Genomic DNA, 166,396 nt, shown 5'->3' with positions numbered 1-166,396 from the left:
ACGTTCTTCTACAAAGCAGATAAGCAAACGGTAACAGTGAAATACCTCGAAGAAGGCACAAACAAAGTGCTGGCTGATGAAGCTGAGTTCGAGGGAGTAACCGCTGGAACAGTAGACTTGACTGCTGAAACGGTTGCGGGCTACACACCAGTGAATGCGACACATACGTACACATTCACAGCAGCAGCTGATCAGACGTACACGTTCTACTACAATGCATCAGAGCAGAAGGTTACTGTTAAGTATTTGGAGCAAGGAACGGATAAAGTACTGGAGGGCGAAGAAGTATTCACAGGAGCGACTAATAGCACAATTGAATTGACTGCTGTTGAGATCGATGGCTACACACCTGTTCTTACTAATATGACCTACCAGTTCACAGCTGAGCAAGATCAGACCTTCATCTTCTACTACACAGCTAACGATCTATCGGTAACTGTTCAGTATTTAGAAAAGGGCACTGAGCGTATTCTGAAATCAGCTGATATCGTACCTGGTAAGATGAATCAGACTACTGTTCTGCAGGCAGCTGTTATTCCCGGATATACTCCAGAGGAAGAAAGTCAAGAATACTTCTTCCATGTTGAATCACGTCCAGTAGTTACCTTCTACTACACGGCTGACAAACAAGTACTGACCGTGAAGTACATGGAGCAAGGCACAACGACTGAACTGGCAGCATCAACAACTGTAACAGGTGTCACCTATGGTACGGTAGATTTAGTTGCGGCAACTGTAGAAGGATACATGCCTACTTTGGCAAGCGACAGCTACACATTCACTGCGGCAGAGAATCAAACTTATATCTTCAACTACATTAAGAATGAAGCTCCAAATGAAGATAAGAAGCTGATTGTCAACCACTTGGATGGGGTAACAGGGGCACAGTTAATCGCTCCAGAGCAATTAATCGGTAAACAAGGTGACCAGATCACCCTGACTGCTGGGCAATTGACAGTATCAGGTGTAACATACCGACCTGAAATTACAAGCGATGTGTATACATTCACTGCTGAACCAGTACAAGAGTACAATTTCAAATACTTCGTATCTAACGAACCGGTTGAAAAGTATGACGTAAATGTGTTCTACGTGAATCGCAGCACAGGTGAACATTTGAAAGCAGCAGATCTAATCAGTGGATATGAAGGACAGCAGCTTCGATTACAAGCAGGCGATATTACGGTTGAGGTGGCTGTATACAACCCTGACGGTGGGCAGACCGTTACCAAGGTTGTCTACGCTCCTGAGCTGTATAGCGACCTTTACACCGTAACGAATAGTCCGGAACAGTCCTTTATTTTCTACTACAATCTTAAGGAAGAAGTACAGAACGTAACGGTTAAGTATCTGGAGAAAGGCACGAATCGCGTACTCGCTGAATCCCAAGCCTTCAGTGGCAAGGTTGGATCAACGATAGAGCTGAAGGCGAAGTCGATAAACAACTACCGTGCTCTGGTAAGCAGCGCAAACTATAAGATCACGGAGGCAGCAGGTCAAGAGTATATCTTCTATTATGAAAATACGTATACTCCGCCTACTGTAGATCCTAGACCGCCAGTGAAACCATTACCACCGAAACCGCCTGTGCTCGATCTTGAGAATCATTACAACTATATTCAAGGTTACCCTGACGGACTGATCAAACCTAAGCAGTTGATCAACCGCGAAGAGGTAGCAACTATATTCTATCGTCTGATGGATGATGAGAGTCGTGAAACGTACATGAAGACGACCAATACGTTCTCAGATGTAGAAGCAACACGCTGGTCCAACAAGTACATCTCTACGATGCAGAACGCAGGTATCATCGAAGGCTATCCAGATGGATCCTTCCATCCATTCCGCTCGATCACAAGAGCAGAATTTGCGGCAATTGCGGCTCGCTTCGATAAGCTGGATGAGAGACCGAACACGATGTTCTCTGACATCTCCGGTCACTGGGCTGAGAAGTATATTGCTTCAGCTGCTAACAAAGGATGGATCAAAGGCTATCCAGATGGAACATTCAAGCCAGACCAATATATTACGCGTGCAGAGGCAATGACCTTCATCAACAGCGTTCTGAACCGTAAAGTAACGGCTGACGGCTTGCATGAGGATACGATCCAATGGCCGGACAACTTGCCTGGTCAGTGGTACTACCTCGATGTGCTTGAGGCAACCAACCATCATGAATATGCAAGAGAAGAGGATGAAACGGAAATCTGGGATGAAGTTAAACCAGTACGTATTTATCCATAAGCATCAATATTCAATTGCTCCAATTCGGTCTCTTTTGACTGGATTGGAGCTTTTTTTATCCAGCAAGGGTGTATCACTCTGCATTTCTCCTCGATCGACATTACGCCATGCTATAATAAACGGCAAGAGGAGTGATCATTGTGGGTAATGTAGAAATATTTGATATATATGACCGACAGATGAACGGGATTGGAACAGCAAACCGAAGCGATGTCCATCGATTAGGCTTATGGCACCAAACTTTTCACTGCTGGATCATTAATGAATTCAACGATGAGCAGCAGCTTCTATTCCAGCTTCGGCATCCTTCGAAGGATACATTTCCTAGCTTACTCGACATCTCATGTGCAGGACATCTACAGTCAGGGGAGACTGTTGAAGATGGTGTACGTGAACTGGAAGAAGAGCTTGGCCTTCAAGTCAGCTTCGGTCAGCTTATGAGCTGTGGCATGTATCTAGAAGAAAGTGAGTTGCCGAACAGGGGGATGGATCGAGAGTTCAGTCACGTACATGTACTGAGATGCAATAAACCTTTACAGGAGTATAAGGTACAGTTAGAAGAAGTATCAGGACTTTATTGGATATCCATGAAATATGCGCATGTACTAATGGAGGAAGGCGATCAGATCATCCCTGCATATGGATTCAGCATCGACGAACAAGGCTGCTATTCAGACCATCATGTTATCCATGTTCAACAGGGTCAATTTGTACCGCATCCTCCGGGTTATTATCGGCAGTTATTTGAAGCTATTAACTGTTTTTCGCTTGGTTCATTTTAATAGGGCGATGATCTCGGAGTATGTCTGCCACCTTGGCTTGTTCCCCTGCTTGCATCATCAAACGGCGGAGCTGAGCTTTAACTTCCATGCTGGTTCCACTCATCCATAGTTGCGATTCATATTTCATTAGCTTCATTTATAATCGTTCCTTTCGTTGCAGCTGCAAGCTTCGAATTGGACAGGCTCATTTGTTATAATGAGTATGTGTATCGATACGAAATTATGTGTTTATTTCACAGGATTCCAGAATATAAAGGAGAGAGTATGATGAAACCATCTGATAAACCTATCACGAAGAGTGACGGAACGCTGTTTGAGGAAGTGACGGTGGATACGCAATCGATCTTTAAGGGGAAAATAATATCTCTCCAAGTTGATACAGTGAAGCTTCCTAATGGCAGTGAAGCGACACGAGAAATTGTGCGTCATCCTGGCGCTGTAGCAGTGCTGGCGATTCGCAACGATAAGATGATTGTCGTCGAACAATATAGAAAACCGCTCGGTAAATCCGAGATTGAGATTCCAGCAGGTAAGCTGGATCCAGGTGAGCTGCCTGAAGCAGCAGCGATGCGCGAGCTTGAAGAAGAAACTGGCTATACAACCGAGAAGCTGATCCCATTAGGCTCTTACTATACATCTCCTGGATTTGCTGATGAGATCATTTACGTGTATGCGGCAGTAGATCTTATTGAGGGAAAAATGAATCCAGATGAAGACGAGTTCTTATCCGTGAGTGAAATGACGCTAGAGGAAGCGTATGAAGCGATGCGCCAAGGCAGAATACATGATGCGAAGACGATCCATGCGCTCTATGCATGGCATTTGTACAAGCTGACTGGCAGTTGGCCTGTGTAATATTATAGGAGTGAATATTAGCGATGGCATTACCACTTCAAATGCATTATGGGGACTTTCACATTCATATTGGCGCAACTTCAACAGGCAGACCCGTCAAGATTAGCGGAAGCAGAAAGCTGACATTTGAGGCCATTGCCCATGAGGCATCTGAACGAAAGGGTCTTGACCTGATCGGCATCATCGATTGCCATGCACCAGGCGTCCTGCAGGATATTGAGCAGCTATTGGACAATGGCGAGATGATCGAGCTCTCTGGTGGAGGAATTAGATATCGCCGAACGACAGTATTGCTGGGTGCGGAGATCGAACTGAAGGAACCGGGCTTCGGTCCGGCGCATGTCCTATGCTATATGCCCACAATGGAAGCGATGAAGCATTTCTCCGCTTGGTTGTCGAGGCATATTCGGAACATGAACCTATCGACACAGCGCGCTTATGTGACTTGGAGAGAACTGCAGGAGGAGACTGCTGCTAGAGGCGGGGTGTTTATTCCCGCTCACATCTTTACTCCGCATAAGAGCTTGTATGGCTCGTGCTGCGATCGTATCACTGATGTTGCGGATAAGCTGCTTATAGACGGAGTGGAGCTTGGGTTGAGCGCTGATACAGGTATGGCTTCGCATCTGTCCGAGTTGGACAGCTACTCCTTTCTGACGAATTCAGATGCTCATTCGCTGGCTAAGATCGCGCGTGAATACAATGCGCTTCTATTGGCAGAGCCTACATTTTCCGAGTGGGAGAAGGCGCTGCGACAGGATGCGGGACGGTGCATTGCAGCTAACTATGGCTTGAATCCGCTGCTAGGCAAGTATCATCGGACGACCTGTATTAACGGTCATCTGATGCCGAGTGCTGACCTAGCCTCCTGTCCATCATGCGGCAGCGCTCGTCAGATTGCGGGTGTTGCGGATCGAATTGATCGAATCGCGGATCGCAGCGAGACAGAAGCACAGCAGCAAGCATTGCTGCGTCCGCCCTACATTCATCAGGTTCCGCTAGAGCATATACCGGGAATTGGACCAAGTGTGCTGAACCGTTTACTCGATCAATACGGAACGGAGATGAATGTGCTCCACTGTGCTACTCCGTCACAGCTGACAGATACAGTTGGAGAAGTGCTGGCAGAGCGGATTGTGAGTGCTCGAGAAGGACGCTTAATCATTCAGAGCGGTGGCGGCGGAAAGTACGGGAAAGTAGTAAGCAGACAATAGAGTCGGATAATGGCTAAGTGTGCATATGAGGACAGGCTCACGCATACATTGGTAGGAGTATGAACTGATCCAACAGTTTACCTTGACCTTTGAAGGGAGTCTGTCGCGATGCCATCCATGATCCCTAATGTGCGCAAGTATGTTCACCTTTATATTTTTGTATCGGTATTATTCATTGTAGGCGTCATCTTCGGCGCCATACTTGTGAATGCCCTAACCTTGGAGCAGCAGGAAGAACTATCTAGGCAGGTTAGTCAGGTGTTTGTCAATGTCAGTGTATCTGAAGAGGGCCTAAGCTTTTGGGACTCCCTCTGGATGTATTGGCGTTGGATTTGTATCATAGCGCTCCTTGGCTTGTCCATTATCGGATTTCCTCTAGTACTGATCGTTGATTTTCTAAAAGGAGTGCTGATTGGATTCACAGTTGGCACGCTCGTTTCCCAGTATTCTTGGAAAGGCGTCTTTGTTGCACTGGCTGCCGTTGCGCCGCAAAATATGTTTGCCATACCTCTCCTGCTCATGGCGAGTGTAGCTTCAATCGCATTCGCATTACATATTCTTAAGCATCGGCTGTTCGTGCCGAAGTTGAGATCCATTAAGCAGCCTTTTCTTGATTATGCGTTGGTTCAAGCAGGTTCAGGAGTTGGATTGATTGGGGTCGCAGCGTTTGTTACCTGGGTTAGTCCGATATTAATGCATTGGGTCTCTTCTTTAGTCATTCGATAATATAATCATTACAGACGCTCACTAAAGTAATGCAATTGACTTCTAGCAAATGATTTGACACTCGTTGCTGTCAACGCCTATAATGATAGAAGTTAGTCGATTTACGGCTAGGCGGCAAGGGGGGAGACCATGGAATCGCGGATTGAGAAGATTAAACAACAATTACAATCCCAAGGATACAAGCTGACACCTCAGCGTGAAGCTACTGTACGCGTACTGTTAGAGAATGAAGAAGATCATCTGAGCGCAGAGGATGTATTCATGCTCGTAAAGGAGAAAGCACCCGAAATCGGTCTTGCCACCGTGTATCGTACATTAGAATTGTTAAGCGAATTGCATGTCGTTCATAAGCTTAATTTCGGCGATGGTGTAGCTCGGTACGATCTAAGAGGTGACAGCACGAAGCACCATCACCATCATCTGATATGTGTTCAGTGCGGCAGCATGCAAGAAGTGCTAGAAGACTGGTTAGGTCCTTTAGAGGAGCGCCTTGCGGAAGAATTTCAATTTCAAGTTGTTGACCATCGACTTGACTTCCAAGGCATATGCAAGAACTGTCAAGAGAAAGAGCACGATAAGCTGAACGGACAAGAGTAACTTATATAGAAGCTTGCATACTTACTATTGATCGGATTCCATCTGTGTACAGATGGTGACATAAGAGGAGCCACGGACCTACAGTCCGTGGCTCTTAACTATTGAACGGGATAACGTTCATCGTTTGCGTCTCCTTTTCCGGCTAGTAGACGATACGATGAGTGCATTCGGTGTAGAAGCATAATAAACACGGCTTCGTCGCTGACTAACTTGTGCGGCAGCGGCTTTCGCTGCTGATGCAGTATTCGGTATGTGAGCTGGAATTACTTTGCGGCGGCGTTTGTCAGATGCAGCGCTGGAATCGGCTGCTTGCACAGCTTGCTTCGCATCAATGATACCAGCGCCTTGCGCGTACTCGCTTATATCTGGCAGGCGATGCGCTGTCGATCTCAGCAGCTCTCTTACACCATCCGGCGTAATCGTTGGATCCACCGCTAGAATGAGCGCGACTGTGCCGCTGACATGAGACGCTGCCATTGATGTGCCTGAATCAATGGAGAATCCCTGCTTATGATTCGTTGATATGATCCTATCACCTGGCGCACTGACATCGATACCGTATCCTCGGCTGCTGAATGAGGGAATATGCTTTTTACGATCGGTTGCCGCTACAGCAATAACCTCAGGGTAGATTGCAGGCTCATCTATGGTGAGATTGTTAGGGCCGCTGTTGCCAGCAGAAGCGATCACGATAATGCCTTTGTGGTACGCTTTATGAATAGAGGCGCGCAGTAAATGGCTGGGTCCGTCAAGGCCAAGGCTCATGTTGATGATGTTCATGCCATTCGCAATACACCATTCTACACCTTCAATGATATCGGAGAGAAATCCGTCCCCTTGTTTATCCAGTGCTTTAACGCCGTACAATGAAACTTTAGGAGCAACTCCAAAAGGCATATTCATTCTTCCAGCAGCGGCTGCGATACCTGCAACATGAGTGCCGTGTCCGTTGTCATCTTCATAGGAATGGTTTCTTCGAATTGCATTATACCCACCCGCAATAACCAAATCTTGGTGGCGGGATATTCCTGTATCAATAATTCCGATCTTAACACCTTGTCCTCGTGATGCTCTCCATGCTTCAGGTGCGTGAATATCCTTAAGGCCCCAAGGAATTCGTGCTGCTTTCGATTCTCCTCCAGCAGTGGAGCTCTTCTTATGAGATATACGATGTATCTTAGCTCTAATATCGGTCTCAATTCGCCTGATGCTGGGATGATGGATTAGTGGATACAACGGCATGGTGCAGTCAAAATGGCAGCATAGCATATTGGCCGCTTCCACTTGCTTAACAGGGACGATGCCTTGCTGTTTTAGAGCACTGACACACAGCTTATATGATTGGCGATCCTTTAAAAAGATCATCTTGCGAATCGTGTCGCGAGAAGGCGTGCTGTGCACTGCCGCAGTTAACATGTTAGGCAATCTGGCCATCCGCATTAAACCTCCCACAATAAACGGAGATATCGCTTTATTAGCATCGATGTGACTATATCGTATGAGGATACATGCGGAAGGGTAATGGACATGAACCTAATCCTTTTGCCGCATGTCATATAAGGGCTTGTTCGTTCATACGTTATTCGTAGCATGTGAGAGATGACAAGCAGCGCATTGGAGAGTTCAGTCTAGCCGAGGAGGTCAGTTTATGATCATTTCAGTCAGAAGATGGATGTCGCGCATGAAATTCGTATCTATTTTTATTATAGGCACATATCTGATGTTCGAGCTGCTGAACACGATCAACGTATGGATTGCGCCGGTGGACAAGTATCGAGAACCTCACGGCAGGGCCGTTAAGGCCTTTCATCATGACCCCAATATGACCATGGATCCAGCTACGTTTTCTGAGCGCTTACGATTATTTTATTGGCTGGGGGAATAAGTCATACTTATCGTTCGCCTTCGGTCCTTGACTGGTGTACAATATTAATAAATCCAGTGAATGCTTTAAGGGAGACCGGAGTCTATGTCGCGAATAGAACAACAATTGGAGCAATACTTACATCATATAACGGAGGATCGTTATCTCTCGCCTCATACGAAGGATGCTTATGAGCGAGATGTGCGATCCTTTATTTCGCATGTTCGGACAGAAGGCTTGGAGGATGGCTCACAAGTAACGGGTGTGCATATGCGGCACTATTTTGGACAGTTGAGGCTTAGCGGACGAGCTGCATCAACTATTTCGCGCCACAAAGCGGCGGTGAAATCCTTCTATATGTACTTGATCAAGGAAGGTGATGCGGTTACGGATCCGACGATGCAGATTGAACTGCCTCGTACAGAACGCAAGCAGCCAACTCTATTAACGATTGAGCAGGTGGAGCAGTTGTTGAACATTCCTGATCCGCATTCTGCTCAAGGGATTCGCGATCGCGCAATGCTAGAAACCTTATATGGAACTGGGATGCGCATCACAGAGCTGATCGCATTAAATTGCGAAGATGTTCATTTGCAGATGGGATTTGTCCGTTGTATCATGAACCGTAAGGAGCGGGTAATCCCGTTAGGACAGGTAGCGATTGAAGCGATACAGAACTACCTGGAGCATGCCAGATCGGAATGGGTAACGGAGGAGGCAGACAACAAGGCAGGAGACGAGAAGCCGCTGTTTGTGAATATGCGCGGACAGCGTTTGACGCGTCAAGGCTTCTGGAAGATGCTGAAGAAGTACGCTGCCGATCTGAGCTTGGATATATCCTTAACCCCTCATACGCTTCGTCAGTCATTTGCGGCACATCTGCTGAATAATGGCGCTGATCTGCACGCTGTTCAAGAACTGTTAGGCCATGCGGATGCTGCTACGACACAGAGATATGCTGTAGTTTCGGACAAGCGTCATAACATGAAGGATGTCTATACAATGGCACATCCTAGAGCCTATGCGAAGAGTAAGACGGACCTTTAACCACTTCATCAATGAAGAATGTGAAACCGTCAATCTACGCAGAATACACCATATGAAATAGAGGAGTGATGGGCATGAACAAAAAGTTTCGTCGTATCATTGTAATCGTATTGGACAGTGTAGGAATCGGTGAACTTCCTGATGCCGAGAAGTTTGGAGACTTGGGCTCTCATACACTTGGACATATCGTGGAGCGTGTTCCCGGAATCCAAATTCCGAATATGCAGCGTCTCGGTCTAGGCAACATTGCTGACTTAGGAGCTGTTAAGCCAGTTGATAAACCACAGGGTATATATGGCAAGATGGCGGAGATCTCGGCGGGCAAGGATACAATGACAGGCCATTGGGAGCTGATGGGATTACATATTACGACCCCGTTTAATGTATTTGACGGCTTCCCAGATGAGCTGATTCAGCAATTCGAGCAGGAGACCGGACGTAAAGTTATCGGGAACAAGCCGGCATCTGGCACAGAGATCATTAAAGAGTACGGCGAGGAGCAGATGAAGACTGGGGCTTGGATCGTATACACATCAGCCGATAGTGTGTTCCAGCTTGCAGCGCATGAAGACGTGATCCCGCTGGAAGAGTTGTACCGCGGCTGCGAGATTGCGCGCAGACTTACGCTTGAAGAGCCGTATACGCTCGGACGCGTTATAGCGCGGCCATATGTCGGTGAGCCAGGCAATTTCAAGCGTACGCCGAATCGCCACGACTATGCCGTGAAGCCGCCGGAGCCAACCGTTATGAACGCATTGACGGATAAGGGCAAAACTGTTGTCGCAGTCGGGAAGATTAACGATATATTCACAGGAGAAGGGGTTACAGCTTCCTATCCGACGAAGAGCAATGCCCACGGTATTGAGACAACGATCGAGCAGATGGGCCAATCCTTTGAGGGACTGTTGTTCACTAACCTTGTTGACTTCGACTCCTTGTATGGACATCGCCGCGATCCAGAAGGCTACGCTTCCGCATTAGAGGAATTCGATGCCGCCGTTCCTAAACTATTGGAACTGACCGGTCCTGACGATCTGCTCGTGATCACGGCCGATCACGGCAATGATCCTATTCACCCAGGCACAGATCATACGCGTGAGTATGTGCCGTTATTAATGTACAGTCCGTCCATCACAGCAGGACGATCGTTGGACATTCGTGAGACGTTTGCTGATCTGGGTGCGACAATTGCCGATAACTTCGATGCGGCGATGCCGAAGATCGGACGGAGCTTCCTGAACGAGCTATAGTTGAAGTGAATGGTATATTAAATGGGTACATGAAGGAGTAATAATATGAGTGAGTCTAAGATTTCCTTTTCACATATTCAAGAAGCAGCGGCGTATATCCGCAGTGTAACGACAATAGAGCCAGAAGTTGGCCTAATACTTGGTTCAGGACTTGGAGTATTGGCTGACTTGGTGGAGAATCCTGTGACGATTGCGTACGGTGATATTCCGCATTTTCCACAATCGACTGTTGAAGGTCATGCTGGAGAACTGCTCATCGGTACTATTAATGGGCGTCCGGTTGTCCTGATGAAAGGCCGCTTCCACATGTATGAAGGATACGGTCCGGAGATGACTGCATTCCCTGTTCGTGTCATGAAAGCAATCGGCGTCAAGCAGCTGTTAGTTACGAATGCAGCTGGCGGTGTGAATACGTCTTATCAAGCAGGCGATCTGATGCTGATCAGCGACCATCTGAATTTGCAAGGGTTGAATCCACTCGTCGGACCAAACGATAATCAGCTTGGGCTGCGTTTTCAGGATATGTCCGAGGCTTACAGCAAGCGACTGCGCGGTATCGCGAAACAGGTAGCGGAGCAGAAAGGGTTTATCTTCAAAGAAGGGGTATATGCAGGCATGCTCGGACCGAACTATGAGACACCTGCAGAAATTCGCATGCTGCGTGTTCTAGGAGCTGATGCGGTGGGAATGTCGACGGTAGCCGAAGTATTGGTTGCACGTCATGCTGGCATCGAGGTGCTGGGGATCTCCTGTATCAGTAATATGGCAGCAGGTATCTTGGATCAGCCTTTGTCGCATACTGAAGTCATGGAAACAGCAGAGAAAGTGAAAGCGCAGTTCCTTGAGCTTGTCGTCAGCATTATTCCTGCAATGGCGTAAGGTTGACTGCCTGAATAATTCGGCTGATCTGATCGTTTTCTATTATTATAGGAGGTGCTGTTGATGAGAGCTGTGGATATTATCCATAAGAAACGCGAAGGGCAGACCTTAACGAACGAAGAGATTTCATTTATGATACAGGGCTATAGTAATGGAACTGTACCTGATTATCAGGTTTCAGCTTGGGCGATGGCGATCTGCTTCCAGGGTATGAATGCGCAGGAGACCGCCCAGCTTACATTGGAAATGGCGAAGTCAGGCGATCAGATCGATCTGAGCCCGATCAAAGGGATCAAGGTCGATAAGCATTCGACTGGCGGTGTTGGCGATAAGACGACGCTCGTGCTGGCGCCGATGGTAGCGGCAGCAGGTGTTCCAGTAGCCAAGATGTCTGGACGTGGACTTGGTCATACCGGTGGAACGATCGATAAGCTTGAAGCGATCGCTGGTTATCAAGTAGAGCAGTCTCGTGAGCAATTCTTCGAGCAGGTCAACAAGATAGGAGTGTCCTTAATCGGACAGAGCGGCAATATTACGCCTGCGGACAAGAAGCTGTATGCCCTACGGGATGTAACCGCTACCGTAGAATCCATTCCATTGATTGCAAGCTCAGTGATGAGCAAGAAGATAGCGGCAGGCGCTGATGCGATCGTGCTCGATGTGAAGACGGGCAGCGGCGCATTCATGAAGACGCTGGATGATTCTATCGCGCTTGCTCAGGCAATGGTGGATATCGGTACGGAAGTAGGACGTGACACTGTCGCTATTATTTCTGATATGGATCAACCGCTAGGTCATCTGATCGGGAATGCGTTAGAGGTGGAAGAGGCCATCTACACGCTGCGCGGCGAAGGTCCGGAAGATCTGCACGAGCTGTGTATGATTCTTGGCTCGCATATGTTGGTGCTTGGTCGTCAGGCGGCATCGATCGATGAAGCGAGAGCCAAGCTGGAATCGCACATCTCTGACGGCACAGCATTGGAGCGACTAAAAGAGCTGGTGAAGTGGCAGGGCGGAGATGTATCCATGATCGAGGACCCGAATAAACTGCCGCATGCGGCTAACCGTATCGAAGTGGTCGCTGAAATAAGTGGCTATGTGTCCTCGATTGAAGCGGAAAGTATCGGTATCGCAGCGATGCTGCTTGGCGCAGGACGTGAAACGAAGGAAAGCATCATCGATACGGCAGTCGGACTTGATCTTCGCAAGAAGGTTGGGGATGCAGTGCATAAGGGCGATGTACTGGCCATTATGCACGTGAACGATGACCGACGTGTTGAAGATGCACGTAAACGGATCGTGGATGCATATCGGATCAATCCAGATCCTATCGGTGCGAAGCCGCTTGTATATGCAATTGTAACCAAATCAGGTGTAGAGCGATTTGTTTGATCTAGCTTCATATTGTGATACTTTGAAGGCGACTTTCCCTCCAATTCATAGGAGAGGAGGTCGCTTTTTTGGTTTGAGTAAAATGTGGAATAATTTACTTGATACAGGAGACAATGGTTAGAAGGCGCATCTGTTTGGGCTTTTTGTTATCTTTGAAATTAGTTCTAAGTTACAAAGAGGGCAGTTGCAGCATCATTGCTATTTTAGGAGGGAACGATGTTGAACCGTAACAATCGATGGAATCGATGGATTTACGTATGCATCTGTATAAGTCTGATTGGAGCAATAGGCTTTCAGGCACCAGTGACAGCATATCAGCTCGATGTACCAGCCATAGACTCCTCTGTTATGTCTTCCGGTACTCCAGAAGCTGTACCAGCAGAGACAACAGCAGGAGAATCTCTGCAGTTAGCAACCAGCGCACGTTCAGCGGTGCTTTTGGATGCGGATACGGGCACCATTATATTTGAGAAGAATAGTCACGACCGTCTACCACCTGCTAGTATAACCAAGATCATGACTATGCTTCTGATTATGGAAGCAATCGATAATGGCAAGCTGAAATGGACTGATAAGGTCAGCACTAGTGAATATGCTGCTTCGATGGGCGGTTCACAAATCTTTCTTGAGCCTGGTGAAGAAATGACTGTTCAAGAGATGATGAAAGGGATTGCTATGGCATCGGGCAACGATGCATCTGTCGCTATGGCAGAGAAGATAGCCGGTTCGGAGCAGGCTTTTATACAGATGATGAATGCCAAGGCGAAAGAGCTAGGCATGAATGACACGAATTTTGCGAACTGTAACGGGCTGCCAGCGAATAACCACTATAGTTCAGCGCACGATATTGCATTGATGTCGCAAGCGCTGATGAAATACCCTGAAGTGACGAAATACACGGGAAAATACGAAGATTATCTTCGTCAAAATACGAGTAAAAAGTTTTGGCTCGTGAATACGAACAAGCTGGTACGTTTCTATACAGGGGCTGACGGCTTGAAAACGGGCTATACGTCAGAAGCTAAGTTCTGCCTATCCGCAACCGCCAAGCGTGACAATCTGCGCGTTGTCGCAGTTGTACTTGGCGAACCGAATACGAAGACTCGCAATGCGGAAGTAACCCAGATGTTCGATTATGCATTTGCTCAATACATGAGTGTTCCTTTGGTCAAAAAGGATGATCAGATCGGTACCGTTTCGATTGAAAGAGGCATGAAGGAGAAGCTGAACCTTTCTGCTCAGCAGTCGTACAATCTGCTTATGAAGAAGGGCGAAGACGCTAGCAAGATACGCTATGAGCTGCAGGCGCCGAAGTCGATTAAAGCCCCGGTGACTGTTGGACAGAATATTGGCAAGATCGTCGTCTACCAGGGTGATAAGGCGATACGGGAATATCCTGTCGAATCAACCGAAGCCATAGAGAAAGCTGGCTGGTGGACACTTTTCAAGCGGACGACGGGCAAGTTGTTTTTTGTCAACTAAAGGCGTTATGCTTCTAGTTTTGTCACCATGCAGGAATTGGTTGTAGCGATAGCGAATCATTACGGCAACTCGGGAGGAGAGTGAGACGGATGAATTTGCATGTGGAGTTAGTACAGCATCGCAACATATTAATTACTCGTTTACGCGGTGAGTTGGATCATCATACCTCAGAACTTGTGCGCATCCAATTGGATGAAGCGATTCAGCGAGGACAGGTGAACCATGTAGTGCTTAGCCTGAAGGAGCTTACCTTCATGGATAGTTCTGGTCTTGGAGTCGTATTGGGCCGCTATAAGCAGATCAAGACGAAGGGCGGCAAGATGGTCGTCTGTGAGATGAACCCAGCGGTTCGCCGCTTGTTCGAATTGTCGGGGATGTTCAAGATTGTAAGTGTTTATGATAACGAGCGCATGGCGCTAAACGGTCTGGAGGTCGTATCATAGTGGCTAATTCAGGAACGAACCACATGACATTGCAATTCGCGAGCCGTTCGGAGAATGAGGCATTTGCACGCATAACGGTGGCGGCCTTCGTTTCCCAGCTCGATCCGACATTAGAAGAATTGACGGACTTGAAGACCGTCATCTCGGAAGCAGTCACAAACTGCATCATTCATGGGTACGACAATGATCCCAACGGTATTGTAACGATCTCCGCAATCATTGAAGAGGAGTCGGTTACGATTACTGTGAAGGATGATGGGCGAGGAATTGAGGATCTGGACATGGCAAGACAGCCGCTCTTCACTTCTAAGCCAGACTTGGAACGTTCAGGTATGGGCTTTACGATTATGGAGAATTTCATGGATGAGTTTGAGGTTCACAGCGAGCTCAGCCTAGGTACAACAATTCGCATGAAGAAGCGGATTGAATCGAAAAAGGCGCTCTATAATTAGGGGTTGATGCCATGGAGGTCGACTTGAAGCAATCGTCAAACACATATCTGGACGACGCGGAAGTCAAGCGTCTCATTGCGTTGAGTCAATCGGGCGATACACTTGCTCGAGATCGGCTCGTTAACTGTAACATTCGACTGGTCTGGTCGGTCGTGCAACGCTTTATGAATCGGGGTTACGAGCCGGAGGACCTATTTCAGATCGGTTGCATCGGTTTGTTGAAATCAGTTGATAAATTTGATCTGTCATACGATGTTAAATTTTCAACTTATGCGGTTCCGATGATTATAGGTGAGATTCAACGTTTTCTGCGAGATGATGGGACGTTGAAGGTTAGCCGCTCATTGAAAGAAATGGCGAATCGAGTGCGCAAGACGAAGGACGAGCTATCTAAACGGCTCGATCGTCTGCCTACAATTAAAGAAGTAGCTGATGAGCTTGGAATTACGCCAGAGGATGTTGTCTTTGCACAGGAAGCGAATAAGCCTCCTACTTCCATTCATGAGACGGTGTTCGAGAATGATGGAGATCCTATCACCTTAATGGATCAGATCGCGGATGAATCACAGGAACGCTGGTTTGACAAGCTCGCTTTGAATGAAGCGATTGAGGGCTTGAGCGAAAGAGAACGTCTTATCGTATATTTGCGTTATTTCCGTGATCAGACACAGTCGGAGGTCGCTAGCAGGCTTGGGATATCTCAGGTGCAGGTCTCGCGGCTGGAGAAGAAGATATTGCAGTTAATTAAGTCGCAGATCGCACAATAACTACACTTACTGGGGGCAGCCCATTAGTCATAAATAATGACTAATGGGCTGCTCTTTAATTTTGCCAAAATTAATTTACTTTTTCGAATAGCCCCCCCCCGTTGTCAGCAATCCTCAACTAATTGGCATTCCCGCTCATGAACTTGAAGGCAAAGATCCATACTAAGAGGGATGAGAGGATGTACATAGGCTACATAGGCCTTATGGCCGCAAGCCGATATGGATGAGGAGGATGATGAGATGTCCAACAAGCCACCTGGATTCGATCCGGAGGCATCAGAGAAAGAGGAACAACAAGATCAGCCTGAAGCGCAAGCTTATGACGAAAACAGCATATCGTCTGATCATCTCAGCAAGTCAGAAGAACAGGCGCTTCAGAAATTAAAAAGCAGCGAATATGCTAACAGTCTAAAGGAATCTGTCTTATACTGGCAGGGTAACGATACAATACCGCGGCACTTATCCGATTGTAAGAAAATGTTGACAAATGTCGCTGGTTTAGGTGATAACTTTGACGTCAATTTCCGTGAGCTGTCGTTCTCGAACCGTAAGATGGCTCTGTACTACTTGTCAGGTTTTGCTAATGAACCCTTAATGGACTTGTTTCTGATGAGGTTATCACTGTTAGATAAGAAGGAGATCAACGCCAACTTGCTGCAGTCGTATATCGAAACCTACATCACTCACGTGCAAGCGGAAAAAGTAACAGAGTTGAGCGTGGTCATTGCTAAGGTACTGCAAGGCAACAGTGCGATGTTTATCGATCATGAAGGTGCCGCTATCGTCATGGATACGCGTAAATATCCAGCGCGCGGACCGGAAGAGCCATCTCTAGAAAAGGTTATTCGCGGCTCACGCGACGGCTTCACCGAATCGTTAATGCAGAACATTGCACTTGTTCGTCGACGGATCCGTGACCCAGGGTTAAAGGTCGAGATCACGAGAGTAGGCCGACGTACAGAAACAGACGTCGTCGTGATGTACATCGACGATATCGCTGATCTTAAGCTTGTCAAGAATGTAAACAAGAAGATTGATGAGGTAGATCTATTTGGATTGCCGCTTGCAGATAAGCAGCTGGAAGAAGCGATCTTCAAGAAGGGCTGGAATCCGTATCCATTAGTTCGTTATTCGGAACGCCCGGATACTGTGGCTGCGCATCTGCTGGACGGAAGTGTCGTTCTGATGGTCGACACCTCGCCATCTGTCATGATTATGCCTACGACATTCTTTGATTTGTGTCAGCATGCGGAAGAAAACAGACAGACACCATTTATTGGTTCCTATCTCAGATGGGTCAGATTCATCGGGATATTCGCCTCTCTGTTCCTTCTTCCGCTGTGGCTGCTGCTCGTTACTGAGCCCGGTTTAAAACCACCTGCATTGACGATTTTAGGTCCGAACGAAACGGGTAGACTGCCGCTTCTGATGCAGTTTATACTCGCTGAGCTCGGTTTGGATCTGATGAGGATGGCGTCTGTTCACACCCCTACGCCGCTCGCTACAGCAATGAGCTTAGTAGCAGCTATATTAATTGGTGATGTCGCGGTTAAGACAGGGGTATTCGTTCAAGAGGTAATATTATACACCGCCGTTGCAGGTATAGGTATGTTTGCGACACCAAGCTACGAGCTGTCGTTAGCGAATCGGATTGTACGATTGCTGCTGCTCATATCTGTCACCATATTCAAGGTACCCGGTTTGGTCATTGGCATTACGTTGTTTGTCGTCTGGCTTGCTACCCATCGCTCGTACAATTCTTCTTATTTGTGGCCGTTTATTCCTTTTAATGCCAAAGCCATGTATAATGTGTTAGTACGTCTTCCGGTGACGTACAGCAAGGATCGTCCGAGCTTCAATAAGACGAGAGATAACACGAAGATGCGTAAGGCGAAGAAGTAAGCAGGAAATGGACATACCGGTTACTAAAAAATGCAAATGTTGCGCGCATTTGTCCATTCTTCCGCCTACAGCATTCTTGTTATACTCTGAATAATAATGGGATTGGTATAGGAAATGGGGAATGGATCAATGTACTTACACGGAACCAGCGTAATAAATGAACAAGGTCATTTGGCAATTGGCGGCGTTGATACGGCGGACATGAAAGCACAGTTTGGTACCCCGCTGTACATCGTGGACGAAGCATTAGTTAGAGAACGCTGCCGCCAGTACATGGAGGCGTTCCGCGCATCTCGCTTGAACTTTCAAGTTGCGTATGCCAGCAAGGCATTCTGCGTCATGGCGATGTGCAGACTGATTGAAGAAGAGGGATTATCACTTGACGTAGTGTCCGATGGCGAGTTATATACGGCACTTCAAGCAGGATTTCCAGCACAGCGGATTCATTTTCATGGAAACAACAAGACACCTGATGAGATCGAAATGGCGCTGAATGCCAACATTGGCTGCTTCGTCGTTGATAACTTTACGGAGCTTCATCTCCTTAACGCAATGGCGAAAGAGCGCGGCTGTAAAGCGAATGTGCTGCTCCGTGTAACTCCTGGTGTAGAAGCGCATACGCATGAATATATTTCAACAGGTCAAACAGACTCGAAGTTTGGCTTTGATATCGAGAATGGATCTGCATTTGAAGCAGTGAAGCAAGCGGCTGCTGCAGAGAGTTTAGAGTTATTGGGTGTTCATTCCCATATCGGCTCGCAAATCTTTGAGGTCGAAGGCTTTCAGTTGGCAGTAGAGCGAGTAGGCCAGTTTGCTCGTCAGGTGAAGGAACAGAGCGGAATCAGCTTCAAAGTCGTCAACTTGGGTGGTGGCTTCGGCATTCGCTATGTGGAGGGAGATACACCGCTTGCCGTATCCGATTATGTGAAAGCTATTACGGACGCGGTGAAGCAGCATTTTACTGGATTGTATGACACGCTGCCGGAGATCTGGGTTGAGCCTGGCCGCAGCATTATCGGCGATGCGGGAACTACGCTATACACAGTCGGCTCTGTAAAAGAGATCCCCGGCGTACGCAAGTACGTAGCTGTTGACGGTGGAATGACGGATAATCCGCGACCTGCATTGTATGATTCCCAATATGAAGCGCTGCTCGCGAATCGCGCGACGGAAAAAGCGACTGAGGTTGTTTCGATAGCCGGCAAATGCTGTGAAAGCGGTGATATGCTGATATGGGATCTTAACCTGCCGCGTGTCAACCAGAATGACCTGCTGGCAGTATCCTGTACCGGTGCCTACAATTATGCGATGGCAAGCAACTACAATCGAATCCGCAGGCCGGCAGTCGTATTCGTACGAGAAGGTCAAGCAGATCTCGTTGTAGGCCGCGAAACACATGCGGATATCGTGAGCAAGGACATGGTTCCTGCTCGTTTGCAGAAACAACCCGTTAATGTGTAACAATTCAGGATTAGATCGCGCCTTGATCGACAGCTCGGGAGAACTCCCGACTGTGCTGATCAAGGCGCTGTTGTGTTCAACGATAATCCAGTGATATACTGTTAAGGATGTCTACATATCGCAGATTAGAGAGGATGTTTATCATAATGAAAACAGCAACAATCACGATGGAAAAGGGCGGCCAGATCGTCATCGAAATGTTTGAGAACGAAGCTCCTGGAACAGTAGCAAACTTTGAGAAATTAGCCAATGAAGGCTTCTATAACGGATTGACTTTCCACCGTGTCATTAAAGACTTCGTAGCTCAAGGCGGATGCCCGCATGGAACTGGCACAGGCGGCCCTGGCTATACGATCAAATGCGAAACTAAAGGCAATACGCATAAGCACGTTCGCGGCGCGTTGTCCATGGCTCATGCTGGTAAAGACACAGGCGGCAGCCAATTCTTTATCTGCTACAGCGCATTCCCGCATCTGGACGGCGTTCACACTGTATTCGGTCAGGTGACTGAAGGCATGGATATCGTTGACGGAATCAAGCAAGGCGACAAAATGCAAACAGTTGAAGTAAAGTAATGATGTAAATATAAATTGTGCAGACCCCTCTCATGCCTCGTGCAGCGGAGGGGTTTGCTGTAGATCGGAATTTCATTACTTCGTAAAAGAGGTGTAAGTCATGGCGTTGTTATGGATCATCTGCGGCTTGTTAATCGCGGTATCCGTAATCGTGTGGTTAAGAATTCGATCTCGCCGATCTGCTAATGCTAAGGTGGTATCGATTCATTCCTATAAGAAGCCGATCGCAGGTGATCAGAAATGTTCTAATTGCAAGCATAAGGTTAAGAAGCTGACATTCTATGCTGATCATAACGGATCTATCGTTGGATTATGTAAAGAGTGCAAGCCGCTTGCGGAACGCAAGGAACTTATGCCATTATAGCTGTTAGCTGCTGCGTTGCGGATCGTTGTGGAATATTCGGCTTTTTCAAGGCGTCGCTATGAGATTCCTCATAGCAATGTTTATATGAGCTTGCATATGTAATATTCCTAACTTTGGAAATAGTGAAAGTGATATGCAAGGTTGCAAAACTGCGGGACTGGTGTTAAACTTGCTTTGCAATAGTAACTTTTTCATTCATACTTGTTTTTTCATAATATGACAAACCTTCAGGGCAGGGTGCAATTCCCGACCGGCGGTGATGAGTGGACAGCCGTTCATTCTTAGTCCGTGACCCGTGCGAATCGAAGCATTCAAGCGGTGGATCTGGTGAAACTCCAGAGCCGACAGTATAGTCTGGATGGGAGAAGGGAGTCAGGATCGGTTAAGCTTTCGCTTGACCTTATATAGTTCTTTTTTTCACACTTCAAACATATGCCTATCCGATTGGTGTATGACTTTGTGTGCATCTAGGCGAAGTTTGCTTAGGGCCTCAATGTATTTGAATATGCTCTATGCCAGAACTCTATTTGGAGTCAGCATGCTTCGTGAAAAAGAGTACAATCCTGAATCGATGACGACCCAGCCCTGCGGAACCTATTCCGTAGGGCTTTTTGTATGGATTCAATATGCCGTACATATTGAATTACCCCGAAGGTGAAGCATAAAGGTACAGACGATCGGGAATTAAAGGAGGCGTCCTTCATGCTGCAGCCCGTTATTAATGATGAATACTATATGAGATTGGCGATCGACATGGCTGAACGCGTACTTGGCCAAACAAGTATTAATCCCGCAGTAGGCTGCGTGATCGTGAAGGACGGCCGAGTAGTCGGCTTCGGCGCACATCTCAAGCGCGGCGAAGGCCATGCCGAGGTGCATGCGCTTCGCATGGCGCAAGAGCATGCTGCGGGGGCAACGGCCTACGTAACGCTTGAGCCGTGCAGCCATTACGGCAAGACGCCGCCATGCAGCTTGCGCCTGATTGAAGCGGGGGTGTCACGCGTAGTTATCGCGTGCACTGACCCGAATCCGGTTGTGTCTGGCAGCGGCGTCAAGCTGCTGCAGGACAACGGCATTGAAGTCGCCGTAGGAGTCTTGCAGCGTGAAGCGCATCGTCTGATCTCGATGTTCGCGAAGTATATTACGACGCGAATGCCGTATGTGACGATGAAGACAGCTCAGACGCTCGACGGCAAGATTGCCACGCATCGCGGGCATAGCCAATGGATCACGAATGACACAGCTCGTGAACATGTTCATGCGATGCGGCACCGCCATCAGGCGATCATGGTCGGAATCGGCACCGTATTAGCCGATAACCCGTCCTTGACGACACGCCTATCGGTGCCTGCCTTGCATCCAGTCCGCATCATCGTTGATTCCAAGCTGCGCTTGCCGCTGGATTCCAAGGTCGTAACCGATCACCACGCGGAAACATGGGTGCTGACGACGAATAGCGCGGATGCGGCTAAGACAGAGGCTCTGCAACAGCGTGGAGTTACAGTTATCGCTGTCAATGACGGCGAAGAGGTCGACATGGCCGCGGCGATGGTCGAGGTTGGGAAGCGTGAGATCGGCTCCGTCCTGCTGGAAGGCGGAGGTCGCCTGAATGGCTCCATGCTGAAGGCGGGACTAATCGACCGAGTCGTACTGATGATGGCTCCGAAGATTGTCGGACATCCATCAGCACCAGGGAGCTTTAGCTTTGAAGGACCGGAATTGATGAGCGAAGCGCTTGAACTAGAACGTATCCAGGTAGAGATGCTGGATGACAATATCGTCGTAATCGGATACCCCGTGAACCGAATACACAGAGAGGAGGGGGAGACTTGTTTACCGGATTAATCGAAGAGATCGGAACGATGCAAAGTATAACAAGACGCGGCGAGGCGATGGTGCTGCATATTCGTGCGAAGAAGGTGCTGGAAGGCATCGCGCTAGGCGACAGCATCGCGGTTAACGGCGTCTGCTTGACAGCAACCGCTTATGATCGAAGCTCATTCATGGTTGATGTGATGCCTCAAACGTACAGGCATACGAACCTGAAGGATCTGGCACCAGGCTCGCCAGTCAATCTGGAACGCGCGATGGCGGCGAACGGCAGATTTGGCGGGCATATCGTACAAGGACATGTGGATGGCATCGCTGTGATTACGCGGCGAACGCCGGATCAGAATGCGGTTGTGTTTGAATTTAAGGCGGAACGCGCTGATCTTGGTAAATACCTCATTCCGAAAGGCTCCATCACGATAGATGGTATCAGCTTAACCTTAACGAAGGCAGAGGATGGCGTATTCGGAGTTTCCATCATTCCGCATACACTGGCTCAAACCGCGCTGCAGCATAAGCAGCCGGGGGATACGGTAAATATTGAATGCGATATATTAGGCAAGTATGTCGAGCACCTGCTTCGATATGGAAGCAAACAGTCGGAAGAAACAACGGAGAGTACTCGTTCTTCTGGGCTGAGTATGGCGTTCTTGGCGGATAACGGCTTTATCTAATTGTAGCAGTTAACCAAGCTTGAGGGTTTATATATGTTCGTATCGAAGGGAGAAGCTATCATGGAACAACAATTTAAGTTTGATCCCATAGAAGAGGCTATTTATGATTTGATGCAAGGTAAAGTAATCATCGTAGTTGACGACGAGGATCGGGAAAATGAAGGGGATTTCATCGCATTAGCGGACAAGGCAACTCCTGAAGTCATTAACTTTATGATCACGGAGGGTCGAGGACTTGTATGCGTGCCGATTACACCGGAGCGCGCGGAAGAACTAGATCTTCCACCGATGGTTACACATAACACCGACAATCATGGTACTGCGTTCACCGTATCGATTGACCATGTGGAGACGACAACAGGTATCTCGGCTCATGAACGTTCGCTGACGATTAAGCAGCTGATCAACCCGAATTCGAAGGCGGAAGACTTCCGCCGCCCAGGTCACATCTTCCCATTGGTTGCGAAGAAAGGCGGCGTGCTTCGCCGTGCTGGTCATACAGAAGCTGCAGTAGATCTTGCTAAGATGTGCGGAGCTTCACCTGCAGGCGTAATTTGCGAGATCATCAAGGAAGATGGCAGCATGGCTAGATTGCCAGACTTGATCGAATTCAAGAAGCAGCATGACCTGAAGCTGATCTGTATCAAAGACTTGATTCATTACCGCAATGAGAAGGAAAACCTCGTTCAACGCGAAGTGGAAGTGAAGATGCCGACTGACTTCGGTCAATTCCGTGTCGTAGCCTACACGAATCAAGTGGATAATAAAGAGCATGTCGCGCTCGTAAAGGGACACATCGATCCTTCACAGCCTGTGCTTGTACGCGTGCATTCCGAGTGCTTGACAGGTGATGTATTCCATTCTCACCGCTGTGATTGCGGACCTCAATTCGAGGCGGCGCTCAAACGCATTGATCAGGAAGGCACCGGCGTGCTTCTCTATATGCGTCAAGAAGGCCGCGGCATCGGCTTGATCAACAAGCTGAAGGCTTATAAGCTGCAGGAGCAGGGCTACGATACAGTAGATGCCAACGTGAAGCTTGGATTCTTGCCGGATCAACGCGATTATGGTATTGGCGCTCAGATCCTGAAGGACCTTGGCGTACGCAAGATTCGTCTCATGACGAACAATCCGCGCAAGATCAAAGGACTTGAAGGCTACGGATTGACTGTGGTTGAGCGAGTGCCAATTCAGATTCAAGAAAATGTCGACAACACGAAATACTTGCATACGAAGCAGGAGAAGCTGGGGCATTTGCTTCGCTTTGACGAGCTGGAGCAAAGTGAGAGTGCTAGTGAGTAATTGTAATATTTACTATAAATCATGAGGAACTCATATCGAGGAGGAGCTGCTATTATGGCAACTATTTTTGAAGGTAACTTAATTTCCCAAGGATTAAAATACGGTATTGTCGCAGGTCGTTTCAATGAATTCATCGTTTCCAAGCTCGTATCGGGTGCGCTGGACGCACTTAAGCGTCATGGCGTCCAAGAGGACGAGGTTGATGTTGCTTGGGTACCAGGTGCTTTCGAGCTTCCGCTCATCGCACAGAAGATGGCTGAAAGCGGCAAGTACGACGCTGTTATTACACTTGGCGCAGTTATTCGCGGCGCAACTCCTCACTTTGACTTCGTATGCAGCGAGGCGGCTAAGGGTGTTGCTCAAGTCGGCATGAAGACAGGCGTTCCAACGATCTTCGGCGTACTGACAACAGACACAATTGAACAAGCAATTGAACGCGCAGGAACGAAGGCTGGCAATAAAGGTTGGGAAGCTGCAGCGACTGCGATTGAAATGGCGAACTTGACGAAACAGTTCAAATAATGCTTATCTTAATGTAGTACCCTTCTTAGGGTGCTACATTTGCTTTTTTCAGGAGGTTGCCGGGTGTCGGTTACATATAAATTAGAAACGTTTGAAGGTCCGCTCGATCTGCTGCTTCATCTAGTTGATAAGTCGGAAATTGATATCCAAGATATATCGATCCATGAAATTACCGATCAATATATGGAGTACCTGCAGAGCATGCAAGAGCTCGAGCTAGACATTACGAGCGAGTTTCTCGTCATGGCCGCTACACTCCTTGCGATGAAATCGAATCAGCTGCTGCCGAAGCCGCCGGTGATGGAATGGGAGGAATACCCTGAATACGAGGAAGAGGATTATGACCCTCGGGCGGATCTGATTCGTAAGCTGATCGAATACCGCAAATTCAAAGGAATTGCGGAGCATCTTCGCGAGAAGGAAACGGATCGCAGCTTGATCTTCTCGAAAGAACCTGAGGATCTTGCTCCGTACATTGCGGATGTCCCTTCCAATCCCGTAGAAGGCTTGCACGTAGATGATCTGATTATAGCGTTTCAGAAGGCGCTGAAGAAGGCTGCGAGGAGAACTCAAGTCGCAACGATTCATAGGGATGAAATATCGGTAAAGGATCGGATACGTGATATTGCTGCGCTCTTTAAACCGTCGGGCAGAGGAACGAAGCTGATGTTCACGAATCTATTGCATCAGGAGATGTCACGGCATGAGATCGTCGTCACCTTTTTGGCGATCTTGGAACTGATGAAGATGAAGCAGGTACGGTGCTATCAAGATAAGTTGTTTGAGGATATAGTGATTCAATGGCATGGGGAGTTGGATGAAGATGGAGTTTCAGACGTTGAAGTCGATTATTGAGGGCTTGCTGTTTATGGCGGGTGATGAAGGATTGAGCCTGAAGCAGCTTGCTGAAATAACCGAGGTTCGTGCTGAGGTTGTGAGAGAGGCGCTGCAGGACTTGAAGGGCGAGTTTGAACGCGGGAAGCGCGGGATTCAGCTCTTGGAGATCGCGGGTATGTTTCATATGACAACCTTGAAGGAGCACGCCGTATACTTTGAACGGATGGCCTATTCGCCATCTCGCTCTTCCTTGTCTCAAGCGGCATTGGAGACACTGGCGATTGTAGCTTATCGTCAGCCGATTACCAGAGTGGAGATCGAAGAAGTGCGGGGCGTAAAGTCGGATCGAGCGATCCAAACACTTGTGCACAAGGATCTTATCGAGGAAGTTGGACGCGCGGAAGCGATCGGACGACCGATTCTGTACGGCACGACGAAGTCATTCCTGGACTATTTCGGTTTAGCGAGCTTGAAGGAGCTTCCAGAAGCGATGCAGTTCGAGCAGACCGAGGGTCTGGAAGAGGAGACGCAGCTATTATTCGATAAGATGCAGGGCAGACAGCTAACCATCGAAGACGTCAATAGCGATAAGTAAACAAGTGGTGAGGTTAGATGCGGTGTACTGACACTGGCTGTGGAATGATCAGATCATTTCTTGATATAATTGATGTATATCTTTTAGGGAGCTGATGCTGCGAATGGTGGAAGTTACATTTCACGGACATGCTTGTGTGGAGATTCAGACGAGCACGCACAATCTGTTAATTGATCCGTTTCTAACGAGCAACCCGAAGGCTGTTTATGCAGCTGATGAGTTGAATCCTGACTACATATTGCTGACTCACGGGCATGGGGATCACATAGAGGACGCTTCCGCTATTGCGAAGCGATGCGGAGCAACAGTCATTTCGATTGTAGAGCTTGCTGATTACATGTCGGGTCAAGGTGTTTCATCCACGATCGGGATGAATCTTGGAGGAGGAGCGGAGTTTCCATTTGGCCTATTAAAATGGGTACCGGCACTTCACAGCTCTTCTACAGAGGTCGATGGACGGAATGTTTACCTTGGCAATCCCGCAGGAGTGGTATTGAAGTTTGAAGATATCACGATCTATCACGCTGGTGATACGGCGTTATTCAGTGATATGAAGCTGGTCGGGGACCGTTATCAGCCTGATTTAGCTATATTGCCTATAGGCAGCTTCTTTACGATGGACCCGCAGGATGCACTTCTTGCTGCTCAGTGGGTAAGAGCTAAGCATGTAGTTCCAGTACATTTCAACACATTCCCGCCAATCAAGCAGGATGCTCAAGCTTTCGTACACGACTTGAAACCATTCGGTATTCAAGGGCATGTGATGGAGCCAGGCGATGTACTGGATACCCTCCATTGGCAGGTTGAACAACGAGTACCGGAAGCAGAATAATTCAAAACCACAGAACCGATTCTATTCTATTCACATGTTAGTGAAACAGGATAGAGTCGGTTTTTTGTGTGTTAGCAGGTAACATTTTGCATGCCTTCCAGACCCGTAGGTCATAATAGCGTTAGATTGGAAATAGGCGGGTGCGTGAAATGAGTGCATGGCTGATTATACTCATCGTATTAGGTTTGATAGTTGTTGGGATTGCTATTGCTGCTATTGTTGTACTCATGTCTTTTGTAGAATTAAAGATTATTTTGCAGAAGTCGGGTTCTAATGAACGGATATGGGTTGGTTTCAGGATGTGCTTCGGACTCATTAATTGGCGCAAGGAGGTCAGAACGGTTGACTTTCAAGGACTTGATCAAGAGTGGAAGATTGGGTTGGATCGGCACCAATTGAGGATGATGTTGAATCTGATTGTCGGATTGTTGGAGAAAACGGAAATAAAGCATTTTATTTGGGATACCGAACTCGGCTTGGGAGAAGCACCGCAAACGGCTATTGGATCGGGAGTGATCTGGTCTGTTATGTCCTATGCGGCAGGAACACTTACACATATTCTTAAGTTTACCGTCATGCCTTCGCTGAATGTGATCCCTAGATATAATGAGCTTGCTTTTTCAACACGTGTTGTGTGTATATCCCGAATTAGGGTAGTGCATTCTATAGGTGCAGCTTATTTGTTGATTACCCGTCTAATGCGGGCGAAAGGAGTAGCTAATCCATGGCGGATCATCCAATCGAAGGCCTAATGCGAGCAGCATTGGAAAATATTAAAGCGATGGTTGACGTCAACGCGATCGTAGGTGACCCCGTGCAAACACCTGACGGCAGCGTGATTCTTCCAATCAGCAGAGTGGGTATCGGTTTCGCTGCAGGCGGTAGCGAATTTAAAGTGTTTGAACGGCGTCAGCAAGCGGATAAGGATCGTTCGCATCAACCGTCAGATAAGCCTTTTGGCGGCGGCGCCGGCGGCGGTGTATTCTTAGTTCCAATTGCCTTCCTTATCGTTGGAAAACAAGGCGTTCAAGTTGTGTCTGTAGATAATAATACTCATCTGTTAGAGAAGTTGATTGATTCCGCACCACACGTATTGGATCGATTCGAGTCAATGTTTAGACAAACACCTAAAGCAGGCAAGGCAAACGATAAACCTAATGCCGAATCGTAATCCATATTGAAGCGTCAATGCTGTGCATGACCTCCGGGATTTTATTTACAGGAGAAGAAGTGCGAAGGGTTGACGCTTTTTTTAAATCTAATTGTTGGACATACCCCTGTGCGATGCTGCATACAAATGAAATAACATCGCGGGTAGGCGCCATCTGATTGAAGGAGGACCAAGTGTCACATTTGAAGCGAAGAATTACCGCGATATTAGTAGTGGTCTGCTTGATTTGTTACGGTCTGCCGGTGCTGTCGCAACAAGTACATGCAATATCGGTGCATATTAAGCCGCGATCACATCATGTGAAGGATGCTAAGGAAACAAGCAGCAAACATGCAGCCATTCCTAACACGCGCGCAAGAGGTGCTGCCCTGGTTGATGTTACGAGTGGACGAGTACTCTTTCATGAGAATGGGAATACACCCATGCCAATGGCAAGCACCACGAAGATCATGACAGCGATTATTGCTATAGAATTAGGAGATCTAAAAGATATCGTCAAAGCGAGTTCGAAAGCTGTCGGCAAAGAGGGATCATCGATATATCTGCGTCCAGGTGAAGAAATGACGCTTGAAAATATGCTGTATGGATTGATGCTTCGCTCCGGCAATGACGCCGCGGTAGCGATTGCTGAACATATCGGAGGCTCTGAAGATGGGTTCGTATACCTTATGAATCGTAAAGCAGAGGCTCTTGGATTGGAACAGACACACTTTAGCAATCCACACGGTCTAGATGCGAAGGGGCACGTCACGAGTGCAATCGATCTGGCGAAGCTAAGTGCATATGCACTGCATAACGCGACTTTTCGTGAGATCGTGAAGACGAAGCAGAGGAGCGCTCCGAATCCTTTTGAAAAGTGGGATTACAAATGGACCAATAAAAACAAAATGCTGCGCTTATTTGAAGGTGCTGATGGTGTCAAAACGGGCTATACAACTGGAGCACTCCGCTGCCTTGTCAGTTCAGCAACGCGCAATGGGCAGCAATTAACCGCAGTGACGCTGAATGATGGCAGCGATTGGGCGGATCACGCGGCAATGCTTAATTATGGCTTTGTGAACTATCCGCTGCGAACAATCGTTAGTCCGAACCAGACGATTGAGGGGTATCCGTTTCGCGCTGCACAGGAAGTAAGATATCCGTTATCTAACGAGGAGCAAGAGGAGATCAGCTATAAAGTAAAAATTCATACACCTCATAGCTTGGATTATAAGCTAGGGCGCAGAGGGATGATTGATGTGTACTGGCAGGACAAGATGATCGTCAGAGTTCCGATTAATCAGTAATCTCGAACCTCATGACGTTTGTGTTGCGCAAGCATAGTCCGAGAACGTGTTGAATGCTAAGAGGTGCTGTGAAAGTGCAGTAGGGGGGAGAATGTTGATTAATCTGATCTGGATGATCATGCTACTGGTCGGTTTTATCGCGGCTGCCGCGCAAGGGAGAATAGAGGTTGTAACGGAGGCTGTATTCGACGGCGCTAAGACAGGTGTCAGCGTCAGTCTCGGCTTAATCAGTGTAATGGTATTCTGGCTTGGCATGATGAGGATCGCGGAGGATGCGGGGATACTGACGAAGATGGCTAAGCTGCTCGGACCGGTCGTTCGTTTCCTGTTTCCAGATGTACCGCGGGATCATCCCGCACTAGGATACATTATGTCTAATATGAGTGCTAATCTATTAGGACTTGGCAACGCTGCGACACCGATGGGGATTCGCGCGATGCAGGAGCTGCAGAAGCTGAATCCGGATAAAACTACAGCAACGCCTGCGATGTGCACCCTCTTAGCTATCAATACGTCGAGCATAACACTCATTCCGACGACTCTAATTGCTATACGCATGAACTTTGGCTCGGCGAATCCGGCTGAGATCGTCGGCACCACGCTGCTTGCGACTACAGTAGCGACGATGGCGGCGATATTGGCGGATCGCTGGTTTCGAAGCCGTCATGCGCCGCCTGCGGCTCCTTCATTGCCGAAACAGCCGTTGGATAAACCGCAGATGCCGCATACAGGCTAGACTTTGCATAGACTTACGGGGAGGGTGGGAGATCTATGTACACTTTCGTATCCGCGATATCGACATGGGCAATTCCTGCCATTATCGTATTGATTCCGCTGTATGCATACTTTAAGCGGGTGCCTGTGTATGAATCGTTCGTAGAAGGAGCCAAGGACGGGTTTCAAACCTCGATCAACATCATCCCGACTCTCGTTGGCATGATGGTTGCGATCAGCGTCTTTCGAGCTTCAGGAGCGATGGATTGGATTGTAGGCTTAATGCAGCCAATGCTTGATTGGCTGGGCATTCCAGGGGAAGTTATGCCGCTTGCGTTTCTTCGACCGATTACGGGAGCGGGGTCATTAGCGTTTACAACCGACTTGATTAAGACTTATGGACCAGATTCAATGATTGGTCGGATCGCTTCGACGATCCAAGGAAGTACGGATACAACGTTATATGTACTGACCGTATACTTCGGTGCTGTGGGTGTCATCAAAGGAAGATATGCCTTGAAAGTGGGATTGTTTTCCGATCTGATCGGTTTTGCGGCAGCTATCCTGATCTGCTTATGGATATTTACATAATCCTAGATTATGCCCGGTGTACCAACATCCGGGTTTTTTTGTATCGACAGGCAGTTATTTGAACGATTAGCTTGTGGTATCGTTCACAAAACTGCTATCATAAGGTTGAGGTGAATGTTACAGATGGAAGAACGTCTACAGAAAATTATGTCGAATGCGGGAGTCGCTTCCCGACGCAAATGTGAACAGCTAATTTCAGAGGGTAAAGTACAGGTTAACGGGGAAGTAGTGAACACACTAGGTGCGAAGGCAGATCCCGATACTGATGTGATAACGGTTAACGGCCGAACCATTACGAAGCAGCTCGATAAGATCGTCCTTGCCTTTCATAAGCCTAAGGGTGTTATTACGAGTATGTCCGATCCCGAAGGCCGCAAGACGATTAAGGATTTCATTAAGGGAGTTAAACAGCGTGTTTATCCCGTCGGTCGATTGGATTATGATACGGAAGGGCTCCTGCTTCTAACGAACGATGGGGATTTGGCTAACTTGTTAACGCATCCGCGTCATCATGTAGCTAAGACTTATTGGGCGACAGTTAAAGGAATTCCGCATGGAGACAAGCTGGAGCAGTTGAGTCAAGGAATTATGCTGGATGACGGCATGACACAGCCTGCAGAGGTTGAATATCATGATGTCGATATGGAGAATAAAGTGGCAACGATCAGCATTACGATCTATGAAGGTCGTAATCGTCAGGTGCGACGTATGTTTGAAGCGATCGGTCATCCTGTAACTCGCTTGAAGCGGGTATCCTTCGCTAACATCTTCTTGCAAGGTATAGCGCGGGGTACGATGCGTCAATTAACGAAATCTGAAGTGAATGAGCTTAAACAGGCTGTTAAGAAAAATTCCTGACAGGAATAGCATATAACCCGCTCTATGACACACAAATTTCATAATTAAGGAAGATATAGGCACTTGGTGTTGGATTATAATGGACATGGACACTTCAATCAAATTGTGCGTATTTTTCTGAAATTTGTGATAATTGTCATAGAGAGGGCGAATGTGGCATGGCCAAACGTAATAAAGCGGTACAGATCATCATCTTGGCCGCTACTTTACTGCTGGGTGGGATTGCAATCTTCCCAACGCTATTTGAGTCTAGTGCCGTTCCAACGGTCGGCAGTTCCGTTCCAAATATTAAACTGCAGGAGTTGGACGGCGATGTCAGATCATTGAGCGATCTGAAAGGCCAAGCGGTAATACTTAACTTTTGGGGCTCTTGGTGCGAGCCGTGTAAACGCGAGATGCCTGCTCTCTCCAAGGCTTATGAGCAATGGAAAGATCAAGGTGTCGAAATTATCGGCATCAACTATGGGGAAGATGAACTCGTTGTCCGAAATTTTGCTAAGCAAATGGGTGTAACCTTTCCAATCTGGTTGGATCGCAAGAAGACCGCATCCAAAGAATTTGGCATTCGACCGCTGCCAACAACTTTCTTCATCAATCCTGAAGGCAAAGTGCATCATATTAAGCTTGGTGAAGTAACGTCCGAAGAACTGGACGTTCTGATCAAGCAGATGATAAGCACCAAGTCTTCGTAGACTGGGGGAAGCTGTAATGGCATTTCAGAATACCAAATGTGAATGCGGTCATCAGAACCCGATCGGTACGGTATTGTGCGAAGCGTGCGGTAAGCCGCAAGTGGAGGATGAAACAGAACTTACCGTTTTAGAGATGAGATACGACGGTGTTGCTCGCAAATCTCAAAAAGCAAACCCAAATGTAATTGATATGGTGTGGAATTTCTTTTCCTCAGTTAAGGTTGCCGTCATTATTATAGCCATTACGCTAGTTGGCGCCTCACTGGGAACGATCTTTCCACAGGAGAGTCAATTTATTGGCGCTGTCCCGGAGAACTATTATCTGGATAATTACGGAACGCTGGGACATTGGTACTACGTATTGGGCTTATCAGATACGTATGGATCCTGGTGGTTTATAACGCTGCTGGTTATGATCGGAGCATCGCTCGTGATCTGCAGCTTGGATCGCGTTTTGCCGTTATATCGCGCATTGCATAAGCAGCATGTGCGCAAGCATGATCAATTTCTGCGGCGTCAGCGAATCGTGGTCGAGACCGAACTGCCGACGGAAGCCAGTGCATGGCTGGGCACGATGGAGAAGTCTCTTCGTAAGAAACGATATCGCATATATAAAAATGAAGGCGCATTAATGGCTGAGAAGAATCGGTTCAGCCGCTGGGGTCCTTATATTAATCATATAGGACTGATCATCTTCCTGCTGGCGCTGCTGGCTCGAAGCATCCCGGGCTGGCATATGGAGTTCTACTCCGGCTTCCCGCAAGGTCAACCAACGCCAATTCCGAAGACGCCTTATTACTTGCAGAATGATCAATTCACTGTAGAGTATTACTCGGATGATGAAATGCCGGAGAAGTTCGTCAAGGAAGGCCGAGTTGTCCCAAAGCTATTTGAGACAAAAGCAACCCTGTTACGCTGCACGGCGAACTGTGATGATCCCATGCTTGATCCTGAGCTAGATGAAGTATTCAAGCATGATATCCGTGTGAATGATCCATTAGAATATGATGGCTTAATGATATATCAATATGACTTTGATCTAACTCCTAAGCTAGTATCCGTCAAGCCGGTACTAGAAGACACGGAAACCGGCGAAGTATATGGTTCATTCGAATTAATGATGAACAATACGCAAACGCTTTATGAACTAGGCCCTTACACACTTGAGCTCAGAGAAAAGTATATGGACTTCGGTTTCGGCGCTGATGGCAAGCCGTATACGAAGTCGCCAGATCCGAATGCGCCTGTATTTGTATTTTTGATCAAGGGACCAGGCTTAGCGGAAACCGGCGAGCCATACATGTACTTTCCGCTGCAGAAGGATAAGGTTGCTTTCCAAGAAGATGTCGTAAACGCAGAGATAATCGACAAGCTTCGGATTAAAGTTCAATCGATGAACGATGTGAATATTTCACAATCAGTCAGCTTCTTGAACGTTAGGAAAGATACAGCCCTTCCGTTTATCTGGGTAGGCGCGCTCATAAGCATGGTAGGATTGGTTATGGGCTTCTACTGGCAGCATAGACGCATCTGGCTCAAAATCGATGGCAGTAATTTGCTGTTAGGCGCACATACCAATAAGAATTGGTATGGAATGCGTCATGAGGTTGCGCGAGCGTTAGCCGACAGCGATATTCAAGTAGATATCAAAGCCATAGACCGTGGGGGGAATAAAGCGTGAATCGCTTGTTAGAGATTAGTCAGGATGCGTACTTAATCGCATTTTTCTTGCTATGTATCGCATTTATTGCACACATATTCTCAATGGCAGCGCGCACCATGAAGAACTCAGAGAAGCGCCAACAGAGATGGAGCAACGTTTCTTTCATTATAACGCTGATTGCTCTTGCAGCACAGCTCGTCTATTTCTTTACGAGATGGGCGGTAGGTCATATTCCAGTAAGCAACATGTATGAGTTCATGTCGTTCTTAGCTATTATGATAGTTAGTGCTTATGTTATTATATATATCATCTACCGCAAATCAATTCTCGGCGTTTTTGCTTTGCCGCTGGCGATCCTAATGATGGCCTACGCGTCGGTATTTCCAAGTGAGATTCAGCCGTTGATCCCTCAACTGGATTCCATCTGGCTGAAGATACATGTAACACTGGCTGCGTTGGCTTACGCATTCTTCGGGATTGGTTTCATTGCAGGCTTAATGTATCTGCTGAGAACGGTGCGATGGGACGATCCTTCGGCTAAGCGCTCCCAGTTCTTTCTGGAAGGTACGATGGTACTCATTGTCATTATCATCGGTTTCATAGCCGTTATCTTTGGCTTCCGCGCTGCATCATATGAAGTACAAGTGCAGCAAACTGTTGAAACTGTTGACAAGGGTCAAATCAATAGTAAAATAGAATCGGTCACCTATACGATTCCACCTTTGGTAGCACCATATAATAGTGTACAATTAGAGGGAGTTTCTCTCGCTGGCATACAGCTTCCTTTGTTTGAAGCTCCTCCATGGATGGAAGGCAAAGATGCCGCGCGTAAGCTGAACACTGTTGTATGGTCAGTTATCGCAGGTCTTGTGTTATATGCTCTAATTCAGCTCATTATTCGCAAACCGATTGCACGCGTGATTCAACCGATGCTGCGCGGTATTGACCCTGATGATTTAGATGAGATCAGCTATCGGGCTAATGCAATCGGCTTCCCAATCTTCACGCTGGGTGGGCTAATATTTGCGATGATATGGGCACAGGTTGCCTGGGGACGATTCTGGGGATGGGATCCGAAGGAAGTATGGGCTCTCATAACTTGGCTATTCTACAGTGTATACCTGCATCTGCGATTGTCACGCGGATATCAAGGATCGAAGTCCTCATGGTTTTCCGTGATTGGCTTTATCATAATTATGTTTACTTTATTAGGTGTGAACCTAATTATCTCAGGGCTGCATTCATACGCTGGTGTCTGATGAATTGTTAGATGACTCGAAGGATGCGGTGTACAAGATGACCACTTATTTACATATAGCTCGTTTCGATCAGGAAAGGGGAATCGTACATGTCCGAACAAGAGAATCGTATCCTTATAGTGGATGATGAAGAACGGATTAGACGTTTGCTCAAGATGTATCTAGAGAAGGAAGGCTTTATTATAACAGAATCAGAAGACGGCGAAGATGCGCTTCGGAAAGCAGTTGTCGAGGATTATGATTTAATTCTGCTCGATCTGATGCTGCCGGGCATTGACGGTATCGAAGTATGCACTCGCTTGCGTCAGGTCAAATCGACTCCGATCATTATGTTGACAGCCAAGGGTGAGGAAATGAACCGAGTTCAAGGGTTCGAGGTTGGAGCTGATGATTATGTCGTGAAGCCATTTAGCCCTAGAGAGGTTATTTACCGGGTAAAGGCGGTTCTGCGTCGTTCTTCGGCTACTGCATTCCTGACCAATGATCCGAAAACGAGCAACAACATCGTATTTCCACACCTGATTATCGAACATGATGCTCATCGCGTAACTGCGGGGGGACAAGAGATCAGCCTAACTCCGAAGGAGTACGAGCTCCTTCATTATTTAGCTGTATCTCCTGATAAAGTGTTCAGTCGGGAAGAACTGCTCAAGGATGTATGGAATTATGAATTTTTCGGAGATCTTCGCACGGTGGATACTCATGTGAAGCGTCTGCGAGAGAAACTGAACAAAGTATCGCCAGAGGCTGCAACTATGATCACTACAGTATGGGGCGTCGGATACAAATTAGAGGTGCCGAAGTAAGTGAAATTCTGGCGGAGTGTAGTCGGCAAACTGTGGATGACAATCATCGGACTTGTGGCGTTAGTGCTGTTGACATTGGGAACTTACCTGCTTCAATATATCGACAGCAATTTCGCCCATCCGAATGATATTAAGCTGCTCTTTATATATACAGGAATCATTGGCTTTTCGTTAACGACGTTTTTTGCTTTCTTTCTATTTACCAAGATAACGCAGCCGCTACGCCAGTTGAAGAAGGCTGCTGATACGATTCGGCAGGGCGATTATACGACTCGGCTGGAATTGCGGTCTTCTGATGAAATTGGTGAACTGTCGAGCACGTTCAATCATATGGCCGAAGAGCTGAATCTCCTCATTCGTGATTTGCATCAGGAGAAGGAGCAACTCTTCAGCATATTGCGAAGCATGACGGATGCCGTGATCACATTTGACGCGAATGGAAATGTGCTGCTGGCTAACCCGCAAGGGGAAATCAATCTGCAGAAGTGGAGCGAGATCGGTTGGAATGACCCAGAGGATGAGTTTCAATTATCATCTGTCCCTGAACCGCTTCGTCCGCTGTATCATAAGGCTCGTTCAGAGGCTGTTGAAGTTGTCAGCCGGATTCATGTGCAGCAAGAAGTATGGTCCGTCGTTATGGGTCCCTTGTATAACGATAACACGGTTCGAGGCGTTGTAGCCGTGCTGCGCGATATTACGGAAGAGGTTCGGCTGGAAAAGCTTCGCAAGGACTTCGTTGCCAATGTATCGCACGAGATACGCACTCCATTATCGATGCTGCAAGGCTATAGCGAAGCTTTATTGGATGATATCGCGGCATCACCTGAAGAGCGCAAAGAGCTTGCACAGGTGATACACGATGAATCGCTTCGCATGGGCAGGCTTGTAAAGGATCTGCTGGATCTGGCTCGAATGGAAGGCGGCCATCTTCAGATGCAATTGGGACCGGTTAATCTTAATGATCTGATTCTTCGCGTTATTCGCAAATACTCTGTTCTATCCAAAGAACGTGAGATACCGATTGTTTCTGAATTTCTGGCAGCGCATCCGGTTGTCAGTCAGGCGGATGAAGATCGGTTGGAGCAGGTGCTTACGAATCTGCTTGATAACGCGATTCGACACTCTCAAGCTGGAGAGGAGATCGTGATCCGAACCGAACGCAAGGTTAGTGGACATGTAGAACGGCTCTGGATACATGTCGAAGACCATGGAGAAGGGATTCCGCATGAAGACATACCATATGTCTTTGAACGCTTCTATAAGGCGGATAAAGCTCGCACAAGAGGAACGAGCGGAGGAACCGGTCTTGGGCTCGCCATTGTTAAAAATATTATAGACGTTCATCATGGCATCATTGAAGTGAAGAGTGCGCTGGGCACGGGAACGACGTTCTCCATCGGACTTCCATATGAACAAGGATCGTAATGGCCGACACGGTTGTGTCGGCTTTTTTACGTGAGTTTATGACATTCCGACAGCATCCAACGATGTGTATGGCATAAAAATGACGTCTGCAGTTGGCAGACGTCATAATAGTGAGACTAATCTTGTTGTTCGTGAAACAATCAGCTATTAAAATACAATTTCCTTCGCCTTATTGATTCCCGAGATGTTCTTCAGATCGGATATGACTTCTTTAGGTACAGCGCGATCAACAGCTAGAACCATAATAGCGGATCCGCCGACGATCTTGCGTCCCACCTGCATCGTAGCAATGTTGATGTCATTGTTGCCAAGCAGCGTACCAACATATCCAATCATACCAGGCTTATCGTTATGCTTGACTAGCAGCAGATGACCTTCTGGCGCGACGTCAACCGGATATTTGTCGATCTGTACGATTCTTGCGCCATAGCCGTTCAATAACGTGCCTGCTACCATTCGTTCTTCATCCTTCGTACGCAGCGTGACAGTGACAAGATTCGTGAAGCCCTTAGCTGCATGCGTCTTCTGAACAGTAATCAAGATCTCTCGCACCTTCGCCAGATGCATCGAGTTGACAACATTGACATCTGGTCCAAGATGCTGCTGCAGCACGCCTTTAACGATGTAGCGGGTGAGTTGAGCAGTATCTACTTCAGCAAGCTCACCGGAATAATTGATTACAATCTCAAGCAATGGTCCCTTCGCCATCTGTGCAGTAAATAGGCCAAGGCGTTCGCTCAATTGGAAGTAAGGCTGGATCTTGTTCAATACATTCGCCGGTACTGGCGGCATATTAACCGCGTTCTTGAACGGTTGATCGCGCAGGATGTGAAGCACCTGCTCCGAAACGTCAATCGCGACATTCTCTTGGGCTTCAACCGTTGATGCTCCAAGATGAGGTGTAACGATGATGTTAGGGTTATTTAAGAAAGGATGATCTGCCGCTGGCGGCTCATGCTCGAATACGTCAAATGCCGCACCTGCGACGATGCCTTCATTAATAGCTTCAACTAGTGCCAATTCATCGACGATACCGCCGCGAGCGCAGTTGATAATACGCATGCCGCGCTTCATGACTTCGAATTGCGGACGGGCAATCATGTGCTTCGTCTCAGCAGTAAGCGGAGTATGGAAGGTCATAAAGTCAGCGTTGCGGATGATATCATCTACACTTCCAAGCTTGATGCCAAGCTTCTCTGCACGTTCTTCCGTCATAAATGGGTCATATCCAATGACCTCCATACCGAATGCTTTAGCGCGTTTAGCTACTTCGCTTCCGATTCTCCCCATACCGACTACACCAAGTGTTTTGTTGCGTAATTCTACACCGAGGAACGACTTGCGGTCCCAGATGCCTTGAATCGTTTTGTTATACGCCTGCGGGATATGTCGAGCAAGTGCCATCATCATCGCAAAGGCATGCTCACAAGTGGTGATGGTATTGCCATCGGGTGCATTAATGACAATAATTCCGCGCTGTGTGGCGGCTTCCAGATTAATGTTATCGACACCGACTCCAGCGCGTCCGATTACTTTGAGCTTTTTGGCTGCTTCCATTATGCGCGGGGTAACCTTCGTCTGACTGCGCACGAGAAGAGCATCGTACTCACTAATAATGGAAATGAGCTCATCTTCCGAAAGACCTGTCTTTTTGTCCACGATTACATCTGTTGCATCAACCAATTGCTGAATACCAAAATCGCTGATCGGATCCGAAACTAATACCTTGTACATTTAGTTTTCCTCCCTCATATCCAACTATATAGTGTCAACCGCACAGGCAGTTGTTATCACCGCTTCGACGCGCTAATGCTTTAGATAATTAAATATCCACTTTTCAAAAAAACTCTCATCACATACTACTGCCGTAGTAAGGGACGAGAGTTGTTCGTGGTACCACCCTAATTCGCTAACCGCTCGCGCGAGTCAGCCTTAGCGTCTAGTGAAAGACGCAGAACGTTAACGGGTTCTAACCGATTGTACCTAATAATGTATCATCGTTCAGTACAATAACTCAGGACCGCTAGAATCCATCTCAACGCCGCCGATTCGCACCATTCATCGGCTCTCTGGGGACTTTCTAAGATGGTTCGTTTCCTTCTCCGTGTTTGTCGTCATGAAATTATTTAAAATCTAACATGCTTCATGCCTAGTGTCAATAGGTTGTACATCCAAGTTGTCAGCTGACTGCAGCATTGTAAAAGTTACAGGGTGTGGTTGAATACTGTTAACCGTTTCTGATATGATGCTAAAACAGGCTGATCAAGGCTCACCAAATAACGACAGTGGCAGTATGATCTCCTTGTCCTACATAGGGCTAGATACCAAGCATGGGGAGCACTTTTACGATAAGGCAACTATACGGTATGATTAACGGAGACGATAACTTGTTCAGCGTATTTACCATTGGCATGTTCAGCGCATCGCACCTTCCGATTCAAGTTGAAGCGTTCTTCAGTCTGCTCAGTCCCAACCTTAACGCCATAGAAGAATGAAGCGATTGCTAATATAAGGACAAATATAAAAGTCAAACTGAAAAAGAACTCGATTCTTGTCGGTCTGCGAACCGCGATACCACTCCTTAGGTGCTTATAAGTTACCATTTATATGCATAATGTGTCTATTATTTTTGAGTTCTAGTATGGTTTTTTTGTTGTTAAATAGTTAGACGATAACTTACAGGTTGTGATGATGTGAAAGAAAAGTGGAAAAGGTTCAAGCAACAACAAGTACAAATAGATCAAATTGACGATAAAACATTGCTGCTGAATCTTTATTTGACGCAGGCTCTAACACTGATTATAGGTACTGTCTGGATTCTTCTTTCAGGTCGAAATCCGTTGATGCTGCTCCAGCTGCCAGAAGAATACCTGCCTTGGATACTGGGTGCAGGGCTATCAGTTATAGTCGTCATTTTGGATCTTCTTATATCCAAGTTTGTACCAGAAGAAGCGACAGATGATGGCGGTATTAATGAGCGCTTGTTCCGTAATCGGCCATTCTGGCATATATTTGTGATAGCTTTGGTTGTAAGCATATGTGAAGAGATGCTGTTTCGAGGTGCTGTACAGCATACCCTTGGCATCTACTGGACGAGTGTGGCATTCGCCGCAATTCATGTGCGTTATTTAAAGCACTGGCTGCCTACACTGATGGTATTCAGTATAAGCTATGGATTAGGCTATATATACGAATGGAGCGGCTCCTTATGGGCACCGATTGCCGCACATTTTTTGATCGATTTTATTATGGGTTTAATATTGCGTTACCGGAGGGAAGTATGAGCAAGTCGTTTTATTCAAGTAGTCGCTTTAAGGAACAGGAAGAGAGGGCCTATCGGTCAGATGCTTCATCCTCTTCAGCTAAAGATGAATCATTCAGTAATAGTCCCGCACTTGCAGCGCTGCAGCAATTGAAACAACCAGAGCGATCGCAAGCAGAGACTGTAGAGGTTGAGACGAAGAATGCTGAAATTGATCCACAGCTAGTCAAGGAGGAAGGGGATCGGTCATTACCACCGAGAAGAGTGCTGTTCCCTTCTAATTATGGAAAGCTGACAAAATGGTTCTACAATATTCTGTTTTTGCTGTTCTTTGGATTGTTGGTAATTTTACTATTTTGGGGAAATCATGTGATGACGGAGGGGTAATCGTAGATGGCTGATGTCATCATTATCGCGGCGGCAGGCTTATTGTTGATCATAGCTATCATCTTTGCTCTCATTTACTTGATGTACCGAGAAGCAAACAGCTTTACAGTTACAGAGGAAGAAGTTGTACTGGAACGGCTCCCGCAAGCTTTTGACGGACTGCGATTATTTTTCATCAGCGACTTTCATTGCCGCGCGTTGACTGAAGTGCATATGAAACAGATATCGAAGCATGCACCTGCCCATCTATATCTAATCGGGGGAGATGTTACCGAGCAAAAAGGAAACCTCGAACAAGCGATTGCCAACATACGATTAATACGTCAACTAGGACCGACATATATGGTGCACGGAAACCATGACTACAAAGCCAATGTCCGCTTATTGGATACAGCGGTCGCTGATATGGGCGTCAAAGTGTTGGACAATGATGCTGTACTCCTGGAGCAAGAAGGCGACAGTATATGGCTCGTTGGCATTGACGACCTTCGAACAGGTCGTGCTAATATGCGCTTTGCGATGGATGGACCGGAAGGCGATCCGCACTTCTGCATCCTGCTGACGCATGATCCCGCGCTGTTAAAGCGGCCGCTGCACCCGCTGATTGATCTAGTCGTTGCTGGGCATACCCATGGCGGGCAAATTAATTTGCCTAAGTATGGTCCAGTACGAACAAGCCCCTTTTATCGAAAGTACCTGCACGGTTGGCACACTTTACATGCGGGTGATGAACAATATGATCGGAAGATACAGCTGTTTATTAGCAAGGGCTTCGGAACGTCGCACTTTCCGCTTCGCCTAGGTGCTCCGCCGGAGGCGAATTATATCACCCTTCGCTCTTCGAGGTCGTTTTCCTAAAATTGAATCGAATGTGATTGCGCTATACAGCTCACAATACTGTTGATCCCATTACTGAAGGAGGGAACAGCAGTGAGAGTTACAACGTTTATAGCAGGTATGGCAGTAGGCGCGCTCGCAGGCATGTGCATAGCAGACCGTCGTACATTAACTAATCTTCAGTCGAGGCTTCAATTAGCTGGGGATGTAGTAACAGATGTAGTTGGCATGGCGGGTGGCAAGGTGATTGATTCAGCAATGACAGCTTTGACCCAAGCTTCTTCTATGGTCGGTCTGACACAGCAGCAAGGTCAAGGCGGCGCACAACAGCAAGCTCAGGGTGGAGCACAGCAGCAAGCTCAAGCTCAAGCGGGTGGTATGCAACAAGCTCAAGCAGGCGGAACACAGCAGTCAGCTCAAGCTGGTGGCATGCAGCAGCAAGCCCAAGCTAGCGGCGCACAGCAGCCAAAAGCGCAGCAGCAAAGCGCGCAGCAGGACAACGTCAGCCTTGCGCGCATCAAAGAATTGATTGCTCTCGATCCAGAACTAAAGCGTCAAGTCGATGCGATCATTCAAGAAGCTGGCAGTGCTTCGACTACAGCTAGCCAAGCGTCTAATCAGACTGCGAGTGCAGCGAAGTCGACTAGCGCAACAAGCTCCAAGCCGACTCCCACGTCCAGCACTACCCATTGAAAGGGCAAGCATGACCGCATAAGAAGCCAGAAGCGTAATAGACGCAGAAGTGGCACTGTGTAGTTCAGCCCAAGAGAATATGAAATACTCATAAGAGGAGCCGCCATCGGTGGCTTCCTCTTTTATTGTGCTCTTCTGTGAATGCAGACTCTTTGAAACCTTCTCATTTTTAGTAGGTGCAAATTGGAGCAATTAATGATAACATTGATTACATAGAACCATTTTCAGCACATATTATATGTTGCTTCATAATCTGTTATAACCGAAGTTGTAAAGGAGGGTCCTGTCATGAAGATCGAACGCTTAAGTCAAGATAAGATTCGCATTTTCCTTACGTTCGACGATTTATCAGAGCGCGGGATCCAACGCGATGACTTGTGGCGAGAAATGACGAAACTGCAGGATTTATTCGTAGATATGATGGATCAGGCGTATACTGAACTCGGATTTGACGCGACTGGGCCGTTAGCTGTGGAAGTGTTTGCTATGCCTGCACAAGGCATGGTTGTTATCGTTACTCGCACTCGTTGGGAGAAGGGCGCTCCTCAATCGGACGACGAAGACATGGATGACGTCTACGAGATGGAAGTGACGTTGGAGGAAAGCGATACAGTCGCATTTTCGTTCCGCGATTTTGAGCACTTTATTGAAGCTGCTCATGCGGTAAATCGACATTTTTCCGTATCAGGCGCATTATATCAATATAATAGTCAATGGATTTATTACGTCGAGCCGGTGTCCTTGGAATCAAGCCGACTTCAGGCGTTAATTGCGATATTGGCTGAGTATGGTGAAGCCACGTCGGTGACTACTGCAGTTCTAGAGGAATACGGTACATGCATTATGCGTGAAGATGCTATTGCCGTCACCTGTGAACACTTTAAGCCGCGCAGTGAATAATAAACCGTCGATGGGGAGTTCCTGGTTGAAGGACTAGGGCTCCTTTTTCATGTCATATCAATAAGGTTAGTTCTGTAGTGTAGGACGAGCAAGCTTTTGGTGTGTAAGTCATGAATCTGGATAGCATGGGAGGGGCAAATACAAGATGGATTTAGCTGTTCAGGTTGCTTCTGCAACAACACCGATTGTTGCTTTGTTGACTGCAGCAGTAGCTCCTGGTATCGCGCTGCTTATCTACTTTTACTTGAAGGACAAATATGCTGCCGAACCGATATCCATGGTTCTCCGCGTATTTCTCGTTGGCTTCTTGATCGTATTGCCTATTATGATTATCCAGCATGGGTTGACGATGTGGTGGGGCAGCAATCGATTAATGAACTCATTTGTGATATCAGCCGGCGTGGAAGAAGCTGTGAAATGGTTCGTACTTTATCATATGATATACAACCACGTTGAGTTCGATGAACATTATGACGGCATTCTATATGCAGTTGCGGTCTCGTTAGGCTTCGCTACGATTGAGAATGTGATGTATGCTTTAGCTAACAATAGCTCGTTCGCTTTTCTATTATCACGCGCCTTATTGCCTGTGTCCGGACATGCGCTGTTTGGTATCTTGATGGGATATTATATGGGCAAGGCAAAGTTTACGAACGATAGAACCTCGAAGAAGTATTTGGCCATTTCATTGATAGTTCCTATCTTCTGGCATGGTGTTTACGATATGATTATGACATCTAATATGCGTAATTGGATATGGGCAGCTGTCCCTTTGATGGTTTTTCTGTGGTTCTTTGGGATGGCGAAGGTGCGCAGAGCTAATCTGCGATCGCCGTTCCGCATGCTGAAGCATGACGAGGAGAACATTCATGGATGGGGCCGCGATCGTAATCGTGCTCAAGCATCAAGTACATCTACGCCAATAGCTTCGGAAGAGATTAATTCTTAAACAATCTGGTCATACTTGCACGTATAAACGTTGTTCCAGCTAGTAGTGGTGAAGGTGGCGAGAGCGTGCGAGTTAAGATAACGATTCGGTGCAAAAGTTGCGGCGAGAAGTTCGTACTCCGGGGCAAGCGAGAGAAAGGTCGAATTGAGACCGGATTTAAACAATGTGTATGCGATAATCGGGAAGATTTCTTAATCGAAGAGCTTCCCCAATAAAAGCGTGACGAAGGTTCATCAACGATGCATAAAGACTTCCTATTTCCAGCACAATAGGCATAATCCTAATTTTGCTGTGAAAGGAGACGTTTGTACGATGTATAAACGACTGAGTGCCGTGATGTTTCCGATCGTCACGCTTTTATTTATCGGAACCGCATTGTGGGGCTATCAAGAATTTCAACAAAAGAACGCGCTAGCGGTACAAGCAGAGAATCAATACCAACGAGCTTTTCATGATTTAACTTTCCATATGGACAAGCTTCAGGATCAGTTGGGTCAGACTTTAGCGGTACATTCCACTTCACAGGGAATGCACCGAAAAGGCCTAGCTAATGTATGGAAAACAACGAGTGAAGCCCAGAGTGATATTAGCCAACTGCCTCTAACGACGCTTCCGTTCGAACAGACTGAGGAATTTCTGTCTAGAATCTCGAGCTATGCTTATCAAGCATCCATCCGAGATATGACGAAACAGCCGCTGACGAATGAAGAATTGAATACCCTGAAGACGTTGTATGCGAATTCCAAGCAGATATCCGCCGATCTTCAGGATGTTCAAAATAAGGTGTTGTCGGACGGACTGCGTTGGATGGACGTGCAATCCGCAATGTCGAACAAATCAACTTCTGGCAACACTGCTATTACGGACGGCTTCAAGTCTTTAGACGGCAAGGTCAGTGAGTATCCTGAGATTGACTGGGGAACGTCAGTGGCGAGCTTATTCTCGAAACGAACCTTAAAGATGCTTGAAGGTCCTGAAATGTCTGAGGATGAGATTAAGAAAAAGGCAGCCAAGTTGATGAAGCCGCATGAGATGAAAGAGATGACGATTCGTAAAAATGGCAACACGCCTGACCACATGACGTATACGGTTCGAGCTGAGCACAAAAATGGCGATGGTGAAATCTCGATTGATTTCACGAAGCAGGGCGTGGTTCTGTCGTTCATGGATACCCGCAGCATCGGAAAGAAGGAGATTAGCGTCGATGAAGCTGCTGATAATGCGGCAAGCTTTATCAAGCGGCACGGATTCGAGAATATGAAGAAAGTTCGTTCTCAATCTTATGACGGTTTAGAAACCTTTACTTACGTACCTGTGAAAGAAGATGTATTGCTGTATCCGATGAAGGTACTGGTCCGAGTAGCTTTGGATACCGGAGATATCATTGGGGTACAGGCGGCCGACTATATTTATGGTGCATTGGATATGAAATCGGTCTCCATAAAGCCCAAGCTCACGAAAGAGCAGGCTCTTGAACGAGTCAACCCGAATATGAAGGTATCCTATGATCGCTTGGTTGTCATTAAGAATGAGGTTTCTCAACCTGTATTATGTTATGAGATTGGCGGTACAACTGACGATCAGAACTATCGCATCTATATAAATGCTGAAACCGGCAACGAAGAAGTAGTTGAATCGGTTTCCAAATCATAGCTTCTGGAAGACCGTCGTTCCATTGTGGAATGACGGTCTTTTTTTGTAGTGATATGAACGAATATGGTGATATAATCGAATGGAGGGGGAGATTCGTATGATGCCGAATATTAATGACGTACTGTATATATTGCCAGCATCTGCCGCGGATAAGCCAGAATACAGAGCCCGCGTCTCAGAGATGGATGAGACTCGAATATGGATTGAGGTGCCGCTACAAGAGCAAACGAGAAAATTTGGATTATTCCATACAGGTGAGATTCTTGAGATTACATATATTCAGCCGGACGGCATGAAGTGCCACTTTCTAACGAGCGTTGTCGGCAGTCGTCAAGATGGCATACGCATGCTAGCCCTGGCGAAGCCTAATCCGGAACATGTTACGAAGATGCAGCGGAGATCGTTCTTGCGTGTGGATTCTTCATTAGAGCTCGCCATTCGTACGCCGGAGGATATTCGGTTTGTCGTTCATACCGAAGACATTAGCGGCGGCGGTGCTTCCTTTGTCGCCGAGACCGCGTGGGGGCTGCAAGAACAGCAGCAGTTATTTTGCTGGGTCGTACTGCCATATCGCAACGATGAGCTGGAATATGTTCATTTCAATGCTCAGATTGTTCGCATTCAGCCGAGAACGGACAAGCATTCTGTTGTCATGCTGAAGTTCTCCGAGATAACTGGAGGCGATCAGCAGAAGGTGATTCGATATTGCTTCGAGCGGCAATTGGAAGCTCGAAAACGCGATTAATATTGTACATAACTCGAAGGTAAATACCGCATACTACCATCACCAATTAATGGAAGTCGGTGTTCGGTTGAAACGGTCATTGAAAGAACAGCAAATGATAGCAAAATGGGACAGAATATGCACTGCTCTAAAACGAATATGTATTGCGGTTGTGATTCTATGTATCCTGACCCAATGCTTGTTGCAAATACCAGCCATTCGGCAATGGATTATTCTAGTCGAGCGGCTGGAAGGTGTCCCAATAATATTGCCTTAGCAAGAGAAAATAGCCTATTAAAAGTAAAGTTAATCGCAGGGTGAGGATGCGGCTTTTTTGCAACACCAAATGAGGTGTGGTATAATTTACACGTCCGCAGGCAAAGCCTGCTTTTTTATTGAATAGGCCTGAAATGCCGCGCTCATCTAGATGGAAGGAGTCAGATCTGTTGAATCAATCATTTCAGCATCATCATTATCGAATAAATATTGCAATCGACGGGCCTGCTGGTGCAGGTAAAAGTACGGTTGCCCGACATGTTGCTCGTGTATTAGGATATATATATATCGATACTGGCGCGATGTACCGTGCGGTTGCCTTACATATGCTGCGCGCAAACATTTTACCAGAACAGACAGATCGTGCGGTCCAAGAGATGCAGAATATTCATATAGCGCTTATACCCGGCCAAGAACGACAACTAGTACTGTTGAACGATGAAGATGTAACCGACGATATTCGAACAGCGGATGTCAGTAAGTATGCATCGCTGTTTGCCCAAATCGCCGAGGTTCGTGAACATCTTGTCGATATGCAGCGCAAGCTTGCCGCGAATAAGGGTGTCGTGATGGACGGCCGAGATATTGGAACGCAAGTGCTTCCTGATGCGGAGATGAAGTGGTTTCTAACTGCTTCCGTCGAGGAACGTGCTAGAAGAAGATATGCAGAGTGGAACGGTTCAGAAGCGATTACTCTGGAAGAACTGATGCGTGATATCGCAGAGCGTGATAAGCAGGATGAAACACGCGCGATTTCTCCGTTAAAACAGGCGCAAGACGCGGTGCTGCTTGACTCAACTCATTTATCGGTGGAACAGATTGTTCAGCATATCGTTGATGAAGCCAAACTACGGATGGACGGGGAGCAGTAGCCATTATGTTGTATAGATTTTGTAGCGCAGTGTTGCGTATTCTATATCGGTTCCTCTTTCGCTTTGAAGCAAAGGGAACTGAGAATGTCCCGAGCACAGGAGGCGTTGTACTGTGTTCGAATCATATCAGCTTATTAGATCCGCCATCGATTGGCATCATGCTTAAGCGTAAAGTCAACTTTATGGCTAAGCAGGAACTGTTTAAGATCCCTGTACTCAGAACATTGATCAAGGGCTTAGGGGCTTTTCCTGTCAAGCGCGGCGGAGTTGGCAAAGAAACGATTAGAACAGCATTCAAGCTGCTTCAGAGCGGTGAGATTATGGGGATATTTCCAGAAGGAACTCGTAATATGTCTGGAGATGTTGCAGCCAAGAAGGGTGCGGCCATGATTGCTTTGAAGAGCGGCGCAGCAGTTGTTCCAGTAGCTGTATGCGGCAATTATCGCTTGTTCGGCAAGACCTACGTGGTATACGGACCTCCTATCGATATGTCAGATCTGCTGGCCAATAAAGATAGTGATATGCTTGAGCAAGCTACTGATCGGATCATGGATCGTATTCGTACCATGATTAGGCAAGAAGAGATGCAACGTGTATAATTGTACGAACTGGTAGGATACTACAGGTATTATATTCGTTTTTTAACTAGTTATTGTTATGGATTCTGCGTATTGCAGGTTTCTATAAATGGGTTTTATTTGAGGAGGTTATAACATGTCCGAAGAAACAAATGTAAATGCATCTGCCGAAACGGCAAATCAAGAGGCAATGGAGAATATCATGTCTCTTAAAAAAGGAGATACCGTCAAAGGCACGATTGTCAAAATTGAAGACAACCAAGCTGTAGTAAGCATTGGATATAAATATGACGGTATTATTCCAATTCGTGAACTGTCTTCCTTATCTGCAGACAAAGCATCTGATCTAGTAGAACTGGGTCAAGAAGTTGAAGCTAAAGTTGTAACAGTTGACGATAATAAAGAGCGCCTAGTACTCTCCAAGCGCCAAGTAGACAGTGAATCCGCTTGGGAAGTAATGCAGAAGCACTTTGAAGATCAAGACGTGTTCGAAGTTACTGTCGCTGACGTTGTTAAAGGCGGAGTAGTAGCAGATGTAGGCGTTCGCGCTTTCATCCCTGCTTCGATGGTAGAACGTCATTTTGTTGAGGATTTCTCAGATTATAAAGGCCGCACATTGCGCGTTAAAGTTAAAGAAGTTGATCGTGAGAACAACAAACTGATTCTGTCCCAGAAGGACGTATTGGATACGGAATTCGAAAGCAACAAGCAGCGCGTAATGGAGAGCCTGAAGGAAGGTCAAGAAATTGACGGTACAGTTCAGCGCTTGACTCAATTCGGCGCATTCGTCGATGTAGGCGGAGTCGACGGCTTGGTGCACGTTTCCGAATTGGCTTGGAGCCATGTTGAGAAGCCTTCTGATGTCGTTCAAGAAGGTCAACAAGTGAAAGTAAAAGTGTTGAAGGTTGATCCTTCGAACGGTAAGATCAGCCTTAGCATGAAAGCGACACAGCCTGGTCCTTGGGAGCAATCTTCCACTTCCATCAACATCGGCGATGTGCTCACAGGTACAGTGAAGCGCTTGGTGAACTTCGGTGCTTTCGTTGAAGTTGCACCAGGTGTAGAAGGTCTGGTTCACATTTCTCAGATCTCCCACCGCCATATCGGAACTCCGTCCGAAGTTCTGAAAGAAGGACAAGAAGTTCAAGTAAAAGTGCTTGACTCCAATCCTGCTGAGAAGCGCATCAGCTTGAGCATTAAGGAAACGGAAGAAGCACCTGCTCCATCAGCTAAGCCAGAGAAGAGGGTCAAGGAAGAACTGAACAACCCTAACGTTTCCTTGACGAAACAAGCGATGAACGTTACGCTTGGCGAGCGTTTCGGTGATATCCTGAACAAATTGAAATAACTAATTGAAATAACTGACGCGACGGCGGATCCTTCTGGGTCCGCCGTTTATTATATTCCCTCTAATCCCATACTAATGGAGATAAGGGGGGATATCATGATATCGGGAATGCTGTCCACGATCATCGTCATCTGCATCGGTATTCTCATCTTAAGCGGCTGGTGCGGCATCTTGTTCCGAGGCTATTCACCTTATACGATACTAGCAGTGCTGCTACTGTGGACGCTGTGCGCAGGGCGACAGTTTACGACCGGACAAGTACAGATTGATATGGCATGGGCATTATGGGTTGTTGCTGCTCTAATTGGTTTAGTGGCTTGCATCTATTATCAGCATGATTTATCGCTAAGCGCGCTTCTGCTGGGACATTTATTTTTACTTGGTTCCATCTGGTGCTTTGTGGAATTTTGGAAGACTGCTGGATATACCGTGCTGCCTAATATTCCTACGTGGTTGATCGCCATTTGTATGGGTTTAATATGTGGTATGCTGTATACAAATGTACTTCGTCAATGGATCATTATAACGCTTAGCATGGCGATTGGTGAGGGAATCGTACAGACTCGAACGCTTAAGGATACGACCATCACACTCGGCTCGCTGGATACGTTTGACGCTTGGTGGGTTGCTTTTGCTGCAGCACGTGTTTTTGTCATATTTACCGTGTATATACTGCAAATGCCTCGTGCTAAAGTCGATAATAGTTAGCCAAGCGGTTCATTTTTTGATATGATGTTGTACGTGTATATGTTTGAGATAATGAAGGAGTGAACTGCATGGCAAAACCCGTAGTTGCCATCGTCGGGCGGCCGAATGTCGGAAAGTCGACCATTTTTAACCGTATCATCGGCGACCGTTTGGCAATCGTGGAAGACAAACCTGGCGTAACTAGAGATCGGATATACGGAACAGGTGAATGGAACGGGAAGCCGTTTAGTATCATCGATACGGGCGGCATTGAGATCGACGGCGAGGATGTTATCCTGCGCTCTATTCGTATGCAAGCGGAACTCGCGATCGAAGAAGCGGATGTAATCGTGTTTATGTGCGATGCTAAGACGGGTGTTACTCAGGCGGATGAAGAAGTGGCTCAGATTCTGTTCCGTTCTGGCAAACCGGTCATCGTCGCTGTGAATAAAGTCGATAATTTCAATCGTATGGACGATGTTTATGAATTCTACAGCTTAGGATTCGGTGAACCAATCGCACTGTCTGGATCCCATGGCACCGGTATTGGCGACCTGCTTGACGTCATTGTGGAGCAACTGCCAGACTTGACCGATGATGAATACGATGACGATGTAATTAAAGTGGCTCTTATCGGTCGACCGAACGTTGGAAAGTCTTCCTTGGTAAACGCGATTCTTGGTGAAGACCGAGTTATCGTCAGCGATATTGCGGGCACGACTCGCGATGCGATCGATACCCCATTCGAGAAGGATGGTCAGAAGTACGTTCTCATCGATACAGCTGGTATGCGCAAACGCGGCAAAGTGTACGAGACGACTGAGAAGTACAGCGTCATGCGCGCGATGAAAGCGATTGAACGCGCGGATGTCGTTCTAATTGTGATAAACGGAGAAGAAGGCATTATTGAACAAGATAAGCACGTTGCCGGCTATGCGCACGAAGCTGGTAAAGCAGCGCTGTTTGTCGTCAATAAATGGGATGTTGTTGAGAAGGATGACAAGACGATGCAACAATTCGAAACGTCAATTCGAGACCACTTCTTGTTTATGTCCTACGCGCCAATCGTCTTCTTGTCAGCTAAGACGAAGCAGCGGTTACATAAGCTGCTTCCGGTAATTGCGCATGTGGCTCAGCAGCATGCCAAGCGCATTCCGACACATCTGTTGAATGATGTCATTGGAGATGCTGTTGCCTACAACCCGCCTCCAACAGACAAGGGCAGACGTTTGCGCATTAATTATGTAACCCAGGTTGCCGTGAAGCCGCCGACGCTGGTCGTTTTCGTTAACGATCCATCACTGATGCATTTCTCATATGAACGCTACTTAGAGAACCGAATTCGGGCTTCATTTGACTTTGAAGGAACCCCATTGCGTCTCTTTACACGGCGAAAATCTGACGAGGGATAGGAGCGAACGACAATGACGTTATCCTTCATTGCAATCGTCGGCTGTTACCTGCTTGGATCAATTAGCTTTAGCGTGCTGATTGCCAAGTGGGTAAAAGGCATCGATATCCGTAATCATGGCAGCGGCAACGCAGGTGCGACGAATACGCTGCGTGTTCTTGGTAAGGGCCCGGCCATTGGAGTGCTGGCGTTAGATGTGCTTAAGGGTATTACGGCTGTATTGATTGGATATTTAGTGTCTGACGAATCATGGGTTGCGGTCGCTTGCGGAATCGCTGCCATTATAGGGCATAATTGGCCGATTTTCTTTCGATTTCGTGGAGGTAAAGGGATTGCGACGACAATAGGAGTACTAGCTCTTTTGGCGTTCTACCCGGCTCTGATTGCAGGAATCATCGCGATTCTTTTTATCGTATGGAAACGGTATGTTTCACTAGGCTCGCTAATGTTCACTGGATTAACACCAGTATTCATCCTGCTGTTTAGAATGGACATGAGCATCTTTATCGGCAGTTTGCTTCTATGCTTATTTGCGTTCTATCGACATCGTACGAATATTATCAAGCTTATACAAGGGACGGAGAATAAGCTTGGATCGAATAAAGGGGGAGTATCTCGTGTCCGGTAAAGTAGCTGTATTTGTAGCCGGTAGTTGGGGAACCGCGCTTTGTCAGGTTCTGGCGGATAACGGCCATCAAGTGATGGTTTGGACTCGATCAGAACAACAAGCAGAGGAGATCAATACAAGGCATACAAATGCCAAGTACTTGCCGGATATCGAGCTGCATCCGAACATACAAGCGGCTACATCCATTCAAGAGGTCATGGATGGCGCGCAGGCTTGCATTGTTGTCGCTCCTTCGGCAGCGATGCGGCAGGTGGCTTCACAGATGAAGCCTTATTTGACAGATGATATGTTCATCGTACATGCAACTAAAGGCTTTGAGACGGAGACACTAGCCCGAATGTCGGAAGTGCTGGAATCGGAGCTGTCCTGTGGAATGGATCGAATCGCTGTCTTGTCCGGACCGAGCCATGCGGAAGAGGTCGTGCGCAAATGTCCAACGACAGTTGTTATTGCATCAACATCAGTCACAACAGCTGAGCAAGCACAAGATCTGTTCATGAACGACTCGTATTTTCGTGTGTATGTGAATACAGATGTACTCGGTGTAGAGCTTGCAGGTGCTTTAAAAAACATAATCGCTCTAGGAGCGGGAATGTCAGACGGCTTAGGCTTCGGAGATAATGCCAAGGCCGCGCTCATCACGAGAGGATTAACCGAAATTGCTCGACTCGGAGTTGATCTCGGCGCCAATGTACTGACCTTTGCCGGCTTGGCTGGAGTTGGGGACTTAGTTGTTACTTCAACGAGCAAGCACAGCCGCAACTGGCGAGCAGGTTCGATGATCGGACAAGGCAAGCAGATAGATGATGTGCTGGCAAGCATGGGGATGGTCGTCGAAGGGATACGAACGACAAAGGCAACTCATTTCTTAGCACAGAAACATCACGTCCAAATGCCGATAACAGATGTTTTGTATCGTGTACTATTTGAAGGTCTTAACCCAAGGATTGCTGTTGAGCAGTTGATGGGCCGTGTCCGCAAACATGAGAATGAGGATGTTATCCAGACGGAATGGACCTAGTAGTCTCACCTCTATGCCCGTATGCTCATACACTATACGGAGTATAGACACAAGGAGGGACGAAATGTCGAACAACAATATCCCCAAGGATGCGTTAAGTGCTATCAATAAAAAAATTAAGAAGCCGATAACCGAAAAACAAATTAAAAAATTGGGCGAATCGGTGAAGCCGTCGACGCTTGAGAATGAAGCACAGCTTCGTCAGCTCATCAAACAAGTTGCGACGATGGCTAATGTTCCGGTAACGGAATCAACAGTGAATGATATCGTGACTGCGGTTAGAAAGAGCGGTGTAAACGCCAATTCGATGGAAACATTAATGAAATTTATCTTGAAGAAGTAGATTGCACGGTCTCAGGCTCATTCATACTGAAAGTATAAAGACGGCAAAGCCCGCTTGTAAGCGGACATTGTCGTCTTTTGTTTCCATAAGTCGGATGGTATAATAAGGTAGACATTGGGGGATGGGAGACTTGGCAATGGATTCTTTAACGAAGATGTGGGTTTCTTTAATCGGAATTGGCTTAATGGCGCTTTCAGCTTTAATCGTAGCCTTTGCTAGGTATAAGACAAAGGGTTGGATTAGAGGCGTATTAACTTTTGTAGCGTTTATATTACTGCTTGCAGGTATGTTGTATGGCTTAATATCAATCATATAGAGGAGTGACAGCATGGGAAAAACAGTATTAAGAGGATTGACCAAAGAAGTAGAGCTGGAGACTCCAACTGGAGTTACATTGCTTCGCGCTGCGATTGATCAAGATGTGGACTGGAATCATAGATGCACGAAGGGGACATGTGCACGATGCCGCTGTATCGTGGAAGAAGGCGCACAGTATTTGGGTGAAGTCACGGATGCAGAGTGGAATCGCTTAGAGGAAGATGAATTCGAGCAAGGATATCGTCTTGCTTGCCAAGCGGTTATTGAAGCAGATGGCGACATTCGGGCAACAAACAAACCTTATTTCTGATAGTTTAGCATTGTAATGCTTTGATTATTTATGACAGGATTGGAGTCCTACACGATGAATTGTACTGAGATACCTAACTCCATAGTCCGCGCGCTTCAGTGGCTGAGCGAACACAATGATACGAATGAAAAGTGGCTGCTTGGCGGCAGCTGCAGCCTTCTCTTGCAAGGTGTACAGTTAGCGAAGTCGCCGAACGACGTTGATATCTATGCTGACACGCACGAAGCTGTCACGCTGCATTCCTATTGGCGAGATGCTGCGATCGATGAACAGGAATGGAACGAGAGCAAGATCTATCGCTCCTTATTGAGTCATTATAGATGCTATGATTCTTCTGTCGAGCTTGTCGGACAATTTATCGTTGATACGGATTGGTGCCGTTATGAAACGAGCGTTACCTCTGTATTGTGGCATCATCGTACGTATGTTGATATGGATGGCGTAAGAATTCCGTTAATGCCTTTATCACACGATCTTGTATTCAACTTATTGCGCGAACGAGAGGATCGGGTTAAAGCGATTGCGGGGGCTATGAGAGTGCGTACAGAGCAGCATGTAGACGCGATGAAGGCCATACTTGAGCAATGCGCTCCAACAAAAGCACTAATCAATAAGCTTCAAGCGTTGCTGCCGGATCTAATGAAGAGGCTAGAGAATGAGTAAGTCGTGTGGAACGTGCCTTCGCTATGCGTATGATAAGGAGCTGGATCACTTATGAGGCTTGTTCGGTTTCTTCCAGATGAACAAGTAGTTGAAGCTAAGGCTGGAAGATCGTTGTTGGATCTGGCGCAGCAATCCCGTATTCCGATAAGAACCCGCTGCTTAGGTAAAGCAGGCTGTTTGATGTGCAAGGTTGATGTGCACGGTGAAGGCATTCTGCCGCCTTCAGATGCGGAAAGACGCAAATTAGGCATTACGTCCAGCAACGGCTTGCGTTTAGCCTGTCAGGCGAAGATCAAACCATCTGGACCATGTGACTTGATTGTTACGATTCCAGAAGATCCACTTAAAGCCGCAGTGCGAAAACAATTACAGCAACAGGAGGATGACCGTTTGTGGTGAATATTAGGTTTAATCGAAGCAATATCCATGGATTAGCATTGATTACGATTATCCTAATGATAAGCGCGCTGCTCCAAGGCTGTTTATATCCGAAGGAGCTTCGGAAGGATAATCAAGCAGCGGTTAAAGACGGGATTATGCTTGTTCAGAATGCTGTAGATGAGTACCAGAAGCGCGACGGCTTGCTCCCGCTTATTAACGCGGATATGGAAACGCCTGCGTATGAAAAGTTTAAAGTTAACTTAAAGGAATTGGAGAAGGCTGGGCTGTTGAGCAGCATACCTCAGAATGCATTTGAGAACGGCGGTACAGATCAATATCTCATCTTGAATGAAGAAACGAATCCGACTGTAAGGGTGATGGATCTTGTAACCGCGCAGCGTGTCAATGATTTGCAGCGGCTTATGGACCTTGCGAAGTCGAAGAAGGAGCAAGCTCCGCGTGGCGATGAACTGTATCCTGGATTTTATACTATTCCTTTATCTGATATCGGAGCGCGTGACGTAACGGTGAAGAGTCCTTACAGCGGTGAACCGCTGCAGTTTATGATGGATGAGAAAGGTAACGTATATGTGGATTATGCACGAGATCTGATGCAGGCTATGGAACGTACTGCTGATCCAGCAGTGGCCAAGGAACTGACAGATCTTCGCGAGATTCTAGTCGAGGTAGGTTTATATTCGCCTATTAAATCTGTGCCTTATATCTGGAGAGATAATGCTCCATGGCCGCAGACTACATAACGTTAGACTTAAGTAGGGGCTGTCCCATAGTAATGGGGCAAGCCCTATTTTTTTTGCTCTCGAGGTGACTGGTACTACCTTTAATATTCCTCAGAACCATTTTATAACCAAATATGATCTAAGAAAGAGGGATGCTTGGAAAAACTGTGTCTGAACTGTGAAAATTGTCGATATATGGCGTGAAAATGGATGGAAATAGCGATGAAAATGGACGAAAATATAAATATTTTCGCAGAAAATGTCGATATAAAAATATTCGATAATGACTATCTAAAAATGAAAGTAATAGTAGGAGGGGTTACAGTACTCTATGAAAAACATGAGTATAATAGTTAAACTTACAGTTGTTGTCGCCATATTGACTTTGGCGATGAACACGATTTACACCTATCGGACTTATAAGGAAGGTAAACTACATGAAGAAACTAGACTAATTACAGCGTTTGAAATTTTGCAGCGCGAGATTAATCTAGAGGCAGACAATATCAAGGAATTGGATAGCGAATTAAAAGAAGGTGGCGTTGAAGCTTACCTGAAGGATCAGAATGTTCTACGGTTTACGAAAGTATTAAGCAATATGAGCAATCATGGAATTATCGGAAATGCTTACATACTCTCCACGCATGAGGTTGAAAAAGACGGCAAGAAGTCTAATGTGTTACTTGCCGCCAATGATGTCATGTTGAAGAGTGGCCACAAGATTGGTGAGCCTATGGAAAGATCCGAAGCAGCGTATCAACAATATAAAGCTGAAGGTTTAGGATTCAGCGGAGTTTATGAGACTGATTCCGGCCAATGGATGACTATCTATTCTCCAATTAAGTCGGGGAATGAGACAGTCGCTATATTTGTACTTGATCTGAACAGCGGTCTAATCTCGAATGGACTTGAAGCAATGTTAAGGGAAAATGTGATTATCGGTATTGCGATAAGTGTAATTTTCGTTGGACTGATTATTTGGTTTATTTATGCAATGATGCTCCCGTTGAAGAGACTTGCTAAAGCTGCTAATCTTGCTGCAGAAGGCGATCTTACGGTATCTGTTCCTGTCAACAACAAAGATGAGATTGGCCGCTTATCCGCAGGAGTCAATACGATGATCAGTCATATATCCGATCTCGTATCGAATGTGAAAAATACGGCTGATGATGTAACAACATCATCAGCGCATTTAGCCGTTATTGCGGACGAAACGTCTAATTCTTCACAGCAAATATCCGACTTCATGAAGAATGTGACTGATGGAGCAACTACAGCTACTCAGAGTACGGATGAGAGTAAAGTAGCGATGAATGAGATTGCCATCGGAATTCAACGTATCGCAGAATCAACCTATCAAGTGTCTGCTATCAGTGAAGAAGCGGCAGAAGCCGCACAGTTAGGCTTAGACAAGACTCGTGAGACGAAAGAGCAGATGGACATCATCAATAATACAGTAGAAGAATCTACTAACCTTACTCGTACCTTATCTGCCAAAACATCTGAGATGGAGCAGATTGTTGGTCTGATTGCCAATATTGCAGCTCAGACGAATCTGCTCGCGCTGAATGCTTCTATTGAAGCGGCAAGAGCAGGAGAGCATGGAAAAGGCTTCGGTGTTGTAGCAACTGAAGTCCGCAAGCTTGCTGAACAGACACAAGCTTCGACAGAACAAATCGCTGAAACGCTGCAATCATTCCTGCAAGTTACAAACCAATTGTCTAACTCTATGGAGAAGAGTACTGCGTCTGTAGAGCATGGAGCGAAGGTCGTTCATGCTTCCAGTGAAAGCTTCCAGGAACTATGGCAGCATGTCCTTGCTGTAAATGAACAGATTCAGGAAGTGTCCGCAGTAGCGCAGCAGATGTCAGCAGGCAGTGAAGAAGTTGCGGCATCCGTCGATAACCTGGCTGTACTTGTTGGCAACAGCGCAGTTAACGCTGAGGAAGCTGCTAATCAAGCTAATGTGCAGCTGAACACGATAGACAGCTTGATTCATTCTTCTTCTGAACTGCGCGAGAAGATGAAGCAGCTGCAGCACGAAATCAGCGTGTTTAAACTAAAATAAATAAATTCACAACAACTGGCGTGCTTTGTGCACGTCAGTTTTTTTGTGTTCAAGATGTATAATGCAGGAACTATGATCATATACCTTTGCAGGAAGGCATTGGATATGTGCTAGTTATGGAGCGTTGCGGTTCTATACTGCTGCAACTAGCAAAGTTGTAAAAAAAGTTTGTCCTGTCGTCATATTTGGTCCGCTCTCTCAATATGATATTACTAGTCCTAGCATGTACGAGTTGCGTCGCAATACATATGTACGACGTTCCAGCTCGGCGGCGACACTGGCGACAACGGCAACAGTTCAAATCTAGCAGAGGAGCCAATCGTTTCTGAGGGACGTGAGGCGGATGTTGTCTTCATGTCCGTCGGAAATTATTTAGGAGGGGATATCATTTGGAGAAAGTGGACATTTTTAAGGACATTGCCGAGCGTACCGGTGGGGATATTTACCTCGGAGTCGTTGGTGCTGTTCGTACGGGGAAGTCGACATTCATTAAGAGGTTCATGGAAACGGTCGTTCTCCCGAATATTACGAATGAATCTGACCGCATTCGAGCAGTAGATGAGCTTCCGCAAAGTGCGGCAGGCAAAACGATCATGACAACGGAACCGAAGTTCGTGCCTAACAATGCCGTTCAGATTCACGTAGGTGAAGGCTTGGAAGTTAGTGTAAGACTTGTAGATTGCGTTGGCTATGCAGTTGAAGGAGCCAAGGGCTACGAGGATGACAATGGTCCGCGAATGATCAATACACCATGGTTTGAAGAGCCTATCCCGTTCCAGGAAGCAGCGGAGATTGGTACGCGCAAAGTAATTCAGGAGCATTCTACGCTGGGGGTTGTTGTCACTACAGATGGGACGATAGCTGAAATCCCGCGTTCATCTTATGTGGATTCGGAAGAACGAGTTATAAATGAATTGAAGGAAGTCGGCAAGCCTTTCGTGCTCATTATCAACTCTACTCGTCCGAAGAGCGAAGAAACACAAGCACTGCGCAACGAGCTTGAGCAGAAATATGATATCCCTGTTATGGCATTAAGCGCTGCGGCAATGACTGAGGACGATGTGATGAACGTGCTGCGCGAAGTGCTGTACGAATTCCCGGTACATGAAGTTAATGTGAATCTCCCGAGCTGGGTTATGGTGCTGAATGATCAGCATTGGCTCCGTTCCTCCTTCGAGAACTCCGTGCGTGATACCGTTAAGGACATTCGCCGACTTCGTGATGTGGACCGTGTAGTCCAACAATTTATGGAGTATGAGTTCATCGCGAGAGCCGGATTAAGTGGAATGAACATGGGGCAGGGAGTAGCAGAGATCGATCTGTATGCGCCTGATGAGCTCTATGATCAGATACTTATGGAAGTAGTCGGCGTCGAAATACGCGGCAAAGATCATCTTCTTCAGCTGATGCAGGAATTCTCACATGCCAAGCGGGAGTATGATCGTTTCGCGGAAGCGCTTGAAATGGTGAAGACGACCGGATACGGTATAGCAGCGCCAACTTTAACGGAGATGGCGCTTGATGAACCGGAATTGATTCGTCAAGGTTCACGCTTCGGTCTGCGATTGAAGGCAACCGCGCCTTCTATCCATATGATTCGAGTCGATGTTGAGTCGGAGTTTGCTCCGATTATCGGGACGGAGAAGCAGAGTGAAGAATTAATGCGCTACTTGATGCAGGATTTCGAGAACGACCCAACAAAGATATGGGAGTCAGACATATTCGGACGTTCGCTGCATTCCATCGTGCGTGAAGGTATACAGGGCAAGATTGCAATGATGCCTGACAATGCACGCTATAAGCTGCAGGAAACATTAGGACGCATCATTAACGAAGGCTCTGGCGGGCTAATCGCCATCATTCTCTAATCGTATAGCTTGATGCAAACCCATCTGCTCGCAGATCATGTTGACATGATCTACGAACGGCTGGGTTTTTTGCGATGTACAAGTTAATCTAAATGTAATGTACAATTACGCAATTTAGGGTATGATGAGAGATATGCAGTTACTGCAATAGTTTAATTCAATAAAGAGAGGGATAGGCAATGAGTTTGCACATTGAGCGGGCTTCACTCGCACAGCATACAGACAGTCAATATTCGGGTAATGTCGTCTTTAAACTGGAGGACTACAACAATCGTTATGAGATATCGTTCTTTAGTAAAAATGGACGTGACTGGGACTACAGCTTGCATTTTACTGAGCAATCTGGCGATGAAGAGGAATTCTTGAAGCTGGATGAGCGGTTAGAGAATGATGATGAATTGTTTGATATGCTGCTGGATGCAGCACTGCAGTCGTCAGAACTCGGTTCTTCATCTTAAATAACCTTAATAGCATGAAATGACTTATTAAGACATGTAAAGCAGAGGCAGTTCCTCTGCTTTATGCAGAGAATGAGAAACGGCAACGAATACACTTGCAATTGCAATTTCAGTATATTACTATAAATTTGTTCCAAATCGCAATTGTCCTTGTCCTATAGGGGTTATGACCGCGTGGAACTCAAGATAACAGGTATAATTTCCATTAATTACGTGCAAACCATGTAGTATACTTACTTTATATTAGGAGGTGAATAGACATGAATAAATCTGAACTGATAACGGAAGTTTCTGAATCTACAGAAATGTCTAAGAAGGATGTAACGAAGGTAGTGGACGCTGTATTCGATGCGATATCGAACGCGCTGCAGAATGGTGACAAAGTTCAACTCGTTGGCTTTGGAAACTTTGAAGTGCGCGAACGTTCTGCTCGCAAGGGCCGCAACCCGCAAACAGGTGAGGAAATCGAAATTGCCGCAAGCAAGATTCCTGCGTTCAAGCCTGGTAAAGCGCTTAAGGAAGGTATCAAATAGTTCTATGTCCTTTTGCTCATGGTTTGAGGGATACGATAATAGACAAAGAGCGCTCAACTGATCTTACATATTATCTGAATGTTCAAGCCGTGACGAACCTGTCACGGCTTCATTGCTTTATAGTAAGCAAGAATCGGTCGATATACATATATGCTAGTTCCTAAGCGGGACATGATTGACATTAAGTGCCCAACACGTCATCATTACAGATGAAGACTTGTGTTAAGGACACGAAGGAGGCTTTACTATGGAACAGAATCAGAACGATTATATTGTTGTTAAGGCGAAAGAGCAGGGCGTGCAGGTTATCGGATTAACGCGCGGTCAAGATACTCGCTTCCACCATATGGAGAAGCTTGATAAGAACGAAGTGCTGATCGCTCAATTTACAGATCATACTTCGGCGATCAAGATACGCGGTAAAGCTGAAGTAATGACCAAGCACGGGAAGATTCATACGGATTCAGATCAATGATGCAGGCATAGCCTGCTTTTTTTCATTGTACAATGAGGTATGGACATCCTTGCAGGCGTCGAAACTGATGTCATAAGCAAGGCATCGTTGTGAAAGAGGTGAATGCATTGCAGAAGCTCAGATTCACGCTTGGGTCAATTATAATAACGGTTGTCATGCTGTCAGTATTAGGAGCTCTAGCAGGCTATGTGGAACAGAGTCGCGGCGAACCATCTGATGTTACGGTCTTTAACCGCGATCAACAATTGATTCATCTTAGCCAGTCACAGCTCGTAGATCAATTAGCTACGGTTCCTAGAGATTTAGGTCTGCGCAGAGTAATATGGTCAGACAGTGGCAAGCTATCGGTCGATATTAAGGTAGCTTCATCCGTACATAATCAATCACTCTTATACCAAGAGGTATTCCGATGGTTGCAATTCTGCTTCAGAGAGACTGATAATATAGAGAGACTGCAGCTTCGCATCGTGATCGAAGACGAGATCGTTAAGAAGAAATATGTGTTGCTCGCACTGGACGCCAACCGAGCTGTTGTAAATCAAGAAATGCTTCAGGAGCTTAAAGATGGAGCAGAGTCCCTCTCCAAGAGTACACAAGCCGCGCTGAGAATCACGTATACTCCGCTCTGGAATCAGATCTTTACTCGTCACGCACGTTCTCAAGGCAACCCAAAATTGTTATCCGATTACATGCAACATATGATATAATAATTTAGATTACGACATCCAGACGGATGACAATACTCGGAGGCATTCACATGAAGGGTACTCAAATCCCGCAAATGGTTCAACGATATATTGATCATGACATGATACAAGCGCACACTGAGTTGCCCGCTTTGGCTCATTCACGGGTAGCTTTGATGTACGCTTTTTTAAACCACAATCGCGCAAATCATGAGCACAGTGAGCTTATCTCTATCGTGACTTCACTTGTTCAGTTAGCGCTTGATACACACGATACGGTGGAATTGGCAGGCAGTCAAGGTGACGACCGCAACTTGCGTTCCAGACAGCTTAAGGTTCTTGCCGGTGATTTTTTTAGCAGCCGTTTTTATCATTTACTCGCTCAAGCGGGTCAAGTGGACGCTATTCGAGCTCTGAGCCGCGGCGTATGTGAAGTGAATCGACTGAAGATGACGCTTCTGATAAAGACCAAGCAATGGAAGCTCAGTGCGGAGTCGTATCTGCAAGATCGTGCGAATCTGCGGCAATGCTTGTTTCATTCCTTTGACGATCGCATGCTGCCTCAGGATGCATCTCAGTGGGAGGAGCTTCTGCAGCAAATCTCGTATGTTGAGGTATTAGAACAGGAGTATGAGCGTGTAAATCACTTTCAATCGTTTGAAGGAAGCTGGTCTTATTGGCATATTGCCCAGCATGGAACACAAGATGAACGCCAACTGCTAATGAAGAAGCGATATGACCAATCACACTGGAAACAGCTTATCTCTAGATATCATATCGTTCAGGAATTATCAGATATGATACATAGTGCACGATTGGTTCTAGAGGAACAACTTGGTTTGCTTAGCCAGGATATAGTTGCAGACTTAGGACTTGTGTTCCACAGCGCACAACCAGACTCACGGATTCGATCGTTCACGGGCGCTCCGTTGCAGGGATAATCAGTCGATAGGCAGAACTAGTGGTGAAAGAGGAGGGGGACAAGCAGTGAATATGAATTCAACGAAGACTGGCAAGTCAAAAGAAGAATATGTGCATTCTGTATTTGAAAGTATTGCGCCGAAGTACGATAAGATGAACGACATCATGAGCTTTCGCCGTCACAAGGCTTGGCGGGCATTTACGATGCGTAAGATGAATGTACGTCCTGGTCAGACTGCGCTTGATCTATGCTGCGGTACATGCGATTGGACCATTCAATTAGCAGAAGCAAGCGGTAATGGCCGCATCGTTGGATTGGACTTCAGTCCCAACATGCTAGCTCACGGCCAGCAGAAAGTAGACAAGGCAGGCTTGTCATCCCAGATACAATTAGTGCAGGGCAATGCGATGGAATTGCCGTTTGAGGATAATTCCTTCGACTACATTACTATAGGTTTCGGTCTGCGCAATGTTCCAGACTACATGCAGGTTATTCGCGAAATGAGACGAGTTGTTAAGCCGGGAGGCAAAGTCGTATGCTTGGAATTGTCCCAACCGACTTGGCAGCCTTTTAAAGCTATATATTTCTTTTATTTCCGCAAGCTGCTGCCTATGCTCGGCAAGCTTATTGCTAAGCGATACGATCAGTACAAATGGCTCCCAGAGTCGCAAGCGGTATTCCCGGATCATAAAGTATTAGCTCAGATGTTCTGCGATGCTGGCCTCGAACAAGTAGAAGCGTATCCGCTCACTGGCGGTATCTCTGCATTGCATATCGGGACAAAGGGGTAGTAGATAGATGCTGAGAAAGACGAAGATTATTCTTGAAATGATCAAGTTCGAACATACGTTATTTGCACTTCCATTCGCGTTTATGGGGGCGCTGCTCGGATCTATGACCATTCATGGTGAGCTTCCATCTTGGTCACAGATCGGCTGGATTCTGCTGGCGATGGTTGGCGCACGGAGCGCAGCTATGGCGCTCAATCGGATGATTGATGCTGCGATTGATGCTAAGAATCCGCGCACAGCAAATCGTGCCATCCCTGCAGGATTGTTGAAGATAGGCGAGGTACTTGTGTTTACCGCAGTATCGTTTGGGTTATTAATATGGGCAGCAGCAATGTTAGAGCCATTATCCTTCATATTATTGCCGATTGCTGTTTTTATGCTCGTATTCTACTCCTTTACGAAACGATTTACATGGCTGTGTCATGTAATACTGGGTTTGACGATCGCTCTGGCACCTTTAGGCGGGTGGGTAGCGGTAACGAATGAAGTCGGCTGGGACGCGATCATTTTCTTCTTAACAGTAGCTTTCTGGACAACCGGATTTGATATCGTGTATGCTTGTCAAGATTATGAGTTTGATAAGAAAGAAGGGCTTAAGTCAATACCCGTACGGTTTGGAATTGAGCGATCATTAAAGATTGCTCGCGGCTTCCATGTCGTCACCGCATTGGGATTCGTCCTTCTCATTTTCATAACCAATCTGAGTTGGTGGTATCTGATCGGAACCGTGATTGCACTAGGCTTGCTCGTGTACGAGCATCTTATTATTAAGCCTAACGATCTGACTCGTCTCAACACCTCATTCTTCACGATGAATGGTGTGTTAAGCGTTGTCGTCTTCGCTTTCACGTTAATTGATCTGGTGGTGATGTAATGTCTGAACAATCAGAACGATGGGTAGTCGGTATTACAGGGGCGAGCGGCGCAATATACGGAGTTCGCCTCGTTCAATCTATGCTTCAAGCGGGGCATTTCGTTCATCTCGTTATTACGGATGCGGGATGGCGTGTGTTGAAGGAAGAGTTGGGATGGAATGTAACGAAGCGTCAAGAAGCGATCAATCAGGCATTTGGTGAAGAGTCTGCTCGCATTCAGTACCATCCGATTCAAGATATCGGGGCGAGCATTGCCAGCGGATCTTATCGAGTGCGCGGGATGATCATTATGCCTTGTTCGATGGGGACACTGTCCGCGATAGCACACGGTACATCAGATAATCTAATGGCGCGTGCTGCTGATGTCATGATAAAAGAGGGCAGACCTCTCGTCATCGTGCCGCGCGAGACACCTCTTCATGCAATACATCTGGAGAATATGCTGAAGCTGGCTCGTCTGGGTGTTCGCCTTATTCCTGCTATGCCGGCATTTTATCATCAACCTAAAACATTGGATGATATCGTTGACTTCCTAGTGGGTAAGGTGTTGGACAGCTTGAACATTGAACATCAGCTATATACAAGATGGGGGAGTTCAAATGAACCAGCGAACATACCAAGCAACGAATAATGATGGTTGTATCCGAATTGGCCGAATCGATTATGCGAATGTATGGCCGATTTTTTATCATTTTGAACCAGAGGGAACGAAAGCGAAGATACAGATGATCCCAGCGGTACCATCTACGCTCAATCAAGCAATGCGAGAAGGTAAGATAGACATGGGACCAATCTCAGCCTTCGCATACGGAGTATCAAGCGCTGATTATGTTCTGTTTCCTGATTTATCTGTAAGCGCACTTGGCAGGGTAAACTCTCTCATGCTGTTTGTGAAGAAACCTCTGGATGAAGTGATGGATGGCAGCATTGCGCTGACCACAACTTCTGCGACAACCGTTAATCTACTCAAGATTATCGCAGCCAAGCAATATCAGAAATCGCCGACATACTTACCGATGGAACCTGACCTTGAGGCGATGATGGCAGTTGCTGATGGGGCTTTATTAATAGGGGATCATGCGATTCGCGCCTACTGGGCGAACGAACAGAATCCGAAGTACGATGTGTATGATCTCGGTGAGATGTGGTATGATTGGACTGGTCGATGGATGACATTTGCCGTTTGGGCAGTGCGTAAGGAATCGATCTTGAAGCATTCGCAGGATATTTCACTAATTGTGGATGCATTTCGGACAAGCAAGATGCTCAGCAATGCGAACCCGGAACCGCTCGTGCAGGATGCCGTGCAACAGTTAGGCGGAACTGCTGATTATTGGCGACATTATTTCAATAACTTGAATTATGATTTCGGACCTGAGCAGCAGCAAGGACTGCAGCTTTACTTTGAATATGCTTATGAATTAGGTTTAATCGATCATGAAGTTCGGTTAGACATTTGGTCGGAAAATACTGTTGGTTAGGTGAAAGCATGAAACTGTGGGACATTTATGCATCAATGAAACAGGACGTTTCTTTTATCGAACGTGAATTGGAGCGTACGATTGTATCCGATCACGAGCTGTTAAATGAGACGTCCTTACATCTATTGAAATCCGGAGGCAAACGAATCCGACCCGTATTTGTACTGATGGCTGGCAAGTTTGGGACATATGATTTGGACCAACTGAAGCGTATTGCCGTACCGCTGGAGCTCATACATATGGCTTCGCTGGTTCATGACGACGTTATCGACGATGCGGATACGCGGCGAGGCAACCTTACTGTAAAGTCGAAGTGGGATAATCTGGTTGCTATGTACACCGGGGACTACATATACGGAAAAGCGCTTACTTTGGTTACGGAGCTCGAGAATCCGCAGATCCATCGGATACTTTCCAAAGCAATGGTGGAAATGTGTATTGGCGAGATGGAGCAGATTCGGGATTTCTTTAATACGGAGCAAAGTGTGAGGCAATATTTGCTGCGAATTCGTCGCAAGACGGCTCTGCTTATCGCAGTGAGCTGCCAATTAGGCGCGCTAGCGGCGGGAGCTGATCCTAAGACGAGCAATTGGTTATACCGCTATGGCTATAACGTAGGAATGACGTTCCAGATTCGAGATGATGTGCTCGATCTGACGGGTACAGAAGCACAACTCGGCAAACCCCCTGGCAATGACATCAAGCAGGGCAACATCACGCTGCCTGTACTGTATGCTCTGCAGGACCCGACCATACGTGAACCGCTGCTTCAGCATATCGCGCATATTCGCGCTCATAATGGTGAAACAGATGTGTCGGAAGCCTTGCACATCATACGCAATAGCCGAGGAATACAGGAGGCTGAGCAGCTAGCTAACCGCTATCTGGAGAAGTCAATTGATGCGCTTACGCATCTTCCGAATATTCGCGCGCGTAAAAGTTTGCAGGACATTGCCCATTTCATCGTGAAACGCTCGCATTAAAATAAATATTTTACGACAAAACGATGTATTACCATGAAAAATTTGGTACAATATGTATGTTATTAATCTTATATATGTTCAAGGAGTGAACGTATGGAACGTACATTCATCATGGTTAAACCGGACGGTGTCCAACGCGGACTTATTGGGGAAATTGTAAGCCGTTTCGAGCGCAAAGGTCTCAAATTGGTAGCAGGCAAGTTTGTAGTTCTGTCTCGTAATCAAGCAGAGTTTCATTATGACGAGCATAAAGAGAAGCCTTTCTTCGGTGAATTGGTTGACTTTATTACTTCCGGGCCTGTATTCGCGATGGTATGGGAAGGCGATGAAGTCATTGCTCTGTCCCGCATGGTCATCGGCAAGACTAAGGTAGCGGATGCTCAACCTGGCACTATTCGCGGCGATTATGCTCTGCATACGAACTTCAATCTCGTTCACGGTTCCGATTCTCCTGAAAGCGCTGCTCGTGAGATCTCTAACGTGTTTGGAGATCAAGAGATTGTTTCTTTCAATCGTACAATCGAACCTTGGCTCTAGGAGTCAAAGCCATGAATCCTTGAATCATATAAGAGCTATATGATTAGAGGTATGAAATGAACACGGCGAATGCTATCATTCGACCGTGTTTTTCTATATGATAGAACTATACTACGGATATATGCGATGAGGTGAGTAGGACATGGACAGCAGAACTACGATTAGGAACACGATACTACCGCGCCAAGGCCAGGAACCGATCGCCGCTATAATGGATATGGGAGATCTGAATTCCCAGGCAATCAATTATACAGAAGAGGAAACTCGTGATTATATTCAATTCATAGACAAGATCAAACGTAAAAGCGGGATCGATCTGGCTCAGTATAAAGAAGCGCAAATGCGCAGACGCCTTAATACGCTAAGAACGAAAAACAGCTTTGAATCGTTCACCTCATTTTATCGAGCGATGGAGGAAGATAAGCACTTATTTTACGAGTTCTTAGACAGAATGACAATTAACGTCTCTGAGTTCTGGCGCAATCCGGGTCGCTGGGAAGTATTGCGCACGAAAGTGCTGCCTGAGCTGATGAGTCATACATCTCGACTGCGCTGCTGGAGCGCCGCTTGTTCGACTGGGGAAGAGCCCTACACTCTTGCGATGATACTTGATGATTTGAATGTATTTACAGGATCCAAGCTGTTGGCGAGCGACTTGGACGATAATGCGCTTGCGCGAGCTAAAGAAGGAATATATATTCCTCGTGCGTTAAAAGATGTCCCATCTTCGTTTCAGTCGCGGTTTTTCACACAGGAAAAAGAGATATTTCGCATTCATGATCGGCTTAAGTCGGGTATTTCATTTCAGAAGCAGAATCTGTTAAGCGATTCGTTCGATTCTGGATTCGACTTGATCATTTGCCGCAATGTCATGATCTATTTCACGGAAGAAGCCAAGCATATGTTATATCACAAATTTGCTCAGTCCCTGCGACCTGGTGGAGTCTTGTTCGTAGGCAGTACGGAACAGATATTTAACCCAGGCCAATATGGGTTTGAGACAGTTGAAACCTTCTTCTATCGTAAACTTACATAGCTCAATCCATAGTGTGCGTATAACGAAGTACTCCTTGTCCGATACTATTCTTAAAGCATCGATGGCCGTTAGGCATCAATCTAGAGAAGGTACGGAGGAAGCAAGATGGATAAGAGGATGGTGATTGCTGCCTATTACCGTGGTGAGCTGTCGTTGCAAGAATGCGCGCAAATATTAGGTTTAGAGCTGCATCCGCTTGAACAATGGCTAGAGGAAGAGAAGTTGCAATATAGAGCAGATCATGATCATGCTCCACTTGGTAATAAGCAGGCAGAGTCACTTGATCAAATTGACAAGCGAGATTCAGGCAATGCTGGCCCTCTCGACTCGTTATGGCACAACTCGATTCACGGTCAAGCTGATGGAACCTCAAGTACTCCGTATCACAAGCCAACGGATTGGTGGTACTGGCATTAACTTATACATTAGCAGCGAGTTACTTACGTTCGTGATTATGTATGAAATGCAATTATTACACGTTCTTCTCACTCATTTGAGCGCGATAGGACGTGTTTTTGCTTTCTTGTCAAACGGATACTCCTATACTATAATGAGCAAAAGAGTCTTGGGATTTTAGTCGTTTACAGCATTACAGCAAAAGGGGGAGCTAAGTGTGAGTCTACGTTATTTAACAGCGGGAGAGACCCATGGACCGCAATTGACCACTATCATTGAAGGTATGCCAAGCAACATGACAGTTGATTTTGAGGAACTCAACTTCCAATTACATCGACGCCAGAAGGGCTACGGCCGTGGACGTCGCATGCAAATCGAAAAGGATACAGCATCAATAGTAGGCGGAGTTCGTCATGGACGCACTACGGGTGCTCCTATTGCTATAGTCGTAGAAAATAACGATTGGAAGCATTGGACACAGATTATGAACGTTGAACCAATCGAGGGTTCAGACGAAGATAAACGCCGTATTCATCGGCCGCGTCCTGGTCATGCAGATTTAAATGGCGGTTTGAAATACAACTTAAAAGATCTCCGCAACGTACTTGAACGTTCAAGTGCGCGCGAGACGACGGTTCGTGTAGCTGTCGGCGCTGTAGCGCGTCAATTGCTTGCGGCATTTGGTATTAAGGTGGCGGGGCAGGTAATTCGAATTGGAGAAATTGAAGCACCGCCTCATCAACTGTCCATCGATGAGCTGATCGAGCAGACAGAAGCCTCCTCCGTTCGTGTCGTTGATAAAGAAACGGAGAAGAAGATGGAAGCGTACATCGATCAGATCAAAGCTGACGGAGACTCCATCGGAGGGATCGTGGAGTGCATCGTGGAGGGCTTGCCTGTCGGACTTGGCAGTTATGTTCAATATGATCGCAAGCTTGATGGCCGCATCGCTCAGGCCGTGATGTCGATCAACGCTTTTAAGGGTGTTGAGATTGGTATTGGCTTTGAGGCAGGCATAATTCGCGGATCACAGGTTCACGACGAGATCTTGTATGATGAGGAGCACGGCTTTACCCGCGCTTCCAACCGACTTGGCGGATTTGAAGGCGGGATGACAAATGGAATGCCAGTCGTCGTAAGAGGCGTGATGAAGCCGATTCCGACTCTGTACAAGCCGCTTCGCAGCGTAGATATCGATACGAAAGAGCCATTCACCGCACAGGTTGAGCGCTCTGACGCTTGCGCAGTACCTGCAGCAAGTGTCGTTATGGAGCACGTCGTGGCTTGGGAGATTGCCAAAGCCTTTCTTGAGAAGTTCGGTGGAGACTCGATGGAAGAGATTAGAGCCAACTATGATCATTACATGGCTCAAGTCGCTCAATACTAGGTGATGACGATGAATATGAATTCACGTTGGAATGCGGCGGAGCTGACAGTTGATCTGGGCGAGCGTTCTTATCCAATCTATATCGGATCCGGTTTGTTGACGAAGACGGGTCAACTGTTTGTAGACATGAACGTCACGACTAAGAGTCCAATTCTCGTTGTAACAGATGAGAATGTTGCAGCCTTGCACTTGCCAATCGTAACACAATCGCTCGAGAGTGCTGGCTATCATGTGGCGGTACATACCGTACCTGCTGGGGAGACGTCGAAGACGCTATCCCATCTGGAAGCGTGTGTGACTACAGCGCTGGAAGCAGGCTTAGACCGCAAATCGACAGTAGTTGCGTTAGGCGGAGGAGTTGTAGGGGACCTTGCAGGGTTTGTTGCGGCATCCTATATGCGCGGGGTTCGCTTCGTTCAGATGCCTACTACGATTCTCGCGCATGACAGCAGTGTCGGTGGTAAAGTAGCTGTTAACCATCCGCTTGCGAAAAATATTATCGGCGCATTTCATCAGCCTGATATGGTCATATACGATACATCCACACTGTTGACCCTGCCTGAGCGTGAAGTTCGAGCTGGACTTGCTGAGATGGTCAAGCATGGGTTGATCTGGGACGAGACGTTCGCGGATTGGTGCGGTGACCATGCAGACGAGCTCGTAAAGCTGAATGAAGAGAAGCTGCAGTATGGGTTATATACGGGCTGCAGCGTCAAGGCTCAGGTCGTATCTCGCGATGAACGTGAGAATGACTTAAGGGCGATTCTGAACTTGGGGCATACAATCGGGCATGCGCTGGAGGCAGTGGGAAATTACGGAGAACTTCTTCACGGTGAAGCGATCTCGATTGGGATAGTTGGAGCAGCGCGCTTGGCGGCAGCGCTGGGTGAGGATGCTGGGCTTGAGGAGCGAACACTTCAATTGATGGAGGCGTTTGGTCTACCAACCGAAATTCCGAGTCATTATGATACGGATGCGATCATGAACGCCATGATGCATGATAAGAAATTCAGTGAAGGTTCGATGGTGTTTGTTGTACCAACTGCAATAGGTCGTGTTGAGATTCGACGGGACGTCCCTGTTTCCTTGGTGCGCGACATTGTGAACAGCTTGAAAGGGGAATAAGGATGACGATGTTTCTTAGAGGGATTCGTGGAGCAACTACCGTTCAAGCCAATGATGCGGATGAGATATTGAGCGCTACGAACGAATTGTTAAATAAGATCGTTGAATGGAATGAGATTGAAGCTGAGAGCATCTCCAACATATGGATCACGATGACGACGGATCTGGATGCAACGTTTCCTGCTCGAGCAGTAAGAACACTGCCCGGCTGGGAGCTTGTGCCGATCATGTGTGCCGTCGAGATTCCGGTTAAGGGCAGTCTGCCGCAGTGTATTCGCATTATGCTGAATGTGAATACCGAGAAAGGGCAAGCGGATATGCGCCATGTGTACTTGAATGAAGCAGCGCAGCTGCGTCCGGATCTACTGGACAAGTAAGGCTAAGGAGTAAGCTCCTGATACAATTAGTTATAGAAAGTCAGAGCATAGCGGCAAACTTGCGTTGACTATAGTTTGCAGTTATTGTATATTGGCTGTAGCAGAGTTGAGCAGAGTTTAGTTTAGATGAGATGAGTTTAGCAGAGCAGAGCTGAGTATAATATGATTAGCGCTACACGGGATGAACCGTGCGGTTGCTTTCTTCTATATGGATGTGGCTTGCATACTTGTATGGTATGCTTGTATCTTCGCATCCCCAGCTTTCCTATCATTTCATCGTTAACGATAAGACCTCTACTTTGCGTAGAGGTCTTTTTTAGTTGCACTCTGTATCATTCCCCTCGATAGGGAGAAAAGGAGTGAAGGCGATGATCCCCCGCTATGAACAAATATTAGAGCTTTCCCGTGACTACAATGTTATTCCAATCTCGCGTACCATTCTCGCTGATATGGAAACACCGATTCGGTTATATCAGCGGCTGCAAGATGAACGATATGCCTTTTTGTTAGAAAGTGTTGAAGGCGGAGTGCAATGGGCCCGATACTCCTTTATCGGCACAGATCCATTTCTCCTGCTTCGTGGGAAAAATGGAGTGAACGTCATCACTGAAGGCGGAAGGCAGCGGCATCTGGATGCGAAGCCGTTGGAAGGACTACAGGCGCTGCTTAAGCGCTATAAGAGTCCTGTCATACCAGGCCTTCCACCTCTAACCGGAGGCGCAATCGGCTTCTTCGGCTACGATCTGATGCAGCAGTATGAGAAGCTGCCGCGCCACGCAAAGGACGACTTGAACATGAATGACATCCAATTCATGTTCTGTGATCAGCTAGTTGTGTTTGATCATATGAAGCAGCAGATTCAAGCCATAGTCAATCTGCATGTTCCAGAAGGCGCTGGCAGCAGTGAACTTCGCGAGCTGTACCATGAAGCTGGCCAGAAGCTCGCTCGCTTGGAGCAGAAGATAACAGCCCCGCTGCCTCACGCGCTAAAGCCCATCTCTGTTGAAGCATTGGCAGAACGGGTTGACGATATTGGAGCTGTGATCAGCAATGAGACAAGGGCTTCCTATATGAACAAGGTTGAACAAGCGAAGGAATATATCCGGTCGGGCGATATCTTTCAAGTCGTACTCTCGCAGCGCTTCGAGCGAGTGACGGAAGCGGAGCCTATCGATGTTTACCGGATGCTGCGAATTACCAACCCATCGCCATACATGTACATGCTGAAAATGGATGATGAAACGCTGGTTGGCTCATCTCCAGAAGCGCTCGTACGTGTCAAAGGCGATCGTGTAGAGACGAGACCGATTGCGGGAACGAGAGCAAGAGGAGCGACGCCTGAACAGGATCTCGCGTTAGAAGCAGAGCTTCTTGCGGATGAGAAGGAGCGGGCAGAGCATATTATGCTGGTTGATCTAGGCCGCAACGATATCGGTCGTGTATCTGAATTCGGATCTGTACAATGTGATTCCTATATGAATGTCGAGCGATACTCGCATGTCATGCACATCGTATCGAACGTATCTGGGAAGCTTCGTGAAGATAAAGATTTCTTTGACGCTTTCCTCTCATGTTTGCCTGCCGGAACCGTATCTGGAGCTCCGAAGATTCGCGCGATGGAAATCATCGCTGAGCTCGAACGGGAAGCAAGAGGCGCATATGCAGGTGCGATCGGCTATCTTGGCTTCAACGGCAATCTGGATACTTGCATCACGATTCGAACGATTATATTCAAGCACGGTAAAGCCTACGTACAATCTGGAGCGGGTATCGTATGGGATTCAGTACCTGAGAAGGAGTACGAGGAAACCGTGAACAAAGCTAAGGCATTGCTTATATCTATCGTGATGGCAGAGCGAGTCTTTGGTAAAGAGTATGGCGCCCAATCGAAGAGATCCTCTTCTATGCGCACTGCAGGTGCGGGTAAGCTTGTTCACGCGAATATGGACTATGATCTTCAAGTACAAGATGGCAGTCCGGTAAGAGAGGTGAAGGTTCAATGAGCGAGGATCTGAGAATTAGAGAAGCGTTGAATATAGTGCTCGCTGGGAGAGACTTGACTCGTGATCAGGCAAGACTTGTCATGGAGGATATTATGGGCGGCAGAGCAACCTCCGCACAGATTGGCGCGCTGTTGGCTGGGCTGCGGCTTAAGGTCGAATCTGTCGATGAGATAGCGGGATTCGCCGATGCGATGCGCAATCTATCGAACCACTTGATCACCTCTCGTGATCGACTGCTGGATACGTGCGGCACAGGGGGATCAGGAATCCACAAGTTCAACATCTCGACCGCATCCGCCATCATAGCAGCCTCCTCCGGCGTACGGGTTGCGAAGCACGGCAACCGTTCTGCTTCTGGCAAGGCAGGCAGCGCGGACGTACTGGAAGAGCTTGGCGTCAACATTCAATTAAGCGGCGAGCAGGCAGCGGATTGCTTGGAGCGCACCGGCATATGCTTCATGTTCGCTCAGATCTATCATCCAGCCATGAAGCACGCGGCTGGCCCGCGGAAGGAATTAGGGGTGCGCACCGTATTCAATATGCTCGGGCCGCTCACCAATCCCGCGGGCGCCGACCGACAGCTGCTCGGCATCTACGATCGCAATCGCACCGAGACGGTCGCGGCGGTGCTTCGCGAGCTAGGCCTTAAGCGGGCTATGGTCGTGGCCAGCGAAGACGGGCTGGATGAGATCAGCCTATCTGCTCCGACCCGTGTTAGTGAGCTTCGCCATGGCGAGATTGTAACGTATGACATCACGCCGGAGCAGCTAGGTCTGACGACGCAGCCGTTGACAGAGGTGCTGGGTGGAGATGCGGTTACGAATGCCAACCTGATCCGCCGCATTCTAAGAGGCGAGCGGGGTGGGCATCGTGATATCGTGCTGGCGAATGCTGGCGCGTGCATCTACGTATCCGGACAAGCGGATTCAATCGCAGAAGGAGTAAGCATAGCGGCTGAAGCAATCGACAGCGGCCGTGCCGGCTACAAGCTGGACGAATGGATTGAAACTACAGGAGGATTAAGCCATGTTTCTTGATCGGATTATCGCTACGAAGCGAGAAGAAGTACAGGCGCTTCAGCAGGAGATGAACCTGGATGAAGCGCTGCGGCAGATTGCGCAGCTTCCGCCCTGTCGTTCATTGAAGCAAGCGCTGACGAGCGGACGGCATCGGGCTGTAGGCTTGATCGCTGAAGTCAAGAAGGCTTCGCCTTCCAAAGGTCTGATTCGCGAACAGTTCCACCCTGAACAGATCGCGAAGGAATATGCTGCCTCAGGGGCGGATGCACTGTCCGTGTTAACTGACGTACAGTACTTTCAAGGCAGCATCGATATATTCAGCAAGGTTCGAGCGGCGGTAGATCTTCCGCTACTGCGAAAAGAGTTTATCATCAGCAAGGAGCAGCTGGCTGAGGCGCGCTTAATTGGCGCAGATGCAGTGCTGTTAATTGCTGCGGTTCTAGATGACGTAGAACTTGCTGAGCTGTTCGCATTCGCCAAGCAGCTAGGCTTAGAGTCGTTAGTCGAGGTTCATGATCTGACAGAGCTCGAGCGGGTCAAACGACTTGATGGTATAGAGCTAATCGGTATCAACAATCGGAACCTCCATACGTTTGAAACGGATATCGAGCAGACTGCACGGCTTCTATCGGCTGTACCGAAAGGAGCGGTGCTGGTAAGTGAGAGCGGCATCCATCAGCCTGAACATCTCGTGAACTTGCATCAGCAGGGTGTGCATGCAGTGCTCGTGGGCGAACATTTTATGAAACAAGATCGGATCGGTGATGCCGTTCATGAGCTTATGAGCAGGCTGGAGCCGATTACTCAATAATATGATCGAGAATGTAATCGAGCTTTATAATCGCAAGATGTTATTTATATATAAAAGGGGAGAATCGTGTTGAACGTTAAGATTTGCGGCATTCAGGACACTGCTACGGGGGTGCAAGTCGCAAGGTTGAAGCCTGATCATATCGGGTTCGTATTTGCGCCTAGCCGCAGACAGGTGACACCGCCGCAAGCCGCGTCCATCATAGATGCGATCCGAAGCGGCATCAGCAACGCGCCTGAGATGGTTGGAGTGTATGCCCGAACCGAGCGCAGTGAATTGGAACGGGTATTAACAAGCGTACCGCTTGATGCCGTCCAGTTTCATGCTCATGAAGATCTGTCGATTGTCCAGTGGATTAAAGACCGATGGTCAATAAAGATATGGCTAACAATGCCGATCCCAGCCTGTACAGCTGATGCGCATGAGGTGAGGGACCAGCTCATTCAGCATCAATTCGAACGACTATCTTCCATTATAGATGGTGTCGATGTGCTCCTTCTCGATACGCATGATCCTGTACAGGGCGGAGGCTCAGGTCATACATTTCAATGGGATGTGATCCCTGCATATCTCGCTTATACCATAAGCAACTCGATTCCACTCTATGTGGCGGGCGGGCTTCACGCTGATAACATTACGAAGCTAAAGGCTAGTTACAATCTACAAGGAGTAGATATATCAAGCGGTGTAGAAACGAACGGAGTTAAGGATCTCACTAAGATCCGATCATTTATCGAAAGGGTGAAGGCCTAATGGAACAACAAACACATACACCAACCTACACATATCCGGATGAACGAGGGAGATATGGCGCATTTGGCGGTCGCTATGTTCCTGAAACATTAATGAATGCGCTCTTCGAGTTGGAGGAAGCATATAGTAAAAATATTGCAGATCCTGAATTTCAGCGTGAGCTGATTCATTTGCTCCATACGTATTCAGGCCGCCCAACAGCGCTGTACCACGCGGAACGGCTGTCTCAAGAGCTGGGCGGCACAAAGATCTACTTGAAGAGGGAAGACCTTAACCATACTGGCGCTCATAAAATTAATAATACAATCGGTCAAGCTCTATTGGCGAAACGGATGGGCAAACGTAAAGTAATCGCGGAAACAGGCGCCGGCCAGCACGGCGTCGCGACGGCAACCGTCGCTGCATTATTCGGCATGGAGTGCAAAGTGTTCATGGGCGAAGAGGATATGAAACGCCAGGAGTTGAACGTATTCCGTATGCGCTTGTTGGGGGCGGAGGTTGTGCCAGTAATGTCAGGTTCCCGTACATTGAAGGATGCAGGCAATGAAACCCTGCGCTACTGGGTCAGCCATGTGCAGGATACGTTTTATATTCTAGGGTCGGTGGTTGGTCCTCATCCATATCCAATGATCGTTAGGGATTTCCAGAGAATTATCGGAGACGAGACGAAACGTCAGATGCTTGAAGCGGAAGGCCGCTTGCCAGATATGTGTATCGCGGCAGTTGGCGGCGGCAGCAATGCGATGGGGATGTTCTATCCGTTTATCGAAGATTCGTCCGTTCGCCTTATCGGTGTTGAGGCGGCAGGCAGAGGTGTGGATACAGATGAGCATGCTGCAACGATGACACTTGGGCGCCCAGGTGTATTTCAAGGCTCGTTAAGCTACCTGCTGCAGGATGAATACGGTCAAGTTCAGGAAGCTCATTCCATATCGGCGGGCCTTGACTATCCGGGAGTAGGTCCAGAGCATGCTCATCTCAAACAATCTGAGCGTGCGGAATATGTGCCGATTACAGATGATGAAGCAATGGATGCGTTGCAGCTGCTGTGTCGTACGGAAGGAATACTCCCTGCGCTGGAATCTTCACACGCACTTGCTCAAGCAGTGAAGCTAGCGCCACAGTTGAGCTCTGATACGATTATGGTGGTCAACTTGTCAGGACGCGGAGACAAGGACGTAAGTACGATCATCCAAGCATTAGGAGGGAAGTAATCATGAGTACTGTCTTATCAAATAGATTAGATGCAGCGTTCGAACAATTAAGAACTTCAGGCGAAACCGCCTTGATCCCATTCATAACGGTAGGTGATCCGACGTTGGATGTAACCGTCCAGCTGCTTCTCGGCATGGAGAAGGCCGGCGCCAATGCGATCGAGCTCGGTATTCCATATTCCGACCCATTGGCGGATGGTCCGATCATCGAGCGCGCGTCTGCGCGCGCACTGCAAGGGGGTACGACGATCAGACACGGCTTGGAGGCGGCGCGTCGCGCTCGCGCTGAAGGTGCTAAGATACCCTATGTGCTGTTCACTTATTACAATCCGGTGCTGCAATATGGTATTGATCGGCTGTTCTCAGAGCTGCAGGCTGCTGATGTCAGCGGAATCATCATTCCGGACCTGCCGGTAGAAGAGAATGCTTCTGTTCTGGAGGTTGCTGACAGCTTCGGGGTTCACCTTATCCCTTTGGTAGCTCCCACTTCGAAGGAGCGGATTCGCCGCATTGTCAGCACAGGCAGAGGATTTGTATATTGTGTGTCTTCGCTCGGCGTAACGGGTACTCGCGACTCCTTTGGCGATGAAGTGAATTCTTTCCTTGACGAAGTCCGTGCATCCACTGATCTGCCGATTGCTGTAGGCTTCGGTATCTCGACTCGTGCACATGTCGAGCAATTCTCAGATCATTGCGACGGAGTTATCGTAGGCAGTGCGATCGTGAAGCAAGTTGAGGCAGCACTGCCGCTGCTAAGCAATCCGCAAACTGTGGAAGATGGGGTCTTGCAAATTTGTAATTTTGTGCGACAATTGAAATCATAAAAATTTGATCATATAAATAGATCCAATTGTGGAAAGGGTGGGGTTTAGGATGCAACCGAAAAGCACTGTCGTACATTTACCAGTCTATCAACCGGGCAAGTCTGCGGAGGATATTAAGCGGGAATACGGATTAGATTCCGTCGTTAAACTCGCTTCAAACGAGAATCCATATGGATCCTCTGATAAGGCTAAGCAAGCTATACTTGCGGAAATGAACAACACGAACATTTATCCTGACGGTGCAGCGGTTAGCCTGACCCGCGCAGTGGCGGAACATTTTAATGTTAATGCCGATCAGGTTATATTCGGCGCAGGTTCTGATGAGATTATATTGATGTTGTGCCGCGCTTATCTCGTACAAGGCGATGAGACGATTATGGCGGATCAGACATTTCCGCAATACAAGCATAATGCGGAGATCGAAGGTGCGGTCATTGTTGAGGTGCCTCTCAAGGAGGGCACACATGATCTTGATGCTATGCTGAAGGCTGTAACCGATCGAACTAAGATCGTTTGGATCTGCAATCCGAACAACCCGACAGGCACGATTATCCGGCACGATGAGGTAGCGGCCTTTATGGAACGTGTACCTGCGAATGTGATTGTTGTATTGGATGAAGCATACTGTGAATATGTAACGGACGAAGCTTTCCCGGATGCATTCTCATTGCTAGCGCAATACCCGAACCTGATTACACTGCGAACATTTTCGAAGATTCATGGTCTCGCTGCGCTTCGTATCGGCTACGGTATCGGTCACCCAGACTTGATCCGTACGATCAATCAGGTTCGTGAACCGTTTAACACGACACGCTTCGCTCAGGCTGCAGCATTGGCATCACTACAAGATACGGGATTTATCGAAAGCTGCAAAGCTAATAATGCGGAAGGTATCCGTTATCTGCAAGCAGAGCTCGAACGTTTAGGCTTTACAAGCTTCCCGGCACACGGCAACTTTATCATGGTGGATTGCGGCATGCCATCCGCTAATATGTTTGAACTCTTGCTGCATAAAGGCTTCATTACACGCGCAGGACATCGTCTGTACCCGAATCACATACGGATTACAGTTGGGCGTCCAGAACAGAATGAAGGTCTGATAGCTGCGCTGAAGCAGATTGTTCAAGAGGTAAAGGTGACATCATGATAAATGTAGCTATTCTGGGCGTGGGGTTGATCGGCGGCTCCCTCGCCCTTTGCTTTCGCGGTAAGCCTGATATTCATGTAACCGGATATTCACCTAACTCTGCCTCGACGGCAAAATATGTCGAACTCGGTGTGGTTGATTCCGCTACGACTTCGCTGGCTGAAGCCGTACATGATGCTGACTTTATATTCGTTTGTTCTCCAGTAGGTATGCTTAATGAGATGCTCCTTCGTCTAAGTGCTTTACCGCTGAAACGGGGTTGTGTTGTTACGGATGTAGGCAGCACAAAAGCGTCTGTCTCGAAGTGCGCTCAAGAGCTCGACTGGCAAGGGGTGCACTTTATTGGTGGACATCCTATGGCTGGCTCTGAGCGTTCAGGAGTAGAAGCGGCGTCTGTACTGCTCTTTGAAAATGCTTATTATGTCCTAACACCCGAACCTGGTACTGACGAAGAGGCTTACCAACGCTTGACGAATCTGCTCCAACATACACGCGCTCATCTTATTCGCATGAATCCAGTAGAGCATGACCGTGTCGTCGGGGCGATCAGTCATTTGCCGCATATTGTGGCAACGGCATTAGTGAATCAGGTCCGCTATTACAATGAAGACAATGATATGTATGTTTTGCTGGCGGCAGGCGGATTTCGTGATATCACACGAATCGCGTCTAGTGATCCAACGATATGGAGCGATATTCTGATCAATAATCGCGGAGTCATGCTCGATCTGCTGAAGGACTGGAAAACATCGGTTCAGCAGTGGATAGATGTTCTGGAGAATCAGAATGCGCAGTTTATTCGGGATTCCTTTACCCACTCTGGTGAGTTTCGCAGTAGAATGCCGGAGCGGCGCAAAGGCGTCATCCATTCTCTATACGAATTATATGTTGACGTTCCTGACGAACCAGGAATCATCGGTAGAATCACAACAGCGCTTGGCAATCATAATGTCAACCTGAGCAACATTCAAATTATTGAGAGTCGTGAAGATGTGCCAGGCGTGCTGAGGTTATCATTCCGTGATCAGAAGGATTGGGATGCGGCTAAAGGCTTACTTTCTTCACTCGAATTTAGGGTATATGTCTAATAAATGGTAAATAAAGTGAGCTTTGTCTAATGTGTGGGAGAAATTAGAAAAATGATGAAATTAATATTCAAGAATATATTGACAGTTTGAAAACGTATACAATATAATAAAAGTACAGTATGGTTTCTCTCCACTCCTATCCAATTATATGTGCTTACGAATTTAAGCACTCGCCACTATGAATAGTGGCGTTTTTTTTTGTCTTTTTTGAGCTCGCAATGAAAATGGATGTATTGGATCGTTTGTGTGACTCATCACTAAATCAGCTTTATACGAAGGAACAATTCCAGTGAATTATGCATATGTATATTTTGACAACAGAATTCATTTGTGTTGGACATCCAACTCAATAGTCATCTTTTGATCTACTGTTAAATAAACTAGCTTTTGGGTAATTATTTTTAGAGTTTCTTTTATTTGGCATTAAATATTAAAAAAAATTAAGGATTCCTAATCTTTTCTATGGTAGAATAATAGCGCATCTGAAATAATGACAAAACATAACATATCATGCTAAATTCATATAATATTTTTTGGAAGACTGTTTTTATTAACCGCAACTAATAGTTCCCTTATAGGTATATACAAGTAAGTCAGTACATCGGGAGCGTAGTGGAAAGCTAGGAGGTCGCAATCCATGACTGATTCGGAAATCATCCGTGATATTAAAGACGGTGACGTAGATTTATACGCGGAATTGATGAATCGTTATCAACGCAAGGTATTGGCTTTTATTTATCACATGCTCAGGAGCTCACAACAAGAGCTGTTAGCTGAAGATTTATGTGCAGAAACATTTTATAAGGCGTTTCGAAGCTTACATACATTTCGGGAAGCGGAAGCTTCATTCTCAACATGGTTATATACGATTGCACGCAATACTGTTCTAAGTGAGCTTCGCAAGCAACGGAGCATTCAACTGTCTTTGGATGAGGACAACAGTATTGTCCCTGAGGCGCCAAAAGAGATCGTACCAGAGAATGCTATTCTTCGTAACGAGAAAGTGCATCTCGTTCGAGAAGCGATCAATCGACTGCCTGAGAAGCAGCGATCAGCCATTATTCTTCGAGAATATGAACAATTAGAGTACCAAGAAATTGCGCATAAGCTGGGACAAACAGTCAGTTCTGTCAAATCATTGTTGTTTCGTGCTCGTGCAAGCATCAAGGTGCAGCTGGAAGGCTATGTTTCGGAGCCTGGGTTGAAGGGATGAACAGCTTATGGAATGTGCGGAAGCGCTCGATTGGATATCGGTATACGCCGATATGCCTGCTGACGATCCGCAGCGACTGGAGATTGAACGACATTTACAGGAATGCCAGAGTTGTGCCGAACAGTACAATGTCTGGAATGTAAGTGAACAGTGGGATGAGGATATGACCGACTGGAGCCTGAGAGCCATCGGCTGGGATAACGAAATTCCAGCTCATCAGTTCAGGCCAGAGGATGTCATGGAACGGATCTATAATGACATTCCGTGGTTTACTCCTGCTCATAGACGCGGCAACCGGATGAGTCCAAGAATGCGGAACATATTTGCCGGCATCGTTTCATTCTGTCTTGCTGTGTTTTTATCTGGTTTATTAGCTCTCGCCGTGACTGCGGAGCAGCCTATGGCCAAGCCTGCGACTGGCATCGTGCCGACAATTGTCGTAGGGAGTGTTGAATCTGAAATAAGTTCAATTGAAATGGAACTGCCTGACTTTGGCGCCAACGACCCTGTCCTGCTGCATGTGGTGCCGACAGTGCCGCAATACTGGATTGCGCTTTCGTTATTCGGTATTTCACTTGCCTTGCTGCTGCTGAACTGGTTGACACGGGCAAAGGAATAGTTTCATAATGATAGGAATTCATTAGGAGCCGAAGGTGGAGCGCATGGGGAAGCAATACATTGGATTAGTTAGACATGGGTTGACGGACTGGAACGCACTTGGCAAGATTCAAGGCCAGACGGACATACCCTTGAACAATACAGGCAGAATGCAAGCCAAGTTATTAGCGAATCGCTTATATGAGGATGAGAACAGCTTCCGATTCACTGGCGTCATTTCAAGCGGTATGCAGCGTGCGGAAGAGACTGCTCGCATTATTACGGATACGCTGCATATCCCTCTGCTTAAACCGAATATCGGGCTTCGAGAGCGTGCATATGGTCTCGTTGAAGGCACGACACCGGAAGAGCGGGAGCAGAGATGGGGTTCAGATTGGCGGAAGATGGACCTCGGACAGGAAAGTGATACGGTTCTTCAATCGCGAGCGCTGCATACGCTGGAAGCCATCGCACGGCGTGAAGGCAACAAGAGTTTATTGCTTGTCACGCATGGGAGCTGGCTTGCTCAATTGTTTGCCGCATTATTAGGAGGCCGGGTACAAGGCCATATCTCGAACTTGTCCTATTCCGTACTTGAGAGAGACGGTTCAAGCTGGAACCCTATCCTGTTCAATTGTACGAAACATATGCAGCCATCAGATGCATTTGCGATTCAACGCAACATTTGAATATCTCATAGGTAAGCATAAGCTTTCAGAATCACTATGACAGTGGTTTTGAAAGCTTTTTTTGTTGCGAGATTATTTGGATGAACTGAATAAATGTTGGAGTTTTTCCAATAATGGATAATGGATAGCGAAGAATCGGCATGATGCAAAATGAGATCGGGAGGAGGAAATGCGTGAATTTAGCGGATATGCTCAGTTATGCGGACATTGCTCAGCTGACACTAATTGCGAAGCGATATGACTGTGAGTGCAACAAGCACTCCAAGCATGAGCTGATTCAATCCATCTTGTCAGAGCTGGGCAGAAAGGATGTATTCGAGCGCTACGTCTCGGATATGTCGCTTGAAGAACTGCGTTTTTTGAACTCCATACTATTTGATCAGCGCAGTTCGTTCAGCTTAGAGGATCTTGTCGCTCACGTCCAGCAGACGCGTTTCGATATGGAACAGCAGAAGGAGAGCTTGCCTCCGCCTCGAGATATTATCGTGAAATTCAAGCAAAGTGGATGGTTGTTTAACGGGTGCAGTCCGAATACGAAGTATTTATTCCAGGTCCCCGAAGACATGAAGCTGCGCTTTAAGGATGTATTGCACCGCAGGTTTGAACATGAGCTGCAATATGTTCAAGAGCCAGAAGCCTATCGAGATGAAGATGGACATCTAGGTGAGGATATTGTGAAGCTGTTGGAGTTTATACATACCGAGTCTGTTCTACTGAATTCGGAAGGCGTCATGTATAAGAAGGCTCAGCAACAGCTCTTAGAAGCGCTATCGATCTCCGAGTCTGTTATACAGAAAGGGGAGTGGCGCTTCGGGTATGGACGCAGGTTTCATAATTATCCAAACCGCATGTCCCTCTTGTATGACTATTCATTCTATCAAGGATGGATCGAGGAGCAAGAAGCTAAGCTAGCATTATCGCAAGCAGGACTTGAAAGACTGCAGAACGGTTCAAGTTACGAGCCGGTACAGCCCATATACAGATTCTGGCTTAAGCTGTACAAGAACGCGATTCCTAATCTGCTTTCGATCGTGAACTGGATCTATAAGTGCACAGGGAAGTGGACAACGCTTGATTCATTGGAATCCGTGCTGCTACCATACGTAAAACCATTCTATTACGATAGTCCAGCTAACATTATTAGGCAGCGCATCGTGAGGATGATGGTACATCTAGGATTGCTTCGTTATGGAGAACACCCGGATTATGGGGCAGTCGTTCAGATCACAAGACGGGGGCAAACGCTTATTCAAGGCGTATACGTGCCACACGAAGATAAGATCAATCTGAAGGTTGACAAATAATTGCTCCGTTGTTACTATGAGCCCAACTTTTTACATATGAGATTGGGTGTTAACCCAAGCAATGACAAGTTGGAGGAGGCAGCGGGATATGTTCATACCATATCAGGGGATCATTCCAAGAGCGCATCAATCTGTATATATTGCGGATGGTGCTAAGATAATTGGTGATGTAGAGATCGGTTCGGAGTCTACCATTTGGTTCAACGCGGTATTGCGCGGAGACCTGGCTCCAATTCGAATTGGTCAATGTGTCAATATACAAGACGGATCGATAGGCCACGTAAACACAGATCAACCGCTAATCGTTCAAGATCGAGTATCGGTCGGTCACGGCGCAATCATTCACGGCTGCCAGATAGGCAAAGGTACATTGATTGGCATGGGGGCGATTGTACTGAACGGGGCGGACATCGGTGAATATGCTTTAATAGGGGCCGGTTCGGTCGTTACCGAAAATAAAAAAATACCAGCCTATACCCTCTCTCTAGGTTCACCCGCTCGTGTCGTTCGCGAGCTGACAGATGATGACATAGAGCGGATGAAGCGAACAACCGAAAGCTATGTGGTGAAAGGAAAGGAATATAGGATCTCTTAATCGTTCTGGTTTGGAGGTGCGTCCTATGGATAAAATGAAAGTAACATATGAAGCGATGCTGAGCTTGACAGCAGAGATGGTTTGGGATGACGCAATAAAAAAATACCGCACCCGCCAAATATACGAAGCTATTGATCAAGCGCTGGTCGCTGGTGATGAAGCTGCGTTTCAGATGCTGACAACAGAATTGAAATCCATACAATGAAGAATGCGTATAACGGTTCTTCTTTTTTTTGCAGTTATAGGTATAATAAAGAGGAATAATAAGGTAAATCTGTATTGGGAGGAACATCATGAAATTCAGTGAGTTAACTTTGGAACAATGGGAAGAGTGGAAACCTTATCTAGATACATGTCTTCTGCCTGTCACAGGCTTAAACGGGACCGAATCCCCGGTTGAGGCAGCGCTTAAGCTGGAGGATCTAAGAGATTGGCTCGATTTGGTGGAAGGGCCATTTCACGGACGAATCGTCACATATCCTGCGTATCACTATGCCCAACAATCAAGTACAACAGATGAACAGTGGAAGGTGTTGAATGCCTTTATCCAGCAATTGAAACAGTCTAACTTCCGATATGTCGTCATCATGTCGTCACATTTGACAATCCCCGACCATATTCTTTCTGCGGCAGATCTTGTGCTCACTCCTAATGATAACAGTCAAAAAGACAACGGTAGCTCGGCTTCATATGTGAATAAATGCATTCAAGATATGTGGGCAACAGGGTAAATATGAAATAAATGTGACAATTTCTCAACATTTAGTTCAATATATTGGTTGAAAGTACCAAATAAATTGGTAAAATATTGACGATGGCATAGTGCTGGGATATTATAGGAATGTCCTAGTAAGAATGTGATAATCGTCATTGAAAGCTGTGAGAACGGTTGGGTAAAGGGGGTAGAAACGATGAGCATATCGCATGAGAATGAGCAAACACCTCACAATCCGCTGGCGCGCAAGGAAATGTCACGTCGACAATTCCTTTCCTACACGTTAGGTGGGGCAAGCGCTTTCATGGTAGGCGGAGCGGCGTTGCCAATGATCCGTTTTGCGGTAGATCCGCTCTTGGTGAAAAAGACCGAGGGAAACTTCATTAAAGTAGTGGAAGTCAGCAAGCTGACAGATACACCGCAAGAGTTCAAATTTGATGTGTTGCAAGTGGACGGATGGTATGAGAGTACTGTTACGCTGATCGCATGGATCATGAAGGACGATGCAGGTGTCCTGGCACTGTCTCCAATATGCAAGCACTTAGGCTGCGTGGTCGGTTGGAACAACAATGCTGCATATAAGGATCAGTATTTTTGTCCGTGCCACGGCGCGCACTACACTAAAGATGGCAAGCAGCTGGCCGTCGCTCGCGCACCGTTGGATGAGTACACGGTTAAGATTGACAATGGCTTCGTCTATCTAGGCGATAAGAAGCCGAATACACGCGTGAAATAAGGAGGCGCAATGACTGATGGCTAAAGGTGTGTACAACTGGATCGATGAACGTCTTGATATTACGCCGATGTGGCGAGACGTTGCCGACCATGAAGTGCCGGAGCACGTCAACCCCGCGCATCATTTTTCCGCATTCGTGTATTGCTTCGGCGGATTGACGTTCTTTATTACTGTAATCCAGATCTTATCTGGTATGTTCCTTACTATGTATTATGTGCCAGATATCGTGAACGCATACTATAGTGTTGAATATCTGCAGACGAAGGTAGCCTTCGGGCAAATCGTTCGCGGCATGCACCACTGGGGAGCTTCACTCGTAATCGTAATGATGTTCTTACATACGCTTCGTGTATTTTTCACAGGTTCCTATAAGGCTCCCCGTGAGATGAACTGGATCGTCGGCATGCTGTTATTCTTCCTCATGCTGGGTCTTGGCTTGACAGGTTACCTGTTGCCTTGGGATAACAAGTCCTATTACGCCACAAAAGTTACGATGGAAATTGCGGATACAGTCCCGTATATCGGACCGTATATTAAAGAGTTGATGCAGGGCGGTACTATCGTAGGTACACAAACCTTGACACGATTCTTTGCAATCCATGTATTTTTCCTGCCGGCAGGCCTATTAACCTTGCTAGGTGCTCACTTCTTTATGATTCGCCGGCAAGGCATCTCAGGACCGCTATAAGAGAGGAGGAGAAACCACATGGCGCACAAGCCTTCATCGAATGAAAAAATTGTGTATGTCGGCGATTCCCGGGTTAAGAAAAAAAGCGGGACTACACCGCTTCCGGTAGATTACTCCGCTTATCCGGGTAAATCTGAGGCATTCATTCCGAACTTTCTATTAAAGGAATGGATGGTTGGTGTAGTAGCTCTCGTCGCTTTCTTGGTACTTACCATATCGGAGCCAGCTCCGCTTGGTTATCCTGCGGATCCGAACAACACAAGCTTTATTCCGATACCGGACTGGTACTTCCTGTTCCTGTATCAATTGCTGAAGTTTCCATATGCTTCTGGTGATTACACTGTCATTGGTACGATGGTTATCCCTGGTTTAGCGTTTGGCGGGCTCGTGTTAGCTCCTTTCCTGGATACAGGTAAAGAAAGACGCTTCTATAAGCGCCCGATTGCTTCCTCGCTGATGCTCGTTTCGTTGATTGCGATCATCGCACTTACGCGAATCGCATGGAGCGGATACCAACACGAACTGAAGGATCTGAATATCGTACCTGAACATATCGAGCGCGAAGAGAAAGCCCGTGAGGCTGCGGCAGAAGGCAAGGAGACCAGCCAACCTAGGAAGAATAAGGCTACTGTTGCTCTTGTCGAGCCTGAAGACCCAGCGCTTGAGTTGATGAAGAAGGCGCAATGTCTATCTTGTCACGCTGATGATCTAAAAGGTACTTCAGTAGGACCAAGCTTAAGAGGAGTTGGCGATAGAAAGAGCCAAGAAGAGATCTTAGCTTTCCTGCATGAAGGTCCGATGAAGCCAATGTACGAGGGTGCTCTGAAGAACGGTGTAACCGAAGAAGAGATCGTGAAAATTACCGAGTGGCTTGCGAAACAAAAGGCTGCGGAGTAAGATATAGTAGGTACACAACCTGATCGTGAACACGGTCAGGTTGTATTTATTTGAAGGTGGCGTCTTTCGTCCACATTGATCTGGAGGGGTTCCGTTGCAATTGTCATGGTATGTTAGCCGCTCATTTCTGAAGCAGCGCTGGTTACTATGGGCGCTATTTATTTCGAATTTTATTGGTACAATATACGGTTATTATTGGTACAAGTACCAGCTCATTGAGACTTGGGAAACAAAGCCGCATTGGCTGATTACATTCGTACCCGATAGTCCGACGGCAAGCTTGTTCTTTACGATAGCTATATTGTTCTTGCTTTTCCCACCGAAGAAGGATTGGGGCTTTTTGCATATCGTACGTGTCATTATTGAAGGACTTGCAGTGGTGACATCGGTTAAATATGGTGTCTGGGCATGCGCAATGATCATCGCGGGTGCAGTACAAGGTGAACCATTGATTTGGCAGGACTGGATGCTGATGGCATCACATACCGCAATGGCGGTCGAAGCTTTGATCTATGTACGTTTATTCCGTTTCGGAACTGTCAGCCTGATCGTAGCAGGCATCTATACTTGGTTGAACGATGTATTGGATTATACATACGACATCTATCCTTGGCTTCCTCGCACGTTATGGGATGATATTACGGCTGTAGCGTGGTTTACGTTCATTTTAACAGGCGTTAGCATTCTAGCAGGATTTCTTGCATGGAGACATAGGGAGAAACAAAGGCCTCAGGTGGGATCTTACAGATGAATCTACATGCCAACACAAATTTAGAAGAGTATGTGAATCCAGAGCAATATGATGTAGAAAATAAAGGGGCAGCCGAGATGCCTATGCTGTTGAAATGGCTTGGGCAATCTGCTCGGCGCGTTGTCGAGCTTGCATGCGGTACGGGTAGAGTTACGATACCTATGGCCGAGGAAGGCTTCGAGATGACAGGCGTTGACATAACAGACTCGATGCTTGCGTTAGCTAGAGATAAAGCACAAGCGAAAGGCGTAAAGGCTCAATGGATTCTTGCCAATATGCTGGAATGGAATCCAGAGGAACCTGTTGACGCTGTGTACATGGCTGGCAATTCATTTCAACATCTATTAACGAATGCGGAGCAGGAGACCTTTGTGCAGAATGTACATCATATGCTGAAGAAGAATGGACTGCTCATATTCGATCTGCGAAATGCGACCAGTGAAGAATTAGCGACCTCAGATGGAACCGAGTTGTCACATTGTATATCCATGCCTAATGGGGAAACGGTGGAGTACTATTATGACAGTACCTATGATCCGATCAGTCATATTCAGCATAATGTGACGTATCGCTTCTTTAAAAATGGAGATAAGCTGCTAAGAACGGAGGAAGCTGTCATTGATCTGCGCTATACATATCCGCAAGAGCTTCACCGTTTGCTTGAATATAACGGGTTTGACATTGAACATGTATATGGAAACCTGGCGTGGAGACGAATTGAGCGGTTCCAGCGTACAGATAGTAGCGATATGCCGACGACTTAAGTAACGCAGTGGTTACAAACTGAATTTGCAGTTCTAAATCTGGACATCTCCCCATAGGTTAACACTGGAGGGGGGATGGACATGCAGCGTTATGTGGTCGCTATACTGTTAGCTGTGGTGCTGCTGTTAGTCCATGGGACAGGCGCTATTGCAGCATTGCAGGCTCCAACCGTGCAGCCACTGGATGAAGAAGATGTGAAATCACGGTGGGAACAAGTGGATATGCTGTCCGAGAGCTTGTATCAAGTATCGGTAGTAGGCGATGTGCTGAAAGGTATCGCAAGGATGGCAGATATTGAAGCGCTGCTAAGCGATCGGGGCATGTTTGATCATATGCGGATAGAGCAAGTGAGAGCGATATCCGATTCCGTCATTCAAGTTAAGAACGAGCTACATCGAGTTCAGACCAATCCTCAGAAGCTGATGCATGCGACTTCCAGACTGAGACTGGCCGTCGATGCGATAACGCATCCGAAGAAGCCGATGTGGCTTCAATATGACAAGGTGCTGCATCAGGAAATGTCGGACATGCTGCAAGCCGAGACGAAGGAGCAGTGGGTCAAGATCAGCTCGGCATGGATTGAGCATGTTGATCGCATTCTGCCTGCCGTTACGATGCAGCGGTCGATCCAGACTGTGGAAATGATGAATTCCTTAGTCGAACTTGTCAAGAAGACGCATGTGAATCAGGCTGGAATCGAACAAGCGAAGGCTGCGCTTCGAGATGCTGAAGAAGTATGGATGCGAGCGCTGTTCGGGCATACCGGAGATCAAACGACATGGGCTGGTACAGGTGAATCATCTATCCCATGGAAGAGTGTTATGTGGTTAGCATGTATTGTGTCTGTAACTTTGGCTTATGTAGGCTATATCAAATATCGACATCGAGATGATGAAGTGTGGAGCGGTCCGCGGAGCAACATATCATAATATAATGCTCAAATATGTAAAAACACAGCAGTTTCAGGATACCCTGGATCGCTGTGTTTTTTAAATGCAAAGTTGTATTAGAACCAATAAACAAACGGGCTGACTCATCATGAGACAGCCCGTGATCAAGTAAAGTGAATTCAGCATAAGTTCAATCATCGGAATAAGGATTAGTCCTCTTTGAACCCTTCGCCAAGAACGTCGTGCACCTCGCTGACTACAATAAATGCGCGCGGGTCAACTGACTTTACAATGGCACGCAGTTGGCGCATCTCTGAACGGCTGACTACACAGTAGATCATATGGTTGTTTTTGCGAGAATAGAAACCGATCGCGGGAATTAAGGTAACGCCGCGTTCCAATTCGGTCGTAATTAAAGCGCCGATCTCTTCGGCGTGCTCAGAAATTATGGTATAGGCTTTAGCTGCATATGCTCCTTCTTGGATGAAATCAATCATCTTAGACGAGATAAAGACAGCGACAAGTGTATATAGGATCTTCTCCTTAGGTATGTAGAATAAAGCGGAGCCGATGATGAAAATATCCATAAGTAAGATGAATTGCCCCATACTGATATTGTACTTTCGATTCGCCATTCGCGCGAGAATATCTACTCCGCCTGTCGTACCGCCGAAGCGGAATACGATGCCAAGCCCCGTACCTAAGGTCACGCCGGCATATAATGTCGCAAGTATAAAGTCGTACTCCGTCTGAAAAGGAATAATCAACTCCCGCTTAACAGCTTGCTCAAACAACCACAGGAAAAAGGTAAGAGAGAGTACTCCGTAAACACTGTACATCATCTGTGTCTTTCCTAATGAACGCCAACCGATAATAAATAGCGGGATGTTAAGCAGAAGCGTAGATAGCGAGGGGCTGATATCGGCCGCATATTTAAGCAATACCGTGATACCTGTGACCCCGCCTTCCATCAATTGGTTTGGAATGATGAAGTAAATAAGCCCAAATGCATAAATGGCGGTTCCGATCGTAATGGGCAGGAAAGTATGCCACATTTTTCTGAAGATTGGCGTTGTCATAAGTCCTTTATGCCTCCATGTCTATTCCGAATTCTGCAGGTACAGTTAAAGTAATCCTTCATTAGTATATCTAATTGATCGTCGTATAAAAAGCATTTGTTTTCCACTTGTCTTTACGATAACATAGGAAACATAGAAACTTACATATCGTATGTTTAAGCCGTATGTGCAAGAAGGGGATGTCATGACAGAGATGAATCAACAAGCATTCTTGGACTCCCTTCGCAGCAAGCCGTTGGCGCAAATGCAGGCAGAAGTGGACCAATACATTTCTCAATTTAAAGAGGGGTATTTTAGTCCGCTCTCGATGCTAGCCCGCTTGCTAGAAGAAGCCGGAGAATTATCGCGTGAGATCAATCATCAATTCGGTGAGAAGCCGAAGAAACCGACTGAGGCGGACAACTCAATTGAAAACGAGCTTGGAGACCTGTTGTTCATTATCTTATGCTTCGCCAATTCGCTCGGAATCGATCTGACGAAGGCGCATGATGATGTCATGCATAAGTTCAATACTCGTGATAAGGACCGTTGGACACGGATTGACGAGCAAGGCTCATAGGAGGAAGGGAGAAACTTCATGACACGAATTAGAGTTGCAGTTGTTGGAGCAGGCGGTCGCATGGGCCGCGAGGTTGTCAAGATGGTTCTGGAGGAGGAAGCATTCGAGCTAGTTGCGGCGATTGCTCGTTCAACAGGACCAGTAGATGCAGCGAGTTTGGTTGGTAAGCCGGCTTGCGGAGTGACTGTGATGGACGACTTAGAAGCAGCGCTAGCTGAATGGAAGCCGGATGTTGTCGTAGACTTCACTTCACCGAAGTTTGTGATGAACAATACTCGAATTGCGATAGAGCATGGAGTGAGACCTATAGTTGGAGCGACCGGTCTTTCATCCGAAGAGATTGAGCAATTGCAGCAGATGTGTGCTGCGAAACAATTAGGCGGCCTGATCGCGCCGAACTTCTCCATCGGAGCTATTCTAATGATGCGCTTCGCTCAGCAAGCTGCTAAATATATGCCTAACGTAGAGATTGTCGAATACCATGGAGATCAGAAGCTGGATGCGCCATCGGGTACGGCCGTTAAGACCGCAGAACTCATCTCCCAAGTTCGCTCCGAGTTCCGTCAAGGCAACCCGAACGAAGAAGAAGTGATTGAGGGTTCACGCGGCGGCTATTATAATGGCTTCCGGATTCACAGCGTACGACTGCCTGGAGTATTCGCGCAGCAGGAAGTTATCTTTGGCGGGCACGGTCAGACGTTGAAGATTCGTCACGATTCGTATGAACGCGCAGGCTACATGCCCGGTGTGAACATGGCTATTCAGAAAGTAATGGGATTGCAGCAGCTCATATATGGTTTCGAACATCTGTTGGATGACTAGAACCTACCTTGATGCTTAAGTATACGAAGCTTTAGACCGGATATTAATTATATAGATAGATAATGGAGGAGCGACATGCTGAACATTTCATTCATAGCACATGATCGTAAGAAAGATGAAATGGTGAACTTTGTCATCGCTTATGAGCATGTGTTTACGGGTCATAACTTATTTTCTACTGGTACGACAGGGACGAGAATTATGAATCAGACGGACCTTAAGATTCATCGCTTTCAATCAGGTCCGCTTGGCGGCGATCAACAGATTGGCGCATTGGTGGCGGAGAATGAGATGGACTTGATTATATTCCTCCGTGATCCGCTTATGGCCCAGCCGCATGAGCCTGATATTAATGCTCTGCTTCGTCTGTGCGATGTGCAGGGCATTCCGCTTGCGACGAATATCGCTACCGCGGAAATTCTCGTCAAAGCACTGGAACGCGGCGACTTCGCTTGGCGTGAACTACAGCACAAATATAAGCCGGGGATTGAGGACTAATGGAACTCAAGCTGGATATATTGGCGTTCGGAGCCCATCCCGATGATGTAGAGATCGGGATGGCGGGAACGCTGGTTAAGCATCAACGCGCTGGTTACAGCATAGGAATATGCGACCTTACATTTGCGGAGATGTCCTCAAACGGTACGGTTGAGCGGCGGCAGATGGAAGCTCAAGCGGCTAGCGAGCATATGAAGCTGGCGATGCGCCACACGATCGGTCTGCCCGATCGCGGTCTGCAGCCCGTTAAGGAACAGATTGAGGCCATTGTTCGCGTCATTCGCAAGTATCAACCGAGGATCGTATTTGCTCCATATTGGGAAGATCGCCATCCTGACCATGTCGCCGCAAGTCGAATGGTTCAAGAAGCTGTCTTTAACGCAAAACTACGGAAATACATGCCAGAGCTGCCTGCACATTTAGTGGAAAGTACCTATTTCTACTTTATTAATGATACAGTTCCATGTGATTTACTCGTAGATGTTACCGACGTCTATGAGGTAAAGCGGTTGTCGCTTGAAGCTTATGAATCTCAATTTACCCCTCCAGGTTCTGGTGAAGATGTGGTCATGACGCCGCTTAACCAGGGCTATGTAGAACGCGTAGCTGCTAGAGATGCGCTGCTAGGTCAGGGGCGCGGGATGAGCTACGCAGAAGGATTTATTCAGAAGGGACCTTATGCGGTCCGATCATTTTTAGATTGAGATGGTTCAAGAGTTCATATCGATTCCTGTGGGAACCGATATGCGACGAATGACTTGAACCGAAGGAGGGACACGATGGGAGATAAGCTGAAGATAGGCATCACTTGTTATCCATCGCTAGGCGGCTCTGGAGTTGTGGCTACAGAGCTAGGCAAGCTGCTTGCTGAACGAGGACATCAGGTTCATTTTATAACACATCATTTGCCTTTTCGATTAGGCTCCAGCTTTCAGAAAAATATTTATTATCATGAGGTTCCGGTTAACGATTATTATGTATTTCGTTACCCTCCGTATGACTTGTCGCTTGCAAGCCGGATGGCTCAGGTAGCGAACATGCAGCAGTTGGATGTGCTTCATGTCCATTATGCGATTCCGCATGCGGTGTGCGCATACTTGGCTAAGCAGATGGCGCATCCTGGATTGAAGGTTGTAACGACACTGCATGGTACAGATATTACGGTTCTAGCGCAGGATGAATCGCTCAAGGATATGATTCGCTTCGCAATCAACGAAAGTGATGCGGTTACCGCTGTATCCAAGGATCTTATTCGTGAAACTCGAGAGTTGCTGGATATTACGCGACCGATCGATTTAACTTATAACTTTATCGATAAGCGTGTTTATTACCCACGTGATATATCGCATCTTCGTTCCGAATTTGCATATCCTCACGAGAAAATAATGATGCATATTTCAAATTTCCGACCTGTGAAGCGGGTTGGGGATGTGTTAGATATATTCGCGAAGGTGCAGGAGAAAGTGCCTTCCCGCCTTGTGTTTGTGGGCGAGGGTCCAGATATGACAAAGGTGCAGTGCAAGATTCGAAGCATGGGCTTGGAGGATCGCGTTCATTTTCTCGGTAAGCAGGATGAGATCGCACAGGTGATCTCGCTCGCCGATGTGCTGCTGCTTCCTTCAGAGAAAGAGAGCTTCGGTCTCGTAGCGCTGGAAGCGATGGCGTGCGGTGTTCCGACGATCGGGTCGCTCGCTGGCGGGATTCCAGAGTTGGTTTCGCATGGTGAAACGGGCTTTCTGGCTCCAATTGGCCATACTGATCAGATGGCTGAATATGCGATACAACTGCTTCAAGACGAGGAGATGGCGGCACGCATGCGTGAAGCTTGCTTGCATCGGGCTCGCCACGAATTCTGCAATGATCTTATCACTTGGGAATACGAGAAGATCTACTATCGGGTATTGAATCGTGAAGTTCATGCTCCGAAGCCGCAGTGTTAAGAGCTCGAGCCATCCTTCTGTGGGGTATTGAATTGTCAACGCAAAGTTGAAGAGGTGTCATACGTGAAATTATACATGGAAGGTCCGCTGGCTGATGAAGGGCGCAGCATTATAAACCAACTGAATGAACATGGATACGCTGCTTATATGGTAGGCGGCTGTGTACGGGATACGCTGCTGAAGCGTCCGATTCATGATGTGGATATCGCCACGTCCGCTCTTCCAGCGGATGTGGCTTCCTTGTTTGCGCATGTCATCCCGACTGGAGAGAAGCATGGAACGATGACGGTCATGTCGAACGGCATACCGATCGAGGTTACAACGTTTCGCACGGAGACACAATATGTGAACTATCGTAAGCCGGAAGAGGTTGTATATATAGATGACATTGTTGAGGATCTGAGGCGGCGCGACTTCACGATGAACGCGCTGGCGCTGTCCGCCGATGGCGAGCTGCTGGACCCGTTTGGAGGTCAAGCGGATATGGCGGCGGGACGCATCCGCAGCGTTGGCGATGCAGCGACGCGCTTTCATGAAGACGCGCTGCGCATGCTGCGCGGCATCCGATTCGCGTCGGTGCTCGGCATGCGGCTTGCGAAGGGCGTGTGGCGCGGCATGCTGCAGTCGCGCGAGCTGCTGCAGCATATCGCGATGGAGCGCGTGCAGAGCGAGCTGTGGAAGCTGCTCGAGGGGCCGGCGCCGCAGGCCGGCGTGGCGCTGCTCGCGCGCAGCGGGCTCCTCAGCTATGCGAAGGAGCCGCTGGGCTTCCTCGCGCGGTCTGCCGGGCCCGCGTGGCAGCGCTGCTGCTGCGCGCTAGCCGCGTTTCCGGACCCGGTGAGTCCGGAAACACGTTTCGCGCTGCTCGCGCTGGGGCACGGCGCAGACGCGCCTGAGGCGGAGCCCGTTACACGGGCGCTCCGCCTCTCCGGGGCGCAGCAGAACGCCATACTGGGCGTTCTGCGCGCCTACGCGCGGCTCAGCGCGGCGGCCGGTGACGGCTATGCCGCCACCGACGCGCGAGCCTTACGCGAAGCGTGCGCGCGCGCCGTGCTCGCCGATGGCGAGCCAGCGCTTCGCACAGCGCTGGCATGCCGCCGCGCCCTGCAGGCGGCGGCGCCAGACGAGCCCGTGCCCGCAGCATGGGACATACTGCTGCGGGACGGGGAAGCGTGGCTCACGGCGATGCCGGTGCGCAAGCTGACCGACCTGGCCGTGAGCGGCGGTGACGTGCTGGCGGCGGTTGAACGCCCCGCCGGCCCGTGGATGCGAGCCTGCCTCGAACAGGCATGGCTCGCCGTCGCCACCTTAACGCTTCCGAACACAGCGGAAGCGCTATTGACCTATATCCGCCGCATGATGGCGGAGGAAGGAAGAGAACTTGATGAGTGACCGATTGTTGGCTTGGTTCCAGGAACGGCCGAATGAATATATTTCCGGTGAAGAAATCAGCCGCGAGCTGCAAATCTCTCGTACAGCAGTGTGGAAGCATATTAATCGGCTTCGTGCCAAGGGATATGATTTTGAAGCAACTCCTAAGCTTGGCTATCGCCTAGTGCAGCAGCCGACAAAGCTGGACGAGATATCGCTGTTGTCGAAGCTGAAGACAGAGCGCTTCGGCAGACAGGTTCGAGTGCTGAGTCGAACCGACTCTACTCAGAACGAAGCTCTTGCATGGATACAAGAGGGCGCTGATGATGGCTCGCTTGTCATTGCGGAAGAGCAGATATCTGGACGCGGTCGCCAAGGCAGATCCTGGTTCTCGCCGCCAGGCAAGGGCATATGGATGAGTATGGTGATGAAGCCGCGCATTCCGCTGCAATTTACACCGCACCTGACTCTGCTAACCGCGGTAGCAGTATGCAGAGCCATCAAGAGAGTTGTGAATGTTCCGATAGGCATCAAATGGCCTAATGATCTGCTGATCGAGAACCGCAAGGTTTGCGGTATCCTGCTGGAGTCGAGCGCTGAAGATGAGCGTCTGGTCAGTGTGATTGCCGGAATTGGGATTGACGTGAACATCGATGAACGCGATTATCCAGAGCATCTGCTGGACATTGCAACATCTTTGAAGCGTGAAGCAGGCCATGAGATTGACCGTGCCACATTACTTGCGGAGATACTTCTGGAATGGGAGCAACTGTACAAGCTGTACGAGGAACAAGGCTTTGGACCGATCCGCACGATTTGGGAAGCCAACAGCGTGATGATTGGGAAGCATGTACAGCTCAAGACTCCATATGGCGAGGCGTCTGGCACTGCTCAGGGGCTTGATGAATCAGGGGCGCTGGTGCTGTTAGGTTCAGAGGGCTTGTACCAGAAAGTATTTTCCGGAGATGTACGTTTTACTGATGAAAATTAGACAATATTCTGATATACTACCCTCGTAGGCGATATCTTTAATCGGAATCGCACTCGCAAAGCAAGGGAACATGCAGGACAAGATTATATCCTTGTTATGCTGCAACATTTCTGCTCTGAGCCTAAAGGGACCGAGACAGGAAGATGTCGCAAGCGACCTCTTTTTTTTGCTCTGGGACCTTTTTAGTGGAAACGCTAAAAGGTTTTTTTGTTTTGCGCACACTAATGTGCAACCCCAAAAAAGAGTGCAATGAGGAGTTGAATGGAGTGAAAGAAACCGTGAAACAACCACTTAGCATCGTTAAGATGAAGAAAATGAAAACTGAAAAGCAGCCTATCGCCATGATTACAGCTTATGATTATCCTTCTGCTGCTATTGCCGAGCAAGCGGGCGTGGATATGATACTGGTTGGGGATTCGCTTGGCAATGTCGTTCTTGGATACGATTCGACACTGCCTGTGACAATCGACGATATGGTGTATCATTCTCGTGCTGTACGCAGAGGAGCGCCGAATACATTCATCGTGACGGATATGCCGTTTATGACGTATCACAGCTCGGTAAGCGAGACGATGAGAGACGTGCGCCGCATCATGCAAGAGGGGCATGCCAATGCAGTTAAGATGGAAGGCGGAGTAGAGATTACGCTGATGGTCGACGCTTGTGTGAAAGCCGGCGTACCTGTACTCGGTCATATCGGCTTGACGCCGCAATCTGTCCATCAAATTGGAGGCTATCGCGTGCAAGGGAAGACAGCGGAGGATGCGGAACGCTTGCTGCAGGATGCATTGGCCTTAGAAAGAGCAGGGGCATTCGGTATCGTGTTGGAATTGGTTACAGATCAAGTTGCCGCCTATATAAGCGAGCGCTTGTCGATACCGACGATTGGTATCGGAGCAGGTGCAAGCTGTGACGGTCAGGTGCTTGTTTATCATGATATATTGCGTTACTCGCCAGATTACCGAGAGAAGCGCTTTGTTAAAACTTACGCCGACATCGGTTCCGTTATTAAGGATAGCATCGGCGCTTATGTTCAAGATGTGAAGCAACGAACATTTCCTGCTGCGGCTCATACGTTCCAAGCAACGGAGGATGTTGTTGAGAATCTGTACGGACATGGAAAGGTGGAGTAATCTTTGAAAGTCGTTGCAACGATTGAACAATTAAAGGCCGCGCTGACAGCAGCGCGGCGTGAACATACATCTCCTACAGTCGGCTTTGTTCCGACTATGGGGTACTTGCATCAAGGACATGCCAGCTTGCTGAAGCGAGCAGTTGCAGAGAATGATGTTGCGGTGCTGAGCATATTTCTCAATCCGATTCAATTCGGTCCTAATGAGGATCTAGATCGATACCCGCGTGATGAACAACGTGATCTAGCTTTAGCTGAACAATGCGGTGTCGATATTGTATTCTTGCCTACTGTCGAAGTCATGTATCCGCATCCAACGAAAACAAAGGTTGTCGTTTCCGAGCTGACTGGTTCCTTGTGCGGCGCATCGCGTCCTGGACATTTTGACGGGGTAACGACTGTTGTATCCAAGCTGTTCCACATGGTAATGCCGGATCGAGCCTATTTCGGTATGAAAGACGCTCAACAAGTTGCTGTTATTACTCAGATGGTACAGGACTTGAATATGGATGTAGAGATTGTGCCTTGTCCTATCGTTCGTGAAGCGGACGGTTTGGCTCTCAGTTCGAGAAACGTGTATCTGTCAGAACAGGAGCGAGTACAAGCTTTGAAGCTGTCGGAATCGCTCTCTATGGTAGAGGAATGGATCGCATCTGATTCAGAACTGACCGTAGGAATGCTTAAAGATCGAATAATGGCCTGGATTCGCACCGCGCCGTTAGCGAATATTGAATATACCGAGATCATCAGCTTTCCATCCCTTGAGCCTGTTTCATTGGACACGCTTGTTCGAGAACGCACAGGGCAATGGCTGATTGCTCTTGCTGTCCGATATGGGAATACACGTTTAATTGACAATATGCTGCTGCTTGATACGAAAGGGGAATGACCGATGATCCGAGAAATGATGAAATCCAAGATCCATCGCGCAACTGTAACGGAAGCGAACTTGAACTATGTAGGCAGCATCACAATCGATGAGCGATTGATGGAGCTGGCTGATATATGGCCGAATGAGAAGGTTCAGATTGTGAATAATAATAACGGCGCTCGCTTAGAGACTTATGTTATCAAAGGCGCGCGTGATTCCGGCGTGATCTGTCTGAATGGCGCGGCTGCTCGTCTCGTTCAGCCAGGTGACAATGTCATTATTATCTCTTATGCAGGCATGACGAATGAAGAAGCGAAACAGTATGAACCTAAGGTTGTATTTGTAGATGATCAGAATAAAGCTGTTGAACTTGCCAATCTGGAAGTGCACGCGACGATTCGCTGATTAAGAAGCAAGGAATTGCAGTATTGTTGAATGACTGGTTGTCCGCATGAAATGAATCGTGATAACACACAATGAACGTGAGCCGCATAACAACGAAGAACATCACATGCGAAGGTGGGATGAACCGTGTTGCAGCACATGTTCGCGACGATGAATGAATTGCTTGATGACATCATACAACAATATCCTTCTGTTCAAGGATCAGCAAAGCAAGAATTAGACCGGCAATTGGCCCTTCTTCGTACGATGAGTGACCATATTGTGGAGGAATGGCTGAGGTTTGAAGAAAAACTTGCTGTACTCCGAACATCTGCTAATTCTGGAACGAAGCTGAATGCTGCTGCCGCCAGCAGTCTCAAGAATCTGATGGAAAATGCAGAGAAGGAAATGATGGATACTGTTGATCTCCATATGCCTGATTACAGTGATCCATTTCAGAGAGGACAGGGCTACTTTACCCTGCGAATGTATAAGCAAGCAGTTAACTATCTAGAGAATGCCGTAGTTCATCAGCCAGACAAATGCTTAATTCGTATATTATTGGGTCTGTCGTATCTGCATCTTGGTCGTAACCAAGAAGCATGCCGTCATTTGCATTTTATAATTCCATTGACCGATGATCTGAAGCTGAAGGCCATTGCGTATAACGCTCTTGGCTGTATACAGATGCTTCACAGCAATACCGAGAAAGCTCAGCATTATTTTCATAAAGCGCATTTTACTGATCCAAGCATTCCAGAGCCGATCGCAAACCTGAAGGTATGTACGAACAAATGCGGCAGCCTGCAGTTTGGAGAAAAAAGGGTTGTATCCATCGTTTAACATACAGTGAGCAGAGGGGGAACATTCTTTCGGGTGTTTCCCTCTGCTCATTTTCAAAAAGGCGAACATCTGTTATTCTATTAACAGAATTGGTGAGAGGAATTGTGACAATGAGATTTGCCGTATTAGACTTTGAAACGACAGGCAATCAGCCGGGAGACGAGATCATACAGATCGGCCTGGTCATCCTTGATGATAAGCTGCAGATCGAGCAGGAATATCATACGCTCGTTCGACCAACTATTAAGATCCCCGATTTTATTACTCAATTGACTGGAATCGACGACAGTATGGTGAAAGATGCTCCAGATCTGGATGAAGCGATGACGGGAATGGTGCCGCTGCTTAATGATGTTGTGCTTGTAGGACATCATGTGGCATTTGATTATCAATTTTTACGGAGCGCTTTAGAGCAGACTGGATACTTGCCGTTTACTGGAAGGATTCTGGATACCATCGAAATGCTGCGAATCTTATTTCCATCTCTGACCTCGTATCAGCTTGGATCGGTTGCGCAGTCATTCGATATTGTACATGACCGCCCGCATCAAGCAGACAGCGATGCTCGCGCAACTGCAGATATTTTCGTGAAGTGCTTAGAGACCATTAATGACCTGCCCTTGCTTACTCTCCAGCGTCTAGTCGAGCTGCTTGGGGAAGAGGAACGAGATCTAGGCTGGCTTCTGCAGGCTCTGCTTGATGAACGAGAGCGCGACGTAACGCGAATGGCTGAGGATGCTCGAGCACTTTCCTTCCGACAATTGGTATTTCGTGTGGATGAATGGACAGATAATCAGCCTCCTCGCGAAGGGCTTAGCGAGTCTCCACTGCAAGGTGTCTCATTCACATCGTTTATGAGTGAGATTCACCGTACATTGCAAGAGAAGCTTGAGCACTATGAACCGCGCGAGGCTCAGGAACAGATGTTTCGTGAAGTGATGAATTGTATGGAAGATGATCGACATCTTCTCATTGAAGCAGGTACAGGTACGGGAAAATCTTTAGGTTACCTGATTCCTTCTATCTATTATGCGGTTAAGAATGATAAGAAGGTAATTGTCAGCACACATACCATAAATTTGCAAGAACAGCTGAGACAGCGAGATTTACCGCTTCTAGAGCACATTGTACCTGTTTCATTCAAGGCAACGGTCTTAAAAGGTCGCAGTCACTATTTGTGTTTGAGAAAATTTGAACATAAAATAAACTATAGAGATTTCCTGCATGGACGCGACGATGTATTAACCGCTGCACAGATGATGGTATGGTTAAGTCAGACTGAGCACGGTGATGACGAGGAGCTGTATCTAACGCATAAAGGCCCAGAATTTTGGGATACTGTGGCGAGCGACAGCGATTCCTGTCTTAATCGGGCGTGCCCATGGTTTAAGCGCTGCTTCTACCATCGCGCGAAGAATGATGCCAATCAATCGGATATCATCATCACGAACCATTCTTTATTGTTTACTGATGTCATAGCTGAGCATCGACTGCTGCCTGCTTATGAGCATTTGGTTATTGATGAAGGGCATCATTTTGAAGAAACCGCGAGCAAGCATTTGGGCATACATCTGCAATATTTTTCATTGATGCACCCGCTGACACGTTTGGTGAAAGATAGTAAGAACGGCTTATTGCTGCTGTTGCAAACGCGGCTTCGTCTGTCAGGCAGTGAGAAAGCAATGATCTGGGCTGACGGCATTGAGAAGCTGCTTACACAGCTCGTCGATGTACGAGACGTCTGGGACCGTCTTCATGATGTCCTATATCAATTGATGCCGCCTCCAGAGCCGGGACAAGCTGAAGCAGGACAATCCGTACTCCGACTGCAATCTGGCGCTCGACCGCGGGATTGGCAGGGGATCGCTGAGCTTGAAGAAGATGTATATGTTCGTCTAGGTGAAATTGTACGTACGGGCGAAAAGCTTGTATTGGAATGGAAAGATGCGGATGACGAAGAGCTGCAGCCCGTGATAACAGATGTTACGGGGATATTCAAGGAGATCTCAATTATTCGCGAGGATTTCCGCCTCTTTATGAAAGCAACTGATCCAGATTCTGTGTATTGGATGGAAGGCAATGCTCAGTATAAGCATAAGTCGATGCATCTGTACGCAGTGCCAGTTGATGTCAGCGAAGCGCTAAATCGATACTTCTTCGAACCGAAGAAAAGTGTCATTCTGACTTCGGCAACATTATCTGTCGACAAGTCATTTCAGTATTTAGAGGAACAGATCGGTTTGAAGGAGGCTTCTAGTACCGGAAGATTGCATACCGTTATTCTTCCGTCTCCGTTCAATTACCGCGAGCAAGCGCTAGTTGTCATTCCGCGAGACTTTCCAACGGTTAAGGGCTCTGTGGATCCGATCTTTACCGATAAATTGCTTCATTCGCTTGCAGATGTAGCCATTGTGACAAAGGGTAGAATGTTGGTGCTGTTTACGTCGTACCGCATGTTGAAGGAAGTGTATGAACCGCTGAAGGAGATGCTTCAGCCGCATGGTGTTCAAGTATTGGGACAAGGCATGGACAGCGGCAATCGAAGCAAGCTGACTCGCCGTTTTCAGGAGCATCCTGCATCCGTGCTGTTAGGAACTAGCAGCTTCTGGGAAGGGGTGGACATTCCTGGTGAGGCTTTGACTTGTCTAGCGATTGTTAGACTTCCGTTTCAGCCGCCTAATCATCCGCTTGTTGAAGCGAAGTCCGAACGCTTAAAGCGTCAGAATCAGAATCCGTTCCGGAAGCTATCGATTCCACAAGCCGTTATTCGCTTTAAGCAAGGGTTTGGACGATTAGTTCGAACCTCTAGGGATCGTGGTATCGTAATTATTTATGATACCCGTGTAATCGAGACGAGTTATGGCAAACATTTCTTATATTCTTTACCTGGTCCTAAGATGGAGCATATGACTACCGAGCACTTAGTGCCGCGGATCCGTGATTGGTTCAGGGAGGAGCAGGAAAGAGCTTTACAAGATTAATCAAAACTATGATGATAATCAGCTATGTAGAAGGGGGATCACAGGATATGAAAGCGATGAAGATTTCAGAAGCCGTAGTTAGACGTCTGCCGATCTATTTACGGCACCTCATGGAATTGAAACAGCGTGAAGTTCTAACAATATCATCTCAAGATTTAGGTCAGAAGCTGGATCTGAATCCTGCCCAGATTCGTAAGGACCTCGCTTATTTTGGAGACTTTGGTCGTAAAGGTATTGGTTATGATGTGTCTTATCTGATCGAGCAGATTAGACATATCCTAAAGCTTGATCTCAAGATTCACGTGGGATTAGTCGGTGCTGGTAAACTCGGTCAAGCGCTGTGCAACTATACCACGTACTTGCAAGATAATATGAAGATTGTTGCTGTATTCGATGCGCATCCAGATAAAATGGGAACAGCATTGAATAATCTTATGGTGCAGCCAATGGATCAGTTGATCGATACAGTTAAGGATATGGGGATTCGGATAGGTATTATTACGGTACCTGCGCTGGAAGCCCAAAATGTTGCGGATCAGTTCGTCGAAGCAGGTGTGGAAGCGATCTTGAACTTTGCTCCTGTTATTCTGAAGGTACCGCCGCATGTTCGCGTGCATACTGCAGATTTCACGACGGATCTGTTCAGCTTGGCTTATTACTTGCAAGATGAAGAAGGAAAGGAAACGATTGAGAATGCCTAAAAGGTTCATCGTCCATAACGGACGCTTTGCTCAGATCCATCCGGATGCAGAATCGAGCACTATTGATGGATACATGGTTGTAGAGAACGGAAAGATTGTCTACCTCGGTGAAACGCTGCCGGATCATTATAAGGAAGATTCGGAGTTGTTTGATGGCAGCGGTCTGTTCTTTATGCCGGGTTTAGTCAATACCCATGGACATGCTGCAATGACATTATTGCGCGGTTACGGCGATGATATGGTGCTTCAACAATGGCTTCAGCAAAAAATGTGGCCAATGGAGGCTAAGTTTACTGACGAAGATGTGTATTGGGGCTCTGCTCTCGCTGTGCTGGAAATGCTGAAGAGCGGCACCACTACGTTCGTAGATATGTACGACCATATGGATGAGGTCGGGAAGGTTGTTGAGCAAGCAGGTATTCGCGCGGGATTAATGCGCGGTGCCATCGGTCTATGCAGCGAAGAAGTGCAGCAGATGAAGCTGGAAGAGGCTGTGCGCTTTGCGAAAGATTGGAACGGACGTGCGGAAGGTCGAATTACGACCATGCTTGCTCCACATGCACCGTATACTTGTCCTCCCGCTTTCATTGAGAAATTCGTGCAAGCCGCTCATGATCTGGATATGATGCTTCATACACATATGTCTGAAACTAGAGCAGAGGTTGAACAAAATGTGCAGGAGTACGGATTGCGTCCTGTCGCGCATCTGGAGAAGTTGGGTTTCTTCAGCAGACCGTCGTATATAGCTCATGGCGTTCATCTCACAGACGAAGAAATCGAAATATTGGCTAAACATAAGGTCGGCGTATCTCATAACCCTGCCAGCAACCTGAAGCTGGCAAGCGGAGTAGCTCGAGTTACTGACCTGCTCCGAGCAGGCGTGAACGTATCCCTGGGAACAGATGGAGCAGCTAGCAATAACAATCTAGATATGTTCCAAGAGATGCGTTTGGCTGCATTTATCCATAAGGGAGTATCTGGCGATCCAACAGCGGTACCCGCTGCGGAAGCAATGCGAATTGCGACTATTAATGGCGCCCAAACGATCCAGCTTCAGGATGTCGGCTTGCTCGCTCCTGGAATGAAGGCGGATTTCATCGCTGTCGATATTGATCAACCGCATCTCCTGCCGCATACGGACCTAGTATCCCACATGGTATACTCGGCTTCCGGCAAGGATGTTAAGCATGTATGGGTTGATGGCAAGCAAGTAGTCAATAATGGAGCCTGCTTGACCCTTGATGAAGAACGGGTACGCCGCGAAGCAGCACGCTGTTTCGAAGGCTTGCTGTCTCGTTAAGTGGAGGATATGTGAATGTTATCTAGAAGCAGACCAAGGAAGCGCTATAGCCGAGTGCGGATTGTCGTTCTGGCTGCGCTCGTAGTGATGCTCCTGCTCGCTATTTTGAGCGTGTGGTATGTAAATTATGTTCGCGCAGATGAAAATTCGCTTGAAGCAAAAGCTGTTGCTGAATCTCAAAAAACAGTCGCTTGGGCTTCCGTAAGCGGAGTAGAGAAGTCGATATGGGATAGTGTGTGTTATGTCGTCACAGGTGTAGACGAAGCAGGTGTCACCCAGATGGCTTGGGTTGACCTTACTACCGAGCAAGTATCTGTTAAGGCTGCCTCTGATGGCGTCTCTAAGAAGGATATTGAGCAGTATTTATTACAGCAGTATCCGGGAGTCAGCATTAAACACATCATACCGGGTATTAAAGATAATGAATATGTGTGGCAGGCATTAGTCAGACGTAAGGATGAGACTGGCGAACTACGATATTATTATCACTTCTTCCGCTTCGCTGACGGGACACCGACCGGAGATATCTATTCGATGCCAAATCAGTGAATGTAGGCGCAAAGGTATTGTTATTCCTTTGCGCTTTTACTATGCAGAGAACATCATGGGAATGAATTTCAAGTGCTAGGGGGTAGAAGATGAATAAGTATCAGACTCAATTCATGTTGAGCCTTGAGCAACAGTTAAATACTTGGTTCAATCGTACAGATATAATACGTTCAGATGAATTGTATCACTTCTTACATACGGTTAAGGGTACTTCAGGCACGATTGAATTGAGTGAATTGATGCAGATCGCGAAGCGATTGCTCGATCAGATTGAGTCGAATGAGAGAGAGGTATGGACTGCTGAGGAAGCGCGGTTGTTTCTGAACGACTTGCATCAATACACGTTGAATCAATCGGAGCGCAACGTCAAAGGTTTCATACATAATAGCTTTAACGAGAAAAATGTGGAGACAGACCCCTCTGTCCTTATTTTAGATGATGACGTAAATTTATTGATGGTTCTGAAAGAAGAGCTGCAAGCAGCAGGCTGGTCCGTTATTGCGACAACGTCATCACAGAAAGCAATTGAATATTTTCACGATGTCTCTCCAGACTGTCTGATCTTGGACTTGAATATTCCGGATACCGACGGGTTTGAGATTATGGAGTTGTTAGGAGAGAAGCTCAAGAAGCAGTATATTCCGACGACTATTATTACCGAGGATTGCAGTAAACATACACGTTTAAAAGCATATCGACTGGGAGTCGATGACGTGATCTGCAGGCCGGTTGATATAGAAGAACTGTTGGCAAGGCTTCAAAGGCAGATCAATGGGAAGAAGAGATTGGATGGATTGTTGTTTATCGATGAATTAACGGGTGCGTACAATCGAAAGTTCATGCATGAAGCGTTCAGCAGACTGTACGCTGAATCTATTAGGAATGCTGAAGGATTTAGTATGGCACTGCTGGATCTTGATCGGTTTAAGCAGGTAAACGATACATACGGTCATCTGATCGGTGATCAGGTACTAACGAAGTTTACGAACTTTATGAAGGAATATTTACGTATAGGGGATATTTTTATCCGCTATGGTGGAGAAGAGTTTCTGGTTTTATTACCGAGGACTGAAGTGAAGGAAGCTCAGATCTTGTTGTCGGCGCTGATTGAGCAGTTCTCTAAGGTTGAATTTCATACACCTGACTGCAACTTTACCTGTACATTCTCAGGTGGTGTAGTATACGTAGACAATCACGATCTGAGTATTCATCGCTGGATAGAAAAGGCGGATCATGCGCTATATGCCGCTAAAAGCTTAGGAAGACGACGAATTGTATCTGAACAGGACATTGCGTCGACTCCGTTGAAACGCAAGCTTCATCTTGTGATCGTGGATGATGATATGCTGATGCAAACAATGCTGTCAGATCATTTTAATATGGAGCAGGATGAGAGATTAGATGTAATACTGTCCAAATACCGTGATGGAGAGTCGTTTCTGGAACAATTGCCTGCAGATGTTACAGAGCCTTATCTCGTATTATTAGATGGTCTTCTGCCTGGTATGGATGGCCTTGAAGTGTTGGAACGTATTCGTAATTTGCCGCATGCCGAACTGTTTACAGTTATTATGCTGACGGGAAGAACTGCTGAACAAGATATCGTCAAAGCACTTCAGCTTGGGGCGGACGATTATGTGACCAAACCGTTTCGGATAAAAGAATTGGAAGCGCGCATTCGCCGATTAATTCGCAAGTGGGTATAAGTCCGACTATATCAGAGGTGGAGGTACCAAGTGGCAAATATATTGGTGGCTGAAGATGAAGCAATACTGCGTATGTTGATCACAGATACATTGGAAGACGAAGGTTACATCGTTGCAACAGCGTCTGATGGGGAAGAAGCGTTACGAATGATTGAAACGTACGATTATGACTTGGCCGTACTCGACCACATGATGCCGAAACTGACGGGACTTGAAGTTATTAGTGCCGTTAGAGCGAACGCCGCTCGAGATCGGCTTAAAATGATGATGCTCTCTGCGAAGAGCCAGCAATCTGATCGAGAGCATGCGCTGGCCAATGGAGCGGATGAGTTTATGTCCAAACCCTTTAGTCCGAGAGAGCTGGCTCGCAAAGTTGGTGAGATGCTGAATGGGTAGGCTGACATCATTTCTGAAGAAAAGCTTAACTCGACGATTTGTTGCGATGATGCTGATATCACAGCTGTTGCTTATGGCTGGCGCAGGCATCGTGCTCTGGAGAAGCTATAATTCATTGATAGAATATCAGACCAAGACGGAGCAGTTTGAGTATAAAGAATCCATCGTTTCTGAAGTAGCGGGTCATACGAATCAGATCTTTTTCCGTACACGAGGGTATTATGCTTTTCTGAATGAAGATGAATATGAGCAGATCTTTGTTGAATACGATCGATTGCAAGATGCGCTGAAAGCTTGCAAACAGCTGCCGCTCACTAAAGAGGAGCAGGAGTTAATTCGATCTATTGAGGTGTTTACGAAGGATTTCATTGACAAGGTGCTGCCTTCCGCTGTCAAGTATGCCCAGAATGAAGACTATGCGGCGCTTCGAAAGCTGTCATCCAGCGGTGTTAATGACACGGTTAACAAGATGATCGACTATGCTGCTCAATTTAAAGTAGATACGAAGAATATGCTGCTTGAAGAAAATGATAGACTTCTGAAAGAACTGTATCGAGAAGGGTCCTGGTTTATTCTATTTGTACTGTGTTCTTTGATCATCTTCCTATGGATTACGAACAGAGCTGCTAAGGATATCGGCACACCGCTGCACAATCTGTCAGCTGAATCTGAACATTTTGCTATGGGCAAGGTTGTTGAGCTTCATTATACCGATCGACAAGATGAGATTGGGCAGTTGTCACGTTCTTTAAAATCGATGATGCTGCAGATCATGTCTAAGGAAGAAGAGCTGGTTGCACAGAATGAAGAGCTGGTTGCCCAACAGGACGAGCTTCAGGCTCAGCAGGATGAGCTGCAGGATGCGCTGCGCAAGATGGAGGAGAACGAACTATATTTGGAGCGTCGGAATCGATTTATATTGTCGTTAGCTAATTCCAGCGATATGCAGCATTTGTTGAACAGCATCATTCGCAATATTGTGGAAGTCTTATATATGGATAAAGGAATCATTGTGCTGTTGAATCCTAGTCGGCAGCATGCAGCATTCGGTGTCTCTGAGAAGGGTGCTATCCAGTTAATAGAGCATTTAGAGGACTCCATATTTGCGAGAATAGTTGAAACGAAGAAGCCGTATCTCGTGCATCGAGACAGCTTCCCATTTGAAAGAGGCTATGAATCGACAACCTCCACGGTTGATGAGCTGTATTTACCTATTCTAGATGCTCATGATTCGATCATTGCTTGTATTGTAGTTACGAGGATCGGAAGAACGATCTCGAGTAGGGATGAGCTCGAAGCGATGGGGTTGGCTAAGCAAATATCGTTATCGCTTGAGAAGGTTGACTTATTCGAAGAAACTGAAAGACAAAGGCAAATGACGCAGGATATGCTGGACACGATTCAGGAAGGCGTACAATTGCTCGGACTCGACGGAACAACATTGCAGGTCAATCGCAAGCTCTGTGAATTGCTCGATGTTCAATATGAATCCATGTCACAGCATATGGATATATCGAGTTATTTACAATTGCTGAGTAGTATTGTGACAGATCCTGAGCCGCTTATTGCATCGATCGAAGATATCGTCGCTAATCGTGAATCAGAGGCTGACAGCTGGATCTATCATTTGAAAGAACCGATTAATCGGTATATTCGGATGTACTGTGAGCCGCTGTATCGCCATCAGAAACGAACCGGAACTTTGCTTGTACACCGAGACATTACGAAAGAATATGAGATTGACCGGATGAAATCAGAGTTTGTAAGCACGGTTAGTCATGAGCTGAGAACACCGCTTGCCAGTGTGCTTGGGTTTACAGAATTGCTTATGTACAAAGACTTAAAGCCCGAGCGGCAGCAAAAATATTTAAGCAATATTCATCAAGAAGCAAAGCGGCTGACAGCGTTAATTAATGATTTCCTAGATCTTCAGCGAATGGAATCCGGCAGACAGGTGTATGAAGTAGAGTCAGTGGATATGGTGTCGCTGCTGAATGATGCCATTACTGTGGGGAAGGCGGCATCGGCTGCTCATAGAATCTTTCTAACGGATGAGACCATGGTGAGCGTTGTTCAGGGTGATCGCGATAAACTGATGCAGGTATTCTCGAATTTGCTGAGCAATGCCGTGAAGTATTCCCCACAAGGTGGAGATATTGAAGTCAAATGCTTCAATGATTCAGAGAACGTATACATTGACGTCAAGGATGAGGGTTTAGGAATTCCTGCGGAATCCATAAAATCGTTGTTTACCCGTTTCTATAGAGTGGATAATTCGGATCGCAGAGAAATTGGCGGTACCGGTCTCGGGCTGGCTATTGTTAAAGAAATATTAAATGTGCACAACGGTCATATTGAGGTTCAATCTGTATACGGTCAAGGCAGCACCTTCAGAGTTCAGCTTCCGTTAGCGGAAGTCCAGACTCGTGCAGGGAATCAAACTGCGAACTGCACGCCAGAAGCCTCCCAACCCATTGGAACAGTTGTACTCGTGGAGAATGATAAGAGCTGGTCGGAGCTGTTGACTGAAACACTGCAGGATCACAACTATCGTGTTGTCGCATATGTGGATGATCGCGAAGCGTTTGACACGCTTCCTGAGCTCAAGCCTGACGCGGTTGTAGTAGACTTAGTGTTGGATCATGGAGCAGATGGATGGCGATTGATTCAGCGAATACGTGATGATTCAACGTTGAACCAACTGCCGATCGTGGTGTGCAGCGCATTTGAGGAGAAGAAAAGGGCGTATGAATATGGGGCGGACGTATATTTAGTAAAACCGTTTAACCCAGTTATGATCGTAGATGCGATACATGAAGCCATTAGAGTTCGATCAGGTACTCATATCATGAATAATTAATACTGTAAAGCATGTCTAATCTTCCTGAGGGAAGGCAGGCATGCTTTTGTCGTTTGCGAGAGCATGTACGAACAAGCAGTATAAGTTGGCGAAGCTATGAGTTTGCACGCATGCAACAACTCTTCCACTCATTGCATTACAGATAATCTATCGTGATGTGATATACTCATTGATGTATTAAGAGTATATATCAATAATCTCACTGATCTAATATAGATTAGAATTAGAAATGAAGGAGTGTTGTAGAGTGAAAAAGCTGCGATGGATACCCTTGCTCACGGCAACGGCCGTCTCGGTTACCTTGCTGTTTGGCGGATGGTTTCTGTTCCGCGATCAAGTTAAGGAAGCGCCGCTTCAATCAACGCTCGCTTCCTTACCGCAGGTGGCGGCTTCTGAAGTGCAGTGGCAGCCCAAGCAATTAGTTATTACATTGGACTTGGAACCGGACGCAGACCTGCGCGATGTTGTGCAGAAAGCTTATGCTGAGGCTTTGAAGCAAGCGGAGGAGCGTAATATAAGCATTGTGATTAAGGATGATCACACGACAGACAAGCTGGAAGAATGGTGGTCAAGAGCTCTGTTCCCTGTAGCAGAGGCGATGGCGCATCAGGAGTTCAGCAATATTCCTGAAGAACTGGATCAATTAGCGAAGACTGTACCAGGCATGTCCGTTAAGACGGAGATGGATGAACATTTTGTATATATCACGCTTAAAGAAGCACAAGGCACCAAAATGATCGTACTGCCGCTGCAGGGTGAACATATGGGGGTGTGGCCGAATGCAGAAGAACAAAAAACTATGGCCTGAGATTAGCATTGGCGCAGGTGCAGCAATTGTCCTGTTCCTTGCGTATATCGGTGTAAATGTTTGGCCGATCCTCTTTGCAGGAGCGGCGCTCGGCATACTTGCATATGCAGCTAAGCTGCGCGGCAATACCGGCGGGTTAAGTAGAGAGCTGCAAGTCGGCAGGGAGAATGGCTTAACGAAGGTTCCCAAATTGAGTTTTTCAGATATAGGCGGACAAGAAAAAGCAAAGAACGAGCTGATCGAAGCGCTTGATTTTCTTATTAAGCCGGATGAGATCAAGAAATTCGGCATTCGCCCATTGAAAGGCGTGCTGTTGACAGGGCCACCAGGAACAGGCAAGACACTGATGGCTAAGGCATCCGCTCATTACGCTGACGCGGTGTTTGTGGGCGTTACCGGCAGTGAGTTCGTGGAGATGTATGTCGGTGTCGGAGCAGGCAGAATGCGCAATCTGTTCAAGGAAGCTCGTCAATTGGCGCGCAAGGAGAAGAAGGCGAACGCGGTTATCTTCATAGATGAAATTGATGTCATTGGCGGAAAGAGACAGGGCGGACAGCAGAAGGAATATGATCAGACGCTCAATCAGCTTCTGACAGAGATGGACGGTCTGTATGCGAATGAACAGCCGCGAATTCTCGTCATGGCTGCAACGAACCGCAAAGAGATGCTAGACGGGGCACTGCTGCGACCAGGACGGTTCGACCGACATGTGCAGGTTGATCTGCCTGACAGGAAAGGCCGCGAGCATATCCTGAGCATTCACGCTAAAAATAAACCATTAGCGGCAGATGTTCATTTATCCAAGATAGCCGATGAGACGTTTGGCTTCTCGGGTGCACAGCTGGAAAGTGTATTGAATGAAGGCGCAATCTATGCGATGCGTGCGGAAGAACATGAGATTACAGCGCATCATCTCGCAATGGCTATCGATAAGGTAATGATGGGCGAGAAGCTTGATCGAGAAACGAACGAAGAAGAGCGCCGCCGTGTAGCCCTTCATGAGCTTGGACATGCTATCGTAGCGGAGGCGGTGCGTCCCGGCAGTGTATCGCACATCTCGTTATGTCCGCGCGGTCAAGCGCTTGGATATGTTCGTCATCAGCCGCAGCAGGAACGCTATCTATATACGCTGCCATTTCTTGAAGAGCAGATTATGATTTCTCTTGGCGGCGCGGCTGCGGAAGAGATGTTCTACGGACATCGCAGTACGGGGTCCCAGGGTGACTTTGAGCAAGCGTTGAATATTGCTGAGACTATGGTCAATGCAGGTTTGACGAAGCTTGGAATTGTGAAATCATCACAGATTCCTGGAGAGAAGTTATCCGCTGAGATGAATGATATACTGGAACAGCTGAATATTCGAACTCGCGAGCTGCTTGAAGGGTATAGACTTACCTTTGAGACAGCGCTTGAGGCACTCGTTTCGGAAGAAGAACTGACCGGAGATCATTTTAGATGTCTATTAAGTGAACAGTAATATTTACCAGCGTGAAATAGCGCTGGTTTTTCTTTTCATTCCACTAAAACATGTTAAGATAAATTAAGGATCCTATGCGTAAAATCCTTTTGATAACCGTGTACGATTATCGGGTACACTAACAGAAGAGCATAGTCACATGAAAGGTGGAAGGAATCATGTTTTTCAAGAAGATCGGCGTCATCGGCGGCGGTACAATGGGTCAAGGCATAGCAGAAATGCTTGCTGTGAAAGGCCTGGACGTGCTGTTGGTGGAACAAAATCCGGAGAAATTGGATCATGCTTATGCAATGATCGAACTCAGCCTTGACAAGCAGTTGGAAAAGTGGGCAATTACTCAAGCTGAGAAAAAGCTCATCTTATCTCGTATTCACAAAGTGACGCATTTTGCTGAGTTAAGTTCTTGCGATATGGTTGTGGAAACCATCTCCGAAGATTTGGAAGCTAAAAAAGAAGTGTTTGCTGAATTGGACCGTGTTTGTCCAAGCAACATCATTCTAGCAAGCAACACTTCAACACTATCTTTAACTGAACTTGCAAGTTCCACTAAATATCCTAGCCGAGTAATTGGCATGCACTTTATTTATCCAGTAGCTAATATTAATCTTGTAGAAATTATCCGCGGGTTAAAAACGTCGGAAGAAACTTTCCTTGAAACGAAACGCTTTGTCGAAGAGGTTGTACAGAAGAAGGGCGTTATGGTTTATGAATCGCCAGGCTTCGTGACAACTCGCATCATCTGCATTCTCATCAATGAAGCTCTGCATGTGCTTCAAGAAGGTGTGGCATCAGCAGAAGACATCGACAATGCGATGAAGATCGGATATAATTTCCAGTATGGTCCTTTAGAGATGGCGGACCGTTTTGGTCTGGATTCCGTTATGGCAGCAATGGAGCGTATGTTCCGTGAATTTGGAGATATAAAATATCGTCCGTCTGTGTTGTTGAAAAAGATGGTGCGCGCTGGTCACCTTGGCGTGAAAACGGGCGACGGATTTTTCAAGTATGACAAGGATGGGGATAGAATATGAAAGTTCTCGTAATTAACGCAGGCAGCTCCTCTCTTAAGTACCAATTGTATGATATGACGGATGAAAGTGTATTGGCAGCAGGCCGTGTAGAACGGATCGGCATGGACTCTTCGATTCTTGTTCATGAGCCGCACCATACAGATGAAGTAACAGAAGTAAGTGAGATTCTTGAACATACGACTGCAGTTCGTAAAGTATTGGACAAGCTCATTGATGCTAATGTTGGCGTAATCAAGTCCATCTCTGAGATCGATGCGGTTGGACATCGAATTGTACAAGGCGGCGATCTGTTCAAACAATCGGTTATCGTTGATGCTCAAGTAAAGGCTGGAATTACGGGTCTATTCGACTTGGCTCCGCTTCACAATCCTGCGCATATGATGGGTATTCGCGCAGTTGAGTCTAATATGCCGAATGTTCCACAGGTTGTCGTATTTGATACTGCTTTCCATCAAACGATGCCGGAGAAAGCATTCATGTATGCGATTCCTAAGGTACTGTATAAGAAGCACAAGGTTCGCCGCTATGGCTTCCACGGCACATCGCATGATTATGTCAGCAAAATGGCAGCAGAAACGATCGGACGCCCGGTTGAAGAGCTTAAGATCATCACTTGCCATATCGGTAACGGCGCAAGCTTGACTGCTGTTGAAGGCGGCAAGTCGATCGATACTTCGATGGGGATGACTCCGCTCGAAGGACTTATGATGGGTACACGCAGCGGTGACCTGGATCCGGCTGTCGTGCCATTTGTCATGATGAAGGAAGACCTGACGGTCAATGAAGTGAACTCCATGCTGAACAAGCATAGCGGCTTGTTGGCAATTTCGGGCTCATCTAGCGATATGCGCGAAATTACGGATGGTATGGCGGAAGGCGAGCCGAATGCAACATTGGCATTCGACATGTACGTGTATCGTCTTCGCAAATACATCGGATCGTACGTTGCGGCTATGGATGGTGTCGATGTTATCGTGTTCACTGCAGGTGTTGGTGAGAACTCTGTAGTTATCCGTCAGCATACATGCGAGAAATTGAATTTCTTGGGTGTAGAGATTGATCCGGAACTGAACAAGATCCGCTCGAAGGAGCCACGACGCATCTCCACTCCTAATTCGAAGGTGGAAGTGCTGGTAGTGCCGACTAACGAAGAGCTGATGATTGCGCGCGACACGTATCGCCTCGTAACAGAAGCTAAATAATTGTTAAGGGAGAGGGCGAAACGATGGCGACAACTTGTGTCATTCGCGAAGTAAACCGTCATGTGGGCGAAGAAGTCCGCATCGGTTGCTGGCTTCACAATAAACGTAAGAGCGGTAAGATTCAATTCTTGCAACTGCGCGACGGAACAGGCTTCATTCAGGGTGTAGCAGTTCGCACAGATCTGTCTGAAGAAGCGTGGGAAGCAACAAAGAGCCTTACACAAGAAAGCTCCCTATATATTACGGGTATTGTTCGGGAAGAGCCACGATCCAAGTCTGGATATGAATTGACGGTTACGGACGTTGAAGTTATTCAGATCACACAGGATTACCCGATCACACCTAAAGAGCATGGCGTAGACTTCTTGATGGATAACCGTCATCTCTGGCTGCGCGCTCCTAAGCAGCGTGCGATTATGGCGATCCGCGGCGAAGTGATTCGCGCGGTTCAGCAGTTCTTTAATGATCGCGGCTTTACGTTGATGGATCCGCCAATTCTAACACCTTCCTCGTGTGAAGGTACGACAGAATTGTTCCATACGAAGTACTTTGAAGAAGATGCATTCTTGACGCAGAGCGGTCAATTGTACATGGAAGCGGCAGCAATGGCGCTTGGTAAAGTGTACTCCTTCGGACCAACCTTCCGCGCGGAGAAATCCAAGACTCGTCGTCACCTGATCGAGTTCTGGATGATCGAGCCGGAGATGGCGTTCGTTGATCACGAAGAGAATCTGCGTGTACAAGAGCAATTCGTATCTTACATCGTACAGTCGGTTCTGACGAATTGCCGACTTGAGCTTGAAACGCTGGAACGCGACACATCCAAGCTTGAGAACGTAGTTGGCGAGTTCCCGCGTATTACGTATAATGATGCGATTAAGTTCCTGCAAGAGCAAGGCTTCGACATTCCATGGGGTGAAGACTTCGGAGCGCCTCACGAAACAGCGATTGCTGAGCGTTACGACAAGCCGGTATTCATCACACACTGGCCTACGAACATCAAGGCTTTCTATATGAAGCCAGATCCTTCGAACCCAGATGTAGTGCTCTGTGCTGATATGATTGCGCCTGAAGGCTACGGCGAAATTATTGGCGGTTCACAGCGTATCGATGATCCAGAGCTGATGGAGAAGCGTTTCCAAGAGCATAACTTGGCAGCTGAAGCATATCAATGGTACCTCGATCTGCGCAAATACGGCACCGTGCCGCATTCCGGCTTCGGTCTTGGTCTAGAGCGTACAGTTGCTTGGATCTGCGGTATCGACCATGTACGTGAAACGATTCCGTTCCCGCGTATGTTGTACCGTCTGTATCCTTAATTCATGTATACATTCACATCCCGTATCACGATGAGTGGTGCGGGATGTTGTCTATACATAGACATGTATGAAAATATGGTTTGATTCACGCGAATACTAATTCATTGTTTACAAAGGAGGAGGCAAGCGAAACATGAGCGGTGAAGCATATCGAGCTTATGCATTAGGAATCGCGCATACGTTGCAGTCGGGTCAAGTATCGCTTCCTTACTTGTTGTTACAGCATTATAAACGTTTACATCTGTCAGATACGGAAGCGATGCTCGTGATTCATATGACGGGCTTTAGACAGAATGAAATGAATGACTTTCCCACAATTGATGAGATGGATCAGCGTATGAGTGCAGGAGGTTCAACGGTTGTTGAGTCGCTGCAGCGTCTGATGAAGGAAGGCTTCTTAGCGATTGATGAAGATGTTGACCCCGCGACCAATATTCATTATGAACATTATAATTGGAACGGTCTGTGGGATAAGCTGGGCAAGCTGCTGATGGAAGACATGAGGGAAGAACGAAAGCGCAAGCGCGCTACAGCTCCTTCTTCCGATAAGACTGAGATGAGCCTGTTTGAAATATTCGAGAAGGAATTCGGACGGCCGCTGTCTCCATTTGAGTATGAAACGATAGCGGGCTGGATCGATGAAGACCGATATCCGCGTGAATTCATTTTGCTGGCACTGAAGGAAGCCGTATTTGCAGGCAAGATACATTTTAAATACATCGACCGCATCCTTCTCGAGTGGAGCCGAAGCAATATCAAGACGGTGGAAGAAGCACGCGTACACAGCCAGAAATTCCGCGGGGGCAAATAATCCCGAGGTGCTAACAACATAGATGCGGAGGGAGCTGCGATGAAAATGAAGACGGAGAAGGAGAAGATGATCGCCGGGGAGCTGTATAACGGGTATTCTGCGGAACTCATTCAAGATCGGCGCAATGCCCGCAAGCTGCAAGTCGAGTATAACAATTCAGATCCTGAGGATACAGTTGGGCGATTAGCTGCACTGAAGCGGATCTTAGGCGCTTGTGGGCCGCATATTGAGATTGAGCCGCCGTTCCGATGCGATTATGGTTATAACATTGAAGTTGGGGATCATTTTTACGCTAACTTTAATTGTGTCATTCTCGACGGATGCTCAGTCAAGATCGGTAACAATGTGTTCTTTGGCCCCAATGTCCAGCTCTTTACGGCGACACATCCCATTATTCCCGAGGAGCGCAACACTGGAATCGAGCAATCCAAGCCGATTACGATCGGCGATAATGTCTGGCTCGGAGGTGGCGTCATCGTGAACCCGGGAGTAACGATTGGTGAAGGTACGACGATCGGCGCTGGCAGCGTCATTACGAAGGATATCCCGCCGCGTGTCTTTGCCGCAGGCAATCCATGCCGTGTCATAAAAGCTATACAATAATGAAACGCCCCTCAACTTGTTAAGGAAGATTCCTTCCTAAAGCGGCGAGAGGGGCGTATTTTTGTATTTATAATGTGTGAAGGTGCCTGAGACGTAATAAAATTACATCTCAGGCTCAAAATCACCTCATTCGAGAGCCGAGATGCAGAAAAAAGACGTCTCAGCTGTCAAAATAGCTTCGTCGAGTCGAAAAAGAGCCTGAGACGTCAAAAAACAGCATCTCAGGCTCAAAATTACCTCATTCGAGAGCTGAGATGCAGAAAAGTGACGTCTCAGCCATCAAAATAGCTTCATCGAGTCAAAAAAAGAGGCTGAGACGTCAAAAAACAGCATCTCAGGCTCAAAATTGCCTCATTTGAGAGATGAGATGCAGAAAAGTGACGTCTCAGCCGTACAAACTTGTACTGTCCTCAGTAATTATTGCAATCGTATCAAGACATTTGCTTCACAATCTCAGCACCCATCTCCGTCGCACGAACTGTCGCGCTCGCGATAGCCGTGTGAATCGTCTCGCTAAGCTGATTCCGATTCAGCACCTCAAGCGCGGCTTGAGTCGTACCTCCTGGAGATGTTACTTTGCGTCTAAGCTCAGCTGGTGCTTCGCCGGTACGGCGAACCATCTCGGCAGCGCCAAGCACAGTTTGCACGACGAGCGCATGTGCCTGTTCAGGCTCGAGACCTTGCGCGACACCTGCTTCAATCATGGCTTCCATAAAATAATAAATGTACGCGGGACCGCTGCCGGACACGCCTGTAATCGTGTCCATCAGCTGTTCTTCAACTTCAGCAACTATTCCGGTCGCAGTAAGCATACGACGCGCGGTATGCTGCTGCTGCTCGGTAACTTCGTTCGAGAAGCAGACTCCAGTAGCGCCAAGGCCGATCGTGCATGACGTGTTTGGCATCGTGCGAACGACAGAGACTTGACCCAGTATGTGCTGTATCGCTGCAATCGATAGTCCAGCGACAGCCGAGACAACCAATGTCTCAGGTCGAAGGAGCGGACGCAGCTCTTTGCAAGCAGCGAAGGCATCCTTCGGCTTCATCAGAAGCACAATTACATCCGCCTCGTGCAGCCATCTTGCCTTCGTCTCATACTCATTGCTTGTCTTTACACCGTATTGTTCATTCAAATAAACAAGCCGCTCTTTATTGCTTCGATTAAGCATGTGAATGCACGCTGGAGTCGTTACTTCATTTGCAAGCATACCTCTGACGAATGCTTCTGCTAATGAGCCTGCTCCGTAAAAGCAATAGTTCAAGCTAGTTATGTCGTTTAGTTGGTCCTGATCAACAGCAGATTTCATCATGAGTTCCTCCCGATCCAGTCTTTCTTCTATTTAGCCGCGAACCTGACCTGTACCGTAAATTCGGTATTTGCTCGAAGTAAGAGCAGGCAGCCCCATCGGACCGCGCGCGTGCAGCTTCTGTGTGCTGATGCCGATCTCGGCGCCAAATCCGAATTCGAATCCATCCGTGAAGCGGGTAGAAGCGTTATGATAAACAGCAGCGGCATCTACATCGCACATGAACTGAGTTGCGTTGTGTTCATCTTCTGTCACGATGCATTCGGAATGCTTCGTTCCGTAACGTATGATGTGAGCCAGTGCGTCATCCAGACTGTTCACGACCTTAACATTCAATACGTAGTCATTATACTCGGTAGCATAATCCTGCTCGGATGCAGGGAGTACATATGGCGCGAGCTTTACGGCGCGCTCGCAGCCGTGCAGTTCCACCTGACGCTCGTGGAAACGATCCAGCAGCTTCACGAACTCATCAGCAGGATAAGCTTCATGAACGAGCAGTGTTTCCATCGCATTGCATACGGAAGGGCGCTGCACTTTAGCGTTCCAAGCGATCTCTGCCGCCATCTCTGGGCGAGCAGAGGCATCGATGAAGGTGTGGCAGATGCCCGCGCCCGTTTCAATGACAGGCACAGTCGCATTCTGTACGACATTCTGAATAAGAGATGCGCCGCCGCGCGGAATGACGACGTCGAGTAATCCATTAAGCTTAAGCATTTCATCAACAGAAGCGCGGCTTGGATCTTCGACAAGCTGTAGCGCATCTGTTGGAAGCTGCGACTTGCTTAGGGCATCATGCAGCACCTGTACGATCGCTTTGTTCGTATGAAGCGCAGCTGAACCGCCGCGCAGAACGACGGTGTTGCCCGTCTTCAAGCATAGCCCGGCAGCGTCAACGGTAACGTTTGGACGCGCTTCGTAGATCATGCCGATCACGCCAAGCGGAACACGTATCTGTTCCATAAGCAATCCGTTAGGGCGCTCGAAGGAAGCGAGCGTATCGCCAATTGGATCTGGCAGCGAGACGATCTGTCTTAGTCCCTCAGCATTGCCCTTGATCCGGTCGCTGTTCAGCATTAAGCGATCGAGCAGCGATTCAGATGTGCCATTATCGCGGCCATGCACGATGTCCTTACGATTAGCTTCAATGATAAAGGCATCCTCCTTCTCAAGAGCGTCTGCCATCATCATCAACGCTTCATTTTTCGCCTCAGTAGACATACGGTTCATCGCGATCGCAGCATGCTTCGCCAACTGCGCTTTTTCACGTACCTCACTCATCATTTGCTTCCTCCTTAGTGCGTTTAATATAACAATTTCAATTTATTAATATAGTTAAGTATAATGTGGATCACGCAGCGTGTTTACCGCAAAGTAACCCACTCATCGCGATGAATAACTTCTATTCGGCTGACATCGAATTGCTTCAGCACTTCCATCGTCGAGCAGCCCGCGATCGACTGCAGCTGTTCATTATCGTAGTTAACAATTCCGCGGCCGATTAATTTACCGTCCAGCCCGATTACTTCAACTACATCACCAGCATGAAATTGACCTTGTACCTTGGTTACGCCTGCTGGCAGCAAACTGGATCCATTCACAAGCAATGCATGCTCGGCGCCTTGGTCGACGACGATGCACCCGAGCGGGGTGGAGTGGAAGCCTAGCCACTGCTTCTTCACAGGAAGCGAATGAAGCTGAGTATCGAAATACGTTCCTTTGCCGGCTCCCTGCACCGCGTTGAGCAGATCACCAGGTTCATTCACACAGCCGACGAAGGCGCGCACGCCGCCGCGCATAGCAATTCGCGCAGCATCGAGCTTGGAACGCATTCCGCCTGTGCCTACAGCCGAGCCTGCTCCGCCAGCATACGCATAGATCTCATCCGTAATATGATTAATATGATCAAAGCGGGTTGCTTTAGGATCCTTGCGTGGATCTGACGTGTATAGTCCGTCGGTATCCGTAATAATAACGAGCCGGGTGGCGTGCACGAGATTCGCTACTAGGGCAGACAGCGTATCGTTATCGCCGAATTTGAGCTCGTCAATGGATACAGTATCATTTTCGTTAACGATCGGAATTACACCTTGCTTCAGCAATTCTTCAATCGTCATATGGGCATTGTGCCCGCGCTTGCGATTAGCGAAGTCCTGTCGTGTCAGCAATATTTGCGCTGCGGCTAGTCCGTACGGTTGAAGATGTTCTTGATACGCCTGCATCAGCAGTGCTTGACCGACAGCGGCCGCAGCCTGCTTCTCGTGCAGAAGCTTAGGTCGTGACTCATAGCCGATATGGCGGAATCCTGCCGCCACCGCGCCGGACGTCACAAGTACGATCTGCATGCCGTAAGCTGAGAGCGTCTGCAATTCCGCCGCATAAAATGCAATTCGTTCCTTGCTTAATCCGCCTTGTTCCGATGTTAGGGAACTGCTGCCAATCTTGACGACGATACGTTCATTCATGGTTTATTCATCACCTTTACTTTGCTATGCGCTGCATGAGAAGCTCTAAGGCCTATACACGGACAATAAAAAAAGACTTTCATCCATAAAGGACGAAAGTCTTAGCTTCCGCGGTACCACCTTCATTGAACATGAGCCGCCGTCATTGACACAGCTCCTGTTCCTGCTTAAAGCCGATAACGAGGCAATCCGTTCGCCGTACTAAATAATCAAGCCGGACGAAAGCTCCGGGGTAGGTTTCTGCCTTCATGTTCGGCAAATGCTTGCAGCCTATGGCATCTGCTCTCTGTGCAACACGATTGTGGCGTACTGGCCCCATCATCACATGTAGTTGTATCATCTCACGCATTCACGTTAAAAGTTATCGTCAATTTTACCATGTGATTCTATTGCTGTAAAGGTTGATGTGCATAGTACATGACTGCTTATTCGCGATTGGCGCCTGGGCCTGTTGGCTCGAGCAGACGTTGCATAAACGATCCTACATTCGCTTTAGTCTCGAGAAGATACGTCTTTCGTTCCACTGAGAATAAGAGCAGCAGCGGAGCCTTGTTCGGAACATATACCAAGAATACATCTCGTGTTTCAAATGAATGCTTGTTCAGGTTGACCGTGTACGGCTCCATAAGAGGTACTCGAACGATATAACCCATATTACTACCGATGGTAAGCTGAGGCGACATACCTGATATGCCATTCAACCACTCTTTAGCAGCTTTTTGAAAATAGTCATCGTTCTTAAATGTTTTAATGATCCGCTCCTGCTGCATATCGAACAGTTGTACAGGAGGTACAATTAAATTTTCTGATTCTGGATTATCGATGGCGAATGCGTGTTGATTCGTCTGCAGTCCAAAGGCGCACATGCTGAACATCATCACGAATACGAACCAAACGGTCATTTTTCGCAGCATACGAGTATTCTCCTTTCATATCAACAACTATTGCAGCATTACGACTTAAGATTTCCCGTTCGCGGGAATACTTTCTTACTGTACCCAGCTTGACTGAAATCCATGAAACGATATGATGAAATAGATGATTCGAGGAAATTGACGGAGCACGACCTATGACAGTTGCCGATGAAGGTTGAAGGGGTTGATAGGGATGAACAGACAACCAGACTGGAACGTGAGTGTCGTACAAATGAATGTGCGAATCGGTGAACCAGAACGCAACCGTGAAGAGGTCATTCAGAGGATAGAAGAGGCAGCAATGACGGTTCCAAAACCGGATGTCATTCTGCTTCCAGAGATGTGGAATACGGGATACGCGTGGGATCGAATTCATGAACTAGCGGAGCCAGACGGGGAGACGACTCAGCAGCTGTTGAAGGAACTGGCTGCATTGCATCATGTACATATAGTTGGCGGCTCTGTCGCGATCAGAGAAGACGGCCGTCTCTATAACGTCTGTTACGTCGTCAATAATCAAGGAGAAATAGTTCTGGCCTATAAGAAGGCTCATTTGTTCCAGTTAATGAACGAGCATCTGTATCTGACTGCGGGCAATGAGGCGGGGATATTTGATTTGGATGGAATACGCTGCGGTGTCATCATCTGCTACGATCTTCGATTTCCTGAATGGGTGCGGACGTATGCACTGGAAGGGGTTGAAGTTTTGTTTGTACCCGCACAGTGGCCGATACAGCGGCTTGCTCATTGGCAGACCTTGCTGAGAGCTCGCGCAATCGAGAATCAGATAGCCGTCGTTGCATGCAATCGTATGGGTACAAGCATTGATGCTGCAGGTGCAGTTACCACGTTTTGCGGCCATTCTGCAATTATAGACCCTTGGGGAGAAGTTATTGCAGAAACAGAGCTAGGAGAGTCATTGATCTGCGGTAGGTTGGATATGACTCTAATTCCGGAAGTCAGAGCCAGAATTCCCATATTTCAAGACCGTAAAGCGAATGTTTATAGATTTGTAGCGCGCTCTGAGCGACCAAGGGAGGAGAATGAATGACTCGTTCTTCAGATTACAGAAGAAAGAAGAGATCCAATCGAGCTATTGTCTGGGTAAGCATAATAAGCATAAGTTGTTTGGTTATATTAGCAGTTACAAGCTATGGATTATGGGGAAATGGCGCTGAAAAGCTGAAACAGGCGCTAGGCATCCCGACTTCAGTCCAGACTGCTGGAGCTAGTACGGACGATAAACAACCTATTCAAGCAGGAGATAAGTCAACAGAACAATCTTCTCCGGATGCGGTGGACTCATCAGACTCGAATGAACAGCAGAAGGAAGATGAGCCGGAGCGAGAGAAGTATGAACGGGCTGCTAAGCTGGCGCTGAATAAGCTGGATCTCAAACAGAAGATTGGACAGATGCTGTACGTGGATATATCTGCTGTCAGCCAAGAGCAGCCACAAGTAGAGCTGCCGGTCGCACTGGAGCGGATTCAACCTGGAGGTGTCATACTATTTCGCGAGCAGTTCCAAAAGCTTGATCAGACGGTGCGCACGACATCATTGCTTCAGCATCTAAATGTGAGCGTGCCCGTGTGGATCGGCACGGACCAGGAGGGCGGCTTGGTGACGCGAGTTCAATATGCATCCGCAATGAACGGGAATATGGCGCTCGCCGCCACGGGCGATCCAGAGCTGACGACGGAAACCGCGCGTCGAACTGGCGAGATGCTGCAGCATCTCGGCCTCAACATGAACTTCGCCCCGGTGGCGGATGTGAACGTGAATCCGGATAATCCGGTGATCGGTATCCGTTCCTTCGGGGCTTCGCCTGAGCGTGTGGGCGAATTCGTGAAGGCGTACATCGCAGGCATGCATGAAATTGGCATGCCTGCGGCTGTCAAGCACTTTCCGGGGCATGGCGATACGGCAGTCGATTCCCATCTGGGACTGCCTGTACTTAACCACACCCCGAACGAGATGGAACGGACCGATTGGGTTCCGTTCCGTGAAGCGATCACTTCGGGTGTTGATATCGTGATGACGGGGCATGTAACCGTCCCGTCACTCGACAGCACCCAAGTGAAGTCGAAGCAGGATGGCAAGTCCATCTACTTGCCCGCTACATTATCGAAGACGATCGTAACCGGGGTGCTGCGGGATCAACTGAAATTCGACGGCGTCGTCATGACGGACGCGATGAACATGGGGGCGATTGCGGAGCACTTCGGCTCGGAAGAAGCAGCGGTACGAGCGGTTCAGGCAGGGGTCGATGTCATTCTGATGCCGCCGAATCCGGCTCGGGTCCAAGAGCGGCTGCTGAAGGAAGTACAGGCGGGCGTCATCTCGGAGGAGCGAATAAACGAAAGCGCGCTTCGGATACTGCGGATGAAAGCCGCATATGGCTTACTGGATGAAGAGGGAAATCCGGTTGATGTTCAGCCCTATGAGAAGAGGCTGGCAGAAGCGGAGCAGTGGCAGAAGAGCAATGACGATGCTGCTTTTGCCCGCCGTGTAGCGGATCAAGCGGTCACCTACGTTGCGGAGTCTGATCAGCTGCCATTCTTAACGGAACAAGTGAAGCGAGTCGTGCTGGTAGGGACGGATTCCTATGCGTTAAAGGAATTTAGCGCCGCAATCATGGATTCGATGTCTGAACAAGCATCCAGCTCATCTCGAACGCTGGACACACTAACTAAAGTAGTTAAGACGGAGAGCGATATCAGCGCGATCATCAAGCAGCTGGATCAGAAGTCTGGGACTGACGTGGTGCTGGTCATTTCCCGCGATGCTCAGCTTCAGTCCAAGCAGCGCAAGCTATTACAGTCTGCACTGGATCAACTGAGCAAGACAAAGGTCCGTTATGGACTGATCGCGACAAGTTCGCCTTACGATGTCAACGCATTGAGCGGGATGCCGTTCAGCATCGCCGCTTACGGCCTCACAGAAGCTAACCTGCGAGCGGCCGCCGGATTGCTGTGGAAGCAAGAGCCGACAGCCGCGCACATGCCGATAACTCCATAAGCTATTTCTCCCGTAGAGGGGATTGAAGACGGTTGCCGAATTGAGTCGCAACCGTCTCTTTTAATGTGCGCATAAAAGCTTCCGCAGCCTTGGACATGTAGCGGCCGCTTCGATAGGCCAATACCAGCGTGCGCGAAGGGTCGCCTTCGATGGGCAGGTACGCCGGCACGAATTCACTGCGCGGCGCCGTAGCGATCAATCTAGGGACAAGCGCCACGCCCATTCCAGCAGCGACGAGCGACTGCACCGTCTCCATGTTCGAGCTCTCGAATACGATACGCGGCTCAAAGCCCGCTTGGCTGCACAAGTCCATCGTGATCTGGCGGAAGCCTTGTCCGCGCTTCAAGAAGATAAAGGGCTCGTCCTTCATCTGCTCCAGACGGACTGGCTCCCTCCTGTTCTGATCTGCAGCATTCAGAGGGTGATCTTGAGCAACCGCCAGCATAATCGATTCTTCGAGGATGGGCTCATAGTCGAGCGCAGGATCTTGTATCGGCAATGACAACAGGCACAGATCGTTCTTTCCTTGCGCAGTCATCTTTACTAACGTGGAGGTGGAAGGCTCCTCCGACATGACAAGCTCGATGTCAGGGTAGTGCTTATGGAATAATGGCAGCACATGAGGAAGCAGGTGCGATCCAGTTATGGGCATTGTGCCGATCGTGACCTTGCCGGCCTTCGTTTGGGAGATATCCGCCATTTCCTTTTTGAGCTGCTCGAGAGAATCCAATATTTTTTGCGCGCGATCTACGAATACTTCGCCTGCATAAGTCATATCCACAGAATTGGTCGTTCGTTGAAACAACAGAACACCGATCTCTTTCTCCAGCTTGGACAATTGTTGACTGAGCGATGGCTGCGCGATATGCAGCTTCTCAGCCGCACGAGAGAAGTTCCGTTCCTCTGCGATCTGTAACGCGTATTGCAGCTGTCGTATTTCCATTGAAGAAGCAACCACCTTTCGCAATGTTATAGTTTCATCCTATCAATCTTATAGATATTATATCTTGGAACAATGAAGAAGCAAATGTTATATTGAGTTCAATAGAATTGTTGCGATTAGGCGCGAGAGGTGAGTGTATATGTCAAAGAAAACGTTGTACGAGAAAATATGGAATGAGCACGTGATCGTTCAGGAAGAAGGCAAGCCGAGCATCTTGTATATCGACCTGCATCTGGTTCATGAAGTGACTTCCCCGCAAGCATTTGAAGGACTGCGCTTGAGCGGACGTAAGGTACGCCGTCCTGATCTGACTTACGCGACGATGGATCATAACGTACCGACGAAAGATCGCTTCAACATCTCAGATCCGATCTCGAAGCAGCAGATCGACACGCTGTCTGCCAACTGCAGAGACTTTGATGTTAAACTGTTCGACCTTCACAATATCGACCAAGGCGTTGTGCATGTTATGGGTCCAGAGATCGGCTTGACTCATCCTGGTAAAACAATCGTTTGTGGCGATAGCCATACTTCTACGCATGGTGCATTTGGCGCATTGGCATTTGGTATCGGTACGAGTGAGGTTGAGCATGTAATGGCTACTCAATGCTTGCAGCAAGCGAAGTCCAAGACGATGGAAGTTCGCTTTGTCGGCAAGCGCAAGCCAGGCGTCACTGCCAAAGATATGATTCTTGGCGTCATTGCCAAGTATGGCACTGACTTTGCGACGGGCTATGTTATCGAGTACACAGGCGAAGCGATTCGTGAGCTGACGATGGAAGAGCGTATGACGGTATGCAACATGTCGATTGAGGGCGGCGCACGCGCGGGCATTATCGCACCGGACGAGACTACATTTGAATATCTGCGTGGACGCCAATATGTACCGCAAGGCGCGGAATTCGATCAAGCGATTGAGCGTTGGAAGCAGCTTGTTACTGATGAGGGTGCGGAATATGATGTTGTAGTCGAGTTCGACGTTGAAGCACTCATTCCACAAGTCACATGGGGAACGAGCCCAGGGATGGGTACAGATATAACGGGTCAAGTGCCTAACCCTCCTGATATGAAGACGGAAAATGAACGTAAAGCTGCCGAAAAGGCGCTTGAATATATGGCGCTGACACCTGGCACGCCGATGACAGAGATCGCGATTGACTACGTATTTATCGGTTCTTGTACGAACGGCCGCATCGAGGACCTGCGCGCTGCAGCTGAAGTTGCCCGTGGTTATAAGGTGAGCAGCAACGTAACAGCAATCGTAGTGCCTGGTTCCGGCCGCGTGAAGCTGCAAGCTGAGGCAGAGGGCTTGGATACAGTCTTTACAGAAGCCGGATTCGAATGGCGTGAAGCGGGATGCAGCATGTGTCTGGCGATGAACCCTGACGTTCTGCAGCCTGGACAGCGTTGTGCTTCAACATCCAACCGTAACTTCGAGGGCCGTCAAGGACGCGGCGGTCGAACGCATCTGGTATCGCCTGCAATGGCAGCAGCAGCTGCGATTAAAGGTCATTTTGTCGATGTGCGTAGCTGGGATATCAAGACGGAAGTCATGAATTAGGAGGAGGACGATCCGATGCAACCATTTACAACATTAACTGGATTGGTAGCGCCTGTTGACCGTGTCAATGTCGATACGGATGCCATCATCCCTAAACAATTTCTGAAACGCATTGAACGAAGCGGCTTCGGTCAATTCCTATTCTTTGAATGGAGATTCGACGAGCAGGGCAACGTGATTCCGTCGTTTGACCTGAACAAGCCTCGCTATCAAGGTGCAAGTGTATTGATATCACGTGCTAATTTCGGCTGCGGCTCTTCTCGAGAGCACGCACCGTGGGCGATTCTCGACTATGGCTTCCGCTGCGTCATTGCGCCGTCATTCGCAGATATCTTCTACAACAACTGCTTCAAGAACGGTATTTTGCCAATCAAGCTTTCCGAGGAGCAGGTTGAAGAGCTGTTCCAGCGTACGGCCAACACAGAAGGCTATGAATTGAATATCGATTTGGAAGCGAAGACGATTAAAGATCATGCAGGCTTATCCTACTCCTTTGAACTGGATGAGCATCGCCGTCAATTCTTGCTTCAAGGTCTGGACGATATAGGCTTGACGCTGAAGCATGATGATGCAATCTCCGCTTATGAAACGAAGCATACAGATCGATTGGCATATCCGATTCAGTCATAAGGCAATTGCTTATAGATAACGATTGTGCAGCTATCCTATTAGCATTCTTTGTATCTGTGAACGTCACTGGTGCAAGGAATGCTTTTTTGTGCTGTAACTCTAAATTGGACATCTATACTGACATTTAACATCAATTGTAAAATATACCTGCGCCGAAAATGTTGGATTATCGCAACTTTTGTCAATTTTCAACGTCTATAGGTACGTCTGACACTTTGAATCCTTAAACAACCGTCAGAGTGTTAGAACAACACGAAAGGATGTAGAGGTGAAGATGCAGCGAAAATTAAAAAGTAGTGTGTGGATGTTGTTTGTGATGTTATTCTGTTTTGTATTGCCTCAGACAGGACAAGCTGCTCCGCAGCCGACCCTGTACCTGAATGGAAGCTCGATTATGCTTCCGCAACCGATTGAGATGATTAATAATTCTGTCATGATTCCGATTCGCGTCGTATCAGAAGAGTTAGGTTATAAGGTAGGTTGGGAGCAGAAGACGCGAACAGTAACCATAAATAACGGAACCACCAGTATCAAGCTAGTAATAGGTGAGAAGACAGCGCTAGTGAATGGCAAACAAATGAATTTGCCGGTTGCTGCGACTGTGATTAACGGTACTACACTTGTACCGCTGCGATTCGTTGGTGAATCGATGGGACTAGTAGTAGACTGGGATAATGAGTCCAAATCTGTGTACATATTCACATCAGATGACGGTTCGTCCGAGGTAACGCCACCTTCAGGTGGGGGAGGTGCAACCAATGATGCGAAAGTAACGGATTTTGATTTTTTTGATAACACCTTACATATTGCAACAAACAAGTCGGTTAAACCTCATATAATGAAGATGTCCGATCCAGATCGAATCGTCATTGATCTGCCGAACACGGTGTTTTCCGATGAGTTCAAGTCTAAGTTCTCGTTTGACGATAGTGGACAAGGAGTAATGAAGATTACCGATTATCCGGACGTTCAGCGTATACGTTACGCGTTGTTCAGCGATTCACCGAACACAGTACGGTTTGTAATCGACGCCAATTATCCATTAACATACGAGAACATCTCAACCACTAGTGGACTTATTTCTTTAACATTGAATCCTGCGCCTACGGAACCGACTAAGCCTCCTGAGCCTACTAAGCCAGTCAAGCCAGCAGGTAAGTATACGGTAGTGATCGACGCTGGACATGGCGATCATGATTCTGGCGCCGTCAGTGTGCGGAAAAGATATGAGAAAACAGCTAATTTAAGTATCGCCTTAAAAGTTGCAGAGCTTGCTAAGAACGAACCGAAGTTGAATATCGTATTAACTAGAAGCACGGATGAGTTTCTTGAACTGTCTGAGCGAGTAAAAATTGCTAACAATCTTAATGCGGATTTATTCGTTTCCATTCATCATAACAGTATCGACAATAAGCCGAGTGTAGGCGGTACAGAGACTTATTATAATCGTGCTGACAGCAAAGCCTTTGCTGAAACGATGCATAAGTATCTAATGAAAGGTACTCAACTTAAAGACCGTGGTGTAAGGCAAGCGGATCATCACGTAACACGCAATACGAAGATGCCGGCAATCTTGTTGGAGGTTGGATTCTTGACTAATCCAGATGAGGAAGCCAAAATCTTCAATGAAGATTTCCAGTGGCGAGTTGCGAAGGAAATTGTTAACGGAATTAAAGCGTACCTAGGAGTGAACTAGGAGCACTGTTCGTAGACAGAAGCGTGCTTGTGGCGTATATTCTAAGAAGGGGGTGCTGATATGAACAAACGTCGTTGGGTTGGTATTATGACTATTATTCTAGCAGTTGCGATGTTGACAGCGTGTGGAAGCAAAGAGACGGCTAATAACGGTGGTAGTATAGACAATGTTGAGCCGCCTAAGGTAGAGACGAATAAACCTGAACAACAACCTACGGAAGTCGATAAACCGGCGGATACGAAACCGACACCGCCATCGAATGAAACGGAAAAGCCTGAAAAGAAGCAGCAAACGATTTCGGTTTATGTTTCAGATGATGAACTGATGGAAGTGACATCGTATTCGAAAAACATCGAATACTCGAATGACACGGAGAAGATTGCCGTAGCTTTGAGCTCGCTGCAAACTGCAGACAACTCGAAGCACATCGCCCTGTGGGAGAAGATAGAGTTCAAATCTCATAAGCTCGATGATAAAGGCGTATTGACGCTGGATATTCATATTCCGGACGATGCTCATTATGGTGCTGGCGGCGAAGCATTTGCAATTGATGCTTTGACGAAGACGCTGTTTCAATTCCCAGAGGTGAAGGCGATCAATATTCTCATTGATGGCAAAGAAACAGAGAGCTTGATGGGGCATGTATCGCTCGATCATCCGATCGCACGACCTTAAACGATTGAAAGGTAATATGGTGCGATTCGTAGTTTCATATTCATATACAGGTTAGATTTGTAAACAGGGGCAGGAAATGCCCCTGTTTCTGTCGAAATAATGATCTTGAAACCATATTATTAGATGAAGGAGATGCGTCATGCAGTTTAATAGCAAAAAACGACTACATAAAGTGATAACTACTATGTTAGCAGTGTCGATGACTCTATCGGCAGCTCCAGCGGCAATGGCAGCTCAGAACCCTGCTCCTGTGAATACATCAGCATCGAACGCTTCAGGTTATAGTCCAGTATTCAGCGATGTTAAGCTTGGTCACTGGTCAGAAAAACATATACATAAATTAGCGGCATTGGGTATTTTGGAAGGCAACCAAGGCAAGTTCCGTCCAACTGATCCGATTACGCAACAGGAAGTAATTGCTGTTGCTATTCGTTACATGGGCTTGAAAGATAAGGTGCAGAAGGATACAGCAGTTAAACTGCCTGAAGAGATCAAGGTCAGCAATTATTTTAAAGACTATGTTGTGTTGGCGCTAAAGGAAGGTATTATCGATCTAGAGGAAGAGAGCGCTCCAACGAATGATAAAGCAGCTTGGGGTGAGAGAAAGGCGACTCGTGAATGGGTCTCGAAGATTCTCGTTCGCGCTGCAGGCAAGGAGAACGATGCGGAAGCAGCGATGCAAACTCCAACTTCCTTCGCAGATAACAGCGAGATATCACCTGATGCGCTTGGATATGTCAATGTAGCGGTTGATCTGAATCTGACGACCGGGATGGATAAGAACCGTTTTGTTCCTAAAGGTACCGTTACGAGAGAGCAAGCGGCAACCTTCTTCAGCCGCGCTGATGAAAAGGTATCCAATGTGGATTATGCCAATGATAGCTATGGAATCGTTACGGGGATAACGGATGATCAGATCAAACTGTATACGGATGATAATAAATGGGTCAACGTTCGCTATGACAATAAGACGATGTGGTATGAGCTGGGCAGTGACAAGGCCATTACCCCTCAAGACATACCATTGTATACGAAGATCCGATACATCGGACAAGCTAATAACGCAGTTTATGTTGAGTTGGTTGACCAACAGAAGATGATTGAAACAAGTCTAGCTACTCTTAAATATTCCGAGTCCAATTCGCTGTGGGTGAAGCAGAGCGGACAAGAGGGCTTGCAAGAAATTAAGTATGAGAATAACACGGTGTTTAAAGATGCAAGCGGCAATACAATCAAGCCGACTGATCTAATAGAAAACACGGAGCTGGAGATTACGCGTGAAACATTCTCCAAAGATCGTAAAGTGATTGAGATTCAGGTGAAGACGAACCAAGTTAACAAGAGCGGTTCAGGCAAGATAGCCTCGCTTGATCAAGCGTCACGCACTCTAACTGTATTGAACGATAAAGGTGTCAACGAGACCTATACAGTTAGCGAGAAAGCCGTTATCCGTCATAATAATACTTTATTAAGCCTGCAAGATCTAAAGCCTAGTGACTCCATCACGTTTACTGTTGAAAATAATGTGATCACGTCCATCGTGCTCTCCAGATCGCCTGAAGCAAGTGTCGAAGGCAAGCTGGTAGCACTTGATAACTCGAAGACGATGATTACCGTTGTCAAAGATAATGGGGACTTCGATACCAAGCTGCTCTCGACATTAGTCGATATCCAAATCGAGGGCATGACAAACGCGAGTATTGATAACTTGATCTTCGGCGCTGATTATGGCGACCGTGTGAAAATGACCATGAACAGCGAAGGTAAAGTTACACATATTCAAGTTCTGAACCGCAATGTTAAGACGATGTACGGTGCGACGATCAAGAGCTACGATGCCAAAGGGCAGTATCTGGTAGTCGAGGATGCGAATAAGAATGTTAAGCTTCTTAACCTTGACAACACGACTCAGTATGAGCTGAACGGCAATAAGGTATCTCAAGACGCAGTCCTCGGCATGCTTCTTGGTAATCGCAAAGTAAATATACAGTACATTGGCGATAAAACGCTGCTCGTTCAATTTGTATACAAATATGAAGGAAAATATATGGCGTCTAACCTGTCTTCTCGTCAAGTGACGATGGAGCTAGCGAATAAAGACATCATCATTATGCCGTTTGATGGTCCAGTTCTGCCTGTACTCGTCTACGGCAATAAGAGCGCCACTGTAGCGGATCTGAAGCGCGGTGACCAAGTCACAGCCATGTTGTCCAACAATCAGAGCTCGATCGTGTCCTTGTCGGTTCGCAGCCATGTTCAATTCGATGTTGAAGAAGTAAGTACAGCAACGAATCGAGTTAAGCTCCTGAATCCGGACAATAAATTAGAGGAATACAGCCTTAGCAATGTCGCGCTGTATGATGCGAACAATAATCGAATTACAGTGTCCAATATCAACAAGGGCGATGTGCTAAATGCTGTATTTGATGGGACTAGCCTGGTTGAGCTTCGTAAGGTAAATGTATCGATGGGGCGTGTTCAGTCCGTTGAACCTGCTGCGGGTAAGGTTGTGGTGAAAGACTATAATGGCCAGATCTTTACCTTTAATTCAGCTGATGGCTTAACCGTCTTAACGGATACAGGATCAACTTCTAGTATTGATACATTGAAAGTTGGCGATCGTGTTGAGGGTCGCAAGGATGCATTAAATAAACCTGTACTGAAAGTGATTCCAGGTTCAGAAAGAACATTCTGGAAGTACGATTCCAAGACGAAGGAATTGTATGTCACTCGTAAAGCTAACGATACAAGCAAAAACTATTTCCAACTCCATCCGAATGTAATCATTCATGATGCTGCTGGACAAACGATCTCGGTTGATTCGTTGAGAAACGATGACAAGCTTGTACTATACTTCTTGAATGATCAGATCATTGAGATCGAGAAGAAGTAAATAGTTTCTAATGCGAGCCGCTATCTGTAAAAATGGGTAGCGGCTTTCCTATTCCTGGCGGTGGCGAAGTTTGTTGAACGTGTTATAATGACACAAGAGCTTTTTTAAGGGGGCTATGACGTGGCTGTCACTGTGCGTGTACGACGTATATTAGATACGATCGGAGAATTATTTCCGGATGCCCATTGCGAACTGAATCATTCCAATCCATTTGAATTGACGATAGCCGTTCTTTTGTCAGCTCAATGTACAGATGAAACGGTAAATAAGGTTACGGTAGATTTGTTCAAGAAATACAAAGCACCGCAGGATTATATTGCTGTTCCGTTGGAAGAGTTGGAGCAGGACATTCGCCGCATCGGCTTATATCGCAACAAGGCAAGCCATATTCAGAAGCTGTGTCACATCTTGCTGGATAAATACGATGGACAAGTACCGGATAAGCATGAGCTTCTGACTGAACTGCCGGGTGTGGGCCGTAAAACTGCAAATGTTGTAGTTTCGAATGCATTTGGAGTACCGGCGATCGCGGTCGACACACATGTAGAGCGTGTATCAAAGCGGCTTGGCTTAGCTGATGAAACTGACAGCGTACTAGAGGTCGAAAAGAAATTGATGCGTAAAATACCGCGAGCTGAGTGGACGCTTACTCATCATCGATTAATATTTTTCGGCCGTTATCACTGCAAGGCGCAATCTCCTCAATGCGAAGTTTGTCCGATGCTGGATATATGCAAATTCGGAAAACAACGTATGAAAGGTGAATCCAAGAGAAAGACTGGTAAGTAAAGTTTAAGAGGAGCAGGTGGTTGCTAATATGAGATGCATTTCCGTTTACACTGACAACTTTGAGCAATTTTCCGATATTTTTGAGAAAGTGATGCAGAGTCCTGTGCAGGATGATGAAGAAATTATCGTGGATGGGATTACGGTTTACGGCGCTGGAGAAGTGCCCGATCAATATGTTGACCGCATGAAGCAGAAGCGCGATGTGGTTGTGATGCGAGTGAAGGCTGAAGGCATTACGATACTTCAACATGGTGATCTATTCGAAATTATACTCCCGAAACGGGAAAATATGGTACACTAGAACCGAGTTAGCTGGCATGTAGGAAAAGCCGAGCAGCTCGGTTTTTTCTTGTTCTAATAAGGGTGTATGAGAGGGATTAGATCAGAGGGGGATCAATACAGCGGGTATGAAGACGTTGGATACAGCCAGTAATGCAGTTCAAGAGAATACCGGCGCATATCAGGGGAATAAGACGCTGAGCCATGTAATTGAAGTATGGGCGGAAGCCGTCAGACAGGACGGCAATCGAATTGAAGCGAACAAATTGATAGAGTTGTGCGACAAAGAGCGCGAAGGACTGCTCATGATCGCGATGTGTGGACATTTCTCAGCAGGCAAATCGACAGTAATTAATCAGATGTGCGGTAAACGCCTGCTGCCGTCCAGTCCTATACCGACTAGCGCGAATGTGGTTACCATTCGGAATGGCGAGCGACGTGCGGAGATTTTATTTCGGGGGCGAAGCACGGATCAGCTGGAGCTAATTCCGTTAGAACGGTTGGAAGAAGTATGCCGAGATGGTGACAGCATAGAGCGAGTGAATCTGTATGAGGAAGTGGAATGGCTGCGTGAGGGGGCAGCGCTGCTTGATACGCCTGGCGTGGATTCTACAGACGACCTGCACCGTGAAGCTACCGAAGCGGCGCTTCATATGGCTGACGTCGTATGTTATGTGACGGACTACAATCATGTCTTATCCGAGATCAACTTCGCCTTTGCGAAGCAGGTAGCGGAAGCAGGCAAGCCGCTGATCTGGATCGTGAACCAGATCGACAAGCACCGTGAATCCGAGCTGAGCTTCGAACAGTATCGTACTAGTGTGAGCAAGGCGCTTCACGATTGGGGTATCCACCCAGCGGCGGTCTTTTATGTTTCGATGATGGATGCCGATCATGTTCATAATGAATGGCCGCAGGTCGTTGCCGCGCTTCGGCTGCTTGTAAAGGAACGCAAGCCGCTGGTCGCATCCGGTGTAGAACAAGCTGCTCGTTATATATTAGAGAAGCATGAAGAACTGAAACGCGAGACGCTGTCGGCTGAGCACAAGAAGTGGATAGAGTCAGCTGGCGGCGAGTCTGTGGTTACTAACGCGCGCACTGCGCAGCATACGGCGGAGGAACGTAAGCAGCTGCTCTTGCTAGATAAGCAGACTGTGCGAACAGAATTTCAAGAGAAGGTTAGCCGTTTGCTTAGAGATGCGAATATTATACCTGCTCCACTGCGAGATCTAGCCGCGCATTATCTTGAGAGCCGTCAGATCGGATTCCGTGTCGGAATATGGAATCGCGGTGAGAAGACGGAGGCTGAACGTGAACGCAGATTGAATCTAGTTCAGATTCGCTGGCAAGAAGAGATACAGACTAATATTGTCAGTCATCTAACCACGCTGGCTCGTGAGTATGCAGGAATGATAGGTATAAATGGAGATACAGCAGTAGATACGCTTCAAGCAGCTTTGCCAGAACTAGGAGGGCGTTGGCTTGCTGAATTAGTACAGGAAGGTGCTGCTGGCTCTAATGAATATATCCTGAATTACTGCCGTCTCATTAGCGAGGAAGCCAAATCGTTGCTTCGCAAGGCGGTATGGAATGAATTCGAGCCCTGCCTTCATGCGATAGAACAACGATTTGATCAGGATATTGAGCGAATTGACGCAGAGCTTGCCTCACTGCACAGCATGCTGCTCGAGGACGAAAGATTGATGCAAGCTGCCAACCAGTTGCTCCATGAAGAAGCTCGTTTAGTTCAGATGATGGACGGCCTATTCCCGAATCGAACGAAGCCTGTGTCCTCACTAGAGCTCATGCCTGATCTTAGCGATAGCGCTTTGCTTCGAGCGAGCGATGAGGCTTCGACTAGCGAGATAGAAGAAGATGATACTTGGAATATATCGCTCTTAGCGCTGAACAAAGAGGACGTTGGAGATCAGATAGCGGCTTATGGACAATTTGCTAATAGAATCGACTCTCCACTCTCTATGGCTGGGGATGATGTTGACGCAAGGGCAAGGTGGCGGGCAGCAGCTGATCAATTAGAGCTCAGCGCCTCCGCGATTGATCAATACGCATCAATAGCTCATATGAGCGAGCATATGCGTGCCAAGGCGAAGCGTCTGCGCGACAATCGCTTTAGCGTAGCGTTGTTTGGCGCCTTCAGTGCCGGGAAGTCCTCATTCGCGAATGCGTTGATGGGTGCGGAACTTCTGCCAGTGTCGCCGAATCCGACGACGGCAGCCATTAATCGCATCTTAGGCCCGTCTGATGAGCATCCTCATCGGACAGCGCTCATTCGGATGAAGAAGGAGTCTGAACTATTAGCCGATATTCGTTATGCGCTGGAATGTATGGGTGAAGCTCAAGCACACAGTCTGAGCTTGAAGGAAGCTCTCCAGCAAGCCGAACGCTGGCAGCCTGAGATGCTTCATCCTGCGGGGAAGCCGCATTACAGCTTTATTCAAGCGGTGAAGCGCGGATATAATTCGATTCAACATCAGCTAGGTCAGGAGCTTCACGTCACCTATGAGGAGTATCGCGAATATGTATCGAATGAAGAGCGGTCTGCCTTTGTGAATAACGTAGATCTGTTCGCCCATAATCCGTGGACAGCTCAAGGGTTTACCTTCGTGGATACGCCAGGAGCAGACTCTATTAATGCTCGCCATACTGGCGTGTCCTTTGAATACATCAAGAACGCGGATATCATCCTGTTCGTGACTTATTATAATCACGCCTTCTCGCAAGCGGATCGACAGTTTCTTACACAGCTTGGGCGCGTGAAGGATACATTTGAGCTCGATAAGATGTTCTTCATCGTTAATGCGGCAGATCTGGCCGCGAGCAGCGCAGAATTAGACAGCGTGATGGAGTACATGCGCGCCCGTCTGCAGGAGTTCGGCATTCGTTCTCCGCGGCTGTTCGCCGTATCCAGCCTGCAAGCTTTGGAACGGAAGCTGGCAGGTCAGATGGATCAGCTGCCTCGAACAGGCTTCTCAGCGTTTGAAAGCGAGTTTCAACATTTCGCAGGTCATGAATTGACAGCAATGGCAGTTCAGACCGCTGAGCATGATATGCTGCGCGCTCATGCTCAGCTTGAGGTTATGGCGGCAGCGGCTGTTGCGGATAAGGATGAGCGCCTGGAGCGTCAACAGCAGCTTCGTCAGGCTGTGCAGCGGGCTGAGCAGCAGCTGAGGTCATTAACGTACTGGAATGAACGCAAACGGTTGGAGCAGGAAACGGATGAACTGCTCTATTACGTCCGGCAGCGTATCCAGTACCGTATAGGCGACAGCTTCTCAATGGCTTTTAATCCAGCGACGCTTCGCGGCGATAATACGGACATTGAACGATCGCTTTTCCAATGTTACGGTGAATGGCAGCGTTCCTTTGAGAAAGAGCTGACGAATGAGCTGCTGGCGACTTCATTGCGGTTGGAGCAGCTGGCGAAACGGCTTATTGTGAAGCGATTTGATGAGATCATGCTCAATGTTAAGAGCACTTTGAATGGCTTCAATTATACACTGCCCGTCCCACTAAGCAGTTGGACTACTCCGCATATTGAAGTGAAGAAGCCTGAAGGCGTGCTAACCTCTCGCAAGCTAAAATCAGTGTACCGTTCCAGCAAAGCGTTCTTCGAGGGCGGAGGTCGCGAGGAGCTTCGAGGGCTGCTGGAGCAGGAAGCATTAGAGCAAATAAACGGCACGAACCAATGGATCAAGCTCAAGTTCCTGGAGCATCTGGAAGCGCGTATGTCGATTACAATTCAAGAGCTGGTCTCAGATTGCGTACAGGTGATGCAAGAATATGAGGCAGGAATGATGTTTGCTTATGGTGAATCTGTGGATGCTGATGAGCTTCGTCGTACTTCTGCACAGCTGAATTCCTATATACGGAAATTAAGATGAATATGGATTGCTTTCATACGAATTAATATCATATTGGCATCAATGTTAGAAAAACCTGCATCTATAAGGGATGCAGGTTTTTCATTATCAATAAACTCAAGAGATGAAAGAAAAACAGACCATTTAAAAGAAAGATACCGCAAATGAACCGATAATGTGTTCCTATCGACTTATAAACGCAATTATGCTTTGCAGACCGTTTTGCCGTTCTTTGGAGGGGATGTTAAACTTCGCTACATACAATTGGCTTTATGTAGAGAGGGGGAGAAAGATGAACGTCTTTAAGCAATTAGCACCGTACTATTGGCCTAAGAAAGTGTACTTTTTCGGTTCCATCTTGTGCCTGATGTGTGTCACTGCGCTTGGTCTCGTATATCCCAATTTATTGAGGATACTGATTGACGACGTCATCGGTAAAGGGAACTACGATTGGGTGCCTTGGCTAGCATTAACGGTTGTTGCCGTCGTTAGCGTAAAAGGCACCCTACAATTTTTATCAGGCCTTTTAGGCGGGAGGTTAGGAAACTGGTCAGCTTATGAAATGCGCAATGATTGTTATCGTAAATTGCAATCGCTGTCCAATGAGTATTATGACAAGGCGCGGACAGGAGACTTGATGTCTCGCTTGACAGCAGACTTGGAGGGAATTCGTCATTTCGTCGGATTTGGCTTTGCTCAAATATTGAACATGTTTCTAATGGTCATATTCGGTGCCGCCATGATGCTGTCGATCAACTGGCAATTGACGCTTATCACTTTTATCAGCATGCCGTTTCTCGCGATCGTGGCTCTCAAGTTTGAGAGCAAGATCCATCCTGCATTCCGTGAAATGCGCAAGACTTTCAGTTCGTTAAACACCGCAGTTCAAGAAAACATTACAGGTGTGCGTACCGTGAAATCATTCGCGCGCGAATCACATGAGGTTAATAAGTTCTCGGTCCGCAACGAAGCTTACAAAGAAAATCAGATCTATGCTTCATCCTTATGGGGAAAGTACTTCCCAATAATGGAACTGCTGGCTTCCCTCAGTGTTGTCATTCTGCTTGGCTGGGGCGGTACTTCGGTCATTAACGGAAACATGACATCAGGTGAGCTGATCGCATTCTTCAGCATGATCTGGTACATTATAGGTCCTATGTGGGGCATAGGCTTTCACATTAACAATTATACGCAAGCGAAGTCATCTGGTGAACGTGTGCTTGAGCTGCTGAATACTCAAGTTGAGATCAAAGACACACCTGCTGCGCATCCGTTGGATCCAGACCAAGTGAAAGGCCATATTGAATTTAAAAATGTATCTTTCCGTTACGAAGGTGAGATGCATGCTGTTCGCAACATTACACTCGATGCGACACCGGGCAAGGTTATCGGTCTCCTTGGCGGTACAGGTGCAGGTAAATCGACGATCATTCAACTGCTGATGCGGGCATATGACGTGAGCAATGGTCAGATTCTGCTAGACGGCGAGGACATTCGCAATATTGAAGTATCAAGCCTGCGCAAACAGATTGCAACCGTATTCCAGGAAACGTTCCTGTTCTCATCAACGATCCGCAATAATATTGCATATGGTCGTCATGATGTTACCGAAGAGGACATTATCCGCGTCGCGAAGCTGGCGAAGGCGCATGATTTCATTCTAGAGATGCCAGAAGGCTATGACACAGTCGTCGGTGAGCGCGGACTAGGTCTTTCCGGCGGTCAGAAGCAGCGTTTGGCAATTGCTCGCGCGCTGTTGAATAACCCGAAGATACTCGTGTTGGACGATGCAACCAGCGCGGTAGATATGGAAACTGAGCATGAGATACAGGAAGGCTTCAACGAAGTAATGCGCGGACGCACTGTATTTATCATTGCTCATCGAATATCTTCCTTGCGCCATGCTGATGAGATTATCGTTCTTGATCAAGGCAACATCTCTCAACGCGGCACGCATGATGAATTAATCGAGATACCGGGCACTTATCGAGATGTATACCATATTCAATATGCTGATTATTTAGAGGAGCAGGAATCCTCGCAAGACTTAGTAAGGCAGGAAGATGGGGTGAGAGCATGAGTCAATCTAAAGCAGCCGAACCGTCCAGGCGACCAGGTATTCGGGCTGACGGCAACCTTTCCAATTCGATCGGCTTCGAGCAAAAGACTCGATTCGTATACCCGGATGATGAAATTATAGAGAAGCCGTTCAACTGGGGGCAAATGCGTCGTCTGCTCGTCTATATGAAACCTTATAAACGACAGCTGCTGCCTGTGCTCATCCTGTTGATGGTATTGGGCACACTGACGAAGCTCGCAGTTCCATTCTTGACGAGTTATGCAATTGATTATGCGATTCAACCTGTAGATGCGCCGCCTAATCAGAAGCTGCTGTTTATCATAACAGGGACTGTATTCGTTACGTATCTGATTCAATGGGCTACGAACACATACCGAATCAAGTTCATGAACGTGATCGGACAGCGCATTATATACGATCTGCGTTCCGACTTGTTTAAGCATATTCAAACGCTGTCATTCGGTTTTTATGATAAGCGTCCAGCGGGCTCAGTGCTCGTACGCGTAACGAATGACGTCAACTCGCTGCAGGATCTATTTACGAACGGGGCAATTAACACTCTCGTCGATATTCTACAGTTAACAGGTATCGTAATCATTCTGTTTTTCCTAAACGCTAAATTGGCAATTGCTGTTATGATCACGGTACCGATTATGTTCCTCGTTTCATCGAAGCTGCGCCGCTACATACGCAGATCATGGCAGGACGTACGGATCAAGCAATCGAGAATCAACTCGCACTTGAATGAAGCCATTCAAGGGATGCGTGTAACACAAGCTTATACGCAAGAAAAAGAAAATATGCAATTTTTTGAGCATATGAACGGAATCAACAAGAAATCGTGGGATCGCGCTTCGATGTTAAACCAAACGTTCGGGCCGATCATCGAGATTACAAGCGCGATCGGAGCGTTCATCCTCTTTATGTACGGTTCGCATCTAGTTCAGACACAAGCGATTACGGTTGGGATCCTGTTCGCATTTGCACAGTATATCGGGAACTTCTGGGAGCCAATCAACCGCCTAGGTAATATGTATTCGCAGATGCTCGTAGCAATGGCTTCGTCCGAGCGAATCTTCGAGTTCATGGATGAGAAGCCGTCTGTCGATAACGGTCCTAGAGCAATGGTGCTGCCGCCGATTAAGGGCAATGTTCAGGTTGATAATGTATTGTTCGAATATGAGCCAGGGCGCCCTGCTTTGAAAGGAGTATCCTTGGAAGCGATGGCGGGTCAATCGATCGCCCTCGTTGGACACACGGGCTCAGGTAAGAGTACAATCATCAACTTGCTGTGCCGTTTCTACGATCCTACTGAGGGCCGCGTTATGATCGATGGCTTTGACATCAAGAATGTCCAGATGGAAAGCCTTCGCTCTCAGATCGGTATCGTGTTGCAGGATACGTTTATCTTCTCAGGAACGATACGTGACAATATCCGCTTTGGTCAGCTTGACGCTACGGATGAGGAAGTAGAAGAAGCAGCGAAAGCTGTTCACGCGCACGACTTTATCGTGAATATGCCTGATGGCTATGATACGGAAGTTCAGGAGCGCGGTAACGTGCTCTCGATGGGGCAGCGACAGTTGATCTCGTTTGCGCGCGCGCTGCTGGCGAATCCGCGCATCTTGATTCTGGATGAAGCGACTGCCAGCATCGATACCGAAACAGAGCTGAAGATTCAAGAAGCGCTTAAGACATTGCTTCGCGGTCGGACTTCGTTTATCATCGCGCATCGCTTATCCACAATTCGCGGCTGCGACAATATTATCGTGCTCGATCATGGCCGTATCAAGGAGCAGGGCAATCATGAGCAGCTGATGAAGAAGCAAGGCGTGTACTACGGGCTGGTAGCAGCTCAATACAAGTACATGTAAGCATGTATTTCGGCTTTTGAAGTCATCATAAGTTGAAGTGATTTTTCTAAAGAGCAGTAGTCAAGAGGGGTATCCCTTATGGCTGCTGTTTTTTTACATAAGTAGTGAAGTCAAGTTTTCCTGAAATAAATTCTTGGATGTTCATAAGATCTTATTTGCATTTAATTACTGAAATAGGTAATGTAATATTTATACGGGAAATGACCCGTTGGACAGGTTAACTCGATACAGAGGAGTGAAACGTTGATGAAACAACGATCCGCTTCATGGACTATTATTTATTTGATCGGCATCGGCTCAACCTTGTTGTTTCTTGTAGGCTTTGGTTTAGGTGTTGCGGATATCGTTTCTCCCGGTTCCATTCCATTTGCGGAGAAGCCTACAGTTCAAGCACCGCCAGCTACAACTGCAACAGAACAGAAGGAGCTGAACATCGTATCGCTTGGTGATTCACTCACACGTGGAACAGGCGATGATACCGGCAGCGGCTATGTACGCCGAACGGTGGCTCTGCTGGAGCAAGAACAGGACAAGCCGGTCAAGCTGATCAATAACTTGGCGATAAACGGTCAGCGCGCGGATCAGCTAGCTAAGAGTTTAGACAAGGAGAGTACGGGTCATACGCTGAAGCAGGCTAATATCATTCTGCTAACGATTGGCGGTAATGATTTGTTTCAGAGTGCACTTCGTGGAAAGACGGGGCATGAGCAGCTGGATCTGAAGACGCTGCAGACGAAAGCGATGGAAGGGATAGTATCTTTAGAGAGTGTACTGTCGAAGATTCGTAAATGGAATTCTGATGCATTAGTCGTTTATGTCGGGTTATACAATCCATTTTCAGATCTAGAAGAAATGCATGAGATTGGCAATACAGTAGTACAAAGCTGGAATGACGCAGCTGCGACCATTATTAACAAGGATTCGAACATGATCTTAATTCCGACGCAGGATCTGTTTGAGTTTAATATTGAGACTTATTTATCATCAGACCACTTTCATCCGAATGGAGAAGGGTATGAAGCGATTGCGACGAGAATCGTGCAAAGTATCCCTCATTCCTGGTGAGCAGCTATAATAGGATCTCTAACAAATTCCGAAATAATTGGTAGGAGGGATCAGCATGACACTGCTGACGCATTCCGAGCAGCATGATGCGGTGTTGGATCATGAAGTGGTATTGTCGGTTCAACATGTGAAGAAGCGCATCGGTCGAAAATGGATTATTCATGACGTTAATTTCGACGTTCGTGCTGGAGAAGTGTTCGGCTTTCTCGGACCTAATGGTTCGGGCAAGACAACGACGATCCGTATGCTTGTGGATCTCATCAAACCGACCGAAGGCATTGTCGAGGTATGCGGATACAACGTGAACAAGCAACCGGAGAAGGCGCTTCGCTATGTAGGCTCTATCGTTGAGAATCCGGAGATGTATAATTTTTTGACGGGGTGGGAAAATTTAGAGCATTTCGCGCGTATGGTGCCTGGGATTGAAGAGGATAGGCTGCATGAAGTTGTTGAGATCGTGGGGATGACGAAGCGCATCCATGATAAGGTAAAGACATATTCACTCGGAATGCGCCAGCGTCTTGGTATCGCTCAAGCGCTGCTGGTAAAGCCTAAGTTGCTCATATTAGACGAGCCTACCAATGGACTTGATCCGCTTGGCATCAAGGAGCTGCGGGAATTCATTCGCATGCTGGCCAACGAGGGCATGGCGGTGTTCGTTTCGAGTCATTTGCTTAGCGAGATACAATTAATGTGCGATCGGGTAGCTATTATTAGCAGCGGCAGGGTGCTGGCGGTAGACGATGTTGATTCCTTGCTGACAGGACGAAGCCAATATGTGATCTGGATAGCCAGTCCGAAACAGAAAGCTCAAGAGATATTGGAAGCGAGCGGAGAGGTTAAGATCATGTCGCAAGATGATCATGTGGTGGAAGACTCCGTATTACTAGGCTTGCCTGAGCATGTGGTTATCACGGAAACGGCAACGGAGCAGATTGCGTCTCTCAATCGGAAGCTGCTTGCCGCTGGTGTTGCTGTAGAAGGAATTCAGCGCGTCGTACCAACCTTGGAACAGCTGTTTCTAGAGATGACGGAAGGGGGGCGTATCGAGTAATATGCTCGCATTAATCCGTAACGAAACGCTAAAAGTGTTGAAGAAGAAGCGATTCTATGTTATCCTTCTCATTCTAATCATTCTTATCCCTGTGTTTACCTATGCGCAGTTGAAGACCGCGCAGAACAGCCGGGAGAAGTTCGATCAAGACTGGCGCCGTGAAATCACTCAGCAAATCACAGACTATCAGAATTCGCTCGGCAGCGATCGGATTCCGGAGGAATGGAAGAAGTATCGCCGCATCATGCTGCAGCAGCTGCAATACTATCTAGATCATGATGTCAATCCGAGTGAACCGAATGGCGTTACCTTTACACGCATCTTTATGGACAACTCCGCGACATTGTTTATACCGCTCTTAATAATGGCGATTGCAAGCGATATCGTCTCATCTGAGCGGTCAACCGGGACGATCAAGATGCTGTTGACTCGGCCTGTAAGGCGATGGAAGATACTGATGAGCAAATGGATCGTGCTCATGCTGTTCTCAGGTATTATCGTGCTGGCAACAGCTGCACTGTCTTATCTTATTTCTGGAGCCGTATTTGGCTATGGGGGATGGACCTTCCCGCTATTTACGGGGTTTGACGTATCAGGGTCTGATGTGAATATAGATGCGGTTCATTCAGTTCCTTCTTGGCTATATCTATTCATGCAGTGCGGCTTGATCTGGTTCTCCAGCATTGTAGTCGCGGCATTAGGATTTATGGTGTCCGTACTCGTTAGAAGCACAGCGGCAAGCATCGTTACGATGATGGCAGCATTAATTGCCGGCACCATTCTATATAACATGGCTTCATCATGGCCAACAGCAAAATATTTGTTTATGCTAAACCTGAAATTGACAGATTATTTAGCAGGTACTCCTACACCAGTTGAAGGAATGTCACTTCTGTTTTCACTTGGTGTATTAACGGTTTGGGGAGCGGCTGCACTGATAATTGCATTCCGTGTCTTTACGAAACAAGACATTTTGAATTAAAATAGACAAGAATGCGAAACATCTGTTTGCATTTCGACGGGAATAACAGGTCTTATCCTGACTCCTGCTTGGATGCAGCAGATTTTCTTTTGCGCGGTTGTTACTATAGGCCGCATTACTTGTACATTAGAAGGAGGAGCACGAATGGTCGATCAACTCGATTTGTTCGGACAGCTTCCGGAGCTTAATGGGAAGACAGAGTCAAGCGCTTCGGAATATGGCGCAGACGATATACAGGTACTCGAAGGACTTGTTGCAGTACGTAAACGGCCGGGTATGTATATCGGCAGCACAAGCTCATCGGGACTTCATCATTTGGTATGGGAAATCGTAGACAATGCGGTGGATGAGCATCTTGCCAAGTTCTGCTCGGCGATTGATGTGATCGTACACAAGGATCAATCGGTAACAGTGCGCGATAATGGACGCGGTATACCGACAGGGATACATAAGACAGGTGTTCCTACTCCGCAGGTCGTATACACGATTCTGCACGCAGGCGGTAAGTTCGGCGGTTCCGGTTATAAGAAATCCGGCGGCTTGCACGGTGTAGGTGCATCCGTTACGAATGCATTGTCCGAATGGCTGGAAGTAGAGATTTATCGTGAAGGCAAGATCCATCGTATGCGTTTCGAATCATGGACAGATCCGGATGGCAAGGAGCATGTCGGCGAACCTGTAACAGGCCTTGATATTATCGGCAATACAAGACAGACAGGCACCAAAGTAACGTTTAAGCCGGACGCCAAAGTGTTTCACGGCAATATTCATATTAATATTGATACGCTGTCTGAGCGCTTGCAAGAGATCGCGTTCTTGAATTCTGGACTGGAAGTTAATCTGGTAGATGAGCGTTCAGGTAAGAAGGAAATATTCCGCTATGATGGCGGAGCAAGTGAATTTGTTGCTTATCTCAACGATGGTAAGAGCGTATTGACTGATGTCATTCATTTTTATGCGGAGAAGGATGAGATTGAAGTTGAGGTTGCGCTGCAGTATAACGATGGTTATACAGAGACGATGGCTTCCTTCGTTAACTCCATTCCGACACGCGGTGGCGGAACACATGAGACGGGCTTTAAGACTGCATTTACTCGTGTTATGAATGAGTATGGCCGCAAGAATGGGCTCCTTAAAGAGAAAGACAAGAATATCGATGGTAATGATTTGCGTGAAGGCATGATGGTCGTCATCAATGTAAAGATGGGTGAGGTCGAGTTCGTTGGGCAGACGAAGGATCAGCTCGGCAGCGCAGGTGCACGCGGTGCCGTAGACGCGATTGTGTCCGAACGGATGCAGATCTTCCTAGAGGAAAACCCGCAGGTTGGACAGCAGCTGATGAAGAAGGCGATTCAGGCTTCTAAGGCGCGCGAGGCGGCACGCAAGGCGCGTGAAGAAGTGCGCAGCGGCAAGAAGCGGAGCGAGAGCTCTAACCTCGGCGGCAAGCTGACGCCAGCGCAATCGAAAGATGCTACGCGTACCGAGCTGTTCATCGTGGAAGGGGATTCCGCGGGCGGCTCTGCGAAGCAAGGCCGCGACTCGAAGACGCAAGCCATACTGCCTCTTAAGGGTAAGCCAATGAATCCTGAGAAGGCGAAGCTCGCTGATGTACTTAAGAATGAGGAGTATCGCGCGATCATTCACTCGATCGGAGCGGGTGTCGGTTCCGAATTTGAAGTCGATGAGAGCAATTACTCCAAAATTATTATTATGACCGACGCCGATACGGACGGAGCGCATATTCAGGTGCTGCTTCTGACGTTCTTCTATCGATATATGAAGCAGCTAATTGACGCTGGCCGTGTATATATTGCACAGCCTCCGCTCTATAAGATCACGCATAAGAAAGGCAAATTGTCGACCATTCGCTATGCTTGGACTGATGAAGAGCTGAACAGTTACCTGAAACAGTTCGGCAACCAGGCTGAACTTCAACGTTACAAGGGTCTTGGCGAGATGAATCCAGATCAGTTATGGGAAACGACGATGGACCCTGAAACGCGCACCTTGCTCCAAGTTCAGATCGAAGATGCCGCGAAGGCAGAGCGCCGCGTATCTACGCTGATGGGTGACAAGGTAGAGCCGCGCAAGCGTTGGATTGTCGATAACGTTGATTTCACGGAGTTTGTTGAATAGAAAGGTGATAACGAATGAGCGTTTCGGAACAGTTTAAGCCTACTTTTCTCGAAGAAGTAGTTGGTGATCGGTTCGGAAGGTATTCGAAATATATAATTCAAGACCGTGCTATCCCGGATGTAAGAGACGGATTAAAGCCCGTACAACGCCGTATATTGTATGCGATGCATAACTCGGGCAACACTCCGGACAAGCCTTACCGCAAGTCAGCAAAGACGGTCGGTGACGTTATGGGTAACTATCATCCTCATGGCGACTCCTCGATCTATGACGGCATGGTTCGTATGGCACAGCCGTGGAAGATGGGGCATGTCCTCGTTGATGGGCACGGCAACTGGGGATCGCATGACGACGATCCAGCTGCAGCGATGCGTTATACTGAAGCCAGATTATCTTCGATCGCAATGGAGCTGCTGCGTGACATCGAGAAGGAAACCGTCCAGTTTCGCCCGAACTTCGATAACACGGATGAAGAGCCTTCTGTGCTTCCTTCACGCTATCCTAATTTGCTCGTCAATGGTGTCAGCGGCATATCGTCAGGTTTCGCAACCGAGATTCCACCACATAACCTGCGCGAGGTAATTGATGCCTGTATCGCGCTCATCGATAAGCCGGATATGGATATTGACGAGGTTATGCGCTTCGTTAAAGGTCCTGACTTCCCAACTGGCGGCATTATCATGGGTGAGGAAGGAATTCGAGATGCTTATCGAACAGGTAAGGGTCGAATCTATGTACGTTCGAAGACCGAGATTGAAGATCTGCGCGGCGGAAGACAGCAGATCGTGATTACGGAAATCCCATATCAGGTTGTGAAATCCCGACTCGTTACAGCGATGGAAAATATTCGTCTGGAGAAGAAGGTAGACGGTATTGCCGAAGTTCGCGATGAGAGCGGCCGCGAAGGCTTGCGCATCGTCGTTGAATTGAAGAAGGAAGCTGATGCGCAGGGTATACTTAACTATTTGCTGAAGAAGACGGATCTTCAGATCACGTATAACTTCAATATGGTCGCGATCGTGAACAAAGCGCCAATGCAGCTTGGCATATTACCAATCATGCAGGCGTATATTGCTCATCAGCGCGAGGTTGTTTCTGCGCGAACACGATATGATCTAAATCGTGCTGAAGATCGTGGGCATGTGCTGGAAGGCTTAGTAAAAGCGCTGGATATTCTGGATGAGGTCATCGCGACGATTAAGGCGTCGAAGAATCGTCAGGATGCTCAACAGAATCTGATGAGCAAGTTCGGATTCACGGAACGGCAGGCAGATGCGATATTAACTCTCCAATTGTACCGTTTAACGAATCTGGAGCTGCATGCGCTTGAGAAGGAACTGAATGATATCCGCAAGAAGATAGCGGATCTACGCAATATATTGGAGAATGAACGCAAGCTTCTACAAGTTATCAAGAAGGAACTGGCAGATATTAGAGATCGTTATGGCATTGATCGTCGCTCTGTCGTTCAAGGTGAAGTTGAAGAGCTGAAGGTTAATCTCGAGGTTATCGTGAACTCAGAAGACGTCATCTTGACACTCTCTAATGATGGCTATGTGAAGCGGACGAGCATGCTGTCCTTTACTCGTTCAGGTGGCGAATGGAACCGCTCTGGAGTCAAGGAAGGCGATTATATACGCCATGTGTTCGAAGTGAACACATTGGATCGACTTCTTATCTTCACTCAGCGCGGTCAATATTTCTCGCTGCCTGTCCATCTAGTGCCTGAATTTAAGTGGAAAGACACGGGAACTGCAATTGTAAACGTCATTCCATTTGCCAAGGAAGACCGAATCGTCTCGGTTATTCCGGTTAAGTCATATGATGATGAGCAAGCATCATTATTATTTGTAACGAAACGCGGACAAGTAAAACGAACGATGCTGAAAGAGTATGAGACGAATCGGACAGGAGCAATTGCTGCTTGCAAGGTTTCGGATCATGACGAGATCATTGCAGTCACCCCATCCGACAATAAGAAAGAACTGTTCCTCGTGTCAGAGCAAGGAATGGCGATCCGATTCCCTGAATCGGAGGTCAATCCGATGGGGCGTGCCGCTGGGGGTGTACGCGGCATGCAGCTGAAGGATGATGACGTCTTGGTCTCCGCTATCCTCGTCACAGGAGATGAAGGAGAAGTTACTGTTATCTCCGATATTGGCTACGGGAAGAGATCTCTGCTGCTGGATTATACTCCACAAGGCAGAGGCGGCAAAGGTGTGCAAACATTCGAATTCAAAGAAGGCAAACGTGTAAAGCCGAACGGCTCGAAGCTGATCGGCGCCTTCCATAGCAAAGAAGCGTATGTGATTACCCTGTTGTCAAGCTTGAATAGAGCTCATGAAGTGATTACAGAGCATGCGCCGTTAATGGATCGCAAATCGATAGGCAAGCTTCTCGTAACACTGGAGAAGGATGAATCGATTGTAGGAGCATTCTTGCTTCATCATCAACAGGCTGCACAATAAATTACAGCATTAAATCCCTTAATCAAATGGCTTATCCGGATGATCGGATGATTCGTTCAGCCTCAAGAGGATGTCCAATAAGACCCACAATGGAACGGGCTCATTCAACTGCTCGACCCATTGCGGGTCTTTTGCTATTCCGCGTTCAAGTGCACGCTGGAATATCTCTTGTTTCCATGTCTCCATAACCACCAACTCCCTTCATATGTCAGCTAACCGGTACAAATGCCTATGCCATATCGTATGACGTATAGCTGTCCGATGTGCTGAATGCATCGTTCTCTTATCCAATGCGTAACTACTAAAAATTTCATAGGGTGAATGATCGGAGGGCTTGTGGTATAATTTAGATGATTTTGAAGAATCGAGCTAAGGATGGGGAGGTCAACAATGAGCGCCATTGAATTTGCGAAATTGTGGTCAAAACTTTCGAAGGATTACAAGAGCATGATGGATGAGGCTTTAGCGCCAAGTTTGACTGAAAGCCAGCTTATTGTATTAGAGCGGATTGCTCTATATGATCGCGTGAAGCCGTCGGACTTGCTTCAGCATCTGGAGACGACACCTGCCGCCGTAACGACTTTGCTGGATCGCATGGAGAAGAATGCTTTAATTGGTAGAGAGCGCGATCAATCGGATCGTCGAATTGTGTGGGTTAGTCTAACGTCCTTCGGACAACAAGAAATGAGCCGAGGGATCTCCATCCGGGAATCCTATTGGAATGATACCCTGAATCGAATCTCGGCTCATAATCAACAGCTGCTGGTTCTGCTTCTTTCCAAGTTAACGAATACGAAGCCAACACCTGTAAGTGCTGGCACAGCTGCTTCGCCAACTGCATCGGCTAATCGTTAACCTATCGAATAAACGAGTATATATTATGGGGAAGCCTCAATTACTGGGATTTCTGACATTGAGTAAACATGTTTGTCGGTCGTATGCAGCATGTTTGCCATCTTATTGAACTGTGAGGCTGACCAGCGATCGGTGTTCTGTTGCATAACCTCATTTGCAAGCGGAATAATCTCATATTTATAATTGCCATTGCTATGCGTGCGGTTAACCCATGTAGGTGTAACTACTGCTTCATCCAACGATAGGTTTCCCTCATGATCTTTTTGAATCGTTACCTGGAACATACAGCCAATATCCTTGTTATCTCCGCGTTGATTAGAAATGAAATTACCTAATGAATACATAATGATAGCATCTTTCGTACTTCCGTCATCACGTGTAACGCGAACTCGTTCATATGGCTGCAGGACATGAGGATGTGATCCGAATATGATGTCAGCGCCTCCTGCGGCCAAGCTTCGTGCCAATCGTTTCTGTTCTTTGCTCGGTAGAGGTTCGTATTCATCCCCAAAATGAAGAGCCACCGCCACCACCTCTGCTCCTGATTTCTGCAACTGCTTAATATCAGCGAGCATCTTCTCCTCATCAATCAAATCCACCATATAGGGCTGTTCCTTAGGCAACGGTATTCCATTCGTGCCATACGTATATGCCAACACTCCGAGCTTAATGTTATTCTTCTCTACGATTGTCGGCTGCATGGAATCCCACAGGGAGGCGTACGTACCGCGAGTAACGAGTTCTCGTTCCTTCAGTACCTTCAACGTCTGTTCCACACCTTTCGCGCGGCGATCAAGTGAATGGTTGTTCGCGTTCGTCACGATGTCAAATCCAGCCCACTTTAATGCGTCAGCAAGCTCTGGCGGAGCATTGAACATCGGGTACCCCGTATAAACCTTTTCACCGCCGAGCAGCGGTGTTTCGAGATTGGCCCACGCTAGATCCGCTTTCTCGATGTAAGGCTTAACAGCCGTGAAATAGGATGTGAAATCGTATTTTCCTGTTCGCTTATCTAGGTATGCGGGAAACTGCGGACTATGCATCATAATGTCGCCTACAGCTAGAATCGTCAGTGATGTTGGCTCTACGGTTTCTGTTGGTGCAATAGGTGTGGTGGATGCATCTGGTGCACTAGGTTTACTCTGTGTACCGGATTGTGCAGGAGGATTGTTCTGTTCCAACGTATTAATCAAGGAATGATCTGAACCGGCTGATGATTCATCACTCGGCGATTGAAGTAGGGGAGTGGCGCTTGAGTCCGAATAGCTGGTGCACGCTGTCATCAGAACAAGTATAAGGACACATGCGGCGAGGAATGATCCTCGCCTACCGAACCTTGAAATCATAATAAAGGTCATCCTTTTCTTCTTTATTCTTTTTTCAAGTTGCATTTGTGTCTAGATAGGAATCTAGTGTGTTTGAAGCCAGTTCTTAACGTCCCATTTCGTCCAAGGATCCTGAGACGGGGGCATACAGGTGAACGACATCTGTTCCTTGCTCGTAGGATGGGGAAATGACAGATAGGCGGACCACAACGCAATCTGCTGCCCTGGAACATTTTGTTCAGCACCATATTTTTGGTCTCCGTACAAGGGACAGCCGATTGTCTTCATCTGAACTCGAATCTGATGCGATCTGCCTGTATGCAGCTGAATCTGTACCAAAGAATAGTCGTCAGCCGTCGCGAGAACTTGATAATCAAGTCTTGCTTCTTTCGCTCCAGGTGTAGAGGACGAGACTGCCTTTACTGTATTCGTGCGTTCATCCTTAAGCAGATAATGTTTGAGCGAGCCGAATTGGGATTGCGGTTGTCCGTGGACGACACAAACATACCGCTTATCCAGTTCATGGCGACGAACCGTATCTGATAATCGCGAAGCAGCTTTAGATGTCTTGGCAAATACCATCGCGCCTCCAACAGGACGATCCAAGCGATGTACCAATCCGAGATATACATTGCCTGGCTTATTGTATCTGATCTTAATATCTTCCTTCAGCAGAGTAAGCATATCGACATCTTGTGTTGCATCCGCTTGGGACAATATGTTGACCGGCTTCTCTACAACAAGCACATGATTATCCTCGTATAGAATCGGAATTTCAGGTACTGCCGTTGATCGCATATTTATGCCTCCCAACGACCAAGTATTCCACAAGGAAGCGGCATTCCAGAAGCCGTGACCGGCAAGCCGATCTCTCCTGAAGTGATCTTCCCGCCGTATCTCTTGGACATTGTCATGTGAAAGAGGTTGTTGAGAACAGAAGGGGATAGACCTGTCGTATACGAGTTAATGAGCATAAACAAAGGGTTGTCCGACATAATGGTCATGCAGGACTCCAAGAATGGATACAAGCTTTGCTCTAGCTTCCAGGTTTCACCGCTTGTTCCTCGGCCGTAGGATGGCGGATCCATGATGATCGCATCATACTTGTTGCCCCGGCGCTGCTCTCGTTGAACAAACTTAAACACATCGTCTGTTATGAAGCGTACAGGACGATCAGCAAGACCAGAGAGTTGGAGATTTTCTTTCGCCCATTGCACCATTCCTTTTGCGGCGTCAACGTGGCATACTTCCGCACCAGCAGATGCACAGGCTACCGATGCACCGCCTGTGTAGGCAAACAGATTCAATACCTTAATCGGGCGGTTAGCTGACTCGATCTTGTCCATCATCCACGCCCAGTTTACTGCTTGTTCTGGAAACAGACCTGTATGTTTAAAGTTGGTTGGGCGAATATGAAACTTTAAATTCCGATAGCCGATTGTCCATCTATCAGGTATCGACTTCTTCATATCCCATTCACCGCCGCCAGATGAGCTGCGATGATAATGTCCATGAACTTGCGTCCATTGCTTTGTTTCCTGGGCCTTCGGCCAGATGATCTGAGGATCTGGACGACGCAGGATGATGTCACCCCAGCGTTCCAATTTTTCACCGTCGCCAGTGTCCAATACTTCGAAATCTTTCCAGTCTTGCGCCATGTACATGAATGTCGTCTTCCTTCCTTTTTTAAGCAAAAAATCCTACCCTATATTGTACTACAAAATGATATCTTAAGCCATAAAAGGCATACAGACGGTTCACGCCAGAAACTTATAGCCTACACCTCTTATGGTAACGATATATTGCGGGTTGGTCGGGTCGGGTTCAATCTTTTTTCTTAGGTTGCTGATATGTACCATTAACGTGCGTGTATCTCCGAAGCTGTCTGAATTCCAGACATGTTGAAATAAATGCTCCAGGCGAAACACAGTATTAGGGAAGGCTGCCATATAGGAAAGAAGATCGAATTCTTTAGAGGAAAGGCTGATGAGGCGTCCGCCTACAGAAACTGTGCGATTGTTCAGATCCATCTCGAACCCGGAATGTCGAATGAGATGATGGTAAAGAGGAGAGGACGAATGAATCATCACGCGACGAAGAAGGGCATGAATACGAGCAATCAGTTGGTTCTGGCTGTACGGCTTGGTTAAATAATCGTCTCCGCCGATTGTTAGACCTAATACGATATCACGATCTTCGCTTTTGCTGCTAATGAACATAACAGGAACATAAGAGGTTTTGCGAATCTCCTTGCATACTTCAAGTCCGTTAAGCTCTGGAAGAATGGCATCCAATATTATTAGATCTGGGTGAAGCTCGTCGGCTAATTGCAATGCCCCGTATCCATTGTCCGCAGTATAGACGTTGTAACCAGAACGCTCCAGAAGTAAAGTGAGTGATTCTCTAGCCTCGAAATCATGATCTACCACTAGTATTTTATACGCGGCCATACCTTATCGACACCTCCACTATCATATTATAGCGAAGGGGTGCATATATTAACAGTAATTGCAATTTGAAATTTGATAATTGTTGAATTCATCCGGTATTATGATGCATCTTGGTTATAGTTGTTCACAAAAAAAGCGTACTTCCACCTTGAAGATGAGAAGTACGCTAATGCAATCCATATGTGTTAGGGCCAGTCGATAATCAGCAGCTTCAACGACAATCTGCTCCTGGCTAAGAAATAATAGCTGCGATAGCTATATGTGTGGACCGACGACTGCTGCCGAATCAGTTGTGTTCAACCGCGCAGCTTACAACCTGTTCGAAAGAAATTGGCTTAGTAAAGAGAAAGGGCAAGTGTATCGTTTTCGCGTTTTGTGTGCAATATGGCCTCAGAGCCAACAATCTCAATACTGATCAGACTATCCAAACAAGTCTTAATTGCTCGTTTACCGGAAGTCAATTTTCGATTCAAAGCATCCTTCAGCAAGGAAAAAGTGTTTTTATGAGAAACCGTGGTGCAGAATACAGGAATTTTTTGATTTTGAAATTCAATATATACAGTCTTCATTATTTTTAGCCTCCTAAAAAATATGATTCTATTTGTACTGATATAATCATAACCGAACAACATTAAATTAAGCTTAAAAACAAAATACAATGTTGTTACAATTTATGGCGAAAATCAAATATTCACAGATTAGAGGTGATATTTACGGCTGCGCATACCGTAAATAACGAATAAAAATGGCTGCACCGGTATAAGTTGTGTACTCGGTTGCAGCCATTGGTTATAAGTTAACTGTACAACCTAAGACTTCAACAGGTGACAGCTTGTACATCGAGGGGACTAATTATGAACTTCCGCCCACATCTCATCATCGACATGCAATTGGATCTGGGATCGGAATACTCGCTGTCCATACGTATTATAAATGTACTGCTCAAGTGCTTCCAGCATATTGGATTCCAGCAGAGTTTGAAGCTGTCCACGAATCCATACTTGAGCCGAATATCCATCCTCTTCATCCCAGTTCAGTTCAACTTCTACGTCGGAGGGTTGTACTTGTCTTCGCATCGCCATATGCAAGCATATCGCATTAACGAATTCATCCATCGAGATTGTTAAACTCATCCATTCCACCGTCCGGTTGTATTGGCAGGCTTCTTGCGATTACGAATCTTGCGGTACAGAACCATAACCACCATAACAAGCGCTGCGAGAGCTAACATGTTGATCATAAGTCCAATAATACTTCCGATTATCCCCATACCTCCTAACCCGCTGAACAGCATTCCTGCCAAACCGCCGACCATCATACCCTTCATGAAGCTTTTTCCGAAGCTTTTCTTCTTCGTTGTAGTGGAAGTAGTGGTATTTGGTTTCTTAGTTGAGCTGTTAATGCTGTTGTTCTGGTTCGTGCGGTTGCTCGTGTTAGGAGACTTATTAGGTGTAGAGTTGTACTTCTTCACTCCAGAGCTATAACCACCTTTTTTAGCGGCATCAACAGAAGTTGGAGCGGTAACGCTGAATACGAGTGCAATGGCCAAAAAGACCGAGAAAAACTTGCGCATAAGGTGCCTCCTCTAGAAGAATAAAATGATTTATACTGTCTATACGTAAATATCTTTGATAGGTTCCTAAAAAAACAGGAACTTGTTAAAATAATCATAGACGTAATGTAATAGATGGAAGAATTGAACAAAATTCTGAAATGATGTGAAGTACTGAGCTGCAATGCTAGAGGAGGATTCGAATGTACTCGGATGAATATATAGATTATTTGATCGAATTTCATGTGACTCGAGATTGGTTCGAATGCCATGAAATTATGGAGGAAGTGTGGAAAAACGAGCAGAATCTTGAGATGAAGCCAACATGGCATATGCTCGTTAAGCTGGCAGTTGGTCAATACCACGAGCGCAGGGGCAATCGAAAAGGTGCGATTAAGCTCTACTCAGGATTTATGAGCGAAGTAGACCGAATTCGATGGGATAAACTTGGCATCGATCGCAAGAAGCTGTGCGAAATGGTTGCAGAACGCTTGAATCAACTGCAAGACTCTAATTGGGAAGAGAATCGAAGAGAGTTTGTATCGATGAACCTTCCAATCATTCATGATGCGTTAGTGAAGGCATGTGAAGAAGGTTGTAAATCTAGAGGGATGAAGTGGATGTATCTGAATTCGCATGTGAGTGAAGGCATATTGCATCGTCATCGACTTCGAGATCGGACGGAAGTGATCGCGGCAAGAGAGCTTGCAAAACGGAATAAGCATGGTATGAATTAGATAACAGCTGCCCCATATGGAGCAGCTGTTTTCGATCTGAATCTATTCTTCGCAGTCCTCCAGCATCTGGACAACCCATTGGCACCATTCCACCTGGACTTTAGCAAGCGAGAGCGCTTTGTTTAATAAGATATAATCGCCAAAGTGTACGGACTTTACATTGCGCTCACTTTCTGGAATTCGAGACAATAAGCTCTCATAATAGGCCATCTTCGTTTCCAGCTGTTTCTTCCTGGTCAGAAATAGAGGGATGATAACGTTGACTCCAGTCATCCATATACAATGCGCCTTCAAGCTGAGTTCATCGCGCGTAGCTTGTTCGGCAGGCGGTTCTTCGAGCCAGTCTAGAACAGCTTGACGACCGACATCCGTGAGAGAGTACACTTTCTTGTCAGGCTTATCTCGTTGCTCGATACGTACAAATTGTACATAGCCTTCACGTTCAAGCTTGGCAAGGAGAGGATAGATCTGGCTGTGCTTTGCCTGCCAGAATGGTTGAATTCGCAGCATTAGATCGTATCCCGAATATGATTCTCGGGCTAGTAGCCCTAATAGGCCATAGGATAATGTGTTTAACATATAAATCCTCCTCAACAAAGCTAGAGTGAATACTCGACCATGAAGCGCTGCAACGATCATATCACTGCAGATGATAATTTGAATTCGGGTAAACTTAATGGTATCTGTATTTTACGTACCATTTTCTTTAGAATAGATATATTATGCATATGAAGTCAACAGGAAAACTCGATAGAAATCAAAATTACAGAATTTTTAGGAATCTCAACAACAGCTTACAATTGGAGAGGGAGTATATGAGATGAATATAGCATCGATCAAACCTATTAAGGATATACCTGTTATTATATTGGCTGGTTTTCTTGGCAGCGGTAAGACTACTTTCCTGCAGCAGGCAGTACAAAGATGTCTTGAAGCGGGCCAGACGCCAGCTGTCATTATGAACGAAGTAGGCGATGTTAATCTGGACGGACAGCTGCTGCCCGACAAAGTCGCGATGGAAGAATTGCTAAGCGGGTGTATATGCTGTTCGATTCGCGACGATTTTGGTGTGAAGCTGTATGAACTGGTATCGACTCAAGCGCCAGACGTTATCATAGTCGAATGTACAGGTATCGCAGAGCCAATGGAATTAGTTGATACGTTGACAGAAGTATCTCTCTACGCGCCTGTTCAGTTAACTCATATCATTACTTTAGTAGATACCGCACATATGGCTGAACATGTATTCCCAGAAGAGGGATTAACTCGTTCGAAGAAGCTGGAACGTCTACTGAGAGAACAGGTCAGAGCAGCTAATCTGCTAGTGCTGAATAAATGTGATCTGATATCATCTGCTGATGCGGAGCGAGTTGAATACCATTTGAAAGAGTGGAACAACAGGGCGCATGTGCATCGGACAAGCCACGCTGAGATTCCGATTGAAACATGGGAACAATGCTTGCTATGCTCGATTGAGCGAGGTCGAATGGGGGATGTAAGTGAAACCATATCTGAGAAGCATGATCACAAGCACACTCACGATCACGGCCATCATAAGCATGCTTCTCATGCACATGTTACGGTATGGACTCACCCTATTGAGCGGCCAGTGGACAGTCTGCGATTTGAGGAATGGTTGATGGCACTTCCGCAGGAAGTGTATCGAGCGAAAGGGATCGTTAGATTTACGGATACCTCGAAGCGGTATATGTTCCAATATGCATATCGCGCGACGCAATTTATCCCAATTCAGCCCCAGGGGGACATCGAAGATGTGCTCGTGCTTATCGGCGAACAGATGGATGCTCGTGTGATGAAAGAAACCTTTGACACGGTGTATGATATTGCCGAGGAATAGGTGAAGTGTATGTATTAAAGCCCTCTGACTAAGGGATTGATCCCAACAATGTCAGAGGGCTTTATTATGCTTATAATGATCTTATCGAGTGGATGATGGATTATGATCCGGATCTGAGAGAGAAGCTTTGCTTTCTTCCTTCTCGTACAAGTAGCGGTAGCCGTCAGCTACCCACTCCAAAGCGCCCGTTTCTGGATGAATGATCATGCCATGTACGGGAATATCAGCTGGAAGCAGCGGGTGATTGCGCATTATTCGCACACTGTTCAGCACACTTTCATAGACGCTGTCGAAGCCGCGCAGCCAGTTATGCAGCTTGAAGCCGGAGTTCGTCAGCGTATCAAGCACGATATCCTCAACACCGCGCTCGCGCGCTTTATCAATGATTCGCTGCGAGTTCAAGCCGGTCATGCCGCATTCATGATGGCCGACAACGATGACTTCATTCGCTTCCAGCTCATAGATCGCGACGAGAATGCTCCGTACGACAGAACCGAAGGGCTGAGAGATGATCGCGCCGGCATTTTTAATGATCTTGACATCACCATTTCTCAGATTCATCGCCTTCGGCAGCAGTTCAACGAGACGTGTGTCCATACAAGTAAAGATAACCATCTTCTTATCAGGGAATTTATCAGTTAGATATTGCTCGTACTCTTTTTGCGTCACAAATTGTTGATTGTAGTCAAGAATTTCAGACATGTTGGACATAAGAATTCCTCCCTTACTACCTAGATCTGTACTCGCTTGTCAACACAGGATACATGTGTGGAATATATTTGCTGTTTACTGGATAATCGATAATATCCGACCCCAACAACGTCCAGAAATAGTAGTTCCTCAAAAAAGATAGCTTGATGATGATCCATAACGACTGGGAATGGCGCATTGCTGGCAACCTGTTCATCGAATGGTGATGACTGATCAATGATCCATATACTAGGTACACCATTCACCGCACAGCCGCATCCATCGGTATCATAGCTTAGTCTTATTAACCCGCTGCCGTGCCATATGACGTTAATTGCTTCGATTGCAGCATCCGTCATTTGTAATTCCATGTGGCGAGTCTCCCTTCTGCTATGAAGTGTGATATATGTAACAGATGCTTTTGAATGTTGATTATATCCCTCTCAAGTCGTATCATCAAGTGGAAGGAGATTCTATATTCGAGGTGATTCGCATGCTTAGCACGAATTTAGCAGTTAAACAGCAGCAATTTAACGATATTCTTTCTAAAATGAACGCTTACCGTGAAGCTATCGGCGTATTGTATTGGGATCTGCGAACTGGCGCGCCGCGTAAAGGGGCAGAGATGCGCTCAGAGACGATCGGCATGCTGTCCACCGAAATGTTCAAGCTGAGCGTCTCAGAGGAGATGGGAGCTTGCCTCGATGAGCTGGAAGCGAATATCGACCAGTTGGACGCGCCGATGCGCAAGATTGTGAAGGATACACGTCAAGATTATGATCGCAGTAAATTGATTCCTCCTCAATTATACCAAGAGTACGTTGTGCTAACTTCCAAGGCAGAGACAGTATGGGAAGAAGCGAAGGCGAAAAAAGACTATGAGATGTTCAAACCATACATACGTGATGTTATCAAGCTAAGCCAGCAGTTCATCGATTATTGGGGAGTAAAAGAAACTCGATACGATACACTGCTTGATATGTATGAGCCGGGTATGACAGTAGCGAAGCTGGATGAGATCTTCAGCAAGCTGCGTGATCAGCTCGTTCCGCTTGTACAGCAGGTGCAAGAGTCGAATAACAAGCCTGAAGCTCATTTTTTGGATCAAAAGTTCGAGATCGCGAAGCAAGAGAAGTTCAGCCATTTTGTACTTCAGCAGATGGGCTTTGACTTTGAGGCAGGACGTTTGGATGAAAGTGTGCATCCGTTCGCGACTGGCTTGAACTTGGGAGATGTGCGAATAACGACTCATTATCTGGAAAATGATGCAGCTAGTGCTGTGTTCAGCTCTTTGCACGAAGGCGGACATGCGCTGTACGAGCAAAATATTAATAAAGAATTCGCACAAACACCGCTGTGCACAGGTACCTCCATGGGTATTCATGAATCACAATCCCGTTTCTGGGAGAACTTGGTCGGCCGCAGTTTGCCATTCTGGCATCGTTATTTCGGTGATCTGCAGCAAGCGTTTGCACCGCAGTTCGATGGCATCACGCCAGAACAGTTCTATCGTGCGATCAATCGTGTAGAACCGTCTCTCATTCGCACAGATGCGGACGAAGTTACGTACAATTTACATATTATTATTCGCTATGAGATTGAGAAGATGATCTTTAACGAAGGCTTATCCGTAGATGATCTGCAGCAAGTATGGAATGACAAGTATGAAAGCTATCTCGGCATTAGACCGCCTCATGATGGAATGGGCGTGCTTCAGGATGTCCATTGGTCGGGCGGAGGCTTCGGTTACTTCCCATCATACTCGCTTGGCAATATGTACGGCGCTCAGATGATGAATAAGCTTCGTCAAGTGATGCCGGATGTCGATGCGCTGATTGAGCGCGGGGATCTGCTGCCGATCAAAGAGTGGCTGACAGAAAACGTCTATCAATACGGTAAGCTGCTGGAGCCTTCGGACATTATTGAGCGTATGACAGGTGAAGCGTTGAATCCGCAGTACCTGGTGGATTATCTGACAGCTAAGACGAAGGATGTATATAAGCTGTAAAGCAAGGTTAGTGGAAGCTCTGAGCTATCGAATCGCTGTTGATCCGATGGCTTGGAGCTTTTTGCTGTTGCGGAGATAGTGGGGGGATAAACCGACGTTTCTACCCTAGCGGACACAGGAGCCGCTATTTAGTGATTTTACGGCTAATTTTGAGGTTTGGCGGACTCAGATGACGCTATTTCTTAACATTTAGCCATTATCGGCTAACTTTTGGTCAAATAGCGGCACTACGGTCCGCCAATATAGCGAATTAGCGGTTTTAACTGCAAATAACGGCCTGTGTGTCCGCTCCCGATATAGCAGGGAGACTTCTCTGATCCGCTGAAGTGGAAGTGGATACAGGAGCCGCTATTTGTGAATTTGCAAGCCTATTTAGAGGTTGGCGGACTCAGAAGCCGTTATTTCTAAACATTTAGCCATTATCGGCTAAGTTTTGGTCAAATAGCGGCACTACGGTCCGCTAACATAGTGAATTAGCGGTTTTAACTACAAATAACGGCCTGTGTGTCCGCTCCCGATATGGCAGGGAGACTTCTCTGACCCGCTGAAGTGGAAGTGGACTCAGAAGCCGTTATTTGGTTCAAAAAGAGCTGATTACCGCTGTGTTTGATGAAATAGCGGATCCACGGTCCGCAAGTGTGGCTGACTAGCCAATTAAGGAAGAAATAACGGATCGTGTGTCCGCGCGGTACAACTGTCACCAATCAACGACAGACTGAATCATGCTTTGACAACCTTGCATTCGCATGTTAATATACCCATATGGGTATATAGAGGACGTAATCACGCTCGTTTTTATACCCCTATAGGTATAATGGGAAGGGGAATATACAATGGACCATACTAATCAGACCAGTGTAGAACAGAGCCAGAATGCCAAACTAAGTCGCAAGATTCTTATTGTCGGTGGAGTAGCAGGAGGAGCATCAGCAGCAGCTCGACTTCGCCGCTTGAACGAACAAGATCATATTATAATGCTGGAGCGCGGAGAACATGTTTCTTTCGCTAACTGCGGCTTGCCATATTATATTGGCGGAGCAATTACAGATCGCAATAAATTGATGGTCCAAACCGTTAAGGGCTTATCGGATCGTTATGAAATGGATATTCGCAATTACAGTGAAGCGGTTCGAATTGACCGTGAGCGTAAAGTTGTCACAATTCGAAATGTACAGGACGATTCCGAATACGAGGAATCCTACGATATTCTTGTGCTTTCGCCAGGGGCGAAGCCTATGCGTCCGCCGATCCCGGGACTCGAAGAAGCTCATAATGTATTTACGCTTCGCAACATCCCGGATACGGACCGCATTAAAGCTTATGTTGAGGATAATAAGCCAGAGCATGCAGTCGTGATCGGAGGCGGATTCATCGGCGTCGAGATGGCGGAGAACCTGCGCGAGCGCGGCTTGAACGTTACCCTGCTGGAGAAGGCCAATCAGGTCATGGCTCCCCTTGACGTGGAGATGGCGAGCATCATTCACCAGCACATGCGGGAGCACGGCGTTGAACTGCTGCTGGGTGAAGGGGTACAAGCATTTGAGGACAACGGACATACCGTTGTCTGTGATACTGGCCGCAAGCTGAAGACCGATCTCGTTATTATGGCGATCGGGGTTCAGCCTGAGAGCCAGCTGGCATCACAAGCTGGCTTGGAGACGGGGTTGCGCGGCGCCATTCGTGTGAACGATCGCTTGCAGACAAGCGATCCGAACATATACGCGCTTGGCGATGCCATCGAAGTGCGCGATGCTGTCAGCGGCGGAGCGACTTATGTGCCGCTCGCATGGGGCGCGAATCGCCAAGGACGTCTCTTGGCAGATATCCTGAACGGCCGACCTGCGGCATATAACGGCGCTTACGGCACTTCAATAGCTAAAGTGTTCAAGCTAACGGCAGCTTCAACTGGCAGCAATGAGAAGGCGCTGCAGCGCCAGCAGATTCCTTATGCTGTAGCGCACTCGCATCCGCTGTCTCATGCTGGATACTATCCAGGAGCAAGCGCAATGACGCTGAAGCTGATCTTCTCGCCGAAAGACGGCCGAATCTTGGGCGCGCAGGGAGTTGGCACGGACGGCGTCGACAAGCGAATCGACGTCATTGCAACTGCTATGCGCGGCAAGTTGACCGTATTCGACCTGCCGGATCTTGAGCTAAGCTATGCGCCGCCATATTCATCCGCCAAGGATCCTGTCAACATGCTGGGATACATCGCATCGAATATGATGGACGGACTAGTGGACACGATCCAATGGCATGAAATCGACACCGTAATGGCAAGCGGCGCAACGCTTATCGATGTGCGCGATCCGCAAGAGCTGGCAGGCGGAAAGATTGAAGGCTCGATCAATATTCCGCTCAACCAGCTGCGCAGCCGTCTTCAAGAGCTGCCGCAGAACGAGACGATCTATATCTCCTGTCAAGTTGGACTTCGCGGGTACATTGCCGCTCGCATGCTGACACAGTATGGCTTCGATGTACGCAACGTGGACGGCGGATACAAGCTGTATGGAACGATGAAACGGGAAGAGCGCGAGCTTGCTGCGTCAAAATAAACAATCATATTATTCTATAAGAAGGCTCCTCCATTCTAAACTGTACCCCTTGTAAAGGACCTTCTAAAAAAGTCTAGGCAGATTGAAGAAGATGATCTCTGTATTGAACAGGGGTCATCTTTTTCAAATTCCATTGGTACCTGTAATGGTTGTAGTAAGTCATATAGTCCTTAATCTCCCGTTTCAACTCGTCCAATGTTGAACAAGGCTTGATAGAAGCCTGATCTTTAAAATGACCGAAAAATGATTCCTGAGGTGCGTTGTCCCAGCAGTTCCCCCGCCTGGACATAGACTGCTTTAAATTCATCTTCCTCACCATTTTTTGAAAATCTGGATGTGTATAATGGGATCCTTGGTCAGAATGAATGAAGGCACCCTCTGCTTTCTTAAACCT

At 47.2% G+C, this 166,396-nt stretch carries 166 protein-coding genes, 1 riboswitch and 2 other annotated features; of the genes, 145 read left to right on the top strand and 21 right to left on the bottom strand.

What is annotated here, in order from left to right:
* The 6 genes from AC3WTP_RS15220 to fur form a co-directional block, all read left to right on the top strand.
* Nucleotides 1–2,244: S-layer homology domain-containing protein (locus AC3WTP_RS15220; protein ID WP_492395470.1), on the top strand; the 2,244-nt coding region annotated here is incomplete at its 5' end.
* Between the two features lie 140 nt (nucleotides 2,245–2,384).
* Nucleotides 2,385–3,026: an NUDIX hydrolase gene (locus AC3WTP_RS15215; protein WP_492395469.1), complete on the top strand. Its 642-nt coding sequence runs from the start codon at nucleotides 2,385–2,387 to the stop codon at nucleotides 3,024–3,026.
* Nucleotides 3,027–3,293: 267 nt separating this feature from the next.
* A complete protein-coding gene (locus tag AC3WTP_RS15210) occupies nucleotides 3,294–3,881 on the top strand; it encodes an NUDIX hydrolase (protein ID WP_492395506.1) in 588 nt (195 codons plus the stop codon).
* 23 nt (nucleotides 3,882–3,904) lie between these two features.
* Nucleotides 3,905–5,095, top strand: coding sequence for an endonuclease Q family protein (locus tag AC3WTP_RS15205; RefSeq protein ID WP_492395468.1), 1,191 nt, complete (start codon nucleotides 3,905–3,907; stop codon nucleotides 5,093–5,095).
* Between the two features lie 108 nt (nucleotides 5,096–5,203).
* Nucleotides 5,204–5,821 carry a stage II sporulation protein M gene (gene spoIIM, locus AC3WTP_RS15200; protein WP_492395467.1) on the top strand — a complete coding sequence of 206 codons (618 nt, stop codon included), beginning with the start codon at nucleotides 5,204–5,206 and terminating at the stop codon, nucleotides 5,819–5,821.
* Between the two features lie 129 nt (nucleotides 5,822–5,950).
* A complete protein-coding gene (fur, locus tag AC3WTP_RS15195; RefSeq protein WP_492395466.1) occupies nucleotides 5,951–6,418 on the top strand; it encodes a ferric iron uptake transcriptional regulator in 468 nt (155 codons plus the stop codon).
* 117 nt (nucleotides 6,419–6,535) lie between these two features.
* Here fur and AC3WTP_RS15190 read toward each other — a convergent pair whose 3' ends face one another.
* Nucleotides 6,536–7,852, bottom strand: a complete 1,317-nt coding sequence (locus AC3WTP_RS15190) for a S8 family peptidase (RefSeq protein ID WP_492395465.1) — start codon at nucleotides 7,850–7,852, stop codon at nucleotides 6,536–6,538.
* Nucleotides 7,853–8,066: 214 nt separating this feature from the next.
* Between AC3WTP_RS15190 and AC3WTP_RS15185 the strand changes: the two genes are divergently transcribed.
* The 31 genes from AC3WTP_RS15185 to AC3WTP_RS15035 all read left to right on the top strand — a co-directional run bounded on the left by AC3WTP_RS15185 (nucleotide 8,067) and on the right by AC3WTP_RS15035 (nucleotide 37,353).
* Complete coding sequence (locus AC3WTP_RS15185; protein ID WP_492395464.1) at nucleotides 8,067–8,303, top strand: DUF4227 family protein; 237 nt, start codon at nucleotides 8,067–8,069, stop codon at nucleotides 8,301–8,303.
* Between the two features lie 84 nt (nucleotides 8,304–8,387).
* Nucleotides 8,388–9,329 carry a tyrosine recombinase gene (locus AC3WTP_RS15180; protein WP_492395463.1) on the top strand — a complete coding sequence of 314 codons (942 nt, stop codon included), beginning with the start codon at nucleotides 8,388–8,390 and terminating at the stop codon, nucleotides 9,327–9,329.
* A 68-nt stretch (nucleotides 9,330–9,397) separates the two neighbouring features.
* Entirely contained in the window at nucleotides 9,398–10,579 is a 1,182-nt protein-coding gene (gene deoB / locus AC3WTP_RS15175; RefSeq protein WP_492395462.1) for a phosphopentomutase, read from the top strand.
* Nucleotides 10,580–10,624: 45 nt separating this feature from the next.
* Nucleotides 10,625–11,458 carry a purine-nucleoside phosphorylase gene (locus AC3WTP_RS15170; protein ID WP_492395461.1) on the top strand — a complete coding sequence of 278 codons (834 nt, stop codon included), beginning with the start codon at nucleotides 10,625–10,627 and terminating at the stop codon, nucleotides 11,456–11,458.
* A gap of 63 nt (nucleotides 11,459–11,521) precedes the next feature.
* Nucleotides 11,522–12,850 carry a pyrimidine-nucleoside phosphorylase gene (locus AC3WTP_RS15165; protein ID WP_492395460.1) on the top strand — a complete coding sequence of 443 codons (1,329 nt, stop codon included), beginning with the start codon at nucleotides 11,522–11,524 and terminating at the stop codon, nucleotides 12,848–12,850.
* A gap of 348 nt (nucleotides 12,851–13,198) precedes the next feature.
* Nucleotides 13,199–14,332, top strand: a complete 1,134-nt coding sequence (locus tag AC3WTP_RS15160) for a D-alanyl-D-alanine carboxypeptidase family protein (protein ID WP_492395505.1) — start codon at nucleotides 13,199–13,201, stop codon at nucleotides 14,330–14,332.
* A gap of 89 nt (nucleotides 14,333–14,421) precedes the next feature.
* On the top strand, nucleotides 14,422–14,775 hold the full coding sequence (spoIIAA, locus tag AC3WTP_RS15155; RefSeq protein WP_492395459.1) for an anti-sigma F factor antagonist: 354 nt from the start codon (nucleotides 14,422–14,424) through the stop codon (nucleotides 14,773–14,775).
* A gap of 23 nt (nucleotides 14,776–14,798) precedes the next feature.
* Nucleotides 14,799–15,227 carry an anti-sigma F factor gene (spoIIAB, locus tag AC3WTP_RS15150; RefSeq protein ID WP_492395504.1) on the top strand — a complete coding sequence of 143 codons (429 nt, stop codon included), beginning with the start codon at nucleotides 14,799–14,801 and terminating at the stop codon, nucleotides 15,225–15,227.
* Nucleotides 15,228–15,238: 11 nt separating this feature from the next.
* Nucleotides 15,239–15,994, top strand: a complete 756-nt coding sequence (gene sigF, locus AC3WTP_RS15145) for an RNA polymerase sporulation sigma factor SigF (protein WP_492395458.1) — start codon at nucleotides 15,239–15,241, stop codon at nucleotides 15,992–15,994.
* A gap of 240 nt (nucleotides 15,995–16,234) precedes the next feature.
* Nucleotides 16,235–17,896, top strand: a complete 1,662-nt coding sequence (locus AC3WTP_RS15140) for a spore germination protein (protein ID WP_492395457.1) — start codon at nucleotides 16,235–16,237, stop codon at nucleotides 17,894–17,896.
* A 129-nt stretch (nucleotides 17,897–18,025) separates the two neighbouring features.
* Nucleotides 18,026–19,357 (top strand): diaminopimelate decarboxylase, encoded by a 1,332-nt coding sequence (gene lysA / locus AC3WTP_RS15135; protein ID WP_492395456.1) that lies wholly within the window; start codon nucleotides 18,026–18,028, stop codon nucleotides 19,355–19,357.
* A 146-nt stretch (nucleotides 19,358–19,503) separates the two neighbouring features.
* Entirely contained in the window at nucleotides 19,504–19,932 is a 429-nt protein-coding gene (locus AC3WTP_RS15130; RefSeq protein ID WP_492395455.1) for a peptidylprolyl isomerase, read from the top strand.
* Nucleotides 19,933–20,032: 100 nt separating this feature from the next.
* Nucleotides 20,033–20,296: a hypothetical protein gene (locus AC3WTP_RS15125; RefSeq protein WP_492395454.1), complete on the top strand. Its 264-nt coding sequence runs from the start codon at nucleotides 20,033–20,035 to the stop codon at nucleotides 20,294–20,296.
* Between the two features lie 219 nt (nucleotides 20,297–20,515).
* Nucleotides 20,516–20,670, top strand: a riboswitch (FMN riboswitch).
* A gap of 328 nt (nucleotides 20,671–20,998) precedes the next feature.
* Nucleotides 20,999–22,141: a bifunctional diaminohydroxyphosphoribosylaminopyrimidine deaminase/5-amino-6-(5-phosphoribosylamino)uracil reductase RibD gene (ribD, locus tag AC3WTP_RS15120; protein WP_492395453.1), complete on the top strand. Its 1,143-nt coding sequence runs from the start codon at nucleotides 20,999–21,001 to the stop codon at nucleotides 22,139–22,141.
* Nucleotides 22,126–22,800: a riboflavin synthase gene (gene ribE / locus AC3WTP_RS15115; RefSeq protein WP_492395452.1), complete on the top strand. Its 675-nt coding sequence runs from the start codon at nucleotides 22,126–22,128 to the stop codon at nucleotides 22,798–22,800. Before ribD ends, ribE begins: the two co-directional genes overlap by 16 nt.
* Nucleotides 22,801–22,860: 60 nt before the next feature.
* Nucleotides 22,861–24,102, top strand: a complete 1,242-nt coding sequence (locus tag AC3WTP_RS15110; RefSeq protein WP_492395451.1) for a bifunctional 3,4-dihydroxy-2-butanone-4-phosphate synthase/GTP cyclohydrolase II — start codon at nucleotides 22,861–22,863, stop codon at nucleotides 24,100–24,102.
* 54 nt (nucleotides 24,103–24,156) lie between these two features.
* The gene (gene ribH, locus AC3WTP_RS15105) at nucleotides 24,157–24,624 is read left to right on the top strand and encodes a 6,7-dimethyl-8-ribityllumazine synthase (RefSeq protein WP_492395450.1); all 468 of its coding nucleotides are present in this window, start codon (nucleotides 24,157–24,159) and stop codon (nucleotides 24,622–24,624) included.
* A 63-nt stretch (nucleotides 24,625–24,687) separates the two neighbouring features.
* Nucleotides 24,688–25,479: a segregation and condensation protein A gene (locus tag AC3WTP_RS15100; protein ID WP_492395449.1), complete on the top strand. Its 792-nt coding sequence runs from the start codon at nucleotides 24,688–24,690 to the stop codon at nucleotides 25,477–25,479.
* On the top strand, nucleotides 25,448–26,056 hold the full coding sequence (gene scpB / locus AC3WTP_RS15095) for an SMC-Scp complex subunit ScpB (RefSeq protein WP_492395448.1): 609 nt from the start codon (nucleotides 25,448–25,450) through the stop codon (nucleotides 26,054–26,056). The genes AC3WTP_RS15100 and scpB overlap by 32 nt, the downstream gene beginning before the upstream one ends.
* A 106-nt stretch (nucleotides 26,057–26,162) precedes the next feature.
* The gene (locus tag AC3WTP_RS15090; RefSeq protein ID WP_492395503.1) at nucleotides 26,163–26,888 is read left to right on the top strand and encodes a metal-dependent hydrolase; all 726 of its coding nucleotides are present in this window, start codon (nucleotides 26,163–26,165) and stop codon (nucleotides 26,886–26,888) included.
* A 149-nt stretch (nucleotides 26,889–27,037) separates the two neighbouring features.
* A complete protein-coding gene (locus tag AC3WTP_RS15085) occupies nucleotides 27,038–27,640 on the top strand; it encodes a DUF2953 domain-containing protein (protein ID WP_492395447.1) in 603 nt (200 codons plus the stop codon).
* Nucleotides 27,613–28,059: a GerW family sporulation protein gene (gene ytfJ, locus AC3WTP_RS15080; RefSeq protein WP_492395446.1), complete on the top strand. Its 447-nt coding sequence runs from the start codon at nucleotides 27,613–27,615 to the stop codon at nucleotides 28,057–28,059. The genes AC3WTP_RS15085 and ytfJ overlap by 28 nt, the downstream gene beginning before the upstream one ends.
* 173 nt (nucleotides 28,060–28,232) lie before the next feature.
* Nucleotides 28,233–29,345, top strand: coding sequence for a D-alanyl-D-alanine carboxypeptidase family protein (locus AC3WTP_RS15075; protein WP_492395445.1), 1,113 nt, complete (start codon nucleotides 28,233–28,235; stop codon nucleotides 29,343–29,345).
* Nucleotides 29,346–29,439: 94 nt separating this feature from the next.
* Nucleotides 29,440–30,081, top strand: a complete 642-nt coding sequence (locus AC3WTP_RS15070; RefSeq protein WP_492395502.1) for a nucleoside recognition domain-containing protein — start codon at nucleotides 29,440–29,442, stop codon at nucleotides 30,079–30,081.
* Nucleotides 30,082–30,116: 35 nt separating this feature from the next.
* On the top strand, nucleotides 30,117–30,650 hold the full coding sequence (locus tag AC3WTP_RS15065; RefSeq protein ID WP_492395444.1) for a spore maturation protein: 534 nt from the start codon (nucleotides 30,117–30,119) through the stop codon (nucleotides 30,648–30,650).
* 123 nt (nucleotides 30,651–30,773) lie between these two features.
* Nucleotides 30,774–31,508: a pseudouridine synthase gene (locus AC3WTP_RS15060; protein WP_492395443.1), complete on the top strand. Its 735-nt coding sequence runs from the start codon at nucleotides 30,774–30,776 to the stop codon at nucleotides 31,506–31,508.
* A 158-nt stretch (nucleotides 31,509–31,666) separates the two neighbouring features.
* The gene (gene resA / locus AC3WTP_RS15055; protein WP_492395442.1) at nucleotides 31,667–32,200 is read left to right on the top strand and encodes a thiol-disulfide oxidoreductase ResA; all 534 of its coding nucleotides are present in this window, start codon (nucleotides 31,667–31,669) and stop codon (nucleotides 32,198–32,200) included.
* 16 nt (nucleotides 32,201–32,216) lie between these two features.
* Nucleotides 32,217–33,881, top strand: coding sequence for a cytochrome c biogenesis protein ResB (gene resB / locus AC3WTP_RS15050; RefSeq protein ID WP_492395441.1), 1,665 nt, complete (start codon nucleotides 32,217–32,219; stop codon nucleotides 33,879–33,881).
* Nucleotides 33,878–35,122 (top strand): c-type cytochrome biogenesis protein CcsB, encoded by a 1,245-nt coding sequence (gene ccsB / locus AC3WTP_RS15045; protein ID WP_492395440.1) that lies wholly within the window; start codon nucleotides 33,878–33,880, stop codon nucleotides 35,120–35,122. The genes resB and ccsB overlap by 4 nt, the downstream gene beginning before the upstream one ends.
* An 89-nt stretch (nucleotides 35,123–35,211) precedes the next feature.
* Complete coding sequence (locus tag AC3WTP_RS15040) at nucleotides 35,212–35,928, top strand: response regulator transcription factor (protein WP_492395439.1); 717 nt, start codon at nucleotides 35,212–35,214, stop codon at nucleotides 35,926–35,928.
* The gene (locus AC3WTP_RS15035) at nucleotides 35,929–37,353 is read left to right on the top strand and encodes a HAMP domain-containing sensor histidine kinase (RefSeq protein ID WP_492395438.1); all 1,425 of its coding nucleotides are present in this window, start codon (nucleotides 35,929–35,931) and stop codon (nucleotides 37,351–37,353) included.
* A 147-nt stretch (nucleotides 37,354–37,500) separates the two neighbouring features.
* Here the strand turns inward: AC3WTP_RS15035 and serA are convergent, their stop codons facing one another.
* Both serA and AC3WTP_RS15025 read right to left on the bottom strand, forming a co-directional pair.
* Nucleotides 37,501–39,087 (bottom strand): phosphoglycerate dehydrogenase, encoded by a 1,587-nt coding sequence (gene serA, locus AC3WTP_RS15030; protein WP_492395437.1) that lies wholly within the window; start codon nucleotides 39,085–39,087, stop codon nucleotides 37,501–37,503.
* A gap of 136 nt (nucleotides 39,088–39,223) precedes the next feature.
* Nucleotides 39,224–39,465 (bottom strand) — a binding site (T-box leader).
* Nucleotides 39,466–39,710: 245 nt separating this feature from the next.
* Nucleotides 39,711–39,884: a hypothetical protein gene (locus AC3WTP_RS15025; protein WP_492395436.1), complete on the bottom strand. Its 174-nt coding sequence runs from the start codon at nucleotides 39,882–39,884 to the stop codon at nucleotides 39,711–39,713.
* Between the two features lie 162 nt (nucleotides 39,885–40,046).
* Here AC3WTP_RS15025 and AC3WTP_RS15020 point away from each other — a divergent pair, with 162 nt between their 5' ends.
* The 61 genes from AC3WTP_RS15020 (at nucleotide 40,047) to AC3WTP_RS14720 (ending at nucleotide 91,070) form a co-directional block, all read left to right on the top strand.
* Nucleotides 40,047–40,637, top strand: coding sequence for a CPBP family intramembrane glutamic endopeptidase (locus AC3WTP_RS15020; protein ID WP_492395435.1), 591 nt, complete (start codon nucleotides 40,047–40,049; stop codon nucleotides 40,635–40,637).
* On the top strand, nucleotides 40,634–41,002 hold the full coding sequence (locus AC3WTP_RS15015; protein WP_492395434.1) for a hypothetical protein: 369 nt from the start codon (nucleotides 40,634–40,636) through the stop codon (nucleotides 41,000–41,002). Before AC3WTP_RS15020 ends, AC3WTP_RS15015 begins: the two co-directional genes overlap by 4 nt.
* 6 nt (nucleotides 41,003–41,008) lie before the next feature.
* Complete coding sequence (locus AC3WTP_RS15010; protein WP_492395433.1) at nucleotides 41,009–41,860, top strand: metallophosphoesterase; 852 nt, start codon at nucleotides 41,009–41,011, stop codon at nucleotides 41,858–41,860.
* Nucleotides 41,861–41,932: 72 nt separating this feature from the next.
* Nucleotides 41,933–42,532, top strand: coding sequence for a hypothetical protein (locus AC3WTP_RS15005; protein ID WP_492395432.1), 600 nt, complete (start codon nucleotides 41,933–41,935; stop codon nucleotides 42,530–42,532).
* A 288-nt stretch (nucleotides 42,533–42,820) separates the two neighbouring features.
* Nucleotides 42,821–43,432, top strand: coding sequence for a genetic competence negative regulator (locus AC3WTP_RS15000; RefSeq protein ID WP_492395431.1), 612 nt, complete (start codon nucleotides 42,821–42,823; stop codon nucleotides 43,430–43,432).
* 145 nt (nucleotides 43,433–43,577) lie between these two features.
* Complete coding sequence (gene prsW / locus AC3WTP_RS14995) at nucleotides 43,578–44,381, top strand: glutamic-type intramembrane protease PrsW (RefSeq protein ID WP_492395430.1); 804 nt, start codon at nucleotides 43,578–43,580, stop codon at nucleotides 44,379–44,381.
* Nucleotides 44,382–44,446: 65 nt separating this feature from the next.
* Complete coding sequence (locus tag AC3WTP_RS14990) at nucleotides 44,447–44,596, top strand: hypothetical protein (protein ID WP_492395429.1); 150 nt, start codon at nucleotides 44,447–44,449, stop codon at nucleotides 44,594–44,596.
* 97 nt (nucleotides 44,597–44,693) lie between these two features.
* A complete protein-coding gene (gene ypeB, locus AC3WTP_RS14985; protein WP_492395428.1) occupies nucleotides 44,694–46,034 on the top strand; it encodes a germination protein YpeB in 1,341 nt (446 codons plus the stop codon).
* A gap of 97 nt (nucleotides 46,035–46,131) precedes the next feature.
* The gene (locus AC3WTP_RS14980; protein ID WP_492395427.1) at nucleotides 46,132–46,779 is read left to right on the top strand and encodes a flagellar brake protein; all 648 of its coding nucleotides are present in this window, start codon (nucleotides 46,132–46,134) and stop codon (nucleotides 46,777–46,779) included.
* Nucleotides 46,780–47,204: 425 nt separating this feature from the next.
* Nucleotides 47,205–47,906, top strand: coding sequence for a (d)CMP kinase (cmk, locus tag AC3WTP_RS14975; RefSeq protein ID WP_492395426.1), 702 nt, complete (start codon nucleotides 47,205–47,207; stop codon nucleotides 47,904–47,906).
* A 5-nt stretch (nucleotides 47,907–47,911) separates the two neighbouring features.
* Complete coding sequence (locus tag AC3WTP_RS14970; protein ID WP_492395425.1) at nucleotides 47,912–48,505, top strand: lysophospholipid acyltransferase family protein; 594 nt, start codon at nucleotides 47,912–47,914, stop codon at nucleotides 48,503–48,505.
* A 115-nt stretch (nucleotides 48,506–48,620) separates the two neighbouring features.
* Nucleotides 48,621–49,832 (top strand): 30S ribosomal protein S1, encoded by a 1,212-nt coding sequence (gene rpsA / locus AC3WTP_RS14965; protein ID WP_492395424.1) that lies wholly within the window; start codon nucleotides 48,621–48,623, stop codon nucleotides 49,830–49,832.
* Between the two features lie 96 nt (nucleotides 49,833–49,928).
* Nucleotides 49,929–50,540: a hypothetical protein gene (locus tag AC3WTP_RS14960; RefSeq protein ID WP_492395423.1), complete on the top strand. Its 612-nt coding sequence runs from the start codon at nucleotides 49,929–49,931 to the stop codon at nucleotides 50,538–50,540.
* 68 nt (nucleotides 50,541–50,608) lie between these two features.
* Nucleotides 50,609–51,931, top strand: coding sequence for a ribosome biogenesis GTPase Der (der, locus tag AC3WTP_RS14955; protein WP_492395422.1), 1,323 nt, complete (start codon nucleotides 50,609–50,611; stop codon nucleotides 51,929–51,931).
* A gap of 12 nt (nucleotides 51,932–51,943) precedes the next feature.
* The gene (gene plsY, locus AC3WTP_RS14950; RefSeq protein WP_492395421.1) at nucleotides 51,944–52,558 is read left to right on the top strand and encodes a glycerol-3-phosphate 1-O-acyltransferase PlsY; all 615 of its coding nucleotides are present in this window, start codon (nucleotides 51,944–51,946) and stop codon (nucleotides 52,556–52,558) included.
* Nucleotides 52,548–53,579, top strand: a complete 1,032-nt coding sequence (locus tag AC3WTP_RS14945; RefSeq protein ID WP_492395420.1) for an NAD(P)H-dependent glycerol-3-phosphate dehydrogenase — start codon at nucleotides 52,548–52,550, stop codon at nucleotides 53,577–53,579. Before plsY ends, AC3WTP_RS14945 begins: the two co-directional genes overlap by 11 nt.
* Nucleotides 53,580–53,643: 64 nt before the next feature.
* Entirely contained in the window at nucleotides 53,644–53,922 is a 279-nt protein-coding gene (locus tag AC3WTP_RS14940) for a stage VI sporulation protein F (RefSeq protein ID WP_492395419.1), read from the top strand.
* A gap of 136 nt (nucleotides 53,923–54,058) precedes the next feature.
* Complete coding sequence (locus AC3WTP_RS14935; RefSeq protein WP_492395418.1) at nucleotides 54,059–54,238, top strand: DUF2768 family protein; 180 nt, start codon at nucleotides 54,059–54,061, stop codon at nucleotides 54,236–54,238.
* Between the two features lie 12 nt (nucleotides 54,239–54,250).
* Nucleotides 54,251–54,550, top strand: coding sequence for a 2Fe-2S iron-sulfur cluster-binding protein (locus tag AC3WTP_RS14930; RefSeq protein WP_492395417.1), 300 nt, complete (start codon nucleotides 54,251–54,253; stop codon nucleotides 54,548–54,550).
* 54 nt (nucleotides 54,551–54,604) lie between these two features.
* A complete protein-coding gene (locus AC3WTP_RS14925; protein ID WP_492395416.1) occupies nucleotides 54,605–55,213 on the top strand; it encodes a hypothetical protein in 609 nt (202 codons plus the stop codon).
* A 51-nt stretch (nucleotides 55,214–55,264) separates the two neighbouring features.
* Nucleotides 55,265–55,612, top strand: a complete 348-nt coding sequence (locus AC3WTP_RS14920; protein ID WP_492395415.1) for a 2Fe-2S iron-sulfur cluster-binding protein — start codon at nucleotides 55,265–55,267, stop codon at nucleotides 55,610–55,612.
* Complete coding sequence (locus AC3WTP_RS14915) at nucleotides 55,606–56,355, top strand: YphF family lipoprotein (RefSeq protein ID WP_492395414.1); 750 nt, start codon at nucleotides 55,606–55,608, stop codon at nucleotides 56,353–56,355. Before AC3WTP_RS14920 ends, AC3WTP_RS14915 begins: the two co-directional genes overlap by 7 nt.
* Before the next feature lie 310 nt (nucleotides 56,356–56,665).
* A complete protein-coding gene (locus AC3WTP_RS14910) occupies nucleotides 56,666–58,402 on the top strand; it encodes a methyl-accepting chemotaxis protein (RefSeq protein ID WP_492395413.1) in 1,737 nt (578 codons plus the stop codon).
* Nucleotides 58,403–58,791: 389 nt separating this feature from the next.
* Complete coding sequence (gene spoIVA, locus AC3WTP_RS14905) at nucleotides 58,792–60,270, top strand: stage IV sporulation protein A (RefSeq protein ID WP_492395412.1); 1,479 nt, start codon at nucleotides 58,792–58,794, stop codon at nucleotides 60,268–60,270.
* Between the two features lie 179 nt (nucleotides 60,271–60,449).
* Nucleotides 60,450–60,728 carry a hypothetical protein gene (locus AC3WTP_RS14900; RefSeq protein ID WP_492395411.1) on the top strand — a complete coding sequence of 93 codons (279 nt, stop codon included), beginning with the start codon at nucleotides 60,450–60,452 and terminating at the stop codon, nucleotides 60,726–60,728.
* Between the two features lie 260 nt (nucleotides 60,729–60,988).
* On the top strand, nucleotides 60,989–61,261 hold the full coding sequence (locus AC3WTP_RS14895; RefSeq protein ID WP_458570536.1) for an HU family DNA-binding protein: 273 nt from the start codon (nucleotides 60,989–60,991) through the stop codon (nucleotides 61,259–61,261).
* A 247-nt stretch (nucleotides 61,262–61,508) separates the two neighbouring features.
* Complete coding sequence (gene mtrB / locus AC3WTP_RS14890; protein ID WP_492395410.1) at nucleotides 61,509–61,736, top strand: trp RNA-binding attenuation protein MtrB; 228 nt, start codon at nucleotides 61,509–61,511, stop codon at nucleotides 61,734–61,736.
* Nucleotides 61,737–61,843: 107 nt separating this feature from the next.
* Complete coding sequence (locus tag AC3WTP_RS14885; protein ID WP_492395409.1) at nucleotides 61,844–62,443, top strand: hypothetical protein; 600 nt, start codon at nucleotides 61,844–61,846, stop codon at nucleotides 62,441–62,443.
* A gap of 50 nt (nucleotides 62,444–62,493) precedes the next feature.
* On the top strand, nucleotides 62,494–63,363 hold the full coding sequence (locus AC3WTP_RS14880) for a heptaprenyl diphosphate synthase component 1 (protein WP_492395408.1): 870 nt from the start codon (nucleotides 62,494–62,496) through the stop codon (nucleotides 63,361–63,363).
* 52 nt (nucleotides 63,364–63,415) lie between these two features.
* Entirely contained in the window at nucleotides 63,416–64,135 is a 720-nt protein-coding gene (locus AC3WTP_RS14875; protein WP_492395501.1) for a demethylmenaquinone methyltransferase, read from the top strand.
* Between the two features lie 7 nt (nucleotides 64,136–64,142).
* Nucleotides 64,143–65,009: a UbiA-like polyprenyltransferase gene (locus tag AC3WTP_RS14870; protein ID WP_492395407.1), complete on the top strand. Its 867-nt coding sequence runs from the start codon at nucleotides 64,143–64,145 to the stop codon at nucleotides 65,007–65,009.
* The gene (locus tag AC3WTP_RS14865) at nucleotides 65,009–65,641 is read left to right on the top strand and encodes a UbiX family flavin prenyltransferase (protein ID WP_492395406.1); all 633 of its coding nucleotides are present in this window, start codon (nucleotides 65,009–65,011) and stop codon (nucleotides 65,639–65,641) included. Before AC3WTP_RS14870 ends, AC3WTP_RS14865 begins: the two co-directional genes overlap by 1 nt.
* Nucleotides 65,610–66,491: a menaquinone biosynthetic enzyme MqnA/MqnD family protein gene (locus AC3WTP_RS14860; protein ID WP_492395405.1), complete on the top strand. Its 882-nt coding sequence runs from the start codon at nucleotides 65,610–65,612 to the stop codon at nucleotides 66,489–66,491. The genes AC3WTP_RS14865 and AC3WTP_RS14860 overlap by 32 nt, the downstream gene beginning before the upstream one ends.
* 8 nt (nucleotides 66,492–66,499) lie before the next feature.
* Nucleotides 66,500–67,474: a heptaprenyl diphosphate synthase component II gene (hepT, locus tag AC3WTP_RS14855; RefSeq protein ID WP_492395404.1), complete on the top strand. Its 975-nt coding sequence runs from the start codon at nucleotides 66,500–66,502 to the stop codon at nucleotides 67,472–67,474.
* Between the two features lie 93 nt (nucleotides 67,475–67,567).
* Nucleotides 67,568–68,011, top strand: a complete 444-nt coding sequence (ndk, locus tag AC3WTP_RS14850; protein WP_492395403.1) for a nucleoside-diphosphate kinase — start codon at nucleotides 67,568–67,570, stop codon at nucleotides 68,009–68,011.
* A 211-nt stretch (nucleotides 68,012–68,222) separates the two neighbouring features.
* Nucleotides 68,223–69,047, top strand: a complete 825-nt coding sequence (locus AC3WTP_RS14845) for a CheR family methyltransferase (protein ID WP_492395500.1) — start codon at nucleotides 68,223–68,225, stop codon at nucleotides 69,045–69,047.
* 105 nt (nucleotides 69,048–69,152) lie between these two features.
* Nucleotides 69,153–69,464, top strand: coding sequence for a hypothetical protein (locus AC3WTP_RS14840; RefSeq protein WP_492395402.1), 312 nt, complete (start codon nucleotides 69,153–69,155; stop codon nucleotides 69,462–69,464).
* A 196-nt stretch (nucleotides 69,465–69,660) separates the two neighbouring features.
* A complete protein-coding gene (gene aroC, locus AC3WTP_RS14835) occupies nucleotides 69,661–70,830 on the top strand; it encodes a chorismate synthase (RefSeq protein ID WP_492395401.1) in 1,170 nt (389 codons plus the stop codon).
* A 9-nt stretch (nucleotides 70,831–70,839) separates the two neighbouring features.
* Nucleotides 70,840–71,955, top strand: coding sequence for a 3-dehydroquinate synthase (gene aroB / locus AC3WTP_RS14830; protein ID WP_492395400.1), 1,116 nt, complete (start codon nucleotides 70,840–70,842; stop codon nucleotides 71,953–71,955).
* Nucleotides 71,956–71,963: 8 nt separating this feature from the next.
* Entirely contained in the window at nucleotides 71,964–72,332 is a 369-nt protein-coding gene (aroH, locus tag AC3WTP_RS14825) for a chorismate mutase (protein ID WP_492395499.1), read from the top strand.
* A 368-nt stretch (nucleotides 72,333–72,700) separates the two neighbouring features.
* A complete protein-coding gene (trpE, locus tag AC3WTP_RS14820; protein WP_492395498.1) occupies nucleotides 72,701–74,335 on the top strand; it encodes an anthranilate synthase component I in 1,635 nt (544 codons plus the stop codon).
* Entirely contained in the window at nucleotides 74,332–75,372 is a 1,041-nt protein-coding gene (gene trpD, locus AC3WTP_RS14815) for an anthranilate phosphoribosyltransferase (RefSeq protein ID WP_492395399.1), read from the top strand. The genes trpE and trpD overlap by 4 nt, the downstream gene beginning before the upstream one ends.
* On the top strand, nucleotides 75,362–76,165 hold the full coding sequence (trpC, locus tag AC3WTP_RS14810; protein WP_492395398.1) for an indole-3-glycerol phosphate synthase TrpC: 804 nt from the start codon (nucleotides 75,362–75,364) through the stop codon (nucleotides 76,163–76,165). Before trpD ends, trpC begins: the two co-directional genes overlap by 11 nt.
* Before the next feature lie 69 nt (nucleotides 76,166–76,234).
* Entirely contained in the window at nucleotides 76,235–76,918 is a 684-nt protein-coding gene (locus tag AC3WTP_RS14805; RefSeq protein ID WP_492395397.1) for a phosphoribosylanthranilate isomerase, read from the top strand.
* Nucleotides 76,918–78,132, top strand: a complete 1,215-nt coding sequence (gene trpB / locus AC3WTP_RS14800; protein WP_492395396.1) for a tryptophan synthase subunit beta — start codon at nucleotides 76,918–76,920, stop codon at nucleotides 78,130–78,132. The genes AC3WTP_RS14805 and trpB overlap by 1 nt, the downstream gene beginning before the upstream one ends.
* A 2-nt stretch (nucleotides 78,133–78,134) precedes the next feature.
* On the top strand, nucleotides 78,135–78,956 hold the full coding sequence (trpA, locus tag AC3WTP_RS14795; protein WP_492395395.1) for a tryptophan synthase subunit alpha: 822 nt from the start codon (nucleotides 78,135–78,137) through the stop codon (nucleotides 78,954–78,956).
* A gap of 49 nt (nucleotides 78,957–79,005) precedes the next feature.
* Nucleotides 79,006–80,103 (top strand): histidinol-phosphate transaminase, encoded by a 1,098-nt coding sequence (hisC, locus tag AC3WTP_RS14790; protein ID WP_492395394.1) that lies wholly within the window; start codon nucleotides 79,006–79,008, stop codon nucleotides 80,101–80,103.
* Nucleotides 80,100–81,191, top strand: coding sequence for a prephenate dehydrogenase (locus AC3WTP_RS14785; RefSeq protein WP_492395393.1), 1,092 nt, complete (start codon nucleotides 80,100–80,102; stop codon nucleotides 81,189–81,191). The genes hisC and AC3WTP_RS14785 overlap by 4 nt, the downstream gene beginning before the upstream one ends.
* 637 nt (nucleotides 81,192–81,828) lie before the next feature.
* A complete protein-coding gene (locus AC3WTP_RS14780; RefSeq protein ID WP_492395392.1) occupies nucleotides 81,829–82,404 on the top strand; it encodes an RNA polymerase sigma factor in 576 nt (191 codons plus the stop codon).
* 7 nt (nucleotides 82,405–82,411) lie between these two features.
* The gene (locus AC3WTP_RS14775; RefSeq protein ID WP_492395391.1) at nucleotides 82,412–83,023 is read left to right on the top strand and encodes a zf-HC2 domain-containing protein; all 612 of its coding nucleotides are present in this window, start codon (nucleotides 82,412–82,414) and stop codon (nucleotides 83,021–83,023) included.
* A gap of 43 nt (nucleotides 83,024–83,066) precedes the next feature.
* Nucleotides 83,067–83,690 carry a histidine phosphatase family protein gene (locus tag AC3WTP_RS14770; RefSeq protein ID WP_492395390.1) on the top strand — a complete coding sequence of 208 codons (624 nt, stop codon included), beginning with the start codon at nucleotides 83,067–83,069 and terminating at the stop codon, nucleotides 83,688–83,690.
* A gap of 173 nt (nucleotides 83,691–83,863) precedes the next feature.
* Nucleotides 83,864–84,994 carry a hypothetical protein gene (locus AC3WTP_RS14765; protein WP_492395389.1) on the top strand — a complete coding sequence of 377 codons (1,131 nt, stop codon included), beginning with the start codon at nucleotides 83,864–83,866 and terminating at the stop codon, nucleotides 84,992–84,994.
* An 88-nt stretch (nucleotides 84,995–85,082) separates the two neighbouring features.
* Nucleotides 85,083–85,589 (top strand): gamma carbonic anhydrase family protein, encoded by a 507-nt coding sequence (locus AC3WTP_RS14760; protein ID WP_492395388.1) that lies wholly within the window; start codon nucleotides 85,083–85,085, stop codon nucleotides 85,587–85,589.
* A 25-nt stretch (nucleotides 85,590–85,614) separates the two neighbouring features.
* Nucleotides 85,615–85,794, top strand: a complete 180-nt coding sequence (locus AC3WTP_RS14755) for an IDEAL domain-containing protein (RefSeq protein ID WP_492395387.1) — start codon at nucleotides 85,615–85,617, stop codon at nucleotides 85,792–85,794.
* Between the two features lie 88 nt (nucleotides 85,795–85,882).
* Complete coding sequence (locus tag AC3WTP_RS14750) at nucleotides 85,883–86,320, top strand: DUF2487 family protein (RefSeq protein ID WP_492395386.1); 438 nt, start codon at nucleotides 85,883–85,885, stop codon at nucleotides 86,318–86,320.
* Between the two features lie 180 nt (nucleotides 86,321–86,500).
* Nucleotides 86,501–87,040, top strand: coding sequence for a QcrA and Rieske domain-containing protein (locus AC3WTP_RS14745; RefSeq protein ID WP_492395385.1), 540 nt, complete (start codon nucleotides 86,501–86,503; stop codon nucleotides 87,038–87,040).
* A 16-nt stretch (nucleotides 87,041–87,056) separates the two neighbouring features.
* Nucleotides 87,057–87,728, top strand: a complete 672-nt coding sequence (gene qcrB, locus AC3WTP_RS14740; RefSeq protein WP_492395384.1) for a menaquinol-cytochrome c reductase cytochrome b subunit — start codon at nucleotides 87,057–87,059, stop codon at nucleotides 87,726–87,728.
* An 18-nt stretch (nucleotides 87,729–87,746) separates the two neighbouring features.
* A complete protein-coding gene (locus AC3WTP_RS14735) occupies nucleotides 87,747–88,625 on the top strand; it encodes a c-type cytochrome (protein ID WP_492395383.1) in 879 nt (292 codons plus the stop codon).
* A 94-nt stretch (nucleotides 88,626–88,719) separates the two neighbouring features.
* Nucleotides 88,720–89,376 carry a DUF1405 domain-containing protein gene (locus tag AC3WTP_RS14730; protein ID WP_492395382.1) on the top strand — a complete coding sequence of 219 codons (657 nt, stop codon included), beginning with the start codon at nucleotides 88,720–88,722 and terminating at the stop codon, nucleotides 89,374–89,376.
* Nucleotides 89,373–90,140: a class I SAM-dependent DNA methyltransferase gene (locus AC3WTP_RS14725; protein ID WP_492395381.1), complete on the top strand. Its 768-nt coding sequence runs from the start codon at nucleotides 89,373–89,375 to the stop codon at nucleotides 90,138–90,140. Before AC3WTP_RS14730 ends, AC3WTP_RS14725 begins: the two co-directional genes overlap by 4 nt.
* A gap of 81 nt (nucleotides 90,141–90,221) precedes the next feature.
* The gene (locus tag AC3WTP_RS14720) at nucleotides 90,222–91,070 is read left to right on the top strand and encodes a sporulation protein YpjB (protein WP_492395380.1); all 849 of its coding nucleotides are present in this window, start codon (nucleotides 90,222–90,224) and stop codon (nucleotides 91,068–91,070) included.
* A 170-nt stretch (nucleotides 91,071–91,240) separates the two neighbouring features.
* On the opposite strand, the gene AC3WTP_RS14715 is transcribed toward AC3WTP_RS14720, so the two are convergent.
* Nucleotides 91,241–92,110 (bottom strand): YitT family protein, encoded by an 870-nt coding sequence (locus AC3WTP_RS14715; protein WP_492395379.1) that lies wholly within the window; start codon nucleotides 92,108–92,110, stop codon nucleotides 91,241–91,243.
* A 184-nt stretch (nucleotides 92,111–92,294) separates the two neighbouring features.
* Between AC3WTP_RS14715 and AC3WTP_RS14710 the strand changes: the two genes are divergently transcribed.
* The 25 genes from AC3WTP_RS14710 to AC3WTP_RS14590 all read left to right on the top strand — a co-directional run bounded on the left by AC3WTP_RS14710 (nucleotide 92,295) and on the right by AC3WTP_RS14590 (nucleotide 119,262).
* Nucleotides 92,295–92,669, top strand: a complete 375-nt coding sequence (locus tag AC3WTP_RS14710; protein ID WP_492395378.1) for a nucleotide pyrophosphohydrolase — start codon at nucleotides 92,295–92,297, stop codon at nucleotides 92,667–92,669.
* An 18-nt stretch (nucleotides 92,670–92,687) separates the two neighbouring features.
* Nucleotides 92,688–93,491, top strand: coding sequence for a 4-hydroxy-tetrahydrodipicolinate reductase (gene dapB, locus AC3WTP_RS14705; RefSeq protein ID WP_492395377.1), 804 nt, complete (start codon nucleotides 92,688–92,690; stop codon nucleotides 93,489–93,491).
* A gap of 75 nt (nucleotides 93,492–93,566) precedes the next feature.
* Nucleotides 93,567–93,989: a methylglyoxal synthase gene (locus AC3WTP_RS14700; RefSeq protein ID WP_492395376.1), complete on the top strand. Its 423-nt coding sequence runs from the start codon at nucleotides 93,567–93,569 to the stop codon at nucleotides 93,987–93,989.
* Nucleotides 93,989–94,693 carry a bacillithiol biosynthesis deacetylase BshB1 gene (bshB1, locus tag AC3WTP_RS14695; protein ID WP_492395375.1) on the top strand — a complete coding sequence of 235 codons (705 nt, stop codon included), beginning with the start codon at nucleotides 93,989–93,991 and terminating at the stop codon, nucleotides 94,691–94,693. The genes AC3WTP_RS14700 and bshB1 overlap by 1 nt, the downstream gene beginning before the upstream one ends.
* Before the next feature lie 75 nt (nucleotides 94,694–94,768).
* Entirely contained in the window at nucleotides 94,769–95,929 is a 1,161-nt protein-coding gene (gene bshA / locus AC3WTP_RS14690) for an N-acetyl-alpha-D-glucosaminyl L-malate synthase BshA (protein ID WP_492395374.1), read from the top strand.
* A gap of 63 nt (nucleotides 95,930–95,992) precedes the next feature.
* Nucleotides 95,993–97,318, top strand: coding sequence for a CCA tRNA nucleotidyltransferase (locus AC3WTP_RS14685; RefSeq protein ID WP_492395373.1), 1,326 nt, complete (start codon nucleotides 95,993–95,995; stop codon nucleotides 97,316–97,318).
* Nucleotides 97,311–98,288 carry a biotin--[acetyl-CoA-carboxylase] ligase gene (locus AC3WTP_RS14680; protein WP_492395372.1) on the top strand — a complete coding sequence of 326 codons (978 nt, stop codon included), beginning with the start codon at nucleotides 97,311–97,313 and terminating at the stop codon, nucleotides 98,286–98,288. Before AC3WTP_RS14685 ends, AC3WTP_RS14680 begins: the two co-directional genes overlap by 8 nt.
* A gap of 266 nt (nucleotides 98,289–98,554) precedes the next feature.
* Nucleotides 98,555–99,421 (top strand): 3-methyl-2-oxobutanoate hydroxymethyltransferase, encoded by an 867-nt coding sequence (gene panB / locus AC3WTP_RS14675; protein ID WP_492395371.1) that lies wholly within the window; start codon nucleotides 98,555–98,557, stop codon nucleotides 99,419–99,421.
* A gap of 3 nt (nucleotides 99,422–99,424) precedes the next feature.
* Nucleotides 99,425–100,309 carry a pantoate--beta-alanine ligase gene (panC, locus tag AC3WTP_RS14670; protein ID WP_492395370.1) on the top strand — a complete coding sequence of 295 codons (885 nt, stop codon included), beginning with the start codon at nucleotides 99,425–99,427 and terminating at the stop codon, nucleotides 100,307–100,309.
* A gap of 3 nt (nucleotides 100,310–100,312) precedes the next feature.
* A complete protein-coding gene (panD, locus tag AC3WTP_RS14665; RefSeq protein ID WP_458567720.1) occupies nucleotides 100,313–100,696 on the top strand; it encodes an aspartate 1-decarboxylase in 384 nt (127 codons plus the stop codon).
* Nucleotides 100,697–100,822: 126 nt separating this feature from the next.
* Complete coding sequence (locus tag AC3WTP_RS14660) at nucleotides 100,823–101,518, top strand: tetratricopeptide repeat protein (protein WP_492395369.1); 696 nt, start codon at nucleotides 100,823–100,825, stop codon at nucleotides 101,516–101,518.
* Between the two features lie 110 nt (nucleotides 101,519–101,628).
* Nucleotides 101,629–104,499 (top strand): ATP-dependent DNA helicase DinG, encoded by a 2,871-nt coding sequence (gene dinG / locus AC3WTP_RS14655; RefSeq protein WP_492395497.1) that lies wholly within the window; start codon nucleotides 101,629–101,631, stop codon nucleotides 104,497–104,499.
* Nucleotides 104,500–104,546: 47 nt separating this feature from the next.
* Nucleotides 104,547–105,200, top strand: coding sequence for a redox-sensing transcriptional repressor Rex (locus AC3WTP_RS14650; RefSeq protein ID WP_492395368.1), 654 nt, complete (start codon nucleotides 104,547–104,549; stop codon nucleotides 105,198–105,200).
* A complete protein-coding gene (locus AC3WTP_RS14645; RefSeq protein ID WP_492395367.1) occupies nucleotides 105,193–106,500 on the top strand; it encodes an amidohydrolase in 1,308 nt (435 codons plus the stop codon). The genes AC3WTP_RS14650 and AC3WTP_RS14645 overlap by 8 nt, the downstream gene beginning before the upstream one ends.
* A 15-nt stretch (nucleotides 106,501–106,515) precedes the next feature.
* Nucleotides 106,516–107,049, top strand: coding sequence for a hypothetical protein (locus AC3WTP_RS14640; RefSeq protein WP_492395366.1), 534 nt, complete (start codon nucleotides 106,516–106,518; stop codon nucleotides 107,047–107,049).
* A gap of 89 nt (nucleotides 107,050–107,138) precedes the next feature.
* Nucleotides 107,139–108,755, top strand: a complete 1,617-nt coding sequence (locus AC3WTP_RS14635) for a diguanylate cyclase (protein WP_492395365.1) — start codon at nucleotides 107,139–107,141, stop codon at nucleotides 108,753–108,755.
* Between the two features lie 30 nt (nucleotides 108,756–108,785).
* A complete protein-coding gene (locus AC3WTP_RS14630) occupies nucleotides 108,786–109,151 on the top strand; it encodes a response regulator transcription factor (protein ID WP_492395364.1) in 366 nt (121 codons plus the stop codon).
* Nucleotides 109,144–112,011, top strand: coding sequence for an ATP-binding protein (locus AC3WTP_RS14625; protein ID WP_492395363.1), 2,868 nt, complete (start codon nucleotides 109,144–109,146; stop codon nucleotides 112,009–112,011). Before AC3WTP_RS14630 ends, AC3WTP_RS14625 begins: the two co-directional genes overlap by 8 nt.
* Nucleotides 112,012–112,258: 247 nt before the next feature.
* On the top strand, nucleotides 112,259–112,819 hold the full coding sequence (locus AC3WTP_RS14620; RefSeq protein WP_492395362.1) for a quinolinate synthase: 561 nt from the start codon (nucleotides 112,259–112,261) through the stop codon (nucleotides 112,817–112,819).
* The gene (locus AC3WTP_RS14615) at nucleotides 112,791–114,296 is read left to right on the top strand and encodes an AAA family ATPase (RefSeq protein WP_492395361.1); all 1,506 of its coding nucleotides are present in this window, start codon (nucleotides 112,791–112,793) and stop codon (nucleotides 114,294–114,296) included. The genes AC3WTP_RS14620 and AC3WTP_RS14615 overlap by 29 nt, the downstream gene beginning before the upstream one ends.
* 158 nt (nucleotides 114,297–114,454) lie before the next feature.
* Nucleotides 114,455–115,327 (top strand): 3-hydroxyacyl-CoA dehydrogenase family protein, encoded by an 873-nt coding sequence (locus tag AC3WTP_RS14610; protein WP_492395360.1) that lies wholly within the window; start codon nucleotides 114,455–114,457, stop codon nucleotides 115,325–115,327.
* Entirely contained in the window at nucleotides 115,324–116,529 is a 1,206-nt protein-coding gene (locus AC3WTP_RS14605) for an acetate kinase (protein WP_492395359.1), read from the top strand. Before AC3WTP_RS14610 ends, AC3WTP_RS14605 begins: the two co-directional genes overlap by 4 nt.
* Before the next feature lie 23 nt (nucleotides 116,530–116,552).
* Nucleotides 116,553–117,848: an asparagine--tRNA ligase gene (gene asnS / locus AC3WTP_RS14600; protein ID WP_492395358.1), complete on the top strand. Its 1,296-nt coding sequence runs from the start codon at nucleotides 116,553–116,555 to the stop codon at nucleotides 117,846–117,848.
* Nucleotides 117,849–117,981: 133 nt separating this feature from the next.
* On the top strand, nucleotides 117,982–118,659 hold the full coding sequence (locus tag AC3WTP_RS14595) for a DnaD domain-containing protein (RefSeq protein ID WP_492395357.1): 678 nt from the start codon (nucleotides 117,982–117,984) through the stop codon (nucleotides 118,657–118,659).
* A 39-nt stretch (nucleotides 118,660–118,698) separates the two neighbouring features.
* Nucleotides 118,699–119,262 carry a sugar O-acetyltransferase gene (locus AC3WTP_RS14590; RefSeq protein WP_492395356.1) on the top strand — a complete coding sequence of 188 codons (564 nt, stop codon included), beginning with the start codon at nucleotides 118,699–118,701 and terminating at the stop codon, nucleotides 119,260–119,262.
* A 431-nt stretch (nucleotides 119,263–119,693) separates the two neighbouring features.
* Here the strand turns inward: AC3WTP_RS14590 and proC are convergent, their stop codons facing one another.
* From proC to AC3WTP_RS14570, 4 genes are all read right to left on the bottom strand, one after another.
* Entirely contained in the window at nucleotides 119,694–120,572 is an 879-nt protein-coding gene (proC, locus tag AC3WTP_RS14585) for a pyrroline-5-carboxylate reductase (protein WP_492395355.1), read from the bottom strand.
* Between the two features lie 30 nt (nucleotides 120,573–120,602).
* The gene (locus AC3WTP_RS14580) at nucleotides 120,603–121,850 is read right to left on the bottom strand and encodes a glutamate-5-semialdehyde dehydrogenase (protein ID WP_492395496.1); all 1,248 of its coding nucleotides are present in this window, start codon (nucleotides 121,848–121,850) and stop codon (nucleotides 120,603–120,605) included.
* A gap of 83 nt (nucleotides 121,851–121,933) precedes the next feature.
* Nucleotides 121,934–123,034 carry a glutamate 5-kinase gene (gene proB, locus AC3WTP_RS14575; RefSeq protein ID WP_492395354.1) on the bottom strand — a complete coding sequence of 367 codons (1,101 nt, stop codon included), beginning with the start codon at nucleotides 123,032–123,034 and terminating at the stop codon, nucleotides 121,934–121,936.
* 85 nt (nucleotides 123,035–123,119) lie between these two features.
* Nucleotides 123,120–123,365, bottom strand: a binding site (T-box leader).
* 94 nt (nucleotides 123,366–123,459) lie between these two features.
* Nucleotides 123,460–123,948, bottom strand: a complete 489-nt coding sequence (locus AC3WTP_RS14570; RefSeq protein WP_492395353.1) for a type IV secretion system protein VirB6 — start codon at nucleotides 123,946–123,948, stop codon at nucleotides 123,460–123,462.
* A gap of 193 nt (nucleotides 123,949–124,141) precedes the next feature.
* Here AC3WTP_RS14570 and AC3WTP_RS14565 point away from each other — a divergent pair, with 193 nt between their 5' ends.
* Together AC3WTP_RS14565 and AC3WTP_RS14560 are read left to right on the top strand one after the other, a co-directional pair.
* The gene (locus AC3WTP_RS14565; protein WP_492395352.1) at nucleotides 124,142–124,999 is read left to right on the top strand and encodes a carbon-nitrogen family hydrolase; all 858 of its coding nucleotides are present in this window, start codon (nucleotides 124,142–124,144) and stop codon (nucleotides 124,997–124,999) included.
* Entirely contained in the window at nucleotides 124,996–126,966 is a 1,971-nt protein-coding gene (locus AC3WTP_RS14560) for a glycoside hydrolase family 3 protein (RefSeq protein ID WP_492395351.1), read from the top strand. Before AC3WTP_RS14565 ends, AC3WTP_RS14560 begins: the two co-directional genes overlap by 4 nt.
* 1 nt (nucleotide 126,967) lies before the next feature.
* Here the strand turns inward: AC3WTP_RS14560 and AC3WTP_RS14555 are convergent, their stop codons facing one another.
* Nucleotides 126,968–127,909, bottom strand: coding sequence for a LysR family transcriptional regulator (locus tag AC3WTP_RS14555; protein ID WP_492395350.1), 942 nt, complete (start codon nucleotides 127,907–127,909; stop codon nucleotides 126,968–126,970).
* A gap of 139 nt (nucleotides 127,910–128,048) precedes the next feature.
* On the opposite strand from AC3WTP_RS14555, the gene leuC reads away from it, so the two are divergent.
* From leuC to parC, 15 genes are all read left to right on the top strand, one after another.
* A complete protein-coding gene (gene leuC / locus AC3WTP_RS14550) occupies nucleotides 128,049–129,470 on the top strand; it encodes a 3-isopropylmalate dehydratase large subunit (protein WP_492395349.1) in 1,422 nt (473 codons plus the stop codon).
* Nucleotides 129,471–129,485: 15 nt separating this feature from the next.
* Nucleotides 129,486–130,100 (top strand): 3-isopropylmalate dehydratase small subunit, encoded by a 615-nt coding sequence (gene leuD, locus AC3WTP_RS14545; protein ID WP_492395348.1) that lies wholly within the window; start codon nucleotides 129,486–129,488, stop codon nucleotides 130,098–130,100.
* Between the two features lie 274 nt (nucleotides 130,101–130,374).
* Nucleotides 130,375–131,796, top strand: a complete 1,422-nt coding sequence (locus AC3WTP_RS14540) for an N-acetylmuramoyl-L-alanine amidase family protein (RefSeq protein ID WP_492395347.1) — start codon at nucleotides 130,375–130,377, stop codon at nucleotides 131,794–131,796.
* 60 nt (nucleotides 131,797–131,856) lie between these two features.
* On the top strand, nucleotides 131,857–132,471 hold the full coding sequence (locus AC3WTP_RS14535) for a GerMN domain-containing protein (protein WP_492395346.1): 615 nt from the start codon (nucleotides 131,857–131,859) through the stop codon (nucleotides 132,469–132,471).
* A 139-nt stretch (nucleotides 132,472–132,610) separates the two neighbouring features.
* Complete coding sequence (locus AC3WTP_RS14530) at nucleotides 132,611–135,364, top strand: S-layer homology domain-containing protein (RefSeq protein WP_492395345.1); 2,754 nt, start codon at nucleotides 132,611–132,613, stop codon at nucleotides 135,362–135,364.
* Nucleotides 135,365–135,484: 120 nt separating this feature from the next.
* Nucleotides 135,485–136,153, top strand: coding sequence for an endonuclease III (gene nth / locus AC3WTP_RS14525; RefSeq protein ID WP_492395344.1), 669 nt, complete (start codon nucleotides 135,485–135,487; stop codon nucleotides 136,151–136,153).
* Between the two features lie 28 nt (nucleotides 136,154–136,181).
* Nucleotides 136,182–136,454, top strand: coding sequence for an NAD/NADP transhydrogenase alpha subunit (locus tag AC3WTP_RS14520; RefSeq protein WP_492395343.1), 273 nt, complete (start codon nucleotides 136,182–136,184; stop codon nucleotides 136,452–136,454).
* A gap of 115 nt (nucleotides 136,455–136,569) precedes the next feature.
* Nucleotides 136,570–140,334 carry a dynamin family protein gene (locus tag AC3WTP_RS14515; RefSeq protein ID WP_492395342.1) on the top strand — a complete coding sequence of 1,255 codons (3,765 nt, stop codon included), beginning with the start codon at nucleotides 136,570–136,572 and terminating at the stop codon, nucleotides 140,332–140,334.
* A 271-nt stretch (nucleotides 140,335–140,605) separates the two neighbouring features.
* Nucleotides 140,606–142,393, top strand: coding sequence for an ABC transporter ATP-binding protein (locus AC3WTP_RS14510; protein ID WP_492395341.1), 1,788 nt, complete (start codon nucleotides 140,606–140,608; stop codon nucleotides 142,391–142,393).
* Entirely contained in the window at nucleotides 142,390–144,267 is a 1,878-nt protein-coding gene (locus tag AC3WTP_RS14505) for an ABC transporter ATP-binding protein (RefSeq protein WP_492395340.1), read from the top strand. Before AC3WTP_RS14510 ends, AC3WTP_RS14505 begins: the two co-directional genes overlap by 4 nt.
* 246 nt (nucleotides 144,268–144,513) lie before the next feature.
* Nucleotides 144,514–145,332 (top strand): GDSL-type esterase/lipase family protein, encoded by an 819-nt coding sequence (locus tag AC3WTP_RS14500; protein WP_492395339.1) that lies wholly within the window; start codon nucleotides 144,514–144,516, stop codon nucleotides 145,330–145,332.
* Nucleotides 145,333–145,387: 55 nt separating this feature from the next.
* A complete protein-coding gene (locus AC3WTP_RS14495; protein ID WP_492395338.1) occupies nucleotides 145,388–146,386 on the top strand; it encodes an ABC transporter ATP-binding protein in 999 nt (332 codons plus the stop codon).
* Between the two features lies 1 nt (nucleotide 146,387).
* The gene (locus AC3WTP_RS14490) at nucleotides 146,388–147,368 is read left to right on the top strand and encodes an ABC transporter permease (RefSeq protein ID WP_492395337.1); all 981 of its coding nucleotides are present in this window, start codon (nucleotides 146,388–146,390) and stop codon (nucleotides 147,366–147,368) included.
* A 144-nt stretch (nucleotides 147,369–147,512) separates the two neighbouring features.
* Nucleotides 147,513–149,504: a DNA topoisomerase IV subunit B gene (gene parE, locus AC3WTP_RS14485; RefSeq protein WP_492395336.1), complete on the top strand. Its 1,992-nt coding sequence runs from the start codon at nucleotides 147,513–147,515 to the stop codon at nucleotides 149,502–149,504.
* A 14-nt stretch (nucleotides 149,505–149,518) separates the two neighbouring features.
* Nucleotides 149,519–151,972, top strand: coding sequence for a DNA topoisomerase IV subunit A (parC, locus tag AC3WTP_RS14480; RefSeq protein ID WP_492395335.1), 2,454 nt, complete (start codon nucleotides 149,519–149,521; stop codon nucleotides 151,970–151,972).
* An 18-nt stretch (nucleotides 151,973–151,990) separates the two neighbouring features.
* Here parC and AC3WTP_RS14475 read toward each other — a convergent pair whose 3' ends face one another.
* Nucleotides 151,991–152,158, bottom strand: coding sequence for a hypothetical protein (locus AC3WTP_RS14475; protein WP_492395334.1), 168 nt, complete (start codon nucleotides 152,156–152,158; stop codon nucleotides 151,991–151,993).
* A 204-nt stretch (nucleotides 152,159–152,362) separates the two neighbouring features.
* Here AC3WTP_RS14475 and AC3WTP_RS14470 point away from each other — a divergent pair, with 204 nt between their 5' ends.
* A complete protein-coding gene (locus AC3WTP_RS14470; RefSeq protein WP_492395333.1) occupies nucleotides 152,363–152,827 on the top strand; it encodes a MarR family winged helix-turn-helix transcriptional regulator in 465 nt (154 codons plus the stop codon).
* A gap of 23 nt (nucleotides 152,828–152,850) precedes the next feature.
* On the opposite strand, the gene AC3WTP_RS14465 is transcribed toward AC3WTP_RS14470, so the two are convergent.
* From AC3WTP_RS14465 to AC3WTP_RS14435, 7 genes are all read right to left on the bottom strand, one after another.
* Complete coding sequence (locus AC3WTP_RS14465) at nucleotides 152,851–154,173, bottom strand: CapA family protein (protein ID WP_492395332.1); 1,323 nt, start codon at nucleotides 154,171–154,173, stop codon at nucleotides 152,851–152,853.
* A 63-nt stretch (nucleotides 154,174–154,236) separates the two neighbouring features.
* Nucleotides 154,237–154,950: an RluA family pseudouridine synthase gene (locus AC3WTP_RS14460; RefSeq protein WP_492395331.1), complete on the bottom strand. Its 714-nt coding sequence runs from the start codon at nucleotides 154,948–154,950 to the stop codon at nucleotides 154,237–154,239.
* A 2-nt stretch (nucleotides 154,951–154,952) separates the two neighbouring features.
* Nucleotides 154,953–155,816 carry a class I SAM-dependent methyltransferase gene (locus AC3WTP_RS14455; RefSeq protein ID WP_492395330.1) on the bottom strand — a complete coding sequence of 288 codons (864 nt, stop codon included), beginning with the start codon at nucleotides 155,814–155,816 and terminating at the stop codon, nucleotides 154,953–154,955.
* 93 nt (nucleotides 155,817–155,909) lie between these two features.
* A complete protein-coding gene (locus AC3WTP_RS14450) occupies nucleotides 155,910–156,602 on the bottom strand; it encodes a response regulator transcription factor (RefSeq protein WP_492395329.1) in 693 nt (230 codons plus the stop codon).
* Nucleotides 156,603–156,937: 335 nt separating this feature from the next.
* Complete coding sequence (locus AC3WTP_RS14445; RefSeq protein ID WP_492395328.1) at nucleotides 156,938–157,171, bottom strand: 3-dehydroquinate dehydratase; 234 nt, start codon at nucleotides 157,169–157,171, stop codon at nucleotides 156,938–156,940.
* 279 nt (nucleotides 157,172–157,450) lie between these two features.
* Complete coding sequence (locus AC3WTP_RS14440) at nucleotides 157,451–157,735, bottom strand: DUF2653 family protein (RefSeq protein ID WP_492395327.1); 285 nt, start codon at nucleotides 157,733–157,735, stop codon at nucleotides 157,451–157,453.
* The gene (locus tag AC3WTP_RS14435; RefSeq protein ID WP_492395326.1) at nucleotides 157,732–158,175 is read right to left on the bottom strand and encodes a hypothetical protein; all 444 of its coding nucleotides are present in this window, start codon (nucleotides 158,173–158,175) and stop codon (nucleotides 157,732–157,734) included. The genes AC3WTP_RS14440 and AC3WTP_RS14435 overlap by 4 nt, the downstream gene beginning before the upstream one ends.
* 182 nt (nucleotides 158,176–158,357) lie before the next feature.
* On the opposite strand from AC3WTP_RS14435, the gene AC3WTP_RS14430 reads away from it, so the two are divergent.
* A complete protein-coding gene (locus AC3WTP_RS14430; protein WP_492395325.1) occupies nucleotides 158,358–158,891 on the top strand; it encodes a DUF309 domain-containing protein in 534 nt (177 codons plus the stop codon).
* A gap of 42 nt (nucleotides 158,892–158,933) precedes the next feature.
* On the opposite strand, the gene AC3WTP_RS14425 is transcribed toward AC3WTP_RS14430, so the two are convergent.
* Nucleotides 158,934–159,470: a PadR family transcriptional regulator gene (locus tag AC3WTP_RS14425; RefSeq protein WP_492395324.1), complete on the bottom strand. Its 537-nt coding sequence runs from the start codon at nucleotides 159,468–159,470 to the stop codon at nucleotides 158,934–158,936.
* A gap of 241 nt (nucleotides 159,471–159,711) precedes the next feature.
* On the opposite strand from AC3WTP_RS14425, the gene AC3WTP_RS14420 reads away from it, so the two are divergent.
* The gene (locus tag AC3WTP_RS14420) at nucleotides 159,712–160,749 is read left to right on the top strand and encodes a CobW family GTP-binding protein (protein WP_492395323.1); all 1,038 of its coding nucleotides are present in this window, start codon (nucleotides 159,712–159,714) and stop codon (nucleotides 160,747–160,749) included.
* 81 nt (nucleotides 160,750–160,830) lie between these two features.
* On the opposite strand, the gene AC3WTP_RS14415 is transcribed toward AC3WTP_RS14420, so the two are convergent.
* Together AC3WTP_RS14415 and AC3WTP_RS14410 are read right to left on the bottom strand one after the other, a co-directional pair.
* A complete protein-coding gene (locus AC3WTP_RS14415) occupies nucleotides 160,831–161,460 on the bottom strand; it encodes a beta-class carbonic anhydrase (protein WP_492395322.1) in 630 nt (209 codons plus the stop codon).
* Between the two features lie 20 nt (nucleotides 161,461–161,480).
* On the bottom strand, nucleotides 161,481–161,810 hold the full coding sequence (locus AC3WTP_RS14410) for an iron-sulfur cluster biosynthesis family protein (RefSeq protein ID WP_492395321.1): 330 nt from the start codon (nucleotides 161,808–161,810) through the stop codon (nucleotides 161,481–161,483).
* 122 nt (nucleotides 161,811–161,932) lie between these two features.
* Here AC3WTP_RS14410 and AC3WTP_RS14405 point away from each other — a divergent pair, with 122 nt between their 5' ends.
* Together AC3WTP_RS14405 and AC3WTP_RS14400 are read left to right on the top strand one after the other, a co-directional pair.
* Nucleotides 161,933–163,447: a carboxypeptidase M32 gene (locus AC3WTP_RS14405; RefSeq protein ID WP_492395320.1), complete on the top strand. Its 1,515-nt coding sequence runs from the start codon at nucleotides 161,933–161,935 to the stop codon at nucleotides 163,445–163,447.
* A gap of 833 nt (nucleotides 163,448–164,280) precedes the next feature.
* Nucleotides 164,281–166,002 carry a CoA-disulfide reductase gene (locus tag AC3WTP_RS14400; RefSeq protein WP_492395319.1) on the top strand — a complete coding sequence of 574 codons (1,722 nt, stop codon included), beginning with the start codon at nucleotides 164,281–164,283 and terminating at the stop codon, nucleotides 166,000–166,002.
* A 73-nt stretch (nucleotides 166,003–166,075) separates the two neighbouring features.
* On the opposite strand, the gene AC3WTP_RS14395 is transcribed toward AC3WTP_RS14400, so the two are convergent.
* Nucleotides 166,076–166,396, bottom strand: a 321-nt coding sequence (locus AC3WTP_RS14395; RefSeq protein ID WP_492395318.1) for an IS3 family transposase, incomplete at its 5' end; no start/stop codon positions are given.

The sequence above is a fragment of the Paenibacillus sp. EB106-04-04-XG159 genome, from assembly GCF_058791835.1.
Note: the sequence above shows the minus strand (reverse complement) of the source record. Positions and strands in the feature narration are given on the sequence as shown.

Excerpts from the sequence above, each read along its gene's own strand:
- AC3WTP_RS14595 (WP_492395357.1), top strand. The coding sequence starts at position 117,982 with ATGAGCGGTGAAGCATATCGAGCTTATGCATTAGGAATCGCGCATACG.
- AC3WTP_RS14590 (WP_492395356.1), top strand. The coding sequence starts at position 118,699 with ATGAAAATGAAGACGGAGAAGGAGAAGATGATCGCCGGGGAGCTGTAT.
- AC3WTP_RS15140 (WP_492395457.1), top strand. The coding sequence starts at position 16,235 with ATGTCCAACAAGCCACCTGGATTCGATCCGGAGGCATCAGAGAAAGAG.
- AC3WTP_RS15160 (WP_492395505.1), top strand. The coding sequence starts at position 13,199 with ATGTCTTCCGGTACTCCAGAAGCTGTACCAGCAGAGACAACAGCAGGA.
- AC3WTP_RS15190 (WP_492395465.1), bottom strand. The coding sequence starts at position 7,852 with ATGGCCAGATTGCCTAACATGTTAACTGCGGCAGTGCACAGCACGCCT.
- trpA (WP_492395395.1), top strand. The coding sequence starts at position 78,135 with ATGAGTACTGTCTTATCAAATAGATTAGATGCAGCGTTCGAACAATTA.
- AC3WTP_RS14635 (WP_492395365.1), top strand. The coding sequence starts at position 107,139 with ATGAATAAGTATCAGACTCAATTCATGTTGAGCCTTGAGCAACAGTTA.
- AC3WTP_RS14895 (WP_458570536.1), top strand. The coding sequence starts at position 60,989 with ATGAATAAATCTGAACTGATAACGGAAGTTTCTGAATCTACAGAAATG.
- AC3WTP_RS14920 (WP_492395415.1), top strand. The coding sequence starts at position 55,265 with ATGAGGCTTGTTCGGTTTCTTCCAGATGAACAAGTAGTTGAAGCTAAG.
- AC3WTP_RS14535 (WP_492395346.1), top strand. The coding sequence starts at position 131,857 with ATGAACAAACGTCGTTGGGTTGGTATTATGACTATTATTCTAGCAGTT.
- AC3WTP_RS14510 (WP_492395341.1), top strand. The coding sequence starts at position 140,606 with ATGAACGTCTTTAAGCAATTAGCACCGTACTATTGGCCTAAGAAAGTG.
- AC3WTP_RS14750 (WP_492395386.1), top strand. The coding sequence starts at position 85,883 with ATGAAATTCAGTGAGTTAACTTTGGAACAATGGGAAGAGTGGAAACCT.
- AC3WTP_RS14450 (WP_492395329.1), bottom strand. The coding sequence starts at position 156,602 with ATGGCCGCGTATAAAATACTAGTGGTAGATCATGATTTCGAGGCTAGA.
- AC3WTP_RS14845 (WP_492395500.1), top strand. The coding sequence starts at position 68,223 with ATGGATATGGGAGATCTGAATTCCCAGGCAATCAATTATACAGAAGAG.
- AC3WTP_RS14840 (WP_492395402.1), top strand. The coding sequence starts at position 69,153 with ATGGATAAGAGGATGGTGATTGCTGCCTATTACCGTGGTGAGCTGTCG.
- spoIIAB (WP_492395504.1), top strand. The coding sequence starts at position 14,799 with ATGACATTGCAATTCGCGAGCCGTTCGGAGAATGAGGCATTTGCACGC.
- AC3WTP_RS15170 (WP_492395461.1), top strand. The coding sequence starts at position 10,625 with ATGAGTGAGTCTAAGATTTCCTTTTCACATATTCAAGAAGCAGCGGCG.
- AC3WTP_RS14960 (WP_492395423.1), top strand. The coding sequence starts at position 49,929 with ATGATATCGGGAATGCTGTCCACGATCATCGTCATCTGCATCGGTATT.
- AC3WTP_RS14430 (WP_492395325.1), top strand. The coding sequence starts at position 158,358 with ATGTACTCGGATGAATATATAGATTATTTGATCGAATTTCATGTGACT.
- AC3WTP_RS14700 (WP_492395376.1), top strand. The coding sequence starts at position 93,567 with ATGCTGAACATTTCATTCATAGCACATGATCGTAAGAAAGATGAAATG.
- AC3WTP_RS14910 (WP_492395413.1), top strand. The coding sequence starts at position 56,666 with ATGAAAAACATGAGTATAATAGTTAAACTTACAGTTGTTGTCGCCATA.
- spoIIAA (WP_492395459.1), top strand. The coding sequence starts at position 14,422 with ATGAATTTGCATGTGGAGTTAGTACAGCATCGCAACATATTAATTACT.
- AC3WTP_RS14970 (WP_492395425.1), top strand. The coding sequence starts at position 47,912 with ATGTTGTATAGATTTTGTAGCGCAGTGTTGCGTATTCTATATCGGTTC.
- scpB (WP_492395448.1), top strand. The coding sequence starts at position 25,448 with ATGGAGTTTCAGACGTTGAAGTCGATTATTGAGGGCTTGCTGTTTATG.
- AC3WTP_RS14940 (WP_492395419.1), top strand. The coding sequence starts at position 53,644 with ATGTCGAACAACAATATCCCCAAGGATGCGTTAAGTGCTATCAATAAA.
- deoB (WP_492395462.1), top strand. The coding sequence starts at position 9,398 with ATGGGCATGAACAAAAAGTTTCGTCGTATCATTGTAATCGTATTGGAC.
- AC3WTP_RS14715 (WP_492395379.1), bottom strand. The coding sequence starts at position 92,110 with ATGACAACGCCAATCTTCAGAAAAATGTGGCATACTTTCCTGCCCATT.
- lysA (WP_492395456.1), top strand. The coding sequence starts at position 18,026 with ATGTACTTACACGGAACCAGCGTAATAAATGAACAAGGTCATTTGGCA.
- AC3WTP_RS14650 (WP_492395368.1), top strand. The coding sequence starts at position 104,547 with ATGAAAGCGATGAAGATTTCAGAAGCCGTAGTTAGACGTCTGCCGATC.
- AC3WTP_RS15000 (WP_492395431.1), top strand. The coding sequence starts at position 42,821 with ATGAAGATCGAACGCTTAAGTCAAGATAAGATTCGCATTTTCCTTACG.
- AC3WTP_RS14465 (WP_492395332.1), bottom strand. The coding sequence starts at position 154,173 with ATGATTTCAAGGTTCGGTAGGCGAGGATCATTCCTCGCCGCATGTGTC.
- AC3WTP_RS14415 (WP_492395322.1), bottom strand. The coding sequence starts at position 161,460 with ATGTCCAACATGTCTGAAATTCTTGACTACAATCAACAATTTGTGACG.
- AC3WTP_RS14935 (WP_492395418.1), top strand. The coding sequence starts at position 54,059 with ATGGATTCTTTAACGAAGATGTGGGTTTCTTTAATCGGAATTGGCTTA.
- AC3WTP_RS14400 (WP_492395319.1), top strand. The coding sequence starts at position 164,281 with ATGGACCATACTAATCAGACCAGTGTAGAACAGAGCCAGAATGCCAAA.
- AC3WTP_RS14505 (WP_492395340.1), top strand. The coding sequence starts at position 142,390 with ATGAGTCAATCTAAAGCAGCCGAACCGTCCAGGCGACCAGGTATTCGG.
- spoIIM (WP_492395467.1), top strand. The coding sequence starts at position 5,204 with ATGCCATCCATGATCCCTAATGTGCGCAAGTATGTTCACCTTTATATT.
- AC3WTP_RS14980 (WP_492395427.1), top strand. The coding sequence starts at position 46,132 with ATGATGCCGAATATTAATGACGTACTGTATATATTGCCAGCATCTGCC.
- rpsA (WP_492395424.1), top strand. The coding sequence starts at position 48,621 with ATGTCCGAAGAAACAAATGTAAATGCATCTGCCGAAACGGCAAATCAA.
- ndk (WP_492395403.1), top strand. The coding sequence starts at position 67,568 with ATGGAACGTACATTCATCATGGTTAAACCGGACGGTGTCCAACGCGGA.
- AC3WTP_RS14560 (WP_492395351.1), top strand. The coding sequence starts at position 124,996 with ATGACTCGTTCTTCAGATTACAGAAGAAAGAAGAGATCCAATCGAGCT.
- AC3WTP_RS14555 (WP_492395350.1), bottom strand. The coding sequence starts at position 127,909 with ATGGAAATACGACAGCTGCAATACGCGTTACAGATCGCAGAGGAACGG.
- ribD (WP_492395453.1), top strand. The coding sequence starts at position 20,999 with ATGCTGCAGCCCGTTATTAATGATGAATACTATATGAGATTGGCGATC.
- AC3WTP_RS14900 (WP_492395411.1), top strand. The coding sequence starts at position 60,450 with ATGAGTTTGCACATTGAGCGGGCTTCACTCGCACAGCATACAGACAGT.
- AC3WTP_RS14475 (WP_492395334.1), bottom strand. The coding sequence starts at position 152,158 with ATGGAGACATGGAAACAAGAGATATTCCAGCGTGCACTTGAACGCGGA.
- AC3WTP_RS14780 (WP_492395392.1), top strand. The coding sequence starts at position 81,829 with ATGACTGATTCGGAAATCATCCGTGATATTAAAGACGGTGACGTAGAT.
- aroB (WP_492395400.1), top strand. The coding sequence starts at position 70,840 with ATGAATATGAATTCACGTTGGAATGCGGCGGAGCTGACAGTTGATCTG.
- dapB (WP_492395377.1), top strand. The coding sequence starts at position 92,688 with ATGACACGAATTAGAGTTGCAGTTGTTGGAGCAGGCGGTCGCATGGGC.
- AC3WTP_RS14865 (WP_492395406.1), top strand. The coding sequence starts at position 65,009 with ATGTCTGAACAATCAGAACGATGGGTAGTCGGTATTACAGGGGCGAGC.
- AC3WTP_RS14570 (WP_492395353.1), bottom strand. The coding sequence starts at position 123,948 with ATGCTGCGAAAAATGACCGTTTGGTTCGTATTCGTGATGATGTTCAGC.
- AC3WTP_RS14775 (WP_492395391.1), top strand. The coding sequence starts at position 82,412 with ATGGAATGTGCGGAAGCGCTCGATTGGATATCGGTATACGCCGATATG.
- ytfJ (WP_492395446.1), top strand. The coding sequence starts at position 27,613 with ATGGCGGATCATCCAATCGAAGGCCTAATGCGAGCAGCATTGGAAAAT.
- AC3WTP_RS14870 (WP_492395407.1), top strand. The coding sequence starts at position 64,143 with ATGCTGAGAAAGACGAAGATTATTCTTGAAATGATCAAGTTCGAACAT.
- AC3WTP_RS15125 (WP_492395454.1), top strand. The coding sequence starts at position 20,033 with ATGGCGTTGTTATGGATCATCTGCGGCTTGTTAATCGCGGTATCCGTA.
- AC3WTP_RS14605 (WP_492395359.1), top strand. The coding sequence starts at position 115,324 with ATGAAAGTTCTCGTAATTAACGCAGGCAGCTCCTCTCTTAAGTACCAA.
- AC3WTP_RS14435 (WP_492395326.1), bottom strand. The coding sequence starts at position 158,175 with ATGCGCAAGTTTTTCTCGGTCTTTTTGGCCATTGCACTCGTATTCAGC.
- parE (WP_492395336.1), top strand. The coding sequence starts at position 147,513 with ATGGTCGATCAACTCGATTTGTTCGGACAGCTTCCGGAGCTTAATGGG.
- bshB1 (WP_492395375.1), top strand. The coding sequence starts at position 93,989 with ATGGAACTCAAGCTGGATATATTGGCGTTCGGAGCCCATCCCGATGAT.
- AC3WTP_RS14880 (WP_492395408.1), top strand. The coding sequence starts at position 62,494 with ATGAAGGGTACTCAAATCCCGCAAATGGTTCAACGATATATTGATCAT.
- AC3WTP_RS14410 (WP_492395321.1), bottom strand. The coding sequence starts at position 161,810 with ATGGAATTACAAATGACGGATGCTGCAATCGAAGCAATTAACGTCATA.
- AC3WTP_RS14405 (WP_492395320.1), top strand. The coding sequence starts at position 161,933 with ATGCTTAGCACGAATTTAGCAGTTAAACAGCAGCAATTTAACGATATT.
- serA (WP_492395437.1), bottom strand. The coding sequence starts at position 39,087 with ATGTACAAGGTATTAGTTTCGGATCCGATCAGCGATTTTGGTATTCAG.
- AC3WTP_RS14625 (WP_492395363.1), top strand. The coding sequence starts at position 109,144 with ATGGGTAGGCTGACATCATTTCTGAAGAAAAGCTTAACTCGACGATTT.
- AC3WTP_RS14755 (WP_492395387.1), top strand. The coding sequence starts at position 85,615 with ATGGATAAAATGAAAGTAACATATGAAGCGATGCTGAGCTTGACAGCA.
- AC3WTP_RS14500 (WP_492395339.1), top strand. The coding sequence starts at position 144,514 with ATGAAACAACGATCCGCTTCATGGACTATTATTTATTTGATCGGCATC.
- AC3WTP_RS15015 (WP_492395434.1), top strand. The coding sequence starts at position 40,634 with ATGAGCAAGTCGTTTTATTCAAGTAGTCGCTTTAAGGAACAGGAAGAG.
- plsY (WP_492395421.1), top strand. The coding sequence starts at position 51,944 with ATGACGTTATCCTTCATTGCAATCGTCGGCTGTTACCTGCTTGGATCA.
- ribH (WP_492395450.1), top strand. The coding sequence starts at position 24,157 with ATGGCAACTATTTTTGAAGGTAACTTAATTTCCCAAGGATTAAAATAC.
- AC3WTP_RS14540 (WP_492395347.1), top strand. The coding sequence starts at position 130,375 with ATGCAGCGAAAATTAAAAAGTAGTGTGTGGATGTTGTTTGTGATGTTA.
- AC3WTP_RS14615 (WP_492395361.1), top strand. The coding sequence starts at position 112,791 with ATGCAGAAGAACAAAAAACTATGGCCTGAGATTAGCATTGGCGCAGGT.
- panD (WP_458567720.1), top strand. The coding sequence starts at position 100,313 with ATGATCCGAGAAATGATGAAATCCAAGATCCATCGCGCAACTGTAACG.
- der (WP_492395422.1), top strand. The coding sequence starts at position 50,609 with ATGGCAAAACCCGTAGTTGCCATCGTCGGGCGGCCGAATGTCGGAAAG.
- prsW (WP_492395430.1), top strand. The coding sequence starts at position 43,578 with ATGGATTTAGCTGTTCAGGTTGCTTCTGCAACAACACCGATTGTTGCT.
- leuD (WP_492395348.1), top strand. The coding sequence starts at position 129,486 with ATGCAACCATTTACAACATTAACTGGATTGGTAGCGCCTGTTGACCGT.
- AC3WTP_RS14645 (WP_492395367.1), top strand. The coding sequence starts at position 105,193 with ATGCCTAAAAGGTTCATCGTCCATAACGGACGCTTTGCTCAGATCCAT.
- AC3WTP_RS14460 (WP_492395331.1), bottom strand. The coding sequence starts at position 154,950 with ATGCGATCAACGGCAGTACCTGAAATTCCGATTCTATACGAGGATAAT.
- AC3WTP_RS15180 (WP_492395463.1), top strand. The coding sequence starts at position 8,388 with ATGTCGCGAATAGAACAACAATTGGAGCAATACTTACATCATATAACG.
- AC3WTP_RS14445 (WP_492395328.1), bottom strand. The coding sequence starts at position 157,171 with ATGAAGACTGTATATATTGAATTTCAAAATCAAAAAATTCCTGTATTC.
- AC3WTP_RS14520 (WP_492395343.1), top strand. The coding sequence starts at position 136,182 with ATGAGATGCATTTCCGTTTACACTGACAACTTTGAGCAATTTTCCGAT.
- AC3WTP_RS15110 (WP_492395451.1), top strand. The coding sequence starts at position 22,861 with ATGGAACAACAATTTAAGTTTGATCCCATAGAAGAGGCTATTTATGAT.
- AC3WTP_RS15065 (WP_492395444.1), top strand. The coding sequence starts at position 30,117 with ATGTACACTTTCGTATCCGCGATATCGACATGGGCAATTCCTGCCATT.
- hepT (WP_492395404.1), top strand. The coding sequence starts at position 66,500 with ATGAAACTGTGGGACATTTATGCATCAATGAAACAGGACGTTTCTTTT.
- AC3WTP_RS14610 (WP_492395360.1), top strand. The coding sequence starts at position 114,455 with ATGTTTTTCAAGAAGATCGGCGTCATCGGCGGCGGTACAATGGGTCAA.
- parC (WP_492395335.1), top strand. The coding sequence starts at position 149,519 with ATGAGCGTTTCGGAACAGTTTAAGCCTACTTTTCTCGAAGAAGTAGTT.
- AC3WTP_RS14770 (WP_492395390.1), top strand. The coding sequence starts at position 83,067 with ATGGGGAAGCAATACATTGGATTAGTTAGACATGGGTTGACGGACTGG.
- AC3WTP_RS15165 (WP_492395460.1), top strand. The coding sequence starts at position 11,522 with ATGAGAGCTGTGGATATTATCCATAAGAAACGCGAAGGGCAGACCTTA.
- proB (WP_492395354.1), bottom strand. The coding sequence starts at position 123,034 with ATGAATGAACGTATCGTCGTCAAGATTGGCAGCAGTTCCCTAACATCG.
- AC3WTP_RS14860 (WP_492395405.1), top strand. The coding sequence starts at position 65,610 with ATGAACCAGCGAACATACCAAGCAACGAATAATGATGGTTGTATCCGA.
- AC3WTP_RS14640 (WP_492395366.1), top strand. The coding sequence starts at position 106,516 with ATGTTATCTAGAAGCAGACCAAGGAAGCGCTATAGCCGAGTGCGGATT.
- fur (WP_492395466.1), top strand. The coding sequence starts at position 5,951 with ATGGAATCGCGGATTGAGAAGATTAAACAACAATTACAATCCCAAGGA.
- AC3WTP_RS14745 (WP_492395385.1), top strand. The coding sequence starts at position 86,501 with ATGAGCATATCGCATGAGAATGAGCAAACACCTCACAATCCGCTGGCG.
- AC3WTP_RS15040 (WP_492395439.1), top strand. The coding sequence starts at position 35,212 with ATGTCCGAACAAGAGAATCGTATCCTTATAGTGGATGATGAAGAACGG.
- AC3WTP_RS14875 (WP_492395501.1), top strand. The coding sequence starts at position 63,416 with ATGAATTCAACGAAGACTGGCAAGTCAAAAGAAGAATATGTGCATTCT.
- AC3WTP_RS14470 (WP_492395333.1), top strand. The coding sequence starts at position 152,363 with ATGAGCGCCATTGAATTTGCGAAATTGTGGTCAAAACTTTCGAAGGAT.
- sigF (WP_492395458.1), top strand. The coding sequence starts at position 15,239 with ATGGAGGTCGACTTGAAGCAATCGTCAAACACATATCTGGACGACGCG.
- AC3WTP_RS14735 (WP_492395383.1), top strand. The coding sequence starts at position 87,747 with ATGGCGCACAAGCCTTCATCGAATGAAAAAATTGTGTATGTCGGCGAT.
- AC3WTP_RS14760 (WP_492395388.1), top strand. The coding sequence starts at position 85,083 with ATGTTCATACCATATCAGGGGATCATTCCAAGAGCGCATCAATCTGTA.
- trpC (WP_492395398.1), top strand. The coding sequence starts at position 75,362 with ATGTTTCTTGATCGGATTATCGCTACGAAGCGAGAAGAAGTACAGGCG.
- mtrB (WP_492395410.1), top strand. The coding sequence starts at position 61,509 with ATGGAACAGAATCAGAACGATTATATTGTTGTTAAGGCGAAAGAGCAG.
- leuC (WP_492395349.1), top strand. The coding sequence starts at position 128,049 with ATGTCAAAGAAAACGTTGTACGAGAAAATATGGAATGAGCACGTGATC.
- trpD (WP_492395399.1), top strand. The coding sequence starts at position 74,332 with ATGAGCGAGGATCTGAGAATTAGAGAAGCGTTGAATATAGTGCTCGCT.
- AC3WTP_RS14930 (WP_492395417.1), top strand. The coding sequence starts at position 54,251 with ATGGGAAAAACAGTATTAAGAGGATTGACCAAAGAAGTAGAGCTGGAG.
- AC3WTP_RS14490 (WP_492395337.1), top strand. The coding sequence starts at position 146,388 with ATGCTCGCATTAATCCGTAACGAAACGCTAAAAGTGTTGAAGAAGAAG.
- AC3WTP_RS14580 (WP_492395496.1), bottom strand. The coding sequence starts at position 121,850 with ATGAGTGAGGTACGTGAAAAAGCGCAGTTGGCGAAGCATGCTGCGATC.
- ypeB (WP_492395428.1), top strand. The coding sequence starts at position 44,694 with ATGTATAAACGACTGAGTGCCGTGATGTTTCCGATCGTCACGCTTTTA.
- dinG (WP_492395497.1), top strand. The coding sequence starts at position 101,629 with ATGAGATTTGCCGTATTAGACTTTGAAACGACAGGCAATCAGCCGGGA.
- resB (WP_492395441.1), top strand. The coding sequence starts at position 32,217 with ATGGCATTTCAGAATACCAAATGTGAATGCGGTCATCAGAACCCGATC.
- AC3WTP_RS14680 (WP_492395372.1), top strand. The coding sequence starts at position 97,311 with ATGAGTGACCGATTGTTGGCTTGGTTCCAGGAACGGCCGAATGAATAT.
- AC3WTP_RS14425 (WP_492395324.1), bottom strand. The coding sequence starts at position 159,470 with ATGTTAAACACATTATCCTATGGCCTATTAGGGCTACTAGCCCGAGAA.
- AC3WTP_RS14420 (WP_492395323.1), top strand. The coding sequence starts at position 159,712 with ATGAATATAGCATCGATCAAACCTATTAAGGATATACCTGTTATTATA.
- AC3WTP_RS14725 (WP_492395381.1), top strand. The coding sequence starts at position 89,373 with ATGAATCTACATGCCAACACAAATTTAGAAGAGTATGTGAATCCAGAG.
- AC3WTP_RS14530 (WP_492395345.1), top strand. The coding sequence starts at position 132,611 with ATGCAGTTTAATAGCAAAAAACGACTACATAAAGTGATAACTACTATG.
- AC3WTP_RS14565 (WP_492395352.1), top strand. The coding sequence starts at position 124,142 with ATGAACAGACAACCAGACTGGAACGTGAGTGTCGTACAAATGAATGTG.
- AC3WTP_RS15060 (WP_492395443.1), top strand. The coding sequence starts at position 30,774 with ATGGAAGAACGTCTACAGAAAATTATGTCGAATGCGGGAGTCGCTTCC.
- AC3WTP_RS14440 (WP_492395327.1), bottom strand. The coding sequence starts at position 157,735 with ATGAGTTTAACAATCTCGATGGATGAATTCGTTAATGCGATATGCTTG.
- AC3WTP_RS15210 (WP_492395506.1), top strand. The coding sequence starts at position 3,294 with ATGAAACCATCTGATAAACCTATCACGAAGAGTGACGGAACGCTGTTT.
- AC3WTP_RS14720 (WP_492395380.1), top strand. The coding sequence starts at position 90,222 with ATGCAGCGTTATGTGGTCGCTATACTGTTAGCTGTGGTGCTGCTGTTA.
- AC3WTP_RS14785 (WP_492395393.1), top strand. The coding sequence starts at position 80,100 with ATGATAAATGTAGCTATTCTGGGCGTGGGGTTGATCGGCGGCTCCCTC.
- AC3WTP_RS14455 (WP_492395330.1), bottom strand. The coding sequence starts at position 155,816 with ATGTACATGGCGCAAGACTGGAAAGATTTCGAAGTATTGGACACTGGC.
- AC3WTP_RS15130 (WP_492395455.1), top strand. The coding sequence starts at position 19,504 with ATGAAAACAGCAACAATCACGATGGAAAAGGGCGGCCAGATCGTCATC.
- AC3WTP_RS14925 (WP_492395416.1), top strand. The coding sequence starts at position 54,605 with ATGAATTGTACTGAGATACCTAACTCCATAGTCCGCGCGCTTCAGTGG.
- trpB (WP_492395396.1), top strand. The coding sequence starts at position 76,918 with ATGGAACAACAAACACATACACCAACCTACACATATCCGGATGAACGA.
- AC3WTP_RS15185 (WP_492395464.1), top strand. The coding sequence starts at position 8,067 with ATGATCATTTCAGTCAGAAGATGGATGTCGCGCATGAAATTCGTATCT.
- AC3WTP_RS15085 (WP_492395447.1), top strand. The coding sequence starts at position 27,038 with ATGAGTGCATGGCTGATTATACTCATCGTATTAGGTTTGATAGTTGTT.
- trpE (WP_492395498.1), top strand. The coding sequence starts at position 72,701 with ATGATCCCCCGCTATGAACAAATATTAGAGCTTTCCCGTGACTACAAT.
- asnS (WP_492395358.1), top strand. The coding sequence starts at position 116,553 with ATGGCGACAACTTGTGTCATTCGCGAAGTAAACCGTCATGTGGGCGAA.
- proC (WP_492395355.1), bottom strand. The coding sequence starts at position 120,572 with ATGATGAAATCTGCTGTTGATCAGGACCAACTAAACGACATAACTAGC.
- qcrB (WP_492395384.1), top strand. The coding sequence starts at position 87,057 with ATGGCTAAAGGTGTGTACAACTGGATCGATGAACGTCTTGATATTACG.
- resA (WP_492395442.1), top strand. The coding sequence starts at position 31,667 with ATGGCCAAACGTAATAAAGCGGTACAGATCATCATCTTGGCCGCTACT.
- aroH (WP_492395499.1), top strand. The coding sequence starts at position 71,964 with ATGTTTCTTAGAGGGATTCGTGGAGCAACTACCGTTCAAGCCAATGAT.
- AC3WTP_RS15205 (WP_492395468.1), top strand. The coding sequence starts at position 3,905 with ATGGCATTACCACTTCAAATGCATTATGGGGACTTTCACATTCATATT.
- AC3WTP_RS14495 (WP_492395338.1), top strand. The coding sequence starts at position 145,388 with ATGACACTGCTGACGCATTCCGAGCAGCATGATGCGGTGTTGGATCAT.
- hisC (WP_492395394.1), top strand. The coding sequence starts at position 79,006 with ATGCAACCGAAAAGCACTGTCGTACATTTACCAGTCTATCAACCGGGC.
- AC3WTP_RS14710 (WP_492395378.1), top strand. The coding sequence starts at position 92,295 with ATGACAGAGATGAATCAACAAGCATTCTTGGACTCCCTTCGCAGCAAG.
- AC3WTP_RS15010 (WP_492395433.1), top strand. The coding sequence starts at position 41,009 with ATGGCTGATGTCATCATTATCGCGGCGGCAGGCTTATTGTTGATCATA.
- bshA (WP_492395374.1), top strand. The coding sequence starts at position 94,769 with ATGGGAGATAAGCTGAAGATAGGCATCACTTGTTATCCATCGCTAGGC.